Origin of the sequence: Dokdonella sp. (assembly GCF_035511235.1) — a bacterium.
Taxonomy (GTDB): Bacteria; Pseudomonadota; Gammaproteobacteria; order Xanthomonadales; family Rhodanobacteraceae; genus Dokdonella.
This window is the reverse complement of sequence record NZ_DATKFQ010000035.1, coordinates 1-171599: the sequence shown is the minus strand read 5'-3', so window position 1 is coordinate 171599 and position 171599 is coordinate 1. Positions and strand designations below refer to the sequence as shown.

The window sequence follows — 171599 nt, the reverse complement described above, 5'->3', positions numbered from 1 at the left end:
GTTCGCACCACATGACCTTGCCGGTCGGCTTCAGATGCAACGAGAGCGTGCGGGCCTCTCCATCGGGCCACTCCACCCGCTCCAGGCGATAGCCGGTCCAGCAGCCCAGCGCCTGCAGCGTCTTGCGATCGAACACGTCCGACCCCCGACTCTGGCCAAGAAAGCACCAGGATAGGGCCTCAAACGGTCCACGGTTTTCTGCGATGAACCTTTTATTTTCGGCATCCGGATTTCGCGATCGGCCCTCGGACGAGGGCCCGCGGATTCGCGCGCAGGCCATGCCCGGCCGGAGCATGAGAACCTGCCGGGCCTCGCAAGCCCGGCCAGACCCGTCGAGCCGGGCCGCATGCGAGCGGGACGCGACATGCCGCGGCCGTCCGGCCGTGGTGCCGTGCCGGACACGCCGGCGCGTGCGACCGGAACGAGGCGTGCAGCCTGCGCGGACCGCAGTCGTCTCCCGACTCTCCGGTGCCGCAGTCGCGCGCCGCCGCGCCTCCCCGGCATCGCCGACGCGTCCCGGCGACCGCCTGCGCAGGCGGTGATAGGAATCGCCGCCGCGTTCCGTCACCGGACAGGAGGACAGGGCAGGGGGCGTCTCATGAAGACCTGGGTGGTCATCGCGGTCGCGATCGCGGGGCTGGCGGCCGGTTCGCTGCGCGCCGGTACGGCCGATCGCATTTTCGGCGACGGTTTCGATCCGCCCGGCGATCTGCCGACCGGCCGCGCCGATGCGGCCAGGTTCCTGGCCCAGGCCAGCTTCGGCGGCACGCCGGCGCAGGTGGAGGCCCTGTTGGATGGCGGATTCGATGCCTGGTTCGACGCGCAGTTCGCGCAGGCGCCCGGCTACGTGCTGCCGTACATGCGCCAGGCCGCCGGCACCGCCGATCCGCTGCAGCCGCTGCCGTTCCATCTGTATCGACAGGCCTGGTTCGTCCGCGTGCTGTCGGCGCCGGACGATCTGCGCCAGCGCGTCGCGTTCGCGCTGAGCGAGATCTTCGTGGTCTCCGAGCGCGGCGCCGGCCTCGGCAACGACGGCCTCGCACTCGGCGCCTACCACGACATCCTGCTGCGCAACGCGCTCGGCAGCTATCGCCAGCTGCTCGAGGACGTCACGCTGAGCCCGGCGATGGGCCGCTACCTCAGCACGTACCGCAACCGCAAGCCCGATCCGGCCAACAACATCCAGGCCGACGAGAACTTCGCGCGCGAGGTCATGCAGCTGTTCTCGATCGGCCTGATCCGGCTGAATCCCGACGGCTCGCCGCTGCTGGTCGGCGGGCAGACCGTACCGACCTACGACGTCGCCGTCGTGCGCGCGCTGGCGCGCGTGTTCACCGGCTGGGCGTGCCACTGCGCGGCCGGCCAGAACTGTCCGCCCGATCCGTTCGTGCAGGAGAACTTCACCTGCAGCACCGAACAGGCGATGGTGCCGTACGAGGCCTATCACGACCGCGACGAGAAGCGCCTGTTCGACGGCCTCGTGCTGCCGGCCGGGCGCGACGCGCGCAGCGAGCTCGAAGCGGCGCTGGACGCACTGGCGAACCATCCGAACGTGGGTCCGTTCATCGCGCGCCAGCTGATCCAGCGCCTGGTCACCAGCAATCCGTCGCCGGCCTACGTCGGCCGCATCGCGGCGGTCTTCGCCGACGACGGCCACGGCGCGCGCGGCCAGCTCGGCGCCGTCGTGCGCGCGATCCTGCTCGACGTCGAGGCCCGCCAGGGCCACCGGCTGGCGCCGCAGACCTTCGGCAAGCTGCGCGAGCCGCTGCTGCGCCTGACCCAAATGTGGCGCGCGTTCGAGGTGATGTGGGAAGCCGACGAACTGATGCTCGACGATCTGGACATCCATCTGCGCTACAACCAGTCGCCGCTGTTCTCGCCGTCGGTGTTCAACTTCTTCTCGCCCGGCCACGCCCCGCCCGGACCGCTCGCGAACGCCGCTCTGGTCGCGCCGGAGATGCAGATCATCACCGCCAACTTCGCGATCGCGGTGACCAACGATCTGGGCGGACGGATCTTCTGGGCGTACCGCGGCGGACCGATGGACGAGTTCGACGATCGCGCGCGGCTGATCCAGCTGGAACGCTGGGAACGGTCGATCGCACCGCCGCCCGGCGGCACGCAGGCACCGCCCGGCGCGCTCGAGCGGCTGGTCGGGCACTTCGACGAGCTGCTGCTCGGCGGCACGATGTCGGCGCCGCTGCGCGAGCGGATCCTGACGCGCCTGCGCGCGATCCCGGCCGCCGATACCTTGAAGCGCGTCCAGAACGCGATCTACCTGATCGCGACCGCCCCCGAATTCGCGGTGCAGCGCTGATGGCCTGCCGCGCCCGCCCGCGTCGCCGCCGGACGCGTCCGCTTTCGTTCCTGCCGGCTGCCGGAGTGCCGTGATGAACCTCGATCGCATCGCGCCGGGCCGCCGGCGCTTCCTCAAGCGCAGCCTGGCCGCGCTGGCCGGCGGCAGCGGCTTCTTCGCGGCGCCGACCAGTCTGGCCCTGCTCAATCACGCCTGGGCGCAGCAGAGCGATCGCGGCGACGACTACAAGGCCCTGGTCTGCGTGTTCCTGCTCGGCGGCAACGACGGCCACAACCTGATCGTGCCGCGCGCTGCCGCCGAATACGCGGTCTATGCGCACCGGCGGCGCGGCCTGACGATTCCGCAGGCGCAGCTGCTGCCGATCGCGCCGCTCTCGGGCGCGCCGTACCCGCTTGGCCTGCATCCGGCGGTACCGGAGCTCGCGCAGCTGTTCGAGTCGGGCCAGCTCGCGCTGATCGGCAGCGTCGGCGCCCTGCTCGAGCCGGTCACCCGCCAGCAGTACGACCAGGGCAGCGCGCGGCTGCCGCCGCAGCTGTTCTCGCACAACGACCAGCAGGACTTCTGGCAGAACCTGGAGGTGCGCTCGCCGGTCGATCCCGCGCCGGCCAGCGGCTGGGGCGGACGCATCGCCGATCTGCTCCACGACGGTGCCAATCCGCAGGCGACGGTCGCGATGAACCTGTCGCTGGCCGGCTCCAATCCGTTCCAGGTCGGCCGCCGGACGCAGAGCCTGACCGTCGATACCGGCACGATCCGCGCGGTCGAGAACGAACGCGATCCGGTCGCGGCGGCCGAGTTCGAAGCGTTCCTGGCGCAGGCCCAGGTCAATCTGCTGGCCGACACCTATCGGCTGTCGCTGAAGGACGCGATCGACGACTACCGCACGTTGCAGGGCGTGCTCGCGGCGCTGCCGCCGCTGGCGACCGCGTTTCCGGCGCCGCCGGCGGTCGGCGCGCCGGCGGCCGACCGCTTCGCGCATGCGCTCGGCAGCCAGCTGCGCCGTGCCGCCGAGCTGATCGCGGCGCGCGAGGCGCTCGGCCATCGCCGCCAGATCTTGTTCTGCTCGCTCGGCGGATTCGACACGCACGATGCGCAGATGGCCGACCAGCCCGAGCTGCTGGCCGGCCTCTCGCGCGCACTGCACGCGTTTCACGCCGCGACGCTCGAGCTCGGCGTCGCGCAGCAGGTGACGACGTTCGCCGTTTCCGAGTTCGGCCGCTCGCTGACCAGCAACGGCGACGGCTCCGATCACAGCTGGGGCAACCACCTGTTCGTGCTCGGCGGCGCGGTGCAGGGCCGGCGCATCTTCGGGCAGGTGCCGGACCTGGCCGCCGGCAGCGACGATTTCGCCGGCGACGGCAATCTGATTCCGCGCATCGCGGTCGACCAGTACGGCGCGACGCTGGCGCGCTGGTTCGGCGTCGATCCGGGACAGCTGTCTTCGCTGTTCCCGAACCTGCCGGCGTTCGATCAGAGCGATCTGGGCTTCATGCGCTCCGCCTGAGCGGGCGCCCGGATCAGCCGCGCAGCACGGCGCCGCTCAGCACGTCGCGGATCTCGGTCGGCTGGCCGAGCCCGCCGAGCGGCCCGTCGACGACGGCATCGAGCCCGGTGCCGAAGGCGGCCCGCACCTCGGCCGCACTGCGTGCCGGCGGCTGGCCGTGCCGGTTCGCGCTGGTCGACACCAGGGCTGCACCGAAGCGGCGGCACAGGTCGGCCGCGATCGGATGCGCGGTCACGCGCACGGCGATGCCGGCATGCGCGCCGCGGATCCAGGCCGGCGCGGCCGGGCCGGCCGGGAACACCCAGGTATAGGGGCCGGGCCAGGTCGCACGCGCGCGTGCCAGGGCCGCATCGGGCACGGCGGCGAGGTCGACGTAGGCGAACACCTGGTCGAGATCGGCGCCGATCAGCAGCACGCCTTGCGTCAGCGGACGCTGCTTGAGCGCGAACAGCCGCGCGCAGGCGGCGGCATCGCGCGGGTCGCAACCGAGGCCGTAGACCGCCTCGGTCGGATAGGCGACGACGCCGCCCGCGCGCAGCGCCGTCAGTGCCGGCTCGAGGAGGTCGGACATCGCCGCGTCCGGGCGCCGGGTCTGCCGGCCGGCATCAGCCGGCCGGACTGTTCCCGGCGGCCTTCCTGACCGCCTTCTTCGCCGCCGTTTTCTTCGCCGGCGCCTTCTTGGCCGCCGTCTTCTTCGCGGCGGTCTTCTTCGCAGCGGTCTTGGCCGGCGCCGCGGCGGTCTTGGCGGCCGCCTTCTTGGCGGCGCGCTCGGTTGCCGCGGGCTCGGTCTTGCGTGCCTTGCCGAAGCGGCCGCCGCGCTTGGGCCGGTCCGGGGCCGCGGCGAGCAGCTCGGTGCACTCGGCGAGCGTCAGCGAAGCGGGCTCGCGATCCTTCGGGATCCGCGCGTTCTTGTTGCCGTCGGTGATGTAGGGACCGTAGCGGCCGTTCAGCACCTGAATGCCGTCGCCGAAGTCGTGGATGATGCGGTTGGCGGCGGCCTCGAGCTTCTCGCGGATCAGCGTGCGCGCGTGCTCGAGGTCGATCGTGTACGGATCGTCTTCCTTCTTGAGCGAGGCGTAGGTGCTGCCGTGCTTGACGAACGGGCCGAAGCGGCCGACGCCGACGCTGATCGTCTCGCCGTCCTCGCCGATGCCGAGCACGCGCGGCAGCTTGAACAGCTCCAGGGCTTCGGCCAGCGTGATCGTATGCATGCTCTGCCCGGTCCGCAGCGAGGCGAACGTGGGCTTTTCCTCGTCGTCCTTGGTGCCGATCTGCGCGAACGGCCCGTAGCGGCCCAGTCGCACCTGTACCGGCTTGCCGCTGACCGGATCGACGCCGAGCTCGCGCGCGCCGGTCGCCTCGGAGCGGTCGACGCTTTCGTTCTTCTCGTCGACCTGGGCCTTGAACGGCTTCCAGAACTTCTCGAGCAGCGGCACCCAGTCCTCCTCGCCGCGGCTGACCGCGTCGAGCTCGTCCTCGAGCTTGGCGGTGAAGTCGTAGTCGACGTACTGGGTGAAATGGCCCGACAGGAACTTGGCGACCGCGCGGCCGACGTCGGTCGGCCGGAAACGGCGGTTGTCGAGAATCACGTACTCGCGGTTCTGCAGCACCTGGATGATGCTGGCGTAGGTCGACGGACGGCCGATGCCGTATTCCTCCAGCGCCTTGACCAGCGAGGCTTCCGAATAGCGCGGCGGCGGCTCGGTGAAGTGCTGGTCGGCCTCGATCGCGGCCAGCGGCACGGCCTCGCCGAGCGCCATCTTCGGCAGCTTGCGGCCCTCGTCCTCGTCCTCGGCGTTCTTCTGGTCGCGTCCTTCCTCGTAGACGGCGAGGAAGCCCGGATCGACGACCGTCGTGCCGCTGGCGCGGAACATCGAATCGCCGCCGGCGTCGAGATCGACGCTGACGGTGTTCAGCGTCGCGTGCTGCATCTGGCTGGCCAGCGCGCGCTTCCAGATCAGCTCGTAGAGCTTGCGCTGCTCGTCGCTGAGGTACTGCGCGACGTCCTTGGGGCGGTGCGCGGCGGACGTCGGGCGGATCGCCTCGTGCGCTTCCTGGGCGTTCTTGGACTTGTTGCGGTAGACGTGCGGCTGCTCGGGCAGCGCGCGCGGTCCGAAATCGCGGCCGATCACCTCGCGCAGCTCGGTGATCGCATCGGCCGACAGCGACACCGCGTCGGTACGCATGTAGGTGATCAGGCCGACCACGCCCTCGTCGCCGAGCGCGACGCCTTCGTACAGCTGCTGCGCCAGGCGCATCGTGCGGCTGGTCGTGAAGCCGAGCTTGCGCGCGGCCTCCTGCTGCAGCGTCGAGGTCGTGAACGGCGGCGACGGCCGGCGCTTGCGCTCCTTCGACTCGACGTTGGCGACGACCAGCCGCCCCTGCGCCGAACGTTCCAGCGCGCTGCGCGCGGCGAGCGCGTCCTCCTCGTTGGTGAGGTCGAACTGCTCGAACTTCTTGCCGCGCAGCGTCAGCAGGCGCGCCTTGAACGCCTGGTCGGGATGCGCGCAGTCCGCCTCGATCGTCCAGTACTCGCGCGCCTTGAACGCTTCGATCTCTTCTTCGCGCTCGGCGATCATGCGCAGCGCCGGCGACTGCACGCGGCCGGCCGACAGGCCGCGCTGGACCTTGCGCCACAGCACCGGCGACAGATTGAAGCCGACCAGGTAGTCGAGCGCGCGGCGTGCCTGCTGGGCGTTGACCAGATCCATCGACAGCGGCCGCGGATTGGCGACGGCCTCCTTGATCGCGCGCGGCGTGATCTCGGAGAACACCACGCGGTGCAGCTTCTTGCCGTCGAGCAGGTCGCGCTGGCGCAGGATCTCGGCGATGTGCCAGGAGATCGCCTCGCCTTCGCGATCCAAGTCGGTCGCCAGGTAGAGCGCTTCGGCCTTGGCCGCCGCCTTGGCGATCGCGGCGACGTGCTTTTCGTTCTTGTCGATCAGCTCGTAGTTCATCCGGAACTGGTGGTCCGGATCGACCGCGCCCTCCTTGGGCACCAGATCGCGTACGTGGCCGTAGGAGGCGAGGACTTCGAAGTCCTTGCCGAGGTACTTGTTGATCGTCTTGGCCTTGGCGGGCGATTCGACGATGAGCAGATTCTTGGCCATTCGTTGTCCTGTCGCGCCGCTCTGGCGCGGCGTCGCCGCTCGGCATCCGGACCGTGCGGAAATCGTTGTCGGGGGAGGTGCGTGATGCCGGCTGGCATCGGCGCTCTATATTCAGTGGAAACACGCCGCCTTCGGGCTGTCAAGCCCGGCTGCCCGGTCGTCAGGAGAAATTGTGAGCTGCTTCAATAAGATGCACGGGCGCGGCTACGGCGCGGCGCGGCGCGCGTAGCGGCCGCCGCTCTCGCTGCCGACCGTGCCCTCCATTTCCAGCACGAGCAGCATCGACGACAGCGACGGCACCGGCAGGCCGGTACGCAGCGCAAGCACGTCGATCGTGACCGGATCGTGGCCGAGCGCATCGAGCAGTGTGGCGTAGTCGGGGTCGGCGCGGCGGTCCTGCGGCGCCGGCTGGGCCGTCGCCGTCGCCGCCGTCGCCGCGAGCGCGGCCGCGGCGAGCCGGCCGCGCAGGTGATCGCCGAGCTCGCCGGCCAGCGGCGCCAGCTCGCCGATCAGTTCCTCGACCGTCTCGGTCAGCTTGGCGCCGTCGCGGATCAGCTGATGGCAGCCGCGTGCGAGCGGATTGTGGATCGAGCCGGGGATCGCGAAGACCTCGCGGCCCTGTTCCATCGCGTAGCGCGCGGTGATCAGCGAGCCGGACTTGATGCCGGCCTCGACGACCAAAGTACCCAGCGAGAGCCCGGCGATGATGCGGTTGCGGCGCGGGAAATGCTCCGGGCGCCCGGTCGTGCCGGGCGGGAACTCACTGACCAGGGCGCCGGCAGCGCCGATCCGCGCCGCCAGCTCGCGATGCTGACGCGGATAGACCTGATCCGGCCCGGTGCCGAGCACCGCGATCGTGCAGCCGCCGGCATCGAGCGCGGCGGCGTGGGCAGCGCCGTCGATGCCCTCGGCCAGGCCGCTGGTCACGGTGAAACCGGCGCCGGCCAGCGCGCGCGCAAAGCTGCGCGCGGTCGCCAGGCCGCCGGCCCCGGCGTTGCGGCTGCCGACCACGGCGACCTGCGGCATCCAAAGCCGCGTCGGCTCGCCGACGATGTACAGCGCGGCCGGCGCACCCGGTACCGTGCGCAGCAGCGGCGGGAAGTCCGGATCGGTGCAGGTGATCAGATGGTGCTGCGGCTCGGCCAGCCAGGCGCGGTCGGCGGCGATCGCGCCGGCATCGGGCGCGCAGGCCCAGGCGCGTGCCGCCTCGCCGGCTTCCTCGTCGCCGCGCCGGCGCAAGGCGTCGAGCACGCCGGCGGCATCGCCATGGCGATCCAGCAGCCGGCGCAGCCGTGCCGGGCCCAGGCCGGGCGTGCGCAGCAGGATCAGCCAGGCATCCGGGATTGCGGCGTTCGCGTCCATGCCGGCCAGTCTAGCCAGCGCCCGTCGCACGAATCGCGACGGCGCACGCGGTTGCGCGAATCGCGTGGCATCGGCGCCCCCGGCTTAAGCCCGGGCGGGTGGCCGCGAGCGCCAGCGCCTCGCGGCCTAGGCTCGCCTCAGGCGCGGCGCCTCAGGGCGTCGAATCGGGATCGTGCAGCCAGTCGTCGAGGCGGATCGGCTTGACCGTGTCCATGACCAAGCCGTAGCTGACCTGGTCGAACGTACGGAAGACCAGCACGTGACCGACGAACTCGGGCGGCAGCTCGACCTTGGAGTCCTTCGGATTGAAGAACTTGCGCGCGCTGTTCTCGGGGTAGTCGGTGCGGTCCACGACGGTCTCGCCGCTGTGGTAGATCGAATAGACCTGGCCGTTCTCGACGCCGTTCTCGGCGCCGCGCGACAGCGCGACCACCTGCTTGGGGCCGACCGCGTTGAGCGCGTCGGTGAACGCGATCACGCGCATGCCGTCGGGCACGCTGCCGGGCGCGTGCGGCACGTATTCGTCGTCGTACGGACGCTCTTCCAGCGGCAGCACGAAGTCGCCGGGGCGCACTTCGAAATCGGCCTCGCCGACCAGGACCGAGGCCGGATTGCCGGCGCGCGTCACCTCGACGGTGGCGTAGTCGAGCATCTCGTAGCCGAGGAAGCGCACGCGGCCCTTCAGCGAGAACTCGTGCGGACCGTGCCGCCAGAGCAGGGCGCGGCGGCCGTCGCGCGCATCGCGCTCCTGGCGGTGGATCTTCTGCGGATCGCCTTCCACGTCGGGCGGCGTGTCGTAGTAGCGGCCGATCGGACGGACCAGCGCGAGACGCTGGCCCGGCTGTGCGTCGAGGCCGCGCACGTAGACCAGCTGGCCGCTGGTGCCGCGCAGGCGGTCTTCCTCGATGCCGACCACGTGCGGCGCATTGCGCAGCGCCTCGTCGTCGAGGATGCGCGTATGGGTCAGGAACTGCTTGATGTGCGACAGCGGAATCGGCGGGACCGCCTCATCCACCGGCGTCGCGCGGGCGCGGATCGCCGACAGTCCGGGGCCGTTCGATCCGAGACCGAGAACGAGCTCGTCGCCGGGATAGATCAGATGGGGATTGCGTACCTGCGGGTTGACCTGCCAGATCTCCGGCCACAGCCACGGCTTCTTGAGGAAGCGCGCCGAGATGTCCCAGAGCGTGTCGCCTTTCTTGACCGTGTAGCGTGCCGGGTGCTGATCGGCGAGCTCCACCGTCGCGGCATAGGCGGCGAATGCGACCAGCAATCCAGCTGCAACTGGAAGTAGTTTTTTAAGCATGGCGGCCAATTACCTGATTCCCCAATGGCCGCGCGAGTGTAGCCCAACTATTCAGGGTAGAGAATGACGCCGTTCCCGAAATCGAAACGGCTTTGCGATCCTGCACAAAGCCGGCAAAATGCGCGTTTCCGACCGGTCCGGGATCGCTCGCGCTTGTGAGTCGGTGGGTTCGCCCGCATCTGTCCTTCTCGGAGCACCTTTCACGCCATGAGCCTGCTGACGATCCTCGAATTCCCCGATCCCCGGCTGCGCACCCGCGCCGAGCCGGTGGCCGCGTTCGATCCGGCGCTCAAGCAGCTGGTCGCCGACATGTTCGAGACGATGTACCAGGCGCCCGGCATCGGCCTGGCCGCGACCCAGGTCGACGTGCACCGCCAGCTGCTGGTCATCGACATCTCCGACACCAAGGATCAGCCGCTGGTCCTGATCAATCCGAGGATCATCGAGCGCGAGGGCAGCCAGACCTACCAGGAGGGCTGCCTGTCGGTGCCCGGCATCTATGCCGACGTCGACCGCGCCGACCGCGTCCGCGTCGAGGCGCAGGACGTCGACGGCGTGCCGTTCACGCTCGACGCCGACGGCCTGCTCGCGGTGTGCATCCAGCACGAGATGGACCATCTGGCCGGCAAGCTGTTCGTCGACTACCTGTCGCCGCTCAAGCGCGAGCTGGTCCGCAAGAAGCTCGAGAAGCAGCGCCGGCACAGCCCCGCGCCTGCCGCCGTCAGCGCCTGACCCTCTCCATGTCCGAGCGCCTGCGCCTGGTGTTCGCCGGGACACCGGAGTTCGCCGTCCCGTGCCTGCAGGCCTGCCTGCGCGCGCCGGTCGACGTGGTGGCGGTCTACACGCAGCCCGACCGTCCGGCCGGGCGCGGCCGCCAGCTGGCCGCCTCGCCGGTCAAGCAGGCCGCGCTGGCCGCGGCGATTCCGGTCGAACAGCCCGAGACCCTGCGCGATCCGGACGCCCAGGCGCGACTGCGCGCGCTGGCGCCGGATCTGATGATCGTCGTCGCCTACGGGCTGATCCTGCCGCGCAAGGTACTGTCGATCCCGAGACTCGGCTGCTGGAACGTGCATGCCTCGCTGCTGCCGCGCTGGCGCGGCGCCGCGCCGATCCAGCGCGCGCTGCTGGCCGGCGACGCCGAGACCGGCGTGGACCTGATGCGCATGGAGGCCGGCCTCGACACCGGTCCGGTGCTGCTCGAACGGCGCACGCCGATCGGGCCCGGCGAGACCGGCGGCAGCCTGCACGACCGGCTGTCCGCGCTCGGCGCCGACGTGCTCGCCGACGGGCTTGCGCGCCTGGTCGCCGGCACCTTGCCGGCTGCGCAGGTCCAGGCCGAGCACGGCGTGACCTATGCGCACAAGCTCGACAAGGCCGAGGCGCGGCTGGACTGGTCGCTGCCGGCGACGGCGCTGGAGCGGACCGTGCGCGCGTTCGATCCGTGGCCGGTCGCCGAGGCCGATATCGGCGGCGAACGCCTGCGCATCTGGTCGGCGCGCGCAGTGGACATGCCGCACGCCGCCTCGCCGGGGCAACTGCTCGCGGCCGGCGCGGCCGGCATCGACGTCGCCTGCGGCGAAGGCGCGCTGCGCATCCTCGACGTCCAGCGCGCCGGCGGCCGCCGCATCGCGGTCCGCGACTTTCTGAACGCGCGGCCCGACCTCAAGTCCGCCGCAGGCCCGGCCCCGTGAGCGACGGCGCGCCGCTGCGGGCGCATGCGGCGCGCGCGCTGGCGCGGATCGCGCTGGACGGCGTCTCGCTGCGGACCGAGCTGGCCGCTGCCTCCAGCGGCATCGCCGATCCGCGCGATCGCGCCCTGCTGGCGGCGCTGCTGTTCGAGTCGACACGCGGCTGGCTACGCTGGGACGCCGCCGCCGCGGCGCTGCTCGACAAGCCGCTGCCGCCGCGCGCGCGCGAGCTGCGCGCATTGCTGGTCGTGGGCTTGGTGCAGCTGGCCGTGCTCGATCTGCCGGCCTATGCGGTGGTTGCCGCCTGCGTCGAGGCGGCGCGCCTGCTCGGACAGCCGCGCCACGCCGGCCTGGTCAATGCGATCCTCCGGCGCTTCCTGCGCGAGCGCGCCGCGCTCGAAGCCCGGCTCGACCGCGATCCGGTGTCGCGCCATGCACATCCGCGCTGGCTGATCGACGCGATCGAGCGTGACTGGCCCGACCAGGCCGAGTCGATCCTCGCCGCCAACAACCGCCAGGCCGCGCTGACGCTGCGCGTCAACCGGCGCCGGACCGAACGCGCTGCGCTGCTGGCGCGTTTCGAGGACGCCGGCGTGGCGGCCCAGGCACCGGCGGGCTTGCCGGACGCGCTGGTACTCGAACAAAGCCAGGACGTGACGCGCCTGCCGGGCTATGCCGTGGGATGGTTTTCCGTGCAGGACGGCGCCGCGCAGCGCGTGGCCGATCTGCTCGAGCTGCGCGACGGCCTGCGCGTGCTCGACGCCTGTGCGGCGCCCGGCGGCAAGGCCGCGCACGCGCTGGAGCGGGCCGATCTCGCGCTGCTCGCGCTCGACCGCGACGCGGCGCGGTTGCCGCGCATCGACGAGAACCTGCGCCGGCTCGGCCTCGAAGCGACCGTGCGCGCCGGCGACGCGGCGCAGCCGGAGCGCTGGTGGGACGGGCAGAGGTTCGACCGCATCCTGATCGACGCGCCGTGCTCGGCGACCGGCATCGTCCGCCGCCAGCCCGACGTCAAGCTGCACCGGCGCGCCGCCGACCTCGCACCGCTGGCGGCGACGCAGCGCCGCCTGCTCGACGCGTTGTGGCCGCTGCTCGCGCCCGGCGGACGGCTGGTCTACGCGACCTGCTCGCTGCTGCGCATCGAGAACCAGGCCGTGCTGGCGCAATTCCTGGACGCCCACGACAATGCGTGCGCGTCGCCGCTGCCGGATCGCTTCGGTCTGGCCGCCGGCGTGGGACGGCAGAATCTGCCGGGTGAGGGCGGCATGGACGGTTTCTACTATGCGGTCTTGGAAAAGCCTCGCTAGCGCCGGCGCGCTCGCGCTGCTGCTGGCCGGCTGCGCGCTCGTGCACGAGCAGGCGCCCGGCGAGCTGGTCGTGCGCGGAGCCAGGCTGATCCCGGCGGTCGAGGGCGCGACGCTGGAGCTGGCGCTGGACTGCCGCCTCAGCGGTCCGATGAGCGACGCCCTCGATCGCGGCATCCCGCTGACGTTCAAGGTCGACGTGCAGGTCGACGCGACGCCGATCCGGCGCCGCATCGAGCTGCGCTACTTCCCGCTGTCGCGCCGCTATCTGCTGCGCGATCCGGACAGCGGCCGCGTGCTGCGCAGCTATGCGGCGTCGGCGGCCCTGCTCGACGGTCTGCGCGTGCTGCATCTGCCGCTCGACGGCGAGACGCTGCGCCGGGCCGCCGGCCAGGCCCGCGTGCGGGTCGGCCTGGAGCGCGCGGCGCTGCCGGGGCCGCTGCGACTGCCGGCGCTGTTCGAGCCGGCCTGGCACCTGCGTTCGGCGGAGTACGCATGGGCTATCGGCGCTGGCTGATCGTGTTCTGGCGCCGCCTGCTGCCGGCCGTCGCGGTGCTGGCGCTGCTGCTCGCCTCGCTCAAGCTGGCCGAGGAGGCGACCGGCGGCAATGCCGCGCTGGCACGCCAGTATCCGTGGGTGCTCGGCGGCGCGCTGCTGGCGCTGGCGGCGCTCGTGGCCGCGATCGGCCATCGGCTGTGGCGCCTGCGCGCCGACCTGTCGCGCGAGGCGCCGGCCGCCCGGCTGACCCGCCGCCTGCTGATCATGCTGGTGCTGCTCGCGGTACCGCCGGTGGTGGTCGTCTACGGCTTCGCGCTGCGCTTCCTCAATGCGACCGTCGACACCTGGTTCAACCTGCCGCTGGAGCGCTCGCTCGACGATGCGCTGGAGATCGCGCGCATCGTCATCGACGAGCGCATGCAGAGCGCCGAGCTCGACACCAGCCTGGTCGCGCGCGATCTGGAGGGCGTGTCCGAAGGCGAGCTGCAGGGCCTGGTCGACACGGCGATCGACCGCCTCGATGCGCTGGAGCTGACCGTCTTCGGCAGCGACCGCCGGATCCTGGCGACCGCCAGCTCCGATCCGCGCTTTCTCGATCCGCCGCTGCCGGACGCGGCATTGCTGCTGCGGCTGTCGGCCGAGGGCCGCTACGCCGCGTCCGAGCCGCTCGGCGATCTGCTGGCGGTGCGCGTCGTGCTGCGCATCGGCGGCACGCGGCCCGGCAACGAGCGGCTGCTGCAGGCGCTGTTCGCGCTGCCCGAGCGGCTGCAGCCGCTGACGCGCAGCGTCGAGACCGCGACGTTCCAGTACCAGCAGCTGAAGTTCCTGCGCGGATCGCTGAAGCTGACGTTCGCGCTGATCCTGAGCTTCGTGCTGCTGCTGTCGGTGCTGTTCGCGGTGCTGGCCGCATTCGGCGTCGCGCGTCGCCTGGTCGCGCCGGTCGGCCGCCTCGTCGCGGCGACGCGCGCGGTCGGCGCCGGCCGCTACGACACGCCGCTGCCGCCGGCCAGCAACGACGAGCTGGGCTTCCTGGTCCGCTCGTTCGCGCAGATGACGCGCGACCTGGAACTGGCCGGCGCGCACGCGCGCAGCAGCGCGCAGGAGACCGAGCAGCAGCGCGGCTGGCTCGAGGCGGTGCTCGAGCGCCTGTCGGCCGGCGTGCTCGGCTTCGATCGCGACGGCGCCCTGCGCATCGCCAACCACGCTGCCGAGACGATCCTCGGCGTGAACCTGTCGCGCGCCAACGGCCGCTCGCTGGCCGAGATCCGCCACCAGTGGCCGCAGCTGGCCGGCTTCATCGAGCCGCTGGGCCGGCACCTGCGCGAGCGGCTGCGCGAGTGGCGCGAAGAGCTGGTCATCGAGACCGAAGGCGGCCGCCGCGTACTGATGCTGCGCGGTGCGGCGCTGCCGGGCGACGCCGGTTTCGTCGCGGTGTTCGACGATCTGACCGTGCTCAACCGCGCCGAGCGCGATGCCGCCTGGGGCGAGGTCGCGCGGCGCCTCGCGCACGAGGTCAAGAATCCGCTGACGCCGATCCAGCTCGCCGCCGAGCGGCTGCGCCGCCGCTTCCTGGGCCGCATGCCACCCGACGATGCCGAGCTGCTCGATCGCGCGACGCACACGATCGTCAGCCAGGTCGAAGCGCTCAAGACGATGGTCAACGCGTTCGGCGACTACGCGCGGCCGCCGCAGCTGTCGACGCAGCCGATCGCGCTGCACGCCCTGCTCGACGAGGTGCTCGACCTCTACGCGAACGATCAGCGCATCGCGCTGACCCGCGATCTCGCCGAGGGCGAGCCGCTGGTGCGTGCCGATGCGGTGCGGTTGCGGCAGGCGCTGCACAACCTGCTCAAGAACGCGCTGGAGGCGGTCGGCGAGGAGATCAAGCCGCAGATCCAGGTCGCCACGCGAACCCTGCACGCCGACGGCGGCGACTGGGTCGACCTGACCGTCTCGGACAACGGCCCCGGACTGCCGGCCGATTTCGGCGAGCGCTGGTTCGAGCCGTACACGACCAGCAAGGAGAAAGGCACGGGCCTGGGCCTGGCCGTCGTCAAGAAGATCGCCGAGGAACACGGCGGCAGCGTGCGCGCCGCCAATCGCGAGCGCGGCGGCGCGGAATTCGTGCTGAGGCTGCCGCTCGAGGCGCTCTAGCCGCCGCGACGCGCGTCGCGCCTCGCAACCTGCATGCGATGACGGCCGAGGCGCCGGCGCGCGTCGTGCCCGGACCGGGCGCACGAGCGCGCAAGGCGCGATGCAGGGCTGACGGCGAGCCGGGCCGGCCGCCGTCGCGCGGCGCGACCCGACCCGACGTCATCGACCGGCGACCGATTTGACCGGCCGCGCGCGATCGGGCTCAGCTCGCGCCGCGCAGCACCGCCACCGGCGGCGTCCGCGCGATGCGCCGCGTGCCGGCCAGGCCCGCCAGCATGACCAGCACGGTCGAGGCGATCGCGATCGCGCCGAGCGTGCCGAGCGGCGGCCAGTAGTCGGGCAGGCGGAACACCGTGCGCGCCAGCGCGATGCCGGTGGCGGCGGCACCGCCGGCCGCGACGACGCCGGCGAGCAGGCCGAGCGCCGCGAACTCGCCGAGCACGGCCGCGTTGAGCTGGCCGCTGTTGGCACCGAGCGTGCGCAGCAGCGCGATTTCGAAGCGGCGCTCGTCGGCGGTCGCCGCGAGCGCGGCCAGCAGCACCAGCAGACCGGCGATCAGGCTGAAGCCGAGCACCCAGGTCACCGCCGAGGAGACGCGCTCGATGATGTCGCGCACGCGATCGAGAATCGCGTTGATGTCGACCAGCGAGACATTCGGCAGCGCGCGCGACAGTTCGGCCAGGCCGGCCGAACCCGGCGGCAGATGGAAGCTCGCGATGAAGCTGTGCGGCAGTGCGTCGCCATGTGCCGGATCGAGCATCATGAAGAAGTTGACGCGGAACGAGTCCCAGTCGACCTCGCGCACGCTCGACACCGTCGCGGTGACCTCCTGGTCGCCGATGCGCAGTGTCATCGTGTCGCCGAGCGCGAGCTTGAACATCTCGAACCAGCTCTGATCGACCGACATCTGCGGCGAGGCGCTGTCGGCGCCGTGCCAGGCGCCCTGGACGATGCGGTTGGACGGCGGCACCTCGGCGCTCCAGGACACCCGGACCTCGCCTTCGATCCAGTTGCCGGCGCGTTCGTCGCCGTAGTCGGCCGCGCGCGGCGCCTTGCCGTTGATCGCGACCAGCTTGCCGGCGGCCAGCGGCAGCAGGCTGAGATTGCGCGCGCCGAGCCCGTCCAGGCGTGCCTTGAAGTCCTGGCGCTGGTCCGGCTGCACGTTCAGCACGAAATAGTTCGGCGTGTCGGCCGGCAGATCGGCGCGCCAGCGTTCCAGCAGCGAGGGGCCGATCACCGCAAGCAGGTCCAGGGCGGTCAGGCTGAGCGCCAGCGCGCCGACCTGGATCAGCGTCAAGGCGCGCCGCCGCACCAGGTTGGCCAGGCCGAAGCGCAGCGCACCGGGCAGCCGGCGGCCGCCGGCGCGCAGCGCCTTGAGCAGCAGCAGGCTGACCGCCAGCGTGGCCAGCGCGACGCCGAGCAGGCCGCCGCCGAGCACGGCGGCGAGGCGGCCCGATCCGCTCTCGATCAGGATCAGCAGCGCGCCGACCGCGAACGGCAGCAGATACAGCGCGTCGAAGCGGCGAATCCGCGTGTCGAGGTCGCGCCGGAACACGCGCATCGGCTCGACGTCGCGCAGGCGCAGCAGCGGTGGCAGCGCGAAGCCGAACAGCACCGCCAGGCCGATCAGGAACGCCGACAGCGACGGCCCCCACGGCAGCGCCGGCACGGCGCCGGGCAGCAGTTCGCGCGCGAACGCGAACGCCGCCTCCTGCAGCCCGAGGCCGAGCGCGGCGCCGATCAGGCAGGCCGGCACCGCGAGCAGGGCCAGTTCCAGCGTCAGCGCCAGCACGATCTCGCTGCGGCTGGCGCCGAGGCAGCGCAGCAGCGCGACTTCCTCGGTCTTGCGCCGCGAGAAGCGTTGCGCGGCCAGCGCGACCGCGATGCCGGCGAGCAGGGCGGCGAGCAGGGCGGCCAGGCGCAGGAAGCTCTCGCCGCGCTCGAACGCGGTGCGCAGGTTCTGCTGGGCGTCCTCGACGCTGGTCAGTCGTGCGGCCGGCGGCAGATGCTCGCGCGCCCAGGCCGCATAGCGCTCGACCGCCGGCGCCTCGCCGGCGACCAGCAGCCGGTAGCTGGCGCGGCTGCCCGGCCCGAGCAGTCCGGCCGCGTCGGCATCGGCCAGGCTCATCAGCACGGTCGGCGCGAACTGGAACACCGAGCCGCCCGGCGCGTTGACGATCTCGCCGGCGATTGCGAGGTCGCGGCCGCCGATCTGCAGGCGATCGCCGACGTTGCGGCCGAGGCCGGCCAGGACGGCGCGGTCGGCATAGACCTCGCCGGGCGCCGGCGCCGCGGCCTCGCGCGCGCCGCCGTCCGCGCTGCGCACGCTGAGTGCGCCGCGCAGCGGAAACGCGGGATCGACCGCGCGAATCTCGGTGAACTGGCTGGCCTCGCCGGAGAAGACCACGCTCGAGAACTCGACGATGCGGTTGGTCGCCAGGCCCGCGCGGCGCGCCTCGTCGACGAAGTCCTCGGGCAGGGCGCCGCGCCGGGCGCTGACGCCGAGGTCGCCGCCGAGCAGCTCGGCGGCCGAGGCGACGATCGCCCGCTCCACGCGCGCCGCCAGCGTGCCGACCGCAGCCAGTGCCGCGACCGCCAGCACCAGCGCAGCGGCCAGCGTGGCCAGCTCGCCGTGGCGGAATTCGCGGCGCAGGCTGCGCGCGGCGAACGCGACCGGCTTCATGCCGCGTCCTCGATCAGGCGCCCGTCGCGCATGTGCACGGTGCGTGCGCAGCGCGCGGCGAGCTTGGGATCGTGCGTGACCAGGACCAGCGTGGTGGCATGCTCGCGGTTCATCGCGAACAGCAGGTCGGTGATCGTCGCGCCGGTGCGCTGGTCGAGGTTGCCGGTCGGCTCGTCGGCGAACAGCAGGGCCGGCCCGTGCACGAATGCGCGCGCCAGCGCGACGCGCTGCTGCTCGCCGCCGGAGAGCTGGTGCGGATAGTGGTGCAGGCGCTGGCCGAGGCCGACGTCGCCGAGCGCCTTCTGTGCGCGCTCGCGCGCGTCGTCGCGGCCCTCGAGCTCCAGCGGCAGCATGACGTTCTCCTCGGCGCTCAGCGCCGGCAGCAGGTGGAACGACTGGAACACGAAGCCGACCAGCCGGCGCCGCAGCCGCGCCCGCGCCTCCTCGTCGAGCGTGTCCAGGCGCTGGCCGTCCAGCGTGACCTCGCCGCCGGTCGGCCGGTCCAGCCCGGCCAGCAGGCCGAGCAGGGTGGTCTTGCCGGAGCCGGACGCGCCGACGATCGCGAGACTGGCGCCGCGCGCGACCGACAGGCTGACCTCCTCGAGGATCGTCAGGCGCCCGTCGGGGCCGTCGACGGCTTTGCTAAGCTTCCGGGCACTGAGGACGGTTTCGGAATCGAGGGTCATGCTGCGAGGTTTCCTGTGGGTGATGCTGCTGGTGGGGATCGGGGTGCCGCTGTCGGTGCCGGCGGCCCCGCTACGGACCGGACCGGTATTGGTACTCGGCGACTCGCTGTCGGCCGCCTACGGCATCCCGATCGCGGCCGGCTGGGTCAGCCTGCTCGAGCGGCGCCTGCAGGCGGCACCGGTGCCGCGCGCGGTCGTCAACGCATCGATCAGCGGCGAGACCACCGCCGGCGGACTAGCGCGGCTGCCCAAGCTGCTGGCCGAACACGAGCCGGCGCTGGTCGTCGTCGAGCTCGGCGCCAACGACGCGCTGCGCGGCCTGCCGATCGCCGCACCGCGCGAGAACCTGCGCCTGATCGTCGAGCGGATCCGCGAGTCCGGCGCGCGCGTGCTGCTGCTCGGCATCGAGATTCCGGTCAACTACGGGCCGCAGTACCGCGACAGCCTGCGAGCGATGTATCGTGACTTGGCGGCCGATTTCAACCTGCCATTGGTCCCGTTCCTGCTCGACGGGGTCGCACTCGATCCGGACCTGATGCAGGCCGACGGCCTGCATCCGACCGCCGACGCCCAGCCCAGGCTGCTCGACAACGTCTGGCCGGCGCTCGAAAAGGCGCTGCAGCCCTGAGCGCGATGACCGTCTGCGTCCGTCCGCTCGCCGCCTTTCTTCGCTACTCGTACGGGGTGATCCTGATGACCGCTGCGACCGTATCCTCCGCCGACGTCCGCGCCGAGACCGCCGCCGCGCGGCCGGTGCTGGCGATCCACGGCGGTGCCGGCGTGATCCGCTCGACGTTGACGCCCGAGATCGAGGCCTCGGTCAAGGCCGATCTGCGCCGCGCGCTCGATGCCGGCTACGGCGTGCTCGAAGCGGGCGGCAGCGCGGTCGACGCGGTCGCCCGGGCCGTGGTCGCCCTCGAGGACTCGCCGCATTTCAATGCGGGCAAGGGCGCGGTGTTCACGCACGAGGGCCGCAACGAACTCGACGCCTCGATCATGGACGGCAGCACGCGCCGAGCCGGCGCGATCGCCGGCGTCACCCGCGTGCGCAATCCGGTCCTGCTGGCGCGCGCGGTCATGGAGCGCTCGCCGCACGTGATGCTGATCGGCGAGGGTGCCGAGGCGTTCGGCCGCGGCATCGAGGGCATCGCTTTCGTCGAGCCGTCGTACTTCCATACCGACGTGCGCTGGCAGCAGCTGCGCGAGGCGATCGAGAAGGAGGCCAAGCGCGAGCCCTCGGCGCAGGGACGCGCGATCCACTACGGCACGGTCGGCGCGGTCGCGCTCGACGCGCAGGGCCGGCTCGCCGCGGCGACCTCGACCGGCGGCATGACCAACAAGCGCTGGGGACGAGTCGGCGACTCGCCGATCATCGGCGCCGGCACCTACGCCGACGCGCGCTGCGCGGTCTCGGCGACCGGCTGGGGCGAGTTCTTCATTCGCGCCGCGGTCGCCCACGACATCTGCGCGCGCGTCGAGTACGGACGCCAGGCGCTGGCCGACGCCGCGCGCACGGTGATCATGGAGACGATTCCGGCGCTCGGCGGCGACGGCGGTGTGATCGCGGTCGATGCGCAGGGCCAGGTGACGCTGCCGTTCAATACCGACGGCATGTACCGCGGCTGGGTCGATCGCGACGGCCGCCGGCACGTGGCGATCCTGGCCGAGAAGCGCTGATCGTCGGCCGCGTCGCGCGCCGGCGGCGCGCGAGATCGCGCCGCGCGGCCGCGGCCGGTACGGCGCTCAGGCGAAGACCGGCTCCTCCAGCGGCAGCAGGTCCACGCCGCAGACCAGGCCTTCGACCCAGTCGATGAAGCGCTGCACGTTGTCGTGGCCGGCGATCGGCAGGCCGTGCTGCGGCACGATCATGTCGATGTCGAGCTTGCGCGCGCGGCGCGCCCACCAGCGGCAGGCCCGGTTCGACGCCATGTAGCGGCGGTGGAACGCCGCCATCGCCGGTACGTGCTGCGTGAAGTCCGTGATCGGCGCGTACGGCGCGTCGATCATCGAGGCACCGAGGTCGCCGCTGAACAGGATGCGGCTGATCGGGTCGTAGAACTGGAAATTGCCGACGCTGTGCAGGAAGTGCGCGGGGATCGCCTGCAATGCCATGTTGCCGATCGGAATCTCGGCGCCTTCGTCGGGCAGCAGCAAGTAGCGGTCGGCGCCGGTGTCCTTCTGGTAGTGCGGCACGCTGTGCGGAATGAAGCGCCCCCACAGCCGCGAGCAGACCACGCGCGCCGAGGTGTACATCAGCCAGCGGTCGACCGAGCCGATGATGTCCGGATCCTGGTGCGAGGCGAGAATCCAGTCCAGGTTGCGCGGCTGCACATAGCGCGTCATCGCCAGGCTGAGCGGCGTGTAGAGCAGGGCGCCGCCCGGATCGATCAGCGCCGAGCGGCCGCCGTGCATGATCAGGAACTGGTTCGCCTGCACGCCGTCGTCTCCGCGGACCAGGTCGTTGAAGACCACGCAGAGGTGGTCTCCCTTGCGGAACAGTTCGGTTGCCATCGATCGGGGCTCGCAGCCGGCGGAGGGCGCATTCTCCCGGTGCCGGTGCCGCCCGCGTTTGACATGCATCAAGCCCGCCGGCCGGCCGGCGAGGGGCAGCCGCGGGCCCGCGCAGCGCGCGAGCCCGGGCTCCGTGCTCAGCCGCCGGTCGCCGGCGTGCCCTTCAGATGCGTGTCGAGGAAGCGCAGCACCGCGCCATAGCCCTCGATCTGGTTCTTCTTCTTCGTGAAGCCATGGCCCTCGTCGTCGAACACGACGTACTCGACCGGCACGCCGTTCTTCTTGACCGCGGCGACGATCTCGTCGGACTCGGGCAGGATCACGCGCGGGTCGTTCTTGCCCTGCAGCACGATCAGCGGCTTGGTGATCTTGTCGGCGTGGAACAGCGGCGAGGTCTCGACCAGGAAGTCGCGCTGCGTCTGCGGATTGCCGATCTCCTGGTACAGCGCCTCGCGGAAGCTCTCCCAGTACGGCGGGATGCTCTCGAGCGTGCGCAGCCAGTTGCTGACGCCGAAGATGTCGACGCCGACCTTGAACTCGTCCGGCTTGAACGCCAGCGCGGCCAGGGTCATGTAGCCGCCGTAGCTGCCGCCGGCGATGCCGATGCGGTCGGGGTCGACGTAGTCCAGGCTCTGCAGGTACTTCTTGGCCTCGACGCAGTCCCACAACGGCTCGCGGCCGTGCTTGCCGTCGTCCGCCGCGAAGAACGTCTTGCCGTAGCCGGAGCTGCCGCGGTTGTTGATGCCGAGCACCACATAGCCGTTGTTGGCCAGATACTGCAGGAACGGGTTGTACGCGCGCGTGGTCTGTCCGCCCGGTCCGCCGTGCACCCAGACAATCGCCGGCGCCTTGCTCTGCGCGGTGGCCTGATGCGGCTTCCAGAGGATGTTCGGAATCTCGACGCCGTCGAAGCTCTTGAAGCGCACGACGCTGGAGTCGACCAGGTCGGCCGGGTCGATCTTCGGGCTCAGTGCGGTGGTCAACCGCTTCGGCTCGGTCTGGCCGAACTCGAAGATGTACAGGTCGTTGGGCTGGCGGTCGCCGTTGAGGAAGAAGGTCGCGCGCTGTTCGGACCGGCCGATGTTGACGCCGCGGATCTCGCCGCTCGGCAGCTTCGGCAGCGCGACCGGCTGGCCCGATGCCGCATCGTAGACCTCGAAGCGCGTGCTGCCGTCCTCGTTGATCGCCGCGACGCGGTACTTGCCGTTGTGCGAGTAGTACGAGAACGCGATGTCCCAGTCCTCGCGCTGCACGTCCTCGTGCGTGCCGCTGTCGATCACGTAGCGGCGCAGGCGCTGGAACTCGCTGCCGTCGTTGCTGAGGTAGAGCAGGCTGCGGCCGTCCGGCGCGAAGTCCTGCGCGGCGAAGCTGGCGTCGCCCTCGTGCTTGGACAGATGGATCAGCTTCTTCTCGCGCCGGTCGTACAGATACAGGTCGTTGTCGTTGCTCGTGCGGCTCTTGCCGAGCGCCAGATAGCGTTCGTCGCGCGACAGCGGTCCGATCTCGTAGCCTTCGGTGTTCTCGTACAGCCGCTCGCGCGCATAGGTCTTGGCGTCGTAGCGGTACAGGTCGAAGAACTTCGGATTGCGCTCGTTGGTGGTCACGTAGAACGCGCCGCCGTCGTGGTCGAAGCCGGCGAACTGCGCCTTGAGATTCTCGCCCGGCGTCAGGTCCTTCTCGCTGCCGTCGGCCTCGATCACGTACAGGTGGTTGAGCTCGTTGCCGCCCTGGTCGCGCGTGATCAGCTTGCGGTCGTCGGCCGGAAACCAGGCGATCGCGTTGTTGTTGTCGGTCGCGGACTGCGTGACCGGCGTCCAGTCGCCGCCGTCGGCCGACATCGTGTAGGCGTTCCACACGCCGCTCTTGTTCGACGAGAACAGGATCCGGCGCTCGTCCGGCGAGAACGAGGCGCCGCCGATCGCGATCGTGTCGACGAAGTCCTCGATCGTGTAGTGCTTGGTCGGCCGCGCCACCTCGGCCACGGCGGCCGGCGCCTCGGCAGCAGCGGTCGGCGCGGGCGGCGGCGGATCGGGTTGCTTGCAGCCGCCGAGGGCGACGGCGGTCGCCAGGGCGGAAGCGATGAGCGGAATGCGATGGGACATGGAAGGTCTCGCCGATGGGAGCCGGGCGGGATTCGTCCGTGAACCAGGCAGGCGCCCGACGCCCCCGCATGCGGACTAGTCGGCGCGGCCGGCGTCGGGCCGCGCTCTTGCACGCGCCGGCCGTCGTGCCATGGCGGCACCGGCGGCCGGCCGCCACGTCTCTAGGGTGGCCGCTGCGGACCCTAGCACGCGCCGGGTCCAGGCTCATCTGGCGGAAGTCATCGCGCCGGACGGCACGGTTTGCAATCGATCGCGCGGCTTGCCAAGCTGCGGGCCCGCTGTCCCTTGCGTATGCCCATGTCGACCCGACCGCGTCTCGTCCTGATCGACGGCTCGTCGTATCTGTTCCGCGCGTTCCACGCGCTGCCGCCGCTGACGAATGCGGCCGGCGAGCCGACCGGCGCGCTGTTCGGCGTGGTCAACATGCTGCGCTCCACGCTCAAGGAGCGGCCCGAGTACGCGGCCTTCGTCGGCGATGCGCCCGGACCGACCTTCCGCGATGCGCTGTATCCGGCCTACAAGGCCAATCGCGCGCCGACGCCGCCGGACCTGCTGGCCCAGGTACAGCCGATGTTCGAGATCGTCGGCGCGCTCGGCTTCCCGATCCTGTGCGTCCCGGGCGTCGAGGCCGACGATGTGATCGGCACGCTGGCGGTGCAGGCCGCCCGGCTCGGCATCGACGTGACGATCTCCACCAGCGACAAGGATTTCGCCCAGCTGGTCTCGCCGCAGGTGCGCCTGGTCAACACGATGACCAATACCGTGACCGACGTCGACGGCGTGCTGGCCAAGTTCGGCGTGCCGCCCGAGCGCATCGTCGACTTCCTCGCGCTGACCGGCGATGCGATCGACAACGTACCCGGCGTCGAGAAATGCGGTCCGAAGACCGCCGCGCGCTGGCTGACCGAGTATGGCTCGCTCGACGGCGTGATCGGCCGTGCCGCCGAGGTCGGCGGCAAGATCGGCGAGAACCTGCGCAAGGCGCTGGCACAGCTGCCGCTGTCGCGCCAGCTGGTCACGATCAAGACCGACGTCGCGCTCGATCAGGGCCCCGATGCGCTGCGGCTGCGCGAGCGCGACGTCGAGGCGCTGCGCGTGCTGTACCGGCGCTACGAGTTCAATGCCGCGCTCAAGGAGCTCGACGCGGCGTCGGGCGCCGATGCCGCGTCCGCCGTGGCGGTGCCGGTGCAGACGCAGCCGGTCATCGCCGAGGGCAGCGCGGCGCCGGGCGACTACGAGCGGGTGCTCGAAGCGGCGCGTTTCGAGCACTGGCTGCAGCAGCTGCGCGCGGCGCCGCTGATCGCGTTCGATACCGAGACCACCTCGATCGACCCGATGCGCGCCGAGATCGTCGGCGTGTCGTTCGCGGTCGAGCCCGGCCGCGCCGCCTACGTGCCGCTCGGGCACGACTACCCGGGCGCACCGGTCCAGCTCGACCGGACGATGGTGCTGGAGGCGCTCAGGCCGCTGCTGGAGGATCCGGACAAGCCCAAGCTCGGACAGCACGCCAAGTACGACATCAACGTGCTGGCCGGTGCCGGCATCGCGGTGCGTGGCGTGACCGAGGACACCATGCTCGAGTCCTACGTGCTGAACTCGACCGCCTCGCGCCACGACATGGACACGCTGGCCAAGCGCCATCTGGGCTACACGACGATCCACTACGAGGACGTCTGCGGCAAGGGCGCCAAGCAGATTCCGTTCTCGCAGGTGGACCTCGACGGCGCGACCCGCTACGCGGCCGAGGACGCCGACGTGACCCTGCGCCTGCACGAGGCGCTGCGGCCGCGCCTGGCCGCCGACGCCAAGCTCGATGCGGTCTATCGCCAGATCGAGATGCCGCTGGTGCCGGTGCTGGCGCGCATGGAGCAGCGCGGCGTGCTGGTCGACGTGCCGGCGCTGCGTCTGCAGAGTCAGCAGCTGGCGCGCCGCATGCAGGAGCTGACCGGGCAGGCGCACGATCTGGCCGGACACGTCTTCAGCCTGGACTCGCCCAAGCAGCTGCAGGCCGTGCTGTTCGACGAGCTCAAGCTCGCGGCGGTGCTGAAGACGCCGACCGGGCAGCCGTCGACGAACGAGGAAGCGCTCGAGGCGATCGCGCACGAGCACGCCTTGCCGCGCCTTATCCTGGAGTACCGCGGCCTGGCCAAGCTGCGTTCGACCTACACCGAGAAGCTCGCCGAGATCGTCAATCCGCGCACCGGCCGCGTGCACACCAGCTACCACCAGGCCACCGCGGCGACCGGACGGCTGTCATCGGCCGATCCGAACCTGCAGAACATTCCGGTGCGCACCGAGGAGGGCCGGCGCATCCGTCAGGCCTTCGTCGCGCCGGAGGGCTGGCGGATCGTCGCGGCGGACTACTCGCAGATCGAACTGCGCATCATGGCGCACCTGTCCGGCGACGCCGGCCTGCTCGCCGCGTTCCACGGCGACCAGGACATCCACCGCGCGACCGCGGCCGAGGTCTTCGCGGTGCCGCTCGCCGACGTCGATCCGGGCCAGCGCCGCGCCGCCAAGGCGATCAACTTCGGCCTGATGTACGGCATGGGCCCGTTCGGCCTGGCGCGCCAGCTCGGCATCGGCCGCGGCGAGGCGCAGGACTACATCGCGCGCTACTTCCAGCGCTATCCGGGCGTACGCGAGTTCATGGACCGCGTGCGCGAGCAGGCGCACCGCGACGGCTACGTCGAGACCGTGTTCGGACGCCGCCTGTATCTGGACTTCATCAATGCGCGCAACCAGGCGCAGCGTGCCGGCGCCGAGCGCGCCGCGATCAACGCGCCGATGCAGGGCACCGCGGCCGACATCATCAAGCGCGCGATGATCGCGGTCGACGCCTGGCTGGCCGGACAGGACGACCGCGCGCGCATGCTGATGCAGGTGCACGACGAACTGGTCTTCGAGGTGCGCGCCGACGCGGTCGAGGAGATCGCCGACGGCGTGCGCAGCCGCATGGCCGCAGCCGCCGTGCTCGACGTGCCGCTGGTCGTCGACGTCGGCAGCGGCGCCAACTGGGACGAGGCGCACTGAGCGCCGTCGCCCGCTCCGTGCGTTTGGCGAGCGGGCCTGGGGCGACGAAGCGACAGTCCATGGCCTGCCGACGCGCGGTCGGCGCCGCCGCCGGATCGATCATTCAGTTGATGCCCATGCGCTCCGCTTGGGCTCGATCGAGGGCCGTCGTCGAGTCGATCCGGCTCGCTTCCCAGGATTCGGCCGGGAGCGCGCGCGTCGCGAGCGTGAGGCTCAGTGCCGCAGGCGCCGCGCGATCGCCGGACGCGACAGCAGCGCGAATACGATGCCGACCGCGAAGCCGGCGATGTGCGTCCACCAGGCGACCGCACCGAACGTCGGACCGGCATAGGTGAACAGCAGCTGCAGCAGGATCCAGAAGCCGATCAACAGCGGCGCCGGAATGCGGACGAACTCCAGAAAGACGCCGAGCGGCAGCACCAGGCCCAGGCGTGCACGCGGGAACAGCGCGAAGTAGGCGCCGACCACGGCCGACACCGCGCCGCTCGAGCCGATGATCGGGGAACGGATCGAGGCCAGCGTCCAGGCGCCGGCCAGGTTCGACAGCGCGCCGCCGACCAGGAACAGGGCGAGGAAGCGCGTCGAGCCCAGCGCGCGCTCGGCCGGAACGCCGAACACGATCAGGAACAGCAGATTGCCGGTCAGGTGCAGCCAGTCGGCGTGGATGAAGATCGCGGTGATCAGCCGCGCCGCGCGCAGCTCCAGCAACTGCTGCAGCCAGGGTGCGCGGCCGTCGAGCAGGGTCGAGGGCACGGTGCCCCATTGCGCGAGCAGCTCGCCGCGCGCGTCGGGCGGCTCGGTGACCAGCCACAGGAAGACCACGACGCTGACCGCGACGATCAGCAGCGTCGCCCAGGGCGGATGCGGCTTGCGGCGGCTCGGCAGGTGGACGAACACGCTGGACGCCGCTGCCTCAGGCGCGCTCGCCGGAGCGGCGCAGCCGGTACGCGGCCATCAGCGGCCGCCGCGCGGGTAGAAGAACCGCGTGCCGTCCACTTCCATGACCAGACCGTCCTGGCGGATCTCGCGCAGATACAGCCCCTTGCCGAGCTCGGCTCCCTCGGCTTGGCGCACGTCGTTGAGGATCACGAAGCGCTTGGCCGGATCGTCCGAATAGACCTGCATCGTCAACTGCATCGCCGGCAGCTCGCGGCGCGTCGCGTACGGCAGTTCCCAGAGCTTGGGCAGGGCCGGTTCCTTCGTCGTGGCGGCAGGCGGCGGTGCCGGCGCGGGCGCGACCACCGGGGCGGCAGGCGCGACGGCCGGCTGCGTGGCCGGATTCGCCGCGGCCGGCGCGGCTGCGATCGGGTTCGCCGGTACCGGTGCCGCTGCTGGAGCCGGTGGCGGCACGGCGGCTGCCGGTTGTGCCGGCGGCGTCGCCTCGGCGACCGTGCCGGCCGGCGGCGCGGGCTTGGTCGCCTCGGCGGCGCGCGGCGTGCGCGGCGGCGCGGTGGTGGCCGCAGGCTTGGACGCATCGGCGAGCGCTGCGCGGCGCTCGCCGCCCGGCGCCGGCGCCGCGACCTGCGCCGGGGCCGGCGCGTCGCCGCGCTGCAGCCACCAGCCGGCCGCCAGCGCGACCGCGATCAGTGCCGCCAGCACCGGCAGCAGACTGCGCCGCCTGCGGGTCGCGATGACCGGCGTCGCCAGGTTCGGCATCTCGCCGAGCCGGCGCTGGCTTTCGGATTTCTTGAGGGCTTCGAGAATCAGCGACATGGCGGCAGCTTACTTCACCGTGCGCGCCAGATGCGGTCCGGCGTCGTCGAGGGCGGAAAGGGCGAACAGCGTCTCCGGACCGATAATGCCGTCCGACTTCACGCCGTAGGATTGCTGGAGCTTGCGCACGCGCTCCTCGAGCGCGGCATCGAAACTGGTGCCGTCGGCAGCGCCGGGGCCCTTGTCGTACGCGGCCAGGCGATCCTTGACCCAGCCGACCGCGGCACCGGCGTCGCCGCGCTTGAGCGTGGCCGGAATCGATTCGGGCAGCCGCCACAGCGCCATGAAGTCGCCGTTCCAGTAGCTGCCCAGCGAAGCGCGGTGCAGCTCGACGTTCTCGCCGCCGACGTCGAGCAGCACCTGCTCGGCACCGACGCCGCGCAGCAGCGCGTAGCCGGACGGCCGTCCGGGACCGCCCAGGGCCAGGATCAGCGGGCGGTCGAAACGCGCCAGCTGCTCGAGCGTCGCGCGGCCGCGCAGGCAGGCCAGACCCGGCGCGACCATCGCCGCGCAGCGCACCGCGTCGCGGACCGACACCTGGCTCGAATCGACCTGCCAGCGTGCGAGCAACTGGCCGAACGCGGTCAGTTCGGAGTCCTGCGTCGCCTCGAGCCGTGCGGCCAGCTGCGCGAGCCCCGGATCGTCCTGGGCCGGCTGCTCGGCGACCGGCGTCGCGGGTGCCGGCAGCGGTTCCGGCGCGCGGCGCGACCACCACAGGCCCGCCGCGATCGCGGCGGCGATCGCGACGGCGGCCAGGGCCCACAGGCCGAACCGGCGGGCCAGGTAGCGGGCATGGCCGGGCAGGGTCTCGTCGGCGGCGCGCGCGACCAGGCGCTCGCCGATCACGCTCTGCTCGCGCGCATAGCCGGCCATCAGCGCGCGGTCGGCGATGATGTTGATCAGCCGCGGAATGCCGCCGGAGCGCTGATACAGCGCGCGCAGTCCGAGCCGCGAGAACGGCATGCGCGAACAGCCGGCGACCGCCATCCGGTGGCGCAGATACGCCTCGGTCTCGTCGCGGTCGAGCGGCGTCAAGTGGTAGCGCGCGGTGATGCGCTGGGTCAGCTGGCGCAGCTCCGGCCGCGCCAGCATCTCGCGCAGCTCCGGCTGTCCGAGCAGGATGATCTGCAGCAGCTTCTGCGTCGGCGTTTCCAGATTGGTCAGCAGGCGCACCTGCTCGAGCGACTCGGGCGAGAGGTTCTGCGCCTCGTCGATGATCAGCACCACGCGCAGGCCCTGCGCGTAGGCGTCGAGCAGATAGGCGTTGAGCGTGTCGGTCAGCGCCTTGAGGCTGCCGCGCTTGCCTTCGATGTCGCGCTTGAGCTCCTCGCAGACGGTCTCGATCAGCTCGACCGGCGACAGCTTCGGATTGAGCACCAGCGCCACGCGCGTGTTCTCGGGCAGCTGTTCGAGCAGCAGACGGCACAGCGTGGTCTTGCCGGTGCCGACCTCGCCGGTGAGCTGCACGAAGCCGCCGCTGCCGCCCTTGCCGATGCCGTACAGCAGATGCGCCAGCGCGTCCCGGTGCCGTTCGGACAGGAATACGTAGCGCGGATCCGGCGTGATCGAGAACGGCGGTTCGCGCAGGCCATAGAACTCAAGATACATGCGGCTACTTTACCCGAACGGCGCGTATCGACGGCGCGGTCCGGCTCGGACCGCGAGGCGGGGCGCCGGTTCGCGATCCGGGGCGCGACGCCCGGATCGCCGCCGCACCGACCTCAGTCCTCGCCGCTGAAGAACGAGAACAGATTCAGCAGGTGCGAGAACAGCACGACGATGTTGCCGAACAGCGACACCGTGATGTAGACCGGATTGGCGGCGCCGTCGTGGATCATGCGGCCGGTGTCGTAGAGGATGAAGCCGCTCATCAGCAGGACCGCCAGGCCCGAGATCGCCAGCGACAGCAGCGGGATCTGCAGGAAGATCAGGGCGACGATGCCGAGCAGCACGACGATGCAGCCGGCGACGAGGAAGCTGCCGAGGAAGCTGAAGTCGCGGCGCGAGACGACCGCATAGGCGGACAGACCGACGAACAGCGCGGCGGTGCCGGCCAGCGCGTTGAACACGATGCCCGGGCCGCCCGGCAGCTTGAGATAGGCGGCGATCAGCGGACTGAGCAGAAAGCCGACCAGGCCGGCCCAGGCGAACGTCAGCCAGATCGCGGTATCGCCGTTCTTGGCGGCGTTGATCGCGAACGGCCCGCCGATGAAGACGACCATGAACACCAGCCACATGCCGATGCTCCAGCCGAGATCGAGCTGCAGGCCGACGAAGGCGCCGACGGCGGCGACCGCCATGACGATCGACAGCAGCAGATAGGTATTGCGCACGATGCTCGGCTGGGCGGCGGCGCCGGCCGACGGAAGGATCACGGGCTGCTCGGACATGACGGCTACTCGTATGGGCTCTCGGGCCACCTTAGGCAAGCGGCGGCGGCAAGGCAAGCGGCGGTCCGGTTCGCCTGCGCGCAGGCGCCTGGACGGCCGCGCCGGCGCGGGATCCCTCCTCGACGGCTGCGGCAGCGCCGTCGGCATGCCGCAGCCGCAGCGGCGAGCGGGAGGCCGCGTGCCCGCGCTAATCGAGCGCCAGACAGACGTTCTTCGGTTCGGTGAAGAAGCGCAGCGCCTCGCTGCCGCCCTCGCGGCCGACACCCGACTGCTTGACGCCGCCGAACGGCGTGCGCAGGTCGCGCAGCAGCCAGCAGTTGACCCAGACCAGGCCGAACTCGAGGCGTGCGGCGACGCGATGCGCACGCTTCAGATCGGCAGTCCACAGCGAGGCGGCCAAGCCGTAGTCGGTGCCGTTGGCGAGCGCGACGGCCTCGTCCTCGTCGTCGAACGGGATCAGGCTGACGAACGGGCCGAAGATCTCGTCCTGATTGGTCGCGCTGGCGTTGGGCAGGCCCTCCACGACCGTGGGTTCGACGAACCAGCCGTTCGCGCAGCGTCCGCCGATCGCGGCCGGACCGCCGCCGGTCAGCACGCGGGCGCCCTCGGCGCGCGCGCGCTCGATGCAGCCGAGGACCTTGCGAAAATGCGCTTCGGAGACGAGCGCGCCGAGGTCGCTGTCGGCCGCGCGCGGATCGCCGACGCGCAAGGCGCGTACGCGCGCGAGATAGCGCTCGCGGAACTCGTCGTAGATCGCGCGCTGCACGAGCAGGCGTGACCCGCACAGGCAGATCTCGCCCTGGTTGGCGAAGCCCGAGCGTACGATCGTGTCGAGGTCGGCGTCGCCGAAGCCGAAATCGGCGAACACGATCGCCGGGTTCTTGCCGCCCAGTTCCAGCGACAGCTTCTTGAACCGCGGCGCGGCGCTGGCCGCGATCGCAGCACCGGTGCGCGTGCTGCCGGTGAACGAGATCGCCTTGACGGCGCGGTGATCGACGATCGCCTGGCCGCATTCCGGGCCGGTGCCGTGCACGATATTGAGCACGCCCGGGGGCAGACCGGCTTCGATCGACAGCTCGCCGAGCCTGGCGGCGGTGCACGGCGTGATCTCCGACGGCTTGGCGACGACGGCGTTGCCGACGGCCAGCGCCGGCGCGATCTTCCAGGTGAACAGATACAGCGGCAGGTTCCACGGGCTGATGCAGCCGACCACGCCCAGCGGCTGGCGCAGCGTGTAGTTGAGCGCGCGCGCTTCCATCGGATGCGCCTCGCTCGGCCACTGCGTGGCGGCATGCGCGAAGAAACGCAGATTGGCGACCGCGCGCGGGATGTCCATGCGCCGCGCCAGCGCGACCGGCTTGCCGCTGTCGCGCGATTCGAGCTCGGCCAGCGTGTCCTGTTCGCGCTCGATCAGCGCCGCGAGCCGTTCGAGCACGGCCGCGCGCTGCTCGGCGGGCGTTGCGGCCCACGCCGGGAAGGCCTTGAGCGCCGCGGCCGCGGCGGTCTCCACGTCGCTCGCGTCCGAGGCCGGGCAGCGCGCGAACACTGCGCCGGTCGCCGGCTCGTACACGTCGAGGTAGCGGCCGCCGAGCGGGGCGCAGAGGCGGCCGTCGATGAGGTTGTGCAGCGTGATCGGGTCGGTCATCGGTCGTGGTCGGTCGTCGTTCGACGCGGGCGCCGGTCGGGCAACGGCCGCCGGGCTTCCGCTCGCATCGGCCCGCGACCGGCGGGCGGCAGGGATCGACATTCTAGAGCGCCGTTCCGGTCCGTGCAGGCCGGCCCGGTCGCGCTGCTTGGGCGCCAGTCGGCGTGGTGCTCGGCGGGCCGCGCGATTCGCGCGTACGCGCCCGGTCCGCTGCGGTCGGCCTTAACTGGCATGACCGGCGCGGTCGCGGCACGCATGGAGCCGGCCCTGTGCCTCGAGCACCGGTGCGCGATCCACGCCGCAACGGGTGCGGCGACCGGCCATCGAGCAGGCGCGCCGTGCGTACCGGCGGTCGGTGCGCAGACAAACAGAAGCCCACGTACCCGGGAAGTACGTGGGCTTCGGACTGGCGTTACGTCACGTCGGCGCAACGCTCAGACAGCGGTTTTCCTATTGGGCCTGATCTCCTTCGGTCGACGTGTCGGCCACCGGTGCGGTGCTCCCGATGCAGGGGCCGTCGAAGCCGTAGCTGAAGGCCGGATCGCCGGCGGCCAGATTGTTGAAGTTGAACAGCACCGGATCGGTCAGCGAGAACGCCAGCTGCGCGCTCACCTGGAAGCGGCCCGGCACCCCGTTGGACTGCGCGTCGACCGACGCGTAGCCGTCGACGTCGGTTTCGACGCGCAGCGACAGGCCGCTGTTCTCGCCGTCGTGCAGCACGGCCGAGGGGCCCGATGCCGGCGCGGTGAAATCGACTGCCAGGCCCGGCTGCGGGACGCCTTCGCCGTCGACGATCCGGACCAGCAGCGCGCAGGCGAACAGCGCATCGGGCTCGCCGTTCTGGTTCGGCTCGCCGGTCTCGCCGGGACCGATGTCGCTCTCGAGCAGGTTGACCAGCGGGAAGGTCGCCGCCTTGCCGACGCTCGGCACACTGGCGGTGATCGCGTACGCACCTGCGATGCCGTTGGCGGTCGGCGTCACGCCGCCCTGTCCGTTGGCGCCGGTCACGACCGTCGAAGACGGGAACGTCGCGCTGGCGCCCTCGACCGGTGCGTTGAACGTGACCGGCACGCTCGGCACGGGATTGCCGAATTCGTCCTCGACCTCGACGACCAGCGCCTGCCCGAACTGCGAGCCGACCACCGCGCTCTGCGCGGCGCCGCTGATGCTGTTGACGCTGGCAGCCGGACCCGCCGCGTTGTGCATCGGGAACTCGAGGATGTCCTCGACGCCGGCGACCTCGGCAGTGATCATGTAGTTGCCGGCGATCGTGTTGGCGGTGGTCGTGACTTCGGCGATACCGTCGGCATTGGTCAGCGCCGGGTTCGGCGTGACGGTTGCGCTCGGGCCGGTTTCGGGCGTCGTGAAGGTCACCGCAATGCCCTCGATGCCGTCTCCGAGCGAGTCGACGACCTGCACCGAAATCGGCGGATCGACCTCGGTATTGACGACGGCGGTGCGCAGGTCCGCATCGATGGCGAGGAGTCCTGCGGGCGTCGGGTCGATCAGGCGCTTTTCCAGCCGCACGTTCGTGAAGTCGACCGCCCCGAGCAGGCTCGCGCTCAGGATCGCGCTCGGCTCGTAGAACAGGTCGATGCCGATATTGCCGCTGACGGTGCCGCCGGTTTCGTGGGTCAGCGTCAGCTCGTAGACGTTGCCGCCGAGCAGGTTCAACGAGACCAGTGACGCGCTGACGGTGGAGCTGATGCGCGTGGTGTCGGACAGCAGCGCCGTGCCGACGCCCTGTCCGTTCAGCAGGCCGAGGCCCAGCACGGCACCGGCATTGACGTCCACCTTCAGCACGTAGCGGAAGTTGGGCTCCCAGGCGATCGGCAGCGTCTGGCGGAAAAAGCCGCCGTTGTTGACGATGCCCAGCGCGCTGATGCCGGCCAGGCCGCCGATCGCGGCGCGGTTGTCGCCGATCTCGAGCACCGGCGGCGCGAGCAGACCGAGCGCGCCCCAGTAGGTCGCGCGCCACGGCCCGTCGCCGATCTGGACGTTGCTGCCGGATCCGCCGAGCAGGCCGCCGCCGACCGAGCCGTTGTTGCCGGCGTCGGAGAACGAGCCGTTGGGCACCGTCAGCGGTGCGGCTTGAAGACCGGTCGCCCAGGCCAGGCTGGTAGCCGCGAGCAGGGCGAGCCAGGGGCGCAGGCGGGCGAGGTGAAGCGGCACATCGGGCCTGCTCCGGGAGGTCGCCGTGATGACGTGATGAAAGTCCATTGTTGAGTCCTCTGACGTGATGCATGAACGCGAGTCGCGGACATGCCGATGACGGCACGGGGCAGAGGCCGGGCAGTCCCGCTCTGCCGCACGCCGACGTGCTGGCCTGCGGTTTAGCGCAGGTCGCGTCGTGGAGGCGGGTCGTCAGAAATCAGGGCCGCGTCCGCCACGATGCGCGGCATAGAGGTACGCGGCTCGCGGCGAAGTAAAAACCTGTAACTGTTTACAGGTTCCATCTGTGCGTCAGTCGGCACAAACCGGTGGGAGGCGGCGTTAGTCTGTAAGGCTTGCGCTGGCCCGCCATCGGACGGTCGTGCAATACCGGTCCGACCGGTGCGCGGCGTTCGAGGGACGCCGCCGCGGCCGGACGTGCAGCCTGTCCCAGGCGGGCGGATTGGCGCCGGGCCGCTGCCGCAGACCGTCGCCATGGCGACGCCGCCGCGCTGAGGTCGGCCTGTTCGGGCGGTATGCGCCGAGGCGGTTCAGTGCGGCTCGAGCGTGTCCCAGCCCGGGCGTGCGGCGAATCGCGGTCCATGCCGCGCGGCCAGAGCGGCCAGCCGCGCCTGCAGCGCGCCGGCTCCGGTGTCGCGGATGTACTGGATCGGGCCGCCGCGGAACGGCGCGAAACCCGTGCCGAAGATCACGCCGGCATCGAGCAGATCGGCATCCTCGACGACGCGATCGTGCAGACAGGCCACGGCCTCGTTGAGCATCGGCAGGATCAGACGGTCTTCGAGGTCCGCCGGCGCGACATATTTCGGGTCGACCTCGGGCCTGACCGGACGGCCGTTTTCCCAGACGTAGAAGCCCTGTCCGGTCTTCTTGCCGCGGTGCCCGGCCTCGAGCAGCGCATCGATGCCGTCGGGCAGCTCGAGGCCGAGGAACGGCGCCAGCTCCGTGCCGACCGATGCGCAGACGTCGAGCCCGACGGTATCGGCCAGCTCGATCGGCCCCATCGGCATGCCGAAGCGCTTGGCGGCCTTGTCGATCACCGGTCCGGGCACGCCTTCGCGCAGGATCCGGATCGCTTCGAGCAGATACGGCATCAGCACCCGGTTGACGAGGAATCCCGGCGTCCCGGCAACGACGATCGGCAGCTTGTCGAGCCGCTTGCACAGGGCGGCGGCTCGGCCGGTCGTGGCGGCATCGAGCGCGTCGTGGCGCACGATCTCCACCAGCGGCATCAGCGCGACCGGATTGAAGTAGTGCAGGCCGAGGAAGCGGCCCGGCGCCGCCACGGCGGTGCGCAGCTGGTCGAGCGGAATGCTCGAGGTATTGCTGGCGAGCAGGGCATCGGGCTTCATGCGCGGCTCGAGCTCGCGATACAGCGTCTGCTTGGCCTCGAGGTTCTCGAAGATCGCTTCGATCACCAGGTCGGCCGTTGCCACGCCGGTGCCGCCGACGTCGGCGCGCAGGCGTGCCGTGGCCGCCTCCACGCGGTCGGGCGACTTCAGCTTCTTCGCGAACAGGGCACGTCCGCGCTCGATGGCCGGACCGACCTGCTCGTCGCTGCGGTCCTGCAGAGTGACCTCGAAGCCGCGCAATGCCGCCCAGGCCGCAATGTCGCCGCCCATCACGCCGGCACCGACGACATGGATGCGCTCGATGCCGGCCTGCGTACCGGCGCCTTGCGCCTTCAGGCGCTCCTGCAGGAAAAACACCCGGATCAGCTGACGGCAGGTCGGCGTCTGCGCAAGCTTGGCGACCGCACGTGCCTCCAGTTCCAGGCGCTGGCGGATGCCGGGGCCGCCGCGGCGCCAGGTGTCGATCAGCGCGAACGGCGCCGGATAGTGCTCCGGGCGCACCTTGGCCGCGGTGCGCTTGCGCAGGATCGGCGCGAGCGCCTGACGGACCGGCCACAGATTGGTGGCCCAGGCCAGCGCGCGCTGGCCGATCGGACGCGACGGACGCCGCCGCAGCCAGTCCTTGGCCGTCTCGGTCAGCCGGTCGGCGGTGGTCACCGCGTCGACCAGGCCGATCGCCTGGGCCTGCCTGGCCGAGGCCGCCCGTCCGGTCAGCATGAACGCCAGCGCCTCGGGCGCGCCGATCAGGCGCGGCAGGCGCGCCGAACCGCCCCAGCCCGGAAAGATGCCGAGCTTGACCTCCGGCAGGCCGATCCGCGTCGAAGGATCGTCGCTGGCGATGCGATAGTCGCAGGCCAGCGAGAGCTCGGTGCCGCCGCCCATGCAATGGCCATGGATCGCGACCGCGGTCGGGCAGCGCAGGCGCGCCAGGCGCTCGAACACGGCCTGTCCCTCGCGGATCCGGTCGAGCACGGTGCCGGTCTTCTCGTAGCCGGCGAACTCCTTGAGATCGGCGCCGACGACGAAGCCGGCCGGCTTGCCCGAGCGGATGACGAGACCGCGCGGCGGCTCGAACGACAGGCGCTCGATCAGCCGGTCGAACTCCTCGAGCACGGCGCGGCTCAGCGCGTTGACCGCGCTTCCGGCGCGGTCCAGGGTCACGGTGGCGATGCCGTCGGCATCGAGATCGATCTGCCAGTGCTGGAAACGAAGGCCCTCGAACATGGCGGCTACCTGCAAGGCAAGGAATGAGGGCTATAATCCGGGCAAGCTGCCGACCGGGTCAAACGCACGACCCGCTGCCGTTCCCGTCGCGGACGAAGGGATGGGCGTCCAGGCCGCATTGGGCCCCGGGGGAGGCGCAAGTTCGTATCGACGCCATGACAGCCGATCCGTTGGTGACGCCGCTGCTGTTCGAGGCGATTCTCGCCGCGTCCGGCAATCTGGTCGCGCTCGAAACGGACGATCCCGACGAGGCCGTCGTCCAGTTTCGTCAGCTCGCGCTGCGCTCGGGGCGGTCGATCTACCTGTGGGATCCGGTGCGGGGCATCCGCTCGCTGCGCGAGCCGGACGTATGGGTGGCCGGCACGCAGCGCCTGGCCGACGCGCTGCGCTACATCCTGCAGAGCATGCATTTCGGCGTCTACCTGTTCCGTGGGTTCTCCGATCAGCTCCGGCCGCCCGCGCCGGTGCTGCTGCGCCGCATCGGCCGTCTGCGCGGCGGCCATGCCCGCAAGCTGGTGCTGATAGGCGGACCGTCCGAGGTGCCCGACGACCTCCGCGCGCTGTTCGACCTGCTGCCGGAGGTCCGGCGCGCGCGGCAGCGTCCGCGGCTGCGCGACGGGCGCTGGATGAGCTGATGCAATGACCCAGGGCGAGCAGGCAGGCGAACGGCGGCGCGGCGCGGTCCTGATCGTGTCCGGCGACGCGGACGATCGTGACCGGCTGTGCGCGGTACTCGATGCGCTCGAGTTCGACGCGATCTACGCTGTGGCCGACGTGGTCCAGGCGCGGCTGGTGCTCGGTCAGATCGCACGTCTGAATTTGGTGCTGCTGGCGCTGTCCGGAGACGATCGCGTCGCGGCGACGTTCTGCACCGAGCTGCGTCAGGCGGCCCCGCTCGATCCGCCGGCGATCCTCGCGCTGATCCGCGCCGACGCGCTGGCATCGGCCAGCGGACGGGGCTATCTGTCCGGCGGTCTGGTCACCGACTGGATCGCCTCGCCGGTCGTCGCCGAGGAGGCGCTGGCGCGTATCGCATCCGTGCTGGACGGGCAGGTGGCGCACGCGGCGTCTCCACTCGTGGCCGTCGGCGAGCGCTACCGCTTCGCGTTCGACGACAGCCACGAGGAGCTGCTGATCGTCGACGTCGAGAGCGGGCGCGTGGTCGACGCCAATCCGGCCTTCCTGCTGCGCTCGGGACACGCCCGCGTCCAGGTCGTCGGGGCACGCGCGGAGGCCTTCGACGGCTTTCCGTCGGTCGAGTCGCGGCTGGAATCGCTGAATCGCCTGGCCGGCGAAGGACGCGCCCGATTCGCCGGCTATCGCCAGCGCGCCGACGCCAGTCGCTATCCGGTGGATGCGGAGGTCCATCTGGCGCTCAGCGCCGGGCGGCCGGTTCACGTCTACACGTTCAGGGATCCTGGCGATCTGGGCCGATACCGCCTGGCGATGTCGACGCTGACCGCGATCCATCGCACCGCGGGCGGCGAGCTGGCGGTCCAGCAGATCCTGCGTCACGCGATGGACTGGCTCGAATGCGACTGGGGCGTGGTGGCGATGCTGTGTCCGGAGAGCTCGGAATTCACGCGCGTCATCGCCGCCGACGACCGCGCGCTGCCGTTCGGGCTGATCGAGAGCAGCGACCGCGAACCGCTGCTTCGTCTTCTGGTCGAGGGCGACGATCTGCTCGAGGGCAACGAGGCCTGGCGCGTCGTGCCGGCCGACAGTCTGCTGCGCGCGCGCCGCTACGAGTGCCTGATCGGCTTTCCGCTGCGCGACGAGCGTGGCGGCGTGCTCGGCGCCTGGCTGATGGCGCGCGCGCTGCCGCTGGAGATCGACGCGCTGATCCGCGACAGCCTGCAGATCATCGCCACGCGGATCGGGCTCGACCTGGAGATCCGCCAGGCCCGCGAGCAGGGGCGTGCCCGCGGGCTGCGCGATGCGTTGACCGGGCTGCCCAATCGCCTGCTGTTCGGCGACCGGCTCGATTCGACGCTCAAGCAGGCCCATCGCACCGGCGAGAGCTTCGCCTTGCTGTTCGTCGAGCTCGATCCGATCCACGCCGGCGCCGCCGCGTCGCCGGCATCGAGCGATCGCGTGCTGCCGGTCGCCGCGCAGCGGCTGCGCGCCTGCGTGCGTGGCTACGACACCGTTGCGCGCTATTCGGGCTGCGAGTTCGTGGTGATCCTGCGTCACATCGTCAAGCGCGAGGACGCCCTGCGCATCGCCGAGAAGATCGTCAGAGCGATGGACGCGCCGGTGCCGGTCGAGGACGGTCCCGGTCACCGCATCCGCACGACGATCGGCCTGAGCTTCCATCCCGACGACGCGATCGCCGCCGACCGGCTGCTGCTGCACGCCGAGGAGGCGATGCAGGCCGCCAAGAGCATGGGGCACAGCAATTACCAGGCCTACGTGCTGGTGCCCGAGGAATCGCAGCGGCAGCGTCTGGCGCTCGAACAGAAGCTGCGCAAGGCCGAGCGCAACGGAGAGCTGCGCGTCTACTACCAGCCGCAGATCGACGGGCGCACCGAGGACATCGTCGGCATGGAGGCGCTGATCCGCTGGGAGAACCCGGAGCTGGGCATGATCAGCCCGGGCTTCTTCATTCCGCTGGCCGAGCAGACCGGCCTGATCGTCTCGCTGGGGCAGTGGGTGCTGCGCGCGGCCTGCGCCGACGCACGGCGCTGGCAGGCGCGCTTCGACCTGCCGCTGCGCGTCAGCGTCAATCTGTCCGCCCTGCAGCTGCGCCAGGCCGACTTGGTCGAGCGGATCGCCGCGATCCTCGCCGAGACCGGCCTGGATCCGCGCTCGCTGGATCTGGAGGTGACCGAGAGCATCAGCCTCAAGGCGATCCCGAACCTGCTCGACACCCTGCAGGCGCTGCGCGAGATCGGCTGTCGGACCTCGATCGACGATTTCGGCACCGGCCAGTCGTCGCTGGACTACATCAAGCGCTTTCCGGCCGACAGCATCAAGATCGATCAGGCCTTCGTCCGCAACATCGGGGTCGACCCGGACGACGAGGCGATCGTGCGCGCGACCATCGACATGGCGCACAGCCTCGGACGCAGCCTAGTCGCCGAGGGCGTCGAGGTCGAGCGGCACGTCGATTTCCTGCGCGCGCACGGCTGCGACGTGCTGCAGGGCTACCTGTTCTGCCGGCCGGTGCCGGCGCCGGCGTTCGAGGCCATGCTGCTCGAGCGCGAGCGGGTGTTCCGGCGCATCGCCGAGCCCTCCGGCGCGTCCTGAGCCGGCAAATGCGACACTATCCGGCACGGCCGGCGCGTGTCGGCCGATGAAACTTATTCGAGTATGGATGGTCTAGTCTGCCGCTCGACCCGCCCGGGCGATCATCGACAGACCCTTTGGGAGATGGGCCCGGATGGGCGAAACTGAGTTGGATCAGGCGCTGGTGCAGCGCGTCCAGCACGGAGACAAGCGCGCGTTCGATCTGCTGGTGCGCAAGTACCAGCACAAGATCGTCGGCGTCGTTTCCCGCTACGTGTCGGACTGGAGCGAGGCCCAGGACGTCGCGCAGGAGGCGTTCCTGCGCGCGTATCGGGCCATCGGCGCGTTTCGAGGCGACAGTCAGTTCTACACCTGGATGTACAAGATCGCGATCAATACGGCGAAGAACTGGTTGGTGTCGCAAGGCCGCCGACCGCCGACCGAGGACGTCGCGGTCGAGGATGCCGTTCAGTTCGAGGGGGCGCTGCGTCTCAAGGAGACCGCTACGCCCGATCGCGAGCTGATGCGCCAGGAAATTGAACGAACCGTGTTCCAGACGGTCGAAAGCCTGCCGGAAGAACTGCGGACCGCGATCACCCTGCGGGAGGTCGACGGGCTCAGTTACGAGGAGATCGCCGAATCGATGAACTGTCCGATCGGCACCGTGCGTTCGCGCATTTTCCGGGCGCGCGAAGCCATCGACGAGAAACTGCGTCCGCTGCTGTCGGACGAGGAAGGTTGATCTAGCCATGAGCCACGAGTACCGCGAGCACCTTTCCGCCCTGATGGACGGCGAGCTTCGGCGTGACGAGAGCCGCTTCCTGCTGAAGCGGCTGGAGCGCGATGCCGACCTCGGCGCCGTCTGGACCCGTTATCACCTGGCCCGCCAGGTGCTGCGCCGGCAGGACATCCACGCGTTGCGGCCCGACTTCTCCGCCGGCGTGTTCGCGCGCATCGAGGCGGAGAACCTGCAGCCGGCGCGGCGCGGCGCGGCATGGGTGCGCTGGGCCTCCGGGGGCGCGGTCGCGGCATCGGTCGCGGTCGCCGCCCTGGTACTGACGCCGCCGGCCGTGGACACCGCCGATGCGCCCGCGACGCAGCCGCGCATAGCGGCCTCGCGCAGCGGTGGCGCGCCGGTCGCGGCCGCGCCGGCCTCGGTGTCGACGTTGCCGCAGGACGTGCGCACCACCTTGCCGGGGCCGGTCATGGTCCCGCTGCAGCCGGCCTCGGCGACGGTCGGCGAGGCCGACTGGGCACAGCCGGCCGCCGCGCTCGATCCGCGTCTACAGTCCTATCTGATCCGTCACTACCAGGCCGTCGGCGCCGCCGGCCAGTCGGCCGTGGTGCCGTACGTGCTGCTGTCGACGCCGGCGCAGTCCTCGCCGGCGCCGGCCGACGCGCCCAAGCGCTGAATTCCCGCCTCACGCCGGTGTGCAGACGATGACGTTCAGGGATGGACTGCGGCGCGCATGGACTGCCGGTCTGATCGCCTGGTCGGTCGTCGCGACGCTGGCATCGGCGCAGGACCTCGAAGCGCCGGAACTGCTCAGCCGAATGAACGCGGCGATGCGCGATCTGGACTACCACGGCGCGCTGATCTACCAGCACGGCAGCCGCATCGATTCGCTGCGGCTGTTCCACATGGGCGGCGAGAACGAGCGCGAGCGCCTGGTCAGCCTGTCCGGTCCGCGCAACGAGATCATCCGCGCCGGCAATACGGTGACGTGCATCCAGGGAACGCGCGTGCCGACGGTGTTTCCGTCGGCACGCCAGCAGCTGCTGCCGCTGCTGCCCGATACCCGTGACGAGCGCTACCGTCTCTCGTACGCGACCCGGCTCGCCGGCACCGACCGGGTTGCCGGTTACGAGGCGCGCATCGTCGAGATCGTGCCGCGCGACGGCTATCGTTACGGTTACCGGTTGTGGATCGAGCGCGACTCCAGTGCGCTGCTGCGCGCGGCGATGGTCGGCAGCGACCAGCGCCTGCTGGAGCAGTTCATGTTCGTCAATCTGACGCTCGGCGCGCCGAGTGCGGCCGATCTGCTGCCGAGCCGGCCGATCGATCAGGCGACCACCCCGGCCGATGAGCCGATGCTGCGCGACGGCGGACGCTGGCAGCTCGGCGATCTGCCGGCCGGCTTCACGCTGAGTGGCCGCCGCCGGCCGGCCGACGGCGGTCCCGATGCCGAGCATCTGGTGATCTCCGACGGTCTGGTCAGCGTATCGGTCTACGTCGAGCGGCGCACCGGCGATTCGCCGGAGACCGACGTGGCGATGTCGCGCGGCGTGCTCAGCGTGTACACGCGCATCGTCGAGCCCTGGCGCATCACCGCGCTCGGCAATGCACCGAAGGAAACGATCGAGAAGATCGCCCTGTCGGTCGCTTCCGTGGCTTCGCCCCGATGAAGCCGCGCTGAAAATCGCCGTGGGCCTGCGCTGCGCCCCTGGAACTTTGCGCCGATGCCCTCATCCAAGCGGTTCCCCAACATCCGCGACAACTTCCCACAGGTATTGCCATGACCCCGTCCTTCACGCGTTGGTTGCTGGTCCCGTTCGTCGGCCTCGCCGTCGCAGCCGTGCAGGCAGCCGACTTGCCCGACTTCACCGATCTGGTCGACCGCTACGGCGGTGCCGTCGTCAACGTCGAGGCCACCGGCAGCGTCGATACCTCGATGCAGGACGACGAGCAGCAGGTGCCCGAGATCTTCCGGCGCTTCTTCGGTCCCGGCGGTCCGGGCGGCGCGATGCCGCGCGCCCAGGGCCCGCGCCGCTCGCTGGGTTCGGGTTTCATCATCTCCGCCGACGGCTACGTGCTGACCAACAACCATGTGGTCGAGGGCGCCGACGAGGTGCGCGTCCGGCTGTCCGACCGCCGCGACCTGGAGGCCAGGATCATCGGTACCGATCCGCAGACCGACATCGCGCTGCTGAAGGTGGAAGCGTCGAGCCTGCCGTCGGTCACGCTCGGCGATTCGAGCAAGCTGCGCCCGGGTCAGTGGGTGGTCGCGATCGGCTCGCCGTTCGGTCTGGATCATTCGGTGACCGCCGGCATCGTCAGCGCGATCGGCCGCAATACCGGCGCAGGCCAGCAGTACGTGCCGTTCATCCAGACCGACGTGCCGATCAACCGCGGCAACTCCGGCGGCCCGCTGTTCAATCTGGACGGCCAGGTGGTCGGCATCAATTCGCAGATCTTCTCGAACACCGGCGGCTACATGGGCGTGTCGTTCGCGATTCCGATCGATCTGGCGATGAACACGGTCGACCAGCTCAAGACCAGCGGCCGCGTATCGCGCGGCATGATCGGCGTGCAGATCCAGAACGTCGACCGCGAGACCGCCAAGGCGCTCGGCCTGCCGCGCAGCGGCGGCGCGCTCGTCAACAACGTCACCGCCGGCGGGGCCGCCGACAAGGCCGGCGTGAAGCTGCAGGACGTGATTCTCGGCTTCAACGGGCAGGAGGTCGTCAGCTCGGCCGATCTGCCGCCGCTGGTCGGCATGACCAAGCCGGGCTCGAAGGCCGAGCTGTCGATCTTCCGCGACGGCAAGACGATCAGCGTGCCGATCGTCGTCGGCGAGCAGCCGGCCGAACTGACGGCCGCCGCCGGCGGCGGCAGCGCGTCGGGCGGGGCGTCCAATCCGCTCGGCCTGACCGTCGAGAACCTGACGCCCGAGCAGCGGCGCCAGCTCGACCTGCAGGACGAGGGGGTGGTGGTCACCCGCGTCGGCGGATCGGCCCGGGCTTCGCAGCTGGCGCCGGGCGACATCGTGCTGCGCGTCGGCCGCACGCCGATCAAGACCACCGCGGACTTCAATGCGGCCGTCAAGGACGTCGCCCCGGGCGATTCGGTGATGCTGCTGGTCCGCCGTGGCGACGTCACCCAGTTCGTCGCGATCGGCGTGCCGAAGACGCGGGACAACGGCTGAGCCGAAGGCCGCCGGTGATTTTGATGAACGGCGCGCCCTTCCGGCGCGCCGTTCGCGTTTTGCGCAGCCCGGTCGCCGCGGCGGCGGCCGGTTTTCTGCGATAATGGCCGGCTTGCGCCGATCCGGCAGGCCCCTCCCTCATTCCCGTTGCGCGCCAGCTGATGGACCTTATCCGCAATTTCTCGATCATCGCCCATGTCGACCACGGCAAGTCGACCCTCGCCGACCGCATCATCCAGCTGTGCGGCGGCCTGGCCGAGCGCGAGATGGAAGCCCAGGTGCTCGACAACAATCCGATCGAGCGCGAGCGCGGCATCACGATCAAGGCGCAGAGCGTATCGCTGCCGTATCAGGCGCGCGACGGCAAGACCTACCAGCTCAACTTCATCGACACGCCCGGCCATGTCGACTTCTCCTACGAGGTCAGCCGTTCGCTGGCAGCCTGCGAGGGCGCGCTGCTGGTAGTCGATGCGGCCCAGGGCGTCGAGGCGCAATCGGTCGCAAACTGCTACACGGCGGTCGAGCAGGGGCTGGAAGTGGTGCCGGTGCTCAACAAGATCGACCTGCCGACCGCCGACATCGAGCGCTCGAAGGCCGAGATCGAGGCCGTGATCGGCATCGATGCCACCGGCGCGATTCCGATCAGCGCCAAGACCGGCCAGAACGTCGTCGAGGTGCTCGAGGCGATCGTCGCGCGCATCCCGCCGCCGAAGCCGCGCGATACCGACAAGCTGCAGGCGCTGATCATCGATTCGTGGTTCGACAACTATCTCGGCGTGGTCTCGCTGGTGCGTGTCATGCAGGGCGAGATCAAGCCCAAGGACAAGATCCTGGTGATGTCGACCGGCCGCTGGCACGAGGTCGACCAGGTCGGCGTATTCACGCCCAAGCGCCTGGTCAAGCCGCGTCTGAGCGGTGGCGAGGTCGGCTGGGTCACCGCCTCGATCAAGGAAGTCAACGGCGCGCCGGTCGGCGACACGCTGACCCTCAACGCCGACCCCGCGCCGCAGCCGCTGCCGGGCTTCCAGCAGGTGCAGCCGCGCGTGTTCTCGGGCCTGTTCCCGGTCTCGGCCGACGACTACCCGGCGCTGCGCGAGGCGCTCGAGAAGCTCAAGCTCAACGATGCGGCGCTGAACTTCGAGCCCGAGAGCTCCGAGGCGATGGGCTTCGGCTTCCGCTGCGGCTTCCTCGGCCTGCTGCACATGGACATCATCCAGGAGCGGCTCGAGCGCGAGTACGACCTGGACCTGATCACGACGGCGCCGACGGTCGTCTACGAGATCGTCAAGACCGACGGCAGCGTCGTGCTGCTCGACAACCCGGCCAAGCTGCCGCCGACGCAGTACATCGAGGAGACGCGCGAGCCGATCATCGTCGCCAACATCCTCACGCCGCCCGACCACATCGGCGCGGTCATCAAGCTGTGCGAGGAAAAGCGCGGCTCGCAGCGCTCGATCAACTATCTCGGCAGCCAGGTGCAGATCAGCTACGAGCTGCCGCTGGCCGAGGTCGTGCTCGATTTCTTCGACAAGCTCAAGTCGGTCTCGCGCGGCTACGCGTCGATGGACTACCACTTCGACCGCTTCCAGGCCGGCCCGCTGGTGCGGCTGGACGTGCTGATCAACGGCGAGCGCGTCGACGCGCTGAGCCTGATCCTGCACCGCTCCGCGGCCGACCGCCGCGGCCGCGAGCTGGTCGAGCGCATGAAGGATCTGATCCCGCGCCAGCAGTTCGACGTGGCGATCCAGGGCGCGATCGGCGCCCAGATCATCGCGCGCTCCACCGTCAAGGCGCTGCGCAAGAACGTGCTGGCCAAATGCTACGGCGGCGACGTCTCGCGCAAGCGCAAGCTGCTCGAGAAGCAGAAGGAAGGCAAGAAGCGCATGAAGCAGGTCGGCCGCGTCGACATTCCGCAGGAAGCGTTCCTGGCCGTGCTCCAAGTCGACAACAAGTAACGTTCAGAAGGAAACCGGCGTGCATTTCAATCTTGCCCTGCTCTTGGTCATCCTGACCGCCGTCAGCGGTCTCGTCTGGCTGGTCGACTGGCTGTTCTTCGCCAAGGCGCGGCGCCGCCGCGTCGAGGCGCTCGGGGATCTCGGCGCGCTGCCGGCCGAAGAACGCAGGCTGCGCGAGGAGGCCGCGCTGCGCGAGCCGACGCTGGTCGAATACGCGCGCTCGTTCTTCCCGGTGCTGCTGCTGATCCTGGTGGTGCGTTCGTTCATCGCCGAGCCGTTCAAGATCCCGTCCGGCTCGATGATGCCGACGCTGCTGGTCGGCGACTTCATCCTCGTCAACAAGTTCTCCTACGGCGTGCGCCTGCCGGTGCTCAATACCAAGGTGCTCGACACGGGTGCGCCGCAGCGCGGCGACGTGGCGGTGTTCCGCTTTCCGCGCGATCCGCGGCAGGACTACATCAAGCGCGTGATCGGCGTGCCGGGCGACCAGGTGACCTACCGCAACCGGACGCTCTACGTGAACGGCCAGCCGGTGCCCGATACCTACATCGGCCCCTATGTCGGTCCGTCCGAGCCGGGCGGCCCGAATCTGGCCGGCGCCCAGGTCAAGGACGAGAACCTGCTCGGGGTCGAACACCGGGTGCTGATCCGGCCGAACCAGCCGCCGGGACCCGAAGGCACCTGGACCGTGCAGGAGGGGCAGTATTTCGTGATGGGCGACAGCCGCGACAACAGTGCCGACAGCCGCTTCTGGGGTTTCGTGCCCGAGGAGAACCTGGTCGGCAAGGCCTTCTTGATCTGGATGAACTGTTCAGGCAGCTTCTGCACCGGCGGCTTCGATCTCTCGCGCATCGGAACCGTCATCCGTTGAGCCGCGGCCGATCCGGCGCGGCGCCGTGCGTCGCGTCCGCCATCGCCTCGAGGGGATCACCCATGTTGAGTCAGCGCCATTCCAGCACCTGCGCCGCCGGCGGCCGGCAGCGCGGCATCACCCTGATCGGCTTCCTGTTCATGCTGGTCATCGTCGGCTTCTTCGCCTACCTGGCGATGCGGCTGATTCCGGCGTACACCGAGTACATGGGCGTCGTGAAGTCGATGGAGCTGGTCAAGAACGAGCCCAACTCCGCGCAGGCCTCGCCCGAGGAGATCCGGCGCAGCCTGATGATCAAGTTCGATACCCAGTACGTCGACTCGCAGAGCGTGCCGCCGCAGGCGATCACCGTGCTGCGCCAGGGCGGCGATGCGACGCTGCGCGTGGCCTACGAGAAGCGCATTCCGTTCGCCTACAACGTCGACCTCGTCGTCAGCTTCGACAAGTCGGTCAATCTCGGGGGCGGCTATTAAGGCCGACCAGGCCCTGGGGCATGCCTTCGCCGATGCGCGCCTGCTGCAGCAGGCGTTCACCCATCGCAGTGCCGGTCGCCCGAACAACGAGCGGCTGGAGTTTCTCGGCGACAGCCTGCTCAACCTGATCGTCGCCGAGCTGATCTTCCAATCCCATCCGCGCGCCGACGAAGGCGAGATGACGCGACTGCGCGCCAGCCTCGTCAACGGCGCCGCGCTGGCCGGCCGGGCCCGCGAGGAAGCGTTCCCGGAGCGCCTGCGGCTCGGCAGCGGCGAGATGAAGAGCGGCGGCCATCGCCGCGATTCGATCCTGGCCGACGCCTACGAGGCGGTCGTCGCCGCGATCTACCTCGACGGCGGATGGAACGCCTGTCGCGAGGCGGTCAGGGCGCGCTTCGGAGCGGCCGTCGAGGCCGCGCCCCGGCGCACCGAAAAGGACCCCAAGACGCGTCTGCAGGAGCTGCTGCAGAGCGAGGGTCTGCCGGTGCCGACCTACGAACTGGTGGCCAGCCGCGGCGAGGAGCACGCGCGCGTGTTCGAAGCGCAGTGCTGGATCGAGGCCTTCTCGATCCGCACCGCGGGAGAGGCCTCGAGCCGCCGTGCCGCCGAACAGATCGCCGCCGCCGCGGCGCTCGACCAGCTGATCGAGAAGCTCGACCGATGAACACCGAAAAATCCGCTACGCCGTATCGATGTGGGCGCGTCGTCCTGATCGGACGCCCCAACGTCGGCAAGTCCACCTTGTTGAACGCCCTGATCGGCGCCCGGTTGAGCATCGTCTCGGCCAAGCCGCAGACCACGCGGCATCGCATCGTCGGCATCGCGACACGCGAGGATGCGCAGATCGTCTTCATCGACACGCCGGGCCTGCACCGGTCGGGCGGGCGCGCGCTGAACCGCCACATCAACCGCGTCGCGCGCCAGGCGCCGGAAGATGCGGACCTGATCGTCCACGTCGTCGACGCGCGGCGCTGGAACGAGGAGGACGAGGCGGTCTGGCAGCTGATCGCCGCGCATGCCGCGCCGAAGCTGCTGGTGCTGAACAAGGTCGACCTGATCGAGGACAAGGCCCGCCTGCTGCCGCTGGCGGCCGAGCTGACGCGCGAGCGCGACTACGCCGGCGTGCACTACGTCTGCGCGCGGCGCCAGCACGGTCTGGCGGCCCTGCTCGACGACATCGCCGCGCGCCTGCCGGAAGGGCCGGCGGCGTTCGAGGAGGACGAGCTGACCGATCGCAGCGAGCGCTTCCTCGCCGCCGAACTGGTGCGCGAGCAGCTGATGGTGCAGCTCTCGGCCGAGCTGCCATACGCGACCACGGTCGAGATCGAGCGTTTCGAGGAAGACGGCGCGATGGCGCGGATCGCCGCGGCGATCTGGGTCGAGCGCGAGGGCCAGAAGGCGATCGTGGTCGGCAAGGCCGGCGAGCGGCTCAAGGCGATCGGCACCGCCGCACGGATCCGCATGGAGAAGCTGTTCGGCCGCAAGGTGTTCCTGCAGCTGTGGGTCAAGGTGCGCGAGAACTGGAGCGACGACGAGGCCGCGCTCAAGCGCCTCGGGCACGACGGCTGACGCCGTGTCGCGCGTCGAGGGCCAGCCTGCCTTCATCGTCCATGCGCGCGCCTATCGCGAGAGCTCGCTGCTGCTCGAATGCCTGACGCCCGAGCACGGCCGGGTCGGCCTGATCGCGCGCGGCGTACGGCGCGAGCGTACGCGCACGCCGCGCGGTCTGCTGCAGCCGCTGCAGCCGCTGCGTCTGGACTGGATCGCGCGCGGCGAGCTCGGCACGCTGACCGGCGTGGAGTCGGCCGGCGCGCCGCCGCCGCTGCGCGGCGAGGCCCTGCTCGCGGCGATCTACCTCAACGAGCTGGTGCTGCGGCTGATCGCACGCGGCGATCCGCAGACAGCCCTGTTCGATGCGTACGCGACGTGCCTGGCGCGGCTCGGCCACGGCCAGACCTTGAGCTGGACGCTGCGGCGCTTCGAGCGCGACCTGCTCGCGCATGCCGGCTACGCGCTGGTGCTCGACGTGCGCGGCGACGACGGTTCGGCGATCGAGCCGGCGGCCGACTACGTCTACGATCCGGAGGCCGGCGCGGCGCCGTGGCACGGCCAGCCCGGCGCGTCGCGCGTGAGCGGCGCCAGTCTGCTGGCACTCGCCGAGGATCGCGTGCCGTCCGCGGAAGGACTCGAGCAGCTGCGGCGCCTGATGCGCACCGTCATCCGCCATCACCTCGGCGGCGGCGCGCTCAACGCCTGGAGCATGACCTTGTCCGGCATTACCCCAGCAGCCGGTTGATCGCGGCGCAGCACGCGCGGAACTCGCCGATCGCCGTTTCGGGCCAGTCCTGTCCGGCATCGAGGGCCTGCTGCACGCCGTCGATCGCCGAGGTCAGCGCCGGCACGCCGCAGAAGCCGGCCGAAGCCGCCAGCCGGTGCAGCCGGTCGCGCAGCGCGGCGCGATCCTCGGTCGCTGCGATCTCGCCGAGCTCGCGCGGCAGTGCCGTCAGTTCCTGATGCAGCAGCACGCGCAGGGCGCCGACCACGCCGGCGTCGCCGCCGCTGGTCCGCAGCGCCTGCGGATCGTCGAGCCAGAGGCCGCGATCGTGCGGCAGCCGCAGCTCGGGCAGGTGCTGCAGCAGCACGGCATGCAGCGTCTGGATGCGGGTCGGCTTGACCAGCACCGCATCGAATCCGGCCGACCGCAGCGCGCGGTGGAGCTGGCCGTCGCTCGAGGCCGTCGTCGCCAGCGCCGGCGTGAGGCGCTCCGGGCCGGACCCGGAGCGGATGCGCCGCAACGCGCTCGCGCCATCGAGCTGCGGCATGCGCGCATCGAACAGGAACAGATCGAACGGTTCGGCCGCGGCCATGACGGCGGCCTGACGGCCGTCGCTCGCGAACGCGCACTCGGCGCCGACCTGCCCGATCGCCTCGGCGAAGAATCGCAGACTCAGCGGATTGTCGTCGGCGACGAGGATGCGTGGCACGGCGATCCCTGCATTGAGGCCGTCTTCATCGGCTCTGATGTCAGAATGGCGCCTCATGAAGAACCCGTCAACGCCGCTCCTGCGCCGCTGCGCATCGCTGCTCGGCTGTGCCGCCATCGCGATCGCGCTGCCGATCTCGGCGGCAGCGGGCCGGATCGCGCTCGGCATCGACCGGATCGACGGCCCCGATCTGCGTGCGGAGGCTCTGCGGCTGATGGTCGACGAGGCGGCCGCCACCGCGACGATCGAGCTTGCCCGGCTCGAGGTGCCGGCACTGTCGTGGTCGCAGGGACCGCTGCGCTGGCACTGCCGTCTGCGGAACGAGGATGGGGTGTCGGTCTGCAGCGGGCGCATGCAGACCGGCGAGGTCGACGGCGAGTTCTCGATCCGGGCCGACGCGCGGCACGTCCGCCTGAGCTTCGAAGACGCGCATACGCAGGTGCAGCTGGCGATCCCGCGCGGCGCCGGTCCGGTCGCGATCACGACGCGCGCCCTGCCGCTCGCGCCGCTGGGTGCGATGGCGGCCGGCAGCCTGCCGGAAGGCCTGTCGATCCGTGCAGGCACGGTCGACGGCGATCTCGAATGGACGTCCGAATCGGGTCTCGAGGGCCGCCTCGCCTGGTCCGGTCTGACGGTCGAGGACCGCGTGCGAGGCTGGCGCATCGACGAGGCGGATGGTGCGGGCCGGATCGCCGTGAACCCGGCCGATCCGCTGCGCGTACACGCGCAGGCGCGTCTCGGTCGCGGCGTCTATTCGGGTGCCGGGCAGCGGATCGCATTGTCCGGCGGACCGGTCGACCTGCGGCTGGACCTGCGCCGCGGCGACGGCACGCTGTGGCAGGTCGATCGCTTCGAATGGCGCGATCCGGGCCGCATCGAGGTCTCGGGCAGCGCGACGCTCGATGCCGCTGCGGCCGAGCCGCTGCGGCACCTGGCCTTGAACGTCGAGCGCAGCCAGTGGCCCGAGGTCGTCGAGCGCTATGGACGCGCGGCCTGGAGCGCGGCCGGACTCGACGGCGTACACGTCTCCGGCATCGCGCGCGGCCGCCTGACCGTCGAGGACGGTGTGCCGGTCCATGCGGATCTCGATCTGGAGCGCTTGAGCCTGCGCGAGGCGACGGGCGTCCGGCTCGACGGCGTGCAGGGCGCCCTGGCCTGGCGCGCACGCGGTAATGCGCCGGCGACGCAGATCGGCTGGCGCGCCGCGTCGTTCGACGGCTTCGCGCTCGGCCGCGGACGGATCGGGGTCCAGCAGCGGCAGGGCCGGTGGATGCTCGCCCGTGCAGCGGCGCTGCCGCTGCTCGGCGGCGACCTCCGCATCGAGCATCTGGTGTTCGATCCGAACGATGCCGGCCGGCCATGGCTCGACGCGCGTTTCGCGGCATCCGGTCTGGCCTATGACAGCGCCGACGGCCGCTACGGCGCGGCCGGTCTCGCGGTCGGCGGCTCGCTGACGCTCGAGGGCGCCTATGCGCAGCCGCGCGCGCGTCTCGACGCGCGCGTCGACGGCGGCGAGCTGCTGGCCGGCACGGTCTACGTGAAGTTTCCGACCGAGCCGGTGCGTATCGGCCTCGATGCCGAGCTCGGCAGCGAGCGGATCCGGCTGCACGCACTCGAATGGATCGACCCCGGCGTCGCGGACCTTCGTGCGAGCGGCGTGCTGCGGCGCGTGCCGGCGCTCGCGCTGGCCTCGCTCGAACTGGACCTGCGTCGCGTCGAGCTGGGGCCCGCCCTGGCGCGCTACGGGCGCACCGCGCTGGCCGCCAAGGGCTACGACGGGCTCGAGGCCGAAGGCGCGCTGAGCGGTCATCTGATCTTCGACGAGAGCGGCATCGAGCGGTTCGATTTCGCCGCGCGGCAGGTCGGTCTGCGCGATCCGGGCGGCCGATTCGCGGTCGCCGGCCTCAGCGGCGGCGTCGACTGGCGGCATCGCGCCGATCGGCCGGCGACGACGCTGAGCTGGGAATCGATGGAGATCCTGCAGCTGCCGTTCGGTGCCGCGCATGCGAGGTTCGAATCGAGGAACGGACGCATCACGCTGGCCGAGCCGATCGGCATCGACGTGCTCGGCGGCCAGCTGCGGCTCGAGCGGCTCGATCTGCAGCCGCGTTCCCCGCGCGGCGAGCGCTACAGCGCCTCGTTCGCGATCGCCGCGATCGAAATGGCACAGCTGTCGCAGCTGCTGGGATGGCCGAGCTTCCCCGGCAACCTGTCCGGCGGCATTCCCGAGGTCGTGCTCAGCGGCGACACGATCGAGCTGCGCGGCGGCCTGGACCTGTACGTCTTCGACGGCTATCTCGGCGTCAGCGGCCTGCGCCTGGAGCGTCCGTTCGGCATCGCCCCGTCGCTGGCGGCCGACGTGCACTTCCACAACTTCGACCTCGAGCAGGTCACCAGCGCGTTCTCGCTCGGCGGCATGAGCGGGCGTCTGGACGGCACGATCGGCGGCCTGCGTCTGGTCGACTGGGGACTGGTCGGCTTCGACGCCTGGCTGCGCACCCAGGCCGGCGGCCGCATGAGCTACAAGGCCGTCAACGACGTCGCCTCGCTCGGCGGCGGCGGCGGGCTCTCGGCCAACCTGCAGACGATGGCGCTGCAGCTGTTCGATACGTTCGGCTATCGCCGCTTCGGCCTGCGCTGCCGGCTGCGCGCCGAGGTCTGCACGATGGGCGGGATCGAGCCGGTGCCTCCGGAAGCCGGACCGGCGAGCGACGGCTACACTATCGTCGAGGGCGCCGGGCTTCCGCGCATCACGATCGTGGGGCACCAGCGCCGCGTCGACTGGCCGGTCCTGGTCGAGCGCATCGTCGAGGCGACCACCGGACAAGGGCCGATCATCCAATGACACGTACTCGAACACGGTAAGGAGCAGGACATGCGCAAGCTCGTCGTCTGGTCGGCACTCGCTCTGGCAGTCACGCTGCCGGTGGCCTGCGTCACGATCAATGTCTACTTTCCGGCGGCGGCGGCCGAGAAGGCCGCCGAGCAGTTCGTCGGCCAGGTGTTCGGCGATGCGCCCGAGTCGCGCTCCGCCGAGCCGCAGCCATCCGAGTCCGAGCCTCAGCCCGAGCGCAAGCCGCCCGGCGCGATGATGCTGGATCTGCTGATCTCCAGCGCACATGCGCAGACGCCGGACATCAGCATCCAGACCCCGCAGATCCAGGCGATCCAGTCGCGCATGCGCCAGCGCTTCGACGGACGGCTGGCGGCGGCGTTCGCATCGGGCGCGATCGGCCTGACCCGCAACGGCGAGATCGCGATCCGCGATGCGGCGTCGGTTCCGCTGGCCGAGCGCGCCGCGCTCAATCAGGCGGTCGCCGACGACAATCGCGACCGGCAGGCCGTCTACCGCGAGATCGCGATCGCCAACAACCACCCGGAGTGGGAAGCACAGATTCGCGAAACCTTCGCCAAGCAATGGCTGCAGCAGGCGCGCCCGGGTTGGTACTATCAGGATGCTTCCGGCGCCTGGAAGCAGAAATAGTCCGCGTTTCCCCCGTCATTTCCCTTGGCGCCCCGCCGCGCGGCGGGGTGCCCGATCGAGCCATGCAGCCGCTAGCCGAAGTCGACATCACCGATCTTTCCCACGACGGACGCGGCGTCGCGCGTATTCAGGACAAAGCCGTGTTCGTCGCCGGTGCACTGCCCGGCGAGCGTGCGCGCATCCGCATCGTGCGCCGTCACCGCAGCTTCGACGAGGCCAAGGTCGAGACGCTGCTGACCCGTTCGGCGGACCGGATCGAGCCGCGCTGCCCGCATTTCGGCAGCTGCGGCGGCTGCGCGCTGCAGCACCTGCCGGCCGACAAGCAGATCGCCGCCAAGCAGCGCGTGCTCGCCGAGAATTTCGAGCGCATCGGCAAGGTCACGCCGCAGCATTGGCTGGAACCGCTGAGCGATGCGCCGTGGGGCTACCGCCGCAAGGGCCGCCTGTCGGTCAAATGGGTCGAGAAGAAGGGCAAGGTGCTGGTCGGGTTTCGCGAGGACGATCCGCGCTTCGTCGCCGATCTTCGCGTCTGCTACACGCTGCTGCCGCAGGTCGGCGAGCGCATCGAGGCGCTGGCGGCGCTGATCGGCGGCCTCGAGGCCAAGCGCGACATCGCGCAGATCGAGATCGCCGCCGACGACCATACCGTCGCGCTGGTGTTCCGCCATCTGGTGCCGCTGCAGGACGGCGATCGCGACCGGCTGATCGCGTTCGGCCGCGAGCACGGACTGGCGATCCTGCTGCAGCCGAAGGGTCCCGACAGCGTGCACATGCTCGACCCGCCGACGATCGACCTCAAGTTCGGCATTCCGGCCGCCAACGTCGAACTGGCATTCCGGCCGCTCGATTTCATCCAGGTCAACGCCGGCATGAACCAGCGCATGATCGCGCAGGCGCTGGCGCTGCTCGATCCGCAGCCGCAGCATCGCGTGCTCGACCTGTTCTGCGGGCTCGGCAACTTCACGCTGCCGATCGCGCGGCTGGCCGGTGCCGTCACCGGCGTCGAAGGCGAAGCCGGCCTGGTCGCGCGTGCCGCCGACAACGCGCGAATGAACGGCATCGACAACGCGGCGTTCCACGCCGCCGATCTCAGCCTGGATCAGCGCGGCGCGGCCTGGGCCAGGGCCGACTACGACGCGCTGCTGCTCGACCCGCCGCGCTCGGGCGCGGCCGCGGTGCTCGATTACCTGCCCGGCAAGCGCACGCGGCGCGTCGTCTACGTGTCCTGCCATCCCGGCTCGCTCGCGCGCGATGCCGGCCTCCTGGTCGAGCGGCACGGCTTCGAACTGCTGCGCGCCGGCGTCATGGACATGTTTCCGCACACCGCGCACGTCGAGTCGATCGCGCTGTTCGAGCGTTGAGGCGCGATGGCGATCGAGATCGAACGCAAGTTCCTCGTCGTCGGCGACGCTTGGCGCGCCGCGGCCGAGCGCAGTACGCGCATGGTGCAGGCCTATCTGGCCGGGCCGATGCCGGGCGTGCCGGCGGCGCCGCGCTGCTCGGTCCGCGTACGCGTCGCCGGCGAGCGGGCATGGCTCAATCTCAAGTCGCTCGAGCTCGGCATCGCGCGGCAGGAGTTCGAGTACCCGATTCCGCTCGACGACGCGAACGCGCTGCTCGCACTGGCCGGCCGCCGGATCGAGAAGACCCGTCACGATGTTCGCATCGACGCGCATGTCTTCGAGGTCGACGAGTTCGCCGGCGACAACGCCGGGCTGATCGTCGCCGAGCTGGAGCTCGGCGCGGTCGACGAGCCGTTCCCGCGTCCGGCTTGGCTCGGCCGTGAGGTCAGCGCGTTGCCACGCTATTACAATGTGCATCTGATCGACTATCCGTACGCGCGCTGGACGCCGCACGAGCGCGCCGGCGAGGCGTCGCCCTGACACCCCGCGCAGACGTGCCGTTCCCCATCGAGCCTTCATCGCCTCCATGCTGATCATCGGAATTCCCGGCAAGACCCTGACCTCGAACGACCGCGACTGTCTGGCGCGGCCCGAGGTCAGCGGCGTGATCCTGTTCGCGCGCAATTTCGAGAGCCGCATGCAGGTCGCCGAACTGATCGAGGCGGTCCGTGCCTGCCGGCCCGATCCGTTCCTGATCTGCGTCGATCAGGAGGGCGGCCCGGTGCAGCGCTTCCGCGACGGCTTCACGCGGCTGCCGGCGCTGGCGCGGATCGGCGAGATCTACGCGCGCGACCACGCGCTCGCGGTCGCGCTGGCCGAAGAGCACGCCTGGCTGATGGCCAGCGAGATGCGCGCGATCGGCGTCGACATCTCGTTCGCGCCGGTCGCCGATCTGGCGCGCGGCAACCGCGCGATCGGCGAGCGGGCGTTCCATGCCGACCCGGCCGTCGTATCCGAGCTGCTGCTGGCCTATCTGCGCGGCATGCGCATCGCCGGCATGGCGGCGACGCTCAAGCATTTCCCCGGTCACGGCTCGGTCGCCGAGGATACGCATTTCGACGTCGCGGTCGATCCGCGCCCGCTCGAGGAACTGCTGCAGACCGACCTGGTGCCGTTCGCCGATGCGATCGACGCTGGCGCCGAGGCCGTCATGCTGGCGCACGTGACCTATCCGGCCGTCGACGCGCTCGCCGCCGGCTTCTCGCCGACGTGGATCGCCGGCGTGCTGCGCGGCCGGCTCGGATTCCGCGGTCTGGCGATCGGCGACGACATCGGCATGGCCGCCGTCGAAGGCGTCGGCGGCATCGCGGCGCGCATCGACGCGCACCGGCGCGCCGGCTGCGATCTGATCCTGGCCTGCAATCCGTCGATCGTGCCCGAGTCGCTGGCCGCGGTGGAAGGCCTCGGCGCGTGCCCGGCCGATCGCCTGGCGACATTGTGCGGCGCCGCGCCTCAGGCCTGGGATGCGCTCGTGGACAATCCGCAGCGTGACACTTTCATCGCGCGCGTCACCGCGCTCGACGCCACTGCGAGGGCATGAGGCCATGAACGACATCGACTATCCGACCGCATTGCAGCGGGCCGATCTGATCCACGACAACGCCGCCCTGGTCGCCGCGATCGACCGCGTCGCGCGCGAGATCGACGCCCGCCTCGGCGACGAAGACGCCGTGTTCCTGCCGGTCATGCAGGGTGGCCTGGTCTTCGCCGGCCAGCTGGCGACGCGGATCCGCGCGACGCTGGAGTTCGACTACGTCCACGCGACGCGCTATCGCGGCAGTACGCAGGGCGGTGGCCTGGTCTGGCTGCGCCAGCCGGCGCTGCTGCTCGGCGGGCGCACCGTGCTGCTGGCCGACGACATCCTCGACGAGGGCACGACACTGAAGGGCATCCGCGATTTCTGCCTCGAGCAGGGGGCCCGGCGCGTGCTGATCGCGGTGCTCTGCGAGAAGCGTCACGGCCGCACGGTGCCGGGCATCGCGGCCGACTTCGTCGGCGTCGAGGTGCCGGACCGCTACGTCTTCGGATTCGGCATGGACTATCACGAACACGGCCGCAACCTGCCCGGAATCTACGCGCTATGAGCGAACGCATCGATCTGGCCGTCATCGGCGGCACCGGCCTGTACCGGTTTCCGGGCCTCGAGCAGGCCGAGAAGCACGTCGTCGACACGCGCTTCGGCGCGCCGTCGGACCGCATCGTGATCGGCAATGTCGGCAAGAAACGCATCGCGTTCCTGGCCCGCCACGGCGAAGGCCATACGGTCGCGCCGCATCGCGTCAACTACCGCGCGAACGTCTGGGCCCTGCATCACCTGGGCGCTCGGCGCGTCGTCGCGGTCAACGCGGTCGGCGGCATCCGCGAGGACATGGGCCCGCGCGTGATCGCGGTGCCGGATCAGATCATCGACTACACGTATGGTCGCGCGTCGAGCTTCTGCGACGTCGACGGCGCCGAGGTCCGCCATGTCGACTTCAGCCATCCGTACGGTGCCGGGCTGCGCGCCGAGCTGCTGACCGCCGCGCGCACGGCCGGCGTCGCGGTCGTCGACGGCGGCTGCTATGGCGCGACGCAGGGCCCGCGGCTCGAAACCGTCGCCGAGATCGCGCGGATGCGCCGCGACGGCTGCGATCTGGTGGGCATGACCGGCATGCCCGAAGCGGCGCTGGCGCGCGAGCTCGACCTCGACTATGCCTGCCTGGCCCTGGTCGCGAACTGGGCCGCCGGCTGCGGCGACCAGCTCGAGATCAGCCTGCCGGAAATCTTCGCGAATCTGGAGGCGGCGACCGCCCAGGTCCCGGCGATCCTGACGGCGCTGCTGGCCGGCTGAGATCCGCCGGGTCAGTTGCCCGCCGGGTCGGGCGAATCGAACTGCAGCCGGGCCAGTTCGGCATAGAGGCCGCCCTGGGCGATCAGCTCGGCGTGCCGGCCTTGCGCGACGATGCGCCCCGCGTCCAGAACGACGATGCGATCGGCGCGCTGCACGGTCGCGAGGCGGTGCGCGATGACCAGGGTCGTGCGGCCGTGCATCAGCCGGTCCAGCGCGTTCTGCACGAGACGCTCGGACTGCGCGTCGAGGCTCGAGGTCGCCTCGTCGAGCAGCAGGATCGGCGCATCGCGCAGCACCGCGCGGGCGATCGCGACGCGCTGCTGCTGGCCGCCCGACAGCCGCACGCCGCGTTCGCCGAGATAGGTGCCGTAGCCTTCGGGCAGGGCTTCGAGAAAGTCGGCTGCCTCCGCGGTGCGAGCCGCGGCGCCGACGGCGGCATCGTCGGCATCGATCCGTCCGAAGCGGATGTTGTCGGCCGCGCTGGCGCCGAACAGCACCGGATCCTGCGGCACCAGGGCGTAGCAGCTGCGCAGGTCGGTCAGGTCGAGCTCGCGGATGTCGACGCCGTCGAGCGTGATGCGACCATGCTGCGGATCGTGGAAGCGCTGCAGCAGCTGGAACAGCGTGGTCTTGCCGGCACCGGACGGGCCGACCAGGGCGACCGTCTCGCCGGGCTCGATGCGCAGCGAGAAATCCTCGATCGCCGCGCGGTCCGGCCGCGACGGGTAGCGGAACGCGACGTGCTCGAACGCGAGCGCGCCGCGCACCGGCCGCGGCAGCGCGCGCGGCGCCGGCGGCGAAGCGATCGCGGCCGGCGTGTCGAGCAGCTCGCCGATCCGGCCGAGCGCGCCGGCGCAGCGCAGCAGCTCGCCCCAGACCTCGGTCAGCCCGCCGACCGAGCCGGCCGCGACGACCGCGTACAGCACGAACTGCGCGAGCACGCCTGCGTTCATTCCGCCGGCGATCACCGAGCGCGCACCGGCCCACAGCACGAGGGTGATCGCGCCGAAACTGAGCAGTATGACCAGGGCGGTCAGCAGCGCGGTGGTGCCGATGCGCCGCCGCGCCGTCGCCAGCGCTTCGCGCACGGCCGTCCCGTAGCGCTCGACCTCGCGCGGCTCGCGCGTGTAGGCCTGGATCGTGTGGATCGCATTGAGCGATTCGGACGCGACCGCCGAGGCGTCGGCGATGCGGTCCTGGCTCTCGCGCGACAGGCGCTCGACGCGCCGGCCGAGCACGACGATCGGCACGATGACGGCGGGGATGACCAGGGCGGTCAGTCCGGCCAGATGCGGACTGGTGACGATCAGCATCGTCGTCGAGCCGGCCAGCATGACGATGCTGCGCAGCGACAGCGATAGCGTCGATCCGACCACGGTCTGCACCAGCTCGGTATCGGCGGCCAGGCGCGAGACCAGTTCGCCCGAACGCGTGCGTTCGAAGAACGCCTGATCGAGCGTCAGCAGATGGCCGTAGAGCCGCGCGCGCAGCGCAGCGGCCACGCGCTCGCCGAGCAGGGTCACACAGTAGAAGCGCGCCGCGCCGGCGATCGCCATGACGACCGCGACGCCGAACAGGCCGGCGAACGCCGCGTTCAGCACGACCGGGTCGGTCTGGCCGAAGCCGCGGTCGATCATGAAGCGCGCCGCCGCCGGCAGCGCCAGCGTCGCCGCCGACGAGATCGCCAGGAAGATCAGCCAGCCGGCGATCAGGCCGCGCTGTTCGGCCAGATAGGGAAGAAGCCGCCGGTACGCGGCGAAACGGCGCGGCGCCGCCGCGTTCGGAGAGGACATGAGGGAACGCCGAGGAAGACTCCGACCGCATGGATGCGGCCGGCGCGCGTTTCAAGTCCCCCGATGCCTCACCAGCAGTTGCCGTTGCTGTCCTCGCCGCTGCGGTCGCGACGGCCGGTGCTGGTCAGCGTGAGGTCGCCGCAGGCGTCGGCCGCCTGGACGCCTTGCGGCGTCGCCGTCAGCGTGTAGGTCTGGTCGCCGTTCGCGGTCTCGATGCTGGCGACGTAGAAGCCGCTTTCGGAGGTGTCCTGCGAGAAGCCGAGGTCGCCGATGTCCGCGGCGTAGCGGTTGCGGTTGGTGTAGAAGCGCTCCTGCGCCGCGGACAGCCGCAGCAGCAGCTCGTGACCGTCGGCGCGCCGTGCGCGGAAGCCGTAGCGGCCGTAGGCCGGCAGCGCGATCGCCGCGATCACCGCGATGATCGCGATCACGATCACCAGCTCGATCAGCGAGAAGCCCCTGGTTCGGTACTTGAGCATGTCCGGTCCCCCGATGGTGGTGGGCTCCGGCGCCGCCGCAGCGACACCGGAGCCGATGTGACTCACAGCAGATCGAGCAGCTCGCGCCAGGCGCCGCGATAGTTCGGCGCATCGGGGATCTGCACCTCGGGAATGCCCGGCATCACGATGCCGGCCGCGCCGAGGCGGCTGACCAGCGACGGATAGCCGCTGATCGGGATCGCCACCGAGTTGACGACCACGCCGATCTCGTTGCTCTGCGCACCGGACAGGCTCGGCATGCCGCCGTAGCCGTTGCCGGGGACGCCGCCGGTTGCCGCGTCGACGACCATGACCGAGCCGCGGCGGCCCGGATCGCAGGGGTCGTCGCCTTTCGGGATCAGCGTGGTCAGCACGGCGCGATTGCTCGAATACAGCGGCGTGATGCCGATGACGTTGCGCTCGCTGCGCTCGGTCGCGATCGTCAGCGGAATCTTCCAGCCGCGATGGCTGGCGGGCACGGCATTGCTGGTGATCGAGCGGATGTTGCCGCTCTGCGTCAGCGTCTGCTCGACCAGCTGGTCGGCGCCGATCGGGTACTGCGAGGCGGCGCTGCCGTAGTCGCGGATGCCGTAGAACGCCTGCGGTCCTTCGTTGGACGGCGTGCCCTCGTTGGAGCGGTCGTCCTTGCCGAGGTACTTGCCGGTGCCGAAGATCCAGATCGGCCTGGACGTCGCGAAATCGCGCATCGCCACCGGCATCACCGAGATCGGCTGGCGTCCGGCATCGCTCGGATTGCCGCTGCCGTAGGTCCGGAACATCAGATCGACCGACCAGGCCTCCGGATCGGGCGAGGACAGGTCGAACCGCCACAGGTTGCCGGCGAGGTCGCCCGCCACCGCGACGTCGTCGACCTGGTCGCCGTTGACGTCGTAGCCGGCCGGGGTCGACAGGCCGTAGGTCACCGCGGCGCCGCTGGTGGGGATTTCGCGGATCAGCGCGCCGGTCTCGAGGTCGAGCACCAGCAGCGAGGTGCGGTCGGCGTTCGGGTCGAGGCGGGCCGGGTCGGGGAATCCGTACGGATCGGTGTTCAGCGAGGGATAGTAGCCGCTCGACACCAGGACCACCCACTTGCCGTTGTTGAGCCGCGCGATGTTGGCCGACCCGTAGGTGTAGCCGAGCACCTCGCCGCCGGGGGAGTGGTTCGAGAACTCCCACAGGACGTTGGCGGCGCTGAAGCTGTCCGGCTCGGTGACGTCGAGCGCGAAGATGCCGCGGCCGCCGAGACGCAGCGATCCGACCAGCACCGTGCGCCACTGGCCGTTGATGAAGACGTCCTGCACGACCGGCATGTCGTCGACGCTGACCACGTTCGGCTTGTCGGTGGTCTGGTTGAGCTTGCCGGTCTCGAACAGCACGTTCGGCACGTAGGCGAAGCGCTCGCTGCCGTCGACCGCGTTGAACGCGTGCAGCATGCCGTCGTTGGCGCCGGCGTAGACCGTCGGTGCGCGATCGCGATAGGTCCAGATGAATTCCGCGTAGCTGCCGGCGCCGGTGGCCGGGTCGGCCGCCTCGGCCTCGGGCGAGCCGAACGGGAAGCTGTCCTCCCAGCCGCCGGTCGGGCCGGACACGTACACCGGCTGCGAATTGACGATCGCGCCGAGCACCGAGCTGCGGCGGCGGAAGAACGGCGAGGCGGTCTCGCCGGTGCGTACGCCGCGCAGATAGTCCACGCGCTGGCTGCCGAGATCGTCCGGTGTCGTGATCGACGGGTTGGGGTTCTTGTTGAGCGCCGTACGCTGGGCGCTGCTGAGATTGGCCCACAGGAACGCGACGCCGGCGCTGCCGTTCCACGTGAAGATGTTGCGGTCGGCCGGATTGGTGACCGGCAGATCGCTTTGCCCGGTCGAGACGCAGTTGCCGCCGGTCAGCACGCAGCCGGCGTCCCACAACGGCGGCGTCTCCGGTTCGCCGGTCACCGGGTCGAGATCGGACTTGGTCAGCGTGCCGGACCAGTCGGTGGTGTCGTAGCCGGCCGCGAAGCCCTGCGTGCCCGAGGTCAGGATCGCCATCGTCGCCGACAGTGCGGTCGAGGAGCCGCGCCGCGCGATGATGTTGGAGATGATCGCGCTCAGCGCCGAGACCAGCTCGTTCGGGTTGCTGGCGGCGAAGAACTCGCCGCGGCTGTTGATCGCGGCATGCCAGATGTCGTCGACCTTGCGCCCGTCGTCGGTGCCGGCGACCGTCTCGGGCCAGGCCAGCAGGCCGCGGCGCAGCCGTTCGTAGGTATTGTCGTTCTTCGGAATCGTGCCGGAGATGCCGAAGCCGATCATGTACTGCACCAGATGCGGCCAGCTGGCCGGATCGTTGGCCGGATTCCAGTAGATCTCCTTGTTGTCGCGCGGCTCTTGATTGGCGCCCAGAGGTACGCCGAACAGCGGGGTCGTCTTATCGGGGATATACGGCGGCACCTTGAGCCGGGTGCGCTCGTCGTTGGCGAAGTCCGGACGCAGATCGGTGGCCCAGTAGTGGAACGCGATGTCGGCCATGCTGCGCGCGTCCGGTCCGTTCTCGTGCCAGAAGATCGAACTCTGCGTGTCGCTGGTCGAGTAGCCGCGGTCGTCCGGCAGCGTGCGCGTGGCCGGCGTACGGTCGTTGGTCGCGGTCGTGCTGGTGCCGCCGTTCCAGAAGCCGTCGCTCATGTTGATGTGGAAGTTCTGGCGGCAGCTGAGCTCGCGGTTGAGGTCGCGGTCCCAGTACGGATTGGTGTCGCGCGCGCCGGTCGCGCGCTTGAAGAACTCGCCGGCGCGCACCGTCGCGGCCTGGTTCGGCGTGCCGCCCGAGACCGGCGAGTCGAACAGCCAGTTGTAGAAGCGCGTGCGGACGTTGTTGTTGGTGCTGTTGTCGCGGAACTTGTAGATCGCGGTATTGGTGCCGATCTGGTTACTGTTGATGTTCTGCCATGCGACGCGGATGTTGTCGTCGAACGGCGCGAACGCGCGCGACAGCGCGGTCTTCGCGGCCAGGTGGCGCGTGTGGTAGTACGAATACCAGTTCGCGAAATTCTGCTTCTCGGCTGCCGTGCCGCTGGCGGCGATGTCGACCCACTCCCAGTTGCCCGAGGTGAACAGCCGGGTGCGGCTGGCCGCATCGATGCGGCCGTCGGCGTCGAGACTCAGCGCGACGCCTTCCTTGAGCCGGTAATAGCCGGCGGCATGGCCGCAGAAGCGCGTGCCCGAGCCGAGGTTGCGCGTCGTGCTGCTGCCGGGATTGCTCGGCCGGTTGCGGACGATGCCGTTGTCCCAGGCCGCCGTGAACGGCGCATTGGACATCTGGGTGACGCCGTCGGCCAGCAGCGGCGGATGGTAAAGCACGCCCGCCGTCGCGTTGTAGTACGCGCCGTTCATCGCCCAGGAACGCGGATTGGCCGGATCGGTCACGCGGGGATCGATCACGCCGGCGCACAGATACGGGCCGCCGCCGGATGGATAACTGGCGTCGCTGGTCGTATTCTGCTGGTCGGTTGCGCCCCAGCCCGCTCCCGAATAGGGCCGCTGGTCGCCCATGAAGTTGCGTCCCATCGAGCCGGAGTCGTCGAAGGTCAGCATCAGGTTCGGCGCCACCGTCGAGGTCAGGTCCGGCGGCGTCGGGTACAGATCGACCGTCGCGGCGCCGCTCGGCGCGGCGAAGCCGGCCAGCAGGCACAGCGCGCCGATCCAGGCGCTGGTTCGGGCCGAGTCGAACAGGACGGAAGCGTTCATGGCCGTATCCTCACGATCCGGAAGGATTGGACTGGTTGTTGGTTGTGTACATCGAGTACACCGATTCGGTCGCGCGCACGGCCGCGGCGCTGCTGCCGCCCTGGCTGCGCGAAGTCACGCGGTAGAGCGCGCGCTTCGGGTTGGGGCCGGTACCGCCGGCCTCCTGCAGCCGTGCGCTGCCCATCCGCCCCATCATGCCTTCGTAGCCGGACATGTCGAGACCGAGGCCTTCGACCAGAAACTGCGGCTGCGAGGCCAGCGAGGCGGTCTCGGTCTCTCCGGACAAGCCGTGCAGCGCCGGTCCGTACTCGTAGCTGCCTGCCGGCGCCGCATCCCAGGTGCGGCTCGAACGGAACGCGAGCACCTCGGGCCGGGCCAGCCCGTTGATGCGCGTCCATTGGCAGATCTCGGCGGTATTGGCGGTCGCGAACCCGAATCCGCACGGCGGCAGTGCGCTCTCCTCGCCGGTCGGCGCCGCCCACAGCGAGAACTCGCCGTCGCGCAGCGCGCTCTCCGAACCCATCAGCGCGAGCTGACGGTTGCGCATGCCGCCGGTCATGCGTTCCTGCAGGATCGACGTGCTCGAAGCGGTCAATGCCAGCAGCGTCAGCAGCACCAGGAAGATCAGCGCGACGAACAGCACGGCGCCGGCGGGACGCGCCGGCAGCGGACGAGGAAAACGGGTGATGGAAGAGGTCATGGCGAGCCCAGGGTGATCACTGATTGCCGTTGCGCACCGACAGCAGGGAGATGAACTCCTTGCGCAGCATGCGGCCGGAAGGGAGGTCGGTGACCGGCATCGTCGCGCCCGGCGGCTCGGGATCGGCGGTGCCGTCGATGCTGTAGCGATAGGCGGTATCGGCCTCGGCCATCGCGGTCAGATCGTTGACGGTGTTGAACAGCGCGTGGACCTCGACGCTGCGGACCGTGCGCCACATGCAGCCCGGCTCCAGATAACTGGTGCCGAGCACGTACTCGAAGCGGTTGGCCGGCGGGAAGCAGGTCGCGTTGTCGCTGAGGCTCTCGACCTCGTCGGCGGTCAGATAGGTCATGTTGCCGCCGGTGCTCTGCACGCCGTACAGAAAATCGAAGCGCTCCACGCCCTGTACGAGTTCCTGCACCTGATCGTCCTCGTTGCGGATCAGCACCGGGATCAGGCGGCCGGCGACGGACGGATCGGCCTCCAGGCGCAGCCAGTAGGTCACGCTGACGAAATCGCGGCTGAAGTTGAACACGCGCGGATCGCAGGCGCCGGTGCCGGGACTCGGCCTGAACTGGTCGTCCTCGATCAGGTTGGTCGGCGTCAGCACGGTGCCGCCGACGTCGACCTGGACGATCGTCGAGCCGCCACAGTCGGACAGCAGCGCGAGATCGCCGCTCTCGAAGTTGAGCGGATCGTCGCCGCTCGCCGGGACCAGCTCCATCTGCGGCGGCACGACGCTGGCGTCGACGATGCGATACGACCAGCCGGTACCGCGCTGATAGCGCACCGTCAGCACGTCGGCGCCGCGGACGCGATCGCCGGCGCTGCTGCCGACGCCCGGCAGGAACGGCGCGGCCGGCACGCTCGGACTGCAGTCGCCGCCACCGCACTCGTACCCCTGCACGAAGAAGCGCGAGCTCAGCGGATAGACCGTGTCGGCCGGCCAGCCGCTCGGCGCCTCGACGACCTGATCGGGGAAGCGCACGGCGGCGGTCGTGTTGATGATCGGCGCCGCCGACCGATAGACCGGCCCGTTCGCGGTCGGACGCCAGTTCATCGGATTGCTGTTGCTGCGGAACTGGCCGCTCATCATGCGCAGGTCGCTTTCGATGCGGGTCACCGCGTAGCGTCCGTTCTCCTGGATCCGTGCCAGCGCGTCCTGCACGCGCCCGGTCATGTTGGTGGCATTGAACAGCGTCACCAGCCCCATGCTGAGCAGCAGGCCCAGCACGATTGCGATCATCAGCTCGACGAGGTTGAAGCCGCCGATCGCATGGCGCACGACCGGCCTCCGGTTTGCTGCGGTCATCGGCGGTGCGCTCATGGCTGGAACACCCAGGCGAAGGTCTGCTGCTGGGCGCCGGCGTCCTCGTTCTGGCTGTCCAGGCCCGACTCCACCCATTGCATCGTGATCGTGCACAGTCCGTCGTAGGGCGCCCGGTCGCGCTGGTTGTCGGCCGTCACCGCCGTCGCGGAGTTGCGCTCGCAGAGCACGGTCGCGGTCGGGTTCGGCATCAGATCGGTCAGCTGGCGGCTCCACAGCAGGCGGTCGCGCTCGGCGACCTCGTCGATCGAGCAGCCGGCGCCGGCGCCGCAGGCCGCCGGCGTGCCGGTTTCCGGATAGTCGCCGTCGTAGGCGTTCTCCCAGACGGCGGCCATGTTGGCGCGCATCCGGTCGGCCAGCGACTGGGCGAGGAAATTGGCCTGGGTGCGGATGTAGGCACCGTTGTTGACCTTGACCGACACAACCAGAAGGCCGGCGAGGCCGAGCAGGCCGAGGCTGAAGATCAGCAATGCGACCAGCACTTCGAGCAGGCTGAAACCGCGGGACGGGCGGAGCGTTCGTTTCATCGGCGGGATACTCATGCGCAACTGCCGGCCGGCGAGCCGGTGGTGTCGCGCTTGCTGGAAATGGCGCCGCTGCCGATGACGGTGATACGGCGCGAGCCGGCTTCTCCTGCGTGGGATGTCGGACGGCAGATATTGAGATCGAAGCTGGTGGCCTGGCGCAGATCGCCGCTGATGCCGAACAGCACGGTGCCGTCCTCGCCGCCGCCCGATGCCGCGCCGTGGACCTGGTAATCCGTACCGACCGGGCCGTGATGGCGCATGCAGATCGGCATGTCGTCCTCGAGGTCGGCCGTGCAGGCCGCCTCGTCGCCCGGGGAGGTCGGCACGTCCTGCAGCACGCCGCCGACGCGGCGCGCCGCGACCACCTGCCAGCCGGCCGACCAGTCGCCACCATTGGCGATCACGGCGACCGGACGGCCGCGTTTGACGGCTTCCGCTCGGGCCAGATTGAGCGCCGCCACGAGATCGTTCGTGGTCCCGGATACCGTCATATTGATCGACAACTGCTGGAAGCTCGGAAACGCGATGGCCGCGAGGACGGCCAGGATCACCATCACCGTGATCATCTCGATCAGCGTGAAGCCGCGCATGGCGACGCGGGGCGGGATGTCGCGGGTCGGTGCGGCTGGGCGCATGGCTTCCCCTGGGATGGAGCCGGTTTGAGCGAGCCTGCAGCCTAGGGAGGGGCCGGCGCGACGGCAACCGTCAGCAGCCTGCGAGGTAGCAATTGGCGGACGAGTGGCGTCGGCGGTCGCGCAGCGGTCAGGCCACGACCTTGAGCCGCAGTTCCTTCGGCAGCGCGAAGGTGACGTGTTCCGGTTCGCCGTCGAGTTCGCGCACGTCGGCGGCCCCCCATTCGCGCAGCCGCTCGATCACGCCGCGGACCAGGCTTTCCGGCGCCGAGGCGCCGGCGGTGACGCCGATGCGCGCATGGCCGTTCAGCCATTCCGGCCGGATGTCGCCGGCGCCGTCGATCAGAAACGCCGGCACGCCCTGCTTCTGCGCCAGCTCGCACAGGCGGTTGGAATTGGAGCTGTTCGGAGAGCCGACCACGAGCACCACGTCGCACTGCTGGCCGAGCCGGCGCACCGCGTCCTGGCGGTTCTGCGTGGCGTAGCAGATGTCGTCATGGCGCGGGCCGAGGATCGCCGGGAATGCCGCGCGCAAGGCCTCGATCACGGCGCGCGTATCGTCGACCGACAGCGTCGTCTGGCTGACGTAGGCGATGTGGTCGGGATGCAGCGGGCGCAGCCGCGCGACGCATTCGGGCGTCTCGACCAGGTAGATGCGGCCGGCGTTGCCGGCGCTCCACTGGCCCATCGTGCCCTCGACCTCCGGATGGCCGGCGTGTCCGATCAGCACGACGTCGCGCCCGGCCTTGCCGTGTCTGGCCACCTCGATGTGGACCTTGGTGACCAGCGGGCAGGTCGCATCGAAGACGGCCAGTCCGCGCCGCCGCGCCTCGTCGCGGACCTCGCGCGATACGCCGTGTGCGCTGAAGATCACCGTGGCGCCGTCCGGCACCTCGTCGAGCTCGTCGACGAAGACCGCGCCGCGCGCGCGCAGCGAGTCGACGACGAAGCGGTTGTGCACGACCTCGTGGCGGACGTAGATCGGCGCACCGAACGTGTCGATCGCGCGCTCGACGATCTCGATCGCGCGATCGACGCCGGCGCAGAAGCCGCGCGGATTGGCCAGTAGAACCTGCATGGACGCGATTATCCGCCAGCGGCGGCGGTTTTCCCACCGAACAGGCCGGCGGCGATCAGCAGCACCGCGCCGACGCAGATCGCCGAATCGGCGATGTTGAACGCCGGAAAATGCCACTGGCCGAAGTAGACGTCGATGAAATCGGTGACCTGGCCGTGGCGCAGACGGTCGACCAGGTTGCCGATCGCGCCGCCGATCACCAGCGACAGCGGCAGCGCGTTGCGCCAGTCGGCGCGCGGCGTGCGCGCCAGCCAGCCGACCAGCAGCGCGCTGACGCCGATCGCCAGGATCGTGAACAGCCAGCGCTGCCAGCCGCCGGCACCGGCCAGGAAGCTGAACGCCGCCCCGGTATTGAATGCCAGCGTCCAATTCAGCAGGTCCGGGATCACCGGTACCGGCGTGTACGGCGTCAGCGCGCGCAGCGCGACTTCCTTGGTCGCCTGATCGGCGGCGAAGACGATCAGCGACAGCAGCAGCCAGGACAGGGCATTGGGGCGAGGGGGCATGAAGGCAGGGTAGCGGCAGAGGGGGGCGGCCGGGCGAGGGCGGGACGCCGGCCGGCCACTTTACCGATCTTTTCGCGGATCTTGCAGCTTCGATGTCCACGGCGCGGTGCGGAAGGTGTCTGATGACCCCGCACCACCGATCCTTCCCCCAGGAGTCTCCCCATGCATACCCAGACGTTCTCTTCGATGACACTGGCGCTGGCGCTGTCCGCCGGCGTCTTGCTGACCGCGCCGGCGGCACCGGCCCTCGCGCAGAGCGGACAGCCCGCCGCCAGCGCCGACACGGCCGGCGCGCATGCGCATCGCCGCCACGGCCGCTTCAAGGCGACGCCCGAGGAGCGCGCCGTGCTGGCCGACCTGCACGCGCTGACGCGCGTCTATCTGCAGTCCAACCGCGCCTCGGAATTGCCGGCCCTGTACCGCAGCGTGCTGGCCAAGACCGACAACGAGACGATCCGCAAGGTCGCCAACCGGATGCTCGAACGCGCCGGGCAGGCGCCGCAGAATCCGGACCAGGAAATCGCGCGCCTGACCCGTCAGCTCAACGACGGTCTGGCCGGCCTTCCGGCCGGCGGCTGAGTCCGCGGCCGCGAAGGCCGCGCACCGACCCGAACGGACGGCACCGGATCGCGCGATCCGGTGCCGTTTTCGTTTCGTCTGCCGCGCGCGATGGCCGCTGGTGCGATGCCGCCGTGCGATCGCATGGCGGAGCCACCGCGACGGCGCTTCCGGTACCATGCCGGCGCCGTGCGTATGCGCACGACCGACCAGCCGCGCATGCCGCACGCCAAGCTCGACCTCCACCAGCCGACCGGCGATACGGTCACCACGACCACGTGCTACATGTGCGCGTGCCGCTGCGGCATCCGCGTCCACCTCAAGGACGGCAAGGTCCGCTACATCGACGGCAATCCGTCGCACCCGGTCAATCGCGGCGTGATCTGCGCCAAGGGCTCGGCCGGCATCAAGCAGCACTACTCGCCGGCGCGCCTGTCCAAGCCGCTGCTGCGCGTCGGCGAGCGCGGTGCCGGCGAGTTTCGCGAGATCGAATGGGACGAGGCGCTCGCGCTCGCGACCGAATGGCTCGGCGACGTCCGGCGCCGCAATCCCGACGAGCTCGCGTTCTTCACCGGCCGCGATCAGTCCCAGGCGCTGACCGGCTGGTGGGCGCAGCAGTTCGGCACCGTCAACTACGCGGCGCATGGCGGCTTCTGCTCGGTCAACATGGCCGCGGCGGGTCTCTACACGGTCGGCGGCTCGTTCTGGGAATTCGGCGAGCCGGACTGGGATCTGACGCGCTATCTGATGCTGTGGGGCGTGGCCGAGGATCACGATTCCAACCCGATCAAGCTCGGGCTCGGCAAGCTCAAGGCGCGCGGCGCCAAGATCGTCGCGATCAACCCGGTGCGGACCGGCTACGGCGCGATCGCCGACGAATGGATCCCGATCCAGCCCGGCACCGACGGCCTGCTCGCCGGTGCGCTGATCCACGAGCTGCTGCGTACCGATCGCATCGATCTGGACTATCTGGTGCGCTATACCAACGCCCACCATCTGGTGATCCGCGCGCCCGGCGCGGCCGACGACGGCCTGCTCGCGCGCGACGCGCAGGGCCGCGCGATCTGTGCCGTGCGCGAAGACGCGGAGCTGCGACTGGCGCCGGCCGACCTGCCCGGCATCGCGCCGCTGGTCGTCGGCGAGTACATGCTCGAGGACGGCCGCATCGGCGTGCCGGCATTCCAGCTGCTGACCGAGCGCTATCTGTCCGACGATTACGCGCCGGACCGGGTCGCGGCGCGCTGCGGCGTCGAGGCGGCTACGATCCGCCGGCTCGCGCGCGAGCTGGCCGAGGCCGCGTTCGATCAGGCGATCGAGCTCGATCAGCCGTGGACCGATGCCTACGGCCGCACGCATGCCACGATGACCGGCCGGCCGGTCGCGATGCACGCGATGCGCGGCATTTCGGCGCACGCCAACGGCTTCCACACCTGCCGCGCGCTGCACGTATTGCAGATGCTGCTCGGTGCGATCGACACGCCCGGCAGCTTCCGCTACCAGCCGCCGTTCCCGAAGCCGGTGCCGCCGCCGAACCGGCCCGGCCGCGATCGCAAGGACAACGGCGCGCTCGACGCCGGCCCGCTCGGCTTCGTGCACGGTCCGCAGGATCTGCTGGTCGATGCCGCCGGCGCGCCGCGCCGCATCGACAAGGCGTTCTCGTGGGAGCATCCGTTCGCCGCGCACGGCATGCTGCAGTCGGTGATCCGCAACGCCTGGGCCGGCGATCCGTATCGCATCGACACGCTGCTGCTGTTCATGGCCAACATGGGCTGGAACTCGGCGATGAACGTCGGCCAGACCCGCGCGATGCTGACCGATCGCGATCCGGCGACCGGCCGCTACCGCATTCCGCATGTCATCTACGTCGACGCCTACGCGTCCGAGACCGTCGAGCTGGCCGATCTGGTGCTGCCGGATACCACGTACCTGGAGCGCCACGACTGCATCAGCCTGCTCGATCGGCCGATCTCCGACGCCGATGCGGCCGCCGATGCGATCCGGCGGCCGGTGATCGCGCCCGATCGCGACGTGCGGCCGTTCCAGGACGTGCTGCTCGACCTCGGCGCGCGCCTGGGCCTGCCGGGCATGACGCGCGAGGACGGCACGCCGCGCTACCCGGGCGGTTTCGCGCAGTACATGGTCGAGCACGAGCGCGCACCCGGCATCGGCCTGCTGGCCGGTTGGCGCGGCGTCGACGGCGAGCTGCACGGCGTCGGCGCGCCGAACCCCGGCCAGCTCGAGCGCTACGCCGAACACGGCTGCTACTGGCATCACGCGGTGCCGCCGTCGGCGCGCTACTACAAGATGGCCAATCGCGACTATCTGCAGTGGGCGCGCGGGCTCGGCTTCCTCGGATCGGAGGCGCCGATCACGCTGGAGCTGTATTCCGAGCGTCTGCAGCGGTTCCGGCTGGCCGCGCGCGGCCACGGCGCGGTGCAGCCGCCGGACGGCGAGCGTGCGCGCGTGGAGCGCTATTTCGATCCGCTGCCGTTCTGGTACGGCGCGGACGGTGAGGCGGTCGAGGCCGATGCCGAGGCCTATCCGCTGTCGGCGATCACGCAGCGGCCGATGTTCATGTATCACGCCTGGGGATCGCAGAACGCCTGGCTGCGCCAGATCGCGGCGCGCAACGTGCTCTATCTCAACGCGAGGACCGCGACCGAGCACGGCGTCGCCGACGGCGACTGGATCTGGCTGGCCTCGCCGCTGGCGCGGATCCGCGTGCAGGCCCGTTTTCACGGCGGCACCGCCCCCGGCACGCTGTGGACCTGGAACGCGATCGGCAAACGCCGTGGCGCATGGCGGCTCGACGGCGACGCGCCGGAGAGCCGCGAGGGTTTCCTGCTCAACCATCTGATCGACGAGCTCGCGCCCGCGCGCGAGGACGGCCGCCGTCTGGCCAATGCCGATCCGGTGACCGGGCAGGCGGCGTGGTTCGATCTGCGCGTGCGCATCGAGCGCGATCCGGCGCCACGCGAGCCCGGTCATCGCGTCGAGGCGATCGCGCCGCTGCGGAGGCCGTCATGACCGCGCTGCCGCCGAAGGGGCGCGTCAAGCTCGGCCTCGTGATCGACCTCGATACCTGCGTGGGCTGTCATGCCTGCGCGGTCGCCTGCAAGGAATGGAACGACGGCGGCCAGTTCGGGCCGCTCGAGGACCACGATGCCTACGGCGCGGAGCCGGACGGCGTCTGGTTCAACCGCGTGCACAGCTACCAGGTCGCCGCGCAGGCCGTGCCGCCGCTGGTGCGCACCGTCGAGGCGGCGGCCGCCGCCGTGACCGCGGCGCCGTCGTCCGGCGGCTGCGGCGCACAGGCGGACACCGGCATGACCGTGCATTTTCCGCGCTCGTGTCTGCACTGCGAGACGCCCGCCTGCGTCACGGTCTGTCCGACGGGTGCCAGCTACAAGCGCGCCGAGGATGGCATCGTGCTGGTCGACGAGGAGCGCTGCATCGGCTGTCAGCTGTGCGCCTGGGCCTGCCCGTACGGCGCCCGCGAGTTCAGCGAGCATCACGGCACGATGCAGAAGTGCACGCTGTGCGTCGACCGCATCTACAACGAGCGCCTCGCGCCCGAAGACCGCCAGCCGGCCTGCGTCAAGGCCTGCCCGACGCGGGCGCGGCATTTCGGCGATCTCGGCGATCCGGACTCGGCGGTCTCGCAGCTGGTCGCCGAGCGCGAGGGCTATGCGCCGATGCCCGAGCTCGGCTACGAACCGGTCAACCGCTATCTGCCGCCGCGTCCGCGGCGTGCCGCGCCGCCGGAATCCGCGCCGGCCGCATCGGCCGACGACCGCTACGATCCGGCCGCGCTGCCGCCGCTGCTGCGCTGGCTCGATCGCGCCTTGTCGCGGTAAGGTTCGCCGCCGCCCCGCCCGCTCACCGATCCGGAGATCGCCCGATGCTCGTCTCGACCACGTCCACCCTGCAGGACCGCACGATCGTGCGCTATCTCGGTCTGGTCAGCGGCGACGCGATCCTCGGCGCCAACGTCTTCCGCGATTTCTTCGCCGGCATCCGCGATCTGGTCGGCGGCCGCGCCGGCAGCTACGAGAAGGTGCTGCGATCGGCCAAGGACACCGCCCTGGCCGAGATGACCGAGCAGGCCGAGCGCCTCGGCGCCAATGCGGTGATCGGCGTCGATCTGGACTACGAGACGATCCAGATCAAGGACGGCGGCGGCATGCTGATGGTGTCGGCGAGCGGGACCGCCGTCTTCGTCGAAGACCGCTGACGCATGCGGCCGGCGCTTTCGATCGTCTTCTTCACGACGCTGTCCGGTGCCGGCTACGGATTGTGGGTGTTGATCGCGATCGCGGTCGCGATCGGCGCGGCGCCGGCCGACCGGCTGACGATCGTCGCAGCGCTGCTGACCGGGCTGGCGCTCACGTCGATCGGCCTGCTCGCCTCGGTCGCGCATCTGGGCAAGCCGCTGCGCGCCTGGCGCGCGCTCGGCCAGTGGCGCAGTTCCTGGCTGTCGCGAGAGGCCGTGCTGGCGCTCGCCTGCGTGCCGCTGTGCCTGCTGCTGGCCTGGCGCGTGGAGTCCGTGCACAGCGGCCTGCGGATCCGCATCGGCTTTGCCGTATTCGCGCTGCTCGCGGCCGCGACGGTGGTATGCACGGCGCGCATCTACGCCTCGCTGCGCACGGTCCGCGCCTGGCGCGACTGGCGCGCGACGCCGCTGTACGGTCTGTACGCGCTGCAGACCGGTGGCCTCTGGCTGTGGCTGCTGGTGGCGATCGCAGCGCCCCGGACGGCCGAAGGCGCTATCGGCGCGGCGGCGGGCAGCAGCGCCTGGCTGGCCGCGCTGGCGGCCGGCATCGTGCTGACCTCGGCGCTGCAGCGCGCGTACTGGCGGCGCCCGGACGACGCTCGGCCCGATACCGCAGCCGCGACCGGACTCGGCCCGCCGGGCAGCGTGGCGGCGATGGAGGCGCCGCACACCGAGGAGAACTATCTGCTGCGCGAGATGGGCTTCGCGCTGGCGCGCCGCCATGCCGAGCGCCTGCGCGCGATCGCCTCGCGCACGCTGTTCGCGCTGCCGCTGCTGGCGATCGGCATGGGCCTGCTGCTGCCGGCCTGGGCACTGCCGGCCGCGATCGCAGGCACCGCCAGCGCGATGGTCGGCGTGTTCGTACAGCGCTGGCTGTTCTTCGCCGAAGCGCGCCATGTCGTGCAGGCCTACTACCGCTGAGCCGTCGCGCGGTTCACCGATGATTCAAGAGGCCTGCCTAGCATGGTGCGGCGCCGCACGAGCACCGCATGCCGTGCCGCTTGCTCGTTCTCAACAAGGAAACATCATGAAGAAACTGATGCTCGTCGCCGCCCTGTCGGCGGCGCTCCCGCTCGTCGCGCAGGCCCAGGACGGCGACTGGTCCGGTTCGGGCGAGGTCGGCATCGCCGCCACGCGCGGCAACAGCAAGTCCGAGAACGTCAACATCAAACTGCAGTTCAAGCAGGAAGACGACACCTGGAAGAACAATGTCTTCCTGAACGCCTTGCGCAGCAAGGGCGAGGTCACCGTGTCGACCGTCGTCGACGGCCAGACCGTCGACGTGCGCCGCTACGACCTCACCGCGAACCGCTACGAGGCCGGCGGCTCGGTCGGCTTCAAGCTCGACGAGCGCAGCTACGTGGTCGGCGCGCTGCGCTACGAGAACGACGATTTCGCGGCGTTCGACTACCAGTGGATCGCGTCGGTCGGCTACGGCTATACCGCGCTGAAGAATCAGCGCACCGAGCTCAGCTTCGAGATCGGCCCGGGCTACAAGCGCTATCAGCCGAGCGCCTACGACGTCGTCAGCGGCGAGCCGCCGGTCACCACGCGCGTTCGTCCGGACGCCGACGGCCAGGTGGTCGCGCGCGGCCTGGTCTCGCTCCGCCACAAGATCACCGATAACACGACGTTCGAGAATGTGCTGCTGACCGAAGCGGGCAGCGACAACACCTTCATCCAGAACGACGCCGGCCTCGCCGTGGCGATGTCGGAGAAGTTCGCGCTGAAGCTCGGCTACCAAGTGCGCCACAACACCGACGTCGCCGACAACGCGAAGAAGACCGATCAGCTGCTGACGACCAACCTGGTCTACAACTTCTGACGATACGGCGGGACCTGCGTGCGCGCAGGTCCCGTTTTCGCGTGACCGTCGTTTATGCGTGACCATCGGGCGGCCCGTCGCTGGGCGCGCCCGGACGGGGGCTCGCGCGGCCGCCCGCCCTACTGCCGTGAGGGATGCCGCGTACGCGACGCCGTCCGTCAGATCGGCGCTCGGCCGTCGCCTCGGCCTAGACGCGGCCGAGCACGCGCAGCGCGCCTTTCTCGATCAGCTCGGCCGCGACCGCGCGGCCGAGGGCTTCCGACGCGTCGGCTTCTCCGCGCGCCTCTCCGCGCAGCACGGTGCCGTCGGCCGCGTCGCCGACCAGGGCCCACAGATGCAGTCCGCGATCGGTCTCGATCGCCTGCGCGGCGAGGGCGACGTTGCAGCTGCCGGCCAGCGCGTGGCCGAACGCGCGCTCGGCGTCGACGCAGCGGCGCGTCGATGCATCGTCGAGCGGCGCCAGCAGCGCCGCGACGCGTGCATCGCCTTCGCGCATCTCGATCGCGATCGCGCCCTGCGCGGCGGCCGGCAGCCACTGAGGCGCGGCCAGCCGGGCGCGGATCCGCGCACCGAGGCCGAGCCGCTCGAGACCGGCGCAGGCCAGCACGATCGCCTCGTACTCGCCCGCGTCGAGCTTGGCCAGCCGCGTATTGACGTTGCCGCGCAGGTCGAGCAGCCGCAGGTCGGGCCGCAGCGCGCGCAGCTGCGCCTGGCGGCGCAGCGAGGAGGTGCCGACACGCGCGCCGGTCGGCAGGTCGTCGATGCGCGCGCAGGCCGCACTGACGAACGCGTCGGCCGCGTCGGCGCGCTCGAGCACGCAGCCGATCGCGAAGCCGGGCTCCAGCGTCATCGGCACGTCCTTGTACGAGTGAACGGCGATGTCGGCCTCGCCCTGCTGCAGCGCGACCTCCAGCTCCTTGAGGAACAGCCCCTTGCCGCCGATCTCGGCGAGCGGGCGATCGAGAATGCGGTCGCCGCGCGTGGTCATCGGCAGCAGCTCGACCTCGAGGCCCGGATGGGCGCGGCGCAGCAGCGCGGCGGCGTGTTCGGCCTGCCACAGGGCCAGGGCGCTGCGACGCGTGGCGATTCGGAGCACGTTCAAAGGTTCTTCACCAGTTTGCGCAGCCCTGGCAGGCTGCGGCGGCTGACTTCCAGTTCGACGCCGTCGGCGTCGAGGCGGGCGAGGGTGCGGCCGTCCGGCGTGCGCAGCAGGCCGACCAGGCGATCACGCGCGACCAGGCAGTTGCGGTGGATCCGCACGAAGCGGTCGCCGAATTCCTCCTCCAGATCCTTCAGCGGCTCCTCGATCAGGACCTGGCCGCGCGCATGATGGATCACGACGTACTTGTCCTCGGCCTGCAGGTAGGCAACCTCACCGATCGGCACCAGCACCAGGCTGCCGCGCACGCGCGCGCACAGATGCGTGCGCTGCCGCTCCGGACCGCTGCCGCCGGCGCGGCGCAGCTGCTCGCCGCCGTAGCGGCGCGCGCGGTCGAGCGCCTGCCGCAGCCGTTCGGCGCGCACCGGCTTGACGATGTAGTCGATCGCATGGACGTCGAACGCGGCCAGCGCGTGCTCGTCGTAGGCGGTGCAGAACACGACCGCCGGCGGCGCTTCCAGCGCGGCCAGATGGCGCGCCGCCTCGAGGCCGTCCATCGCCGGCATGCGGATGTCCAGCAGCACCACGTCCGGCTGCAGCGCCGGCGCCGCCTCGAGCAGGGCCGCGCCGCTGCCGGCCTCGCCGACGACCCGGGCGCCGTCGATCTCGCCGAGCAGGGCGACCAGGCGCTCGCGCGCCAGCGGCTCGTCGTCGACGACCAGCACTTTCATCGGACGCGCACGCTCATTGCGCGGGGACGTTCATCGGGGACTCCAGCGGCAGTCGCACGATCACGCGGAAGCATCCGTCGCCGGGCGCGGCGATCAGCGCTGCGCGATCGCCGAAATGGTAGCCGATGCGCGCGCGGATGTTGTCGATCGCATGGCCGTTGCCGGCGCGCCGCACGGGCTGCGCCGGGCACGGATTCCCGATCGCGATCTCCCATCCGCCGTCCACGCGCCGGCCGGTCAGGTCCAGCGTTCCCCCTTCGGGCAGCGGCTCGATGCCGTGGTGGATCGCGTTCTCGACCAGCGGCTGCAGCAGCAGCGGCGGCAGCGCGTACGCGCGCGGCAACGCATCCAGATCGCGCCGTACGGCCAGACGCGGTCCCAGCCGCAGCGACTCGATGCGCAGGTAGTGGTCGACGCGCTCGAGCTCCTCGCCGAGCGTGCCGCGGGCGCCGCTGGCGCCGAGCGCGGCCCGGAACAGGTCCGACAGGTCCTCCACGGCGCGTTCGGCGTCGGCCGGCCGCGTGCGGATCAGGCTGGCGATCGTATTCATGCTGTTGAACAGGAAATGCGGCCGGATCCGCGCCTGCAGCGCGTCGACCTGCGCCTTGGAGGCGGCCCGCACGCGTTCGCGCCACTGCTCGATCACGAACAGGTAGCGCAGCAGCGCCGCGCCGATCAGCGCGCACAGGACGGCATTGGCCGGCACGAAGCGCGCCGCCGCGGCGCCCGAGCCGGTCAGGCCGAGCGCGAGCGCGCGATCCATCGTCTGGATCAGCAAAGCGGCCAGCGTGGTGACGCCGATCATGACCAGCCAGGCGATCAGCAGGCCGCTGCGCGGCGTCAGGCGGTCGAGCGCGCCGCGCAGCGAGCACAGCACGACCGCATTGAGCAGGCCCAGCCATTGCAGATAGACGCTGACGATGCCGAGCCGCATCAGCGTCGCGCCGTCAGCGCCGGGCGCGAGCACGACGATCAGCGCGACCAGTTCGGCGACCAGCATGACCGCGAACAGCGTCGGCAGGCTGCAGAACGGCGGCAGCCAGCGATGGTCGTCGGCGTCGCTCACCGGTGTTCCCCTCCTCGTCCGGCGTCGATGGTAGCGCCGCCGCGCGCCGGCTTAGCGGCCGCCGGTCACGCTGCCAGACGCCGGCCGATCCACGCGCGCAGGTCGGCGATCTCCTCGGCGCAGACCTGATGCGCCATCGGGTAGCTGTGCCAGTCCACCGTGTAGCCGTGCTGACGCAGGAAGTCGCGGCTCATCGTGCCGAGGCCCTCGGGCACGATCGGATCGGCGCTGCCGTGCGCGAGGAAGATCGGCGTGTCGCGGTTGTCGGCCGCGGCCTCGGCCGGCAGCGTGGCCATCAGCGGCAGGTAGCCGGACAGGCCGACGATGCCGGCCAGCCGGCGCCGCTGGCGCAGGCCGCCGGCGAGCGCGACCGCGGCGCCCTGCGAAAAGCCGGCGAGCAGGATCGACGCCGGCGCGATGCCGCGCTCGATCTCGCGCTCGATCAGCGCGTCGAGCTCGCCGAACGAGGCGCGCAGGCCGGTTTCGTCCTGGCGGTCGGCGATCGCCGTGCCGGCGATGTCGTACCAGGCGCGCATCGGCATGCCGCCGTTGATCGTGACCGGCCGCACCGGCGCATGCGGAAACACGAAGCGCAGCGGCGGCCAGTCGCGCGCGACCAGTTCCGGTACGATCGGCTCGAAATCGTGACCGTCGGCGCCGAGGCCGTGCAGCCAGATCACCGCGTGGCGCGGCTGAGGGGCGGTTTCGATGTCGACGGTCGGCAGCGGCATGCGGGGAAGCCCGGTATCGAGAGGGGACCGCAAGGCTGCCCGATGCGGCCGGTGCTGCCAAGCCGTGCCGCGCACGGCGCGTCCGTCGGCAGGGCCGATCGGGGCGGGGAACCGTCCTCCTGCGTGGAGGACGTCCGGACAGCGGGACGAAGCTCAGTATGCGGACATCGATCCGGACGAGGCCGGCATGAGCCGGCGCATCGAGCCCGGCGCCGGCCGGCGCGCCGCGCTGCGCGGCTGGCTCGCGGCTGCGGCCGTGCTGGCCGGGCTGCTCGCGGAGCCGGCAGCGGCGTTCGATGCGCAGCGCCGGCTCGCTCAGCTCCATCAGACAGCCTGGACCGTCAAGGACGGCGCGCCCGGGCAGGTCGGCGCGCTGGCGCAGACCGGCGAGGGCTATCTCTGGCTCGGCACGCAGGGCGGTCTGTTCCGGTTCGACGGCGTGCGCTTCGAGCGCTTCGAGCCGGCACCGAGCCAGGCGTTTCCGTCGACCAGCGTCTCGAGCCTGTTCGCGCCGCCGGCCGGCGGACTGTGGATCGGCTTCCGCTACGGCGGTGCCAGCTTCCTCCGCGACGGCCGCATCGTGTCCTATGCCGAATCCGACGGTTTCCCGACCGGTACCGTGTTCGGCTTCGCGGCCGGTCGCGACGGCGCGATCTGGGCGGCCACGTTCCGCGGTCTGGTGCGCTTCGACGGCACGCGCTGGACGCGCGTCGGTGCCGACTGGGATCACCCCGAGCAGCGCATGCGCACCGTGTTCGCCGATCGTGACGGCACGGTCTGGTCGGTCACCGACGAGGCGGTGTTCTCGCTGCCGGCCGGGCAGCGCCGTTTCGTCCGCCAGCCGTGGCCGGGGGCCGCGGTCAACCAGATCGCCCAGGCCGCCGACGGCCGGCTCTGGGCGCGCGATGCCGCCGGGCGGGTCCGTCCGCTGGCCCCGGGCGGGCCGGGCGGTATCGCGCTCGAGGCGGCCGGACTGCTGTTCGATCGCGACGGCGGTCTGTGGATCGCCGGCGAGGGCGACGGCCTGTGGCGCGTCGCGCATCCGGAGCGGCTGGGAGACGGCGTCTCCGTCTCGCGCGGCGATCCGCGGCTCGAGAACCACTCCGAACGGCAAGGCCTGAGCGCCGACTACGTCGGGCCGCTGCTCGAGGATCGCGAGGGCAATCTCTGGGTCGGCACCAGCCGCGGACTGGACCGCTTCCGTGCCAGCCGCCTGGTGCCGGCCGGCTTTCCGAGCGGCTCGTACGACTTCGCGCTGGCGCCCGGCGCCGGCGGCGCGGTCTGGGCCGGCACCAAGAACCGGCCGCTGATGCGGCTGGACGGCGCGGTCACGCCGTTCCCGGGCGTCGACCGGATCAGCTGCGCGTATCGCGACGGCGACGGAACGCTCTGGTTCGGCGGTTCGTCCGGCCTCTGGCGCGTCGGCGAACGCGGGCCGGTTGCGGTGGCGGCGCTGCCGCCGGAGGCGAACGACTCGGGCGTGCAGGCGATCACGCGCGATCGCGCCGGCGCATTGTGGGTGTCGCTGAACGTGCCCGGCGTGTTCCGCTGGCACGACGGACAGTGGACGCGTTTCTCGAGCGAGCCCGAACTGCTCGGGCGCGCCTCGCCGCTGGTCATGATGACCGATGCCGAGGGACGGCGCTGGATGGGGTTCTCGCGCAATCGCATCGTGCTCGCCGATGCCGCCGGACCGCGCGTGCTGTCCTCGTGGGAGGGACTGGACGTCGGCAACGTGACCGCACTGCTGCAGGCGCGCGATCGCGTCTGGGTCGGCGGCGAGCGCGGCCTGGCGCACGTGCTGGACGGCCGTTTCGTGCGTCTGCGCGCGGCGCACGGCGAGCCGTTCACCGGCATCTCGGGCCTGGTCGAGACCGCCGGCGGCGACCTGTGGCTCAACGGCAGCCGCGGCGTCGTCGCGATCGGCGCGGCCGAGATCGCCCGCGCGCTGGCCGATCCGTCGCATGCGGTCGACTACCGGCTGTTCGACTTCCTCGACGGCCTGCCGGGCCTGCCGGACCAGTTCCGGCCGCTGCCATCGGCGGTCGCCGGCGACGACGGCCGGCTCTGGTTCGCGACCGCCAGCGGCGTGGTCTGGATCGATCCGGCGCGGATCGAACGCAACGCGCAGCCGCCGCCGGTGCTGATCGAATCGCTGCAGGCGGACGGACGGTCTTTCGCGGTATCGGGCGAGCCGCGCCTGCCGGTCCGGGCCGGAACCGTGCAGATCCGCTACACCGCGCCGAGCCTGTCGATTCCCGAGCGCGTGCGGTTTCGCTACCGCCTGCAGGACGTCGATACGCAATGGCAGGAAGCCGGCACGCGGCGCGAGGCGTTCTACACCCGGCTCGCACCGGGCCGCTACCGGTTCGAGGTGATCGCGGCCAACGAGGACGCGGTTTGGAGTGCGCAGCCGGCGGCGATCGCGTTCGTCGTGCCGCCGGCCTTCGTGCAGACGCCGGGCTTCGTCGTCCTGTGCGCCGCGGCCGTGCTCGGACTGGTCTGGATCGTCTATCTGCTGCGGCTCGAGCGCATGGCCGACCGCCTGCGCCTGCGCCTGCACGAGCGGCATCAGGAGCGCGAGCGGATCGCGCGCGAGCTGCACGACACCCTGCTGCAGAGCATCCAGGGCCTGATCCTGCGCTTCCAGGCGGCGCTCGACCGGATGCCGGCACTCGATGCGCAGCGCGAGACGCTCGAGGCGGTGCTCGACCGCGCCGAACAGGCGCTGGCCGAAGGCCGCGATCGCGTGCTCGACCTGCGTGCCGACGGCGATGCGGTCGACCTGGCGCAGGCCCTGGCGCGGGTCGGCGCGCAATGGGCCGGCGAGCCGGCGCCGGCGTTCCGCGTCGTCAGCGAAGGCCCGGTGCGCCGGCTCGACCCGCTCGCGCGTGAAGAGGCGTACTGGATCGGTCGCGAGGCGATTCTCAATGCGTTCCGGCACGCCGCGGCCCGGCGCATCGAGGTCGAGATCGCCTACGAACCCGGCGGCCTGCGCCTGCGCTTTCGCGACGACGGCCGCGGCATCGACGCGGACCTGCTGCAGGCCGGCGGCCGGCCCGGTCACTGGGGGCTGCGCGGCATGCACGAGCGCGCCGAGCGCATCGGTGCCCGGCTCACGGTCTGGACGCGCGGCGGGTCGGGCACCGAGGTCGAGCTGTGGATACCCGCCGCCACGGCCTGGCCGGTACGCGGCTGAGACCGGGCGGGCCGGGCGTCGCGGCCGGCGTCGATCCGGTCATGCCGGTGAGGACGGCGGCTTGATACGATCGCCGCCCCGCGCCCTGCGTTCGCCGATTTCGTCCCCATGTCCGCGCCGCTGTCTCCGCTCGACGCCCGTTCGCGCCGCGACCTGCTGCTGTTCTTTCTGATCGCCTTCGTCGTGCTCGCCGCCGGCATGGGGCTGCGCGACCCGTGGCCGGCCGACGAGCCGCGCTTCACGCTGGTCGCCGAGCAGATGGTCGAAAGCGGGGAGTGGCTGATCACCCATCGCGGCAGCGAGCTGTACTCGGACAAGCCGCCGCTGTTCATGGCACTGCAGGCTGCCGCGTACGAGCTGACCGGTCACTGGCGCATCGCGTTCCTGCTGCCGTCGCTGCTCGCATCGCTCGGCACACTGTTCCTGGTCTACGACGCGGGCCGGCGATTGTGGGGCACCCAGGCCGGGCTGATCGGCGCGGCGGCGCTGCTGGTGACGTTCCAGTTCGTCTATCAGGCCAAGCGCGCGCAGATCGATCCCACCGTGACGTTCTTCATCACGCTCGCCAACTACGGCCTGCTGCGGCATTTCCTGCTCGGGCCGGACTGGCGCGCGTACTGGCTCGGCTGCTTCGCGGCGGGCCTGGGCGTCATCACCAAGGGTGTCGGCGTGCTGGCGCTGCTGATGTTCGTGCCGTTCGCGTTCGCGCGCTGGCGCGGCTGGCCCGGCGTGGTCTCGGGCGGCGCGGCCTGGCGCTGGCTGGCCGGTGCGCTGGCGTTCCTGGCCGCGATCGCGCTGTGGATCGTGCCGATGCTGCTGGCCGTGCACGCCAGCGATTCGCCCGAGCATCGCGCCTACATGAACGACATCCTGTTCCGCCAGACCGCCGGCCGCTACACCGATTCCTGGGACCATCACAAGCCGGCCTGGTACTACCTCGGCGTGATCGCGGCCAGCTGGCTGCCGCTGGTGCTGGCGCTGCCGGGCCTGCTGCCGCGCTGGTGGGCGCGGCTGCGCGCGCGCGATGCGCGCTTCCTGCTGCCGCTGGCCTGGATCGTGCTGATCGTGCTGTTCTTCACGCTGCCCAAGGGCAAGCGCGACGTCTACATCATGCCGGCGCTGCCGATGCTGGCACTGGCAGCCGGTCCGCTGCTCGCCGAGGTGATCGGCCAGCGCTGGCTGCGTTGGGCGGCATTCGGTCTGAGCGCCGTGCTGGCGGCGCTGTTCCTGTCCGGCGGCATCGCCGCGCTCGGCGGCGACTGGGCGCGCGCCAACGAGCTGGTGCTGCAGCGCGGGCTTCCGGATGGTGGCCGGTCGCTGTGGCATCTGATGATCGCGATCGGCGTCGCGGCGCTGGCCGCGGTCATCGTGTTCCGCGTGCGCCGCGCGGTCACCGGCCTCGTCGTGCTGCTCGCCGCGATCTGGCTGCTGTGGGGGTTCTGGGCCTATCCGGTGCTCAATGCCTCGACCTCGGCCTCCGATGTAATGCGCCGGACCGAGCAGATCGTCGGCGACGGCGAACTCGGTCTGGTCGCCTGGAAGGAGCAGAACCTGCTGCTGCTCGACAAGCCGGCGACCGACTTCGGCTTTCTCAAGCCGTGGCACGAGCAGCTCGGTGCCTCGATCCGCTGGCTGGAGACGGCACCGGAGCGGCGCTGGGTGTTCGTGCTCGGCAAGGCGATGGATCCGTGCGTCGATCGCGCCAAGGCGATCCATGTCGGCAACGCGAACCGCCGCGAATGGTGGCTGTTCCGCGCCGACGCGGTCGCGCCGGCCTGTCGCGGCGGCCAGGTCCCGGTGATCGGCGAGGAGGACGCCGACTCGCCGAACGAGGAATAGCGCACCGGCGAAACCCGGGCGCGGCACGCCGCAACCGGATCCGGCCCGATCGGGATGGCCCGGCCGTGCGCATGCCGGCGGGCACCGCGTGGCACCTGCGCTGGCAGCGGCCCGGGCCGCTGCGTAAGATGCCCGGCCCGCACCCGGAATTTGCGGTCGCGCGTCGGCCTGCCGATGCCGCGGCCACCGCTCTCGCATGCGCCGCCATCTGCTCTTCGGTACCGAGCTCTATGCCTTGCCGATCCTGCAGCCGATCGCTGCGGCGGCGCGCGCGCAGAACGCCGAGGTGGCCTGGTTCCTCGACGGCGGCGCCGCCGGCCACGCCCTGCCGTCCGGCGAGCTGCGTCTGCGCGACGTGGCGGCGGTGCGGCGCTGGCGGCCCGATGCGGTGTTCTCGGCCAGCAATGACGTGCCGCACGTGTTCCCGGGCGCCAAGGTGCAGGTCTTCCACGGCTTCAGCGTCGGCAAGCGCAGCGAGGGCCGCGGCCATTTCCGCATCCGCGGCTGGTTCGATCTGTACTGCACGCAGGGACCGGCGACGACGCGGCCGTTCCAGGCGCTGGCCGACCAGCTCGGTCATTTCGTCGTGGCCGAGACCGGCTGGCCGAAGCTCGATCCGCTGTTCGCGGCCGGCGACGCGGCCGCCGGCCTGCGCGCCGCGGCCGGCGGCCGGCCGGTGGTCATGTATGCATCCACGTTCACCGAGCGGCTGACCTCGGCGCCGGCGCTGATCGACGAGATCGCGCGGCAGATCGCGACCGGCGAGCGCTACTGGCTGCTGACCCTGCATCCGAAATCCGCACCGGAATGGATGGTGCGCTATCGCGCACTGGCCGGCCCGCACGCGCAGTTCCTCCAAGCCGATGCGCTGATTGCGATGCTGCGCGCGGCCGACGTGCTGGTCTGCGACACCTCCTCGGTGGTTCCGGAGTTCGCGCTGCAGGGCAAGCCGGTCGTGACGTTCCGCAACAATGCGGTGCAGCCGTACATGATCGACATCGGCGAGGCCGGCGCGCTGGAGCCGGCGCTGCGCCGTGCGTTCGCGCCCGAGCCCGCGCTGCGCAGCGCACTCGACACGCTGTCCGCGCAGATCCACCCGTATCGCGACGGCCGCTCGTCCGAGCGCGTGCTCGCGGCGACCGAGGATCTGCTGGCCGGCCGCATCCGGCCGCGCGCCGCGAAGCCGGCCAATCGCCTGCGCAAGCTGCAGTCGCGCCTGCATCTGCGCTATTTCGGACCGGCCGGCTGAGCCGGCGGCCGCAGCAGCGGTGACGGCCGCCGGCCCGGGTAAGCCGGCGGCGCCGCCAGGATCGTGACCGATGGCCCGCTGCCGCGCGCGCGGCAGCTGCGCTATGCTGCATGTCTCCTTTTCGCAACGCAGGTTCGCCGTGGCCAATCCGCACGTTCTCGTCGTCGACGACGAGCCGGACATCCGCGCGACGGTCAAGGAAGTCCTCGAGGACGAAGGCTATTCGGTCAGCGTCGCCGAATCGGCGGCGGCCGCGCGCGAGGCGCGCCGCCAGCAGCGCCCCGACGTGGTCCTGCTCGACATCTGGATGCCCGGCGTCGACGGCATCAGCCTGCTGCGCGAGTGGGGCGAGCGCGGCGGCCTGCCCGGCCCGGTCATCATGATGAGCGGCCACGGCACGATCGAGACCGCGGTCGAGGCCACGCGCCTGGGCGCCTGGGATTTCGTCGAAAAGCCCATTTCGCTGGCCAAGCTGCTGCTGACGATCGAGCGCGCGCTCGAGGCCGGCCGGCTGCGCCGCGAGAACGAGGGCCTCAAGAGCCGCTTGCCGGCGCCGGCCGAGCCGATCGGCTCGAGCGCGGTCATGCAGGCGCTGCGCGCGCAGCTCGACCGCCTGGCGACTCACGACACCGGCGTGCTGATCCAGGGCGAGGCCGGCACCGGCAAGGAAATGCTGGCGCGCTGGCTGCACGAGCGCAGCGCCCGGCGCAGCGGCCCGTTCGTGACCGTGGCGCCCGGCGCGATCACCGGCGAGCACGTCGCCAAGGCGCTGTTCGGCACCGAAGACGGCGGCACCGTCGAGTACGGACTGATCGAGCAGGCCAAGGGCGGCACGCTGTTCCTCGACGAGGTCGCCGAGCTCGACCAGGAGCTGCAGCAGCGCCTGTCGAGCGTGCTCGACCGCCGCGCGGTCCTGCGCTGCGGCGGCAGCGAGGCGGTCGCCACCGACGTGCGCGTGATCGCCGCGACCGCGCAGGATCTCGAGTCCCTGGTCCGCGACGGCCGCTTCCGCGAGGAGCTCTACTACCAGCTCATGGTGGTGCCGCTGGCGGTGCCGCCGCTGCGCGAGCGCGCCGAGGACATCCCCGAGCTGCTGCGCTACCACGCCGATTTCTTCGCCGCGCGCGACAAGCTGCCGTACCGCAATTTCCCGGTCGCCGCGCAGAACCGCCTGCGCCATCACGCGTGGCCGGGCAACCTGCGCGAGCTGCGCAACCTCGTGCAGCGCCTGCTGATCCTCGGCAGCTCGCCGGACGTGACGCTCGAGGAGGTCGACCAGGCGCTCGGCAGCCTCGCCGCGGCGCCGGCCGCCGACGCGCCGAAGGGCGAGCGCGGCGAGTTCGCGGTCGACTTCTCGCTGCCGCTGCGCGAGGCGCGCGAGCAGTTCGAGCGCGCCTATCTGCTGCATCAGCTGGCGGCCGCCGGCGGCAGCGTCGGCCGGCTCGCCAAGGCGGTCGGCATGGAGCGCACGCATCTGTACCGCAAGCTCAAGGATCTGGGCGTCGATGCCAAGGCTTCCTCGCGCGACGAACCGGCCTGATCCGGCACGGCGCTGCGTGCGCAGCGTCATCGCGCTGCGATATCGTCGCTGAATCGCCAGGCGGCGCCGCGGAACGTCCCGGCATCGCGCGCGTTCCCATGCGCGCCTCGATCCTTCTTTCCCTTCCCCCCAGGAGTCAGCCCATGTCCCTCTCCGGAAAAGTCGCCTACGTCACCGGTGCCGCCAGCGGCCTCGGCAAGCGCATCGCCGAGGTCTACGCCGCCCACGGCGCCGCCGTCGCGATCGCCGATCTCAATCTCGAGGGCGCGCAGGCCGCGGCCGCCGAGCTCGTCGCCGCCGGCGGACAGGCGATCGGCGTCAAGGTCGACGTCACCCGCGAGGACGAGGTCGAGGCCAGCGTCGCCGAGACGATCAGAACCTTCGGCAAGGTCGACATCCTGGTCTCCAACGCCGGCATCCAGATCGTCAAGCCGGTGCAGGATTTCACCTACGAGGAATGGCGGCGGATGATCGCGATCCATCTGGACGGTGCGTTCCTGACCACGCGCGCCTGCCTCAAGGACATGTACGCGCGCGGGCAGGGCGGCGCGATCATCTACATGGGCTCGGCGCATTCCAAGACCGCATCCAAGCTCAAGGCGCCGTACGTCGCCGCCAAGCACGCCCTGCTCGGTCTGGCCCGCACCGTGGCCAAGGAGGGCGGCCCGGCCGGCGTGCGCGCCAACGTGATCTGCCCGGGCTTCGTGCGCACGCCGCTGGTCGAGAAGCAGATCCCCGAACAGGCCAAGGAACTGGGCATCAGCGAGGAAGACGTCATCAAGAAGATCATGCTGGCCGAGACCGTCGACGGCGAGTTCACGACGGTCGAGGACGTCGCCGCGGTCGCGCTGTTCCTGGCCGGCTTCGAAACCAATGCCCTGACCGGCCAGAGCCTGCTGGTCAGCCACGGCTGGGTCATGGAATGAGCGCGGTGCGCCCGCGCCGCCGTGCCGCCCAGCCGGCGCCGCGGCGCGACGCGACGCCGGCCGGCATCGCGGCCGCATCGTACGAGAAGATCGCCCTGGTTCTGCAGGGCGGCGGTGCGCTCGGCGCCTACCAGGCCGGCGTCTACGAGGCGCTCGACGAGGCCGGCCTGCGTCCGGACTGGTTCGCCGGCGTCTCGATCGGCGCGATCAACGCGGCGATCCTGGCCGGCAACGCGCCCGAGCAGCGCGTCGAGAAGCTGCGCACGTTCTGGGACACGATCAGCCTGCCGGCCGGCCCGTTCGGCGCCTCGCTGCCGTGGATCAACCAGCTGATCGAATCGATCCCGCTGGGCGCCGGCGCGCCGTTCGGCGCCGCGCTCGAGGAGGCGCGTCTGACTTGGCTCGGTGCGACCAGCGCGGTCGGCGCCCTGCTGCAGGGTCAGCAGGGCTTCTTCCAGTCGCGCGCGCTGTCGCCGTTCCTGTTTCGCGACGGCAGCGCCGCGGCGACCAGCTTCTACGACGTCGCGCCGCTGCGCCAGACGCTGGAGCGGCTGGTCGACTTCGACCGCATCAACGACGGCGCGACGCGGCTCAGCGTCGGCGCGGTCAACGTGCGCACCGGCAACGTCGTCTATTTCGACTCGCGCGAGCGGCCGCTCGGGCCCGAACACGTGATCGCCTCCGGCGCGCTGCCGCCGGCGTTTCCGGCCGTCGAGATCGACGGCGAGCATTACTGGGACGGCGGCGTGGTCTCCAATACGCCGCTGCAGTACGTGCTGTCGGACACGCCGCGTGCCGACACGCTGGCGCTGCAGGTGGACCTGTGGAGCGCGCGCGGCGAGCTGCCGCACTCGATCCTCGACGTGCTCGAGCGGCAGAAGGACATCCAGTATTCCAGCCGCACGCGTCTGGGCACCGACACGATGGAACGGCTGCAGAAGCTGCGCGCGGCGCTGCGCGAGCTGATCGAGCGTGCCGGCGCCGACGCGGTGCCGGCCGGCGTGCTCGAGCACCTGCAGCCGTGGATCTGCGATCGGGTCTACAACGTGATCCACCTGATCTACCGCAGCAAGCCGCACGAGGAGCAGTACAAGGACTACGCGTTCGGCCCGGTCGCGATGCGCGATCACTGGCAGAGCGGCGTGGACGACATGCGCCGTACGTTGGCCCACGGCGAATACTTCGAGCCGCCCACGCGCGAGCAGACCGTGGTGACCCACGACGTGCACCGCGACGAGTTCGTGCCTAGGCGGGCGCGATGATCGAGCGCTTGCGCGCGCAGATCGGCGGGCCGCGCGACGGCGCGCTGCTGCGCTACTCGCTCGGCAACGCGCTGCTGGCCGCCGGCGATGCCGCCGCGGCGGCCGAGGCGCTGCGCGCCGCGGTCGGTTTCGATCCGGCGTACTCGGCGGCCTGGAAGCTGCTCGGCCGCGCCCTGGAGGCCTGCGCCGATCGCGACGGCGCGCGCGAGGCCTGGCGGCGCGGCATCGCGGTCGCCGCGGCGCGCGGCGACGTGCAGGCCGGCAAGGAAATGACCGTGTTCCTGCGCCGCCTCGAGCGGGGTCAGGGCTGAGCGCGCGGCCGGCTGCGCTCAGAGGCGCGGCGCGTTGCGGCCGACGCGCGCCAGCAGCAGCACCGGGATCAGGCCGGCTGCGACGATGATCAGTGCGGCGATCGCGCCTTCCTCGTAGGTGCCGCGCGCGGCCTCGGCGTAGAGGCGCGTCGACAGCGTTTCGAGGTTCAGCGGACGCAGCAGCAGCGTGGCCGGCAGTTCCTTCATGCAGTCGACGAAGACCAGCAGCGCCGCGGCGGCGACGGCGGGGCGGATCAGCGGCAGGTGGATGCGCCGCAGCACGCCGCCGCTGCGCTCGCCGAGCGTGCGCGCGGCCTGATCGAGCGCCGGCGCGACGCGGCCGAGTCCGGCCGCGATGCCGCCGCTGGCGACCGCGAGGAAACGCACGCTGTAGGCATAGACCAGGGCGGCGCCGGAACCGAGCAGCAGCAGCCCGCCGGCCACGCCGAACCAGCGCTCGCCGGCGTCGGCGATCAGGCCGTCGAGCGCGCCGAGCGGAAACAGCAGGCCGATCGCCAGTACCGTGCCCGGCAGCGCATAGCCGAGTCCGGCGATGCGCTCGGCGCTGCGCGACCAGGCGCCCGGCGCGACGCGCGCGGCATAGGCGACGAGTAGTCCGAGCAGCACGGTGGCCGCGGTCGCGACGGCCGACAGCACGACGGTGTCGAGCGCAGTGCGCAGCAGGCCGGTCGGAAAGCCGGCGAAGCGCACGCGCTCGATCGTTTCCACGACCAGGTACGCGGTCGGCGCGACGAAGCCGATCAGCACCGGCACGGCGCCGAGCGCGAGCGCGCCGAGGCCGGAGGCACCGTGCAGGCGCTGCGGCGCCATCCGCCGTGCGCGCTGTGCCGAGGCCGCGTAGCGCTGCCGGCGCCGTCCGCTGTGCTCGAGCGCGAGCAGCGCGGCGACCACGGCCAGCATCGCCAGCGCGATCTGCGCGGCACCGGCCAGGTCGGCGCGATTGACCCAGGTCGAGTAGATCGAGATCGTCAGCGTGCGCGCGCCGAGAAATTCCGACGCGCCGACGTCGTTGATCGTTTCCATCAGCGCCAGGCTGGTGCCGACCGCGATCGCCGGCCGCGCCAGCGGCACCGCCACGCGCACGAACACGCCGCCGCGACCGGCGCCGAGCGAGCGCGCCGCCTCGAGCAGGCTGGCCGACTGCATCAGGAACAGCGCGCGCGTCGTCAGGTAGACGTACGGATACAGCACGAAGCCGAGCACGAACACGCAGCCGCCGAGCGAGCGGATCTCCGGCAGCCGGAATGCCTGCGGGCCGGCCAGCCCGAACAGCTCGCGTACGAAGCTCTGCACCGGCCCGATCGGATGCAGCAGGTCCATGTACGCGTAGGCGACGATGTAGGTCGGCACCGCCAGCGGCAGCAGCAGCGCCCAGTCGAGCACGCCGCGGCCGCGGAAGTCGTAGGCGGTCACCAGCCAGGCGCTGCCGGTGCCGAGCAGCACGACCAGAACGCCGACGCCGGCCAGCAGCACCGCGGTGTCGAACAGCGTCGGCGGCAGCACGTGCGCGAGCAGATGCGGCCACAGGCCGGCGTCGCCGCCGAGCGCGGCGACCAGCAGGGCCAGCACCGGCACCAGGACCAGCGCCGCGATCAGGCCGGTCGCGATGCGCCAGCCGCGCAGGCCGTGGCCGCGGGACGGCGGGTTCGCTTGCATCGGGCGTCGCGCGCGCGGATCAGTTGTCGAAGCCGATCCTCTCGGCGAGCAGGCTGGCCGCCTTGCGGTGGCGCGCGATCTCGGTCAGCGGCAGCGAGTCGGGCTCGAGCGTGCCGAAGCCGGCGATGATCGGATCGGCGGCGACGTCCGCGCGGACCGGATACTCGAAATCGATCGTCGCGTAGATCTTCTGCGCGGCCTCGGACACCAGATAGTCGAGCAGCTGCACCGCCGCCTCGCGGTTCGGCGCGTGCCGCGCGACCGCGGCGCCGGAGACGTTGACCTGGGTGCCGCCGCCCTCGAACGTCGGCAGCACGACGCGGATCGCATCGCCCCATGTCTGCTGTTCGGGACCGCCCTTGCCGCTGCGCATGCGGCCGACGTAGTACGAGTTGGCGATGCCGATGTCGCACAGTGCGCCGAGGATGTCGCGCGCGACCTCGCGATCGCCGCCGCCCGGCTTGCGCGCGAGATTGGCCTTGACGCCTTTGAGCCAGGTCTCGGCGGCCGCTTCGCCATGGTGGGCGATGTAGGCGGCGATCAGCGCGGTGTTGTACGGATGCAGGCCCGATCGGATGCAGATGCGGCCCTTCCATTGCGGATCGGCGAGTTCCTCGTAGCGGATCGCGGTCAGGTCGGTGCGATCCTTCGACGCATACAGGACGCGCGCCCGCAGCGACAGCGAGAACCAGCGGCCATCCGGATCGCGCAGCTGGGCCGGAATCGCGCGCTCGAGCGTCGGCGACTTCACCGGCTGCACCAGATCCTTGTCGACCAGGTCGATCAGATTACCGATGTCCACGGTCATCAGCACATCGGCCGGCGAGCGGCGCCCTTCGGCGGCGACGCGTTCGGCGAGGCCGTCCTTGACGAAGACCGTATTGACCTTGACGCCGCTGTGCGCGGTGAACGCATCGAGCAGCGGCTGGATCAGGCCGGGCTCGCGCGTCGTGTAGAGATTGACTTCGGCGGCCGCGGCGGCCTGGGCGCCGAACGCGGCGGCAAGGCTCAGCAGCAGCTGCGCGCTGCGGCGGCGAAGGCGAGAGGACATCGTCATGGGCGTACTCGTCATCGTGGGAAAGGGGAGGGGGCGGCGGGATAGATCAGCACGTGCGCGGCGTCGACCGCGAGCCCCAGCGCCGTCCCGGGCCGCAGCGGCGTGCCGGCCGCGTGCCGGCGCAGTCGCAGCGGTTGCGCCAGACCGTCGAGCGCGATCTGAAGCTGCTCGCTCTCGCCGAGGAACACGCGCTCGATCACCTGGCCGCGCACCGCATCGGGCGCGTCGGCCGGCGCCAGGTCCTGCGGCCGCACGCAGACGCGCACGGCGGTGCCGTCGGCGAAGTCCGGCGCGGCGAAACGGCCGAGCGGCGTCGCGACCGCGCCGTCGCGGCAGACGGCGGGGATTTCGTTGAGATCGCAGAAGAAGCGCGCCGCGAACAGCGTCGCCGGCGTCCGGTACAGCGTTTCGGGCGTGTCGTCCTGTTCGACGCGGCCGCGGCGCAGCAGCACGATGCGGTCGGCGATGCGCAGCGCTTCCTCCGGGTCGTGCGTGACGATGACCGCGGTCGTGCCCGCCTCGCACAGCACCGCCAGCGTGTCCTCGCGGACCTGGTCGCGCAGGCGGCGGTCCAGGTTCGAGAACGGCTCGTCCATCAGCAGGAGCCGCGGCTGCGGCGCCAGCGCGCGCGCCAGCGCCACGCGCTGCTGCTCGCCGCCCGACAGCGTGTGCGGATACGCATCGGCGTGCGTCTGCAGGCCGACGCGCGCCAGCGCCGCCAGCGCGATCGCACGGCGCGCAGCCGCGCGGCCCTCGCGCAGGCCGAACTGCACGTTGGCCAGCACGCTCAGGTGCGGGAACAGCGCGTAGTCCTGGAATACCAGGCCGATGCCGCGATGCTCGGCGGCGAGGTGGCGCCGTGGCCCGCTGACCTCCTCGCCGTCGAGCAGGACGCGCCCCGCCGTCGGACTTTCAAGGCCGGCGATCAGGCGCAGCAGGGTCGTCTTGCCGCAGCCCGAGTGGCCGAGCAGGCAGACTGTTTCGCCGGCCGCGGCCTGCCAGCTGACGCCGTCCAGCGCGACGCGGTCGCCGTAGACCTGGCGCAGGTTCTCCACCGCCAGGGCGGCGGCACGCGACCCCGACCGCAGGCCGCGGGACTCGGAGGCGGGCGCCGCTGGCGGCTCGTCTGCCCGGTTGCTGCGCATGAGAAAACCTTGCGGGAGTGACGGGGATTCGATGCGGTGCGCGATGCGCACCGACCGCAGCTGGCTCGACCGGCGGGGAGCTGGCAGGCGACGCGCAGGGGGCATCGCGGGCGGCCCTGCATCCTACCGCATCGATGCCGCGCGGACACCGGCGTCGGCCGGTCCATTCAGTCCTCGTCGCCGGCGGCCGCAGCCGCATACGGGTTGGGCTGGCCGTCGGGCTGGATCGAATAGCGCTTGTAGGTCCACTGGTACTGCGTGAACGCGATCCGCACGCAATCCTCGACACCGCGGTTGAGCGCGGCGCAGGCGACGCCGAGATCGGCATCGGCGATGCCGGCCGGTGCCGGCAGCAGGTGGATGCGAAAGCCCGCGCCGTCGGGCAGGCGTTCGGCGAACGCGAACACGACCGGCGCGCCGGTGTGGCGGGCCAGCCGCGGCAGCAGCACCATCGTCATCGCCGGTATGCCGAAGAACGGCGCGAACTCGCCTTCGCCGCGCTTGGGGCGCTGGTCGGGCAGGATGCCGACCACGCCGCCGGCGTTGAGACGCCGATACAGCGCACGCACGCCGGCGCCCTCGGCGCGGACCTGCTCGACCTGCAGCGCGCCGCGCGCCTTGAGCAGCAGCGGCTCGAAGTACGGACGCTGCGGCTGCCGGTAGGCGATCGACAGCGGCATGCGCTCGGCCAGCCAGTAGTTCAGCAATTCCCAGCAGCCCAGGTGCGGGGCGGCGATGATCAGGCCGCGGCCGGCCGCGCGCGCCGCTTCCAGGTGTTCGAGTCCGCGCACCTCGCGGACCAGGCCCAGCGCACGCTGCGGCGAGCCGGCCCAGACGATCGCCACCTCGGTCATCGACTTGCCGGTCTCGCGCAGCACGGCACGCGCGATGGCCTGTCTGGTTTCGGCGCTGTCTTGCGTTAACAGCAAGGAGAGATTGCGCTCGGTGACCCGGCGCAGCCGCCCGTCGAGCAGCCAGATCAGGCTGCCGCAGGCACTGCCGAGCCGGTGCAGCGTCCGCAGCGACAGCCGGCCGAACAGCCGCAGGCCGCCGTACAGCAGCGCGAGAAACGGGGAGAGTCGAGGCGTGGTCATGATCGAACCCGCGATAGTAGGGACTCGCCGCCGAAAAGCCGACCCCCGGGCCGTGCTCGGGCCGGCCCCGCCTGCCGGTGGCGGGCCGCCGTCGCGCCGGTCCGGGTTGACCGTGCCGCGCGGCAGCGGCGAGGATGCCGGCCCGTCCGATGGAGCCCCTCGTGATCGCCCTGATCCAGCGCGTCAGCCAGGCCAGCGTCAGCGTCGACGGCGAGACGGTCGGCCGGATCGGTGCCGGGCTGCTGGCCCTGGTCGCGGTGCAGCCGCAGGACGGTCAGGCGCAGACCGGGCGCACGCTCGAGCGCCTGCTCGGCTACCGCGTCTTTGCCGACGCACAAGGGCGCATGAATCGCTCGCTGCGCGACACCGGCGGCGGCCTGCTGCTGGTGCCGCAGTTCACGCTGGCGGCCGATACGCGCAGCGGACTGCGTCCGAGCTTCACCGCGGCGGCGACGCCCGAACACGGCCGGCACTGGTTCGAGCGCCTGGTCGAGCAGGCGCGGGCCGCACACGCCGACGTGCAGACCGGGCGCTTCGGCGCGCACATGCAGGTCGCGCTGACCAACGACGGCCCGGTCACGTTCTGGCTGGAGACGCGCTGACCGCGCGGCCGCCCCGGGCCTGGAAAAGGGCCGCAGCGGTCCCATCTGTAGCCGGGCAGGCTCCCCGGACCCCGCCCCCCGATGTGAATTTCCGTTGCGGGATGACGGGCGGGGCCGCCGTTTGGCGTTCTCCAGAACCAGGCCCGGCCGTCCAGCCGGGGCGGCGCGCGGCCGGGCCGGATCGCCCGCGCCACCCTTGACACCGTTTCTATACTCATTTCCTTTGCCTTCCCGGGATCACCACCTACATGGCCAGCGAGCACAACCAGGAGCAGCAGTCCGAGATCAAGACCCTGATCATCAAGGGTAAGGAGCAGGGCTACCTGACCTATGCCGAAGTCAACGACCACCTGCCCGACGACATCGTCGATCCGGAGCAGATCGAGGACATCATCGGCATGATCAACGACATGGGCATCGAGGTTCACGAGATCGCCCCGGATGTCGAGCTGCTGCGTCCCGATGCGCCGGCCAGCGCCGACGACGAGACCGCCACCGAGGAGGCCGTCGCCGTGCTGAGCGCGGTCGACGCCGAGGTCGGCCGCACCACCGATCCGGTGCGCATGTACATGCGCGAGATGGGAACGGTCGAGCTGCTGACGCGCGAAGGCGAGATCGCGATCGCCAAGCGCATCGAGGAAGGCCTCAACCAGGTCCAGTCGGCCCTGGCGAGCTTCCCGTGGTCGATCCAGCTGCTGGTCGAGGAATACGACCAGCACACCGAAGGCAAGAAGCGCCTGTCCGAGGTCATCGCCGGCTTCGCCGACATCGAGGAGCCGAGCGTCGAGGTCGCCGAGGCCGAGGTCGCCGGCTCCGACGAGGAGGTCGAGGAGGACGAGGAGGAGGCCGAAGGCGAGGAAGCCGGCCCGGGCGACACCGGTCCCGATCCGGTCGAGGTCGCGCGCCGTTTCGACGAACTGCGCCAGGGCTACGCGAAGTTCCAGAAGGCGGCCGAGAAGCACGGCCTGGCCGACCGCAAGACGCAGAAGCTGCGCGAGCAGATGGCCGAGGAGTTCCTGCGCCTGAAGCTGCCGGCGGTCATGGTCGAGGCGCTGGTGCGCAAGCTGCGCGACGTCGTCGCCAACATCCGCCACCACGAGCGCGCGGTGATGGACGTGTGCATCAAGCAGGCCAAGATGCCGCGCAAGGACTTCCTCAAGCTGTTCCCGACCAACGAAATCAATCTGGAGTGGGCCGACGAGCTCGCGCGCAAGCGCCAGAAGTGGTCGCCGGCGGTCAAGGCGCACCGCGACGACATCGTCGCCGAGCAGCAGAAGCTGGTCGCGATCGAGAAGGGCCTGTTCCTGTCGGTCGCCGACATCAAGGAGATCAACCGCGCGATGTCGATCGGCGAGGCCAAGGCACGCCGCGCCAAGAAGGAGATGGTCGAGGCCAACCTGCGTCTGGTGATCTCGATCGCCAAGAAGTACACCAACCGCGGCCTGCAGTTCCTCGACCTGATCCAGGAAGGCAACATCGGCCTGATGAAGGCCGTGGACAAGTTCGAATACCGCCGCGGCTACAAGTTCTCGACCTACGCGACCTGGTGGATCCGCCAGGCGATCACGCGCTCGATCGCCGATCAGGCGCGCACGATCCGCATCCCGGTGCACATGATCGAGACGATCAACAAGCTCAACCGCATCAGCCGGCAGATGCTGCAGGAGATGGGGCGCGAGCCGACGCCGGAGGAGCTGGCGGTCAAGATGGAGATGCCCGAGGACAAGATCCGCAAGGTGCTCAAGATCGCCAAGGAGCCGATCTCGATGGAGACCCCGATCGGCGACGACGAGGACTCGCATCTGGGTGACTTCATCGAGGACACCAGCATCGTCTCGCCGGTCGAGTCCTCGACCAACATCGGCCTGATGGAGACCGTGCGCGACGTGCTGGCTGGTCTGACGCCGCGCGAGGCCAAGGTGCTGCGCATGCGCTTCGGCATCGACATGAACACCGATCACACGCTCGAGGAGGTCGGCAAGCAGTTCGACGTCACGCGCGAGCGGATCCGTCAGATCGAGGCCAAGGCGCTGCGCAAGCTGCGCCATCCGAGCCGCTCCGAGCAGCTGCGCTCGTTCCTCGACATCGAGTGAGCGGTCCCGGCGTCTGATGAAAAAGCCCGCTTCGGCGGGCTTTTTCGTTCCGGCGCGCGTCGGACGCCGTATCGCTCCATCCGATCCAAGACCGAGCGGCCGGCGCCGGGCCGGTCCGTCAGCGGTCGGCCAGCCGCTCGCGCAGAGCGTGCAGCTGATCGGCGAGCAGCTGCGCGCCGCCGCGATCGACGTGGCGGCGCAGCGCGCGTTCGGCTTCGTCGAGCGCCTCTAGCGCCGCGTCGCGGCGGCCCTCGGCCAGCGCCACAGCCGCGGTTGCGCGCGCTCTGACCGCCGGCTCGACCAGGCCGCCACGCGCCTGCTCGATCCAGGTCCGCGCCCGGCCGGCATCGCCGCGGTGTGCGGCCTCGAAATACGCCAGCTCGATCGCATAGGCCTGACGCAGACCCTGCGGGATCTCGTCGATGCGCGCGGCGATCCGCTCCAGCGCGCCTGCGGCGCCGGCCGGGTCGCCTCGGTCGCTGGCGATCGCGTAGTCGAAGAAGTGCAGTCCGGCGCTGCACAGCGCGTCGCTGCCGTCGTCGAGCGCATGCGCACGTGCGAGGGCGGCGCCGTCGAGATCGCGTGGCCGGGTGCCGGACAGGCTCTGTGCCGACAGCGCGGCAAGCACGATGCGCAGCTGTGCCGCCGGGCTGCCGCGGCGCAGCTCGCGCCACTGCGCACCGTCGTTGAGGAAACCGCCGATCCGCAGCGGGATCGCGGTGATCGCGAACAGGAAGCAGGAGACCACGGCCACCGCACCGCCGTAGAGCGCGATGCGCCCGCTCGCGGCCACCAGCACGCCCAGTCCGGCACCCGCCAGCAGCAGGCTCGCCAGCGGTCCGCCGGCGATCATCGACTGCAGCTGCGGCGCCACCGGGCGCGCCCCGGCCGGCACCATCGCGGTCAGTCCGCCGAACACGCCGGGCCGCAGGAACAGCCCGAGCCGCCATCCGCTCGGATCGCGGGTCAGGCGCAACGGGCCGACCGTCATCAGCACCAGGCGCATGCCGCCGATGCGGCCGCCGGTCCAGTGTCCGGCCTCGTGGACGAAGACGGCGGCCAGCCAGACGGCGAGCACCCCGGCGATGTCCCAGGGCGACAGCAGGCCCGTCAGGCTCCAGCCGGCATGGCGTGCCGCGTAGCGGCCGAGCAGCACGCCGCTCGCGCCGCTGGCGAAGGCCAGGGCGAACATGCCCAGCGGGCGGAGCGCGCGTCGCCGCGGCGACGCGGAGGCGGGCGGTACTGCGGAGGGTGCGGACATGCGGGCCAGCATAGCCGCCGCCGGGCGACCGCACCCGTGTCGCTCGGCATACTGTAGGCCGTCCCCGCAGGAGCAGATGCCGATGAGACCGTTCGCCTGGCTGCTGCCGCTCGCGTTCGCAGCGTGCGCGCCCGCTGCCCGTGTCGCCGATCCGCCCGGACCGCCGGAGCGCGCGGTGCTGATGCGCCACCACTGGTCGCTGGAGGACGCCCGCGACGCCGGCGGCGCGCGCATCGGCGCGCTGTTCGCACGCCCGCAGCAGCCGCTGCAGATCGACTTCGACGAGACGCGGCTGGCGATCGACCACGCCTGCAACCGCATCGGCGGCGCCTACGCGCTCGCCGACGGCCATCTGGTCGTCGAGGACCTGGTGCAGACGATGATGGCCTGCGCCGATCCGGCGGTCGCCGGCCTCGATGCGGCGATCGGCGACCGTCTGCGCGGCCGCTCGGCGCTGACGCTGCAGACGGCCGGCAGCGTCCCGGCCCTGCTCCTGGTCAACACACACGGCGATCGGCTGCGCTTCGCCGGCCGGCTGACCGCGGCGGCGCGCTACGGCGATGCCGGCGAACGCATGTTCTTCGAGGTCGCGCCGCGCACGGCCGCCTGCGCCGACTCGACGGCCGGCGTCGGCGCCTGCCTCAACGTGCGCGAGCGCCGCTACGACGCGGCGGGTCTGGCCGTCGGCGAGCCCGGCCCCTGGCAGATCCTGCGCGAGCCGATCGAAGGCTATGCGCACGAGAACGGCGTGCGCAGCGTGCTGCGCGTGATGCGCTACCGGATCGCCGATCCGAAGCCGGGCATGCCGCAGACCGCCTATGTGCTCGATGCGATCGTCGAGTCGGCGGTCGTTACGCCCTAGCGCCGCCCGCGTCGCGGCGCGGTGCGCGGCTGCCGCCGATCCGCGCATCGCAGGCCCGGCTTGTGCCGGCGGCGATCTCCTGCCGCGCAGCCGTGACCAGTGGTGCCGCCGACGAGACGTGTCGCGGGCGCAATGGCGCCGCCCGCGAACCCGGTCGCCTTTGCAGTCGCTGGCCCGCGTGCGAGAATCGGCCGCTTCGGGCCGTTAGCTCAGTCGGTTAGAGCAGGGGACTTGGAGGAGCGGACCTAAACGCCTCGGCGCACGGTCGGTTCCGCACGGGTTGCTCGGGATAGGCGCGTCCTGTCCCGCAGTAGAACTTCTCAAATTCGGTGGACGCTAACGCGGCAGCGCCGCCATGCCAACGCCGAGCGAAGCTCCCGCGAGGGAGAACGTGTAGAGACTCGACGGGAAGGCCGAAAGGCAAGACAGAGTCCAGACCACGAACCGGAAACGGGCGGCGAAAGCCGAAGTGGTACGCATAATCCCTTGGTCGTAGGTTCGAGCCCTACACGGCCCACCATCTTCGCTCGGCGGCTCCGGTCCGCGCCGGCCCCGTGCATCGCATGCCGCCGCGCGGCGCGGGCGGACGTCACGGCCTTCGCCGCGGTGCGCATCGGACGCAGGCCGGCCGGTTCGGCTGTGAGCGAGGCGGACCTTCGGCTACGCTAGTGTCTTCGTCGTTCGCCGGTCATCGCCCGTGACGCCCGCCTTCACCACGCCCGATCTGTGCGACGCCCACCCCGATCGGATCGAGGTGGCCGAGCCGCTGTTCCGCAGCTACGGCGGCCGCAGCGCGTTCGCCGGGCGCATCGTCACGGTGGCCTGTTTCGAGGACAACTCCAAGGTCAAGGAACTGGCGGCGCAGCCCGGCGACGGACAGGTCATCGTCGTCGACGGCGGCGGCTCGATGCGCTGCGCGCTGCTCGGCGATCAGATCGCGGCCGCCGCGGCCGCCAACGGCTGGGCGGGTCTGCTGATCAACGGCTGCGTGCGCGACGTCGACGCGCTCGGCCGGCTTGCGCTCGGCGTGCAGGCGCTCGGCACCCATCCGCGCAAGACCGACAAGCGCGGCCTCGGCGACGTCGACGTGCCGGTGCGCTTCGCCGGCCTGCGTTTCGTGCCCGGTCTCTGGCTCTACGCCGATCTCAACGGCGTCATCGTCGCCGACGGCGATCTGCTGTCGGCATAGCGGCAGCCCGGCGGTCCGTCCGGGCCGCCGATCGCCCCGGCCGCGCCCTCGGCCGGGCGCAATCCGGGATCGGTATACCTCCTCGAACCTCCTGCGCAGGCTTGATGGCCGATGCCGCCGCTGCCGGCGCCGGCGCGCTCGCGCCGGGCCGCTCCATGGCGGGTTCGCGATGGCCTAAGTCATTGGCTGAACGTCACGAATCGTCACGGGATTTTCCTTGACAGGTCCCGGAGCGCGACATAAGGTGGGATGTAGTGGTGTTTTGTGGTGTTTTGTGGCCAGAGCCTCGCGAAAAACATGTTCCAGGGCGAAACCGCAGTCACGCTCGACGAGAAGGGCCGGGTAGCGATACCCGCGGCTCACCGGGAGGCCGTCGCGCGCGTCAGCGGCAACCGCCTGGTCGTCACCTACAACCCTTTCGAGCACGGCTGTCTGTGGATCTTCCCCGAAAAGGAATGGGAGCGGGTGCGCGACGAGGTCAATGCGCTGCCGAGCGTCAAGGCGGTGCATCGCAATCTGCAGATGAAGCTGGTCGGTGCCGCGGCTCACGTCGAGCCGGACGGCAGCGGCCGCGTGCAGTTGCCGGCCAGCCAGCGCGGTGCGGCGGGACTGGAGAAGAAGGCCGTGCTGCTCGGCATGGGCAACAAGTTCGAGTTGTGGAGCGAGCAGGCGCACCTCGCCAAGATCCGCGAAACGATCGGCGAGGCGCAGATCACGGAGGACATGGAAGACCTGCGCTTGTGACGGATCGGCGAAACGAGGCGGTGAGCGGCCAACAGCACCTGCCGGTGATGCTGGCCGAAGCGGTGGAGGGCCTTCGCGTGAAGGCGGACGGGATCTATCTGGACGGCACGTTCGGTCGCGGTGGTCACGCGCGCGAGGTGCTCGGCCGGCTCGGGCCGCAAGGCCGCCTGCTGGTGATGGATCGCGACCCGCAGGCGATCGCCGCGGCCACCGATGCGTTCGGCGCCGATCCGCGCGTGCGGATCCGGCACGGCAGCTTCGCGGAACTCGCGCAGTGGCCGGAAACGCAATCGGGCCTGGACGGCGTGCTCTTTGATCTGGGCGTCTCCTCGCCGCAGCTGGACGATCCGGCGCGCGGCTTCAGCTTCCAGGGCGACGGACCGCTGGACATGCGGATGGATCCGACGCGCGAACCGAGCGCGGCGACCTGGCTGGCCGAGGCCGACGAACGGACGATCGCCGACGTGCTGTGGCGCTACGGCGAGGAAAAGCTCAGCCGGCGCATCGCCCGGGCGATCGTCGCGCGCCGTGCCGAGGCGCCGCTGGCGACGACCGGCGAGCTGGCCGCGCTGGTGGCGCGGACGATCGGCCATCGCGAGCGCGGCAAGCATCCGGCGACGCGGACGTTCCAGGCGCTGCGCATCCACGTCAACGACGAGATGGGCGCGCTCGAGCGCGGTCTGGAGGCAGCGCTCGAGCGGCTGCTGCCGGGCGGGCGTCTGGCCGTGATCAGTTTTCATTCGCTGGAGGATCGGGTGGTCAAGCGCTTCATCCGCGGTGACCGGTCGCAGCCGCAGGTGCGGCGCGGGCTGCCGCCGGTCGAGGCGGCGCCGTGGGCGCTGGAGGCGGTCGGCAAGGCGCAGTTCGCCGGCGCGGCGGAGCTGGCGGCCAATCCGCGGGCACGCAGTGCGGTGCTGCGCGTCGCGGAGAAGCGCTCGTGATCGTCCGCGTGCTGGTCATGACGGCGCTGTCCGCGGCCGTGGTCGGCAGCGCGATCGGCGTGGTCTACGCGCGGCAGGAAAGCCGTCAGCGCTTCGTCGAGCTGACCCGGCTGACCAACGAGCGCGACGATCTGAATTTCGAGTTCGGCCGTCTGCAGATCGAGCAGGCGACCTGGACGGAGAACAACCGGGTAGAGCAAATCGCCCGCGCGCGGCTCGGCATGGTGTCGCCGACCGCCGCGGAAACGGTCGTCATCAAACGGTGAACGTACGGTGAGGGGAACCACTCCCGCGCACAACGCCCGGCATCGCGACCGGGCGGTCCTCGCGACCGGCCCGTCGCGTCGTGCCCGGCTTCGCCGGCCGGGCGCGGGAGCGGCCGCATGACCGTGCGCGTGCGACCGCCGAGCCTGCGCAAGCGCATGTCGTTCGTCGTCATGGTGCTGGCGCTGGCCTCGACCGCGCTGATCGTGCGCGCGGTCGACCTGCAGATCGTCCGCAAGGACTTCTACCAGGGCGAGGGCGACGCGCGGCATCTGCGCGACATCCCGATCCAGGTCTCGCGCGGCACGATCTTCGACCGCAACGGCGAGCCGCTGGCGGTGTCCACGCCGGTGGAGGCGATCTGGGCGATTCCGCGCGAGGTGCTCGACAAGGGCCGCGACCGGCTGCCCGATCTGGCGCGCGCGCTGGAGGTGGACATCGAGTCGCTGACGCAGCGGCTGACCCAGCGCCTCGCGCAGTCGGCCGGGCGCGACTTCATGTACTTGAAGCGCCCGGTCGATCCGGACGTCGCCGAGGAGATCCTGGCGATGCACATCCCCGGCATCGCCAGCGAGCGCGCATTCCGGCGCTACTACCCGAGCGGCGAGGTGGCCGGCCACGTGCTCGGCTTCACCAATGTCGACGACCGCGGCCAGGAAGGCCTCGAGCTGGCGTTCGACGAATGGCTGGCCGGCAAGCCCGGCGTCAAGCGCGTGATCCGCGATCTGCGCGGCCAGGTCGTCGAGAACGTCGAGCTGATCCGCGAGGCGCAGCCGGGCCGCGACCTGACGCTGTCGATCGACCGGCGCATCCAGTACCTGGCCTACCGCGAGCTCAAGAGCGCGATCCTCAACCACAACGCGACCTCCGGCTCGATGGTCGTGCTCGACGTGCGCAACGGCGAGATCCTGGCGATGGTCAACCAGCCCTCGTACAACCCCAACGCGCGCGGCGGCGAGGCGGCGTACCGGCGCAACCGGGCGCTGACCGACGTGATCGAGCCGGGTTCGACGATGAAGGCGTTCACGATCGCGGCCGGCCTGGAGAGCGGCAAGTGGCAGCCGCATACGCCGATCGACACCACGCCGGGCACCTACCAGCTGGCCGGCGGCTACACGATCCGCGACATCCGCAACTACGGCCTGCTCGACGTCACCGGCGTGATCACCAAGTCGAGCAACGTCGGCGCGATCAAGATCGCGCTGACCCTGCCCAACGAGGGCTTCTACGATCTGCTGCGCCGGTTCGGCTTCGGCGACGTCAGCGGCAGCGGCTTCCCGGGCGAGTCGCCGGGTTTCCTGCCGCCACCGCGCAGCTGGGGGCCGGTCGAGAAGGCGACGATCTCCTACGGCTACGGCCTCAACGTCACGCCGATGCAGCTGGCGCAGGCCTATGCCGCGCTCGCCAACGGCGGGCGGCTGCGGCCGCCGACGTTCGTCAAGGGCACGCTCAACCCGGAAGTCGACGTGCTGCCGCCGCAGATCGCGGCGAGCGTGGTGTCGATGCTCGAGACCGTGGTGACGGTCGGCGGCGGCGGCAAGGCGGCTGTGCCGAACTATCGCGTCGCCGGCAAGACCGGTACCGCGCGCCGCGCGACCGGCGGGAGCTACGACAGCCGCTACGTGTCGCTGTTCGCCGGCATGGTGCCGGTCACCGAGCCGCGCCTGGTCGGCGTCGTCGTGATCCACGATCCGGGCGGCGGCCGCGGCGGCGCGCCGTACTACGGCGGCCTGGTCTCCGCGCCGGTGTTCGGCAAGGTCATGACCGAGGCGCTGCGCCTGCTCGACGTGCCGCCCGACAACGTCCAGAACTGGTACACCGGATCGCCAGACGGCCGGCCCACCCTGGTCCCGCCGCCACCGGTTCCCGACGAAGCCTCGGACCTGTCGCGTTACGAGGAGGGCGTGCCGCAATGAGCCGCGCATATCGGGCATCGCTGAAGGACCTGCTCGCCGGCGTCGTCGACGCCGGCGACGTCGTGATCGGCGGCCTCGAACAGGATTCGCGCCGCATCGTGTCCGGCGATGCCTTCGTCGCGCTGCGCGGCACACGCACGCACGGGCTCGCGCACGCGCCGCGGGCGCTCGAGCGCGGCGCCGCGGCGATCCTCGCCGAGCTGCCGCTGCCGTCCGATGCGCCGATCCTGCCGGGCACGGTGCCGCTGATCGGCATCGAGGACCTGCGCGGCAAGCTCGGCGCGATCGCCTCGCGCTATTACGGCGAGCCTTCGCAGGCCTTGCGCGTGGTCGGCGTCACCGGCACCAACGGCAAGACCTCCACGGTGCAGCTGCTGGCCCAGGCGCTGAGCCATCTGGGCCGACGCGCCGCGACGATCGGCACGCTCGGCGCCGGCCTGTACGGCGCGCTCGCGCCCGGCGAACACACCACGCCCGATGCGATCGCGGTGCAGCGTCTGCTCGCCGAGTTCCGCGATGCCGGGGCGACCGACGTCGCGATGGAGGTGTCCTCGCATGCGCTGGCGCAAGGTCGGGTCAACGCGGTGGCGTTCAGCGTCGCGGTGTTCACGAATCTCACGCGCGACCATCTCGACTACCACGGCAGCATGGCCGCCTACGGCGCCGCCAAGGCCGGCCTGTTCCGTTTCCCGGGCCTCGCCGCCGCGGTGCTGAACCTCGACGATCCGTTCGGTGCCGCCCTGGCCGTGCAGCTGCCCGAATCGTTGCAGCGCGTGACCTGCGGTCTGGACGATCCGCGCGCCGACGTGCGCGCCGGCGCGATCGCGGCCAGCGTCGAAGGGCTTGCGTTCGAGCTGCACACGCCGTGGGGCGCAGGTCCGGTGCGCACGCGCCTGCTCGGAGCCTTCAACGTCGCCAACCTGCTCGCGGTCGTCGCCTGTCTCGGCATCGCCGGCGTGGCGTTCGACGAGATCGTCGCGGCGCTGGCCGTGCTCGAGCCGGTGCCGGGCCGGATGAGCCGGCTCGGCGGACACGACGACGTGCCGCTGCTGGTCGTGGACTATGCGCATACGCCCGACGCGCTCGAGAAGGCGCTGACGACGCTGCGCGCGCATGGCGCCGGCGACCTGATCTGCGTATTCGGCTGCGGCGGCGAGCGTGACGCCGGCAAACGGCCGCAGATGGCGGCGATCGCCGAGTCGCTGGCCGATCGCGTCGTGGTCACCGACGACAATCCGCGCGGCGAGGACGGCGACACGATCGTCGCCGACATCCTCGCCGGCTTCGTCGCGCCCGGCCGCGTCACGGTCCAGCGCGATCGCGCGCGGGCGATCGCCGAGGCGGTGCGCGGCGCGCGCGGCGGCGACATCGTGCTGATCGCCGGCAAGGGTCACGAGCCGTACCAGGAGGTCGGCGGCGTGCGTCATCCGTTCGACGACCGCCGTGTCGCGCAGGCAGCTCTGGAGGCGCGCCGATGATCCGGCAGTCCCTGGCCTGGATCGCCGCGGCGACGCAGGGCCGCCTGGTCGGCGCCGAGGTCGCGATCGCCGGCGTCGCCACCGACAGCCGGCGCGTGCCGCCCGGTGCCTTGTTCGTCGCGCTGCGCGGCGAGCGCTTCGACGCACACGACTTCCTCGCCCAGGCGCACCAGCTCGGCGCCGCCGCGGCCCTGGTCGAGCGCAGCGTCGAGGTCGATCTGCCGCAGGTCATCGTCGCCGACACCGCGCGCGCGCTCGGCGCCCTGGCGCGCGCCGCGCGCGCGGCCAGCACCGCGCGCGTGGTCGGCATCACCGGCTCCAACGGCAAGACCACGGTCAAGACCCTGCTCGCGGCGATCCTCGAGCGGCACGGCCGCACCCATGTCAACGCCGGCAATCTCAACAACGAGATCGGCCTGCCGCTGTCGGTGCTGGCGATGCCCGAGGACGCCGAGTTCGCGGTGTTCGAGATGGGCGCCGGCAAGCCCGGCGACATCGCGTACCTGGTCGACATCGCGCGGCCGTCGATCGCGCTCGTCAACAACGTGGCGCCGGCGCACCTGGAACGGCTCGGCAGCCTGCGCGGCGTCGCCCAGACCAAGGGCGCGATCTACGAGGGCCTGCCGGCCGACGGCATCGCCGTGATCAACGCCGACGACGCGTTCGCCGGCTACTTCGCCGAGCGCGCCGCCGGCCGCCGCGTGCTGCGCTACGGCATGGACCTGTCGGCCGACGTCAACGCGCAGCGGATCGGCCAGGGCCGCTTCGAGCTGGTCACGCCGATAGGCGCGATCGGCGTCGCGCTGCCGCTGCCGGGCCGCCACAACGTGCTCAATGCGCTGGCCGCCAGTGCGCTGGCGCTGGCGCTCGAGGTGCCGCTGGAGACGATCCGCGACGGCCTCGAGGCGGCGCCGGCCGTGCAGGGCCGCCTGCTGCGGCACGTGCTGCCGGGCGGCGCCGTGCTGATCGACGACAGCTACAACGCCAACCCGGGCTCGTTCGCCGCCGCGATCGCGATCCTCGCGGCCGAGCACGGCGAGACGATCCTGGTCATGGGCGACATGGGCGAGCTCGGCACCGAGAGCGAGGTGCTGCACGCGCAGACCGGCGCGCTGGCGCGGCGCAGCGGCATCGGCCGCCTGCACGCGGTCGGTCCGCGCAGCGCCGCGGCGGTGCAGGCGTTCGGTCCCGGCGCGATGCATCACGCCGATCAGACCGCCCTGATCGCATCGCTGCGCGGCCTGATCGGTCCGGACACGGTGCTGCTGGTCAAGGGCTCGCGCTCGGCCGCGATGGACCGCGTCGTGCGCGCGCTGCTCGACGACGGCTCGTCCGGCGGCGACGCCGCGACGCAGGAGGCACGCCATGTTGCTTGAACTGTCCGATCTGCTCGAAGGCTGGATCAGCGGCTTCCACGTGTTCCAGTACCTGACCTTCCGCGCGATCATGAGCGCGCTGACCGCGCTGGCGGTCTCGCTGCTGGTCGGACCGGGCGTGATCCGCAAGCTGGCCCAGGTCAAGGCCGGGCAGGTGATCCGCAGCGACGGTCCGCAGACGCATCTGGTCAAGGCCGGCACGCCGACGATGGGCGGCGGCCTGATCCTGCTCGCGATCAGCGTGTCCACGCTGCTGTGGATGGATCTGCGCAACCGCTACGTGTGGATCGTGCTGGCGGTCACGCTGGCGTTCGGCGCGATCGGCTTCTACGACGACTACAAGAAGCTCGTGCTCAGGGACAGCCGCGGCCTGGCTGCGCGCTGGAAATACTTCTGGCAGTCGGTCTTCGCGCTTGCCGTCGCGCTCGCGCTTTACGCGACCGCGACCACGCCGGCCGAGACCGCGCTGTACCTGCCGCTGTTCAAGCAGGTCGCGATACCGCTCGGCCTGCTGTTCGTGCCGCTGGCCTATCTGATGATCGCCGGCTTCTCCAACGCGGTGAATCTGACCGACGGCCTCGACGGCCTGGCGATCATGCCGGCCGTGCTGGTCGCGACCGCGCTCGGTGCGTTCGCGTACCTGGCCGGCAATGCGGTGTTCTCCAGCTACCTGCAGATCCCGTCGATCCCCGGCGCTGGCGAGCTGGCGATCTTCTGCGGCGCGCTGGCCGGCGCGGGCCTGGGCTTCCTCTGGTTCAACGCCTACCCGGCCCAGGTGTTCATGGGCGACGTCGGTGCGCTGGCGATCGGCGCCGCGCTCGGCACGCTGGCGGTGATCGTGCGGCAGGAGATCGTGCTGCTGGTGATGGGCGGCGTCTTCGTGCTCGAGACCGCCTCGGTGATGATCCAGGTCGCCAGCTTCAAGCTGACCGGCAAGCGCGTGTTCCGCATGGCGCCGATCCACCATCACTTCGAACTCAAGGGCTGGCCCGAGCCGCGCGTGATCGTCCGCTTCTGGATCATCAGCGTGGTGCTGGTGCTGATCGGCCTGGCGACGCTGAAGGTGCGCTGATGCTGCTGTTCGACTTTTCCGCCAGTTCCCAGGCCACCCGGCGCAGCGAGCCGGTCGGCCGCTACGACGCTGGCCTGCTGCTGGCGGCGATCGCGCTCGCCTGCCTGGGCGTGATCATGGTCGCGTCCAGCTCGATCGCGGTCGCCGAGGGGCAGAAGATCGGCGCGTTCTACTATCTCAACCGCCATCTGGTATTCCTCGCGCTCGGCATCGGCCTGGCGATCGCGGTCGCGCGCACCGAGCTGGAGTGGATCGAGCGGCACGCCGTGCTGCTGCTGCTGGCCGGCTTCGGTCTGCTGCTGCTGGTGTTCATTCCCGGCATCGGCCAGCGCATCAACGGCGCGCGCCGCTGGCTGAATCTCGGCATCTCCGGCTTCCAGCCGGTCGAGGCCGCCAAGCTGTGCATGATCGTGTGGCTGTCGAGCTATCTGGTGCGCCATCGCGAAGGCGTGCAGACGCGTCTGTTCGGCGTGATCAAGCCGCTCGGCATCGCGCTGCTGATGGTGCTGGTCCTGCTCGCGCAGCCGGACTTCGGCAGCGCCGTGCTGATGGTCGCGGTCACGCTCGGCATGGTCTGGCTCGGCGGCGCGCGTCTGCGCAACCTGGCGCTGCTCGGCAGCCTGGCGATTCCGGCGATGGTATGGGTGGCCTTCAGCGAGGACTACCGCATCAAGCGCCTGACCTCGTTCCTCGACCCCTGGGCCGATCCGTACAACGACGGCTTCCAGCTGACCCAGGCGCTGATCGCGATCGGCCGCGGCGAGTGGCTCGGCGTCGGCCTCGGCGGTTCGGTGCAGAAGCTGTTCTACCTGCCGATGGCGCATACCGACTTCATCCTGGCCGTGCTCGCCGAGGAGCTGGGCCTGGCTGGCATCGTGCTGGTGCTGGTGCTGTTCGGCTGGCTGGCTGCGCGCGGCTTCACGATCGGGCTGCGCGCGGTCGAGCGCGGCCAGCGCTTCGCCGGCTACTGCGCGTTCGGCGTCGTGCTGATGCTGATCCTGCAGGCGCTGGTGTCGATCGGCGTCAATCTCGGCGTGCTGCCGACCAAGGGCCTGACGCTGCCGCTGATCAGCTCGGGCGGCTCGAGCGTGCTGATGACCTGCGTCGCGATCGGCCTGCTCGCGCGCTGCAGCTACGAAGTCTCGCGCGCCGAGAACGCGGCGGCGCAGGCGGTCGCGGTCGGCACGCTCGAGGAGGTGCGCTCGTGAGCGCGGCGACCGCGCCCGTGCTGATCATGGCCGGCGGCACCGGCGGCCACATCTTTCCGGGCATCGCGGTCGGCGCCGAGCTGCGCGCACGCGGCGTGCCGGTGGTCTGGCTCGGCGGTCGCATCGGCCTCGAGCAGCGCCTGGTGCCGGCCGCCGGCTTTCCGCTGCAGACGCTCGGCTTCGGCGGCGTTCGCGGCAAGGGTCTGGCCACGCGTCTGCTGGCGCTGCCGCGGCTGTTCGGCGCCTGGCTCGCCGCGCGCCGGCTGCTGCACCGGCTGCGGCCGCGCAGCGTGCTCGCACTGGGCGGCTACGCGTCGGCGCCGGGCGGCCTGGCCGCGCGCAGCCTGCGCCTGCCGCTGGTCGTGCACGAACAGAACCGCGTGCCCGGCATGACCAACCGGCTGCTGGCGCGCCATGCCACGCGTCTGCTCAGCGGCTTCGCCGACGCGTTCCCGGACGGACGCGCCGAATGGGTCGGCAATCCGGTGCGCGAGGCGATCGCGGCGCTGCCCGAGCCGGCGATCCGCCTGGCCGGCCGTTCCGGCCCGCTGCGCGTGCTCGTGCTCGGCGGCAGCCAGGGTGCGCAGAGCCTCAACGGCCGGCTGCCGGCGGTGTTCGGCCGCTACGGCGGCGCGCTCGACGTGCTTCACCAGTGCGGCGCCGCGCACGTCGAGGCGACCCGCGCGGCCTATGCCGCGAGCGGCGTCCTGGCGCGCGTCGAACCGTTCATCGACGACATGGCCGCCGCCTATGCCTGGGCCGATCTGGCGGTCTGCCGCTCCGGCGCGTTGACCGTCGCCGAGCTCTGCGCGGCCGGCGTACCGGCGATCCTGGTGCCGTTTCCGCATGCGGTCGACGATCACCAGACTCGCAATGCCGAGGCGATGGTCGCGGTCGGCGCGGCCGAGTGCGTCGCCGAAGGCGAGGGCTTCGCCGAGCGCGTCGATCATGCGTTCGGCCCGCTGGTCGACGCGCGCGATCGCGTCGCCCCGATGGCCGCGGCCGCGCGCACGCTGGCGCGGCCCGACGCGGCGCGGCGCATCGCCGACATCTGCCTGGAGGTGGCGGCATGACGCCTTCGCGCATTCACCGCCACGGCGACATCATGCAGGACTTCCGCCGCGTGCATTTCATCGGCATCGGCGGCGTCGGCATGAGCGGCATCGCCGAGGTGCTGTTCAACCTCGGCTACGCGGTCAGCGGCTCGGACCGCTCCGACAACGCGACGACGCGGCGCCTCGCCGAACTCGGCATCCGCATCGTGCGCGGCCATCAGGCCGAGGCGGTGGCCGAGGTCGACGTCGTCGTCGTCTCCGGTGCGATCGGTGCCGACAATCCCGAGCTCGCCGCCGCGCGCGAACGGCGCATTCCGGTGGTTCCGCGCGCCGAGATGCTCGGCGAACTGATGCGCTTCCGCCGCGGCATCGCGGTCGCCGGCACCCACGGCAAGACCACGACGACCAGCCTGGTCGCCAGCGTGCTCGCCGAGGGCGGCTACGATCCGACCTTCGTGATCGGCGGCCAGCTGACCGCGGCCGGCACGCATGCGCGCCTGGGCACCGGCGAATACCTGGTCGCCGAGGCCGACGAGTCGGACGGCTCGTTCCTGATGCTCTCGCCGATCGTCGCGATCGTCACCAACATCGACGCCGACCATCTCGAGAACTACGGCGGCGATTTCGAGGCGGTCAAGAAGGCGTTCGGCGACTTCCTGCACCGCCTGCCGTTCTACGGCCTGGCCGTGCTCTGCGTCGACGATCCGGAGCTGGCGCGACTGGCCGACGCCGCGCCGCGTCGCATGCTGACCTATGCGATCGACGCGCAGGCCGACGTGCGTGCGACCGGCATCAGCCAGCGCGGCAACCGGATGGCGTTCGACCTGCATCTGCCCGAATCGGCGCCGGTGCCGGTCGTGCTGAACATGCCGGGCCGCCATAACGTGCTCAATGCGCTGGCCGCCTGTGCGGTCGGCTGGCAGATCGGCGTCGAGCCCGAGGCGATGCGCAAGGCGCTCGGCGAGTTCCAGGGCGTGGGGCGGCGCTTCCATCGGCGCGGCGACCTGGCGATCGACGAGGGCCGGGTCATGCTGGTCGACGACTACGGCCATCATCCGCGCGAGCTGGCCGCGACCTTCGCGGCCGCGCGCGGCGGCTGGCCCGACAAGCGGCTGGTGGTGGCGTTCCAGCCGCACCGCTACACGCGCACGCGCGATCTGCTCGACGACTTCGCGAACGTGCTGTCGGAGGTGGACGTGCTGATCCTGACCGAGGTCTATCCGGCCGGCGAGGCGCCGATCGCCGGCGCCGACGCGCGTGCCCTGGCGCGCGCGATCCGCGCGCGCGGCCGCGTCGACCCGGTCGTGATCGAGCATCCGCGCGAGCTGCCGCACGTGCTGCCGGCGCTGCTGCGCGACGGCGATCTGCTGATGCTCGCCGGTGCCGGCGACATCGGCGCCGCGGCGGTGGAGCTGGCCGCAGCGGGTCATCTGAAATCGGAGGCGGCATGAACATGCGGGTCGAGGATCCACGCCGGTTCGGCCGCGTCGCCGTCGCGCTCGGCGGCAGCTCGGCCGAGCGCGAGGTGTCGCTCGATTCCGGTCGCAACGTGCTCGAGGCGCTGCGCGCGTCCGGCGTCGACGCGCATCCGGTCGACGGCATTCCGGCGCTGCTCGACGCGCTGCGCGCCGGCCATTACGCACGCGTGTTCAACATCCTGCACGGCCGCGGCGGCGAGGACGGCGTGCTGCAGGGCGCGCTCGATTCGCTGCGCGTGCCGTATACCGGCTCGGGCGTGCTCGGGTCGGCGCTGGCGATGGACAAGATCCGCACCAAGCAGGTGTGGCAGGCGCGCGGCCTGCCGACGCCGCGCTACGTCGCCTTCGCGCGCGGCGACGACATCGCCGATGCGCTGCGCGAGCTCGGCTTTCCGGCGATCGTCAAGCCGTCGCACGAAGGTTCCAGCGTCGGCATCACGCGCGTGTTCGGCGAGGCCGACCTGCCGGCCGCGATCGAGCTGGCCGCGCGCTACGACGGCGAGCTGATGGTCGAGCAGCTGATCGAGGGTGACGAGCTGACGGTCGGCATCCTCGACGGCGCCGCGCTGCCGTCGATCCGCATCGTCCCCAAGGGCGCGTTCTACGACTACCACGCCAAGTACGTGGCCGAGGACACCCAGTACCTGTGTCCGGGCCTCGACGACGAGGCCGAGACCGCCGTGCGCGCCCTGGCGCTGGCCGCGTTCGACGCGATCGGCTGCAGCGGCTGGGGCCGCGTCGACGTCATGCGCGACCGCGCCGGCCAGTGCCATCTGCTGGAGGTCAACACGACGCCCGGCATGACCAGCCACTCGCTGGTGCCCAAGGCGGCGGCGCAGGTCGGCATCGACTTCCGCATGCTGTGCTGGCGGATCCTCGAGACCAGCCTGGCCCGGGAGCTGCCGTGAGAAGCGGCATCGTGCTCAAGCTCCTGGCCTGGGGCATCGCCTTGACGCTGGTCGGCCTGCCGGTGGTCGGCGTGCTGAGCGGGCGCTTCGCCGCGCGCAGCTGGCCGATCCGGCAGCTGCAGGTCAACGCCGAATACACCTACGTCAGCGCCGAGCAGATTCGCGCGGCGGTCGCGCCGCAGCTCGATGCCGGTTTCTTCGCGGTCGACCTGGACGACGTGCGCGCGGCGGTCATCGGCCTGCCGTGGGTGGCGCGCGTCGATGCGCGCAAGCGCTGGCCCGACACGCTGGAGCTGACCGTCTACGAGCAGCTGCCGTACGCGCGCTGGGGCGAGGATCAGCTGATCAGCCGGGCCGGTACCTTGTTCACGGTCGCCGGCGCCGAGCAGCTGCAGGGCCTGCCGCGCCTGTCCGGGCCGGACGACCAGCTCGCCGAGGTGGTCGCATTCCACAGCCGCTGCCTGCGCCAGTTCTCCGGCAGCGGGCTGGCGGTCAGCGAGATCGCCCTGTCCGCGCGCGGCGCCTGGCGGCTGACGCTGGCCAGCGGCACCACGGTCGAGCTCGGCCGCGAGGCCGCCGAGCAGCGGCTGGACCGCTTCCTCGACGTCTGGCCGCGCCTGGCCTCGGGCAACAACGGCGTGCCGGCCAGTGTCGACCTGCGTTACGAGAACGGCTTCGCCGTGCGCTGGGCGGGCGCCGCCGGCACGGCGCTGCCGGCAGCCGGCCCCCAACCGCCATCCGGAACCTGACGATGAACCGCAAGAGCGAACGCAATCTGATCGTCGGCCTGGACATCGGCACCTCCAAGGTCGTCGCGATCGTCGGCGAATACGGCGGCGGCGAGCCGATCGAGATCATCGGCATCGGCTCGCATCCGGCGCACGGCCTCAAGCGCGGCGTCGTCGTCGACATCGAGTCGACCGTGCATTCGATCCAGCGCGCGATCGAGGAAGCCGAGCTGATGGCCGGCTGCCAGATCCGCTCGGTCTACGCCAGCATCTCCGGCAGCCACATCAAGGACGAGAACTCGCACGGCACCGCGCCGATCCGCGACAAGGAAGTGACCCAGGCCGACCTCGACGCGGTACGCAACTCCGCCTGCGCGATCGCGATCCCGGCCGATCGCAGCGTGCTCTACACCGAGGCGCAGGAGTACCTGGTCGACGGTCAGGAAGGCATCCGCCACCCGGTCGGCATGTCCGGCGTGCGCCTGGAGGCCAACGTGCATCTGGTCAGCGGCGCCGCCAGCGCGGTGCAGAACCTGACCAAGTGCATCAACCGCTGCGGCCTGCAGGTCGACCGCCTGATCCCGGCCGCGGTCGCCTCCAGCGGCGCCGTGCTGACCGACGACGAGAAGGAGCTCGGTGTGTGCCTGGTCGACCTCGGCGCCGGCACCACCGACATCGCGATCTACACCGGCGGCGCGCTGCGCCACACGACCTCGCTGGCGATCGGCGGCGACCAGGTGACCAGCGACATCGCGCATCTGATGCGCACGCCGACCGCCCATGCCGAGGAACTCAAGGTGCGCTACGCCTGCGCGCTGGCCCAGCTCGCGCACGCCGAGGAGACGATCCAGGTGCCGAGCGTCGGCGACCGGCCGCCGCGCCGGCTGGCGCGGCAGAACCTGGCCGAGGCGGTGCAGCCGCGCTACGAGGAGATCTTCGAGATGGTGCAGGCCGATCTGCGCCGCAGCGGCCGCGAGGAGCTGGTGCGCGCCGGCGTCGTCCTGACCGGCGGCGCGGCGCGCATGGAAGGCGCGCTCGAGCTCGCCGAGGAGCTGTTCCACATGCCGGTCCGGCTGGGCCTGCCGCAGCACGTGGGCGGCCTGGTCGACGTGGTCGCCAATCCGATCCACGCCACCGGCGTCGGCCTGCTCGTGCACGGCGCCCGCCAGGACGCCGGCGCACGCGCCGGCACCGGCGGCGTGTCGTCGGTCGGCGGCCTGTGGAGCCGCCTCAGCACCTGGTTCAAGGGCGAGTTCTAGCGCGCACGACGCCCCCCAATGCACGACCGCGGCGAAGGAGACGCCGCGTGGCGGTCGAAACGACCGCAGCCGCCGGCACGCCAGCCGGCGAGGACGGACCGGACCGGGACGGTCACGGCTCCGGTGAGCAACCCTTGAAACGAAATACAGCAGCGGAGGTTGGGAACATGTTTGAGATGATCGAGAAGATGGCACCGAATGCCGTGATCAAGGTGATCGGCGTCGGCGGTGGCGGCGGCAATGCGGTCAGCCACATGGTGCACGGCCAGGTCGAGGGCGTGGACTTCGTCTGCGCCAACACCGACGCGCAGGCGCTCAAGAACAGCGGCGCGAAGTACACGCTGCAGCTCGGCGCGAACGTCACCAAGGGCCTGGGCGCCGGCGCCAATCCCGAGGTCGGCCGCCAGGCTGCGCTCGAGGACCGCGAGCGCATCTGCGAACTGCTGCAGGGCGCCGACATGGTCTTCATCACCGCCGGCATGGGCGGCGGCACCGGTACCGGCGCGGCGCCCGTGGTGGCGCAGCTGGCCAAGGAGATGGGCGTGCTGACCGTGGCGGTCGTCACCAAGCCGTTCCCGTTCGAGGGCCGCCGGCGCATGCAGGTCGCGCACAAGGGCATCGAGGAGCTCAGCCAGTACGTCGATTCGCTGATCACGGTGCCGAACGAGAAACTGCTGACCGTGCTCGGCCGCGACGTCACGCTGCTGTCGGCGTTCAAGAGCGCCAACGACGTGCTGCTCGGCGCGGTGCAGGGCATCGCCGATCTGATCACGCGGCCGGGCCTGATCAACGTCGACTTCGCCGACGTGCGCACCGTGATGTCCGAGATGGGCATGGCGATGATGGGCTCGGGCTCGGCCCGCGGCGACGATCGCGCCCAGGCGGCCGCGCTTGCGGCGATCAACAACCCGCTGCTCGAGGACGTCAACCTGGCCGGCGCCTGCGGCATCCTGGTCAACGTCACGGCCGGCGCCAACATGACGATGCGCGAGTTCGACGACATCGGCCAGGTGATCCACGAGTTCGCGAGCGAGGACGCCACCGTCGTCATCGGCACCGCGCTCGATCCGGAGCTGCAGGACGAGATCCGCGTCACCGTGGTCGCGACCGGACTCAACCAGGCCGTGGTCCGCCAGCCGGTGCCGGTGCGCGAACGCGAGGTCATGCGTGCGCCGATGAAGGTCGTGCGCAATGCGACCACCGGTGAAGTCGACTACCTCGGCATTCCGCAGCGTGCCAGCGTCGCGGTCTCCGCTGCGCCGGTCGCCGCGGCCGCGGCCGCCGTCGCCGACGTGCCGAGCGACTATCTCGACATTCCCGCGTTCCTGCGCCGTCAGGCCGACTGAAGGCCCGACGGCCGCCGCCGCGTGGCGTCGCGGCGGGCGGGTCTCCCGCGCGGACTCCGTTCCCGGGTCCGCACGGGCGCGCGTCTCCGCAGAACCCGGCAAGATGTTGCGTAATAGCGACACCTTGTCGGGTTCGCGCATCGTTTTGCTTGTCCGATCAAAAAATGCTGTGTTAGCATCCCCCGCGTTTTTGTAGCTCCTGCCCCAGGGGTCACAGTATAAAAATGATCAGACAGCGCACGCTCAAGAATGTCATCAAAGCAACGGGCGTGGGTCTTCACACGGGTGAAAAGGTCTACATGACCTTGCGGCCGGCCGCGGTGGACACGGGTATCGTGTTCCGTCGGGTCGACCTCAGTCCGCCGGTGGATATCCGCTCGTGCCCGGAGAACGTCGGCGACACCCGGCTTTCCAGTACCCTGATCCAGGGCGAGGTCCGCATCGCCACGATCGAGCATCTGCTCTCGGCGATGGCCGGCCTCGGCATCGACAACGCCTACGTCGACCTGTCGGCCCCGGAAGTGCCGATCATGGACGGCAGCGCCGGCCCGTTCGTGTTCCTGCTGCAGTCGGCAGGCATCGAGGAGCAGGCCGCACCCAAGCGCTTCATCCGCATCAAGAAGCCGATCAAGGTCGAGAGCGGCGACAAGTGGGCGCGCTTCGAGCCGTTCGACGGCTTCAAGGTCGGTTTCTCGATCGACTTCGACCATCCGATGTTCACGCGGCGCAGCTCGACCAGCGAGATCGACTTCTCGACGACCTCGTTCGTCAAGGAAGTCAGCCGCGCACGCACGTTCGGTTTCATGCGCGACATCGAGTACCTGCGCGAGCGCAACCTGGCGCTCGGCGGTTCGATGGACAACGCGATCGTCCTGGACGACTACCGCGTCCTCAACGAGGACGGCCTGCGTTACGAGGACGAGTTCGTCAAGCACAAGATTCTCGACGCGATCGGCGATCTGTACCTGCTCGGCCACAGCCTGATCGGCGCGTTCTACGGCCACAAGTCCGGCCACGAGCTCAACAACAAGCTGCTGCGTGCGCTGGTCGCGGATGCGACCGCGTGGGAAGAGGTCACGTTCAAGGACGACAGCAAGGCTCCGATCTCCTACGCGCATCCGGCGCAGGCGATCTGAGGGAAATACAGGTGAGCGGACGCCCGAAGCAGGCGTCCGCCACGAGCGTCGAACGGCCGCCCCGGCCGGGCCGACGCCAAGGGGATTCAATCGCCGGCAAGTGATGCGAGGCGGAGGTAGAGGGCCTTCAATTCGGGGTCCGCGATGGATCGCGCAGCTGCCCGCAGATGTCTTGCGGTACCAGTCGAAAGCGGTTTCTGCCAGGCCGGTTCCGGGGGAACGGGCGGCCGGTGTGCCACTTTCACGGCGAAACGTTCGATCCGGCCTTCGCAGGCGGAACGGGCCTCGGCCAGCAGGGTTGCCTCGTGCAGCCGCAGCCGGCCGGCCCAGGTCGGACTGTTCGCCAGAAAGACGAGGCGTCCGTTGCGGACGTCCGCGAGCCGACACTCGCGGGCGAGCGCTTCGGGCAACAGGCGGCGCAGCCGCCCGTCGAGGACCTCCAGCGCGCGCGCCCGTTGCGCCAGCGTGCCGAGGTCGACGCAGTCCGCCGCCGACGAGAAACCGTCGGTCGTGGCGTGGCGGCGGCGATGGGGCGGTTGCATGGCGAGACCAATTCGGCACGGGTTTTCATGAACATCATAATCCTCGGCAAGGCCGGCGCGACGTCACGCAACATCGATCTGTCGACTCCGCGCGGACGCGGCATCTGCGTCGCGCTGGCGATCGCCGGCGTGGTGCTCGTCCTCGGGTGCGGCTTCGCGCTCGGGCGCGTCAGTGTCGATGCCGGCGGGCAGGCGCTCGACGAGATCCGGCAGATGCGCCAGGTCATCGCCGCGCAGCGCGAGGCACTGGAGGACGTCGCGCGCGATTCGGGCCGCGACCTCGACGCGCTGGCGCTGCAGCTCGGCCAGCTGCAGGCCCAGGCGACGCGCCTCAACGCGCTCGGCGAGCGCCTGACCCAGGTCGGCAAGCTCGACGACGGGGAGTTCGACTTCGCGGCCGCACCTGCGCTCGGCGGTCCGGAGGAGGCGCCGCTGCTGGCGAGCGTGGCATCGCCGGTCAATGCCGGCATCGAGAACCTGAAGGCCGAGTTCGAGCGCCAGGAGGCGCAGCTGGGCATGATCGAGAACATGCTGCTCGACCGGAAGATCGACAATGCGCTGCTGCCGACCGGCTGGCCGGTCAACGGCGGCTACATCGTGTCCGGCTTCGGCACGCGCGCCGATCCGATCACCGGTCACCGCAGCAGCCATCTGGGCATCGACTTCGACGTGCCGTACGGCTCGGACATCATGGCGGTGGCCGAAGGCGTCGTGACCTATTCGGGTCAGCGCAGCGGCTACGGCAACGTCGTCGAGATCGATCACGGCAACGGCTACATGACGCGCTACGCGCACAATTCCCGGAATGTCGTCGAGGCCGGCGCGCGGGTGCACATCGGCGACGTCGTCGCCAAGGTCGGCTCGACCGGTCGTTCGACCGGGCCGCACTGCCATTTCGAGGTCTGGCTGAACGGCCGGCCGGTCAATCCGGGCGTCTACGTGCGCTCGAGCCGCGCCAGCCGCGTTTGATCGCGGCGGCCGTCCGCCGCGACCGGTCTGCCGTCCGGCGCTGAAGAACCCGGGGCCCGCGGGCGCCGGCGCCGCGCTTGAAACGGACGCGGCCGATCCCCACCCCCGATTGGTCATCCGCCGCAGGCCGCCTTATCATGGACGGCTTGCCCGCCCCGCCCGTCCGGCGGCTTTCCCGCTCCCATTCGAAGACGACGATGCTCAACTCCCTCCTGACCGGCATTTTTGGCAGCCGCAACGAGCGCGTGCTGCGCCAGCTCGGCCGCCGCGTCGCGCAGATCAACGCGCTGGAACCGCAGATGCAGGCGCTCGACGATGCCGCGCTGCGCGCCAAGACCGACGAGTTCAAGCAGCGGCTGGCCGAGGGCACCAAGCTCGACGATCTGCTGCCGGAAGCCTTTGCGGTGGTCCGCGAGGCCTCGCGCCGCGTCCTCGGCCTGCGCCACTACGACGTGCAGCTGATCGGCGGCATGGTGCTGCACTCCGGGAAGATCGCCGAGATGCGCACCGGCGAGGGCAAGACCCTGGTCGCGACGCTGCCGGTCTATCTCAATGCGCTGGAGGGCAAGGGCGTCCACGTCGTCACCGTCAACGACTATCTGGCCAAGCGCGACTCGGCCTGGATGGGGCGGCTCTACAACTTCCTCGGCATGCAGGTGGGCGTGGTCTGGCCCGGCATGGACCACGCCAACAAGCGCTCGGCCTACGCGGCCGACATCACCTACGGCACCAACAACGAATTCGGCTTCGACTACCTGCGCGACAACATGGCGGTCAGCAGGGACCAGCGCTACCAGCGCGGTCTGCACTACGCGATCATCGACGAGGTCGACTCGATCCTGATCGACGAGGCGCGCACGCCGCTGATCATTTCCGGGCCGTCGGACGAGTCGCCGCAGCTCTACGTCAAGATCAACAAGCTGGTGCCGAAGCTGACGCGCCAGGCCACCGAAGAGGGCGAGGGCGACTTCTGGGTCGACGAGAAGCAGAAGCAGGTGCACCTGTCCGAGACGGGCATGGAGCACATCGAGGATCTGCTGCGCCGCGACGGCATCATCGGCCAGGACGAGAGCCTCTACGACGGCTCCAACCTCGCCGTGGTCCATCATCTCAACGCCGCGCTGCGCGCGCACTCGCTGTACCAGCGCGACGTCGAATATATCGTGCGTGACGGCGAGGTCGTGATCGTCGACGAGTTCACCGGCCGCACGCTGCCGGGCCGGCGCTGGTCCGACGGCCTGCATCAGGCGGTCGAGGCCAAGGAGGGCGTGCCGATCCAGCGCGAGAACCAGACGCTGGCGTCGATCACGTTCCAGAACCTGTTCCGCATGTACAAGAAGCTGGCCGGCATGACCGGTACGGCCGATACCGAAGCCTACGAGTTCCAGTCGATCTACGGGCTGGAAGTCGTCGTGATCCCGACCCACCGCCCGATGATCCGCAAGGACGAGGCGGACGTGATCTTCCTCAAGGCCAAGCAGAAGTTCGAGGCCATCGTCGAGGACATCAAGGAATGCCAGCAGCGCGGTCAGCCGGTGCTGGTCGGCACCGCCTCGATCGAGGCTTCGGAATACCTCGACAACCTGCTGCGCCAGGCCGGCATCCCGCACGAGGTGCTGAACGCGAAGCAGCACGAACGCGAAGCGCAGATCGTCGCCCAGGCCGGCCGCCCCGGCGCGGTCACGATCGCGACCAACATGGCCGGCCGCGGTACCGACATCGTGCTCGGCGGCAATCTCGAGGCCGAGCTCGCGGCGCTGCCCGAGGATGCGACCGAGGCGCAGCGCGAACAGGTCAAGGCCGAGTGGAAGCGCCGCCACGACGAGGTGCTCGCGCTCGGCGGCCTGCGCATCATCGGCACCGAGCGTCACGAGTCGCGGCGCATCGACAACCAGCTGCGCGGCCGTTCGGGCCGCCAGGGCGACGCCGGCTCGAGCCGCTTCTACCTCTCGCTCGAGGACAATCTGCTGCGCATCTTCATGGGCGAGGGCGTCAGCCGCCTGATGCGCATGTTCGGCATGAAGGAAGAGGACGCGATCCAGGACCGCATGGTCAGCCGCCAGATCGAGAAGGCGCAGCGCAAGGTCGAGGCCCACAACTTCGACATCCGCAAGCAGCTGCTCGAATACGACGACACCGCCAACGACCAGCGCAAGGTCATCTACGAGCAGCGCAACGAGCTGCTCGACAGCGACAGCGTCGCGCAGACGGTCGCCGCGATCCGCACCGACACGCTGACCGAGTTCGTCGGGCGCTTCGTACCGGCCCATTCGGTCGACGAACAGTGGAACCTGCCCGGTCTGGAGAAGGAGCTGGAGTCCGAGCTCGGCCTGCGCGTGGACCTGGTGCGCTGGGTCGAGGAGCAGGAGGAGATCGATGCCGACGGAGTCCTGCAGCACGTGCTCGACCATGTCGACCGGCTGTTCCGCGAGAAGGAGGCGATGCTCGGCTCGGACGTCATGCGCCAGCTCGAGAAGCACGTCATGCTGACCGTGCTCGACAATGCCTGGAAGGAGCACCTGGCCAGCATGGACTACATGCGCCAGGGCATCCACCTGCGCGGCTACGCGCAGAAGCAGCCCAAGCAGGAGTTCAAGCGCGAGGCCTTCGCGCTGTTCCAGCAGATGCTCGAGAAGATCAAGCTCGAGCTGGTCCAGGTGCTCGCGCGGGTGCGGATCCGCACCGAAGAGGAAGTGCAGGCGATGGAACAGCAGCAGCAGCGCCAGGCCGAGGCACAGGCGCGCGCGATGCAGTTCCAGCACGCCGATGCCGAGCGCATGGGCGAGGAAGCCGCGGGCGAGGGCGAGGCTGCTGCGTTCGCCACGCCGGCGCCGGCGCAGATCCTGCGCGAGGCTCCGAAGGTCGGCCGCAACGACCCGTGTCCGTGCGGCAGCGGACGCAAGTACAAGCAGTGCCACGGCCGTCTGACCTGACGAGCGGCAACCCGTGGCGGCGCGTCTGACCGATCGGCGATGAGCAGTCCGTTCGTTCACGTCGTCGCCGGCGTCGTGCGCAGCCCGCACGGGCGGGTCCTGGTCGCCCAGCGCCGCCCCGGCACCCATCTGGCCGGACTGTGGGAGTTTCCGGGCGGCAAGCTCGAAGCCGGCGAAGCGCGCCTGGACGCGTTGCGGCGCGAGCTGCGCGAGGAAATCGGTATCGTCGTCGAGGCGGCCCACCCGCTGATCACGGTGCCGCACCGCTACCCCGAGAAGCGCATCGTGCTCGATGTCTGGGACGTGGTCCGCCACGACGGGCGGCCGCAGGCTTGCGAAGGCCAGTCGCTGGCCTGGGTTGCACCCGCCGCGCTGCCGGATCTGCCGATGCCCGAAGCCGACCGGCCGGTCATCGCCGCCCTGCGCCTGCCGGAGCGTTATCTGATCACGCCGGCGTTGCCGGCCGATCAGGCCGACGCCGTCGTCAGCGGCGTGCGCCGCGCGCTCGAAAGCGGTATTCGCCTGGTCCAGCTGCGCCTGCCCGACTGGACACGCGACCGGCTGGCCGCGATCGCGCGCACGCTGCGCGATCACTGCCGGGCCGCCGGCGCGCGCCTGTTGCTGCATGCCGACTGGCAACTGGCGACGGTACTCGGCCTGGACGGCGTCCATCTGCCGGCGCGGATCGCCGCGGCGCTCGAGCGCCGGCCGCTTCCGGCCGACAAGTGGGTGGCCGTGTCCTGCCATCGTGCCGACGAGCTGGCCCATGCCGAACGCATCGGTGCCGATTTCGCGACGCTCTCGCCGGTGCGCGAGACCGCCAGTCATCCGCTTGCCGCGCCGCTCGGCTGGCAGCGCTTCGCGGCGCTCGCGCAGGAGTTCGCGCTGCCGATCTATGCGTTGGGCGGGCTCGATGCGGACGACGTCGAGGCCGCGCGTGCGGCCGGCGGGCAGGGCGTCGCGGCGATACGCGGTCCTCTGGCCTAGTCGCGCGCCGGGCGGCGATCCGTCGTCCGGCCACGGTACGAGCCGGACCGGCGCAGGCTCGCGCATGGCGATCGACGCGAACGCCGCGGCGCGCATGGCAGCGACGCGGAGTTCGACGATGGCGGATCGCGTCCGCCCCCGGGTCAGGCGCGATGTGCGCCGGTGGCCAGTTCGAGGTAGCGCGCGTGCAGACGATGCACCTGGGCGTCGAGCTCCGCAGGCGTTCCGGTGTTGTCGATCACGTCGTCGGCGAGCGCGAGACGTCGTTCGCGGCCGAGCTGCGCGTCGAGCATCGATTCGGCCAGCGCCGGCGAGAGGCCGTCGCGGCGCACCAGGCGCTCGAGCTGCACGGCACGCGGCGCGTCGACGACCAGCACGCGGTCGACCCAGTCGTAGCCGCTCGCCTCGTTCAGCAGCGGAATCGCGATCAGGCCGTACGCGTCCGGCAGCGCGATCGCACGATCGCGCAGCGTGTGGCGGATCGCCGGATGCAGGATCGCTTCCAGCGCGAGGCGTTCGGCCGGATCGGCAAAGATCCGTTCGCGCAGACGGCGGCGGTCGAGGCGTCCGTCGGGCTGCAGCACCCCTGTGCCGAATCGGCCGACGATCGCCTCGAGCGCCGTGCTCGGCGGTTCGACCAGTTCGCGCGCGACCACGTCGGCGTCGAGAACCGGCACGCCGAGCGCCGCGAAGCGGTCCGCGACGGTCGACTTGCCGGACGCGATACCACCGGTCAGCGCGACGAGGAGGGGATCGGAAGGAGAGGTGTCCATGCCGCATGATCGGCGCTCGCCGAGACGATCGCAAAGTCCGCCTCCGACACCACCGAAGCTGAACGAAACGGGTCGCCCGCGATCGCGTGAACGCATCAGCCGATGTTCAGCGCACTCGGTGGTTTCGGTGCGGCGCACCACGTCCCGGCGCTCGAACGAAAACGCGTCTCACGCGCTAAGCAATTGAAAAATATTGGATAAACGAGTTTCGCGCGACGTGCCGACAAAGGTTGTCGAGGGGTTCCCTTGCCGTAAAATTGTTGTTAGCATCGCCTACCACCGAAGGCTCAGGCGGGCCTCGCGAGCTTTTTTGGATGGCTGGGGCCTGAACAGCCCCCGAACCGTGGCAACAAAACTCTGACGTTGGAGAGTGACAAAATGAGATTGAACAGCAACGAGCTTTTCAAGGCCGTTCGCTTCGCACTCTATGCGGGTGCGGCGACCGCGGTCGGTCTGACCGGAAGCCCTGTGTTCGCGCAGGACGCCGGTGCAGACAAGCTGGAGACGATCGTCGTCACCGGTTCGCGCATCCGCAAGGCCGACGTCGAGACCGCTCAGCCGGTTCTGACGATCGACCGCGCCCAGATCGAGAAGCAGGGCTTCAGCTCGGTCGCCGACATCCTGTTGAACGTGACGTCCGCTGGCTCGCCGGCGTTCAGTCGCTCGCAGGCTCTGGCCGCGAACGAGAGCGCGGGCGGTTCGTACATCGACCTGCGTGACCTCGGTCCGGAGCGCACCCTCGTCCTCGTCAACGGCAAGCGCCTCGGCGCGAACTCCGAAGGCTACCAGGACATCGCCACGATCCCGGTCGGCATCATCGAGCGCATCGACATCCTGAAGGACGGCGCCTCGTCGGTCTACGGTTCGGACGCCATCGCGGGCGTCATCAACATCATCACGCGTTCGCGCTTCGAAGGCGCGGAAGTCAACGTCTATCTCGGTCAGTACGACGAGGACGACGGCGAGCGTCAGCAGTACGACTTCACGATCGGTTCGACCGGCGAGCGCAGCTCGGTCACGATGAGCGTGTCGTACGCGAAGGAAGATCCGGTCTGGGCGAAGGACCGCTGGTTCTCCGAGACGCCGCAGCCGCTCCATCCGGGTCAGGGCTGGAGTGCAGTCAGCCAGTGGGGCACGTTGCTTCCGCCAGGCTCGGCCGGTGCTGGTAACTGGACCCTCGGTCCCGGCTTCAACGGGGATCCGTACGACTTCAGCAATTTCCGTCGCGTCCGTACGCCGACGACCGACGGCTGGGATTCCGATTACGCCAACTCGAACGAGCAGATGAACCTGCTGTCGGGCATGGAGCGTACCTCGGTGTTCGTCGCCGGCACGTTCAACCTCACCGACAACATCACGTTCCGTTCGGACGTGCTGTACAACAAGCGTGAGACGACCAACCAGGTCGCCGGCTATCCGCTGCAGAGCGCCGCCGTCGGCGCGCCGATGTCGATCGACAGCTACTTCAACCCGCTGGGCAGTTGGCACGGCTACGAGAATCCGACCCAGGTCAACTGGACGCGTCGCGGCTGGGAAGTGCCGCGCACGACCTGGAGCGAGCTCAGCACCTACCGCTTCACCGGCGGCTTCGAGGGCTGGTTCGACGTCGGCGACCACTCGTGGAACTGGGACGTCGGCTACTTCTACAACAAGAACGACTTCGTCCGTACCGGTACCGGCAACTACAACGTCGCCAACATCGCCGCTGCAGTCGGCCCGTCGTTCCGCAACGACAACGGCATCATCCAGTGCGGCACGCCGGACAACCCGATCGCGCTCGACGAGTGCACGCCGTGGAACCCGCTGGCGCCGTACGGCAGCGGCCTCGAGAACTCGCTCGGCGACCAGGCCGTCCAGGACTTCCTGATCGCGCCGACGACCTCGACCGGTGGCTCCAAGACCATCAACTACACGGCCAACCTGACCGGCGCCCTGTTCACGCTGCCGGCTGGTGACCTGTCGTTCGCGGCCGGTTACGAGTACCGCCGTGAGGAAGGCGACTTCAATCCGGACGCGATGACCGCGGCCGGCCTGACCACCGAGCTCGCCATCGGCGGCCGGGGCGGCGGTTACAACGTCAAGGAATACTACCTCGAGCTCGACGTGCCGGTGCTCAAGGACATTCCGGCGTTCCGCGAGCTGTCGTTCAACGTCGCTGGCCGCCGCTCGGACTTCAACACGTTCGGCAAGACGACCAACGGCAAGTTCGGCCTGAAGTGGAAGCCGATCGACGACCTGCTGATCCGTGGTACCTACGCGGAAGGCTTCCGTGCGCCGACCATCGGTGACCTGTACGGCGACCTCAGCGCGACCTATGCGTACTACACCGACCCGTGCTCGGTCGTCGCCGGCCGTCCGCCGGAAGGTGGCACCGCGACGCGCTGCTTCGGCGGCTTCGGTGGCCAGCCGGGTGTGCCGGCGGACTACGTGCAGATCGGCCAGGGCGGCGCGCCGTGCGCGAGCTTCCCGTGTCAGACCAACTATCCGTTCCTCGGCGGCGCCAACCCGTTCCTGCAGCCGGAAACCTCGGTCAGCAAGACGCTGGGCGCGGTCTACAGCCCGAGCTACATCCAGGGCCTGGACATCACGCTGGACTGGTACCGCATCAAGATCGACAACCTGGTCAGCAGCGACTCGGTGGGCGCGATCCTGTCGGACTGCTACGATCGCGGCATCGCCAGCCGTTGCCAGAACTTCACGCGTGACCCGGTCACCGGCGCGATTACCTCGCTGGTCTTCGGTACGCGCAACCTCGGCTGGATCGAGACCGAAGGCTACGACTTCGGCGTTCGCTACCGCCTGCCGGAGTTCTCGTTCGGCCGCTTCATGATCACCTGGGAGACCTCGTACGTTTCCTACTGGAAGAGCAAGACCGAGCCGGGCACCCCGGAGATTCCGTTCAACGGCACCGGCTGGGGCAGTCAGTTCCGCACCAAGTCGAACCTGACGCTGGACTGGAGCCTGGGCGACTTCGGCGCGACCTGGGGCATGCGCTACTACTCGGGCATGAAGGAAAGCTGCGTGTATGACGCGGTCAGCGGTGGTCCGGAGTGTAACGATCCGGATTACGGCTATCCGTCGTACGACTCGCTGGGCGGCCAGGTCGAGTTCGTGTCCGATCCGGTCAACCGTACCGGCTCGAACACCTTCCACGACCTCCAGGTCCGTTGGACCGCTCCGTGGAACGGCACGATCTCGGTCGGCGCGAACAACGCCTTCGATCACCGCGGTCCGTTCATGTACTCGAACCCGAACAGCCAGTTCTCGTACTACGGCGGCTTCGACATCGGTCGCTTCTACTACCTGAAGTACCAGCAGCGCTTCTGATAAGAAGCTCTGTACGCTGCACTTGGACGGCCCCTTTCGGGGCCGTCTTTTTTTTGTCCGTCCGGCTTCGAGCGTTTGGACCATGGATACGGCGACGTCCCCAGTGCCGACGTGAGGCCTCTCGCCCGGCGGCGCTCGCGCAGCCGCGCGCCGGCCGCTCAGGACTGCCGATCGGCCACAGGCTCTTTTCCGGCCGCTCAGCCGGTCGGCGACGACAGGAACGCCGCGATGCGGTCGGCGTCGACGAAGTCGGCCCGGGCCTCGCCGAGCCGCTTCCAGAGGATCAGGCGCAGACGGCCATCGAGATTCTTCTTGTCCAGACGCATCGGGTCGAGCAGGCGTCCGGGGGCGATCGCAGCGGGCAGGCGGGTCGGAAGATCGAGCTTCTCGAGCAGTGCCTCGAGCCGCTCGGCGTCGGCCACGGATGCACCGGCGATGCGCGCGGAAAGCCGCGCCGCCATCACCATTCCGATCGCGACCGCTTCGCCGTGCAGCAGGCAGCCGTAGCCGGCCTCGGTCTCGAGTGCATGGCCGAAGGTGTGACCGAAGTTCAGCAGCGCGCGCTCGCCGTCCTCGCGCTCGTCGCGTTCGACGATCGCGGCCTTGTTGCGGCAACTGACCGCGATCGCCTCGGCCAGCACGGCCGGCTCGCGCGCGATCAGCGCGTCGGTTCGCGCCTCGAGCCACTCGAAGAACGCCCGATCGCCGATCGCGCCGTACTTGACGACTTCGGCGAGACCGGAGCGGTACTCGCGCGGCGGCAGGGTGTCGAGCGTGGCGGTATCGGCGATCACGCAGCGTGGCTGATGGAACGCGCCGACCAGATTCTTGCCGGCCGGCAGGTTCACGCCGGTCTTGCCGCCGACCGACGAATCGACCATCGCCAGCAGCGTGGTCGGCATCTGCACGAAGCCGACACCGCGCATCCAGCAGGCCGCGGCGAAGCCGGCGAGGTCGCCGATCACGCCGCCGCCGAGCGCGATCAGCGTGACGTCGCGATTGGCGCGCATCGCGGCGAGCGCGTCGAACACACGCTCGACCTGGTCGAGCGTCTTGTGGGCCTCGCCGGCGGGAATCGTGATGCTGGCGTGATCGAGCCCGCCGAGCCCGTCGAGCGCGCCGATGATCGGATCCAGATAATGCGCCCCGACGATGTCGTCGGTGACGATCAGCGCCTGACGGCCGCGCAGCGCGCCGCGCCAGTGCGCCGGCTCGCCGAGCAGGCCGCGGCCGATCCGGATCGGATAGCCGCGGTCGCCGAGCGCGACCCGCACCTCCAGCGGCGCGCTCATGCCGAGGCTGCCTGCGGCAGGCGCAACCAGGCGGCCTGGACGCGCTCGACCAGGTCGGCGACCAGTTGCGCGCCGTAGCCGCGGCCGGTCGAGGACAGGTGCAGATCGGCGATCTCGGCGTACAGTGGATCGCGTACGCGCGCGAGATCCTGCAGCGTGCGCCGCCGGTCGGGCGTCGCCAGCAGCGGCCGCTTGCGGTCATGGGCGAGGCGCGAGAGCTGGGTATCGACATCGGCGCCGAGCCAGACGACGAATCCGCGCTCGCGCAGCACCTGCCGGTTCTCGGGTGCCAGGACGGCGCCGCCGCCGGTCGCCAGCACGATGCCACTGCAGGCGGCCCGCTCGCGCAGCAGCGCGCTTTCGCGCGCGCGGAAGCCGGCTTCGCCCTCGAGGTCGAAGATCAGCGATATCGCTGCGCCGGTGCGCTGCTCGATCTCGTGATCGAGATCGACGAACGGCAGCTCGAGCGCGGCCGCGAGTGCCCGGCCGATCGTCGACTTGCCGGCGCCCATCGGGCCGACCAGGAACAGGTTGGGCGCGGGATTCATGGCCGGAGATCGTACCGTAGGCGACGAATGAATGCTGACCGTCACTTGGGTAGATCGAGCATTCGGACAAGCCGGCAGGAGGCCGGAGGCAGATGCTGCCGCAACCAGGTTGAATCGCCCTGTGCATCGGGCTTCACGGGATCCGACGCCGCGATGCGGACGTCCTTGCGGAGCGGAGTCTTCAGGTCCGTCACATCAGATCGGTCCGGAGTGCAAATCGACTGTTCAACTGGACAACGTATGATCGACGGTCACCGGCTTATGGGCACCTCGAATAACACCCTTTCCAGGATTTGCGCTTCAGAAGTGAGCGCCGTCGTCGTCGGACAACGCCTTCGGCCGGGAGAGACCGGCACATGATGGATGGGGCGAGCCACTGTTTGACGTCATCCGATTGCCTCAAGCCGGGAGGATGCCTCGTTTCTGCAAGCGCGCCAGATTCAGGTTATGTGTGATCACCTTCAGCTCGATCACCGCCCTGGCTCGCATCAGGCCGATGGTGCGTAACGACTTGCCGCCCATTTGCGCCAGCCTTGCAAACGGGTGCTCGCCAAACGCGCGCCCTGCTCGCGCAGCGCGAACTCGCAAGCCCCTTTGGCGTAGCCGCGGTCGGCATACACGTCCCGGCTCGTGTTCGTCTCATCCACGATCGCCTCGAACATCATCGTGTCGTTCACCGAAGCCGGCGTGACCTCCAGGCGGCGGATGAAGCCCCGGCGCCGATCCGCGTTCGCATGCAGCTTGTAACCGTAGTAGCTCTTGCCGTGCTTGTGCGTCCAGCGCGCATCGATGTCCTTCCGCGCCCGCTTCGCTCCGCTCCAGTCTTCCGGCGCCTGGCCCTGCGCGATCGTCTCGTTCTCTTCGCGCCGGTTGCGCTGAGTCGGCACGGTCACGATGCTGGCATCGATGATCTGGCAGCCTCGGGCGATGAAGCCCGCCTTCGACAGTTGCCGGCCGACCGCTTCGCTGATGTCTCCGATCAGATCCTGCTTCTTCAGCCGCTCGCGCCACACCCACAGCGTCTTGGCATCGGGCACGCGCCCGCTGTGCTCCAGGCCGACAAATCGCTGAAAAAGCTCGACCGGTCCAGCACTTGATACTCCAGTGCCTCGTCCGACAGGTTGTACAACTGCTGCAGGACCAGCAGCCGGATCATCAGCTCGGTCAGATACGGCGGCCAGCCGCCGCGGCCACGGTCACCGATCACCAGCTTGGCGTCCACCGCTCTGGCCAGCGCTGCGAAGTCGATGTGATCACTCAGCACCTGCAGCGGATCACCCAGGCGATCGCGCTCGGCATTGCGCTCCGCCCCCGCGAACAGGCTGATCATCGGCTTGGCTCCTCAGTGCGATGCGAGGACCGAAGGATACGATGCGGATGGCGTTTTAGACATGTCCTTGTATGCTTTGTAACAAAGTATAATTTGTTATAAAGTATGGATGCTCTACATGGTGTGGAGCATCGATTAGCCCTATCGCATCAATGAATGGAGATACTCATGAAGCTCTTGGCAATGATTGCTCTGGCGATTGTGGGATTTGGTAGTGGCGCAGCAGCGCGCGCCCAGACATTGGACTTTCAGTGCTATTCGGGCGTGTGCTATGCGGATATTCTGGGGTTTCCCACGCCCCCTGTTCGGTATGAATGGGTGAGCTGGCCATCGGGCGCCGTAAATTTCCCGTCGCTCTGCGGTACCGGCGATTGGTACTGCGCGTTCACTTGTCCCAGCCCCTTGTTTCCCACCGGCTATATCAGTGTTTCGGTATACGATGGGCTCGATAACCTGATCGGTTCGGACTCCAGCGCAGTCTGTAACTGACGGCTCATCGATAGGTGAGCTCGTTCCCGGGCGGGGCTGTTAGCCCCGCCCAATGTGCGGGGCTGTCGATCTGACATTTCGTCATAAACGGTGCCGCGTTCCCAATTTGCGACATGTGCCGATTCTGAATCCGAACCGCAACGCTCTTCCACGGGCGCGTTGGGTATGCAGGGATCGCGCGCTGACTCCGGGCGGAAGCGAAGGGCAGTGGGCGTCCGCGAGACGTCGCCCTCGCACTGCTAGACTTGGCCCATGCTCAGATTCGTTCTCGTCTTCCTGCTCTGCGTGGGCATCCTGTTTCCGCTCGATCTGATCGAGCCGGTCGAGCGTCACGTGATCCTGCCGTTCACCGCGCTGCTGGCCGACATCAGCGTCTGGCTGATCCAGCTGTTCGACGCCGATGCCACCGCCACCGGCAACGTCATCCGCAGCGCGTCCAACGGCTTTGCGATCAGCATCGAGCGCGGCTGCAACGGCCTGGAAGCGGTCATCATCCTGGTCTCGGCGATCATCGCGTTCCCGGCGCCGTGGCGTTACCGGCTGATCGGCATCGGCCTGGGCTTCCTGGCGATCCAGGCGCTCAATCTGGTGCGCATCATCAGCCTGTTCTACCTCGGCCAGTGGAGCCAGCTGTGGTTCGAATGGTTCCATCTGTATCTGTGGCAGGCGCTGATCGTGCTCGACGCGCTGGTCGTGTTCCTGGTCTGGCTGCGCTACATGCCGCGCGCGGTGCGTCCGGCTCCGGCTGCCGCGCCGGCGTAGCGGACAGGCCCGGCCGCGACCGGAGGGGCGGTGTCCGCGGCGCGGGATCGAGACCTGCAGCCGGTTTGTGCCGCGGCGGGATTGACTGACGCCGCCCGCCATGGTCGAGTGGTACGCCCCGGAGCGATGGACGTCCTCACCGAATGACCGAGCCCACTCGCAGCCTGCGCCCGTCGGCGGGCGGTTCTGCGTCGATCAGGCGCGACATCGTCGTCGGCGTGCTCGAGGACGACCCGGACCAGGCCGCGCTGGTCGCCCACTGGCTGCAGGAGGCCGGCTACGCGGTGCGGCTGTTCGGGAACGCCACCGAGTACCGGCGCAAGCACGGCTCGGCCGGCATCGACCTGCTGCTGCTGGACTGGATGCTGCCGGATGCGACCGGCATCGACGTGGTCGAATGGCTGCGCGTCTCGATCCACGCCGAGCTGCCGGTGATCTTCCTGACGGCGCGTTCCGCCGAAGAGGATCTGGTCCGGGGCCTGGCGAGCGGCGGCGACGACTACGTGATCAAGCCGCCCAAGCGGCTGGAGCTGCTGGCGCGGGTCGCCGCGGCCTTGCGCAGGGGCGGGGTCGGGTCCGAAGCCGACGCGGCCGAGAGGATCGACAATCCGCCGTATCTGATCGACCTCAAGCGCCGCAAGGCCTGCCTGGACGGGCGCGACATCGATCTGACCCAGCGCGAGTTCGACTTGGCGGCATTCCTGTTCCGCCGGCTCGGCCGCATCGTCAGCCGCGACGCGCTACTCGAGAACGTCTGGAACATGAGCGCCCAGGTCTCCACGCGCACCGTCGACACCCACGTGAGCCGTCTGCGCAAGAAGCTCGCACTCGGCGGCGAGCACGGCTGGCGGCTGACCGCGATCTATCAGCACGGCTACCGCCTCGAGCGCACCTGAGCGGCATCCGCCGCGGCCCGCGCCGGGGGCGGCCGCGGCTTGCACCGGGGCGCCGTTGGTCCCACCATAGCCGCATGAACACCGTCGTCCCCTTCAAAGCCCGCGGCATCCGCGCGGCGCTGCGCGAAGGGCTGGAGAACCGCATCCCGATGCGCTTCCAGCGTGAGCGCATCCATCCCGGCGTGATCCACGGCTTCGTGATCGGCCTGTCGCGCGACTTCTGTCTGATCGCCGAAATCGGCGACGCGCTGCGCTTCGACGGCTATCTGGCCGTTGCGATCACCGACTTGAGCCTCGTCGAGAACGATCCCGCGGCCGAGTTCGTCCTCAAGGCGCTCGCGCTGCGCGGCGAGCAGCTCAGCGTGCCGGACGGCTTCAGGCTCGAGGACTGGGTCGGCATCGCGCGTTCCGCGGCGGCCTGCGCGCCGCTGCTGTCGATCAACATGGTCGAGGACGAGGAGGGCGAGATCAGCTACGTCGGCCAGCTCGTCGACGTCGAGTCCGATGCGCTGGTGCTGCGCGAGATCGATCCGAACGCGAGCTGGTACCCCGATACCGGCGCCTACGAGTTCGAGGCGATCGGCTCGATCGGCTTCGGCAGCGGCTATCTCGAAGCCCTCTGGCAGGTCGCCGGCACCCCGGCCGATCCGTTGACACCGCGCGCGCCGGCGTCCGATTCCCTGCACTGACCGGACGCCGGGGTGCGGCATTTGCGCGCAGCCCGCGGCCCGGCATCCTCTCGCGGCCCGGATCGGCCGCCCCGCGCCGGGTCCGGGCCGGAATAGGCGGTCGGGCCACCGGACCAGGACCGCGCCTCCGGTTGCGGCTCAAGCACTGCCAAGGCTAAAATCTTCAGGCTTTGGTGGGGCGCGTTCGCCTGTCGCCGCAGCCGTTTCCACGTACGCTTCCGATCAGGTGCCGCAGTGCGCAATTCCATCGCCTTCGGTTGGCGGGTGGCGGTTCGCACCACGCTGGTCCAGATCGGCGCGACCGTCGTGGCGGCGCTGTGCGCACTTGGGTGGGGCGCTCCGGCGGCATCGGCGGTGCTGGTCGGCGGGATCATCATCGCATCGGGATACTGGCTGGCGGCAAGGCGGGCGTTCGGCAGGCGCGTGATGGCGCCGACCGCTGCGCTCGGTGCGATCGTGCTCGGCCAGGTCATCAAATGGGTCTGGATCGGTCTGGCGCTGGTGTTCGCGATCGGGTCGGGCCTGTTCCCGCCGCTGGGCGTGCTGATCGGCGTACTCGTCGCATTGGTGTCCCAATTGGGTGGTCTGCTTTTCAGACATTGACGGTTTTGACGGAGTCGACGTGGCCAGCGAAGCGCAATCGGGCGGTCTGAACGAGTACATCGGACACCATCTGACCCACAACGTGGTCGAGATCGGCTCCGGCTTCAACCTCGATACCTGGCTGGTGTCGCTGGTGCTCGGCCTGCTGTTCCTGCTGTGGTTCGGCCTCGCCGCGCGCAAGGCGACCTCGGGCGTGCCGTCCAAGGGCCAGGCCTTCGTCGAGATCATCCTCGAATTCATCGATGGCCAGGTCCGCGACACGTTCCACGGCGACCGCCGCTCGGTCACGCCGCTGGCGCTGACGATCTTCATCTGGATCGTCTTCATGAACACGATGGACCTGCTGCCGCTCGATCTGCCGGGCTGGCTGGTTCACAGCACGGCCGGCGCCGAAGTGGCGCATCACACCTATTTCCGCCTGGTCCCGACCGCCGACATGAACACCACGTTCGCGCTGTCGGTGTCGGTATTCTTCATCCTGATCGGTCATGCGCTGGCGGCCAAGGGCGGCCTCGGCTTCGGCAAGGAGCTGCTGACCGCGCCGTTCCATGCGCACGGCTTCATGGCGATCGTACTGGCGCCGGTCAACCTGGCGATGAACATCATCGAGTGGCTGGTCAAGCCGATCTCGCTGGCGATGCGACTGTTCGGCAACATGTACGGCGGCGAGCTCGTCTTCATGCTGATCGCCGGCCTGCTCGGCAGCTGGATCTCGTTCGGTCCGGGCGTGCTCGCCAATGCGGCCTGGGCGATCTTCCACATCCTGATCATCCTGCTGCAGGCCTACATCTTCATGATCCTCACGGTCGTCTACATCGCAGGCGCCCGCGAAGGCCATTGACGGCCGGTCCACCGTTTCCCCCGAGTCACCCTTTCCTGTCCACCTTCACCTGCCATACCCGGAGAACATCATGGAATTCATCGCACAAGTCCAGAGCCTGACCGCGATCGCCATCGGCATCATCATCGGCCTGGGCGCCCTCGGTGCCTGCCTGGGCATTGCCATCATGGGTTCGAAGTTCCTCGAGTCGGCGGCTCGCCAGCCGGAGCTGGTGCCGATGCTGCAGGGTCGCATGTTCCTGCTGGCCGGCCTGATCGACGCGGCGTTCATCATCGGTCTGGCGGTCGCGCTGTTCTTCGCGGTCTCCAACCCGCTGATCGGCGCGATCACCTCGCGCCTGTAAGCCGATCCTGGCTGCGCCTGCGGGCGCGGCCAGCCGTCGCCGGTCCTCCTGCGAGGGCCGGCGTCACATCTACGTCGAGGACCCGTCATGAATCTCAACATGACATTCTTCGGTCAGATCCTTTCATTCGCGATCCTCGTCTGGTTCACGATGAAGTTCATCTGGCCACCGCTCAATGCGGCGCTCGAAGAACGCCAGAAGAAGATCGCCGAAGGCCTGGCCGCGGCCGATCGCGCGCGCAAGGAGCTCGCCGACGCCGACGCACGCGTCGCCGAGGAGATCAAGGCCGCGCGCGTCGAGGCCGGCACGATCATCGAGCGTGCCCATCAGCAGGCCACGGCGATCGTCGAGAAGGCCAAGCAGGACGCGATCGTCGAGGCGACCAAGCAGAAGGCGATCGCCGCTGCCGAGATCGAGTCGATGGCGCACAAGGCCCGCGAGGAACTGCGCGGCAAGGTCGCGTCGCTGGCGGTCGCCGGCGCCGAGAAGATTCTCCACCGCGAAATCGATGCCGGCGCCCACAAGGCCCTGATCGACGAGCTCGTCGCCGAGATCTGATCCCATGTCCAGTGCACTGACCCTGGCCCGGCCCTACGCGCGCGCGGCGTTCGAGCTGGCGCGCGACGGCGGCGCCCTCGGCGACTGGGCCCGGCGTCTGGGCTTCGCCGCGCAGGTCGCCGCCGATCCGCGCGTCGCGGCCTTGCTTGGCGATCCGCGCATCGGCGAGGACGACTTCGTCGCGCTGTTCCTGCCCGAGGGCGAGCCGGCCGACTCGGCATTCGCAGCCTTCCTGCGGCTGCTGGTCGAGAACGGCCGCCTGCCGGTGCTGCCGGAGATCGGTGCGCTGTTCGAGGCGCTCAAGCACGAGGCCGAACGCGTGCTCAAGGTGCGCGTGCGCGCCGCGGCGCCGATCGCCGCGGGCGAGGCCGACAAGCTCAAGGACGCGCTCAAGCGCCGCTTCGGCCGCGACATCGAGCTGGAGCAGGCGATCGATCCGGCGATTCTCGGCGGCGCGGTGATCGATGCCGGCGACGTGGTGATCGACGGTTCCGTGCGCGGACGTCTCGCCCGCCTCGAGCAGGCACTGACCCACTAATCGAACTTGCAGGCGGACGACAGCCCGCCCCATACGGAAACGACCATGGCTACCCAGATCAACCCGTCGGAAATCAGCGAGCTCATCAAGAGCCGCATCGAGAAGTTCAAGCTCGGCGCCGAGGCGCGCAACGAAGGCACGCTGACCAGCGTGTCCGACGGCATCGTGCGCGTGCACGGCCTGAACGACGTGATGTCGGGCGAGATGATCGAGCTGCCGGGCAACACGTTCGCGCTGGCGCTGAACCTCGAGCGCGACTCGGTCGGCGCGGTCGTGCTCGGCGACTACGAGCACCTGCGCGAGGGCGACACCGCCAAGACCACCGGCCGCATCCTCGAAGTGCCGGTCGGCCGCGAGCTGCTCGGCCGCGTGGTCGACGCGCTCGGCAACCCGATCGACGGCAAGGGTCCGATCAACGCCACGCAGACCTCGCCGATCGAGAAGGTCGCGCCGGGCGTGATCTGGCGCAAGTCGGTCGACCAGCCGGTGCAGACCGGCTACAAGTCGGTCGACTCGATGATCCCGGTCGGCCGCGGCCAGCGCGAGCTGATCATCGGCGACCGCCAGACCGGCAAGACCGCCCTGGCCGTCGACGCGATCATCAACCAGAAGGGCTCGGGCATCAAATGCATCTACGTCGCGATCGGCCAGAAGCAGAGCTCGATCGCCAACGTCGTGCGCAAGCTCGAGGAGCACGGTGCGCTCGATCACACGATCATCGTCGCCGCCTCGGCGTCCGAGTCGGCCGCGATGCAGTACATCGCGCCGTACTCGGGCTGCGCGATGGGCGAGTACTTCCGTGACATCGGCGAAGACGCACTGATCGTCTACGACGACCTGACCAAGCAGGCCTGGGCCTACCGCCAGATCTCGCTGCTGCTGCGCCGCCCGCCGGGCCGCGAGGCCTATCCGGGCGACGTGTTCTATCTGCACTCGCGTCTGCTCGAGCGCGCCGCGCGCGTCTCGGAGGAGTACGTCGAGAAGCACACCAACGGCGCCGTCAAGGGCCAGACCGGCTCGCTGACCGCGCTGCCGATCATCGAGACCCAGGCCGGCGACGTCTCGGCGTTCGTGCCGACCAACGTGATCTCGATCACCGACGGCCAGATCTTCCTCGAGACCGACCTGTTCAACGCCGGCATCCGTCCGGCCGTGAATGCCGGCGTGTCGGTGTCTCGCGTCGGCGGCGCGGCCCAGACCAAGATCGTCAAGAAGCTGTCCGGCGGCGTGAAGCTGGCGCTCGCGCAGTTCCGCGAGCTGGCCGCGTTCGCGCAGTTCGCCTCGGACCTCGACGCGGCGACCCGCGCCCAGCTCGAGCGCGGCCAGCGCGTGACCGAGCTGATGAAGCAGAAGCAGTACGCGCCGCTGTCGATCGCAGAACTGGCCCTGTCGGTCTATGCGGCCGAGAAGGGCTATCTGGACGATCTGAAGGTTGCCGAGATCCTGCCGTTCGAGAAGGCGCTGCACGCGCACTTCCACGCCAACTACGGCGATCTGATGACCAAGATCGTCCAGACCGGCGACTGGAACGGCGACTTCGAGGCCAGCTTCAAGAAGGGCATCGAAGAGTTCAAGAAGACGGGCAGCTGGTGATCGCGCGCTCGCGCGCGCATCGATCCAACGCACATCGAACGTTCTGAGAGGTAGACGTGGCCGGCGGACGCGAAATCAAAACCAAGATCAAGAGCGTGCAGAACACCCGCAAGGTGACGCGCGCGCTGGAGATGGTCTCGGCCTCGAAGATCCGCAAGGCGCAGGATCTGATGAAGGCTTCGCGCCCGTACGCGCGACTGATGCGGACCCTGGTCGGCCACATCGCCCAGGCCAACGTCGACTACCGCCACCCGTTCATGGTCGAGCGCGGCGAGATCAAGCGGGTCGGCTACATCATCGTCTCGAGCGATCGCGGCCTGGCCGGCGGCCTCAACTCGAACATGTTCCGCCGCGTGCTGGCGGACCTGCGCGAGTGGGAGAGCAAGGGCGTCGCGGTCGATGTCGTGTGCATCGGCAACAAGGCACTGGCGTTCTTCCGCCGGCTCAGGGTCAACATGGTCGGCAGCGTGACGCATCTGGGCGAGAAGCCGCAGATCGCCGATCTGATCGGCGTGATCAAGGTCATGCTCGACGCCTATACCGAGGGCCGGATCGACCGCCTCAACCTGGTCTACAGCAACTTCGTCAACACGATGACGCAGCGCGCGGTGATCGACCAGCTGCTGCCGCTGCCGCCGTCGGACGACCTGACCGCCAAGCATCAGTGGGACTACATCTACGAGCCCGACGCGCCGACCGTGCTCGACCACGTCATGGTCCGCTACGTCGAGTCGCTGGTCTATCAGGCGGTGCTGGAGAACCTCGCCAGCGAGCACGCCGCGCGCATGGTCGCGATGAAGAGCGCCTCGGACAACGCGACCAAGGCGATCGGTTCGCTGACGCTGGTCTACAACAAGGCGCGCCAGGCCGCGATCACCCAGGAAATCTCGGAGATCGTCGGCGGTGCAGCGGCCGTCTGAGTGCGATCGTCGGTGATCGCGAAGATCGAGAAGCGGCCATCCGTGGCCGTGAGCAGTCGGGGCGATCATCCCTGATCGCGAGAGTCAAAAAGCGACCATCCGTGGTCGTGAGCAGTTGGAGCGATCATCCGTGATCGCGAGAATCAAGAAGCGGCCATCCGTGGCCGTGAGCAGTCGGGGCGATCATCCCTGATCGCGAGAGTCAAAAAGTGACCATCCGTGGTCGCACTGTCGGATTGGAGCGACGCCCAGGCGGCGCTCACATGAACCTAGAAGAGTCATTCGGAGCGAAGTCATGAGCCAGGGCAAAGTCGTACAAATCATCGGCGCCGTCATCGACGTCGAATTCCCGCGCGATGCCGTGCCGAAGGTGTACGACGCGCTCAAGGTGGACGGCACGGCGATCACGCTCGAAGTCCAGCAGCAGCTCGGCGACGGCATCGTCCGCACGATCGCGCTGGGTTCGACCGACGGCCTCAAGCGCGGCCTGGTCGCGACCAATACCGGCGAAGGCATCAAGGTGCCGGTCGGCAAGGAGACGCTGGGCCGCATCATGGACGTGCTCGGCAACCCGATCGACGAAGCCGGCCCGATCGGCGAGCAGGAGCAGTGGGTGATCCACCGCCCGGCCCCGTCCTACGCCGAGCAGGCCGCGGCCAACGAACTGCTCGAGACCGGCATCAAGGTCATCGACCTGGTCTGCCCGTTCGCCAAGGGCGGCAAGGTCGGCCTTTTCGGCGGCGCCGGCGTCGGCAAGACCGTCAACATGATGGAGCTGATCAACAACATCGCCAAGCAGCACGCCGGTCTGTCGGTGTTCGCGGGCGTCGGCGAGCGCACCCGCGAAGGCAACGACTTCTACCACGAGATGAAGGACTCCAACGTCCTGGACAAGGTGGCGATGGTCTACGGCCAGATGAACGAGCCGCCGGGCAACCGTCTGCGTGTCGCGCTGACCGGCCTGACGATGGCCGAGTACTTCCGCGACGAGAAGGACGCCTCGGGCAAGGGCAAGGACGTGCTGCTGTTCGTCGACAACATCTACCGCTACACGCTGGCCGGTACCGAGGTGTCCGCGCTGCTCGGCCGCATGCCGTCGGCGGTGGGCTACCAGCCGACGCTGGCCGAGGAAATGGGCGTGCTGCAGGAGCGCATCACCTCGACCAAGACCGGTTCGATCACGTCGATCCAGGCGGTCTACGTGCCGGCCGACGACCTGACCGACCCGTCGCCGGCGACGACGTTCGCGCATCTGGACTCGACGGTGACGCTGTCGCGCAACATCGCCTCGCTCGGCATCTATCCGGCGGTCGATCCGCTCGACTCGACCAGCCGCCAGCTCGACCCCAACGTCATCGGCCACGAGCACTACGACGTCGCGCGCAAGGTGCAGGGCACGCTGCAGCGCTACAAGGAGCTCAAGGACATCATCGCGATCCTTGGCATGGACGAGCTGTCCGAGGAGGACAAGCAGACCGTCTATCGCGCGCGCAAGTGCGAGCGCTTCTTCTCGCAGCCGTTCCACGTCGCCGAGGTGTTCACTGGTTCGCCCGGCAAGTACGTCTCGCTGAAGGAGACGATCCGCGGCTTCAAGATGATCATCGAGGGTGAAGTCGACCATCTGCCGGAGCAGGCGTTCTACATGGTCGGCGGCATCGACGAGGCCATCGCGAAGGCCAACGAGATGGCGAAGAAGGCCGCCTGAGGCGGGGAGGCGACATGAGTACGATTCGCTGCGAAATCGTCAGTGCCGAGAGCGAGATCTTCGCCGGCGATGCGACCCTGGTCGTGGCGTCCGGCGAGATGGGCGAGCTCGGCATCGCGCCGCGGCACGCGCCGTTGATCACGCGTCTGCGCCCGGGCCAGGTCCGGGTGCAGCGCGAGAACGGCGAAGAGCAGTTCTTCTACGTTTCCGGCGGCATCCTCGAGGTGCAGCCGGAACTGGTGACGATCCTGGCCGACACGGCCGCCCGCGCCGCCGACCTCGACGAGGCGGCCGCGCGCAAGGCCAAGGAAGAGGCCGAGCGTGCACTGGCCGACCGCAACGGCGCGATGGAGATCGCCGAGGCGCAGGCTCAGCTCGCGCAGGCGGTGGCCCAGCTGCAGGCGCTCGAACAGCTGCGGCGCAGCCTCAGGCACTGATCGATCACCGACGATGTTCCCTGCGACCACAGGGTGGCAAACGACAACGCCGGCCTCGTGCCGGCGTTGTCGTATCCGCGCAGGCCGGACCGGCCGGCGACGCATCGCCGGCCTGACGCTGCTGCTGGCCTTGGCGGCCTGCCGCAGCGTCCCGACGCAGGCGCCGCCGCCGGCCGGCGAGGTCGACGCGCAGCCGATCGTGGCGGCGTCGGCCGATCGCTACCCGGTCAGCGAGGGCGCCACCTACGCGCAGCCGCAGCCCTCGGCCGAGAACGCTTTGCCGGTCTATCCGGCCGACCTGCTCGCGCAGCGTCTGGCGCTGCGCATCGTGCGCGTCCGGCTGATCGTCGACGCGCAGGGCCGGGTCGCCGAGGTCCGCGCGCTCGATCCGGACGCGGCCGGCGATGCGTTCCTGGACGCCGTGCGCGCCGCCTGTGCGCGCTGGCGCTTCAGCCCGCTGACCGAGACGCGCGCGGTCGAGGAGCGGCGGCGCCTGCCCGACGGCGACGTCGAGATCGAGTACCTGCCCCGGACGCGGGCCCTGCCGTTCCATCTCGACTACCGCTTCGCGTTCCGCCAGGTCGACGGGCGTCCGATCGTCGATGCCGGCACGGCGGCCGGCGCCGATGCACCGGCGGCGCCGGTGCAGCCGGCCGATTTGCGGTAACGTCGCCGATCGCACGCGCCGCGCTCGCCCGGCGCTCCCGTCCCCGAAGGATCCAGCAAAGGCCCGCCATGTCCGAGAACGAAGCCCCGCTGCACGTCGTCATCCTCGCTGCCGGCGAGGGCAAGCGCATGAAATCCGCGCGCGCCAAGGTGCTGATGCCGCTGGCCGGCCGTCCGATGCTGGCGCACGTGCTCGACTCGGCGCGCGCGCTGCAGCCGGCGCGCATCCACGTCGTCTACGGTCACCTCGGCGAGCAGGTGCGCGCGCACACGACCGACCTCGGCGACCTGACCTGGGTCCAGCAGGCCGAGCAGCGCGGCACCGGTCACGCGGTACAGCTGGCGATGCCGGGCGTGCCCGAGGACGCGCGCGTGCTGGTGCTGTACGGCGACGTGCCCCTGATCGGCGTGGACACGCTGCGCAAACTGCTGGCGATCCGCGCGCCGCTGGCGGCGCTGGTGACCCAGCTCGACAATCCGTACGGCTACGGCCGTGTCGTGCGCGACGGCATCGGCCGGGTGCGCGCGATCATCGAGGAAAAGGACTGCACGCCCGACCAGCGCGCGATCACCTGGGTCAACAGCGGCATCCTGGCCGCCGATGCGCGGCGGCTGCGCGTGTGGATCAACAACCTGACCGACGCCAACGCGCAGCGCGAGTACTACCTGACCGACGTCTACGCGCAGGCCAACGACGAGGGCCAGCCGGCCGAGGCGAGCCTGTGCCTGAACCCGCAGGAAGTGTTCGGCGCCAACGATCCGTGGCAGCTGGCGGCGCTGGAGCGGCTCTACCAGCGCCTGCGCGCGACCGATCTGGCCGCGCGCGGCGTGCGCTTCGCCGATCCGGTGCGCTTCGACGTGCGCGGCGACGTGCGTGTCGGCCGCGACGTCGAGATCGACATCGACGTGATCCTCGAAGGACAGGTCGAGCTCGACGACGGCGTGCGCATCGGTCCGTTCTGCCGCATCAAGGATTCGCATCTGGCGGCCGGCACCGAGGTGCGCGCGCATTGCGACCTCGACGGCGTCGTCACGCTGGGGCCGTGCACGATCGGTCCGTTCGCACGCCTGCGCCCGGGCACCGAGCTGGCCGAGGGCGCCCACGTGGGCAACTTCGTCGAGACCAAGAAGGCGCGGATCGGCGCCGGCTCCAAGGCCAATCACCTGACCTATCTCGGCGACGCCGAGGTCGGTGCCGGCGTCAACATCGGCGCCGGCACGATCACCTGCAACTACGACGGCGTCAACAAGTCGACGACGCGGATCGAGGACGGCGCCTTCATCGGTTCGAACACCGCCCTGGTCGCGCCGGTCACGGTCGGCAAGGACGCGACGATCGGCGCCGGATCGGTCATCAGCAAGGAGGCGCCGGCCGGCGCGCTGACGATCGCGCGCGCACGCCAGGCCATCGTGCCGGGCTGGAAGCGGCCCACCAAGAAGCCGGCCTGACGCCCCGCGCTCAGATCACCGTCACCCCGGGCGGCGGATCGATCGGGCCGACCGTCTGCCAGAACCACAGCGCGTCGCCGGCCGGATCGATCACCGAGAACGTGCGATCGCCCCACCACTGCGTCGCCGGCGGTTCGGCGACCGCGACGCCGCGCGCGACGAGTTCGGCGTGATAGGCGTCGACGTCGCCGACCTCGATGTAGATCGACAGCGGGCCCTGCGTCGTGCCGGCCTCTTCGGGACGCGACAGCATCAGCATCGCGCCCTCGCGCTGCACGATCGCGAAGTCGAGCGCGCCGTCCTTGCCGACGATGCCCATCAGCGACTCGAAGCCGAGCGCCTCGAGATAGAACAGGCGCGTCGCGTCGACCGACTCGACGTAGCGCAGCGGCATCACGGAACGGGGGCGCGGATCGGTCACGGCGGTACTCCTGGCGTTGTCGGGACGGCCAGTATCGGCCGATACTGCGCGCGGTTTCATCTACTTTCAGGAGTAGAAAGGTGCCGATCAGACGCGAGGTGCCGGTCACGGGCGAGACGGCTGTCGGCACGGGGCCGTGCGACGACAGCGCCGTGCGTTCCGGAGCCGGGGCATCGATCGTGAGCGGAGCGTCTGTGCCGAGCCGCGGCTCGGCTCGCGGCGCGGTGTCCGGCCGCAATGCGGCGCGCGTCGTCTGGTCCGATTTCGCGCTGCTCGAGGAGGCCGGTCTGGGCAGCTACGAGAAGCGCGCCCTGGTCACGCTGGCCGTGCACGGCGTCGCCGATGCCGCCACGCTGTGCCGCGACGGCGATATCCCGACCTCGAAGATCTACGCGGCGATGGAGACGCTCGGCCGCGACGGCCTGGTCGACATCCGCCGCTCGCGTCCGCGCCTGTACCAGGCGCTGCCGGCCGATCTGCTGGCCGACCGGCTGACCGCCCAGGGCCGCGAGCGCGCCGAGCAGGCGGTGCGGCGCATCGACGGGCTGCGCGACGCGCTGGCGCGCCTGCCGCACCGGCTGGCCGGTGGCGAGCGCCGCGCCGACATGGCGCTCGGCAGCGAGAGTCACGTCAAGCGCCACGTCAGCCGTCTCGCCGCGGCGCGCCGGTGCGTGCTGTCGTACCTGGAGCCGGGCGATCTGCGTGCGATCGAGCAGGTCCGCGAGACCGGCTTCGACGTGCTGCGCCTGATTGCCGGCAGCCGCCGCCGCAGCGGATTCGAGCATCGCGTGATGATCGGCTTCGGCCGTCGCGACGGTGCCGCGGTGCGCCGGTTCCTGAGTACGTTCGCCGATCTGCTGCCCGAGCCCGCCGCCCTGCGCTACTGCGCCGAGATCGGCCATCCGTTCCATCTGATCGACGAGGAGCAGGTGGTGCTGGCGGTCGATCATCCGTTCGCCGGTGACGGCCGCCTGGCTTCGCTGCTGGTGCACGACCAGGATCTCGCCGGCGAGCTCGCCAGCGGCTTCGAGACGCTATGGGCGCGCGCATTGCCGGATCTCGCCCAGATCCGCGCCTGGCCGACGTCGGGCGCACGCGTCGACTGAGCGGGCGTGCTCAGGCCGCCCGGGTCCGCATCGCGCGCCGTTCGCGCACCGCGACGGCCAGCCGCTCGAGCACGCGCACCGACGCATCCCAGCCGAGACAGCCGTCGGTGATGCTCCTGCCGTAGGTCGGCGTGCGGCCGGGGACGAGATCCTCGCGGCCGCCGACCAGGTGGCTCTCGACCATCGCGCCGACGATGCGCGTCTGGCCCGCTTCGATCTGCCGCGCGACCTCGTCGATCACGACCGGCTGCCGGTCCGGATCCTTGCCGCTGTTGGCGTGGCTGGCATCGATCATCAGCCGCGCCGGCAGGCCGGCGCGCTGCAGCAGGTCGGCGGCGGCCTCGACGCTGGCCGCGTCGTAGTTGGGCCGGCGGCCGCCGCGCAGGATCACGTGACAGTCGCGGTTGCCGTGCGTGGTGACGATCGCGCTGCGGCCCTGCTTGGTGACCGACAGGAAATGATGCGGATGCGCGGCCGCGCTGACCGCGTCGACCGCGATCTTGACGTCGCCGTCGGTGCCGTTCTTGAAGCCGACCGGACACGACAGGCCCGAGGCGAGCTCGCGATGGACCTGGCTCTCGGTCGTGCGTGCGCCGATCGCGCCCCAGGCCACCAGGTCGGCCAGGTACTGCGGCGAGATCACGTCGAGAAATTCCACGCCGGTCGGCAGTCCGATGCGGTTGATCTCGCGCAGCAGGCTGCGCGCGATGCGCAGCCCCTTGTTGATGTCGAATCGGCCGTCCAGATCCGGATCGTTGATCAGGCCCTTCCAGCCGATTGTGGTGCGCGGCTTCTCGAAGTAGACGCGCATGACGATCTCCAGTGCGTCGCCGAGCGTCTCGCGCAGCGGACGCAGGCGGCCCGCGTAGTCGAGCGCGGCGTCTGGATCGTGGATCGAGCACGGACCGATCACGACCGCGAGCCGGTCGTCGCGGCCGCCGAGGATCGCGTGCAGCGCGGCGCGGCCGTTGGCCACGGTGGCCGATGCGGCCGCGTCGCACGGCAGTTCGTCGAGCAGGCTCGCCGGCGTCAGCAAGGGGCGTATCGATTGGATACGGAGGTCGTCGGTCTGCGGTGCCATCGGAGTCTCTCGGGAGCGGCGGAAAAGCGGGCAACAAAAAAGCCGCCAGGTTCGCTGGCGGCTTCGGGATGCGTCTTGAGGGGATGCCTCAGGTCGAACGCGCTCCTTCCTCCGCCGGTGGCATCGGAAAGTCGTAATACCAAAAGAAGCCGGTGGCGTTGCGCGTCTGCATGGCGGCCATTGATAGCACGGCTGGCGGGCGGCTGCAAAACCGCGGTGACAGGGGGTGGCGCGGCGGCAGGCGCCGGGCCGCGGATCGTGCGTCCGCTAATCCTCGCGCGTCACGCGCAGCACTTCCTCGGTCGAGGTCAGGCCGGCCAGGCACTTGCGCCAGCCGTCCTCGAGGATCGAGGCGCTGCGGCTGCGCGCATGGCGTTCGATCTCGGCTTCCGACGCGCCCTCGTGGATCAGCCGGCGCAGCGTGTCGTCGACCGGCACCAGCTCGTAGATGCCGGTGCGGCCCTTGTAGCCGGCATGGCGGCTGTCGAGTCCGGCACGCGGGCGATACAGCGTGACGACGCTGTCGGCCGGCTGGCCGAACGCGGCCAGTTCGGCTGGTGTGGCCTGATAGGGTTCGCGTTCGGCCGGATCGAGCGTGCGCACCAGCCGCTGCGCGAGCACCGCGACCAGGCTCGAGGCCAGCAGGAACGGCTCCACGCCCATGTCGCGCAGACGCGCGATCGCGCCGACCGCCGAGTTGGTGTGCAGCGTCGACAGCACCAGATGGCCGGTCAGCGAGGCCTGCACGGCGATCTCGGCGGTCTCCAGGTCGCGGATCTCGCCGACCATGACCACGTCCGGATCCTGGCGCAGGATCGCGCGCAGTCCGCGCGCGAAGGTCATGTCGACGCGCGCATTGACCTGGGTCTGGCCGACGCCGTCGATGTAGTACTCGATCGGGTCCTCGACCGTCATGATGTTGCGCGAAGTGTCGTTGAGCTTGAGCAGCGCGCCGTACAGCGTCGTGGTCTTGCCCGATCCGGTCGGTCCGGTCACCAGCACGATGCCGTGCGGGCGCGCGATCAGATCCTCCAGCTTGCCCCGGCCGGCCTCGTCCATGCCGAGCTGGGCCAGGTCGAGCTTGCCGGCCTGCTTGTCGAGCAGGCGCAGCACGACGCGTTCGCCGCGGCCGGCCGGAATCGTCGATACGCGCACGTCGACCGGGCGGCCGGCGATGCGCAGGCCGATGCGGCCGTCCTGCGGCAGGCGCTTCTCGGCGATGTCCAGCCGCGCCATGACCTTGATGCGGCTGACCACGGCGGCGGCGATCGCCTTCTGCGGCGCCAGCACCTCGCGCAGCACGCCGTCGATGCGGAAGCGCACGACGAGGCGGTTCTCGTACGGCTCGATGTGGATGTCCGAGGCGCCTTCCTTGACCGCCTCGGTCAGCAGCGCGTTGATCAGCCGGATGATCGGCGCGTCGTCGTCGCTCTCGAGCAGATCCTCCGGTTCCGGCAGATCGTCGGCCAGCGCCTTGAGGTCGGCCGTGTCGTCGAGGTCCGAGACCATCGTGCGCGCGTCGTCGCCCTGCTCGTAGAGCGTGCGCAGCAGCCGCTCGAACGCGTCGGGTGCATGCGTGGTCAGCTTCAGCGGTACGCCGAGGTGGCGGCGCAGCTCGGCGAGCACCTCGGCGCGCACGCCGGGGCGGCAGGCGATCTCGGCGACGCCCTCGTTCCAGCCGGCCAGCGTCGCGCCGTGGCGGCGCGCGTAGCCGAAGCCCGGCCGCGCCGGCGGCGCCGGATTCACCGGCGCTCTCCGCGCGGCGCCGGCGGTACCGGCTCCAGCGCCGGCGTCTGCAGGAAGTCGTGCACTTCCGGCAGCAGCGGGCGGCGCTCGCGCGGCGTCAGCGCCTGGCGGTCGCTGCGCATCTGCAGCTGCTCGGTGCGCATGTAGTTGTACTTCTCGCTCGACACCGACGCCTCGACCGCCGCGTCACGCAGGATCTGCGGGCGCAGGAACACCATCAGGTCGCGCTTGTCGCTGCGGTTGGAGCGATAGCGGAACAGGTTGCCGATCAGCGGGATGTCGCCCAGCGCCGGCACCTTCGAGGTCGAGTCGGTGACGTTGTTGTCGATCAGGCCGCCGAGCACCAGCATCGAGCGGTCCTCGATCAGCGCGGTCGTGGTCAGTTCGCGCTTGTTGGTGATCAGGTCGACCGCGCCGGAGACCGGCTGCGCGAGCGAGGAGACCTCCTGGTGGATGTTGAGCCGCACCGAATTGCCTTCGTTGATCTGCGGCGTCACCTTGAGCACGATGCCCACGTCCTTGCGCTCGATCGTCTGGAACGGATTGGTCGGCAGGTTGGCGCCGCCGGTGGTCGAGGTGTTGGTGTACTGGCCGGTCAGGAACGGGACTTCCTGGGCGACCTTGATCTCGGCCTCCTCGTTGTCGAGGGTGAGGATCGACGGCGTCGACAGGATGTTGTTCTTGCCGTCGCCGCGCAGCGCGCGCACCAGCGCGCCGAGATTGAGGATCTCCTCGCCGCCGAGGCTGATCGTGCCGTCGACGTAGCCGAGCGAGAGGCCGCCCGCGCCGGCGAGACCGAGCGGATTGGTCGCCAGTCCGATCAGGCTCGAGGTGCCGTTGGGGCCGCCGAAGTTGGTGCCGCCGATCACGCCCTGGCCAATCGAGCCGTCGTCGCGCTGCGGCGCGGTGAACCACTGCACGCCCATTTCGCTGGCGGTCGAGTCGGCGACCTCGGCGATGACCGCCTCGATCAGCACCTGCGCACGGCGCACGTCGAGCTGGCGCACGACCGAGGCCAGCGAGCGGAAGATCGCCGGCGGTGCGCTGATCACAAGCGCATTGGTCTGGTCGTGCGCCTGGATCGTCGCCGGCGATGCGCCGGCGCCGAACGAGCCGGCCTCGCCCTCGCGCGGCTGCGGCGGGGCGACGCCGCTCAGCGTTGCGGCGACCTTCTCGAGAATCGGCACCAGGTCTTTGGCGGTCGCATAGCGCAGATAGACCACCTGGGTATCGCCGCCGCTCTCGATCGGCGTGTCCAGATGCGCGATCAGCGCGCGCAGGCGCAGCCGCGTGCTCTTGGCGCCGGACAGCAGCACCGAGTTGGTGCGCGTGTCGGCGAATACGCGCGCGGCATCGCCGTTGGCCTGCGCGTTCTTGTCGTCGGCGAGCAGGGTCAGCGTGCGTGCCAGCTCCGAGGCATTGGCGTGGCCGAGCGGGATGACCTCGACCTCGGCGTCGGACACCGTGTCGATGCGCTGCACCAGCGCGACCAGCCGCTGCACGTTGCCGGCGCGGTCGGACACCACCAGCGCATTGGACGAGGCATGCGGGATCACCTGGGCGCCCGGCGACATCAGCGGCTTGAGCACGCCGCTGAGCTCGTTGGCCGAGACGTGGCGGACCGGCACCACCTGGGTGACCAGCTCGTCGGCGCTGCCGCTGCGCGTCGCCGCCGGCGTGGCGTCCTGCTGCGCCATCGCTTCGGGCAGGATCTTGACCATGCTGCCGGCCGGCAGCGCCGCATAGCCGTGCACGCGCAGCACCGAGAGGAACACGTCGTAGATCTCGTCGGGCCGCATCGGCTGGGCCGAGACCACGTTGACCTTGCCCTGCACGTTCGGCCCGATGATGAAGTTCTTGCCGGTGATCTCCGACACCGTCGCGATCAGCGCCTGGATGTCGGCATCGCGCAGGTTCAGCGTGTGCCGGCCGTCGGCGGTGGTCGTATGCCCCGGCGGCGGCGCGGCGGCCGCCGGCGCCGCGGGCGGGTTCTGGGCGGCGGCAGCGGCGGCGATCGCGGCGGCGGCGAGAAGAAGCGGACGAAGGCGCGCGGCGCGGATCATCGCGGAAGACTCATGGTCGGGATCATTGCAGGCTCAGGTTGAGTTCGACCGGCTGGCCGTTGCGCAGCACGCGGGCACGGATGCTGCCGCCGCTCTGGAGGGTGGCGAGCAGTTGCGGGCTCGGCGTCGCCGAGCCGACCGCCACGCCGTTGATCGCGGTGACGACGTCGCCCGGCTGCAGCCCGTAGCGGGCCAGCAATGCCGGATCGAGGCCGGCGACCTGCACGCCGACGACGCGGCCGTTCTCGCGAACCGGCTGCAGATGGCCGGCGAGATCGGCGCCACCCTTGAGCTGGGTCATCGCCTGCTGCCAGTCGACCGCCCCGTGCGCCATCTGCGGCGGCGTGAACGTCGCCGCGGCGGCCGGCGGATCGGCCGGGAACGCGGGCCGCCGCTCGCCGCCGCGCACCGTGGCCGGTGTCGGCTTGACGATGTCGGCCGGCGCCAGCGGCGCCTCGCGCGGCAGCCGCAGCGTCTCCTCGGCACCGTCGTGCAGCAGGATCACGTAGTCGGCGTGGACCGACTGCAGGCGCACGCCCGGCGCGATCTCGCTGCCGGCGCGCCAGGCGCGTTCGCCGCCCTGGCCGTCGCCGATGACGGCGACGCCGGCGCGCGGATCGGCGTCGGCGAGCGTGCCGCGCAGCGTCAGCGCCAGCGTCGTGGCCGGCGCGATGCGGCCGTCCGGCCGCATCCGCTCGTGCGTACCGAAGACGTGCCACTGCGCGATCGAGACCGGCGCCGCCGGCGCGGCCGCGCTGCTGGCGACCGGCGCGTCGGGCGCCGGCGGCGGTCCGGCCAGCAGCAGCCAGACCAGACGTGCCAGCAGCCACAGCGCGACTGCCGCCAGGATCAGGCAGGCCGCGGCGGCGCCGAGCCCGGCGTAGCGCTCGCGATCGACGCTGGACATCGGTCCGACCATCCCCTGAAACCCGCCCCGGCGACAAAGACGCCCAAGCGTAGCAAAGCCGCGGCACGGCCGCTGCGCCCGGCGCCGGGACCTCGTGTCTGATCGCGGCGGGGTTTCGCGTATCCGAGGGCGAAGGGGTCAGTACCGCCGCGCTCGTTCTCCCCTGGACGGCAGGCGGCTCGTCTTTGGAAGTGCAGGAGCCCACGCAATGAACATCGCCTCAGATTCGACGCGTTCCGGTCCGGCGCGGTCCGGCCGCCGCATCCTCGTCCTCGCCGGCTGGATGCTCGCGCTCGCGGCCGGCGCCGCCGTCGCCCAGCCCAAGCCGCTCGACGCCCCGGCGTTCGAGCCGGAGCAGCCGGCCGGTGCCAACGACTTCGTCTACGATCCTTCGTTCGGCGTCGGCGGCATCTCGGTCGACCGCTTCGCCGGCACGTCCAATGCCGCCTACGAAGGCCAGAAGCTGCTGCGCCTGTCCAATGGCGACGTCGTCGTCGCCGGCATGATCCCGGCCGGATCGGGCGATCAGCAGCTCGGCATCGTCCGCTACAGCCCGTCCGGCCGCCGCGTGACCTGGCCGGCCATCAGCGCGCCCTTCGGCCACAACGCGAACCAGTACATCGTCTATCCGAACGGTGCGGCCAACTCGCCGAAGGTCACCAACGTCGCCGCGATCGCGCAGCGCAACGGCATCATCTACGTGCTGGTCGACGACAAGTACGTCGACGGCCTCGAGAAGTACCGGCCGGCGGTGATCGCGTTCGCCGACACCGGCCGCTTCGTCGGCTGGTGGTTCATCCATCCGGACAACGACGTCTACAACAATGCGCGCGACATGGCGATCTCCGGCACCAGGCTGACCCTGCTCGGCGGCAACTCGGCCGGCGGCTGGTGGACCAAGTTCTGGACCGCGCGCTTCAACATCAACAGTGACGGCACGCTGAGCTTCAACTCGACCTTCGGCGGCAACGGCGCGCCGGTGTTCACGCTGCCGACCGCCGCTGGTGGCTGCTCGGCGGCGCAGATCGGCGGCTTCTGCCCGATCACCGGCATCGCGCTCGACTACGCCAAGAGCCTGACGGTGCAGATCTCGCCGAAGTTCTACGTGTCCTTCACGAAGAAGTACAACAACAGCGGCGATCACGATCCGTGCGTGGCGCGCTTCAACGACAACGGCACGCTCGACACCAGCTTCGGCACCAACGGCATCACCTGCGTCCCGTTCGACAACGGCGGCAACAGCGAGGACCGCGCGGTCGCGATGCAGACCGACTACCACCTGACCGGCACGTTTCCCAATGTCGGCTCGGCCGAGGACGTCTACCTTGTCGCCAGCGTGGCGCGCCAGTTCAGCAACGGCGTCGGCGTGGCCCGTTTGAACGCGAGCGGCGGCCTCAACAGCGAGTTCGGCTCCGGCGGCAAGATCGTGTTCGGCGGCTGCGGCGCCGGCTGCACGGTCAATCTCGGTCCGACGATTCCGCGCGCGATCACGCGCAGCGGCGCCAACCTCGGCATCGCCGGCTACTGGGATCCGGACCTGGTCGACGATCCGCAGCTGGCCGTCGTCAACGCGCTGAGCGGCAGCTTCCTGTCGTTCCGGGTCATGGGCATTGCCTCGGGCGATGCGATCTTCGGCGACATCGTGGCCGGCCCCAACGGCGGCTTCGTGACCGCCGGCTGGGCCAAGGACGACACGGTCGGCACCTGGCAGAAGATGTACTTCACGTCGCGGATCGCGCCCGAGGGCTTCGTCGACGACACGATCTTCCGCTACGGACACGAGTAGGCCTGCATGCCCGATCGGCGACATCGTTCGGGCGCCGGCGCGGTCGGGCCGGCGCCGGCCGGGCCGGGGTGTGCACCCCGGCTTGGCAGCGGCCGGCCCGAAACGCTACCTTCGGCGCATGAGCGAGGCGACCGGCGACAGCGTCACCCGATGGCTGGTTCGATGGCGCGAAGGCGACAAGGCGGCCCTCGAGCGCCTGCTGCCGCTGGTCTATGCGGACCTGCGGCGGATCGCGGCCAGTCAGCTGCGCGGCCAGAGCGGCCACACGACGCTGCAGACCACGGCGCTGGTCCACGACGTGCTGCTGCGCCTGCTCGACCGGCCCGCGGCCGATTTCCAGAGCACCGCGCACCTGCTCAATGCGGCGGCGCGGATGATGCGCCAGAACCTGGTCGACCGCGCGCGCGCGGCGCGCACCGACAAGCACGGCGGCGGCTGGCTGCGCGACGACTTCACCGCCGCGCTCGAGCTGCCGATCCCGGACGGGACCGATCTGGCCCATCTCGACAGCGCGCTCGACGAGCTCGCGGCGTTCGACGAGCGCATGGCCAAGGTCGTCGAGCTGCGCTACTTCATCGGCCTGGGCGTGGCCGAGGTCGCCGCGACGCTCGGCGTCGCCGAGCGTACCGCGCAGCGCGACTGGATCGCCGCGCGTGCCTGGCTCAAGGAACGGCTCGAGCCATGAGCGGCCCGGCGCCGGCGCGCGCAGGCCCGTGAACGAGCGCGATCGCCTGGCCGTGCGCATCCTGCGCGATGCGCTCGACGCCGAGCCGGACCAGCGCGACGCATTCGTCGCCGGCCGCTGCGGCGACGACATCTCGCTGCGGGCGCGCGTCGCCGCACTGCTGCGTGAGGCCGACAGCCTCGACGCGGCGCGGTCCGATGCGCCGGCGGCAGCCGCCGACGATCGGGCCGACGCGCTGGTCGGCACGCGGCTCGGTCCGTTCGTGGTCTCGGCGCAGATCGGCCGCGGCGGCATGGGTGTGGTCTATCGCGGCGAACGCGAGGACGCCGACTTCGCGCAGACCGTCGCGATCAAGCTGATCCGGCGCGGTTTCGATTTCGACGACGTCGCCGCGCGCTTCCTGCGCGAGCGGCGCATCCTGGCGCGGCTCTCGCATCCGAACCTGGCGCGCTTCATCGACGGCGGCGTCGCGCCGGACGGCCGTCCGTGGTTCGCGCTGGAGTTCGTCCGCGGCGAATCGATCACCACCTGGTGCGACCGCCAGCGGCTCGGCATCCGCGCGCGCGTGCGGCTGTTTCTCGATGTCTGCGCGGCCGTGCAGCATGCGCATGCGCAGCTGGTCGTGCATCGCGATCTCAAGCCCGCCAACGTGCTGGTCGACGACGGCGGCCAGGTGCGCCTGCTCGATTTCGGCATCGCGCGCCTGCTGGCCGGCGACGACGGCGGCCCGGGCGCACAGACCACGATCGGTCTGCGCTACGCGCTGACGCCCGAGTACGCGGCGCCGGAGCAGTTCGGCGGCGAGACCGCCGGCGTGGCGACCGACATCTACGCGCTCGGCGTGCTGCTGTACCAGCTCGTCGCCGGCGTGCTGCCGTACACGCTGGACCGGGGCGACCTGGTCGCGAGCGAGCGCGTCGTGCGCGAGACGCCGCCGCAGGCGCTGGCGGCGGCGATCGTCCGTCCCGCCGACGCGGCACGCGGCGAGTGCGATCCGGCCGGCCGGCTGGCCGCACGCGACACCACGCTGCGCGCCTACCGCGCCGACGTGCGCGGCGATCTCGGCCGCATCGTCGAGACCGCGCTGGCCAAGGAGCCCGAGCGCCGCTATGCGACCGTCGAGGCCTTCGCCGAGGATCTGCGGCGCTGGCGCGCCGGCGATCCGGTGCGCGTGTCCGGCAACCGCCTCGGCTACCGGCTCGGCAAGTTCGTGCGGCGCAACCGCGCGGCGGTCGCGGTCACGGTCGTGCTCGCCGCCGGGCTCGCGCTCAGCAGCGCCTATGCGATCCACCGCGCCGAGCGCGAGTACCGGCAGCGCGTGCGCGCCGAGACCACGCTGAGCTTCATGCGCGACATCTTCGATGCCAACACGCCCGAGAACACCGACGGCGAGAAGCTGACCGCGATGCAGCTGCTCGACCGCGCCGGCGAGCGCATCGGCGAATACTTCCCCGACGATCCGCCGGCGCAGGCCGAGCTGTCCGGCCAGCTCGGCGACGTCTACAGCAGCCTGACCCTGCACGAGCGTGCGGTGCCGTTCCACGAGCGCGCGGTGGCGCTGCTGCGCGAGCGCGGCGACCGCAGCGATCCGGTCTATCTGACGCGCGTGCTGGCGCTGGCCAACGCCTACTACGAGACCTATCGCTTCGACGACGCGCTGACCCTGGTCGAGCGCGACCTGGAGGGCGCGCGCGGCGTCGAGATCGGCGGCGAACCGTTCTACGGACGCCTGCTGGCGATGCGCTCGGCCGCGCTGAACCGGCTCGGCCGCATGCAGGAAGCCGAGGCCGGCCTGCGCGAGGCGATCGCGCTGTACCAGCGCAGCGGCGTGGTCGCCAGCGGCGGCTACGGCGAGATGCTCACCGACCTCGGCTACACGCTGCTCGACGGCGGCGATCTGGACGGCGCGCTCGAGGCGTTCCGCAGCGCCGAGGCGATCCTGCGCGACGCGCCCGGCAGCACCCGGCTGCAGCAGCTGAGCAGCCGGCTCAACATCGGCACGGTCTACATCCGCACCGGCGAATCGGCGCAGGCGGTCGCCGTGCTCGAGCCGCTGATCGGCCAGTACGAGGCGCTGCTCGGCGCGAGTTCCGGCCATACGATGACCGCGCGCAGCAAACTCGCGCAGGCCTACGCGGCCGACGGACGCTACGTCGAGGCGCTCGACGCGATCGACGCGAACCTGCGTGCGGTCGTCGGCAGCGGCGTGGACGATCCGCGCGACCGCATCGAGATCGGCCTGGTCAAGGCCAAGCTGGCGACCTACGCGCTGCGGCCCGAGGTGGCGCGGCCGCTCGTGCTCGAGACGCGCGCCTACATCGCCGAGGCGATGCGCGAGCCCTCGTTCGCGCGCGGCCGCCTGCAATGGGTGATCGGCGAGTTCTGGCTGCAGGCCGGCGACTGCGATGCGGCCGAGCCGGTGCTCGAGGCCGCGCGCGCCGACGCGCTGGCGACCAGTACCGAGGGCGCCGGCAACCCCAGCGTCGCCGAGGCCGAGGACAGTCTCGGCCGCTGCCGCCTGCTGCGCGGCGACTATGCGGGCGCGCGCGAACACCTCGACCGCGCCGTGGCGACGTTCAGCGGCGTGCTCGGTGCCGACCACCGCCGCAGCGTACGCAGCCGCATCCATCGCGCCTGGGTCGAGGTTCTCGCCGACGGCGGCGCCGCGGCGCTCGAGCGCATGGCCGCGCTGCGGCCGCTGCTGGTCACGGCGCTCGGTACCGAGGACAAGCCGGTCGTCTGGCAGCTCGACCTGATACTCGACGAGCTCGCGCGCCGGACCGGCGCGGCGCCGATCGATCCGGTACGCCGGCGCCAGGCCGAGGAGGGTCTCAAGCGCATCAGCCAGCGCGACCAGGTGCCGCGCTACGTCGGCATCAACAGCTTTTCCTGAGGGCCGCCTCACGCGCGGCCCGCGCGGCGCCGCGCGATGTCTGCGCCGGGCGCCGCAGCTCGTATGCCTGATCGGACCGGCGGCGCGAGCGTCGCCGCATCGCCCGCCGGGGCGCATCCGACGAGGACACGACATGAAGGCAATACGTCAATACGGCCGCTGGCTGGCCGCTCTGATGGCCGCATCGGTGGGCATCGCCGCGGCTGCCGACGGCGGCGACCATCCGCTGCTCGGCCGCTACGAAGGAGCCGAGCAGGTCGGCCGCTACGTCACCGAGTTCGACGAGGTCGAGCTGATCGCCGGCCCGATCGACGGCACGCGCGGCCCCGATGCACCCGGCTGGCTGCGCCTGGAAGGCGCAAGCACGCTGCTGTACTACCGCCTGCCGGCCGGCCGCTCGTCGCTGGAGGTGCTGCGCAACTACCAGGGCAGTCTCGAGCGCGGCGGCTTCCGTACGCTGTTCACCTGCGCGACCGGCAACGGTTCGTGCTACCGGGCACGGCCGGGCCGCACGACCGGCACCGCGCCGTACGATTTCGCGCTCGCGTTCGACGCCAATCCGGAACTGCCGCGGCTCGACGGCGACTTCATCCGCAATTACTTCGGCACGCAGGCGCGCCATCTGCTGGCGCGGCGCGACGGCCCGGACGGCACGGTCTACGTCAGCCTGACGATCGCCGAGCACGCGCGCGGCAATTACCTGTTCGCCCGTGTCGTCCAGACGCGCGGCATGGAAGCGGACAAGATCGCCTTCGTCGACGCCGATGCGATGCGGCGCGGCATCGCCGACAGCGGACGGGTGAGTCTGTACGGGATCCAGTTCGACTTCGACCGCGACAGCCTGCGCGCCGATTCGCAGCCGACGCTGCAGGAGATCGTGCGGCTGCTGCAGGCCGATCCGGATCTGGACCTGACGATCGTCGGCCACACCGATGCGCAGGGCGGCGCGGCCTACAACCGCGATCTGTCGCGGCGGCGTGCCGAGCGCGTGACCGCCTGGCTGGTCGGGCAGGGCGTGGACCGGTCACGGCTCGAGGCGCGCGGCGCCGGTGCCGACCAGCCGGTCGCGTCGAACGACGACGAGGACGGCCGCGCCAAGAACCGGCGCGTCGAGCTGATCCGCCGCCGCTAGCGGCAGCACACGGGCGACGCGCGCTTTCGCCGTACGGGCTGCGCATCGACGCAACAGGGGCCGCCGCTGAAGCCGGAGGCCTCGATCGGTCCGCGACCGATGCGGCACGACATGGGCGCGGCCTGTGCGGATCGGGGGCGCGGGAGTCGCTCGCGAAGCGGGCTGCGGCCCGCTTCGTGGGACGTCGATCTTCGGCGCAGGCGCCGGCCGCTCGCGACCGGGCCGTGCCGTGCGGCGCGCAGGCGCCGCGGCTGGCCGCCGTCAGTGGCGGCTGAACAGCTTGGCGAGGCTGCGGAAGAAGCCCGGCTTCTTCGCCGGTGCCGGTGCGGCTGCCGGGGCAGCGGCGGCCAGGCCCGGCGTCGCGGCCGGCTCGGTCGGACGCGGTCCGCGTTCGCGGCGCGGCGCGGTGTCCGTGCGTACGTCGGCGGCCGCGTTCGGCAGCGTGCCGGCCTCGCCGTTCTCGCGACGTGTGCGTCCGCGGCCGCCACGGCGGCGGCGCTTCTTCGCGGGCGCAGCGGCGTCGGTCGACGGTGCCTGTGCCGGTGCCGGCACGCTGGCGGCCGCTGCCGGGGGCGCTGCGGCCGCGGCAGCGGGCTGCTCGGTCGGCTCGCGCGGCGGCCGCGGGCTGCGTGGCGGCCGGCTCTCGCCGCGCCGTTCACCGCTGCCGGCGCTGCGGCTGCGTGGACGTTCGCCGCTGCGCGCGCCGCCGCGGCGGCCGTCGCCGGCGCTCTTCGGCGGCGGTCCGGCGGTGTTGCGCGCATCGTCGGCGGCATCGTCCTCGTCGGCGGCGACGGCGCCCGGCGCGCGCGGCTTCGGCGGCGGCACGATCAGCAGCGCCGGCTCGACTGCCGCGGTCGGGATCTTCTGGCCGATGTAGGCCTCGATGTCCGGCAGGCCCATCGCGTAGAGGTCGCAGGCGAAGCTGATCGCGTCGCCCTCGGCGCCCAGGCGTGCGGTACGGCCGATGCGGTGGACGTAGTCCTCGGCGTCCTGCGGCAGGTCGTAGTTGAACACGTGCGAGACCGCCGGGATGTGCAGACCGCGCGCGGCGACGTCGGTCGCGACCAGCAGCTCGATCTCGCCCTTCTGGAAGCGCGCGAGCAGGCGCTCGCGCTTGGCCTGCGGGACGTCGCCCGACAGCGTCGCGACGCGGTGCCCGTGGCGCTCCAGCGCGCGTGTCACGCGCTCGGCCATCGCCTTGGTGTTGATGAAGACGATGCTGCGGTGCTCGTCGAGCTTGCCGAGCAGATTCAGCAGCAGCGGCATCTTCTCCTCGGTCGCCGGGAAGTAGACCACCTGGCGCACGCGCGAGGCGGTGACCGATTCGGTCTCCGCCGCGAGCTTCTCGGGGCTGTTCATGTGCTCGTAGGCCAGTTCCAGCACGCGGTAGCTCAGCGTCGCCGAGAACAGCATGCCCTGGCGCTCCTCGCGCGGCGGCATGCGCCGCAGCAGGAAGCGGATGTCCTTGATGAAGCCGAGGTCGAACATGCGGTCGGCCTCGTCGATCACGACCGCTTCGACCGAGCGGAACGAGACCACGTGCTGCTTGAGGTAGTCGATCAGGCGGCCCGGCGTCGCGATCACGATGTCGCAGCCGGCCTTGAGCAGTTCGCGCTGCTTGTCGTAGTCGACGCCGCCGTAGATCAGCGCCGAGCGCAGTCCGGTGTTGCGGCCGATGTTGCGGAAGTCCTTGTCGATCTGGATCGCCAGCTCGCGCGTCGGCGCGAGGATCACCGCGCGTGGCTCGCCGTCCTTGCGCTCGGCGACGGCCGCGCGCGTCAGCAGGCGGTTCATCACGGCGACCAGGAAGGCGCCGGTCTTGCCGGTGCCGGTCTGCGCCTGTCCGGCGACGTCGCGTCCGGTCAGCGCGACCGGCAGCGTCAGCGCCTGGATCGGCGTGCAGCGGGTGAAGCCTGCGGCGTGCAGGCTGGACAACAGGCTAGGATGAAGGTCGAAGCTGTCGAAGAAGACGTCGGTGAGAGGCTGATGTTGGTCTGGCATTCCAGTGTCGGTCCGGGGGCGTCGCGCGGGCTCGAAGCCCTTGCAAACGGAGCGTACGCCCCTCATGTGATGCGGATCGTGCTGACCCGGTTCGGCCGGGTGCGCGAGCGGTCGCGGTTGGGGCAGAGTCTTGCCTTCGGGGCATTCCGGCCCTCGAGCGTCGGGCGGCGCAGCGCCGCTTCCGGCGTCCGGGCCGCTCTTGCGTGAGGCGGGTGGTTTGGGCTGAAATGACGGCGTGCATCCGCACCCTCGTCCCGTCAGTCCGCCGCCCCGGCGCGCAAGTTTAGCCGAACCCGGCCTCCGGCGCGCAGCGCCCCCTCGATTATCTGGAGAAAACCCGTGAGCGAACTGATTGCCCACGTCAGCGACGACCAATTCGACAGCCAGGTCCTGCAGTCGTCCGAGCCGGTCCTCGTCGATTTCTGGGCTGAATGGTGCGGTCCGTGCAAGATGATCGCACCGATCCTCGACGATCTGGCCGCCAATTACGAAGGCCGGCTCAAGATCGCCAAGATCAATATCGACGAAAACCAGAAGACGCCGCGCAACTACAACGTGCGCGGCATCCCGACGCTGATGATCTTCAAGGACGGCAAGGTCCAGGCGACGCAGATCGGCGCCGTCAGCAAGAGCCAGCTGGCGCAGCTGATCGACAAGACGATCTGATCGGCGTATCCGCAGCCGGCCGCCGCCGTCGGCCGGCCGCGGACGCCGAAGCGTTGCCGGCGCGTCGCGCACGCGTCCGGCGCGAACGCTGAACCGCAGCGCCGGCCGGCGCTGGACGGCCGCCGAGGCCGGTGCTAACGTAGCCCCTGCACGTGCGGAGCGATCGCGCTCCCCCCAGCGACACCCCCGCGTTTCTTCCCTCCGATTTGCTTCCCAGCTACGGCGCCCAGCGAGGTTTGCCCGTGTCCGAAAACGATATACCCGAAGGTGGCGACAAGGCCGCCGACAAGCCGCGTTCCGCCGCGCCGCGCCAGCGTGCGCCGCGCAACGCCGATCCGGCCCAGCCGAACCTGATCGTCGATCCGGCGCCGCCCGCGCCGCCGGCCGACCATGCGCCGGGTGCGCCTCAGGCGCCGTCCGACGGCGGCCATGAGTCCTCCGCGCAGTCGCAAGGTGGCGGCAATGGCAATGGCAATGGCAACAGTCAGCCCGGCGGCCAGGGCCAGAATCGCGATCAGCGCGACCGCCAGGGCGGACGCCGCGATCGCCGCAACCGCCACAACCGCAATCGCGGCGACCGCGATCCGCAGATGTTCGACGAGGAATACGACGAGTCGCGCAACGGCGGCGGCAACGGCCCGCTGATCGCGCTGAACGAGCTGAAGGTCAAGAAGCCGGCCGAACTGCTGGCGCTGGCCGAGACGCTCGGCATCCAGGAAGGCGTCGCGCGCGCGCGTAAGCAGGACATCATCTTCCTGATCCTCAAGGCGCATGCGCGCGCCGGCGGCGGCATCTACGACGAGGGCGTGCTCGAGATCCTGCAGGACGGCTTCGGCTTCCTGCGCGGCTTCGAAGCCTCGTATCTCGCCGGCCCCGACGACATCTACGTCTCGCCGTCGCAGATCCGCCGCTTCAACCTGCGCACCGGCGACTACGTCACCGGCCGCGTACGCCCGCCGAAGGAAGGCGAGCGCTACTTCGCGCTGCTCAAGGTCGACACGATCAACGGCGAGCCGCCGGAAGCGTCGAAGAACAAGATCCTGTTCGAGAACCTGACCGCGCTGTTCCCGCGCAAGGCGTTCCACCTGGAGCGCGGCAACGGATCGAGCGAGGACATCACCGGCCGCATCCTCGACCTGGTCGCGCCGATCGGCCGCGGCCAGCGCGGTCTGATCGTCTCGCAGCCCAAGGCCGGCAAGACGATGATGCTGCAGAACATCGCGCAGGCGATCGTGCACAACCATCCGGACGCGCACCTGATCATGCTGCTGATCGACGAGCGCCCGGAAGAAGTCACCGAGATGCAGCGCAGCGTACGCGCCGAGATCATCTCCTCGACGTTCGACGAGCCGGCGGTGCGCCACGTGCAGGTCGCCGAGATGGTGATCGAGCGCGCCAAGCGCCTGGTCGAGCACAAGAAGGACGTGGTGATCCTGCTCGACTCGATCACGCGTCTGGCGCGCGCCTACAACACCGTCGTGCCGAGCTCGGGCAAGGTGCTGACCGGCGGCGTCGACGCCAATGCGCTGCAGCGCCCGAAGCGCTTCTTCGGTGCCGCGCGCAATGTCGAGGAAGGCGGCTCGCTGACGATCATCGCGACCGCGCTGATCGACACCGGCTCGAAGATGGACGAGGTCATCTACGAGGAGTTCAAGGGCACCGGCAACATGGAAGTGCACCTCAACCGCCGCATCGCCGAGAAGCGCGTCTATCCGGCGATCGACATCAACCGCTCCGGCACGCGCCGCGAGGAGCTGCTGATCGATCCGGACCTGCTGCAGAAGATCTGGATCCTGCGCAAGCTGCTGCATCCGATGGACGAGCTGGCCGCGATCGAGTTCATGCTCGACAAGATGAAGAACACCAAGACCAACGACGAGTTCTTCGGCGCGATGAAGCGCTGATCCCAGAAAAGATCTGACTCTTCGTAGTCAGCTCAAGAAGCCCTGCTGGGGCCTTGATATACAAGGCTTTTTCACCAGCAGGGTTTTTGTGCGCGGAAGTTTCTTTCATCTGGCGAAATTTCCTTTCAGATTCGCCCGCTTTTATTTTTTAAATCAATATGTTAGCCGCAAAAGTTTGCATGGCGGCCTTAGCGTTTGCCCGCGTTGCCGTAGTCCTGTTCCCCGTCTCCAACAGGCACGCAGCGCATGAACGTCCTCCGGTTCCCCATCCCATCCGCCGCGATCGCAGTCGCCACCCCGGCACCGGTCGATCCGGCCGTCGCCGCTTTTCAGGTCCGGTGCTTCGACGCCTACCGCAACCGCCGCACCAACCGCAATCTGAATCCGGACTACGTCGAGAAATGCATCGGCTCGGTCCTCGACCTGCTGCGCTGGAGCGGGCAGACGCTGACCAGCGTCACCGAGGCCGACTACGAGGCGTGGACGACCCATTTGGCCCTGTTGGAGTTCTGCATCGCATACGAAGGCGCTCAGGAAAGGACATCACCCTGGATCAGGCCCTCTCCTTCCTGAAGACCTGGCGTCGCAATGTTCGCCGTCAGATGCTCGTGTCTTGCATCGACTGGATTGAACTCTAAGCCGCTTCAGCAAGCACCAGGCCGCTATCCCTGAAATACGTGATCCCGGTGGTAGCGCAGGTATGCGGCCAATTTCGCATTCGGATTCCGCAGGAGTCGCGCTGGCAGCCCTAGATCGTCTTGCTCTCTCGTTGAAAGTACGTCAGAGACGAGCATTTTTCCGGTTTCACCAAAGCTGATGAGACCGGCATCGAACAGGGCATCCAGATTCGCCGACAGAATCAGTCCGTTGTTGGAGTCCAGTCGTTCATAGTCTTCGGACCTGCTCCATGGCTTGCAGTGGGACGCACGCAGCACGGCCCCCACGCGACAGCCAGTGACCGCACATGCGCCGTTCCAGCGCCGCAGAAGCTCGCGGCGAAACCGCCCTTGCCCGAGTCGCGCATCAACTAACGCCGCGCGTGTAGTAGCACTGACCTCTGCCTCGTCAACGTCATGGAGATCCGATATGAGTGTGCCGGAGGAGTCAGCGGGCACTGCGATGGTGTAAACAGGGGCGATCCCGGCGATCTCCAGGTAGACCATCCCATCTCTGTCGACCACACGACCGAGATGCAAGAGGCTGTCACGATCAAAATCACGAATGACACCCGCCTCCGGACTGTCCTTGTCGCAGACAACGCCATAGGCTTGGTAGCCGTCTCTGATCAATTCGAGATGCCGGGCCCGTTCGTTCCAGCCAGGACGATTAGTGTTTCGGTTGCCAAGCACACGAATGACCTGGCCTCCATCCCAGTTGGCGATATCCATCCGCCAGAGCCGGAGAAAGACACGGCGCGTACGTTCGTCGGCCGCCCCCCACGACCAGCGCACGTTGGCCACAGGGGCATTCAACACGTCTTTGAAGAAGGCGTTGATACGCATGCCGGTACCGGACAAGGGCTCGGAAGCCAGGCCATCCAAGTCTGGGATGTGCCTCTCGGTGGCCGCAGATTCTTCTGACACCCGATTGGTCTGAGGCACATCCGCCACAGAGTCTTCAAAGCGCTTGAATGGATAGCGCATCTCACCGAGCAGCTTCTCGGCCTTCGCCAAGAGATTGGCGTCGAAGTGATGTCGCCACTTGGTTTCAACAATGATGGCTTCGCAGGTGAGGTCGAGACGGCCCAGCTCCCAGAGCTTCGTGAACCCATCAGATGGCTTGCCACTAGCCAAGACCCGGTTGACCGTTTCAAACCCACCATGCTCGTCGAGCATTCTCTTGAACGTCGTTGGCCGGTATTTCAGTTTCTCGGCCTCACCAACCGCACCCCTCAGCAGGCTGGTGAACTCCTCATTCTCTCTGCTATCCATTTAGACCCCCGTAGCCAATCTCAATCTCGCCAAAGGGCGCGAGATCGCCAATCGATCGGAATCTTCATCGCCTCCAGAGAAACTGCTGGGTGCGCGTCGAAGACATCAAATAGACGATCCCGCCAATGACAGCGTGGCGAAGCGATAGCCAGCATATGCCGCAGTACTACCAGCGTGCTGTAGAGACGCGCGTTGTCTGGTACCAAATGTGGCCAAGTGATGCTTCTGGATGGAAAGCGTGGCTTGATCCCGAAGTGCCGATTCCAAAGACGCTTGTGGTGAGCGCACACATTGCGCACATAGCTGAGTGAATGTATCCAGCTCGCCAGGAACTGGGCATCGACGCCATATGCAGCTGCTATGCGCTGTTTGAGGGCGGGCGCGAGACCCGTTTTGTATAGTTTCGAGATCGTACCGAACGACAGCAGTTCGGCCGCCATCCAGATCGGGAGATGCGGTTCTGCTGTGTACTTCCCACGAAAATGGGAAGCAAAGGTCTCCTGCGCCCGTCTTTCCTCGGCCTCAAGTTCCTCCATGAACCGCGCATGGTCGAACTCGGGGGCGAAGTTGCCGGAATCGGTATGCCCGAACGGGCCGTAAGCATGAGCGATTTCGTAGGTGATCGCGGTCCTGATGGCCACTTCGATCCGTTCGATTGCATCCAGTACCAGCAACCGCAGCTTGCGATCGAAGATGTAGAGCCCTGCGATATCGTCAAAGCTAGTGCCAGAGCGGAATGTGTTGCCGTCCTTGAATGGCAGGCAATAGGCACTGAGGCGGTAGTAGCTGATATGCCGCAACCAATGCAGGGCCCGATCGGGGTCGGCCACGGTCAATCCGCGCTGCTGCAACAGATCTAGTTGCTGCTCGAACGTGAGCGCAGGCTTCGCGTAGTGCATTTCTTCAGGCAATAAAAACCCGCCAGTTATGCGCATCACCTACCGAAGTAGGGCTCAGCGTGGCGGGTATGTTGAGGATAGGGTACGGAATTCCGTAGGCCCGGGCAAGTTGCCGGCCGAGTCCATTCAGCCAAACGAAGATCATTGGCTTCGCCTCAGCCGAACTGCATTGAGATCAACAACTTGGCCACTGGTCGGGGCGAAATAGCCCTCCGGAAGCCCGGACAGACTCTCGACATCCACCGCGCCCAAGCCAACACGATCCGGAATGGTTTCGCGGGGGGTGATGCCTTCCTCCACGATCAATGCCACCGCACGACGCAAGAGGCGCGGTTGCTCGGGAGTCAGCGCATCATCGTAGGGTTCCGCTTTGTTCCCAAAACGTGCAGAGCGCCGCTTCCACAGATTCAGTTCCGCCTGTTCATCGATCAGCTCCAGGGCCCGCAGACGCATGAGCATGGCAGCGGCCGAGGTCTTCCAGCGCAGCTTAAGCGCCAGCAACGTATCCAGCGTCGGGACATTCGGAACGTCGGCCGAGAACGTCTCTCCGGGCAGCAAAAAGGCGCCTGCAAAGCAGTGCGCCTGACGCTCCATTTCCTTGTGGTTGGCTTGCGCCACCTTAGGCGGGATATGCCTATGTAATACAACGTGGCCAAGCTCGTGCGCCGCATCAAAACGACTACGGAAGCAGTTCGCCCTGTCAGCGTTGAGGTACACGAAGGGGCGATCGTTCACCGAGCACCAGCTGGACACGCCCTCAATCCTGGCGATGTCAGTTGCCTCGCGAACGACGACGCCACCGGCATTCTCAATCGCCAATACAACATCCGGCACCGGGCCAAGGCCCAGCTTCCAGAGCTGCCGGCACTCCGCCGCAGCGACCTCAATGTCTTCGTTGGAGATCTCGTTGGGGTCGCGATACTCACGGCTTGGGAAGTTGGCCGTCGGATACTCAACGATCTCGCCGAACTCGGCTGCCAGCTCCTTAGACCAGTCGTGACGGACGGCCATATAAGCGCGTGCAGACTTCAACGCCGAAGCGTTGCTTCTGAACAGCTTGATCCCTGTATCGAATCCGGACATCGAACGCAGGAACCACTCGGGGCGTACCGCAACGGCACGCGCAACCTTGTCCAACGCATCAGCCGTCGGCTCCTGCTGACCGCTGCGCCACTTGCTGATCGAGCCTGGCGACACGCCCGCAAGGGCCGCAAGCTGCACTTGCGACACCCCACGTGCATCCAGGATCTGGATCAGGCGCTCCGGACGGAACCCGCTTACTCCGCGCTTCATGTCTGCGAGTCTTGCTGCTTCTTCGCTGCGGCCTTGAGACGGACACGCACAAGGTCGGGCTGATCGGCGGGCTTCGCGTAGCGGCCCAGGAAGGTCGTCAACGACTCGCGGAACAGGCATTCAGACAAGGCGGTATCCATGACGGCGATCTCCACAGTAAGGGGACGCTCCGGTTGTACCCGGACATTGCCGCTGAAAACCGAGACGAAGAACACCGCAATGTGCGCTCCCCTAGCTTGCTCGCCAAACAGGCCCGGCTGGACAAGGCGTTCCAGCCACTGGTTGTGGCCGGCGAGATCAAGACGTCGGGTGCTGCGCCGAGCGTTGTTCCACTTGCGATTGCTGGTCGCGAATCGCCCGAGCAGCAGCGGCCCGACGTGCCCCACGATGATGTCGTTGCCGCACAGCGGGTTGTGCTCCACCCCTGCTGTGCCCAAAGCGAGCGCGAACTGCTCGTTGGAATGGAAGTGTCGAGCTTGCCCCAAAGCGTTCGGGAGATGTCCCTCATGCCGCCTCGAGGCTTCCAGCCACGCCCTTTCGCCAGCTGCGACCAAGCCCTCCTCGAGACCTTGGCAAAGGCCCTGATTGAGGTGGGTTACCAAGGCATCGACTATGGTCTGTTCAGCTTCTCGGGTCACCGCGGGCATGCCTCATCGAATTTCGTTAAGCGGAAATTACCATCGAAATATTTCCCAAACAAGCCCTAACTAAGAAAAATCGCTCCAAGGTCGCCGTAAGAGGACGGCGTTGGCCTTCCGAGCGCAGCGTGACGGGCCTTCAGGGCCAAGACGGCGGTTTGCAGGTCCGCGAAAGCTTGTTGGGCGGCTAAGGATGGTACTGGCACTTCAATCTTGACGAGCTTCTTGAGGCTCAGTGTGCGGTTTCGATCGGCCGTGCCGGTGGATGCCTCACCGACCTTTTCCAAGCCTTCTGGGCTGAGCAGGTAGTAGAGCAAGAAGCTTCCCTGCAGTTGCTCGGAATCGGTTACGCAGGTGATATAGCGATGCGAGGCGATGACTTCGTCATTCTCATTGCCTGCCAAGGCGATGGCGCCCTCCATCCGGCCCGCTGGATTGTAGGCGTGACCAGTTCGCGGCAAGTGTCCGCTTCAGTCAAAAGCTTCCAATCTGCGGTGTCGTTCACTCTGCCTCCATGAGCGCGTAGCGGTTCATTGCCCAGAATGCCATGGCATCAGTGGCTAGAAGCTGCCTGATGGGGGCAATGCTCCGCATCCAGTTCGTCACCGAACAGACCCTCGCGCTTCAACGCGGTGTTCAAGGTGACCCTGCTGATCTTGAAGTGATGGGCCACGTCCGTCTTCGTGATCAATGGATCGGAAAGCATTGCGGCCGCTTTGCGGATGTCCGCCTTTGACCGCCCGGCATCGGCCGGGCGCGCGGCAGCGCCGCTCAGCGGCGCAGGTTCGCCTCGAACAGCTTGAGGATGCGCTTGTACTCGTCGTACCAGGCGTCGGCGTGGACGAAGCCGTGGCGTTCCATCGGATAGCCGGCCAGTTCGAAGTCGTCCTTGCGCAGCTCGATCAGGCGCTGGTACAGGCGCACCGAGTCCTGGAACAGCACGTTGTCGTCGATCATGCCGTGCGCGATCAGCAGCGGGCCGCGCAGGCCCTCGGCGAACTCGATCGGCGAGGAGCGCTTGTAGGCGATCGCGTCGACCTGCGGCGTGTTGAGGATGTTGGACGTGTAGCCGTGGTTGTAGCTGGTCCAGTCGGTGACCGGCCGCAAGGCCGCGCCGGCATGGAACACCTCCGGCGCGCGGAACATCGCCATCAGCGTCATGAAGCCGCCGTAGGAGCCGCCGTAGAGACCGACGCGCTGCGGATCGACCGCCTGCTCGGCGACCAGCCAGTTGACGCCGTCGATCAGATCCTCGAGCTCGGGCGTGCCCATCTGCCGGTAGATCGCGGTGCGCCAGTCGCGGCCGTAGCCTTCCGAGGCGCGGTAGTCCATGTCGAGCACGACGTAGCCGCGCTCGACCAGCAGATTGTGGAACAGCTGCTCGCGGAAGTAGTTCGGGTAACCCTGATGAGTGTTCTGCAGATAGCCGGCGCCGTGCACGAACAGCACGGCCGGATAGCGCCTGGACGGATCGAAGTCGGCCGGCACGTAGAGCTTGGACCAGATCGGCCGCCCGCTCTTGGACGAGGGCACGCCGACGATGCGCATCGACGCGAAGCTGAGCGCGCGATAGTCGGGCTTGCGCGTATCGGTCAGCTCGCGCGGCGTGCCGCTGCCGTCGGCCGGCAGCACGGCCAGCTGCTGCGGCACGTAGGTCGAGGAATGCAGCACCGCCAGCTGGCGGCCGTCGGCCGACAGCGTGAAGTCGTCGAGGCCGCCGTAGCGGCTGATCCGCTCGAGCGTGCCGCCGCCGGTCGCGACGCGGTAGACGTCGTAGGCATACGGCGCCTCGACGTTGGCGCGCACGTAGAAGTAGCGGCCGTCCGGCGACAGGCGTGGCGAGGAGACTTCGAAGCGGCCTTCGGTCAGCGCCTTGGGCCGGGCGCCGGGCGCCTTGACGTAGAGCTGCGAGTAGCCGCTCTCCTCGGACAGGTACCACAGCTGGCGGCTGTCGTCGGTCCAGCCGAATTCGTTGAAGTTCCAGTTGATCCAGGCCGGATCGGTCAGGCGGTGCTCGGCGACCAGACGGCCGCCGCCGAGATCCACGCTCGCGATCCAGCGGTCCTTGTTGTCGATGCTGCGCAGCTGCACCGCGGCATGGCGGCCGTCGCGCGACCAGGCCAGGCCCGAGACCTCCAGCGCGCGCTCGGCCGGTGCGTCCTTCTCGCTCTTGCCGTCCTTGCCCTTGCCGTTCTTCTCGTTGCCGCCGCTCTTGGCGTTCGCGTCCGTCTCGCCGTTGCCGGCGGCGTCGGTCTTGGCCTTGGCATTCTCCTCGCGTACGGCCGCCAGCGGATCGTCGCCGATGCCGGGCAGGTCGGCGTAGCCGAGCTTGCGCACGCTGCGCGCGCCCAGGTCGACCAGCCACAGCGTCTGCGGCGCCGGCGCATTGCGGCCCACGCGCACACGCTCGTCCTCGCCTTCCTCGTAGCCCGACTCGGTGACCCAGGTCTGCATCTTGGCGACGCGGCCGGCGTCGTAGCCCTTGGCGCGCGTGGCGACCAGCAGCCAGCGCGCATCCGGCGCCAGCGCGGTCGTGACGATCTCGGCCTCCTCGCCGAGGAACACCGGCAGCGGCGCGCGCGTCGGGTCTTCGGCCTGGAAGCGCTCGGCGTGCTCGCGTCGCGCGTCGCGGTCGTCCTTGACCTTGCGCAGCGTCGAGAACAGGCGCAGCTGCAGCTCGCCGAGGTCGTCGGGCTTCTTTTGCGCCGGGTCCTTGCCGGTCTTGAGTACCGCGGCCTGCGCGGTCACGCCGGTCGCGATGTCGTAGCTGTACCAGTCGTCGTCGACGCGGAACTGCAGCTGGCGGCCGTCAGCCGAGAACTGCGGCGCGGCCTCGCGCGCGTTCGTGCGCGTGACCTGGATCAGCCGGCCGCCGTCGGTGCGGCGCAGGAACACGTCGCCGTTGCGCACGAACGCGGCCCAGCTGCGCGTCGCGTCGAAGACCGGCTCGGGGCCGTCGGCGGCCGCCATCGCCTGCGGCTCGACCAGGGCGTCGGCTCCGTCGGCCAGCGTCACGCGGCGCAGATCGCGGATGCCCGAGCCTTCGCGCTTGAGCTGGTAGTAGACCGCGCTGCCGTCGACGCTCCAGTACGGGCGCTCGACCGGCGGTCCGATCCAGTCCGGGTCGGCCATCGCCTGTTCGAGCGTCACCGCTCCAGACGGGCCGCAAGCCAGACACGACAAGGCGAGCAGGGCGATCAAGGCGATCGGATTCGGACTCCAGCGCATCACGGGTCTCCGGCGGCGAAAACCGCCAGCATACCCGGGCATGCCGGCCGGGCCATCCCTCGGAAGTCAGAGGGGCAGCGATCGGCGCGGCCGATGCGATACTGCGCGCTTGGCCGGCTCGATCGTCCGCCGGCGCGGAATCTCCGATGACCCCGAACGACCCGGCTTCGGCGCAGGCCGCCGCCGATCGCGCCAGCGAGATCGCCCAGCAGCGGCGCGTCGCGTTCGAGCGCCTGCGCGAACGCACCGACGAGCTCGAGCTGCTGATCTCCGGTATCAGCCTGCTGAGCCTGATCGCGCTGCCGGGCTGGCTGTTCGATCGCTGGATCTACGCCGAGCTGCACTACGAGGGAACGCGCGCCGTCGTGCTGACGGTGACCTACCAGTTCGCGTCGGGTCTGAGCTACGCGATGGCCTCGGCGTTCCTGCTGCACCTGGCCGTACGCGCCTACTGGGTCGGCCTGATCGGCCTGAAGGCGACGTTCCCGGGCGGCATCCGCTGGAGCCATCTGCGCAACAGCGGCCCGATCGCGCGCGACTACTACCGGCGCACCGTCGTCGATCTCGACAACGCGATCGACGCGGCCGACCGTGTCGCCTCGGTGATCTTCGCGCTGGTCAGCCTGGTCGTGCTGTCGGTGATCTGGATCGCGATCACGATGGCGCTGCTGTTCGGCGTGACGATCCTGCTGAGCGAGATCTTCAGGCTGCCGGACTGGGTCGCCAATGCGGTGTTCTACACCTACATGGGCGCGCTGATCGCACTCGGCGGCCTGATCGCGCTGTTCGACCTGCTGCCCGAGCGCCTGCGCCGCCGCACGGCGCCGGCCAGGCCGCCGGCGGCCTGGCGCACCGCGCTGGTCGAGCGCCTGATGCGCGTGCTCGGGCTGTTCGCGCCGCAGCGGCTGGTCCTGCCGGTGCAATTGTCGCTGCAGACCAATCTGTCCGGACGCGCGTTCTTCTTCGGGTTCTCGACGATGGTGATGATCACCACCGTGGTCAGCGTGGTTCCGTTGACGCTGGCCCGGCAGTTCGCGCCTTTCGCCAGCTACGACTACCTGGCGGAGGAGCAGGTCGGCCTGCGCAGCGCCTACTACGAGAACCTGCGCGGCGAGCACGACAGGCTGCTGCGCCTGCCGTTGATCCCGGCCGACACCACGGCCGATTCGCAGCTGCGGCTGTTCCTGCCGTACCTGCCACGCCGTGACAATCCGCCGTTGCGCACCGCGGCCTGCGCGCCCGACACGCCGCCGCGCGAGGGCGATCCGGGCTGCCTGGCGCGGCTGTGGCAGGTCAGCCTCGACGGCCGGCCGGTCGCGATCGCCGACTTCCTGGCCGCCGAGCGCCGCGACCTCGGCATGCGCGGCCTGCAGGGCTATGTTTCGCTGAGCGGCCTGGCGCCGGGCCGGCACGAGCTGCGCGTGACCTGGAATCCCGAACAGCTGCCGAGCGCCGCGCACCGCGAAGGCAAGCAGGAAGAGCACCGCATCATGTTCTGGTTCGCGCCCCCGTACCAGCTCGATCTGGAGCAGCCGGCGCCGGCGGCTACGCCGTAGCGGATCGGCCGCGCGGCGCGCCGCTGCGTCGTCCGCGTGAAGCCGCTTCGAGGATTGCGACAGGTCGGCGATCGCCACCCGCCGGCGGCCCGGCCGCAGCGGCGGCTCGATGCGCGCTCGGTGTTCCTCGTCCGCGCCGCGACGCAGTCAGCGCCGCCGTTCGGCTGCCAGCAGCCTGGGCATCACCGCCGCCATCGGCATCGCCTGGATGCCGAGCTCGGCCAGGCCGTCCTCGTCGCTGACCGAGTCGAGCAGCAGCGAGCGGAAGTTGTCGCGCGAAATCGGCTTGCCGGGCAGCCATTCGCCGAGTCTCGCCTGCCAGCGGCCGAGCGCGTCGGGCAGCGGCACGATCAGCCGGCGCCGTCCGATCATGCGCGCGGTCCAGCGCACCAGGTCGATCAGCGCGATGCGGTCGGGTCCGACCAGCGCATAGGTGCGGCCGATGCTCGAGGGCCGCTGCAGCGCCCGCGCGAACGCCTCCGCGACGTCGCGCACGTAGACCGGCGCGAACTGCGCGTGCGGGCGCGCCAGCGGCAGCACCGGCGTCAGCGCGAGCAGGCCGGCGAAGCGGTGGAACAGGCCGTCGCCGGGTCCGAAAATCACCGATGGCCGGAAGATCGTCGCCGCCAGCGGCGCGGCGCGCACACGGGCCTCGGCCTCGCCGCGCGTGCGCAGATAGTGGCTGCCGCCTTCGCCGGCGCGCAGCGCGCTCATCTGCAGCAGCCGCCTCACGCCGGCCGCCGCGCAGGCCTCGATCAGCGTCTGTGTCAGCGCGACGTGGGCGCGCTCGAAGCCGCGGCCGTCGTCGCCGCGCTCGTTGAGGATGCCGACCAGGTTGATCGCGGCGTCGGCGTCGCGCAGGTGGCCGGTCAGCACATCGCGATCGTGCACGTCGGCGGTCTCGATGCGCACGCGCGGCAGCACGGCCAGTTCGCGATGCCGTTCGCGGTTGCGCGACAGCAGCACGATGCGGTGCCCGTCGGCGTGCAGGCGCGGCACCAGACACGAGCCGACGAAGCCGGTACCGCCGAGGACGACCAGGGTCAGTGGTTTCATTGCAAAACGCCTGACATCGAGGTTCGATTATCGTCGATCCGCGCGCGGCGTGCCCGGCACCGGCCGGACACGCCGCGCAGGCATCGGCCGATGCGTCCGCGGCGCACCCTGCGCGCATCGCGGCGCGGCGGCCTGCTCACGCCGTCACGCTCGAGGAAGCCGCCATGTCCCAGCCCCGCCTGCTGCTGTGTCCGCCGACCCATTTCGGGGTCGAGTACATCATCAATCCGTGGATGGCCGGCCAGGTCGGCCG

The 171599-nt window shown here is 70.1% G+C and carries 143 protein-coding genes and 2 pseudogenes; 91 read left to right on the top strand and 54 right to left on the bottom strand.

Going from position 1 to position 171599, the window contains the following annotated elements:
- Positions 1-136: pseudogene (locus VMR06_RS15010) on the bottom strand (ISL3 family transposase); the annotation flags it as partial.
- 462 nt (positions 137-598) lie between these two features.
- Here VMR06_RS15010 and VMR06_RS15005 point away from each other — a divergent pair.
- Positions 599-2317, top strand: coding sequence for a DUF1800 domain-containing protein (locus VMR06_RS15005; RefSeq protein ID WP_325377732.1), 1719 nt, complete (start codon positions 599-601; stop codon positions 2315-2317).
- Between the two features lie 73 nt (positions 2318-2390).
- The gene (locus VMR06_RS15000; RefSeq protein ID WP_325377730.1) at positions 2391-3821 is read left to right on the top strand and encodes a DUF1501 domain-containing protein; all 1431 of its coding nucleotides are present in this window, start codon (positions 2391-2393) and stop codon (positions 3819-3821) included.
- Positions 3822-3834: 13 nt separating this feature from the next.
- Here the strand turns inward: VMR06_RS15000 and VMR06_RS14995 are convergent, their stop codons facing one another.
- The 4 genes from VMR06_RS14995 to VMR06_RS14980 all read right to left on the bottom strand — a co-directional run bounded on the left by VMR06_RS14995 (position 3835) and on the right by VMR06_RS14980 (position 9566).
- Positions 3835-4392: an L-threonylcarbamoyladenylate synthase gene (locus VMR06_RS14995; RefSeq protein ID WP_325377728.1), complete on the bottom strand. Its 558-nt coding sequence runs from the start codon at positions 4390-4392 to the stop codon at positions 3835-3837.
- A gap of 34 nt (positions 4393-4426) precedes the next feature.
- A complete protein-coding gene (locus VMR06_RS14990; protein ID WP_325377726.1) occupies positions 4427-6931 on the bottom strand; it encodes a DNA topoisomerase I in 2505 nt (834 codons plus the stop codon).
- A gap of 204 nt (positions 6932-7135) precedes the next feature.
- A complete protein-coding gene (dprA, locus tag VMR06_RS14985; RefSeq protein WP_325377725.1) occupies positions 7136-8293 on the bottom strand; it encodes a DNA-processing protein DprA in 1158 nt (385 codons plus the stop codon).
- A 151-nt stretch (positions 8294-8444) separates the two neighbouring features.
- Positions 8445-9566: a LysM domain-containing protein gene (locus VMR06_RS14980; RefSeq protein WP_325377723.1), complete on the bottom strand. Its 1122-nt coding sequence runs from the start codon at positions 9564-9566 to the stop codon at positions 8445-8447.
- 240 nt (positions 9567-9806) lie between these two features.
- On the opposite strand from VMR06_RS14980, the gene def reads away from it, so the two are divergent.
- The 5 genes from def to VMR06_RS14955 are packed head-to-tail and all read left to right on the top strand — an operon-like array spanning position 9807 to position 15243.
- On the top strand, positions 9807-10331 hold the full coding sequence (def, locus tag VMR06_RS14975; RefSeq protein ID WP_325377721.1) for a peptide deformylase: 525 nt from the start codon (positions 9807-9809) through the stop codon (positions 10329-10331).
- A gap of 8 nt (positions 10332-10339) precedes the next feature.
- Positions 10340-11290, top strand: coding sequence for a methionyl-tRNA formyltransferase (gene fmt, locus VMR06_RS14970; RefSeq protein WP_325377720.1), 951 nt, complete (start codon positions 10340-10342; stop codon positions 11288-11290).
- Positions 11287-12594 (top strand): 16S rRNA (cytosine(967)-C(5))-methyltransferase RsmB, encoded by a 1308-nt coding sequence (gene rsmB, locus VMR06_RS14965; protein WP_325377718.1) that lies wholly within the window; start codon positions 11287-11289, stop codon positions 12592-12594. Before fmt ends, rsmB begins: the two co-directional genes overlap by 4 nt.
- On the top strand, positions 12569-13108 hold the full coding sequence (locus tag VMR06_RS14960; protein ID WP_325377716.1) for a DUF4390 domain-containing protein: 540 nt from the start codon (positions 12569-12571) through the stop codon (positions 13106-13108). The genes rsmB and VMR06_RS14960 overlap by 26 nt, the downstream gene beginning before the upstream one ends.
- On the top strand, positions 13087-15243 hold the full coding sequence (locus VMR06_RS14955; RefSeq protein ID WP_325377713.1) for a sensor histidine kinase: 2157 nt from the start codon (positions 13087-13089) through the stop codon (positions 15241-15243). The genes VMR06_RS14960 and VMR06_RS14955 overlap by 22 nt, the downstream gene beginning before the upstream one ends.
- A gap of 202 nt (positions 15244-15445) precedes the next feature.
- Here the strand turns inward: VMR06_RS14955 and VMR06_RS14950 are convergent, their stop codons facing one another.
- Both VMR06_RS14950 and VMR06_RS14945 read right to left on the bottom strand, forming a co-directional pair.
- Positions 15446-17926, bottom strand: a complete 2481-nt coding sequence (locus tag VMR06_RS14950; protein WP_325377711.1) for an ABC transporter permease — start codon at positions 17924-17926, stop codon at positions 15446-15448.
- Positions 17923-18612 (bottom strand): ABC transporter ATP-binding protein, encoded by a 690-nt coding sequence (locus VMR06_RS14945; RefSeq protein ID WP_325377708.1) that lies wholly within the window; start codon positions 18610-18612, stop codon positions 17923-17925. Before VMR06_RS14945 ends, VMR06_RS14950 begins: the two co-directional genes overlap by 4 nt.
- Here VMR06_RS14945 and VMR06_RS14940 point away from each other — a divergent pair.
- Together VMR06_RS14940 and VMR06_RS14935 are read left to right on the top strand one after the other, a co-directional pair.
- Positions 18611-19240: an arylesterase gene (locus VMR06_RS14940; protein WP_325377704.1), complete on the top strand. Its 630-nt coding sequence runs from the start codon at positions 18611-18613 to the stop codon at positions 19238-19240. The genes VMR06_RS14945 and VMR06_RS14940 overlap by 2 nt on opposite strands.
- A gap of 65 nt (positions 19241-19305) precedes the next feature.
- Positions 19306-20289 carry an isoaspartyl peptidase/L-asparaginase gene (locus VMR06_RS14935; protein ID WP_325377701.1) on the top strand — a complete coding sequence of 328 codons (984 nt, stop codon included), beginning with the start codon at positions 19306-19308 and terminating at the stop codon, positions 20287-20289.
- A gap of 66 nt (positions 20290-20355) precedes the next feature.
- Here VMR06_RS14935 and VMR06_RS14930 read toward each other — a convergent pair whose 3' ends face one another.
- Positions 20356-21123 (bottom strand): MBL fold metallo-hydrolase, encoded by a 768-nt coding sequence (locus VMR06_RS14930; RefSeq protein ID WP_325377699.1) that lies wholly within the window; start codon positions 21121-21123, stop codon positions 20356-20358.
- A gap of 137 nt (positions 21124-21260) precedes the next feature.
- Positions 21261-23225: a S9 family peptidase gene (locus VMR06_RS14925; protein WP_325377697.1), complete on the bottom strand. Its 1965-nt coding sequence runs from the start codon at positions 23223-23225 to the stop codon at positions 21261-21263.
- Positions 23226-23522: 297 nt separating this feature from the next.
- Between VMR06_RS14925 and polA the strand changes: the two genes are divergently transcribed.
- Positions 23523-26258 carry a DNA polymerase I gene (polA, locus tag VMR06_RS14920; protein ID WP_325377695.1) on the top strand — a complete coding sequence of 912 codons (2736 nt, stop codon included), beginning with the start codon at positions 23523-23525 and terminating at the stop codon, positions 26256-26258.
- A gap of 213 nt (positions 26259-26471) precedes the next feature.
- On the opposite strand, the gene VMR06_RS14915 is transcribed toward polA, so the two are convergent.
- The 7 genes from VMR06_RS14915 to VMR06_RS14885 all read right to left on the bottom strand — a co-directional run bounded on the left by VMR06_RS14915 (position 26472) and on the right by VMR06_RS14885 (position 36754).
- A complete protein-coding gene (locus tag VMR06_RS14915) occupies positions 26472-27155 on the bottom strand; it encodes a rhomboid family intramembrane serine protease (RefSeq protein WP_325377693.1) in 684 nt (227 codons plus the stop codon).
- Positions 27156-27212: 57 nt separating this feature from the next.
- On the bottom strand, positions 27213-27971 hold the full coding sequence (locus VMR06_RS14910) for a general secretion pathway protein GspB (protein ID WP_325377691.1): 759 nt from the start codon (positions 27969-27971) through the stop codon (positions 27213-27215).
- Between the two features lie 9 nt (positions 27972-27980).
- Positions 27981-29579 carry an AAA family ATPase gene (locus VMR06_RS14905; RefSeq protein WP_325377689.1) on the bottom strand — a complete coding sequence of 533 codons (1599 nt, stop codon included), beginning with the start codon at positions 29577-29579 and terminating at the stop codon, positions 27981-27983.
- 113 nt (positions 29580-29692) lie between these two features.
- A complete protein-coding gene (locus tag VMR06_RS14900; RefSeq protein WP_325377687.1) occupies positions 29693-30361 on the bottom strand; it encodes a Bax inhibitor-1 family protein in 669 nt (222 codons plus the stop codon).
- Between the two features lie 187 nt (positions 30362-30548).
- Positions 30549-32006: an aldehyde dehydrogenase gene (locus VMR06_RS14895; RefSeq protein ID WP_325377685.1), complete on the bottom strand. Its 1458-nt coding sequence runs from the start codon at positions 32004-32006 to the stop codon at positions 30549-30551.
- A gap of 450 nt (positions 32007-32456) precedes the next feature.
- Positions 32457-34178, bottom strand: a complete 1722-nt coding sequence (locus tag VMR06_RS14890; protein WP_325377683.1) for a hypothetical protein — start codon at positions 34176-34178, stop codon at positions 32457-32459.
- A 530-nt stretch (positions 34179-34708) separates the two neighbouring features.
- The gene (locus tag VMR06_RS14885) at positions 34709-36754 is read right to left on the bottom strand and encodes a 3-hydroxyacyl-CoA dehydrogenase NAD-binding domain-containing protein (RefSeq protein WP_325377681.1); all 2046 of its coding nucleotides are present in this window, start codon (positions 36752-36754) and stop codon (positions 34709-34711) included.
- A 155-nt stretch (positions 36755-36909) separates the two neighbouring features.
- On the opposite strand from VMR06_RS14885, the gene VMR06_RS14880 reads away from it, so the two are divergent.
- The 12 genes from VMR06_RS14880 to recO all read left to right on the top strand — a co-directional run bounded on the left by VMR06_RS14880 (position 36910) and on the right by recO (position 49503).
- Positions 36910-37389 carry a hypothetical protein gene (locus VMR06_RS14880; protein ID WP_325377679.1) on the top strand — a complete coding sequence of 160 codons (480 nt, stop codon included), beginning with the start codon at positions 36910-36912 and terminating at the stop codon, positions 37387-37389.
- Positions 37390-37393: 4 nt separating this feature from the next.
- On the top strand, positions 37394-40003 hold the full coding sequence (locus VMR06_RS14875) for a bifunctional diguanylate cyclase/phosphodiesterase (RefSeq protein ID WP_325377677.1): 2610 nt from the start codon (positions 37394-37396) through the stop codon (positions 40001-40003).
- Positions 40004-40136: 133 nt separating this feature from the next.
- Positions 40137-40724 carry an RNA polymerase sigma factor RpoE gene (gene rpoE / locus VMR06_RS14870; protein ID WP_325377675.1) on the top strand — a complete coding sequence of 196 codons (588 nt, stop codon included), beginning with the start codon at positions 40137-40139 and terminating at the stop codon, positions 40722-40724.
- A 7-nt stretch (positions 40725-40731) separates the two neighbouring features.
- Positions 40732-41394: a sigma-E factor negative regulatory protein gene (locus tag VMR06_RS14865; RefSeq protein ID WP_325377673.1), complete on the top strand. Its 663-nt coding sequence runs from the start codon at positions 40732-40734 to the stop codon at positions 41392-41394.
- Between the two features lie 28 nt (positions 41395-41422).
- Positions 41423-42388 carry a MucB/RseB C-terminal domain-containing protein gene (locus tag VMR06_RS14860; RefSeq protein WP_325377671.1) on the top strand — a complete coding sequence of 322 codons (966 nt, stop codon included), beginning with the start codon at positions 41423-41425 and terminating at the stop codon, positions 42386-42388.
- 110 nt (positions 42389-42498) lie between these two features.
- Positions 42499-43908 (top strand): DegQ family serine endoprotease, encoded by a 1410-nt coding sequence (locus tag VMR06_RS14855; RefSeq protein ID WP_325377669.1) that lies wholly within the window; start codon positions 42499-42501, stop codon positions 43906-43908.
- A gap of 161 nt (positions 43909-44069) precedes the next feature.
- The gene (gene lepA, locus VMR06_RS14850) at positions 44070-45863 is read left to right on the top strand and encodes a translation elongation factor 4 (RefSeq protein WP_325377667.1); all 1794 of its coding nucleotides are present in this window, start codon (positions 44070-44072) and stop codon (positions 45861-45863) included.
- A 19-nt stretch (positions 45864-45882) separates the two neighbouring features.
- Positions 45883-46734, top strand: coding sequence for a signal peptidase I (gene lepB / locus VMR06_RS14845; protein ID WP_325377665.1), 852 nt, complete (start codon positions 45883-45885; stop codon positions 46732-46734).
- 62 nt (positions 46735-46796) lie between these two features.
- The gene (locus VMR06_RS14840; protein WP_325377663.1) at positions 46797-47207 is read left to right on the top strand and encodes a DUF4845 domain-containing protein; all 411 of its coding nucleotides are present in this window, start codon (positions 46797-46799) and stop codon (positions 47205-47207) included.
- Positions 47188-47871: a ribonuclease III gene (gene rnc / locus VMR06_RS14835; RefSeq protein ID WP_414648152.1), complete on the top strand. Its 684-nt coding sequence runs from the start codon at positions 47188-47190 to the stop codon at positions 47869-47871. The genes VMR06_RS14840 and rnc overlap by 20 nt, the downstream gene beginning before the upstream one ends.
- Complete coding sequence (gene era, locus VMR06_RS14830; RefSeq protein ID WP_325377661.1) at positions 47868-48776, top strand: GTPase Era; 909 nt, start codon at positions 47868-47870, stop codon at positions 48774-48776. The genes rnc and era overlap by 4 nt, the downstream gene beginning before the upstream one ends.
- 4 nt (positions 48777-48780) lie before the next feature.
- Positions 48781-49503 (top strand): DNA repair protein RecO, encoded by a 723-nt coding sequence (recO, locus tag VMR06_RS14825; protein ID WP_325377659.1) that lies wholly within the window; start codon positions 48781-48783, stop codon positions 49501-49503.
- On the opposite strand, the gene VMR06_RS14820 is transcribed toward recO, so the two are convergent.
- Complete coding sequence (locus VMR06_RS14820; protein WP_325377657.1) at positions 49484-50191, bottom strand: response regulator; 708 nt, start codon at positions 50189-50191, stop codon at positions 49484-49486. The genes recO and VMR06_RS14820 overlap by 20 nt on opposite strands.
- A 55-nt stretch (positions 50192-50246) precedes the next feature.
- On the opposite strand from VMR06_RS14820, the gene VMR06_RS14815 reads away from it, so the two are divergent.
- The 7 genes from VMR06_RS14815 (at position 50247) to VMR06_RS14785 (ending at position 57908) form a co-directional block, all read left to right on the top strand.
- Positions 50247-53036, top strand: coding sequence for a hypothetical protein (locus VMR06_RS14815; RefSeq protein WP_325377655.1), 2790 nt, complete (start codon positions 50247-50249; stop codon positions 53034-53036).
- A gap of 30 nt (positions 53037-53066) precedes the next feature.
- A complete protein-coding gene (locus VMR06_RS14810; RefSeq protein WP_325377653.1) occupies positions 53067-53675 on the top strand; it encodes a YdbL family protein in 609 nt (202 codons plus the stop codon).
- Positions 53676-53737: 62 nt separating this feature from the next.
- On the top strand, positions 53738-55036 hold the full coding sequence (rlmD, locus tag VMR06_RS14805; RefSeq protein ID WP_325377651.1) for a 23S rRNA (uracil(1939)-C(5))-methyltransferase RlmD: 1299 nt from the start codon (positions 53738-53740) through the stop codon (positions 55034-55036).
- 6 nt (positions 55037-55042) lie between these two features.
- Positions 55043-55558, top strand: a complete 516-nt coding sequence (locus tag VMR06_RS14800) for a CYTH domain-containing protein (protein ID WP_325377649.1) — start codon at positions 55043-55045, stop codon at positions 55556-55558.
- A 46-nt stretch (positions 55559-55604) separates the two neighbouring features.
- Positions 55605-56618: a beta-N-acetylhexosaminidase gene (gene nagZ, locus VMR06_RS14795; RefSeq protein ID WP_325377647.1), complete on the top strand. Its 1014-nt coding sequence runs from the start codon at positions 55605-55607 to the stop codon at positions 56616-56618.
- A gap of 4 nt (positions 56619-56622) precedes the next feature.
- Positions 56623-57162: a hypoxanthine-guanine phosphoribosyltransferase gene (locus VMR06_RS14790; protein ID WP_325377645.1), complete on the top strand. Its 540-nt coding sequence runs from the start codon at positions 56623-56625 to the stop codon at positions 57160-57162.
- The gene (locus VMR06_RS14785) at positions 57159-57908 is read left to right on the top strand and encodes an S-methyl-5'-thioinosine phosphorylase (RefSeq protein WP_325377643.1); all 750 of its coding nucleotides are present in this window, start codon (positions 57159-57161) and stop codon (positions 57906-57908) included. Before VMR06_RS14790 ends, VMR06_RS14785 begins: the two co-directional genes overlap by 4 nt.
- A gap of 11 nt (positions 57909-57919) precedes the next feature.
- Here the strand turns inward: VMR06_RS14785 and VMR06_RS14780 are convergent, their stop codons facing one another.
- From VMR06_RS14780 to lspA, 9 genes are all read right to left on the bottom strand, one after another.
- Complete coding sequence (locus VMR06_RS14780; protein WP_325377641.1) at positions 57920-59701, bottom strand: ABC transporter transmembrane domain-containing protein; 1782 nt, start codon at positions 59699-59701, stop codon at positions 57920-57922.
- A gap of 68 nt (positions 59702-59769) precedes the next feature.
- Positions 59770-60177 carry a type IV pilin protein gene (locus VMR06_RS14775; protein WP_325377639.1) on the bottom strand — a complete coding sequence of 136 codons (408 nt, stop codon included), beginning with the start codon at positions 60175-60177 and terminating at the stop codon, positions 59770-59772.
- Positions 60178-60239: 62 nt separating this feature from the next.
- The gene (locus VMR06_RS14770; protein ID WP_325377637.1) at positions 60240-63896 is read right to left on the bottom strand and encodes a pilus assembly protein; all 3657 of its coding nucleotides are present in this window, start codon (positions 63894-63896) and stop codon (positions 60240-60242) included.
- Positions 63897-63906: 10 nt separating this feature from the next.
- On the bottom strand, positions 63907-64596 hold the full coding sequence (locus VMR06_RS14765) for a pilus assembly PilX family protein (protein WP_325377635.1): 690 nt from the start codon (positions 64594-64596) through the stop codon (positions 63907-63909).
- Between the two features lie 16 nt (positions 64597-64612).
- The gene (locus tag VMR06_RS14760) at positions 64613-65923 is read right to left on the bottom strand and encodes a PilW family protein (RefSeq protein WP_325377633.1); all 1311 of its coding nucleotides are present in this window, start codon (positions 65921-65923) and stop codon (positions 64613-64615) included.
- Entirely contained in the window at positions 65920-66450 is a 531-nt protein-coding gene (pilV, locus tag VMR06_RS14755; RefSeq protein WP_325377631.1) for a type IV pilus modification protein PilV, read from the bottom strand. Before pilV ends, VMR06_RS14760 begins: the two co-directional genes overlap by 4 nt.
- An 11-nt stretch (positions 66451-66461) precedes the next feature.
- Positions 66462-67040 carry a GspH/FimT family pseudopilin gene (locus VMR06_RS14750; protein WP_325377739.1) on the bottom strand — a complete coding sequence of 193 codons (579 nt, stop codon included), beginning with the start codon at positions 67038-67040 and terminating at the stop codon, positions 66462-66464.
- 172 nt (positions 67041-67212) lie between these two features.
- The gene (ispH, locus tag VMR06_RS14745; protein WP_325377629.1) at positions 67213-68160 is read right to left on the bottom strand and encodes a 4-hydroxy-3-methylbut-2-enyl diphosphate reductase; all 948 of its coding nucleotides are present in this window, start codon (positions 68158-68160) and stop codon (positions 67213-67215) included.
- Positions 68161-68168: 8 nt separating this feature from the next.
- On the bottom strand, positions 68169-68666 hold the full coding sequence (lspA, locus tag VMR06_RS14740) for a signal peptidase II (protein WP_325377627.1): 498 nt from the start codon (positions 68664-68666) through the stop codon (positions 68169-68171).
- Positions 68667-68828: 162 nt separating this feature from the next.
- Between lspA and VMR06_RS14735 the strand changes: the two genes are divergently transcribed.
- From VMR06_RS14735 to VMR06_RS14710, 6 genes are all read left to right on the top strand, one after another.
- Complete coding sequence (locus VMR06_RS14735; RefSeq protein WP_325377625.1) at positions 68829-69245, top strand: hypothetical protein; 417 nt, start codon at positions 68829-68831, stop codon at positions 69243-69245.
- Positions 69246-69419: 174 nt separating this feature from the next.
- On the top strand, positions 69420-72251 hold the full coding sequence (locus VMR06_RS14730; protein WP_325377737.1) for a molybdopterin oxidoreductase family protein: 2832 nt from the start codon (positions 69420-69422) through the stop codon (positions 72249-72251).
- Positions 72248-73081 (top strand): 4Fe-4S dicluster domain-containing protein, encoded by an 834-nt coding sequence (locus VMR06_RS14725; protein WP_325377623.1) that lies wholly within the window; start codon positions 72248-72250, stop codon positions 73079-73081. The genes VMR06_RS14730 and VMR06_RS14725 overlap by 4 nt, the downstream gene beginning before the upstream one ends.
- Before the next feature lie 44 nt (positions 73082-73125).
- Positions 73126-73458: a heavy metal-binding domain-containing protein gene (locus tag VMR06_RS14720; protein ID WP_325377621.1), complete on the top strand. Its 333-nt coding sequence runs from the start codon at positions 73126-73128 to the stop codon at positions 73456-73458.
- Between the two features lie 3 nt (positions 73459-73461).
- On the top strand, positions 73462-74418 hold the full coding sequence (locus VMR06_RS14715; RefSeq protein ID WP_325377619.1) for a dimethyl sulfoxide reductase anchor subunit family protein: 957 nt from the start codon (positions 73462-73464) through the stop codon (positions 74416-74418).
- 106 nt (positions 74419-74524) lie between these two features.
- Positions 74525-75322, top strand: coding sequence for a DUF481 domain-containing protein (locus VMR06_RS14710; protein WP_325377617.1), 798 nt, complete (start codon positions 74525-74527; stop codon positions 75320-75322).
- Positions 75323-75509: 187 nt separating this feature from the next.
- Here VMR06_RS14710 and hemC read toward each other — a convergent pair whose 3' ends face one another.
- The 4 genes from hemC to VMR06_RS14690 all read right to left on the bottom strand — a co-directional run bounded on the left by hemC (position 75510) and on the right by VMR06_RS14690 (position 78949).
- Positions 75510-76424, bottom strand: coding sequence for a hydroxymethylbilane synthase (hemC, locus tag VMR06_RS14705; protein ID WP_325377615.1), 915 nt, complete (start codon positions 76422-76424; stop codon positions 75510-75512).
- The gene (locus tag VMR06_RS14700; protein ID WP_325377613.1) at positions 76421-77152 is read right to left on the bottom strand and encodes a LytTR family DNA-binding domain-containing protein; all 732 of its coding nucleotides are present in this window, start codon (positions 77150-77152) and stop codon (positions 76421-76423) included. The genes hemC and VMR06_RS14700 overlap by 4 nt, the downstream gene beginning before the upstream one ends.
- A 13-nt stretch (positions 77153-77165) precedes the next feature.
- Positions 77166-78218, bottom strand: a complete 1053-nt coding sequence (locus tag VMR06_RS14695) for a sensor histidine kinase (protein ID WP_325377611.1) — start codon at positions 78216-78218, stop codon at positions 77166-77168.
- Positions 78219-78283: 65 nt separating this feature from the next.
- Positions 78284-78949, bottom strand: a complete 666-nt coding sequence (locus tag VMR06_RS14690) for a carboxylesterase (RefSeq protein ID WP_325377609.1) — start codon at positions 78947-78949, stop codon at positions 78284-78286.
- Between the two features lie 187 nt (positions 78950-79136).
- On the opposite strand from VMR06_RS14690, the gene VMR06_RS14685 reads away from it, so the two are divergent.
- The 7 genes from VMR06_RS14685 (at position 79137) to VMR06_RS14655 (ending at position 89275) form a co-directional block, all read left to right on the top strand.
- A complete protein-coding gene (locus VMR06_RS14685; RefSeq protein WP_325377606.1) occupies positions 79137-82148 on the top strand; it encodes a sensor histidine kinase in 3012 nt (1003 codons plus the stop codon).
- A gap of 108 nt (positions 82149-82256) precedes the next feature.
- On the top strand, positions 82257-83987 hold the full coding sequence (locus VMR06_RS14680; RefSeq protein WP_325377604.1) for a glycosyltransferase family 39 protein: 1731 nt from the start codon (positions 82257-82259) through the stop codon (positions 83985-83987).
- 196 nt (positions 83988-84183) lie between these two features.
- Positions 84184-85236, top strand: coding sequence for a CDP-glycerol glycerophosphotransferase family protein (locus VMR06_RS14675; protein WP_325377601.1), 1053 nt, complete (start codon positions 84184-84186; stop codon positions 85234-85236).
- Between the two features lie 139 nt (positions 85237-85375).
- Positions 85376-86776: a sigma-54 dependent transcriptional regulator gene (locus VMR06_RS14670; RefSeq protein WP_325377599.1), complete on the top strand. Its 1401-nt coding sequence runs from the start codon at positions 85376-85378 to the stop codon at positions 86774-86776.
- Between the two features lie 143 nt (positions 86777-86919).
- Positions 86920-87702 (top strand): 3-hydroxybutyrate dehydrogenase, encoded by a 783-nt coding sequence (locus tag VMR06_RS14665; RefSeq protein ID WP_325377596.1) that lies wholly within the window; start codon positions 86920-86922, stop codon positions 87700-87702.
- Positions 87699-88964: a patatin-like phospholipase family protein gene (locus VMR06_RS14660; protein ID WP_325377594.1), complete on the top strand. Its 1266-nt coding sequence runs from the start codon at positions 87699-87701 to the stop codon at positions 88962-88964. Before VMR06_RS14665 ends, VMR06_RS14660 begins: the two co-directional genes overlap by 4 nt.
- Positions 88961-89275: a hypothetical protein gene (locus VMR06_RS14655; protein WP_325377592.1), complete on the top strand. Its 315-nt coding sequence runs from the start codon at positions 88961-88963 to the stop codon at positions 89273-89275. Before VMR06_RS14660 ends, VMR06_RS14655 begins: the two co-directional genes overlap by 4 nt.
- Positions 89276-89293: 18 nt before the next feature.
- Here VMR06_RS14655 and VMR06_RS14650 read toward each other — a convergent pair whose 3' ends face one another.
- The 4 genes from VMR06_RS14650 to VMR06_RS14635 form a co-directional block, all read right to left on the bottom strand.
- Positions 89294-90952 carry an iron ABC transporter permease gene (locus VMR06_RS14650; protein WP_325377590.1) on the bottom strand — a complete coding sequence of 553 codons (1659 nt, stop codon included), beginning with the start codon at positions 90950-90952 and terminating at the stop codon, positions 89294-89296.
- A 19-nt stretch (positions 90953-90971) separates the two neighbouring features.
- Complete coding sequence (locus VMR06_RS14645) at positions 90972-92003, bottom strand: extracellular solute-binding protein (RefSeq protein WP_325377588.1); 1032 nt, start codon at positions 92001-92003, stop codon at positions 90972-90974.
- Between the two features lie 17 nt (positions 92004-92020).
- Positions 92021-93064: an ABC transporter ATP-binding protein gene (locus VMR06_RS14640; RefSeq protein ID WP_325377586.1), complete on the bottom strand. Its 1044-nt coding sequence runs from the start codon at positions 93062-93064 to the stop codon at positions 92021-92023.
- A 257-nt stretch (positions 93065-93321) separates the two neighbouring features.
- On the bottom strand, positions 93322-94248 hold the full coding sequence (locus VMR06_RS14635; protein WP_325377584.1) for a lysophospholipid acyltransferase family protein: 927 nt from the start codon (positions 94246-94248) through the stop codon (positions 93322-93324).
- A gap of 161 nt (positions 94249-94409) precedes the next feature.
- Between VMR06_RS14635 and dtd the strand changes: the two genes are divergently transcribed.
- On the top strand, positions 94410-94850 hold the full coding sequence (gene dtd / locus VMR06_RS14630; RefSeq protein ID WP_325377582.1) for a D-aminoacyl-tRNA deacylase: 441 nt from the start codon (positions 94410-94412) through the stop codon (positions 94848-94850).
- Between the two features lie 248 nt (positions 94851-95098).
- Complete coding sequence (gene rpoD / locus VMR06_RS14625) at positions 95099-96943, top strand: RNA polymerase sigma factor RpoD (protein WP_325377580.1); 1845 nt, start codon at positions 95099-95101, stop codon at positions 96941-96943.
- A gap of 118 nt (positions 96944-97061) precedes the next feature.
- On the opposite strand, the gene VMR06_RS14620 is transcribed toward rpoD, so the two are convergent.
- Positions 97062-98135: a hypothetical protein gene (locus tag VMR06_RS14620; RefSeq protein WP_325377578.1), complete on the bottom strand. Its 1074-nt coding sequence runs from the start codon at positions 98133-98135 to the stop codon at positions 97062-97064.
- Between the two features lie 151 nt (positions 98136-98286).
- On the opposite strand from VMR06_RS14620, the gene VMR06_RS14615 reads away from it, so the two are divergent.
- The 17 genes from VMR06_RS14615 to lpxC all read left to right on the top strand — a co-directional run bounded on the left by VMR06_RS14615 (position 98287) and on the right by lpxC (position 117164).
- Positions 98287-99066, top strand: a complete 780-nt coding sequence (locus VMR06_RS14615; protein WP_325377576.1) for a DUF4377 domain-containing protein — start codon at positions 98287-98289, stop codon at positions 99064-99066.
- A gap of 697 nt (positions 99067-99763) precedes the next feature.
- On the top strand, positions 99764-100255 hold the full coding sequence (gene rraA / locus VMR06_RS14610; protein WP_325377574.1) for a ribonuclease E activity regulator RraA: 492 nt from the start codon (positions 99764-99766) through the stop codon (positions 100253-100255).
- Positions 100256-100552: 297 nt separating this feature from the next.
- Positions 100553-100999 carry a division/cell wall cluster transcriptional repressor MraZ gene (gene mraZ / locus VMR06_RS14605; protein ID WP_325377572.1) on the top strand — a complete coding sequence of 149 codons (447 nt, stop codon included), beginning with the start codon at positions 100553-100555 and terminating at the stop codon, positions 100997-100999.
- 20 nt (positions 101000-101019) lie between these two features.
- Entirely contained in the window at positions 101020-101940 is a 921-nt protein-coding gene (gene rsmH, locus VMR06_RS14600) for a 16S rRNA (cytosine(1402)-N(4))-methyltransferase RsmH (RefSeq protein ID WP_325377570.1), read from the top strand.
- 17 nt (positions 101941-101957) lie between these two features.
- A complete protein-coding gene (gene ftsL, locus VMR06_RS14595) occupies positions 101958-102206 on the top strand; it encodes a cell division protein FtsL (RefSeq protein ID WP_325377735.1) in 249 nt (82 codons plus the stop codon).
- Between the two features lie 117 nt (positions 102207-102323).
- Positions 102324-104120: a penicillin-binding protein 2 gene (locus tag VMR06_RS14590; RefSeq protein WP_325377568.1), complete on the top strand. Its 1797-nt coding sequence runs from the start codon at positions 102324-102326 to the stop codon at positions 104118-104120.
- Positions 104117-105598 carry a UDP-N-acetylmuramoyl-L-alanyl-D-glutamate--2,6-diaminopimelate ligase gene (locus VMR06_RS14585; protein ID WP_325377566.1) on the top strand — a complete coding sequence of 494 codons (1482 nt, stop codon included), beginning with the start codon at positions 104117-104119 and terminating at the stop codon, positions 105596-105598. The genes VMR06_RS14590 and VMR06_RS14585 overlap by 4 nt, the downstream gene beginning before the upstream one ends.
- Complete coding sequence (locus VMR06_RS14580) at positions 105595-106974, top strand: UDP-N-acetylmuramoyl-tripeptide--D-alanyl-D-alanine ligase (protein ID WP_325377564.1); 1380 nt, start codon at positions 105595-105597, stop codon at positions 106972-106974. The genes VMR06_RS14585 and VMR06_RS14580 overlap by 4 nt, the downstream gene beginning before the upstream one ends.
- Entirely contained in the window at positions 106964-108046 is a 1083-nt protein-coding gene (mraY, locus tag VMR06_RS14575) for a phospho-N-acetylmuramoyl-pentapeptide-transferase (RefSeq protein WP_325377562.1), read from the top strand. Before VMR06_RS14580 ends, mraY begins: the two co-directional genes overlap by 11 nt.
- Positions 108046-109254 carry a putative lipid II flippase FtsW gene (gene ftsW, locus VMR06_RS14570; protein WP_325377560.1) on the top strand — a complete coding sequence of 403 codons (1209 nt, stop codon included), beginning with the start codon at positions 108046-108048 and terminating at the stop codon, positions 109252-109254. The genes mraY and ftsW overlap by 1 nt, the downstream gene beginning before the upstream one ends.
- 26 nt (positions 109255-109280) lie before the next feature.
- Complete coding sequence (gene murG / locus VMR06_RS14565) at positions 109281-110327, top strand: undecaprenyldiphospho-muramoylpentapeptide beta-N-acetylglucosaminyltransferase (protein ID WP_414648151.1); 1047 nt, start codon at positions 109281-109283, stop codon at positions 110325-110327.
- Positions 110324-111760: a UDP-N-acetylmuramate--L-alanine ligase gene (gene murC / locus VMR06_RS14560; protein WP_325377556.1), complete on the top strand. Its 1437-nt coding sequence runs from the start codon at positions 110324-110326 to the stop codon at positions 111758-111760. Before murG ends, murC begins: the two co-directional genes overlap by 4 nt.
- Positions 111757-112695, top strand: coding sequence for a D-alanine--D-alanine ligase (locus VMR06_RS14555; protein ID WP_325377554.1), 939 nt, complete (start codon positions 111757-111759; stop codon positions 112693-112695). Before murC ends, VMR06_RS14555 begins: the two co-directional genes overlap by 4 nt.
- Positions 112692-113444 (top strand): cell division protein FtsQ/DivIB, encoded by a 753-nt coding sequence (locus VMR06_RS14550; protein WP_325377552.1) that lies wholly within the window; start codon positions 112692-112694, stop codon positions 113442-113444. Before VMR06_RS14555 ends, VMR06_RS14550 begins: the two co-directional genes overlap by 4 nt.
- Positions 113445-113446: 2 nt before the next feature.
- A complete protein-coding gene (ftsA, locus tag VMR06_RS14545; protein WP_325377550.1) occupies positions 113447-114682 on the top strand; it encodes a cell division protein FtsA in 1236 nt (411 codons plus the stop codon).
- Between the two features lie 167 nt (positions 114683-114849).
- Positions 114850-116028 carry a cell division protein FtsZ gene (gene ftsZ, locus VMR06_RS14540; protein WP_325377548.1) on the top strand — a complete coding sequence of 393 codons (1179 nt, stop codon included), beginning with the start codon at positions 114850-114852 and terminating at the stop codon, positions 116026-116028.
- A 224-nt stretch (positions 116029-116252) separates the two neighbouring features.
- Positions 116253-117164 (top strand): UDP-3-O-acyl-N-acetylglucosamine deacetylase, encoded by a 912-nt coding sequence (gene lpxC, locus VMR06_RS14535; RefSeq protein WP_325377546.1) that lies wholly within the window; start codon positions 116253-116255, stop codon positions 117162-117164.
- An 86-nt stretch (positions 117165-117250) separates the two neighbouring features.
- Here the strand turns inward: lpxC and VMR06_RS14530 are convergent, their stop codons facing one another.
- Entirely contained in the window at positions 117251-117706 is a 456-nt protein-coding gene (locus VMR06_RS14530) for a DciA family protein (protein WP_325377544.1), read from the bottom strand.
- A 27-nt stretch (positions 117707-117733) separates the two neighbouring features.
- Between VMR06_RS14530 and VMR06_RS14525 the strand changes: the two genes are divergently transcribed.
- The 3 genes from VMR06_RS14525 (at position 117734) to VMR06_RS14515 (ending at position 122595) form a co-directional block, all read left to right on the top strand.
- Positions 117734-118675, top strand: coding sequence for a M23 family metallopeptidase (locus tag VMR06_RS14525; RefSeq protein WP_325377542.1), 942 nt, complete (start codon positions 117734-117736; stop codon positions 118673-118675).
- A 197-nt stretch (positions 118676-118872) separates the two neighbouring features.
- The gene (gene secA, locus VMR06_RS14520) at positions 118873-121608 is read left to right on the top strand and encodes a preprotein translocase subunit SecA (RefSeq protein WP_325377540.1); all 2736 of its coding nucleotides are present in this window, start codon (positions 118873-118875) and stop codon (positions 121606-121608) included.
- A 39-nt stretch (positions 121609-121647) separates the two neighbouring features.
- Complete coding sequence (locus tag VMR06_RS14515) at positions 121648-122595, top strand: Nudix family hydrolase (protein ID WP_325377538.1); 948 nt, start codon at positions 121648-121650, stop codon at positions 122593-122595.
- Between the two features lie 143 nt (positions 122596-122738).
- Here the strand turns inward: VMR06_RS14515 and coaE are convergent, their stop codons facing one another.
- Complete coding sequence (coaE, locus tag VMR06_RS14510; protein WP_325377536.1) at positions 122739-123368, bottom strand: dephospho-CoA kinase; 630 nt, start codon at positions 123366-123368, stop codon at positions 122739-122741.
- A 378-nt stretch (positions 123369-123746) separates the two neighbouring features.
- Here coaE and VMR06_RS14505 point away from each other — a divergent pair, with 378 nt between their 5' ends.
- Positions 123747-126695, top strand: coding sequence for a TonB-dependent receptor plug domain-containing protein (locus VMR06_RS14505; RefSeq protein ID WP_325377534.1), 2949 nt, complete (start codon positions 123747-123749; stop codon positions 126693-126695).
- A gap of 197 nt (positions 126696-126892) precedes the next feature.
- On the opposite strand, the gene aroB is transcribed toward VMR06_RS14505, so the two are convergent.
- The 3 genes and pseudogenes from aroB to VMR06_RS18225 form a co-directional block, all read right to left on the bottom strand.
- Positions 126893-127987, bottom strand: a complete 1095-nt coding sequence (aroB, locus tag VMR06_RS14500; RefSeq protein ID WP_325377532.1) for a 3-dehydroquinate synthase — start codon at positions 127985-127987, stop codon at positions 126893-126895.
- Positions 127984-128535, bottom strand: a complete 552-nt coding sequence (locus tag VMR06_RS14495) for a shikimate kinase (RefSeq protein WP_325377530.1) — start codon at positions 128533-128535, stop codon at positions 127984-127986. The genes aroB and VMR06_RS14495 overlap by 4 nt, the downstream gene beginning before the upstream one ends.
- 399 nt (positions 128536-128934) lie before the next feature.
- Positions 128935-129865 (bottom strand): annotated as a pseudogene (locus VMR06_RS18225) (IS5 family transposase).
- A gap of 168 nt (positions 129866-130033) precedes the next feature.
- Here VMR06_RS18225 and VMR06_RS14480 point away from each other — a divergent pair.
- The 15 genes from VMR06_RS14480 to glmU all read left to right on the top strand — a co-directional run bounded on the left by VMR06_RS14480 (position 130034) and on the right by glmU (position 142354).
- A complete protein-coding gene (locus VMR06_RS14480) occupies positions 130034-130354 on the top strand; it encodes a hypothetical protein (RefSeq protein ID WP_325377524.1) in 321 nt (106 codons plus the stop codon).
- 252 nt (positions 130355-130606) lie between these two features.
- Positions 130607-131116 (top strand): exosortase H, encoded by a 510-nt coding sequence (gene xrtH, locus VMR06_RS14475; RefSeq protein WP_325377522.1) that lies wholly within the window; start codon positions 130607-130609, stop codon positions 131114-131116.
- A 143-nt stretch (positions 131117-131259) separates the two neighbouring features.
- Positions 131260-132012, top strand: coding sequence for a response regulator transcription factor (locus VMR06_RS14470; RefSeq protein ID WP_325377520.1), 753 nt, complete (start codon positions 131260-131262; stop codon positions 132010-132012).
- Positions 132013-132086: 74 nt separating this feature from the next.
- Positions 132087-132701: a hypothetical protein gene (locus tag VMR06_RS14465; RefSeq protein WP_325377518.1), complete on the top strand. Its 615-nt coding sequence runs from the start codon at positions 132087-132089 to the stop codon at positions 132699-132701.
- A 234-nt stretch (positions 132702-132935) separates the two neighbouring features.
- Entirely contained in the window at positions 132936-133304 is a 369-nt protein-coding gene (locus VMR06_RS14460) for an ATP synthase subunit I (RefSeq protein ID WP_325377516.1), read from the top strand.
- A 19-nt stretch (positions 133305-133323) separates the two neighbouring features.
- The gene (atpB, locus tag VMR06_RS14455; protein ID WP_325377514.1) at positions 133324-134145 is read left to right on the top strand and encodes a F0F1 ATP synthase subunit A; all 822 of its coding nucleotides are present in this window, start codon (positions 133324-133326) and stop codon (positions 134143-134145) included.
- A 70-nt stretch (positions 134146-134215) separates the two neighbouring features.
- Positions 134216-134488 carry a F0F1 ATP synthase subunit C gene (gene atpE, locus VMR06_RS14450; protein WP_325377512.1) on the top strand — a complete coding sequence of 91 codons (273 nt, stop codon included), beginning with the start codon at positions 134216-134218 and terminating at the stop codon, positions 134486-134488.
- A gap of 87 nt (positions 134489-134575) precedes the next feature.
- A complete protein-coding gene (locus VMR06_RS14445) occupies positions 134576-135046 on the top strand; it encodes a F0F1 ATP synthase subunit B (protein WP_325377510.1) in 471 nt (156 codons plus the stop codon).
- Between the two features lie 4 nt (positions 135047-135050).
- On the top strand, positions 135051-135584 hold the full coding sequence (locus tag VMR06_RS14440) for a F0F1 ATP synthase subunit delta (RefSeq protein WP_325377508.1): 534 nt from the start codon (positions 135051-135053) through the stop codon (positions 135582-135584).
- A gap of 45 nt (positions 135585-135629) precedes the next feature.
- On the top strand, positions 135630-137177 hold the full coding sequence (atpA, locus tag VMR06_RS14435; RefSeq protein WP_325377506.1) for a F0F1 ATP synthase subunit alpha: 1548 nt from the start codon (positions 135630-135632) through the stop codon (positions 137175-137177).
- Positions 137178-137233: 56 nt separating this feature from the next.
- Positions 137234-138097, top strand: a complete 864-nt coding sequence (gene atpG, locus VMR06_RS14430; RefSeq protein ID WP_325377504.1) for a F0F1 ATP synthase subunit gamma — start codon at positions 137234-137236, stop codon at positions 138095-138097.
- A 295-nt stretch (positions 138098-138392) separates the two neighbouring features.
- Complete coding sequence (gene atpD, locus VMR06_RS14425) at positions 138393-139802, top strand: F0F1 ATP synthase subunit beta (RefSeq protein WP_325377502.1); 1410 nt, start codon at positions 138393-138395, stop codon at positions 139800-139802.
- Between the two features lie 14 nt (positions 139803-139816).
- On the top strand, positions 139817-140239 hold the full coding sequence (locus VMR06_RS14420) for a F0F1 ATP synthase subunit epsilon (protein ID WP_325377500.1): 423 nt from the start codon (positions 139817-139819) through the stop codon (positions 140237-140239).
- A gap of 130 nt (positions 140240-140369) precedes the next feature.
- Positions 140370-140906, top strand: coding sequence for a hypothetical protein (locus VMR06_RS14415; protein WP_325377498.1), 537 nt, complete (start codon positions 140370-140372; stop codon positions 140904-140906).
- Positions 140907-140974: 68 nt separating this feature from the next.
- Positions 140975-142354: a bifunctional UDP-N-acetylglucosamine diphosphorylase/glucosamine-1-phosphate N-acetyltransferase GlmU gene (gene glmU / locus VMR06_RS14410; RefSeq protein WP_325377496.1), complete on the top strand. Its 1380-nt coding sequence runs from the start codon at positions 140975-140977 to the stop codon at positions 142352-142354.
- A 10-nt stretch (positions 142355-142364) separates the two neighbouring features.
- Here the strand turns inward: glmU and VMR06_RS14405 are convergent, their stop codons facing one another.
- Entirely contained in the window at positions 142365-142775 is a 411-nt protein-coding gene (locus VMR06_RS14405; protein WP_325377495.1) for a VOC family protein, read from the bottom strand.
- A gap of 179 nt (positions 142776-142954) precedes the next feature.
- Here VMR06_RS14405 and VMR06_RS14400 point away from each other — a divergent pair, with 179 nt between their 5' ends.
- Positions 142955-143881 (top strand): TrmB family transcriptional regulator, encoded by a 927-nt coding sequence (locus VMR06_RS14400; protein ID WP_325377493.1) that lies wholly within the window; start codon positions 142955-142957, stop codon positions 143879-143881.
- A 10-nt stretch (positions 143882-143891) separates the two neighbouring features.
- Here VMR06_RS14400 and VMR06_RS14395 read toward each other — a convergent pair whose 3' ends face one another.
- The 4 genes from VMR06_RS14395 to VMR06_RS14380 form a co-directional block, all read right to left on the bottom strand.
- Entirely contained in the window at positions 143892-144962 is a 1071-nt protein-coding gene (locus tag VMR06_RS14395) for a 3-deoxy-7-phosphoheptulonate synthase (RefSeq protein ID WP_325377491.1), read from the bottom strand.
- A gap of 267 nt (positions 144963-145229) precedes the next feature.
- Complete coding sequence (gene gspE, locus VMR06_RS14390) at positions 145230-146708, bottom strand: type II secretion system ATPase GspE (RefSeq protein WP_325377489.1); 1479 nt, start codon at positions 146706-146708, stop codon at positions 145230-145232.
- Positions 146705-148771, bottom strand: coding sequence for a type II secretion system secretin GspD (gspD, locus tag VMR06_RS14385; protein WP_325377487.1), 2067 nt, complete (start codon positions 148769-148771; stop codon positions 146705-146707). Before gspD ends, gspE begins: the two co-directional genes overlap by 4 nt.
- A gap of 22 nt (positions 148772-148793) precedes the next feature.
- Positions 148794-149678 carry a type II secretion system protein N gene (locus VMR06_RS14380; protein WP_325377485.1) on the bottom strand — a complete coding sequence of 295 codons (885 nt, stop codon included), beginning with the start codon at positions 149676-149678 and terminating at the stop codon, positions 148794-148796.
- 208 nt (positions 149679-149886) lie between these two features.
- Here VMR06_RS14380 and VMR06_RS14375 point away from each other — a divergent pair, with 208 nt between their 5' ends.
- The 4 genes from VMR06_RS14375 (at position 149887) to VMR06_RS14360 (ending at position 156174) form a co-directional block, all read left to right on the top strand.
- Positions 149887-151464: a hypothetical protein gene (locus tag VMR06_RS14375; RefSeq protein WP_325377483.1), complete on the top strand. Its 1578-nt coding sequence runs from the start codon at positions 149887-149889 to the stop codon at positions 151462-151464.
- A gap of 118 nt (positions 151465-151582) precedes the next feature.
- A complete protein-coding gene (locus VMR06_RS14370) occupies positions 151583-152149 on the top strand; it encodes an ECF-type sigma factor (protein WP_325377481.1) in 567 nt (188 codons plus the stop codon).
- 28 nt (positions 152150-152177) lie between these two features.
- Positions 152178-155042: a serine/threonine-protein kinase gene (locus VMR06_RS14365; RefSeq protein WP_325377479.1), complete on the top strand. Its 2865-nt coding sequence runs from the start codon at positions 152178-152180 to the stop codon at positions 155040-155042.
- 133 nt (positions 155043-155175) lie between these two features.
- Complete coding sequence (locus VMR06_RS14360) at positions 155176-156174, top strand: OmpA family protein (protein ID WP_325377477.1); 999 nt, start codon at positions 155176-155178, stop codon at positions 156172-156174.
- A gap of 261 nt (positions 156175-156435) precedes the next feature.
- On the opposite strand, the gene rhlB is transcribed toward VMR06_RS14360, so the two are convergent.
- A complete protein-coding gene (gene rhlB, locus VMR06_RS14355) occupies positions 156436-158175 on the bottom strand; it encodes an ATP-dependent RNA helicase RhlB (protein ID WP_325377475.1) in 1740 nt (579 codons plus the stop codon).
- Between rhlB and VMR06_RS14350 the strand changes: the two genes are divergently transcribed.
- The 4 genes from VMR06_RS14350 (at position 158119) to VMR06_RS14335 (ending at position 161318) form a co-directional block, all read left to right on the top strand.
- Entirely contained in the window at positions 158119-158382 is a 264-nt protein-coding gene (locus VMR06_RS14350) for a hypothetical protein (protein WP_325377743.1), read from the top strand. The genes rhlB and VMR06_RS14350 overlap by 57 nt on opposite strands.
- A 132-nt stretch (positions 158383-158514) precedes the next feature.
- A complete protein-coding gene (gene trxA / locus VMR06_RS14345) occupies positions 158515-158841 on the top strand; it encodes a thioredoxin TrxA (protein WP_325377473.1) in 327 nt (108 codons plus the stop codon).
- A 242-nt stretch (positions 158842-159083) separates the two neighbouring features.
- Positions 159084-160745 carry a transcription termination factor Rho gene (rho, locus tag VMR06_RS14340; RefSeq protein ID WP_414648147.1) on the top strand — a complete coding sequence of 554 codons (1662 nt, stop codon included), beginning with the start codon at positions 159084-159086 and terminating at the stop codon, positions 160743-160745.
- Between the two features lie 246 nt (positions 160746-160991).
- Positions 160992-161318, top strand: coding sequence for a hypothetical protein (locus tag VMR06_RS14335; RefSeq protein WP_325377469.1), 327 nt, complete (start codon positions 160992-160994; stop codon positions 161316-161318).
- An 89-nt stretch (positions 161319-161407) separates the two neighbouring features.
- On the opposite strand, the gene VMR06_RS14330 is transcribed toward VMR06_RS14335, so the two are convergent.
- The 5 genes from VMR06_RS14330 to VMR06_RS14310 all read right to left on the bottom strand — a co-directional run bounded on the left by VMR06_RS14330 (position 161408) and on the right by VMR06_RS14310 (position 165910).
- Positions 161408-162676 (bottom strand): HNH endonuclease, encoded by a 1269-nt coding sequence (locus VMR06_RS14330; RefSeq protein ID WP_325377466.1) that lies wholly within the window; start codon positions 162674-162676, stop codon positions 161408-161410.
- Positions 162677-162696: 20 nt separating this feature from the next.
- Positions 162697-163575 (bottom strand): Abi family protein, encoded by an 879-nt coding sequence (locus VMR06_RS14325; protein WP_325377463.1) that lies wholly within the window; start codon positions 163573-163575, stop codon positions 162697-162699.
- A gap of 141 nt (positions 163576-163716) precedes the next feature.
- Positions 163717-164868 (bottom strand): XRE family transcriptional regulator, encoded by a 1152-nt coding sequence (locus tag VMR06_RS14320; protein ID WP_325377459.1) that lies wholly within the window; start codon positions 164866-164868, stop codon positions 163717-163719.
- Entirely contained in the window at positions 164865-165515 is a 651-nt protein-coding gene (locus VMR06_RS14315; RefSeq protein WP_325377457.1) for a hypothetical protein, read from the bottom strand. The genes VMR06_RS14320 and VMR06_RS14315 overlap by 4 nt, the downstream gene beginning before the upstream one ends.
- A gap of 56 nt (positions 165516-165571) precedes the next feature.
- Positions 165572-165910 (bottom strand): hypothetical protein, encoded by a 339-nt coding sequence (locus VMR06_RS14310; RefSeq protein WP_325377454.1) that lies wholly within the window; start codon positions 165908-165910, stop codon positions 165572-165574.
- A gap of 179 nt (positions 165911-166089) precedes the next feature.
- On the opposite strand from VMR06_RS14310, the gene VMR06_RS14305 reads away from it, so the two are divergent.
- A complete protein-coding gene (locus VMR06_RS14305; protein ID WP_325377452.1) occupies positions 166090-166242 on the top strand; it encodes a hypothetical protein in 153 nt (50 codons plus the stop codon).
- 35 nt (positions 166243-166277) lie between these two features.
- Here the strand turns inward: VMR06_RS14305 and VMR06_RS14300 are convergent, their stop codons facing one another.
- Positions 166278-168734 (bottom strand): S9 family peptidase, encoded by a 2457-nt coding sequence (locus VMR06_RS14300; RefSeq protein WP_325377450.1) that lies wholly within the window; start codon positions 168732-168734, stop codon positions 166278-166280.
- A gap of 146 nt (positions 168735-168880) precedes the next feature.
- Here VMR06_RS14300 and VMR06_RS14295 point away from each other — a divergent pair, with 146 nt between their 5' ends.
- Complete coding sequence (locus tag VMR06_RS14295) at positions 168881-170290, top strand: hypothetical protein (protein WP_325377449.1); 1410 nt, start codon at positions 168881-168883, stop codon at positions 170288-170290.
- 147 nt (positions 170291-170437) lie between these two features.
- Here the strand turns inward: VMR06_RS14295 and VMR06_RS14290 are convergent, their stop codons facing one another.
- Both VMR06_RS14290 and VMR06_RS14285 read right to left on the bottom strand, forming a co-directional pair.
- On the bottom strand, positions 170438-171346 hold the full coding sequence (locus tag VMR06_RS14290) for a complex I NDUFA9 subunit family protein (RefSeq protein WP_325377447.1): 909 nt from the start codon (positions 171344-171346) through the stop codon (positions 170438-170440).
- Positions 171343-171599, bottom strand: a 257-nt coding sequence (locus VMR06_RS14285; protein WP_325377445.1) for a hypothetical protein, incomplete at its 5' end; no start/stop codon positions are given. The genes VMR06_RS14290 and VMR06_RS14285, both read right to left, overlap by 4 nt.

Bases quoted from the DNA above. Each gene is read 5' to 3' on its own strand.
- VMR06_RS15005 (WP_325377732.1), top strand. From the start codon at position 599: ATGAAGACCTGGGTGGTCATCGCGGTCGCGATCGCGGGGCTGGCGGCC.
- VMR06_RS15000 (WP_325377730.1), top strand. From the start codon at position 2,391: ATGAACCTCGATCGCATCGCGCCGGGCCGCCGGCGCTTCCTCAAGCGC.
- VMR06_RS14995 (WP_325377728.1), bottom strand. From the start codon at position 4,392: ATGTCCGACCTCCTCGAGCCGGCACTGACGGCGCTGCGCGCGGGCGGC.
- VMR06_RS14990 (WP_325377726.1), bottom strand. From the start codon at position 6,931: ATGGCCAAGAATCTGCTCATCGTCGAATCGCCCGCCAAGGCCAAGACG.
- dprA (WP_325377725.1), bottom strand. From the start codon at position 8,293: ATGGACGCGAACGCCGCAATCCCGGATGCCTGGCTGATCCTGCTGCGC.
- def (WP_325377721.1), top strand. From the start codon at position 9,807: ATGAGCCTGCTGACGATCCTCGAATTCCCCGATCCCCGGCTGCGCACC.
- fmt (WP_325377720.1), top strand. From the start codon at position 10,340: ATGTCCGAGCGCCTGCGCCTGGTGTTCGCCGGGACACCGGAGTTCGCC.
- VMR06_RS14960 (WP_325377716.1), top strand. From the start codon at position 12,569: ATGCGGTCTTGGAAAAGCCTCGCTAGCGCCGGCGCGCTCGCGCTGCTG.
- VMR06_RS14955 (WP_325377713.1), top strand. From the start codon at position 13,087: ATGGGCTATCGGCGCTGGCTGATCGTGTTCTGGCGCCGCCTGCTGCCG.
- VMR06_RS14950 (WP_325377711.1), bottom strand. From the start codon at position 17,926: ATGAAGCCGGTCGCGTTCGCCGCGCGCAGCCTGCGCCGCGAATTCCGC.
- VMR06_RS14940 (WP_325377704.1), top strand. From the start codon at position 18,611: ATGCTGCGAGGTTTCCTGTGGGTGATGCTGCTGGTGGGGATCGGGGTG.
- VMR06_RS14945 (WP_325377708.1), bottom strand. From the start codon at position 18,612: ATGACCCTCGATTCCGAAACCGTCCTCAGTGCCCGGAAGCTTAGCAAA.
- VMR06_RS14935 (WP_325377701.1), top strand. From the start codon at position 19,306: ATGACCGCTGCGACCGTATCCTCCGCCGACGTCCGCGCCGAGACCGCC.
- VMR06_RS14930 (WP_325377699.1), bottom strand. From the start codon at position 21,123: ATGGCAACCGAACTGTTCCGCAAGGGAGACCACCTCTGCGTGGTCTTC.
- VMR06_RS14925 (WP_325377697.1), bottom strand. From the start codon at position 23,225: ATGTCCCATCGCATTCCGCTCATCGCTTCCGCCCTGGCGACCGCCGTC.
- polA (WP_325377695.1), top strand. From the start codon at position 23,523: ATGTCGACCCGACCGCGTCTCGTCCTGATCGACGGCTCGTCGTATCTG.
- VMR06_RS14910 (WP_325377691.1), bottom strand. From the start codon at position 27,971: ATGTCGCTGATTCTCGAAGCCCTCAAGAAATCCGAAAGCCAGCGCCGG.
- VMR06_RS14905 (WP_325377689.1), bottom strand. From the start codon at position 29,579: ATGTATCTTGAGTTCTATGGCCTGCGCGAACCGCCGTTCTCGATCACG.
- VMR06_RS14900 (WP_325377687.1), bottom strand. From the start codon at position 30,361: ATGTCCGAGCAGCCCGTGATCCTTCCGTCGGCCGGCGCCGCCGCCCAG.
- VMR06_RS14895 (WP_325377685.1), bottom strand. From the start codon at position 32,006: ATGACCGACCCGATCACGCTGCACAACCTCATCGACGGCCGCCTCTGC.
- VMR06_RS14885 (WP_325377681.1), bottom strand. From the start codon at position 36,754: ATGTTCGAGGGCCTTCGTTTCCAGCACTGGCAGATCGATCTCGATGCC.
- VMR06_RS14880 (WP_325377679.1), top strand. From the start codon at position 36,910: ATGACAGCCGATCCGTTGGTGACGCCGCTGCTGTTCGAGGCGATTCTC.
- VMR06_RS14875 (WP_325377677.1), top strand. From the start codon at position 37,394: ATGACCCAGGGCGAGCAGGCAGGCGAACGGCGGCGCGGCGCGGTCCTG.
- rpoE (WP_325377675.1), top strand. From the start codon at position 40,137: ATGGGCGAAACTGAGTTGGATCAGGCGCTGGTGCAGCGCGTCCAGCAC.
- VMR06_RS14865 (WP_325377673.1), top strand. From the start codon at position 40,732: ATGAGCCACGAGTACCGCGAGCACCTTTCCGCCCTGATGGACGGCGAG.
- VMR06_RS14860 (WP_325377671.1), top strand. From the start codon at position 41,423: ATGACGTTCAGGGATGGACTGCGGCGCGCATGGACTGCCGGTCTGATC.
- VMR06_RS14855 (WP_325377669.1), top strand. From the start codon at position 42,499: ATGACCCCGTCCTTCACGCGTTGGTTGCTGGTCCCGTTCGTCGGCCTC.
- lepA (WP_325377667.1), top strand. From the start codon at position 44,070: ATGGACCTTATCCGCAATTTCTCGATCATCGCCCATGTCGACCACGGC.
- VMR06_RS14840 (WP_325377663.1), top strand. From the start codon at position 46,797: ATGTTGAGTCAGCGCCATTCCAGCACCTGCGCCGCCGGCGGCCGGCAG.
- era (WP_325377661.1), top strand. From the start codon at position 47,868: ATGAACACCGAAAAATCCGCTACGCCGTATCGATGTGGGCGCGTCGTC.
- VMR06_RS14815 (WP_325377655.1), top strand. From the start codon at position 50,247: ATGAAGAACCCGTCAACGCCGCTCCTGCGCCGCTGCGCATCGCTGCTC.
- VMR06_RS14810 (WP_325377653.1), top strand. From the start codon at position 53,067: ATGCGCAAGCTCGTCGTCTGGTCGGCACTCGCTCTGGCAGTCACGCTG.
- rlmD (WP_325377651.1), top strand. From the start codon at position 53,738: ATGCAGCCGCTAGCCGAAGTCGACATCACCGATCTTTCCCACGACGGA.
- VMR06_RS14800 (WP_325377649.1), top strand. From the start codon at position 55,043: ATGGCGATCGAGATCGAACGCAAGTTCCTCGTCGTCGGCGACGCTTGG.
- nagZ (WP_325377647.1), top strand. From the start codon at position 55,605: ATGCTGATCATCGGAATTCCCGGCAAGACCCTGACCTCGAACGACCGC.
- VMR06_RS14790 (WP_325377645.1), top strand. From the start codon at position 56,623: ATGAACGACATCGACTATCCGACCGCATTGCAGCGGGCCGATCTGATC.
- VMR06_RS14785 (WP_325377643.1), top strand. From the start codon at position 57,159: ATGAGCGAACGCATCGATCTGGCCGTCATCGGCGGCACCGGCCTGTAC.
- VMR06_RS14780 (WP_325377641.1), bottom strand. From the start codon at position 59,701: ATGTCCTCTCCGAACGCGGCGGCGCCGCGCCGTTTCGCCGCGTACCGG.
- VMR06_RS14775 (WP_325377639.1), bottom strand. From the start codon at position 60,177: ATGCTCAAGTACCGAACCAGGGGCTTCTCGCTGATCGAGCTGGTGATC.
- VMR06_RS14770 (WP_325377637.1), bottom strand. From the start codon at position 63,896: ATGAACGCTTCCGTCCTGTTCGACTCGGCCCGAACCAGCGCCTGGATC.
- VMR06_RS14765 (WP_325377635.1), bottom strand. From the start codon at position 64,596: ATGACCTCTTCCATCACCCGTTTTCCTCGTCCGCTGCCGGCGCGTCCC.
- VMR06_RS14760 (WP_325377633.1), bottom strand. From the start codon at position 65,923: ATGAGCGCACCGCCGATGACCGCAGCAAACCGGAGGCCGGTCGTGCGC.
- pilV (WP_325377631.1), bottom strand. From the start codon at position 66,450: ATGAAACGAACGCTCCGCCCGTCCCGCGGTTTCAGCCTGCTCGAAGTG.
- VMR06_RS14750 (WP_325377739.1), bottom strand. From the start codon at position 67,040: ATGCGCGGCTTCACGCTGATCGAGATGATCACGGTGATGGTGATCCTG.
- ispH (WP_325377629.1), bottom strand. From the start codon at position 68,160: ATGCAGGTTCTACTGGCCAATCCGCGCGGCTTCTGCGCCGGCGTCGAT.
- lspA (WP_325377627.1), bottom strand. From the start codon at position 68,666: ATGCCCCCTCGCCCCAATGCCCTGTCCTGGCTGCTGCTGTCGCTGATC.
- VMR06_RS14735 (WP_325377625.1), top strand. From the start codon at position 68,829: ATGCATACCCAGACGTTCTCTTCGATGACACTGGCGCTGGCGCTGTCC.
- VMR06_RS14730 (WP_325377737.1), top strand. From the start codon at position 69,420: ATGCGCACGACCGACCAGCCGCGCATGCCGCACGCCAAGCTCGACCTC.
- VMR06_RS14725 (WP_325377623.1), top strand. From the start codon at position 72,248: ATGACCGCGCTGCCGCCGAAGGGGCGCGTCAAGCTCGGCCTCGTGATC.
- VMR06_RS14720 (WP_325377621.1), top strand. From the start codon at position 73,126: ATGCTCGTCTCGACCACGTCCACCCTGCAGGACCGCACGATCGTGCGC.
- VMR06_RS14715 (WP_325377619.1), top strand. From the start codon at position 73,462: ATGCGGCCGGCGCTTTCGATCGTCTTCTTCACGACGCTGTCCGGTGCC.
- VMR06_RS14710 (WP_325377617.1), top strand. From the start codon at position 74,525: ATGAAGAAACTGATGCTCGTCGCCGCCCTGTCGGCGGCGCTCCCGCTC.
- VMR06_RS14700 (WP_325377613.1), bottom strand. From the start codon at position 77,152: ATGAAAGTGCTGGTCGTCGACGACGAGCCGCTGGCGCGCGAGCGCCTG.
- VMR06_RS14690 (WP_325377609.1), bottom strand. From the start codon at position 78,949: ATGCCGCTGCCGACCGTCGACATCGAAACCGCCCCTCAGCCGCGCCAC.
- VMR06_RS14685 (WP_325377606.1), top strand. From the start codon at position 79,137: ATGAGCCGGCGCATCGAGCCCGGCGCCGGCCGGCGCGCCGCGCTGCGC.
- VMR06_RS14680 (WP_325377604.1), top strand. From the start codon at position 82,257: ATGTCCGCGCCGCTGTCTCCGCTCGACGCCCGTTCGCGCCGCGACCTG.
- VMR06_RS14675 (WP_325377601.1), top strand. From the start codon at position 84,184: ATGCGCCGCCATCTGCTCTTCGGTACCGAGCTCTATGCCTTGCCGATC.
- VMR06_RS14665 (WP_325377596.1), top strand. From the start codon at position 86,920: ATGTCCCTCTCCGGAAAAGTCGCCTACGTCACCGGTGCCGCCAGCGGC.
- VMR06_RS14660 (WP_325377594.1), top strand. From the start codon at position 87,699: ATGAGCGCGGTGCGCCCGCGCCGCCGTGCCGCCCAGCCGGCGCCGCGG.
- VMR06_RS14655 (WP_325377592.1), top strand. From the start codon at position 88,961: ATGATCGAGCGCTTGCGCGCGCAGATCGGCGGGCCGCGCGACGGCGCG.
- VMR06_RS14650 (WP_325377590.1), bottom strand. From the start codon at position 90,952: ATGCAAGCGAACCCGCCGTCCCGCGGCCACGGCCTGCGCGGCTGGCGC.
- VMR06_RS14645 (WP_325377588.1), bottom strand. From the start codon at position 92,003: ATGTCCTCTCGCCTTCGCCGCCGCAGCGCGCAGCTGCTGCTGAGCCTT.
- VMR06_RS14635 (WP_325377584.1), bottom strand. From the start codon at position 94,248: ATGACCACGCCTCGACTCTCCCCGTTTCTCGCGCTGCTGTACGGCGGC.
- rpoD (WP_325377580.1), top strand. From the start codon at position 95,099: ATGGCCAGCGAGCACAACCAGGAGCAGCAGTCCGAGATCAAGACCCTG.
- VMR06_RS14620 (WP_325377578.1), bottom strand. From the start codon at position 98,135: ATGTTCGCCCTGGCCTTCGCCAGCGGCGCGAGCGGCGTGCTGCTCGGC.
- VMR06_RS14615 (WP_325377576.1), top strand. From the start codon at position 98,287: ATGAGACCGTTCGCCTGGCTGCTGCCGCTCGCGTTCGCAGCGTGCGCG.
- mraZ (WP_325377572.1), top strand. From the start codon at position 100,553: ATGTTCCAGGGCGAAACCGCAGTCACGCTCGACGAGAAGGGCCGGGTA.
- ftsL (WP_325377735.1), top strand. From the start codon at position 101,958: ATGACGGCGCTGTCCGCGGCCGTGGTCGGCAGCGCGATCGGCGTGGTC.
- VMR06_RS14590 (WP_325377568.1), top strand. From the start codon at position 102,324: ATGACCGTGCGCGTGCGACCGCCGAGCCTGCGCAAGCGCATGTCGTTC.
- VMR06_RS14585 (WP_325377566.1), top strand. From the start codon at position 104,117: ATGAGCCGCGCATATCGGGCATCGCTGAAGGACCTGCTCGCCGGCGTC.
- VMR06_RS14580 (WP_325377564.1), top strand. From the start codon at position 105,595: ATGATCCGGCAGTCCCTGGCCTGGATCGCCGCGGCGACGCAGGGCCGC.
- mraY (WP_325377562.1), top strand. From the start codon at position 106,964: ATGTTGCTTGAACTGTCCGATCTGCTCGAAGGCTGGATCAGCGGCTTC.
- ftsW (WP_325377560.1), top strand. From the start codon at position 108,046: ATGCTGCTGTTCGACTTTTCCGCCAGTTCCCAGGCCACCCGGCGCAGC.
- murG (WP_414648151.1), top strand. From the start codon at position 109,281: ATGGCCGGCGGCACCGGCGGCCACATCTTTCCGGGCATCGCGGTCGGC.
- murC (WP_325377556.1), top strand. From the start codon at position 110,324: ATGACGCCTTCGCGCATTCACCGCCACGGCGACATCATGCAGGACTTC.
- VMR06_RS14555 (WP_325377554.1), top strand. From the start codon at position 111,757: ATGAACATGCGGGTCGAGGATCCACGCCGGTTCGGCCGCGTCGCCGTC.
- ftsA (WP_325377550.1), top strand. From the start codon at position 113,447: ATGAACCGCAAGAGCGAACGCAATCTGATCGTCGGCCTGGACATCGGC.
- ftsZ (WP_325377548.1), top strand. From the start codon at position 114,850: ATGTTTGAGATGATCGAGAAGATGGCACCGAATGCCGTGATCAAGGTG.
- lpxC (WP_325377546.1), top strand. From the start codon at position 116,253: ATGATCAGACAGCGCACGCTCAAGAATGTCATCAAAGCAACGGGCGTG.
- VMR06_RS14530 (WP_325377544.1), bottom strand. From the start codon at position 117,706: ATGCAACCGCCCCATCGCCGCCGCCACGCCACGACCGACGGTTTCTCG.
- VMR06_RS14525 (WP_325377542.1), top strand. From the start codon at position 117,734: ATGAACATCATAATCCTCGGCAAGGCCGGCGCGACGTCACGCAACATC.
- secA (WP_325377540.1), top strand. From the start codon at position 118,873: ATGCTCAACTCCCTCCTGACCGGCATTTTTGGCAGCCGCAACGAGCGC.
- VMR06_RS14515 (WP_325377538.1), top strand. From the start codon at position 121,648: ATGAGCAGTCCGTTCGTTCACGTCGTCGCCGGCGTCGTGCGCAGCCCG.
- coaE (WP_325377536.1), bottom strand. From the start codon at position 123,368: ATGGACACCTCTCCTTCCGATCCCCTCCTCGTCGCGCTGACCGGTGGT.
- VMR06_RS14505 (WP_325377534.1), top strand. From the start codon at position 123,747: ATGAGATTGAACAGCAACGAGCTTTTCAAGGCCGTTCGCTTCGCACTC.
- aroB (WP_325377532.1), bottom strand. From the start codon at position 127,987: ATGAGCGCGCCGCTGGAGGTGCGGGTCGCGCTCGGCGACCGCGGCTAT.
- VMR06_RS14495 (WP_325377530.1), bottom strand. From the start codon at position 128,535: ATGAATCCCGCGCCCAACCTGTTCCTGGTCGGCCCGATGGGCGCCGGC.
- VMR06_RS14480 (WP_325377524.1), top strand. From the start codon at position 130,034: ATGAAGCTCTTGGCAATGATTGCTCTGGCGATTGTGGGATTTGGTAGT.
- xrtH (WP_325377522.1), top strand. From the start codon at position 130,607: ATGCTCAGATTCGTTCTCGTCTTCCTGCTCTGCGTGGGCATCCTGTTT.
- VMR06_RS14470 (WP_325377520.1), top strand. From the start codon at position 131,260: ATGACCGAGCCCACTCGCAGCCTGCGCCCGTCGGCGGGCGGTTCTGCG.
- VMR06_RS14465 (WP_325377518.1), top strand. From the start codon at position 132,087: ATGAACACCGTCGTCCCCTTCAAAGCCCGCGGCATCCGCGCGGCGCTG.
- atpE (WP_325377512.1), top strand. From the start codon at position 134,216: ATGGAATTCATCGCACAAGTCCAGAGCCTGACCGCGATCGCCATCGGC.
- VMR06_RS14445 (WP_325377510.1), top strand. From the start codon at position 134,576: ATGAATCTCAACATGACATTCTTCGGTCAGATCCTTTCATTCGCGATC.
- VMR06_RS14440 (WP_325377508.1), top strand. From the start codon at position 135,051: ATGTCCAGTGCACTGACCCTGGCCCGGCCCTACGCGCGCGCGGCGTTC.
- atpA (WP_325377506.1), top strand. From the start codon at position 135,630: ATGGCTACCCAGATCAACCCGTCGGAAATCAGCGAGCTCATCAAGAGC.
- atpD (WP_325377502.1), top strand. From the start codon at position 138,393: ATGAGCCAGGGCAAAGTCGTACAAATCATCGGCGCCGTCATCGACGTC.
- VMR06_RS14420 (WP_325377500.1), top strand. From the start codon at position 139,817: ATGAGTACGATTCGCTGCGAAATCGTCAGTGCCGAGAGCGAGATCTTC.
- glmU (WP_325377496.1), top strand. From the start codon at position 140,975: ATGTCCGAGAACGAAGCCCCGCTGCACGTCGTCATCCTCGCTGCCGGC.
- VMR06_RS14395 (WP_325377491.1), bottom strand. From the start codon at position 144,962: ATGGCACCGCAGACCGACGACCTCCGTATCCAATCGATACGCCCCTTG.
- gspD (WP_325377487.1), bottom strand. From the start codon at position 148,771: ATGATCCGCGCCGCGCGCCTTCGTCCGCTTCTTCTCGCCGCCGCCGCG.
- VMR06_RS14380 (WP_325377485.1), bottom strand. From the start codon at position 149,678: ATGTCCAGCGTCGATCGCGAGCGCTACGCCGGGCTCGGCGCCGCCGCG.
- VMR06_RS14375 (WP_325377483.1), top strand. From the start codon at position 149,887: ATGAACATCGCCTCAGATTCGACGCGTTCCGGTCCGGCGCGGTCCGGC.
- VMR06_RS14370 (WP_325377481.1), top strand. From the start codon at position 151,583: ATGAGCGAGGCGACCGGCGACAGCGTCACCCGATGGCTGGTTCGATGG.
- VMR06_RS14360 (WP_325377477.1), top strand. From the start codon at position 155,176: ATGAAGGCAATACGTCAATACGGCCGCTGGCTGGCCGCTCTGATGGCC.
- VMR06_RS14350 (WP_325377743.1), top strand. From the start codon at position 158,119: ATGAAGGTCGAAGCTGTCGAAGAAGACGTCGGTGAGAGGCTGATGTTG.
- rhlB (WP_325377475.1), bottom strand. From the start codon at position 158,175: ATGCCAGACCAACATCAGCCTCTCACCGACGTCTTCTTCGACAGCTTC.
- VMR06_RS14335 (WP_325377469.1), top strand. From the start codon at position 160,992: ATGAACGTCCTCCGGTTCCCCATCCCATCCGCCGCGATCGCAGTCGCC.
- VMR06_RS14330 (WP_325377466.1), bottom strand. From the start codon at position 162,676: ATGGATAGCAGAGAGAATGAGGAGTTCACCAGCCTGCTGAGGGGTGCG.
- VMR06_RS14325 (WP_325377463.1), bottom strand. From the start codon at position 163,575: ATGCACTACGCGAAGCCTGCGCTCACGTTCGAGCAGCAACTAGATCTG.
- VMR06_RS14320 (WP_325377459.1), bottom strand. From the start codon at position 164,868: ATGAAGCGCGGAGTAAGCGGGTTCCGTCCGGAGCGCCTGATCCAGATC.
- VMR06_RS14315 (WP_325377457.1), bottom strand. From the start codon at position 165,515: ATGCCCGCGGTGACCCGAGAAGCTGAACAGACCATAGTCGATGCCTTG.
- VMR06_RS14305 (WP_325377452.1), top strand. From the start codon at position 166,090: ATGCTCCGCATCCAGTTCGTCACCGAACAGACCCTCGCGCTTCAACGC.
- VMR06_RS14300 (WP_325377450.1), bottom strand. From the start codon at position 168,734: ATGCGCTGGAGTCCGAATCCGATCGCCTTGATCGCCCTGCTCGCCTTG.
- VMR06_RS14295 (WP_325377449.1), top strand. From the start codon at position 168,881: ATGACCCCGAACGACCCGGCTTCGGCGCAGGCCGCCGCCGATCGCGCC.
- VMR06_RS14290 (WP_325377447.1), bottom strand. From the start codon at position 171,346: ATGAAACCACTGACCCTGGTCGTCCTCGGCGGTACCGGCTTCGTCGGC.